This is a genomic window from Rhodococcus sp. IEGM 1341, assembly GCF_030056895.1.
Lineage (GTDB): Bacteria > Actinomycetota > Actinomycetes > Mycobacteriales > Mycobacteriaceae > Rhodococcoides.
In genome coordinates this window covers 518,210-691,200 of the sequence record NZ_JASHKV010000001.1, presented here as the reverse complement: position 1 = coordinate 691,200, position 172,991 = coordinate 518,210, and the positions used below count along the sequence as shown (strand labels likewise).

Here is a 172,991-nt window from a genome sequence, read left to right as displayed (position 1 = left end):
CGTCGTTCCTGCAGGCTCCACACTGCTCGAACCACGTCGTTCCTGCAGGCTCCACACTGCTCGAACCACGTCGTTCCTGCAGGCTCCACTCCTGATCTTTCGAGAGGCACCAACTGTGGGATCCCACCGACGGTCGACCGTCCACACACCGACCGACATCGCGGCACGTCCGACGAGCGGCAGACACCGCGCCGTACAGGACACACCCGACCTCGGTCGACGCGCGGCAACCATCGTCGCCGCGACGGGCGCGATCGTCGTCGGTGCCACGACGATGGGTGCCGGTACCGCAGGTGCCGCGCCGATCCCCGAGCCACCCGCAGCAGGACTGCCGTTCGCCGTACCGGAGGGTCTGCTGCCTGCGGGATTCGAGCTGCCCCAGTTCGAACTCCCGCAGTTCCTTCCCCCACAGTTCGCGCCACCGCCCGCACCGTCGCAGCCGGCACCGCCCGAGGCCGCGCCTACCGCACCCGCGCCTGCTGCGGAACCGGCTCCGACCGCGGACCCCCTGGCTTCGTTCGGAGTCGCCGATCCCGGTGCCGCCGCCCAGCAATGGCTCGACGACGTCGGCCTGGGGCAGTTGGGTACGGAGTCTCCTCTCGACAGCCTGCGCTCGCTGAAGAAGGGCACAGTGCAGCCCGTGGCAGGAGTGTTGACGTCCAACTTCGGCTCGCGGTGGGGAACCCAGCACAGTGGCCTCGACATCGCGGCACCCATCGGAACGCCCATCTACGCCGCCGCTGACGGCACCGTGTCCGACGCAGGACCTGCATCCGGCTTCGGTCTCTGGGTCAAGGTGCGGCACGACGACGGCACCGAGACGGTCTACGGGCACGTCAACGACTTCTCGGTTCAGCCCGGCCAGCGCGTGGCGGCAGGTGAGCAGATCGCAACCGTGGGCAACCGCGGCCAGTCGACGGGCCCGCATCTGCACTTCGAGGTACACGATCCCTCCGGCGTCAAGGTCGACCCCGCGCAGTGGCTCGCGACGCGGGGAGTTGCAGTGACGTGGAACGATTCCGCGCGCCTGGCCTGACTCGACATCGCCACGTTCGACACGACAGTCGAACGCCCCAGCGACGACGCGGCGTGCTGCCGCTAGTGTGGTGACCGTGCCGGATTCGGCTCGTTTTCGGTGATCGGCTAGCTCAGGAGTGCAATCGGTGTTCGAATCCCTTTCCGACAGGTTGACCGGGACTCTCAAGGACCTGCGTGGCAAAGGTCGACTGTCCGACGCGGATATCGACGCTACCGCCCGTGAGATCCGTCTTGCCCTGCTCGAAGCGGACGTGGCACTGCCCGTCGTACGTGAGTTCATCAGCCGCATCAAGACCCGGGCCAAGGGTGCCGAGGTCTCGGGCGCGCTCAACCCCGCCCAGCAGGTAGTCAAGGTCGTCAACGAGGAACTGGTCGGCATCCTCGGCGGCGAGACTCGCCGGCTCGTGTTCGCCAAGAACCCGCCAACGGTGATCATGCTCGCCGGTCTGCAGGGTTCGGGTAAGACGACGCTGGCGGGCAAGCTCGCGAAATGGCTCAAGGGCCAGGGCCACACCCCACTGCTCGTCGCGTGCGACCTCCAGCGTCCCGGTGCCGTGAGCCAGCTGCAGATCGTGGGCGAGCGCGCCGGTGCCGCCGTCTTCGCGCCGCATCCGGGCACGTCCATCGGGGGCGGCGACAATGCACTCGGAGTCTCGGCCGCGGATCCCGTCGAGGTCGCCCGGGCCGGCATCGCCGAGGCTCGAAGCAAGCAGTACGACGTGGTCATCGTCGACACCGCTGGTCGCCTCGGCATCGACACCGAGCTGATGAGTCAGGCCGCGGGAATTCGTGACGCGGTCCAGCCGGACGAGACTCTGTTCGTTCTCGACGCGATGGTCGGCCAGGATGCCGTCAGTACCGCCGAGGCGTTCCGTGACGGCGTCGGCTTCACCGGCGTCGTTCTCACCAAGCTCGACGGCGATGCTCGCGGCGGTGCCGCGCTGAGTGTCCGCGAGGTCACCGGCCAGCCGATCATGTTCGCGTCGACCGGTGAGAAGCTCGAGGACTTCGACGTCTTCCACCCCGATCGCATGGCCAGCCGCATCCTCGGCATGGGCGACGTGCTGAGCCTCATCGAGCAGGCCGAACAGCACTTCGATGCCGAGCAGGCCGAGGCGACGGCCAACAAGATCGGCTCGGGGCAACTCACGCTCGACGACTTCCTCGAGCAGATGATGGCCGTCCGCAAGATGGGACCCATCGGAAACCTGCTGGGCATGCTGCCCGGTGCCGGGCAGATGAAAGAGCTCGCCAACGTCGACGAGAAACAACTCGACCGCGTGCAAGCGATCATCCGCGGCATGACGCCACAGGAGCGGAACGACCCGAAGATCATCAACGCGTCGCGTCGACTCCGTATCGCGAACGGCTCGGGCGTCAAGGTCTCCGACGTCAATCAGCTGGTCGACCGATTCTTCGAGGCGCGCAAGATGATGTCTGCGATGGCCGGTCGGATGGGAATGCCGGGCGCGCGCAAGCAGGTGCGGAACAACAAGAAGGGCAAGAAGGGCAAGAAGGGTGCACGCGGCCCGACGCAGCCGAAGATCCGCGGTGGATTCCCGGGCATGCCGGGCGGAATGCCTGCCGGAATGCCCGACCTGTCGTCCATGCCCAAGGGCCTCGACCAGTTGCCACCGGGGCTCGAAGGCATCGATCTGTCGCAGCTGAAACTACCCAAGAAGTAAGCGCGCACGTGTCGGCGATGCGGGTGCGGGGCCGCGGACTGCCGGACGGGTCCGAGATCGATCTGTGGATCGAGGGTGGCGTCCTGTCCACGGAGCCGATCGCGGATGCCGATCTCGTTCACGACGGCGGCTGGATTCTGCCTGGTCTGGTGGACGCCCACTGCCATGTCGGAATCGAATACGGCGGGGGACACACCGACCTGATCGGGTCGATCCGCCAGGCCGAGACCGAGCGAGGCGTCGGCGCGCTGCTGTTGCGCGACGCCGGGTCTCCGGTCGACACACGCGAGCTGGACGAATACGAGGACCTTCCCCGCATCATCCGAGCGGGCCGTCACATCGCATCACCCAAGCGCTACATCCCGGGTCTGGCAATCGACATCGAGGACGAATCGCAGCTGCCCGAGGCGGTGGCCCAACAGGCACGATTCGGCGATGGCTGGGTCAAGCTCGTCGGCGACTGGATCGACCGCTCGGTGGGAGATCTCCGACCGCTGTGGAACGACTCGATCCTCGTCGACGCCATCGCCGCTGCCCACGCCGAGGGCGCGCGGGTGACCGCACACGTCTTCGGTGAAGATGCCCTGCCCGGATTGATCGCGGCGGGAATCGACTGCATAGAACACGGCACCGGCCTGACCGACGAGACCGTCGAGATGATGGTCGATCACGGCACCGCACTGGTACCGACGCTGATCAACATCGAGACGTTCCCCGGCATCGCCGACTCCGCCACCCGGTATCCCGGCTACGCCCGGCACATGCGGGCGCTGCACGAACGCGTCGCCGATACCGTCGGACGAGCTCACGACGCAGGCATTCCGATCTACGCAGGCACCGACGCAGGCGGTTCGATCGCGCACGGTCGTATCGCCGACGAGGTCGCCGCACTCGCGGCCGTTGGACTCTCACCGACCGATGCACTCGGTGCCGCCTGCTGGGAGGCCCGGTCGTGGCTGGGTCGACAGGGGCTCGAACACGGCGCGCCCGCCGATCTCGTCGTCTACTCCGAAGATCCGCGAGGCGGACCGGATGTGCTGTCCAACCCGGATCTGGTGATCCTTCGCGGACGAGTGACCGACCGGCGCGGCCGCACGACGAGTGGATCGACGGTCCCGGGGTGACCGATTCGGGTGACGGCGGCGCAGGACGAGCCGATCCCGACCGCCCCAGCTGGGCCGGTCTGGCTCCGATGAATCACGTTCATCAGCAAGGATCGGGACTGTCCGAAACCTACTGGCGCGCCGAGCAGGCCGCGCTCGAACGCAGACGCGGCCAACGGTGGGGACTGCCGGCCGCGGCGCTGGTGCTGGGGCTCAATCTGGCCGGATTCCTGGTTCTCGGCCTCGTCGTGACGTCGGACGCCTCGGCCGTTTTCGTGGTGGGCATCATGATCCCGAGCCTGCTCGCCACGGGAGTGGCGGTGGCCATCTCGAAGTCGCGGGGCAACGGCCCCGTCGTCGACTTCGGCCTCCCCAGATCCATCCCCGAATTTCTCGGGCACCTCCGATCCGGGTTGGCGTGGGGTGGCGTCGCCCGTGGTCGGCGGCATAGTGCTGGCTCTGATTCTGTTGTCCCGTATCGAAGTCGGCGACCCGACGCCCCTCGGCACGGTCACGGATACGGCAGTCGGCTTGAAAATCGTTCTGGCTCTGTGGATTTGGCTCGGTGCACCGATCTGTGAGGAAACGATGTTCCGCGGCATGCTGTGGGGAGCGCTCGAGAAACGCACCCGCCCGATGCCGATGGCCTGGTTGGGCAACCGATGGGTGGTCCTGGCGATCACCGCGGTGTTGTTCGCGGTGTGGCACCGAGAGTGGTGGCGCCTGGTGGTGCTGCTGTGGGGAGGATTCGCAATCGGAATCGCTCGAATGCGCTCCGGTTCGATCGTCGCGTCGATCACGGCACACTCGTTGAACAACACCCTTCCTGCCCTGGTGGTCCTGCTCGCCTGACGGGAGTGGTTCTGCGGGCCCGATTCACCGATAGTGCGACCCGTCTGGCACAATGAACAGCTGTTCGCCCGTCATCCGGTTACGTACCGAGCGGCGGTCACAACACCCTTCAACGCAAAACCGGGTTCGCATGCCGTGCGGACCGCTGAATTGCGCCGTGACCAACTTTCGAAAGGCTTCACCAGAACATGGCTGTCAAGATCAAGCTCATGCGTATCGGCAAGATCCGCACCCCGCACTACCGCGTCGTCATCTCCGATGCCCGCACCCGTCGTAACGGCCGTGCGATCGAGACCATCGGCACGTACGAGCCCAAGCAGGACCCCAGCATCATCGAGATCAACTCCGAGCGGGCGCAGTACTGGCTGAGCGTGGGCGCACAGCCGACCGAGCCGGTCGAGGCTCTGCTCAAGATCACCGGCGACTGGCAGAAGTTCAAGGGCCTCCCCGGTGCCGAGGGAACCCTCCGCCTCGCCGAGCCCAAGCCGTCCAAGCTCGACCTGTTCAACGCCGCACTGGCGCAGGCCGACTCCGAGCCCCAGGGCGAGGCCACCACCGCCAAGAAGAAGAAGGCTCCCAAGGCCGACGACGCCGCTGCGGAGACCACCGACGCTGCAGCAACCGAGACGGCAGACGCGCCGGCCGCCGAGGCTGCTGAGAAGTGAGTGCCGTTGTCGCCGATGCCGTCGAACACCTCGTTCGCGGCATCGTCGCCAATCCCGATGACGTTCGCGTCGAGATGATCACCGGCCGTCGTGGCCGCACCGTGGAGGTCCACGTGCACCCCGACGATCTGGGCAAGGTCATCGGCCGTGGCGGTCGTACCGCTACGGCACTGCGCACTCTCGTCTCGGGAATCGGTGGTCGCGGCATCCGCGTCGACGTGGTCGACACGGACCAGTAGGTCACGTACCCATCATGGAGCTGGTCATCGGCCGTGTCGCGAAGTCGCACGGCATCAAAGGCGAAGTCGTCGTCGAGGTTCGCACCGACAACCCCGACGACCGCTTCGCCGAAGGAACCGTTCTCTCGGGCCGCAAGCCTCGATCGAACGCCGAACCAGCCTCGTACACAGTGGACGCCGTCCGGGAACACTCCGGGCGGCTTCTGCTGCGTCTGAACGGTATCGACGACAAGACGGCCGCCGACCAACTCAGGGGCATTCTGTTCGTCGTCGAATCCACCGACCTTCCGCCGTCCGACGACCCGGACGAGTTCTACGACCACGAACTCGAAGGCCTCACGGTGATCCTGACCAACGGCACCGTCGTGGGAACGGTCCGCGAAGTTCTCCACTCCGCAGCGGGGGAGCTGCTCTCCATCACGCCGGATCCGAGTTCCGGCGAAGCAGCACGTGCCGAAATCCTCGTGCCGTTCGTAGCGGCCATCGTGACGACGGTGTCGTTGGCAGACAAGACGATCGAGATCGATCCGCCCGAGGGTCTGCTGGATCCGGAGTAGATCGTGCGCCTCGACGTCGTCACCATCTTTCCCGAATACCTCACGCCGCTCCGAACCGCGTTGCTGGGCAAAGCAATCGACCGCGGCCTCGTCTCGGTCGAGGTCCACGATCTGCGGTCGTGGACTCACGACGTGCACAAGGCCGTCGACGATTCGCCGTACGGCGGCGGACCGGGAATGGTCATGAAGCCGACCGTCTGGGGAGACGCACTCGACGACGTGCTGACCGACGATTCTCTCCTCGTCGTCCCGACGCCTGCCGGTGTGCCGTTCACCCAGCGGACAGCCGAGCGATGGTCCGCCGAGCAGCATCTCGTATTCGCCTGCGGCCGATACGAAGGCATCGATCAACGAGTGTTCGACGACGCCGCACGTCGGGTCCGTGTCGAGGAAGTCAGCATCGGCGACTACGTGCTCATCGGCGGCGAAGCGGCTGTTCTCGTGATGGCCGAGGCCGTGGTGCGACTGATGCCGGGGGTTCTCGGCAATCAGCAGTCGCACCAGGAGGATTCGTTTTCCGACGGTCTGCTCGAGGGGCCGAGTTACACGCGTCCCGCACAGTGGCGTGATCTCGACGTTCCGCAGGTACTGCTCTCGGGTGATCACGCCAAGATCGCTGCGTGGCGCCGACAGCAGTCACTGGACAGGACCGCCGAGCGTCGTCCGGACCTGTTGCAGGACTGACGAATTCAGCTGACGGTGCCGTCGGGGAAGAGCATCGAGACGAATCCGGTGAGAGTGTCCCTGGCATGCAGCGCGCTGGCGTCGTCACTGACGTCGACCACCGCGGTGTCCGGATAGCTTTCCATGTCGTCGGCGTAGAAGATGTCCTCGCGTGACGACAGAGCCAGAACGTAGCGGTTGTCGACACCGATGGTGCCCGTCGACAGGTGTACCCACCGATCGGATACGCAGCACATCCAGCCCTGTTTCACAGCGTGCACACTCTCGCCGGGCAAACCGTCGACGATCCCGAAATGCTGCTTGTAGCCGTCCGCGGCGATCGGTGCCGAACGGCGAAGCATTCCGATCACGATGTCCGTGGATGCCGTGGTCAGACCGCCGCTGCCGTTGAGCAACCCCGCGTAGTAACCGACCAGGTCGCTGGGCGTGGTCTCGGTGTTGTACCACTCGTCGTCCCCGGGCGGAGTGGTGCTCGTCAAGCCGTAGCGAGCCGCAACCGTGCGCACGATCTCCGACGAGCCGTAGCGATACCAGAGCGTGTACGCGGCGTTGTCGTCGGACAACTCGAGCATGCTGGTCATGGTGGTCAGGTCGTCGGCAGAGACCGGACGGTTCTCCGACTGCGCTCGGAACAACACCTCGTCGGCGATGAAGAGCTTGGATACCGACGCGGTTTCGACCTGGATATCGGCATTGCTGCTGTAGTAGGAGCCGGTCTGACGATCCAACAGTGCGAAATCGACGTCGGCACCGCGGGCCTGGGCCGACGCGATCGCCATCGGGATACGAGCTTCGAGGGCTACGCCGTCGACCTTTTTCATGTCGGGAAAGGGCGACGCCGACGTCTCGGCGGTGTCCTTCGAGGCGGAGTCACCGATCTGGTCGTCGGGAGGAGCCGAGCATCCGGCCAGTATCAGGGAGGCGCAGGCTGCAGCCAGGAACCGAGACCCCCTGACCATCCGCGTATCTCTCCCACACGTTGAACCGCTGACCGACTTGTCCCACAGTAGCGGTAGGGTCCATCGCCGTGACCACTGCTCTGAAATCTGTGAACAAGCGCATAGCCGAAGAACTCGACGTTCGTGAAGAACAGGTTCGTGCCGCCGTGGAACTGCTCGACGGCGGGTCGACGGTCCCGTTCATCGCGCGCTACCGCAAGGAAGTCACCGGCACCCTCGACGACACGCAACTGCGTCAGCTCGATGAGCGACTTCGGTATCTGCGCGAGCTCGACGAGCGCAGAGACGCCGTGATCGAGTCCATCCGCTCGCAGGGCAAGCTCGACGACGCGCTGGAGCAGTCGCTGATGCTGGCCGATACCAAGGCGCGCGTCGAGGACATCTATCTGCCGTTCAAGCCCAAGCGTCGAACCAAGGCTCAGATCGCGCGTGAGGCCGGGCACGAGCCCGTCGCCGACGCTCTGTTCTCCGACCCCACCACCGACCCGGCCCAGTTCGATCAGGAGCAACTCGACGGCGCACGGGCGATTCTCGTCGAGCGCTTCGCCGAGGACGCGGACCTGGTGGGCGAGCTGCGCGAACTGATGTGGACATCCGGCAAGCTCGTCGCGTCGGTTCGCAAGGGCAAGGAGGAGGAGGGTGCCAAGTTCTCCGATTACTTCGAGTTCTCGGAACCGTTCACGAGCCTGCCCTCGCACCGAATTCTCGCCACGCTCAGAGGCGAGAAGGAAGAAATACTTTCCCTCGGTTTCGAGCCCGAGCGCGACGAACCGACCCCCGGGGTGCCGAGCGTCTACGAAGGTCGGATCGCGACCAAGTTCGGGATCGAGAATCGAGGACGGCCTGCCGACAAGTGGCTGCTCGATACCGTCCGATGGGCGTGGCGCACCAAGATGCTGGTGACCGTCTCCCTCGACACTCGTATGCGACTGCGTCAGTCGGCCGAGAAGGACGCCGTCGACGTCTTCGCGAGCAACCTCAAGGATCTGCTGCTCGCCGCACCGGCCGGCAACCGCACCACCATGGGCCTGGACCCGGGCTTCCGTACCGGCACCAAGGTCGCCATCGTCGACGCCACCGGCAAGGTCGTCGACCACGACACCATCTACCCGCACAAGCCGCAGGGCAAATGGGATCAGGCGGTGGCCACCCTCGCCGGCCTGGCCGCCAAGCACAAGGTCGAACTGATCGCCATCGGCAACGGCACCGCATCGCGTGAAACCGACTCGCTGGCAGCAGAATTGATCGCCAAGTTCCCTGCCGCCAACCTGACCAAGGTGGTGGTGTCCGAGGCCGGAGCGTCGGTGTACTCCGCTTCCGCGTACGCCTCGAGCGAGCTGCCCGAACTCGACGTATCGATCCGCGGTGCCGTCTCGATCGCCCGCAGGTTGCAGGATCCGCTGGCCGAGTTGGTCAAGATCGATCCCAAGTCCATCGGCGTCGGGCAGTACCAGCACGACATCTCCGAAACCCTGCTGGCCCGTTCCCTCGGGGCCGTAGTCGAGGACGCGGTGAACGCCGTCGGCGTCGACGTCAACACCGCGTCGGTTCCGTTGCTCTCGCGGGTCTCCGGTATCGCCGGCTCTCTCGCCGAGAGCATCGTGGCGCACCGCGACCAGAACGGTCCGTTCTCCAGCCGCAGCACGCTCAAAGATGTACCGCGTTTGGGCCCCAAGGCTTTCGAGCAGTGCGCCGGATTCCTTCGTATCTCCGGGGGAGCGGATCCCCTGGACCGGTCGAGTGTTCACCCGGAGGCATATCCCGTCGTGCGGCGCATCGTCGGCAAGGCAGGCCTGGGTGTGCGCGAGGTAGTCGGTAACACGGCTCTGCTGAGAGGTCTCGACCCTGCCGAATTCGTGGACGAGCGATTCGGTCTGCCCACCGTCACCGACATCATTTCCGAACTCGAGAAGCCGGGACGCGACCCTCGCCCCGAGTTCAAGACCGCCACCTTCGCCGCCGGTATCGAGAAGGTCGCCGATCTGAAGCCGGGTATGACGCTCGAAGGTGTCGTGACCAACGTGGCAGCGTTCGGCGCGTTCGTCGACGTCGGTGTGCACCAGGACGGGCTGGTGCACGTCTCGGCGATGTCGCACAACTTCGTCAAGGACCCCCGCGAGGTCGTCAAGTCCGGTGACGTGGTGCGCGTCAAGGTCATGGAGGTCGACCTCCCGCGGCAGCGCATCGGCCTGAGTCTGCGGTTGGACGACGAGCCCGGTGCCGGTGGCGGCAAGGACGCCTCTCGCGGACAGCAGCCCGACCGGCCCCGAGGCCAGGGCCGAGCTGCGGGCAGCGGCCAGAGCAACCGCAGTCGAGACGCGCGCCCACAGCGCGGCGGCGGCCAGTCGGCAGCACCGGCGGCCGGTTCCATGGCCGATGCGCTACGGAAGGCGGGATTCGGAAAATAGCGGGCGGATCCTCGGGTCGATGCTGCCCTGGGCGGTCCCGAACACGAATAGTGTGAAAGGTGATTCACCGGTCGTTCGGCCGTTCGGCAGGAAGGACGTGAGCCACACGTGAGGTGGTTGCAACACGGGGTCATCGATCACGGCCGCCTGCCGCTGCTGTGTTTTCTACTGGGGCTGTTGGTGGGGTTTCTGCTGATCCGACTCAGCGTCAGGATGATTCGCGCAGATGTGAAGTGGTGGCCGGGAAACATCACGCCCGGCGGTCAGCACATCCACCATGTCGTCTTCGGGATCGTGCTGATGCTGCTCGCGGGGATCGGCTTGATCGCGGTGTACGTCGACGGTTCCGAGTCGGTCGGGGCGGTGCTGGCAGCGGTCTTCGGTATCGGGGCTGCTCTCGTCCTCGACGAGTTCGCGTTGATCTTCTATCTCCGCGATGTCTACTGGTCCGAACAGGGGCGCACATCGGTGGACGCCGTGTTCGCAGCAGTGGGATTCACCGGCCTGCTGCTGCTCGGCTTGCACCCTCTGGAGCTGCTCAGCCCGGCCGGCTTCCGGGCCGATCCCGACCCGTGGGTGCGCGGCACCCTGGCGGTGTTGGCCCTGGCCAATCTCGCGCTTGGTGTCGTGGTACTGCTCAAAGGAAAAATCTGGACCGGGCTGCTCGGGCTGTTCGTCCTGCCGATCCTCGTTCTGGCCGCGGTGCGGTTGAGCAGGCCGAGTGCCCCGTGGGCGAGGTGGCGCTACACCACCAGGCCGAAGAAAATGGAACGCGCACTGCGCCGGGAGAAGCGGTGGCGACGGCCGATCATCCGGGCCAAGATCTATCTTCAGGACGCGATCGCAGGCAAACCGAGCATCGTGCATGCACGTGAGGCCACCGAGCAGGAATTGGCGCGGACGGTATTGCCTGCGCCGATGCCGAGCGGGACGGCGGCGAGCCGAGAAGCGCCGATTTCGTCGAACGCCTGATGGTCTGGCACAATGGTCGGGTTGCCTCTAGCAGGCACGGACCTCACTCGGAGTACGAACCAGTCGAGCCGCTGTGTCAGCGAGCCGCTCGGTTCCTCTACTCATGCGCAGAACGCAAGGATGGCACAACCGATGAACACTCTGGACTTTCTCGACAATCAGTCGCTGCGTAGCGACATCCCCGATTTCCGTCCCGGCGACACGCTGAACGTGCACGTCAAGGTCATCGAAGGCTCGAAGGAGCGCATTCAGATCTTCAAGGGCGTCGTCATCCGACGTCAGGGCGGTGGCGTTCGCGAAACGTTCACGGTCCGCAAGGTCTCGTTCGGCGTCGGCGTCGAGCGCACCTTCCCGGTGCACAGCCCCAACATCGCTCAGTTCGAGGTCCTCACCCGCGGTGACGTCCGTCGCGCCAAGCTCTACTACCTCCGCGATCTGCGTGGCAAGGCCGCCAAGATCAAGGAAAAGCGCTGACCGGTTCCGCCCGGACACATCAGTTCACACCATGCCGCGTTGCCTGTCAGGGCGACGCGGCATGGTGCGTTCTGCCCGCGGTCGACCCGCGTTCCACCCTGTCGACGGGCGGATCGAGAGCCGCGAACCGCCCATGCGCAGACCGTCCGGCCGTGCGGGCGACGGTTCCGGCTAACCTGATCACGTGACGCAGTCCCCACAGGATCCAACCGACGAGCCCGACGACGAGTCTTCACGGAAGAAGCGTCGGGAACGCAAGCCCCGATCGTTCTGGCGTGAGCTCCCCATTCTGATTCTGGTAGCGCTGGTACTGAGTTTTCTGCTCCAGACATTCGTCGCACGGGTGTATCTGATCCCGTCCGAATCGATGGAGCCGACCTTGCACGGCTGCACCGGTTGCACCGGTGACCGCATCGTGGTGGAGAAGATCGGATACCGGTTCGGCGACCCGAAGCCCGGCGACATCGTCGTCTTCCGTGGCCCGGATTCGTGGAACGACGAATTCGTGTCACAGCGGTCCGACAACTCGGTGATTCGTGGCGCACAGGAAGTCGGCTCGTTGATCGGAGTCGTCGCGCCCGACGAGAACGATCTGGTCAAGCGCGTCATCGCCACCGGCGGTCAGACCGTCGAATGTTGTGACGACCAGGGGCGAGTGCTCGTCGACGGACAGCCGTTGGACGAGCCGTACATCCAGATGGATTTCCCGTTCACCCCGGGAACGATGACGTGCGACACCGAACTGAAGTCCGGACGATGCTTCGACCCCGTCACCGTGCCGGAGGGCAACGTCTGGGTCATGGGTGACAACCGGAGCAACTCGCGAGATTCCCGGTATCACGTCACCGACGAGTTCACCGGAACCGTTCCCCTCGACAACGTGATCGGGAAGGCCGTGTTCATCGCGCTGCCGCCGTCACGAACCGGCATCCTGGATTCTCCCGACATCCAGGGTCGATGACGGCAACCCCGCGACGTGCGCCGCGTGCGCGCGCAACTCTGACTCGGTCGTCGTGGCCGCCGCGTCCGATCATCCGACGGGCGGCCGGATTGCGGACGATGGAGTCTGCGTTGGAGCGGGGCGGACTGGGTCCGGTCGCAGGAGTCGACGAAGCGGGAAGAGGAGCCTGCGCCGGTCCGTTGACGGTCGCAGCGTGTGTTCTCGGGGCGCGCGCACATGCCGCCCTGGCGGATCTGGACGACTCGAAGAAGTTGACCGAGCGACGACGCGAAGAGCTCTTTCCCAAGATCCAGAGGCTGGCACTGGCATGGAGCGTGGTGTCGATCGATGCGGCCGAGGTCGACCGCATCGGGGTCCACGTGGCGAACATCGAAGGAATGCGACGCGCGGTTGCCGGGCTCGGCATGACCCCGGGCTACGTACTCACCGACGGCTTTCGAGTGCCCGGACTTCCGGTTCCGTCGCTACCGGTGATCGGCGGTGACGCCACCGCAGCGTGCATCGCCGCGGCGAGCGTGCTCGCGAAGGTCTCCCGGGACCGATTGATGGTGCAGTTGGACGACACGATTCCCGGCTACGGATTCGCCGTGCACAAGGGGTACAGCACCCGTGCTCACTCGGCCGCCATGACCGCTCTCGGGCCCAGCCGCGAGCATCGAATGTCCTATGCGAATGTCGCAGCGGCCGCCGCGGGGCTTTCTCCGGACGCCGTCGACGCCCTGGGGCGAATGGACTGCCGCGACGCCGGTACGCGATGATTGCTGTTCACGCCCGACTGGAGGATGAAAGAGACCGATGAGTGCCGAAGATCTCGAAAAGTACGAAACCGAGATGGAGCTCTCGCTGTATCGCGAGTATCGGGACATCGTGGGTCAGTTCAACTACGTCGTCGAAACCGAGCGGCGGTTCTATCTGGCGAACTCCGTCGAACTCATTCCGCACAACGCCGACGGTGAAATCTACTTCGAATTGCGAATGTCCGACTCGTGGGTGTGGGACATGTATCGCCCCGCCCGTTTCGTCAAGCATGTCCGGGTGATCACCTTCAAGGACGTCAACATCGAAGAGTTGGACAAACCAGATCTGCGTCTGCCGGAATAGCTCCTCGTCCGACGCTGGAGCGTGACGGAGTCGCCCTGAGCGTCGGATGTCGGAGCACCGTGCTGCGAACCACCCGATGCGGTGCGGTCGTGCTGTACCGATCGTTTTGCCACCCGAAAAATTGGACGCCCGGCCAAATCGGTCCGCATGTCCTGTTTCCGTGTTCGGTGTCACGGAAAGTTGTTCCCCGTCCAATGGTGCACGGCGGTTGAGATCGGGTTCCCGTGTGAAATCGATTGCGCAACAAAGCTATTCGAATTGGTCGATTAGTCGCTCGAAATGCTGAACAATTTCTGCACCGATATTCGTCGATTCGACACGTCACGAAACGCCTGCAGTTCTTTGCGTGGATACGAGAATGGGTGGTAGAACTTGAATATCACATCCCCCAGACGTGTAAGAGGTACGAGATGGCACGCAAGACGCTTGTGCAGATGATCGACGATGTAGACGGATCGGTCATCAAAGACGGCCAAGGTGAATCCATCGAATTCGGCATCGGTGGAAACCAGTACCGCATCGATTTGAACCTCAAACATGCCAACGAATTGCACGAACAGTTGGCATTCTGGATCGAGCACGCCGAGAAGATTTCCGGACGCCGCACCCGTAAGGGCGGCGCTGCATCTGCACCGGCCCGCGGCAAGGTGGATCTGCAGGACATTCGAGCATGGGCCCGCGAGAACGGCCACGAGGTAAGTGCCCGCGGCCGTATAAGTCAGGATGTGCAGGCGGCCTACGAGGCTGCTCACTGACCGTCCTTCGCGAACCGAGGCTGGGTGTCTCGGCAGCACGTTTTGCGTATCGGCACTTTCGATGCCGGTATCGACACGCCGCATCAGCTCCGTCCGATTCTCTGAATCAGGACGGAGCTTTTTGCGTATCGAGTCCGCTTTCACCCGGCGGCTCGGACACGCTACGAGCCGTAGCACGGCGGTCCGACACAGTGGACTGATCGCCGCCGACAATCGGACCGTTCGTCCACAGTCGAGCAGTTGTCCACAGGGCAATTTCCCACCTGCACTTTCTTCGCTTCTCCTCCTTCGGGTCGTGTCACCGTCGAGACGACCGAATCGGCCGCATGCACGGTCGGAGAGTGGAGGAATGGCGGACATGGCAACCAATCAGGAACTCGGTGCGCGCGGTGAGGAACTCGCGGTGCGCCATCTCGAGGACATCGGTCTCGAGGTGATCGAGCGGAACTGGCGGCATCGTTCCGGAGAACTCGACATCATTGCGCGCGAGGGCGAGACGGTGGTGTTCGTCGAAGTGAAGACTCGATCGGGAATCGGATACGGAACACCCGCCGAAGCGGTGACGTACACGAAACAGACTCGAATCAGAGGGCTGGCGCTGCGATGGCTTTCGCTGCAGCAGGGACCGTGGGTGCAGATCAGATTCGACGTGATCGCGATCGTGGTCGGTCGCAACGAGGAACCGGTCATCACGCACGTTCGGGCCGCGTTCTGATGCCACTCGGGAGAGCGCATTCGGTTGCGGTCAACGGGGTCGACGGTGTGCTGGTGGAAATCGAAGCCGATATCGGGCAGGGCCTACCCGGTACGCATCTTGTCGGTCTTCCCGATACTGCGCTGAACGAATCGCGTGACCGGGTCAAAGCCGCGGTGAAGAACTCGGGCGGTACCTGGCCGGACAGTCGGGTGATTCTCGCTCTGTCGCCCGCGACGTTGCCGAAGGGCGGATCTGTGTACGACCTTGCACTCGCTTTGTCGGTTCTCGATGCCGCGAAGGCGATTCCGCGCGGATGCCTGTCCGACACCGTGTTTCTGGGTGAATTGGCACTCGATGGGAGGCTGCGCGCAGTCCGTGGGGTCCTGCCCGGGGTGCTCGCGGTCAAGAGTGCGGGCTGGCAGCGAGTGGTCGTTCCGCTGCAGTGTTTGCCCGAGGCGGGTCTGGTGGACGGGATCGAGGTGCTGGGTGCGGGTTCGCTCGGGGACGTGGTGGCCTGGCTTCGCGGTGAGCAGGCCCTCGAATCACCCGTCCCGACCGAATGGCACGAGGAGATCTATCCGGACCTCAGTGATGTCGCCGGACAGGCGGATGCGCGATGGGCTCTGGAGGTCGCCGCCGCAGGCGCACATCACATCATGTTGACCGGGCCACCGGGCATCGGAAAAACGATGCTGGCGCAACGCCTTCCGGGAATTCTGCCGCCGCTGACCGAATCCGAAGCGCTCGAAGTGACAGCCATCCACTCGGTGGCGGGTCTGTTGACCACCGCGCGGCCGCTCATCACGTCACCGCCGTTCATCGCGCCGCATCATTCGACCTCGGTGAGTGCCTTGGTCGGGGGCGGAACCGGAATGGCCAAACCGGGAGCGGTCAGCCGCGCACATCGCGGAGTCCTGTTTCTGGACGAGTGCGCCGAGATGAGTGTTCGGGTACTCGAGGCATTGCGTACTCCGTTGGAGGACGGGGAGATTCGCATTGCCCGTCGTGACGGTGTGGCCAGGTATCCGGCCAGATTTCAGTTGGTTCTCGCCGCCAATCCGTGTCCGTGTGCGCCTGCGCGGCAGGTCGACTGTGTCTGCCCGCCCACAGCGCGACGCAAATATCTCGGCAAGCTGTCCGGGCCGTTGCTGGACCGCGTCGATCTGCGCATTCAGATGATGGGTGTCGCGACAGGTGCACTGGTCGACGAGGTGGGGGAGGGTACGAGCGAAATTCGCGCACGTGTGACCGGGGCCAGGGACGCCGCCGCGCAGCGGTGGCGAGAGTTCGGCTGGAGGACCAATGCGGAGGTTCCCGGACCCGCACTGCGCCAACGATTTCGATTGGCGCGCTCGACGCTCGCTCCGGTCGAGCGCGCGTTGCGCAACGGATCGCTGACCGCGCGCGGCGCAGACCGAGCCATTCGGGTGGCGTGGACGCTGAACGATCTGGCCGGTGGTTCGGTCCCCGGTGCCGACGAGGTCGGAGCGGCGTTGGATTTCCGTGAGAGGGGAGTGGCATGACGCACGACGCCCGCCGTCTCGCCTGGGCGTATCTCTCTCGCGTGGCGCAGGGTCCGTATCGACCGGTGGTCGATCATGCTGCCGCTCACGGTCCCGAAGCGACGGCAGAAGCCGTGCGGGCGGGTAGGTTGGGGGAGCGGCTCGCGGTCCGCGCCCACATCGATACCGCAGCAGCAGATCTCGATCACATCGCTGCGCTCGGCGGTCGGTTGATCACGCCGGACGACGACGAGTGGCCGGCGTGGCGCTTCCTCGGATTCGACGGACCGGGTATGACCGCAGGGGTGGATACCTGTCCACCGATTGCGTTGTGGGCGCTGGGAACTCGGCCGGTCGCAACGATCACCGAGCGTTCGGTGTCCATCGTCGGGACACGCGCATCGAGTCCCTACGGTGATCATGTGACAGCGGAGATATCCGCCGATCTGGCGCTCGACGGTTGGACAGTCATTTCGGGAGCCGCTTTCGGTATCGACGCCGCGGCGCACCGGGCGGCTCTCGGAGTCGAGGGTACGACGATGGCGGTACTCGCCTGTGGCGTCGATCGCGCATATCCAGCGGGCCATTCGCGGTTACTGCGGCAGATCGCTGCCAGTGGCTTGGTTCTCAGTGAATACGCGCCGGGTACGACACCGGCAAAGCATCGTTTCCTCGCTCGCAACAGGCTCGTCGCGGCACTCGGATCCGCTGTGGTGGTCGTCGAGGCCGGGTGGCGCAGCGGCGCTCGCAACACAGCGGCGTGGGCAGCGAAATTGGGTAGGCCCGTGCTCGCGGTCCCTGGGCCGGTCACCTCGCCGACGTCCACGGGCTGTCACCGCATGATCCGGGACGGCGAGGCCGTGCTGGTGTCGAGCTCTCACGATGTCGTCGCCGAGGCGGGTGCACTCGGGTCCCCGGAGGAGCCTCGACCCGACCTCTTTCGGGAGACCGATGCGCTGTCGGACACTGCCCTGTTGATCTACGACGCGTTGCCTGCCACCGGTTCGGTGTCGAGTAGAGAGCTGTCCGAGCACTCCGGTGTTCCGCTGAACAAGGTGCGTGCATCCCTGCCGGTACTGGAGATGGACGGATTCGTCGCCAGCGACGAGACCGGATGGTTCCGCGTCGTGCGTGGGTGAGCGCACCACGATTCGAGAGCCGAACGGTAGGGTGTTAGGTAATGCTTAGTCGACGCATCGGCTGTCGGCGTCGTTCACTCGAAGAGGGGTCAGAAGTGCCACGCAAGAAAACCACCCTGTCCGTCCTGCGCACCGAAGCGCTCACCCCGCACATGCACAGGGTCTACCTGGGTGGGGCCGGCTTCGACGATTTCGATGCGATCGACGAGACCGACGCCTACGTCAAGTTGTTCTTCGGGACCGATGACGAACCGATCATGCGCACGTACACCGTTCGCTCGGTCGATACTCGCGCTCGGGAGATCGCCATCGACTTCGTGGTGCACGGAGACGAGGGAGTCGCCGGGCCGTGGGCCACCCGGGCGAAGCCGGGGGACGAGATGTCGTTCTTCGGCCCGTCGGGTGGGTACGCCCCACGACCCGACGCGGACTGGCACCTCTTCGCCGGCGACGAATCGGCGATTCCGGCGATTTCGGCTGCCGTCGAGGCGCTCCCGGAGGATGCCGTCGCCAAGGTCTTCATCGAAGTTGCCGACAGGCACGACGAGATCTACATGGAGACGCTCGCCGTCGTCGACGTGACCTGGATTCACCGGGGTGCGTCCTCGAACGAGGTGGGAGACGACCGAGCCGGAGACAACGCACCGTTGATTGCAGCGGTGAAGGAAACGGAATGGCTGCCGGGGCAGGCTCAGGTCTTCGTGCACGGAGAAGCCCAGGCCGTCATGCACAACATTCGGCCCTACATCCGTAAGGAGCGAGGGGTCGGTGCCGAGTGGGCCTCGATCTCGGGCTACTGGCGTCGCGGCCGAACCGAGGAGACGTTCCGAGTGTGGAAGCGCGAACTCGCGCAGGCCGAATCCGGTGTCGACGCCTGATCCCGCGACGACCCACCCCGAACGGCGTGTCCGGTTGTCGCGCGGCCTGCCAAAGCCCAAGCTGAGCTGATGACCGATTCGCTGCCGCCTCACCTCGGCATTCACGTCGAGGAGTTCGCCGAACATCTTCGACTCGGTCGAGAGCGTTCCGAGCACACCATCCGGGCCTACGTCTCCGATGCTCGTTCACTGCTCGCGCACTTCGCTGAGTCCTCGCCGGATGCGACCATCGCCGACCTCGACCTCCGCGCGGTGCGCTCGTGGTTGGCGACGCACTCGGCCGCCGGATCGGCCAGAACATCGATGGCGAGACGAACCTCGTCGGCGAGGACGTTCGGGAAGTGGCTCGAACGGGTGGGAGCGGTGGCGGTGGCACCGGCGGAACGCCTGGCCGGTCCGGCCGGCCACCGTACGCTGCCCGGTGTTCTTCGCCACAGCCAGGCAGAGCACGCGTTGGCCGCGGCCGAATCGGGTGCCGCCGAGCTCGACCCCATCGCGCTGCGGGACAGGCTCATCGTCGAGTTGCTGTACGCGACCGGGGTGCGCGTGGGGGAGTTGTGCGGACTCGACATCGACGACGTGGACACCGAGCGTCGCTTGATCCGTGTGCTCGGCAAGGGCAACAAGGAACGCTCGGCACCGTACGGTGCGCCGGCAGCGCATGCGGTCGAGAACTGGCTGGTCAGCGGCAGACCCGAACTGGCCTCGGATCGATCCGGTGCCGCATTGCTGCTGGGGCGTCGAGGTGGACGGCTCGATCAACGGCAGGCCAGAACGGCGGTGCACGAGGTACTCGACACCGTCCCCGGTGGTCCCAGCCTCGGTCCGCACGGCCTGCGCCACACAGCGGCAACTCACTTGCTCGAAGGTGGAGCCGATCTGAGGGTGGTGCAGGAGCTGCTCGGCCACGCCTCTCTGGCGACCACCCAGATCTACACACACGTCTCGGTGGAACGGCTGCGTGCCGTGCACGATCAGGCTCATCCCCGGGCATGAGCCGAGCGTCGGCGGCGCAACGTTTGGTAGCGTCGTGGACGACTGACGACACCGAATACGGGGGACCGTGGACCGCGACCGACCGCAAGGTACTTCGGAGACGTGGTCCATGCATGTCCGTGACGGCTCTGCCGCCGACCATCGGAATCCCCCTGGTCGATCGGACAGCGCACGCGACAACGGCAGTGGGCCCGTATCGTCGGGCTCGATGTCCACTCCCCGTTCGACGCCTCGGCAACCTCCACCCTGGCAGACGCCCGACTCGGGCGACCGACAGCCGTTGCCGCCGAGGTACAACCCGCCGGTGCCGCTCGAGCCAGGGCCGCCGGCAGCGCAGCCGGACCGGTACCTGCCGGTACCGCCACACACCGAGGATTCGCGAACGCAGCCGGATCGGTGGTCGCCGCAACCGTGGTCGGGGGCGCCCAACGCCTACCGACCCAACAGTCAGGATCTGGGCGCGGATTCGTTGCTCAAGCGTCCCAAGCGAGCGTCGAACTCCGGCTGGCGGCGAGGAGTGCACCGACTCACCGGCGGAGTCATCAACCCCGGCGAATCGACGGCGGAAGAGCGGTACCGAAACCAGGTCGAACGTATTCGGCAGCCGGTGCTCGGCGACTACCGGATCGCGTTTCTGTCGCTCAAGGGTGGCGTCGGCAAGACGACGACCACGCTGGGTCTCGGTTCGACTTTCGCGTCGCTGCGCGGAGATTGCGTCATCGCCGTGGACGCGAACCCCGACTTCGGCACCCTGGGTGAGCGAGTTCCGCGGCAGACGTCGTCGACCGTGCGTGATCTGCTCGCCGCGGCACCACACATTCGTCGTTACTCCGACATCCGCGAGCACACCTCGCAGGCACCGAGTCGACTCGAAGTGTTGGCAGGCGAGCGCGATCCCGCAGCGTCGGAGATGTTCGGCGAGGAGGACTACCGCGCCGTCATCGACATGTTGCAGGTGTACTACAACCTGATCCTGACCGACTGCGGTACCGGGATCATGCACTCGGCGATGAACGGGGTGCTGCAACTGGCGAACGCACTGGTTCTGGTCAGCTCGCCTGCAGTCGACGGTGCGCGCAGTGCTGCGGCAACGTTGGACTGGTTGGAACTGCACGGCTACGGACACCTGGTGGAGCGGACCGTCGTGGTGATCAGTTCGGTTCGCCCGGGTTCGTCGGCGGTGGACATGAACCTGCTGCAACAGCATTTTCTCGAGCGCTGCCGCGCCGTGCTGGTGATTCCGTTCGACGAGCACCTGGCCGAGGGTGCAGTGGTCGACCTCGACCTGTTGCGTCCCCAGACTCGAAGCGCGTTCGTCGAACTCGCCGCGATGGTGGCCGACGACTTTCCTGCGGCGTCCGGCAGGCACTCCGGCCCCCAGCGCTGAGGATCATCTGCCGTCATCCGTCGAGGGGTTTCAACCTGATCGGGCTTGCGCGCACCGTCGCCGTGGGATCGAGGTAGTCGCGGCCCCGTCTGATGCCCCAGTGAAGGCACGTCGACGAGCAGCCCTCGTGCCCCGATGTCACCGAACCCAACACGGTCCCTCGCCGAACCCGCGTGCCGGCGGCAACCGCCGCCGACACCGGTTCGTACGTCGATCTCAGTCCGCTCGGATGATCGACCGATACGACGGGCTTTCCCGCGACCGACCCGGCGTACACCACGATTCCGTCGGCGACGGCGAGAACCGACTGGCCCTCGTGGGCGGCGAGGTCGACACCACGGTGGCCGGGCAGCCAGTTCTGCTCGGGACGGTCGAACGGGGTGACGACCTGCGGCCTCGGCTGCAGCGGCCAGGCGAATGCGCCTGGTTGCGCCGAGGCGACCGGCGTCGAGAGTGTTACCGCGGTGACGAGGCACACCGCGAGTGCGCGGAGCGTGAGAGAGATGTTCACCCGTCGACCATGTCGTGGATATGAGCAATCGAACGAACCAGGACGCGATTTGTGGACAAGAAGTTTCTTTGTCCACAGGCATCGGAATCCCTTGACAGTCGGGCCTGGTTATGACGGGGGCCGTGGCAGGTCTACACTCGTCACTTGCGGCCTGTGCGTGCACGGGTCGACTTCGCGCGTCCGCGTCATCGCATCGTCTGCCTCGAGCAGAATCACCGATACGAGAACCGGTTGTCGGCGGTCCTGAGATCTTCGTGATGTCGGGTCCGGCAACTTCAGCGGGCGCCAGGGCAGAGGTCACCGACACTCTGCGTCAACCGCACCATCGAAAGAGAGTTATTCAGCCATGGCTGTAGTAACAATGAAGCAGCTGCTCGACAGCGGCACACACTTCGGACACCAGACCCGTCGCTGGAACCCGAAGATGAAGCGATTCATCTTCACCGACCGCAACGGCATCTACATCATCGACTTGCAGCAGACTCTGACCTTCATCGACAAGGCCTACGAGTTCGTCAAGGAGACCGTCGCCCACAACGGCACGGTTCTGTTCGTCGGCACCAAGAAGCAGGCGCAGGAGTCCATCGCCGCTGAGGCAACCCGCGTGGGCATGCCCTACGTGAACCAGCGCTGGCTCGGTGGCATGCTCACCAACTTCCAGACGGTGCACAAGCGTCTGCTCCGCCTCAAGGAGCTCGAGGCCATGGAGCAGACCGGTGGCTTCGAGGGACGCACCAAGAAGGAAATCCTCATGCTCACGCGTGAGATGACCAAGCTCGACCGCACCCTCGGTGGCATCCGGGACATGTCCAAGGTTCCGTCGGCCATCTGGATCGTCGACACCAACAAAGAGCACCTCGCGGTTGCCGAGGCTCGCAAGCTGAACATCCCGGTCATCGCGATCCTCGACACCAACTGCGATCCCGACGTGGTCGATTACCCGATCCCGGGTAACGACGACGCGATCCGTTCCGCTGCGCTGCTGACCAAGGTCGTCGCATCCGCAGTCGCCGAGGGCGTGCAGGCGCGAGCAGGTCAGAACACTGCATCCGACGCCAAGCCCGAGGTCGGCGCAGGCGAGCCCCTCGCCGAGTGGGAGCTCGAGCAGCTCGCTCAGGCTTCACCGGCAGCAGAGGCTCCCGCAGCGGACGCCCCGGCAGCGGACGCTCCCGCAGCCGATGCCCCGGCAGCAGAAGCACCGGCAGCAGAAGAAGCACCGGCCGCTCAGGCTTGATCGAATTCGGTCCCGGTTCACCCTCAGGGGTGGGCCGGGGCCGCTTCGGTATGTCAGGGTCGAGGTCGGCACGGCTCCGCAGTGAGCCCGTCGATCACGCCCTGAGAACAGCATTTTTCGTCAACGCACGTACCCAGACATTTGAGGAGGCTCGCCCACGATGGCGAACTACACTGCCGCCGACGTCAAGCGGCTCCGTGAGCTCACCGGCTCCGGAATGATGGACTGCAAGAACGCGCTCGCCGAGAACGACGGCGACTACGACAAGGCCGTCGAGTACCTGCGTATCAAGGGTGCCAAGGACGTCGGCAAGCGCGCCGAGCGCAACACCGCCGAAGGCCTCGTCGTCGCCGAGGGTGGAGTGCTCGTCGAGATCAACTCCGAAACCGACTTCGTGGCCAAGAACGACGAGTTCCAGACGTTCGCCGCATCCGTTGCGGCGACGGCTGCGGCAGGCAAGCCTGCAGACGTCGATGCTCTCAAGGCGCTCGACCTCAACGGCAAGACTGTCGAAACGGCCCTGAACGAGCTGTCGGCCAAGATCGGCGAGAAGCTCGAGCTTCGTCGCGTCGTGTCCTACGACGGCAACACCGCGACGTACCTGCACAAGCGCAGCGCGGACTTGCCGCCTGCCGTGGGCGTGCTCGTCGAGTACACCGGTGACGGCGACGCCGCAGGCGATGCCGCGCGCGCAGCTGCGATGCAGATCGCCGCCCTCAAGGCCAAGTACGTCACGCGCGACGAGGTCCCCGAGGACCTGGTGGCCGCCGAGCGTCGCATCGCCGAGGAAACCGCTCGCGAAGAAGGCAAGCCGGAACAGGCACTGCCGAAGATCGTCGAAGGTCGCGTCAACGGATTCTTCAAGGACGTCGTTCTCACCGAACAGAAGTCGGTGCAGGACGGCAACAAGACCGTCAAGGCCATTCTCGACGAGGCCGGCGTCACCATCACCCGTTTCTCACGGTTCGAGGTCGGTGCCAGCTAGTCTGCGCACCGGTTCGGTCGAGCGATGCCGTTCATTCGATTCCATCGAGTGGGCGGCATCGCTCGTGCGCGGGGCAGGTGGGTGTGCAGGCCGGAGCCCTGTCCACCACCCGGGCCTCGATAGGGCAGGATGATCCAAGAGGAAACCGTAGTGTTCGACGAGTACCGAGGAGAGCTATGACCGATCCGGCCCCTGACCGTCCCGGGTTCCGACGCGTGATGCTCAAACTGGGTGGGGAGATGTTCGGAGGCGGCCAGGTCGGTCTCGATCCGGATGTCGTGAACAATGTTGCCGAACAGATCGCCGAGGTGGTGGCCACCGGGGTTCAGGTCGCAGTGGTGATCGGCGGTGGCAATTTCTTCCGTGGTGCCGAACTTCAGCAGCGCGGCATGGACAGGTCCCGTTCGGACTACATGGGCATGCTCGGAACCGTCATGAATTGTCTGGCGCTGCAGGACTTTCTGGAAAAGCAAGGCGTTGCCACCAGGGTGCAGACCGCGATCACGATGGGTCAGGTCGCAGAGCCGTACCTCCCGCTCCGCGCACGACGTCATCTGGAGAAGGGGCGCGTGGTGATCTTCGGAGCCGGCATGGGTATGCCGTATTTCTCGACCGACACCACGGCTGCGCAGCGCGCGCTGGAAATCGGTGCCGAGGTGTTGTTGATGGCCAAGGCGGTCGACGGCGTGTATTCGGCCGATCCGCGACTGGACCCCGATGCGACGATGTTCGACACCATCACGCACCGCGAGGCCATCGAACAGGGACTCAAGGTTGCCGATGCGACGGCCTTCAGCCTGTGTATGGACAATCAGATGCCGATGCTGGTGTTCAATTTGCTGGTTCAGGGAAATATTGCTCGCGCCGTTTCCGGTGAGAAGATCGGCACGCTGGTCACGTCGTGATCGTTGCCGACAGTGACGTGAGCGAATCGAAGACGAAGACGATGGAGGACAGATCGTGATTGACGAAGCTCTCTTCGATGCCGAAGAGAAGATGGAAAAGGCCGTATCGGTTGCACGTGACGATCTGTCCTCGATTCGCACCGGACGTGCCAACCCCGGGATGTTCTCCCGCATCGTCATCGAGTACTACGGTGCTCTGACACCGATCACTCAGCTGGCAAGCATCAGCGTCCCCGAAGCGCGCCTCGTGGTCATCAAGCCGTACGAGTCCAATCAGCTCGGACCGATCGAAACCGCCATTCGCAACTCCGATCTCGGTGTCAATCCCACCAATGACGGCAACCTCATTCGAATCGGAGTTCCGCAGCTCACCGAGGAACGTCGCCGCGAATTCGTCAAGCAGGCCAAGGGCAAGGGCGAGGACGCGAAGGTATCGATTCGCAACGTTCGCCGGAAGACGATGGAAGAGCTCAAGCGCATTCAGAAGGACGGCGAAGCAGGCGAGGACGAGGTCGTCCGCGCCGAGAACGATCTGGACAAGACCACTGCCAAGTACACCGCCTCCGTGGACGAACTCGTCAAGCGTAAAGAGGGCGAGCTGATGGAGGTCTGACCCGACCTCGACAGCGGCTTTTCACGACGGACGACGACGAATTTCGAGGAGATGACGACAGTGGTGGGACCGGATCGGCAGGAGGGCAGCGGTACGCCCGCTGCCTCGTCCGGGGTCGCCGCAGCGAAGTCGACGGGCAAGGCAGGTCGTAATCTTCCTGCCGCGATCGGAGTCGGCGGGTCGTTGGGAATCGGCCTGATTCTCGTCCTGGTCTTCGTGCCGCTGGTGTGGATCGGCGTGGTGGCCGTCGCGTTGGCCGTCGCTACCTACGAGGTGTCCAAGCGCCTGCGCGAGGGTGGGGTCCTCGTGCCTCGCATCCCCCTGATCCTCGGCGGTCAGGCGATGATCTGGCTCGGCTGGCCGTTCGGGGCAGTCGGTGTGCTCAGCGCGGCGGTGGGCACCGTCCTGGTGTGCATGGTGTGGCTGCTGCTGCGGCAGGGATTCGGCACCGCTCCGAAGAACTACCTCGAAGAACTCTCCGTCACCGTCCTCGTGGCATGTTGGTTGCCGCTGCTGGCCTCGTTCACCGTCCTGATGGTGCTGCAGGAAAACGGCGCAGGTCGCATCCTGGTGTTCGTCATCGGCGTCGTGTGCTCGGACATCGGCGGCTACATCGCGGGTGTGTTGTTCGGAAAGCACCCGATGGCACCAGCCATCAGCCCGAAGAAGTCCTGGGAGGGGCTCGCCGGTTCGCTCATCTTCTGCATCATCGGATGTCTGCTGACGGTGACGCTCATCCTCGAGGCCAACTCGATGATCGGCATCCTTCTCGGCGTGGTTCTGGTGGTGACCGGCACGTTGGGTGATCTGATCGAGTCGCAGGTCAAGCGTGACCTCCGCATCAAGGACATGGGCACCCTGCTGCCCGGCCACGGCGGCATCATGGACAGGCTCGATTCGCTGTTGCCCTCGGCTTTCGTGGCATGGCTCGTCTTCACCGTTCTCCTCTGAGCAGACTGCTCTCGGGCGTGCGCAGCGAAGTCACCGGGGTGATTCCCAGCCCGAACATCTGGAACTGGCCACACCTGTACGAGGCGGAGAACCGTGCTCAGGACGTCGACGGTGCTCTGTTCGACGCGATCCGTTCGGTGGCGGACTGGACGGCCAAGACGGTCGTCGACGTCGGTTGCGGAAGCGGCTTTCATCTTCCGGTGTTCGCGGCCGACGCGGACCGGGTGATAGGCGTCGAGCCGCACGAACCACTCGCTGCTGCGGCGAGACTGCGAGTCGCGAACCTACCGAATGTCGAGGTGAAGACCGCGCAGGCGGATTCCCTCCCGATCGACGACGGCACCGTGGACGTCGTCCATGCGCGCACCGCGTACTTCTTCGGACCGGGCTGCGGGCCGGGAATCGTCGACGCCATGCGCGTGCTCGGGCCGGGAGGGGCGTTGGTTGTCGTGGATCTGGACGCGACCGCGTCGCCGTACGGGGATTGGATGCGGGCCGATCTACCGCATTACGACCCGGCAACAGTCGAGGCGTTCTTCGAGGCACAGGGTTTCGCACTCACCCGCGTGGACACGAGATGGTCGTTTCCGAATCGACGCATGCTGCGCGATGTGCTGGGAATCGAGTTCGGCCCGCGCGTCGCACGTGAGGCCGTGAAGTCGGTGGACGGTGTCTCGTTCGACGTGCGGTATCGAGTCCACGTCCGGTACAAACCGACCGGAATCGAGCTGCGTTAGCGAGCCGATGGGCCTTTCGCCGAACGCACCTCGACCGCAGGTGGTTTCAGGAGGCGGCGGAAATCCCGAAGATCTCGGCCAGCTCGTTGATCTTGAGCGCCTTCGCCAGGCGAGGCAGGTCGCTTCCGTCCTTGACGTGTGCTCCGTCGGCACCGAGGGCATCGATGACGTCACGGGCCCACGACACATCCGTCGGTGACGGGGCGAGCTCGCGGTTGACGATGGCAGCCTGCTCCGAGTGCATGCACAACTTGCCCGTCATGCCCATCGACAGGGTCAGAGCTGCGTCGCGTCCGAGGATGCTGTCGTTGGCGGTCAGCGTCGGTCCGTCGATCGGTCCCGGAATGCGCGCTGCGCGTGAGGAGACGACGAGGCGCGAACGGGGGTACGCCATAGCCAGCGGGTCGTCGCTCATCCCCGTGTCGCGGCGGAAGTCGCCACTGCCGAAAGCGAGACGGAAGGTCGACTCCGCACGGGCGATCTCCGTCGCGGCTTCGAGGCCCATCGCGGACTCGACCAGTGCCAGGATCGGAGTGCCTGGTGCCAGGCGAGCAGCTGTGGCCTCGACCTGACCGCCACTCTCGGTCTTCGCGAGCATGACGCCGACCAGTCCGGGCAGACCGGACAACGCGGCGAGGTCATCGGCCCAATACGGGGTCGTTGCATCGTTGATGCGCACCCACGCAGAGTTTCCTTCGCCGAGCCACTGCACGACGGCCTCGCGCGCAGCCGGCTTCTTGGCCGGAGCGACTGCGTCCTCGATGTCGAGGATGACGGCATCGACTCCCGACGCGACGGCGTTGCCGAAGGTCTCGGGCTTGGTGGCCGGCACCAGCAGCCAGGACCGGGCTCGGTCCGGGGCAACGCCGGATGCCACAGGTGTCTCCATGAAAGTTGTCACGTCATGCTCCTCGAGTGAAGTGGGGCACCCCAAGCCTGATCGATTCAGTGAGTCAGCGCCAGCTTCTGTACATAGTGTTCACGAGTGGCGCTACTTCTTCTTGGCCGAACGTCGCACCTGAAGGATTCGAGCGCCGCCCACCATTGCCATCACCAGCGCGCCGGCGATCGCGGCCAGCAACATGCTGATGCCGAGGGGCAGATCGAGCTGCCACGCGAAGATCTGGACCGTGACGGAGTCGAGATTCTGCACGATGAACACCAGCAGGATCACCAGGACCACAGCTCCGACCACCAGGCCGGTCCACAGAGCGGCGGTGCGAGTGTGGGCGATATCGGTCGGAGCGGCAGCCTGTCGCTCGGGAACGAACTCGGGATCGGGAGCGGAATGGCCGTCCGAATCCGGAGTCGTGATCGGAGCGAGGTCGCCCGAGGCGCTGTGCTCGCCGGGGTGCCCTGCGCCCGATTTGTCCAGCGATGTCTCGTGATTGTCGTCAGCTCTGGTGGCCATGTCGATGATCCTTCCGCACGTGAAGGCCGAATGCACGTGCATCCGGCCACGACCTCGATACCCATCGGATAACGGACGGAAACAGTCGCGAATAGGACTGCGAGGCGATGGGGTGGACAATGGTGGAATGCAGTGTCACCGAAAGATGTGGGGTGGAGTATGAGCGACTCCGTCGAGGCAACGAACACGTCGACCGAGCAGAAGAGGCCCAATCTCCCCTTGGTCTTCACTGCGCCGCGTCGCGGTATGCCGTCGCGCCACCTCGCCGACCTGGACAAAGAGGGTCTGCGGGATGCGGTGAAGGCGCTCGGTCTACCTGCGTTTCGCGCCGATCAGCTGGCCCGGCACTACTACGGGCGTCTCGAGGCCGACACCACCAAGATGACCGATCTGCCGGCCGAGGCCCGCGAAAAGGTCGGTGCCGATCTCTTTCCCACGCTGCTGACGCCGATCAAGCACCTGGTATGTGATGACGGTGACACTCGCAAGACGCTGTGGAAGGCCAACGACGGGACCTTGCTCGAGAGCGTTCTGATGCGGTACCCGGATCGGGCCACTCTGTGCATCTCCAGTCAGGCCGGCTGCGGAATGGCCTGCCCCTTCTGCGCGACCGGCCAAGCAGGTCTGACGAGGAACCTGTCGACGGCCGAGATCGTCGACCAGGTCCGTTCGGCTGCAGCCGACCTGCGCGACGGCGTGGTCCACGGGGGCGAAGGTCGACTGTCGAACGTGGTCTTCATGGGGATGGGCGAGCCCCTGGCGAACTACAAGAGAGTCGTCTCCGCGGTGCGCAAGATCGTCTCGCCCGCACCGGACGGACTCGGTCTCTCGCAGCGCTCGGTGACGGTGTCGACGGTCGGTCTGGCACCGGCAATCCGCAAGCTGGCCGACGAGGGACTGTCGGTGACGTTGGCGGTGTCGCTGCACACGCCCGACGACGAACTCCGCGACACGCTGGTTCCTGTGAACAACCGTTGGTCGGTGGCAGAGGTGTTGTCGGCGGCAAGGTACTACGCAGACCAGACCGGTCGTCGTGTCTCGATCGAGTACGCGATGATCCGAGACGTCAACGACCAGCCGTGGCGAGCAGACATGCTGGGCAAGAAGCTGCACAAGGCACTCGGCTCACGAGTTCACGTGAACCTGATCCCACTCAATCCGACTCCGGGTAGCGAATGGGACGCCAGCCCGAAGCCGGTGGAGCGAGAGTTCGTCCGACGGGTCATTGCGCAGGGCGTCTCGTGCACCGTCCGAGACACTCGCGGTCAGGAGATCGCCGCCGCGTGCGGTCAGCTGGCAGCCGAGAACTGACTCGGTTGCTAGCGGGGCTTGCGGCGGACGATGACGTCTCGCACCACGAGCCCGACCAACATCGCGGCAAATCCGACCAGCCACAGATCCTCGACCTTGCCGGTGTGGTTGCCGATCATCATGAACAGCAGGAACACGGCGACGACGATGGCGGCCACCCGCATCGCGCGATTCGATTCACCACTCCACCCCCACTCGGCGGACGGCACGTCCGGCACCTCGTTGCGGGTATCGACGACCGGGTCGTACGAAGCGGATTCCAGTTCGGTATTTGCCACCGGTCGGTCCTCTCGGGTGATGAATTCTCGAAGTCGTCCTTCACGAGGCGTCGAGCCTGCCGCGTTCGGACAATATTGGCATACGACCGCCCGTCGTAGCCATCAGGGTTGTGTGCTCATCCGGCGCGACTGCCGACTTCGGTGAGAGACTGCGGCGGTGACGTCCGAGCGCCTTCCGCATCCACTGACCCAGTTTCCTCTGAGCTACCCCCGAGACATGGTGGGGTACGGCCGCACGCCGCCGCACGCCCAGTGGCCGGGCCAGGCCAACATCGCCGTCCAGTTCGTCCTCAACTACGAGGAGGGTGCGGAGAACAACGTCCTCGACGGTGACACCAAATCCGAGACGTTCCTCTCGGAAATGATCGGGGCACAAGCCTTTCCGAATCGGCACATGAGCATGGAGTCGCTGTACGAGTACGGCTCCAGGGCAGGCGTGTGGCGGGTGCTGCGGGCGTTCGAGAAGCGCGGCCTACCCCTGACGGTGTTCGCTGTCGCGAAGGCCATGGAACGAAACCCGGAAGTGGTTGCCGCACTGGCGGAATTGGGCCACGAGATCGCCTGCCACGGTCTGCGGTGGCTGTCCTATCAGCAGATCGACGAGAACGTCGAGCGCGAGCACATGGCCGAGGCCGTGGCCATCCTTCAGGGCCTCACCGGCTCGGCCCCGCTCGGGTGGTACACCGGGCGTGACTCTCCGAACACCCGGTCGCTCGTCGTCGAGCACGGCGGATTCGTGTACGACTCGGATTCCTACGCCGACGATCTTCCCTACTGGGAGAAGGTCTCTCGTGGCTCCGAGGTCGTCGATCACCTGGTGGTGCCGTACACCCTCGACACCAACGACATGCGTTTCGCGTCGCCGGGAGGGTTCTCGACCGGGGACGAGTTCTACGCGCATCTACGGGACGCGTTCGACGTGCTGTACGCCGAGGGGGAGAACGGCAGGCCCAAGATGCTCTCGGTCGGACTGCACTGCAGGCTTGTGGGCAGACCGGCTCGTATCGCCGCCCTCGAGCGTTTTCTCGATCACGTTCAGTCTCACGACAAGGTGTGGGTGGCCAAGCGAATCGACATCGCCGAGCACTGGCGCGCGGTGCACCCACCCTCCTCCTGACTCAGCGCGGCGACCGGCACGCCGACGCCAACGCCGTCAGATAGCGGTCGGTGAACAGGGCCTGGACCCGCTTGCCCACCGGACCGCCGAGCCTGGTGAACCAGCGGCCGGGGTTCGAGAACGCGGTGATGTGCGCGGACACCGTCCCGTCCTCGGGGGAGTAGTCGACGTAGAACAGTTCCTCGCCGGACTCGGGATGACCGTCGAGGGTGCCGTAGGCGAAGCCCTGTCGGTTGGCTTCGTCGATGACGTAGACGACACGGCAGGGGATGCGAACGGGCCCGAGCGTGAGAACGACCACTGCGTCGGGGACGGCGTTGTCGGCGTCGGAATGGACCTTCAGTCCGGTGCCGCGGTGCATGTCCCAGCGCATCAGCGTGTCGGCTGCGGCCACGAAGTCCTCGAGTCCGGATCCGATGACCCGCGACTTCTCGACGTGGTGGTAGCCGGACGGGAGCCTGCCGCTCGTTGCTCCTACGTCGACGTAGTTGAACGATGCCGCGCGATACTTCGAGACGTCCATGCCCTCCAGCGTGCCAGCTACGGCAGCACATAGGGGTTTCTCAGCCTCGGTAGGCAACAATGGACCGGTGCCAGACCATCGTGAGCGAACGACCTCCTCGGATCGTCCCGAGCCGATTCGAGTGTTGCTGCTGGGGAGCACCGGCTCGATCGGAACCCAAGCGCTCGACGTCATCGCCACCGACCCCGACCGTTTCGTCGTCGTCGGTCTTGCTGCGGGCGGTGGAAACATCGACCTACTTCGCCGTCAGATCGCCGAGACCGGTGCTCGACGCGTGGCCGTGGCCGACCCCGCCGCTGCCGCCGAGCTCGACTTTCCCGGGGTTCTGAGCGGGCCGCGCGCGGTCACCGAGCTCGTCGAGTCCACGCAAGCGGACGTGGTGCTCAACGCGCTGGTGGGCTCGCTCGGTCTCGAGCCGACGTTGGCGGCGTTGAAGACCGGAGCCCGGCTGGCGTTGGCGAACAAGGAATCTCTGGTGGCCGGCGGGGAACTGGTGCTCGCTGCCGCCGCACCGGGACAGATAGTTCCGGTGGACTCGGAGCACTCGGCGCTGGCGCAGTGCCTGCGCAGTGGCCACCGAAGCGAGGTGGATCGACTGATCCTGACCGCATCGGGCGGCCCGTTCCGTGGGTGGAGCGAAGCGGAACTGAAGTCGGTTACGCCTGCCCAGGCCGCGGCTCATCCGACTTGGTCGATGGGTCCGATGAACACGTTGAACTCGGCAACCTTGGTCAACAAGGGCCTCGAGTTGATCGAAGCGCATCTGCTGTTCGGGGTGCCCTACGAGAAGATCGACGTCACCGTGCATCGGCAATCCATCGTCCATTCGATGGTGACGTTCGTGGACGGATCCACCATTGCCCAGGCAAGCCCACCGGACATGAAGCTTCCGATCGGGTTGGCGCTCGGGTGGCCCGATCGAGTTCCCGATGTCGCGCGTGCACTCGATTTCACTGCAGCGTTCTCCTGGGACTTCGAGCCACTCGACGATCGAGTGTTCCCCGCCGTGCAGCTGGCCCGCGAGGCCGGAATCATGGGCGGGTGCACGACGGCGGTGTACAACGCGTCCAACGAGATCGCGGCCGAGGCGTTCCTCGCCGGGCGTATCGAGTTCCCGCAGATAGTGCAGACGGTGCGCGCTGTGGTCGATGACGGCAGTGGACAATGGTCGACGGTGCCGACCGACGTGGACGACGTCCTCGCGGCGGATTCCTGGGCTCGCGAACATGCGCGTGAGCTCCTGAAACAGAAGGGCTTGTAGAAACACATGCTGTTCGCTCTGGGTGTGGTGCTGTTCGCCGTCGGCATCGGTGTGTCGATCGCGCTGCACGAGGCAGGACACATGTGGACCGCGAAAGCGCTCGGCATGAAAGTTCGCCGTTACTACATCGGGTTCGGCCCCAAGATCTTCTCCTTCCGACGCGGCGAGACCGAGTACGGCCTCAAGGCAATTCCGGCCGGCGGATTCTGCGACATCGCCGGAATGACGGCGATCGACGAGCTTGCACCCGACGAGGTCGAGCGCGCGATGTATCGCCAGAAGACGTGGAAGCGGATCGTTGTCATGGTCGGCGGCATCGCGATGAACTTCGTACTGGGAATCGTGCTGATCTATGCGCTCGTTCTCGGGTGGGGCACGCCCGATCGGGTCACTCCGACCACGACTGTCCAGGGTGTCGGCTGCGTCGGAACGACGCAGACACCGGACGGTGAGATCGCCGATTGCTCGGGTGACGGTCCGGCCGCAGCGGCAGGGCTGCGTGAGGGCGACATCATCACAGCGGTGGACGGCACCCCCACTGAGGTCTGGTCCGATGCGGTTCTGGCCATTCAGGCCTCCACCGGCTCGGTCGAGCTGACAGTGGATCGCAACGGTGCTTCGCAGACCATCACCGTCCCGGTCACACAGGTTCAGCGATACGTCGTCGATCCCGACACCGGAGCGAGGGAATCGACGACGGTCGGGGCGGTGGGTGTCACCGGGGGTCCGCCACCGAACATCACGTACAACCCGATCGAGGCGGTACCGGAGACGTTCGCTTTCACCGGCGACATCTTCGTACAGACCGGCAAGGCACTCGTGCAACTGCCGACCAAGGTGCAGGCGCTGTGGGAGTCGATCTTCGGCGGTGAGCGTGGCCTCGACACCCCGATGAGCGTCGTCGGTGCCAGTGTCATCGGTGGTCAGGCAGCGGAGACGGAGAACTGGGCGACGTTCATCGGGTTGCTCGCGTCGTTGAATTTCTTCCTCGGGGCATTCAACCTCGTGCCGCTGTTGCCGCTCGACGGTGGCCATATCGCCGTGACCATCTACGAGCGCATTCGCAACATCTTCCGCAACCGCCGTGGCCTACCGGACGGCGCGCCGGTGGACTACATGAAGCTGATGCCGGTCACTTACGTGGTCATCGTCGTTTTCATCGGGTTCTCCTTGTTGACACTCACGGCGGACATCGTCAACCCGATTCAATTGTTCTAAGTAGACTCGTCAGTCGTAGCTAGGAAAGAAGGCCACTGTGTCCGTGTCAGTCGGATTGGGAATGCCGGCACCGCCGGTACCGGTACTCGCGCCGCGTCGAAAGACCAGGCAGCTCCAGGTCGGGTCGGTGGGAGTGGGCAGCGACAGCCCCATCTCGGTGCAGTCGATGACAACCACCAAGACCCACGACATCAACGCCACTCTGCAGCAGATCGCCGAACTGACGGCGTCGGGCTGCGACATCGTGCGTGTGGCATGCCCCACACAGGACGATGCGGATGCGCTGTCGATCATCGCCAAGAAGAGTCAGATTCCGGTGATCGCCGACATCCACTTCCAGCCCAAGTACATCTTCGCCGCGATCGATGCAGGATGCGCCGCTGTGCGCGTCAACCCGGGGAACATCAAGGAATTCGACGGCCGGGTCAAGGAAGTCGCCAAGGCCGCCGGTGACGCGAACATTCCGATCCGCATCGGCGTCAATGCCGGTTCGCTCGATCCTCGCCTGATGAAGAAGTACGGCAAGGCGACACCGGAGGCCCTCGTTGAGTCCGCGCTGTGGGAGGCGGGCCTGTTCGAGGAACACGGATTCGGTGACATCAAGATCTCCGTCAAGCACAACGACCCCGTCATCATGATCGCCGCGTACGAGCAGCTGGCCGCGCAGTGCGACTACCCGCTGCACCTCGGCGTCACCGAGGCCGGCCCCGCTTTCCAGGGCACCATCAAATCCTCGGTGGCCTTCGGCGCACTGCTGTCCCGTGGAATCGGCGACACCATCCGCGTGTCCCTGTCGGCTCCGCCGGCCGAGGAGATCAAGGTCGGTAACCAGATTCTGCAGTCGCTCAACCTGCGTCCCCGCAAGCTCGAAATCGTCTCCTGCCCGTCGTGCGGACGCGCGCAGGTCGACGTGTACACCCTCGCCGACGAGGTCACCGCAGGCCTGGAGGGCATGGAAATTCCGCTGCGCGTTGCCGTCATGGGATGCGTGGTCAACGGTCCGGGCGAGGCGCGCGACGCCGACCTCGGCGTGGCATCGGGCAACGGCAAGGGCCAGATCTTCGTCAAGGGCAAGGTCATCAAGACCGTGCCCGAGGCTCAGATCGTGGAGACCTTGATCGAGGAAGCAATGCGCATCGCCGAGGAATTCGAGAAGGATGAGACCGCAGACGGCGGCGCTCCGGTGGTCACGGTCAGCTGAGGATGATCGATCCGGTCGGTGTCCGGTTTGCCGCTCTGCCACCGAGGGAACAGGTTCTCTGGAATGATTCGCTACACGCTCGGTCGGTGTGTATGCGGTAGGTGGGTCAGGAGGTCGGCAGGTGCTCAAGCTCCTCGGTGCGAAGCCTCTCGGTAATCGAGACGTGGCGCATGTCTTACGGGTGCTCGATGCCGACCCGGTTGCCACCTGCATGGTCGCCGCCAGGGTGCAGGAATCCGGACTGGATCCGAGGTCGTTTCACGGTGAGATGTGGAGCCGGGGCGGACCGGACGAATCGTTGTGTTTCTACGGAGCCAACCTTGTCCCTCTGCTCGGATCGAGTGACGATCTGCGGTCGTTCGCCGACCGCGCATGTCGCGGTCCACGGCTGTGTTCCTCGCTGGTCGGTCGAGCCGAACTGACACTGCCGCTGTGGGAGATGCTCGAAACCGACTGGGGCCCGGCTCGTGAGGTTCGCGGTGAGCAGCCACTGCTGGCCACGTCGGTTCGATCGTCCGTCAGCCCCGATCCACACGTACGTCTCGTTCGCCCAGAGGAACTGGACGTGTATCTGACTGCGGCCGTGGCCATGTTCATCGAGGAAGTCGGAGTCGACCCAAGGCAGAACGACGGCGGCCGCGGATACCGGCGACGGATCTCGAGTCTGATTGCCGCGCAGCGTGCGTGGGCTCGATTCGAGGACGGTCGGGTGGTGTTCAAGGCCGAGATCGGGTCGCAGTCGGCGACGGTGGGGCAGATCCAGGGGGTATGGGTTCACCCCGATCGGCGCGGGCACGGTCTCGGTGCGTCCGGTACCGCAGCGGTGGTGAACTCGGTGGTCCGCCAGGGCCGCACCGCAAGCCTCTACGTCAACAGTTTCAACTACGTCGCCAGACGGGCGTACGCGAAGATCGGTCTGACCCAGGTGGCGACCTTCACGACCGTGCTCCTCGACTAGATCGGCCGTCGCTCGAACGGGTTGTGCCGAACCGCGATTCGTTGCCGCAGCCGGAGGCAGCGCCCTATTACTATGGGGCGCAATGAGATCACGTGGTGCAACCGAAGTGCGGTATCGGATCGGCGCGGTATCGGTGGTCGCAGCCGTCGTTGCTGCCGCCCTCGCCGGATGTACCCCCAAGCCCGACGGCCCGGAGCCGGCTGCCCAGGCATTTCTCGCCGCGTTCGAGTCCAACGACATCGCCGCCGCGGCCGCGGACACCGACAAGCCCGACGCGGCGGCCACGGCACTGACCGAGGCGTGGACCAATCTTCAGGCCGAGGCTCTGGAAGCGGAGACGACGTCGGTGCAGGTCGACGGCGACACCGCCACAGTCGGCTACAAATACACGTGGCAGCTGCCGAAGGATCGGGTGTGGACGTACGACGGTCAGCTGAACATGGGTCGCAGCGAGGGCGAGTGGGTGGTGCGCTGGACGGCGTCGGACATCCATCCCAAGCTCGGTGACACTCAGACGATGTCCTTGCGATCCACGGCGGCTCCGCGCGCACGAGTCAACGAGCGCTCCGGGACCGATGTGTTGGTGCCCGGGGTGGTGCACCGAATCAAATTCGACGCGGCCGATGCGAACAATGTGGTGGCCTCGGCGACGGCGCTGTCGACGTTGCTGACGCCGTTCGATGCGTCCATCACCGCGCAGTCCATCGTCGAATCCGCCACCTCTGTCGACGGCGACTATCCGGTGGCGTTGCTTCGAGACAGTGACTACCAGCCCATCTCGGCCGCGCTGACCGAGATCCCGGGAGTGACCGCATCCGACGAATCGGATCTGGTGTCCACCGACCCCACGTTCGCGCCGGACCTGGTCGGCCAGGTCAAGAAGGCCGTCATCGACGAGGTCGACGGCAAGGCGGGCTGGAGTGTGGTCACCACGAACCGCAACGGCGTCGACATCGATGTCCTCACCGACACTCCTCCGGAGCCCTCTCCGTCGTTCTCCATCAGTCTCGATCGCAACATTCAGGTCGCGGCGCAGCGTGCGGTGAACGCACGCACCGAGCAGGCGATGACGGTGGTCATCCAGCCGTCGACCGGCGCGATTCTGGCGGTGGCACAGAACCCGGCTGCCGATCGGGACGGACCGGTCGCGTCGGCCGGCCTCTACCCACCTGGATCGACCTTCAAGATCATCACCGCCGGTGCCGCCATCTCGAGCGGACTCGCGTCTCCGGGCAGCACCGTCCCGTGTCCGGGTCGAATCGTGATCGGTGAGCGCAGTGTGCCCAACTACAACGAGTTCGCATTGGGTGACGTGACGATGAGTACTGCGTTCACCCGCTCGTGCAACACCTCGTTCGCCAAGCTGGCCAGCGAGATGGCACCGGATGCATTGACCGTGGCGGCATCTCAGTTCGGCGTCGGGCCGGACTACGACGTCGTCGGGCTGCCGACCGATTCCGGTTCGGTGCCCCCGGCCGAGGAGCTCGTCCAGCGCACCGAGGACGGCTTCGGTCAGGGCCGAGTGGTCGTGTCGACGTTCGGTATGGCCCTGGCCGCCGCGACGGTGGCCCATGGCTCGACGCCGGTGCCGAACCTCCTGGTCGGACGCGACACCGTGATCACGGGAGAGCATCCACAGATCGAGCCTGCGATGGTCGACGGGCTGCGCGGGATGATGCGTTCGGTGGTGACCAGCGGTACGGCCGAGCGCATCGCAGACCAGGGCGAGGTGTACGGCAAGACCGGCGAAGCAGAGGTCGACGGCGGCTCGCACTCGTGGTTCGTCGGCTACCGCGGAGACATCGCCTTCGCCACCCTCGTGGTGCGGGGCGGCAGCTCGGACAATGCGGTCGCGGTGACCCGAGAGATGTTCGAGCAACTGCCGCCCGGGTACTGACCGCTCGGCGGTGTGCCCGGTTCAGGAGGGCAGAACGCCGAGTCGACGGCAGGCCACCACGGCTTCGTATCGAGTGTGCGATTCGGTTTTGCGCATCACGCTGCGCAGGTACGACTTGACGGTCTCGGCACCGATCGACAAACGCGCGGCGACCTCGATGTTGGTGCAGCCCAGAGCAACTTGCGAGATCACGTCGATCTCTCGTGGTGTCAGCGACTGCGACACGTCCTGGGTCCGTGGGTCGTGGGGCATCTCCTGGCCGAACGACGCGGCCACGCGGGCTGCGACCGCGTCGAGTCTGCGCCGGATGGCCACGTCACCGACAGATCGGGCGAGATCGGACAGTTCCTCGTGGACGCTGCGCAGTTCGGCCGTGCGGGAGAGATCCGAGTCGAGCATCGAGCGGGTGGTCGCCAGCAGACGGATCCGGCGGTCGACCTCGTCACGCACGGAGATCTCCTGGCCGAGACGCCTGGCGGCGGTCGTCATGATGTCGCCGACGCGATCTCCGAGGGGGCCGCGTTCCCGTAGGGCCGCGTACATCACTATTCGCGCCACACCGGCAACGACCACCGGCACCGCCAGTATGGATTTGAGGCCCTCGCCGAGTACCGGTCGGTCGAAGTGATGGGTGATCGACATCGACGCGCCGTAATCGCTCACGGCCGCGGGCCTGCGCTGTTCCATGACTCGCCCGCCGAGGCCGGATCTCGGTGGGATGGCGAGTCCGTCCAGGCCTCGGGTTCTGGTTCCATGGAATTCACTCAGGTACAGGGTCTCCGAGGAGACCTCGCCGCCGAACACGACGGGCACGTCGGACGTCGCTGCCACCTGGCGCAGTTCGGCGCGCAGGGCATCGCCGTCACGGGGCCGCAACAGATTCGAATGGACCACGGAGATTCCTTTCCCGTGTCGGATGCACGAGCGACGAACGTGATCCAGATCATATCCACAACGGCAAGCGCTGTTTCGACTGGCACGGGCCACTGCGCTGCGGTTCGGGGCCGAATACGAGCCGACTACTCTGGACGCCATGTCTGTGACCGCCGAGAGCAAGCCCCGTCAGCCACTCGTACCAGGCGTCGTATCGCCCGTCCTCGCGGTGCCCAAGTCCATCGAGCGCCCCGAATACGCCTGGAAGTCGACCGTGGCCGAAGGCAGTGAGCCCTGGGTCCAGACCCCCGAGGTCATCGAGAAGATGCGAGTGGCGTCGAAGATCGCGGCCAGGGCACTACAGGAAGCGGGCCGGGCGGTAGCACCGGGAATCACCACCGACGAGCTGGACCGGATTGCCCACGAGTACATGATCGATCACGGTGCTTACCCGTCCACGTTGGGCTACAGAGGGTTTCCGAAGTCCTGCTGCACCTCCCTGAACGAGGTCATCTGCCACGGCATCCCGGATTCCACGGTGATTCAGGACGGCGACATCGTCAACATCGACGTCACCGCTTATATCGACGGCGTCCACGGCGACACCAACGCGACTTTTCTTGCCGGCAACGTCTCCGAGGAAGCGCGCCTGCTGGTCGAACGTACGCACGAGGCCACGATGCGTGCCATCAAGGCGGTCAAGCCGGGGCGCGCGCTGAACGTGATCGGCCGCGTCATCGAGTCGTACGCGCACCGATTCGGCTACGGCGTGGTGGAGGATTTCACCGGTCACGGCATCGGTACCACTTTCCACAACGGTCTGGTCGTTCTGCATTACGACCAGCCGTCGGTGGACACCGTCATCGAGCCGGGTATGACGTTCACGATCGAACCGATGATCAACCTGGGCACGATCAACGCCGAGATGTGGGACGACGGTTGGACGGTGGTCACGCACGACAAGAAGTGGACCGCGCAGTTCGAGCACACCCTTGTGGTCACCGAGACTGGCAGCGAGATTCTGACCCTCCCGTGAATCCGAAAGGTGCTCTGCTGGTTGCGGGGACGACGTCGGATGCGGGCAAGAGTGTGTTGGTTGCCGGGCTGTGTCGGATGCTGGCGAGACGGGGCGTGCGGGTGGCTCCGTTCAAGGCGCAGAACATGTCCAACAATTCGGTGGTCACGCTCGACGGCGGTGAGATCGGTCGAGCGCAGGCGATGCAGGCGTCGGCCTGTGGTCTCGAGCCGAGTGTCCGCTTCAATCCGGTGTTGCTGAAACCGGGGAGTGACCGGACCTCGCAGTTGGTGGTGCGCGGGCGGGCCGTTGCGCAGGTGAGTGCGAGCAACTACATCGAGCATCGGCAGTCGTTGCGCGCCGTGGTGGCAGACGAATTGGCATCTCTGCGTGAGGAATTCGATGTGGTGATCTGCGAGGGGGCGGGCTCGCCCGCCGAGATCAATCTGCGCGCCACGGACTTGGCCAACATGGGGTTGGCGACGGCGGCGTCTCTTCCGGTGATCGTGGTGGGGGATATCGATCGAGGGGGAGTGCTGGCTCATCTGTTCGGCACCGTTGCGGTGCTGTCTCCGGAGGATCAGGCGCTCGTCGCCGGGTTCGTGATCAACAAGTTCCGCGGTGATCCTGCTCTGCTGGCACCCGGTCTCGATCAGTTGCGCGCGTTGACAGGACGTCCGACGTACGGTGTCGTTCCCTTCGCCGACGGATTGTGGATGGACGCCGAGGATTCACTCGGAACCGTTCCCGATGCTCCGGTGGGGCGGCCGCGTGCACCGCACGGCTCGCAGTGGTTGCGCGTCGCGGCGGTGCGTTTGCCGAGAATCTCCAACACCACCGATGTCGAGGCGTTGGCCTGCGAGCCAGGGGTGTCGGTCCACTGGGTCACCGAGCCGTCCCGACTACAGGATGTGGATCTGGTGGTCGTTCCGGGCAGTAAGTCCACCGTGTCGGACCTGGAATGGTTGCGACGCACCGGTCTTGCCGATGCGATCGCGGCACGCGGCGCTGCGGGCCTTCCGGTTCTGGGGATCTGCGGTGGCTATCAGATGTTGGGCCGAACGATCGACGACACCGTCGAATCCGGAGAGGGGGCAGTCCGGGGTCTCGGTCTGCTCGATCTCGACATCGAGTTCGCTACCGACAAGGTACTCGCGCAGGTGGCGGGCCGGTCGATGCAGTTCGGCCGGAATTCCGTGTCGGGCTACGAGATTCACCACGGCCGGGTCGCACGAAACGGCGACGACGCCTTGTCGACCACCGCGTCGGGTATCTCCGAAGGCAGCCTACGCGGCAGCGTTCTGGGCACCCACTGGCACGGACTGCTCGAGTCCGACGATTTCCGTCGTTCCCTCCTCACCTGGGTGGCAGAGAAGTCGGGTCGTACGGGATTCGAGGTGGCACCCGACACGTCGGTCGCGGCACTGCGGGAGCAGCAGTTGGATCTGTTGGCCGATCTGGTGGAAGACAACCTCGACGTCGACGCCGTACTCGACCTCATCGAGCACGGCGTCGATCCGGGCCTCGACACCATTGTCACGCAGTTGCTTTGAGCAGACCGAACCAGCTGGCCGCAGACAGTATCGCCGTGATGGTCAACGGAATGACGACCAGTAGCAGAATTCGCGGTGTGTCGGTGAAGAAGTCGCCGACGTCGGGCCACCAGTTCTGCCAGGTCACGAGTACAGATCCGCCGCCGAAGACTACGAGCGCTCCGAGTCCGAGGGTGAACAATCCGTTGGTGCGGAACCGTCGATACACGACGCCGATGAATGCACCGAAGCCGCCGAGGAGCAGCATGACGGTAACGAGTGCGGCCCACTGCACCAACGGATTGTCGGTCGCGTACCGAGCGATGCCGAACATTCTCAGTTTCAGGCCGAATCCATCCGTGGCTGCTTCGATCAAGGACAGCACGTAGATGATCGTGCCGAATGCAATCGACTGGCACACGCCTACCAACGCTGTGGCGGTGAGGAATTCGCGGCGAGTGACGCTCAGACCCAGGGCATAGGGAAAGCACTGAGTGATCGCGGTGATGTAGAACGCCATGGCGAATCCATAGATCGAGAAGACACTACCGGTGAAGTTGTATTCGGAGTCCGTGGTCGGGATGACCAGAAATATGCCGAAGGTGATCACGAAGGCGATCGCGAGAACCGCCATCGGCCACACGAATGTCGTTGCCCACGAAGTGTTGTGGATGCGAGCTACGTTCAGTATCCGTTTCATGACAACGCCTCCTCGGCGGTGGTGCGTTCGATGATCAACTGTTGCAGTGGAACAGCTTCGATGGTGAGCCCTGCGGCTCGGCCGTCGGATCTCTGCTGTGCAGTCAGTCGGGCGTCGATCGTCGTTCGTACGCTCGGTCCAAGAGCGGAGCGGTGCAGGGTCCGGTGAGCAGCGGCGAACGCGTCGACAGCCGGCGCAGGACCGGTGATCTCGAATGCACTCTCGCGCAGAGCATCCGACTCGTCGTCGAGCACGATCCTGCCCTTGTCGATGAGGATCACGTGTTCGATGAGATCGCTGACCTCATCGATGAGGTGAGTGGACAGAACCACGGTCCTGGGGTGCTCGGCGTAGTCGGCCAGCAATCTGTCGTAGAACAGATGTCGCGAGACCGCGTCCAGCCCCAAGTAGGGCTCGTCGAAAAAGGTCAGTGGTGCACGCGACGCGAGTCCGATGACGATTCCGAGAGCCGACGTCATTCCTCGCGAGAGCTTCTTGATCTTGCGGCCGAGGGGCAGGTCGAAGTCGCGCAGCAACTCGGCGGCGAAGTCGCCGTCCCAGTGTGGAAGGACATGTGACGCGTGCGAGACGGCGTGCTTGACCTTGAGATCATCGGGATACTTCTGGCTTTCCTTGACGAAGCACACGTGACCGAGCGCGTGAGGGTTCTCCCAAGGACGTTGTCCGAACACCGAGATGTCCCCGGCGCTCTGGCGCATTTGAGCCGTCATCATCTGCATGACGGTGGTCTTACCCGCGCCGTTTCGGCCGAGGAAGCCGTAGATCTTGTTGCGTTCGATCTCGAAACTCACATCGTCGACCGCGGTGAACGAGCCGAAATTCTTGGTCAGGTGAGTGGCCGACGCAACGATGCTGCTGGGTTCGTCGATCGAGTCGAGGGTGTGGACGCTCATCGTGCTGCCTCCCAGTTGTCGAGCATGGTCTTGAGTTCGTCGACGGTCATGCCGAGCTTGCGAGCCTCGGTGACGAGCGGATCGATGTACTGGCGAGCGAAGAGGTCTCGGCGACGGAATCGAAGAGCGTCCCGAGCGCCTGTGGTCACGAACATTCCGATTCCTCGTTTCTTGTAGACGACACCGTCGGCGACGAGCTTGGCGAGTCCCTTTCCTGCGGTGGCCGGGTTGATTCGATGGAATGCGGCCAGTTCGTTGGTCGAGGGCACCTGCTCTTCCTCTGCCAGGGAGCCGTCGATGATCGAGTTCTCGATCATCTCGGCAATCTGCAGGAAGATCGGCCTGCCCTCGTCCATCAGAACCGCCGCCGGTGCGTCGAGGTTGCTTGCCTCAGTGGTTCATTACTCATGTAACTAACCATAGAACCGACGCGTGGTCGACGCAAGAGGCAGTACCGTCATCCCCATGGAGTTCACGCATGTGAGTGCTGCGGGTGGGCAATGTTCGGTGCGAGTCGCAGGCCCGGACAGCAGGCACGCCGTTCTCTTGCTTCCCGATGCAGGCGATCCGGTGGATGTCTACGACGCCGTCAGTGAACGGTTGCACAATTCGGATCTGAAAACTGTTGCGCTGGAAAGCATCGAGGGTGTCAGCGACGAGGCGATCCTGACGGTTCTCGACGAGCTGAAGCTGTCGTGGGTGCACCTCGTCGGCAGCGGAGCGGGTGCGGAGTCGGCATGGACGTTGGCCGCCAAGACCTTCGGACGCTTCGCCAGTCTGATCGCGGTGAACCGGTGCCACCCCGCGATCGCCGACGAGCAGGGAACCGTACGCGGCGCGGATTGCCCCCCGGTCGAGCTGCCGACGACATTGGTCGTCGGGTCCTCGCTGGGCCGCGCATCCGCCGACGCGAGCGGACGGTTCGTCTACGCGGACTTCCGCGTGGTCCAACTCGACGGCGGCGCGAATGTCGTCGCCGACGAGCCGGCTGCGCTGGCCACCGAGATCGTGCTCCGCACCAGCCCCTGGTAACCGGAACTACAGTTCCAGTCCCAGGAGAGCGTTCTCGACCACCTCGGGAAGACCTGGGTGGATCCAGTACTGGCCGCGGGCCATGTCCTGGGCGGACAAACCGAAGGTCATGGCTTGGATGAGTGGCTGGATCAACGTGGGGGCCTGTGCGCCGATGATGTGCGCGCCGAGGATCTTCCCGGTGCCCTTCTCGGCGATGATCTTGCACAGACCTTCGCTGTCCTCCATGGCCCAGCCGTAGGCGACATCTCCGTAGTTCTGGACCTTGACGGTGATGTCCAGGCCGGCGTCGCGGGCGTGCTCTTCGGTCATGCCCACCTCGGCGATCTGGGGATCGGTGAACACCGCCGCGGGAACGAACCGATGGTCGTTCTTCCGTAGCGTCGAGGTGTCGCCGTGCCACGCGTCCTGCAGCAGGTTGTACTGAACGACGCGAGCTTCCTGGTTGGCCACATGCTTGAGTTGGTACGGGGACGATACGTCGCCGAGTGCGAACACTCCCTCGGCCGTGGTGCGGCCGAATTCGTCCACCACGATGCGGCCTTCGTCATCGAGCTCGATGCCTGCCGCAGCCGGATCGAGACGGTCTCCGTTGGGCTCGCGGCCCACGGCGACGAGGAACGCATCGCCGAGGACCTTGGTGCCGTCGGCGAGTTGGACCCCGTGCAACCCGCCCTCGGACAGGGGAGTGGTCTCGCCGGAGTCGAGGTGGACGTCCCACTTGGCGCGGGCGAGCTCGGTGAATCGCTTCGAGATGTCGGCGTCCAGTGCGCGGAGCAAGGTGTCCTTGCGGGCCACTATCGACACCTTGGAGCCGAGAGCAGAGAAGACGTGCGCGAATTCTGCTGCGATGTAACCGGATCCGAGAATCACCAGGTGCTCGGGTAGCTCGCGGAGACGCATCACATCACTGTTGGTGTGGTACGTGACACCCGAATCGGCGATGGACTGCGGCACCGTCGGACGCGATCCGGCGGCGACGACGATCTGGTCGGCGGTGATCACGGTGCCGGTGCCGGTGTCGATGGTGCGCGGGCCGACGAAGCGTGCGTGACCCTCGAACAGGGTGAGATTCGGGCTGCCTTCGGCGCGGTAACGCTTGCCGCCCTCCGAGATCGGGTCTATGCGGCCGAAGACGCGATCGACGATGTCCGGCCAGCGCACTGCATCCACGTGGGCGTCGACACCGTATTTCGAGGAATCGCGTACCGTCCGCGCAACCTCGGCGGCGTAGACGAACATCTTGGTGGGGATGCAGCCGACGTTGAGGCAGGTGCCACCGAAGGTCGAGTTCTCCTCGATCAGAGCGATTTTCTTGTCTTCGAAGCGCGAATCGGCGATCGAGTTGCCGGATCCGGAGCCGATGATCGCGACGTCGAAATGCTCGGTCATGAAATGTGCCCGCTCTCGGTGTGGTCCTTGCCCGACGCGTGGTCGGTGCTCTCGCTTCGGTGCAACCACTCGATCCACTCGTCCATTTCCTCGAAGGCCCGAGCGCGTGGGGTCTCGGTGGACAGGAAGACGTCGTGGCGGGCTCCCTCGATGGGCACGATCGTGGTGCGGTCGCCCAGGCAGCCCGCCCAGCGCGCGATCTGGCGAACGTCGAGTACGGCGTCTGCGGCATCGACCGCCGAGCTGTATCGGCGCGAGAAGTGCGTCACCTTGGAGCGCAGGATCAGTGCGGGGATACCGATGTCGAGGCCGCGATGAAGTTCGGCGTGGCCGTGGCGGACGGCGCGAATCCACCCGAAGGTGATGGGGAAGCCGGCCAGGGGCTTCCAGTCGAGGTCGTAGTCCCACTCGCCGTTTTCCGACGCAGCGAGCGACAACCCGTACGTATCGAGCCCGCCGCCGGGAACCTGCGCCTTGGACCGGAACCTGCCGATGACGTCGATCGCGGCGGTACCGACGCTGCGGATGGCAGGTGGGCCCTGCAGATCGAACCACGGGCTGTTGAGGACCACACCCGACAGGCCCAGCCCGGCCGATCCGCCCTCCTGACGGTTGAGACGGTTCAGCCACAGCGGCAGTACGAGCCCGCCGGTCGAGTGCGCCATGAGCAGGACCGGCGCACCCGGGCGTTCCGCGCGGACCAGGGCGAGAGCCTCGTTCAGCTCGGCGTCGTACATCGCCAGATCGGTCACGAAGTGTGCGGTCTGGCCCTCGCGGCGCGAGCGTCCGCACTTACGCAGGTCCAGGGCATAGAAGGCGTATCCCTGCGCTGCGAAGTGCTCGGCGATGTGGCGCTGGAAGAAGTAGTCGGTGAACCCGTGGACGTAGATCACCGAACGGTCGAAGTTGGCGGCACCGGGCGGTTGGTACCGCACGAGGGTGGCTTCGACCTGCCCTTCGCCGTCCGGATCGTTGCCGAGTGGAATGGTCGTCTGTTCGTAGCCGTCGCCGAGGACGTCGGGCACCCAGGTAGTCACAGATCACAACTGTAGTGGGCACCGCGGACGGCGTCCGAGGAGCACATTCGGAACCGGGTTGACGTGGTGTCCGACGGGGTAGGCCCAGCTAGTAACCTGACCGCATCGGGTGAAGCAGCCCTCTACAGCAGAGTTCTCCGGTCGATACCGCCACCGGCCGAGACCTCCACAGACAAGGAAGTCGATTCTCCAGTGTCCAAAGATGAGCAGGGTAAGCGGATCAAGACCGACGTCGTTCTGGTCGGTGCCGGAATCATGAGCGCCACCCTCGGTGCGCTGCTCCGTCAGCTCGAGCCGAACTGGTCGATCGACGTCTACGAGCGGCTCGACGCGGCCGCAGCCGAGAGCAGCGACGCGTGGAACAACGCGGGCACCGGCCACTCGGCACTGTGCGAACTGAACTACACGCCGCAGAACAAGGACGGCAGCGTCGATATCGCCAAGGCGCTCAACGTCAACGAGCAGTTCCAGGTGTCGCGTCAGTTCTGGGCACACGGCATCGAGACCGGTGTGCTCTCCGACGCCAAGAACTTCATCAACCCCATTCCGCACGTGAGCTTCGTGCACGGGGCCGAGAACGTGAAGTACCTCCGTGCGCGGTACGAGGCGCTCGTGGGCAACCCACTGTTCGCAGGCATGGAGTACATCGACTCCAAGGACGAGTTCTCGGCGCGACTGCCGTTGATGGCCAAGGGCCGTGACTTCTCCGATCCCGTGGCATTGAACTGGAGTCAGGAAGGCACCGACGTCGACTTCGGTGCGCTCACCAAGCAGCTGCTGAACTACCTGTCGTCCGCGGGCGGCACCGTGCACTTCGGACACGATGTGCGCAACATCACCAAGCAGTCCGACGGCAGCTGGGACGTCAAGGTGGCCAACCAGCGCACCGGCGTCAAGAAGACCGTCAACGCCAAGTTCGTGTTCGTCGGCGCAGGCGGCGGCGCACTGCACCTGCTGCAGAAGTCCGGAATCGCGGAGATCAAGGGATTCGGCGGCTTCCCGGTCAGCGGCGAGTGGTTGCGGTGCACCGATCCAGCTCTGATCGAGCAGCACTCGGCCAAGGTGTACGGCAAGGCTTCGGTCGGTGCTCCGCCGATGTCGGTCCCGCACCTCGACACCCGCGTGATCAACGGCCAGCAGGGTCTGCTGTTCGGCCCGTACGCCGGCTGGTCGCCCAAGTTCCTCAAGCAGGGCAAGATCACCGACCTGCCCAGCTCGGTGAAGCCCGGAAACCTGATGTCGATGCTCGGGGTCGGCGTGACCGAACTCGGACTCGTCAAGTACCTGGTCAGTGAGCTGGCTCAGTCGCAGGCGGATCGTGTAGAGACGCTGCGCGAGTTCGCGCCCTCGGTGCTCGGCGAGAACTGGGAGCTCGTCACCGCGGGTCAGCGCGTCCAGGTGATCCGCAAGAAGGGTCGCGGCGGTGTGCTCGAGTTCGGCACCGCTGTGGTCAACGCAGCGGACGGCACCATCGCCGGACTGCTCGGTGCCTCTCCCGGCGCGTCCACCGCCGTTCCGGCCATGCTGGACGTGTTGCAGCGGTGCTTCGGTGACAAGTACGACGCGTGGCAGCCCAAGCTCAAGGAAATGGTCCCGTCGCTGGGGGTCAAGCTGGCGCAGAACAGCTCGTTGTTCGACGAGGTCTGGGGCTGGACGTCCAAGACACTGCAACTGGAAAATGCTCGTGAGCTCGCACAGCCCACGGGTGTGTGATAGCAAAAGGTATGAATACGCAAGCAGCAGCTCTCAAACGATCATGGGCACTAGACCTGTCCAACAGCACGTTGTACGACCTGTTGAAGCTGCGTGTCGAGGTGTTCGTGGTCGAGCAGGCGTGTGCGTACCCGGAGTTGGACGGGCGTGACCTGCTGACCGAGACACGGCACTTCTGGCTCGAACGGGACGGCGAAGTGGTGTGCACACTCCGCCTGCTCGAGGAGCACGACGACGGCGAGAAGGCGTTCCGTATCGGCCGGCTCTGCACGCAGCGCTCGGCCAGGGGACAGGGCCACACCACGCGAATTCTGCGAGCCGCGCTTGCCGAGGTCGGTTCGGCTCCGTGCCGGATCAACGCTCAGAGCTACCTCGTCGACATGTACGCCAAGCACGGCTTCCTGCCGGACGGCGAGGAAGTTCTCGAGGACGGCATCCCGCACACGCCGATGCGTCGGGGTGGCGGCACCGCCTGGAGCGAGAGCTGACCTCGCTGTAGTACGAGAAGAACGAATGCCACACACGGCCGTACCGTGTGTGGCATTCGTTCGTTCGGCGGTAGTGTTCCGTTCGAAGTCGGTCGCGGAGAAGTCCTGTGTGAATCAGGCGCGGTCCCGCCACTGTGTTCAGGAGAACCCCCGCTCGAGGAGATTCCCCTGTCAGCCAGATCGCCGCTCGGCTTCGCGTATCTCGACCGAACGTCCGGCGCGGAACTCCGGGCACGAAGGGAATTGGCTGTGCAGCGAAGTGGGAGTGTTCCCGAACCGGGATATCCGTTCAGTGCGATCGTCGGTCAGGATCAGCTGAGGTTGTCGCTGATTCTGTGTGCCGTGCACCCCGGTATCGGCGGTGTACTGGTGCGAGGAGAGAAGGGCACCGCGAAATCGACGGTGGTGCGCGCACTCGCGGCACTGCTGCCCGCCGTGGAGGACGAGGACGGCTCGCGTCCGGCGAAGCTCGTCGAACTTCCGGTGGGGGCAACCGAGGATCGAGTGGTGGGGTCCATCGACCTCGAGAAGGTTCTGCGCGACGGCGAACGTGCGTTTCAACCCGGTCTGCTCGCGGCTGCGCACCGTGGTGTGCTCTACGTCGACGAAGTGAATCTGCTGCACGATCACCTGGTCGACGTGCTGCTCGACGCGGCCGCGATGGGTCGGGTGCATGTCGAGCGTGACGGTGTCTCTCATTCTCACCCAGCGCAATTCGTTCTCGTGGGCACGATGAATCCCGAGGAGGGCGAGCTTCGCCCGCAGCTGCTCGACCGGTTCGGTCTGGCAGTGGAGGTGACGGCGTCGCGGGACGTGGACGTTCGCATGAACGTCGTCCGCCGCCGGATGAACTACGAGCGTGACCCGCACGCATTCGCCGCCGAGTACCGCAACGAGGACATCGCCGTGGCCGAGCAGATTCTGGCCGCCCGAAAGATTCTCGACGATGTGGTGTTGAGCGACAAGGAACTTCGGCGTATCGCCGCGCTCTGCGCATCCTTCGACGTCGACGGTATGCGAGCCGATCTTGTGCTCGCTCGCACCGCATCCGCCCACGCCGCCTGGCGAGGCGCAAGCGACGTGGCCGAGGAAGACGTGCGGATTGCCGCCGAACTGGCTCTGCCGCACCGGCGTCGGCGCGATCCCTTCGACGAGCCGGGCATCGACGACAAGCAGCTGGACGACGCCATGCGGGACGCGGCCGAACAGGCCGAGCAGCAGCCGGATCCGGATCCCGACCCCGACGGCGGCGGGGGAGCTCCCGATCCCGAGGCTCCCGACGATGCCTCCCAGTCCCAACCCTCCGATACGCAGCCCTCCGACACGCAGTCCTCCGATTCGCACGAGGATTCGGCGCAACCACCGCCGCCCTCGGGTACCGGCAGTGAGAAACAGGCAGGTACTCCGGGAGCACAGTTCAGAGCACGGTTGCTCGAGGTTCCCGGAGTGGGCGAGGGTGCGCCTGGGCGACGCTCGCGGTCACGGTCCGCGCACGGACGATCGGTACGTCCCACCGTCGAGTCGGGCAAGGGCCTGCACCTGGTGGGCACCCTGTTCGCCGCGGCCGAGCAGCAAGTCGTCCGCGGCCGCACCTCCGGCCGGCTGAAGCTCGAGCCCGCGGATCTGCGGGGCGCGATCAAGGAGGGACGCGAGGGCAACTTGATCGTCTTCGTCGTCGATGCCTCGGGTTCGATGGCTGCGCGAGATCGACTGTCCGCGGTGACCGGTGCGGTGCTCTCGCTGCTGCGCGATGCGTATCAGCGCCGCGACAAGGTGGCGGTGATCACCGTGCGCGGCACGGAAGCCGAAACGGTGTTGCCGCCGACGTCGTCGGTGGACGTGGCCGTGACGCGATTGCGGAAGATGAAGACCGGTGGCAGATCGCCACTGGCGCAGGGCTTTCTGCAGGCACGGGAACTCGTTCTGCGAGAGCGTGTTCGAGACCCACTGCGCCGCGCTCTGGTGGTCGCGCTGACCGACGGCCGAGCGACCGGAGGCACCGACCCCGTCGGCCGGGCCCGGATCGCCGCGGGACGTATCGCGTCGGACAAGATCGCCTCCGTCGTCGTCGACTGCGAATCGGGCATGGTGCGCCTCGGGCTCGCTGCCGATTTCGCGGCGTGCCTCGGCGGCGGTTACGTGGCGCTGGCGGATCTGTCTGCGGAGCAGGTCGCCGCAGTCGTTCGCGCAGCAGCGTAGGGGGTTCGCGATGCCTCAGGGTGTACCGGCTCCCGGAACCGTTCCGCAGGACGGCCTCACGACGCGTCAGCGCCGCAATCTGCCCGTGCTTGCCGTGCACACCGGACCGGGCAAGGGAAAATCGACAGCCGCTTTCGGAATGGCGTTGCGGGCCTGGAATCAAGGGTTCGACGTCGGAGTGTTCCAGTTCGTCAAGAGTGCCAAGTGGAAGGTCGGCGAGGAAGCGGCGTTTCGCACACTCGGCGAACTGCACGAGAGCACCGGGGTCGGCGGAGCCGTCGAATGGCACAAGATGGGCGAGGGCTGGTCGTGGACTCGCAAGAAGGGCAGCGACGTCGATCACGCCGAGGCCGCGGCCGAGGGCTGGCAGGAGATCGCCCGGCGAATCGAGCAGGAGTCGCACCGCTTCTACGTGTTGGACGAGTTCACCTACCCGCTCAAGTGGGGGTGGGTCGACGTCGCAGAGGTGGTCGATGTCCTGACCCGCCGACCGGGCAGTCAGCACGTCGTCATCACCGGACGCGACGCGCCCCGTGAACTGATCGAGGCTGCGGACCTGGTCACCGAGATGGCCAAGGTCAAGCATCCGATGGACGCCGGACGCAAGGGTCAGCGAGGCATCGAATGGTGAACCAGTCCTGTCCCGCAGTAGTGATCGCGGCCCCCGCGTCGGGCAGCGGAAAGACGACGGTGGCCACCGGACTGATGGGCGCGCTGCGCGAGGCCGGCCGCACCGTCGCACCGTTCAAGGTGGGTCCGGACTACATCGACCCCGGATATCACTCGCTCGCGGCCGGACTCCCGGGCCGCAACCTCGACGCCGTGATGGTCGGTGCCGACCGCATCGGGCCCCTGTTCCGACACGGCAGTCGGGGCTGCGACATCGCGGTCGTCGAGGGCGTCATGGGACTGTTCGACGGCAAGATCGACATGACCGGACCGGGTGAGGCCTCCGCCGAGGGATCGACCGCACGGGTGGCCGCGATGCTCGGTGCCCCGGTGATCCTCGTAGTCGACTCCCGTGGACACAGTCAGTCGCTTGCCGCTGTGCTGCACGGGTTCTCGACGTTCGACGCCAGCGTCCGCATCGGCGGTGTGATTCTCAATCGCGTCGGCAGTCAGCGGCACGAGGACGTGTTGCGCCAAGCATGCGAACGGGTAGGCGTTCCGGTACTGGGCGCGTTGCCGCGGATGAGCGAACTGGTGGTCCCGTCACGGCATCTGGGGCTGATCACCGCGGTCGAACACGGCGGCGCCGCAACCGATGCCGTCGACGCGATGAGCGCTCTCGTCTCGAGGTTCGTCGACATCGAGGCAGTGAGCGCGCTGGCTCGATCGTCGGTGACAGCGCCGCAGTGGTCCCCGGAGGACGAGGTAGGCACCTGCGAGGGATTGCCCGTCGTCGCGGTGGCCGGTGGCCCGGCATTCACCTTCGGATACACCGAGCACGTCGAACTGCTCCGCGCAGCGGGGGCCGACGTCGCCGTGTTCGATCCACTGCGGGACGGATTACCCACCGGCACAGCGGCAGTCGTGCTCCCCGGCGGATTCCCCGAGGAGCATGCGGCCGCGTTGGCGGCGAACGAACTGCTGTTGGCCGATATCAGGACGGCCGCGGCCAAGGGTTTGCCCATTCATGCCGAATGCGCCGGATTGCTGTATCTGGCAAGCCGATTGGACGGTCATGCCATGGCCGGGGTCGTCGACGTGGACGCGGAATTCGGGAACACCCTCACGCTGGGATACCGCGATGCGGTTGCCCTCGAATCGTCCACACTGTTCGACGCGGGCACCCGAGTCACCGGCCACGAGTTCCACCGAACGAAGCTCGTGGACGTGCGCGAGAGCGCCTCGGCCGCGTGGGGCTGGCACAAGCAGAGCCCCGGCGGCAGAACTGCGGCGCGCGAGGGCTTCGTGCAGGGCGGGGTCCACGCGTCGTACCTGCACACCCATGCTGCGGGCAATCCCGGATCCATCACCCGGTTCGTTGCCGCCGCAGTCGACTACGCGCGAGTGTAGAGGGATCGCAAGAATGCGGGTCGTCGTCGGAATAGGTGCCCGAGCCGGCGTCGATTCCGCCGACGTCGAAGCGGCGATCTCGACGGTGCTGCAACCGGATTGGAGCGTCGAGGCGATCGCGTCCATCGACCGGAAAGCCGACCTGGTTGCCGCGGTGGCGTCGAGCATGGGGGTTCGGGGCGTGACGTACTCGGCGAGAGAACTGTCGACCGTCGTGACACCGACCGTGTCGGTTCGTGTGCTCGATGCCGTCGGATGCGCCAGCGTCGCCGAAGCGGCGGCACTGCTGGCCGGTCGTTCGACGAAGTTGACGGTACCCAGGTTCGGTCTGGACGGTGTCACCGTTGCCGTGGTCGAGCTCTGCCTTGACGGTGGACAGGGGGTTCGGGCCATCCTGTAGGTATGACCGAGACGATGAAAGCTGTTGCCTACACCCGCTCGCTTTCGATCGACGATCCTGCCAGCCTGACGGATGTGGTCCTCGACGTGTGCACCTTGCGCCCGCGCGATCTTCTGGTCGACGTGCGCGCCGTGTCGGTGAATCCGGTGGACGTCAAGGTCCGCGCCGGCAACGATCCGCAGGGCACCCCGAAGGTCCTCGGGTTCGACGCCGCCGGTGTGGTGCGCGCCGTCGGTGCCGACGTCACCATGTTCGCGCCCGGCGACGAGATCTACTACGCGGGCAACATCGGCAGACCCGGAACGAACTCGCAGTTTCATGCGGTGGACGAACGCATCGTGGCGAAGAAGCCGACCACCCTCGATTTCGCACAGGCTGCGGCCTTGCCGCTGACCGTGATCACTGCCTGGGAAGGGCTGTTCGACAAGCTCCGCATCACAGCCGAGACCACCGGAACGTTGCTGATGGTGGGTGCCACCGGTGGTGTGGGATCCGTTGTGCTGCAGCTGGTTCGGGCCCTCGTTCCTGGCGTCCGCGTGATCGCGACGGCAGCGGACGAGGACGCCGTGGAGTGGGTCCGTTCTCTCGGTGCGGCCGAGGTGGTGAATCACCGGCGCGATCTTCGGGAGGAAGTACGCCGAGTAGCGCCCGACGGCGTCGATTACGTGTTCACTGCTCATTCCTCCGGGCAGGTCGAGATCTACGCGGACCTGTTGACGCCGTTCGGTCAGATCGTGGCGATCGACGATCCGGAGACCATCGATGTTCTACCGCTCAAGACGAAGGCGATCTCGTGGCACTGGGAGTTCATGTTCGCGCGTCCGATGCACGACACGCCGGATCTGATTCGCCAGCACGAGCTACTGACCAGGGTGGCCGAGCTCGTCGATGCGGGTTCGGTGCGCACCACCGTCACGACGGTTCTGTCTCCGATCGATGCCGAGCAGCTTCGCGAAGCGCATCGGTTGGTCGAAACCGGGCACGTACGGGGAAAGGTTGTGATCGCAGCCCGCTCGTGAGGACCGATCCGCGCCACTGACTGGCGAAAGCGGGCCGACGCAGGCAATGTGGATCCAATGACTTCCGACAGCCTTGTCCTACTCGGCCCGATCGTCCGGTACGTCGGCACCGAGACTGCGACCCTGTGGTTCGAGATGGCCGAATCGTCGACCGTATCGGTCGTGACCGACGTCGGCGTCCGCGCAGAAGAACGAACGTGGGGCGTGCACGGACACCACTATGCGCTGGTGCCACTCGAAGGTCTGCCCGCCAACTCTCCGGTGCACTACGAGGTGTTCGTCGACGAGCGTCGAGTGTGGCCGCCGGAGGGCCGAAGGGCGGCCATTCACACGGTCGACGCGCAGGGACCGGTCACGCTGGCATTCGGATCGTGTCGGCGAGGTGACAACTACAGCGACGAATCCTTGAAGGAGATCGGAGCCGACGCGTTGGCCGGGCTCGGGAACGCGCTGATCGAGGAGGACCCGAGCCGGTGGCCACAGGCCTTGCTGCTCCTCGGCGATCAGGTCTACGCCGACGATCCGTCGCCGGAAATCGTCGAACGGCTGCAGGCGCGGCGTCGGTCCGGCGAGGGTCCACGAAGTGCCGTCGGTACCGACGCGGAGAACGAGATCTGCGATTTCGAGGAGTACTCGTGGCTGTACCGAGAGTCCTGGGGACTCGAGCCGGTGCGGACACTGTTGGCGAGCATCCCGTCGTGCATGATCCTCGACGACCACGACCTGCGCGACGACTGGAATTCCTCCGCTTCCTGGCGTCGAGACATCGTGACGCGGCCCTGGTGGAACGACCGAGTGGTCGGCGCGTATTCGTCGTACTGGGTGTATCAGCACTTGGGCAACCTCTCACCCAAGGAGCTTGCGCAGGACGAGATGTATGCCGCGGTACGATCGGCCGCCAGTGACGCAGAGCGCGAGAAGTTGTTGTCCGACTTCGCTTTACGAGTCGACCGGCGGCCCGAGACCGGACGCTGGAGCTTCTACCGCGACTTCGGTGACACACGACTGATCATGATCGATTCGCGCTGCTCTCGAAACCTGGATCCGGACAACAGAGAAATGGTCGACGAGAAGGAGTGGGCCTGGGTACGTGAACGCGCGCTCGAGACCACTCCGCGGCATCTGCTGTTCGGTTCGTCGTTGCCCTACCTCATGCTGCCCGCCCTGCACTACCTGGAACAGTGGAACGAGGCTGTGGCGCAGGGCAGTTGGGGCTCGATGTCGGCAAAGGTGGCCGAGAAGATGCGGATCGGTCTCGATCTCGAACACTGGGCCGCTTTCACCAACTCGTTCAACGACATGGCCGCTCTGACGCGTGAGCTCTCCCGCGGCGAGAACAAACCCGCCTCGATCATGTGGCTGTCCGGAGACGTGCACTGTTCCTACGTGGCGAACGCGGACTTCGGTGTCGGCGGGCGCGAGGTGCCGGCCACGTATCAGCTCACCATGTCGCCGTTCCGCAATCCGCTCGATCTGCCGATTCGCGCGGTCAACAAGCTGGCCATCAAGCGTCCCGCCGCCCGAATTCTGTCGAAGCTGGCGCGCGCTGCCCACGTGGGCCCCTCCGGTGTCGAATGGGAGGCCGAGGCCGGGCCATGGTTCGCCAACGGCGTCATGCTGCTGACTCTGCACGGCGACTCCGCCCGGTTGCGGGTGCACCATGCTCATGTCGACGACGCGGGCAAGCAGGTGCTCACCGAGACGTCGACCCTGGCCCTCGCCTAGCGAACGGTAAACGATTGGCCATAGCCGGGCCGATGAGGTTGGCTGGTTCGTTGTGGCCCACCTCGAACTCAACGACATCGTCTACTTCCTGCCCGACGGGCGGCAGCTGCTCAACGGTGTCGGGTTTCGTGTCGGCGACGGTGCCAAGACCGCCCTCATCGGGCCCAACGGAACCGGTAAGACCACGCTGACGCGCATCATCGCGGGTGACGAGACCCCCGACGAGGGATCGGTGTCGAGTTCGGGCTCGCTCGGAGTGATGCGGCAGTTCGTCGGCCAGCTACGCGACGACTCGACCGTGCGTGATCTGCTGCTGTCGGTTGCGTCCCCGGCGGTGCGGACGGCCGCCGCTGCCCTCGACACTGCCGAGAACACGATGATCGAGGTCGACGACGAGAAGACCCAGATGAAATACGCGCAGGCCCTGTCGGATTGGGGCGATGTCGGCGGTTACGACCTCGAGCCGTTCTGGGACAAGGTCACCACGGCGGCCCTCGGAATGCCGTTCGACCGCGCGAAGTGGCGCGCTGCATCGACTCTCAGTGGCGGTGAGCAGAAGCGCCTGGTGCTCGAAGCGTTGTTCGCCGGCACCGACAATCTGTTGCTTCTCGACGAACCGGACAACTACCTCGATGTGCCGGGCAAGCGCTGGCTCGAATCGACCATTCGTGATTCCGACAAGTCCGTTCTGTTCATCAGTCACGACCGGGAGCTCATCGCCAACGCCGCGAATCGGATCGTGACGCTGGAACCGGGCGTCAGCGGTGCCACTTCCTGGGTGCACGGCGGCGGGTTCGCGACGTATCACGCTGCGCGTGAGGACCGGAATGCTCGGCTCGACGAACTGCGACGGCGGTGGGACGAGGAACTGGTCAAACTCCGGGCACTGGTGCTGCGTCTGCGGGAGAAGGCCAAGTTCAACGACGGGGTCGCTGCGCGCTATCACGCGTCCCAGACTCGATTGGCGAAGTTCGAGGAGGCCGGACCGCCGGAAGCGGTGCCGTTGAAGCAGCACGTCACCGTTCGTCTGCGCGGCGGCCGCACAGCCAAGCGCGCGTTGGTGTGTACGGCACTGGAACTGACCGGACTGATGAAGCCCTTCGACACCGAGATCTGGTACGGAGACCGCGTCGCCGTGCTGGGCTCCAACGGTTCCGGCAAATCGCACTTCCTGCGTTTGCTCGCCAACGGTGGAACCGATCCGGAGAAGGAGCACGAGCCGGTTCAGGAACTGGCACTCGATCCCGTTCCGCACACCGGCACCGCGGTGCTCGGCGCTCGCGTTCGGCCCGGCCTGTTCGCGCAGACCCACACTCGGCCCGATCTCGCGGGCAACACACTCCTCGACATCCTGCACATGGGCAACGAACACCGCGACGGCATGGGCCGGGAGGCCGCAGGCCGGGCACTGGACCGCTACGGTCTGGCCCGAGCCGCCGAACAGTCCTACGACAATCTTTCCGGTGGCCAGCAGGCGCGCGTACAGATTCTGCTGCTCGAACTCTCCGGAGCCACCCTGCTGCTGCTGGACGAGCCGACCGACAACCTCGACCTGATGTCCGCCGACGCACTCGAAGACGCCATCGCCGCGTTCGACGGCACCGTCATCGCCGTGACCCACGACCGCTGGTTCGCGCGCAGCTTCGACCGATTCCTCGTGTTCGGCAGCACCGGTCAGGCCTACGAATCGAACGAGCCCGTATGGGACGAGAAGCGGGTGCAGCGCGCGCGGTAGCGTTTCCTCTCGTGAACGCGACTGACTCTCCCTATCTGGTCGGCCTCAATCTGGAAGGTCGACGCGTCGTCGTGGTCGGTGGCGGCACCGTCGCGCAGCGCCGATTGCCGCTGCTCATCTCCTGCGGTGCCGTGGTTCACGTCATCACTCGGGAGGCCACGCCCGCTGTGGAGGCGATGGCAACTGCCGGTCAGGTGACCATGGAGTTGCGTGACTATCGCGAGGGCGACCTCGCCGACGCCTGGTACGCCGTCGCGTGCACCGACGAGGCCGCGACCAACATCGCCATCGTCGCCGAGGCCACCGCGTCCAAGATCTTCTGTGTGCGAGCCGACATCGCCAAGGACGGCACCGCGGTCACCCCGGCGTCCGCCGAATGGGACGGGCTGACCCTCGGAGTGCTCGCCGGCGGGGAGCACCGTCGATCGGCCGCGGTACGCAATGCCGTCATAGAAGCCCTGCAGTCCGGTGTGGTCGCCGACTCGGACCGTGCGCCGTTGACGGGCGTCGCGCTGGTCGGTGGCGGACCCGGCGATCCGGACCTCATCACCGTCCGCGGGCGCAGGCTGCTCGCCTATGCCGATGTCGTGGTGGCCGATCGGCTCGCGCCGCCCGAGCTGCTGGCCGAACTGGGCCCGCACGTGGAGGTCATCGATGCCTCGAAGATTCCGTACGGCCGCGCGATGGCGCAGGAGGCGATCAACCAGGCGCTGATCGACGGGGCGAAGGCAGGCAAGTTCGTCGTCCGACTCAAGGGCGGCGACCCCTACGTGTTCGGTAGGGGATACGAAGAACTCGAAGCGCTCGCTGCCGAGGGAATTCCGGTCACCGTGGTGCCCGGCATCACCAGCGCCATTTCGGTGCCCTCGTCCGCCGGGATCCCGGTGACGCACCGCGCCGTCACCCACGAGTTCGTCGTTGTCAGCGGCCACGTGGCACCCGACCATCCCGATTCGCTCGTCGACTGGGACGCGTTGGCCAAACTCAAGGGCACCATCGTCCTGCTCATGGCCGTCGAACGGATCGGGCAGTTCGCCGACGTACTCATCGCGGGCGGCCGGGCGTCCGATACCCCGGTCATCGTCGTACAGGAGGGCACCATGCGTACTCAGCGCGAGGTTCGAGCGACGTTGAGCACCGTCGCCGACGCCGTTCGCGAAGCGGGGATCAGGCCTCCCGCGATCGTCGTTATCGGGACCGTTGCCGGTTTCTCTGTGCACGCCGGTAACGTGAAGACTCGTGCCTGAGTCCTCGATGTCCGATACGTCCACCACCGAGATCAAATACCCGGTGACGACCAGAGCATTCGGGTTGGCGATCATCGTCCTGAGTGGTCTGCAGTTGATGGTGGTGCTCGACGGCACCGTGGCCAATCTGGCACTTGCTCCGTTGCAGGCGGATCTGGGCCTGTCCGATGCCGGACGCAACTGGGTGCTCACGTCGTATGCCCTCGCCTTCGGCGGGCTCATGCTCCTCGGCGGCAGACTCGGTGACGCCTTCGGTCGCAAGAAGATGTTCCTGGCCGGCGTCGTGCTGTTCACGATCGCGTCCCTGCTGTGCGGGCTCGCGGTCAACGAGGCGACGCTGGTAGCGGCGCGCGCGCTCCAGGGCGTAGGTGCCGCGGTGGCGTCGCCCACGGCGTTCGCGTTGGTGGCGACCACCTTCGCGCCGGGCCCGGTACGAAACCAGGCCATCGCGATCTACGCGGCCATGACCGGTGTCGGCTCCATCGCAGGCCTGATCATCGGCGGTGCGCTGACCGAGGTGTCGTGGCGGTGGATCTTCCTGATCAACGTGCCGATCGGCGTCGTCATCGTGGTGCTCGCAGTCGTGTCTCTGCAGGAGACGGTGGGGGCCAAGCTACCGCTCGACGTGCCGGGAGCGATTCTGGCGACGCTCGGCTGCACCGGAGTGGTGCTCGCTCTGAGCGAGGGCACCGAACTCGGCTGGACCAATCCGATCGTCATCGTCTCGTTGATCGCCGGACTGCTCTTCCTCGGGCTGTTCCTACTGGTCGAGCGCCGCGCCGACAATCCATTGCTGCCGTTCTCGCTGTTCGGCAGCCGAGACCGGGTGGCGACGTTCGTGGCCATCTTCTTCGCCGGTGGCGTGATGTTCTGCCTCGCCGCCTACGTGGCACTGTTCGTCCAGGACATCCTGGGATACAGCCCGTTGCACGCGGGCCTGGCGTTCGTGCCGTTCGCCTTCGGACTCGGTGCCGCCGCATTCCTGGCCTCGCAGCTGGTGACGCGTATCGCCCCACGGTGGTTGATTCTGAGCGGTGCCGTCATCATGGTCGGGTGGCTGATGGTGTCGGTCGCGACGATGAACGCGGACTCGTCGTACTTCCCCGGACTGTTCTTCCCCGTCATCGGTATCGGATTCGGCGTCGGCCTGACGGTCGTGCCGCTTCCGCTGTGCGCCATCGCCGGAGTCAGCCCCACCGAGATCGGCCCGTTGACCGCTATCGCCCTGGTTGCCCAGACCCTCGGGGGGCCGCTGGCGCTCGCCGTGATCGGCGCGTTGGTCACCTCGCGAACCTTGTCTCTCGGTGGCATCTCGGGACCGGCGACGTTGATGAACGACAATCAGCTCGATGCGTTGAGCTCGGGCTACATGTTCGCGCTCTTCTGCTGCGCGGTCTGCGCCGTGGTCGCGGGAATCGCTGCGGTGTTCATTCGCTTCACCCCGGAGCAGGTAGCGCAGGCGCAGGCCGCTCAGGAAGACGCTCAGAAGGGCTGACGAGCAGGGCCGATCACACGCCCAGTACGGCCTTGGCGATGAGGAAGTAGACGATCAACCCCGTCGCGTCGCAGAAGGTGGAGATGAAGGGCGTCGAGAAGACCGCCGGGTCCACCCCGATCTTCTTCGCGATCAGCGGCATCGCACCGCCGACCGTGGCTGCGAGAGTGCAGATCGACAGCAGCGTCGTACCGATGACGACCCCGAGGTGCCAGTCGTAGACGAGTCCGGCGATGACGAAGCCCAGGGTGCCGAGCATCGCACCCATCGTCGCGCCGACGCGAACCTCGCGAAACAACACGGCGGCTATGTCGCGCGGTCGCACGTCGCCCAGTGCGAGTGCCCGCGTGACAGTGGTCGCGGCCTGGGAGCCGGTGTTGCCGCCGGTCCCGGTCAGCAGCGGAATGAACAGCGCGAGAGTGACGACTACGGCGAGTGCGTGCTCGAAGATCTCGAGAACCTGCACCGTGAGGATGGCCGACAGCGCCAACACCAGCAACCACACCACGCGCGAGCGAACGATGGACAGCACCGGCGTCGACAGATACGGCCGGCGCAGCGGCTCCGAGCCACCGGCGCGGGCGGCGTCCTCGTCCTCGGCTTCCTCCAGGATTCGTGAGGACTGCTCCAGTGTGAGAATGCCGATCAGTCGTTTCTCGGAATCGACCACCACCACCGCAGGACTGCGGTGCTCGAAGCACAGTCGTGCGGCCTCCTCCGCCGACGAATCGGCCTCGACCACAGGATGATCCGAGTACAGGTCGCCGACCGGGGTGCTCGGTGCCGCGGTCGCCAGATCGGCGAGGGTCACCACCCCCAGCAGAGTTCGGTCATCGTCGGTGATCGGCAACAGGTACACCGACTCGGCGTCCGAGCCGGTGCGCCGCACGGCGACGAGTGCGTCGGCGGCGGTCGCTGCAGTCCGCAGTCGAACGAACTCCGGGCTCATCCGGCGGCCGACCGACCCGCGGTCGTACCCCAGCATGGGCGCGGTGAGTGCGCGCTCGTCGGGAGACAGGCCCACCAGCAGCCGATGCGCGACATTGGAGGGGAGTTCGTCGAGCAGCTCGACGCGGTCGTCCGGGTCGAGATCCTCGAACAGCGCGATGACGTCGTCGCTGCGCAGACTCTCGAACAACTCGCCGCGAACGGTGGCGTCGAATCGCTCGAAGGCCGTCACGGCCTCGTCCTTGGGCAGAAGACGAAACAACACCGCGCGTCGAGACGAGTCGACCCGCTCGAGCATGCGCACCGCATCGGTCGTCGACAGCTCACCCATCAGAGTGGACAGTGCGGCCATGTCACGGGCGGTGAGGAGTTCGGACGTTCGCGTCATGATGTCGTCGAGAGTTTCCGGCACGGAACCATTTTGCCCTGCGGATCGACAGTCGACTCCCCCACCTCAGCGCGAGAGATCGGCCCGATCCGCCGCAGCCTGGCCCGAATCCCATCCCTCGGCGTCCAGGCGTGGGCCGCGCATCGGCTTCGCCGTCGGGAACAGTCGATCGAATTCGGCTTCGACGGCGACGGTCTGAGCGGCGAGTATCGGTAGTAGATCACCGGATTCGTGACTCGCCTCCTCGAGGGCGTTCGCATCGGCGTCGGTGAGGCGGTCTCCGATTCGGACGGCGTACGCGTACAGGAATGCCTTGCCGAACGCCGCCGATCCGGCCTTCTTGCGCTTCTTCGCCTGCGGTGAATGCCCGAGGGCGCGTGTGGCCTGAACGAGCAGAGAGGTGAACAGCAACTCGGTCTGTTCCACGTCCACCGGCGCTCCGACCAGGGTTGCGACGGCGAACTCCTGGTCCCAGATCGCTTTGACGCGGTTGGCGGTTCCGACGACGTGCAACAGCTGCGCCTTGGCCGGGGCATGCGGGCCGTCGACATGAACGCGTCGGCCGTGAATATCGATGTGGCCCTGCGAGAGCAACATGGTGTCGATGGAGTAGCGCGTCATCAACTCCTGGGCTTTGGCAGTCAGCGTCTCGGCCTCCTCCTCGAAGTCCGTGGCGTCGGCCTTGGCCAGTAGCCCGCGAATCTTGCTCAGCATCTTGGTGTTCGGGGAGTCGGAGCCGGCGAGACCGGTCACCGTAGGACGAGTGCGCGGCCAGTGGGACGGCTTCGGGCCGAGCTGAGGCCACCGGGGGAGTGTCTGCCATCGACCGAGCAGGGTGAGTACGTCGAGCCACTGATCACTGGCCGCGATGTAATCGGTCTTACCGGAAGAGGTCAGGTACGCGGTCAGGAAATCGGGCGTGGCCTCGACCCGGGCCGCAACCTTCGGGAACTGCTCGCAGATCGTGGACATCTGATCCACCCAGTCCTGTGGAACCCGCGAGTCCGCGTCGGCGAGATCGGCCTTATGCAGCAGTACCGCGGCAGCGAGATCGGCCACTGCCACCGTGTGCTGACGCCGCACGACGTGCACCAGATCCATGGGCTGCCAGCCGTTTTCGTACAACGTCTCGATCATGTTCGTCAGCGCGCGAGAGCCGAGTTCGGTCGCGTCCATCGAGACCAGTCGATCTGCGACGTCGTCGGCGACGCGTTGGCTCTTGGTCTTGCCGACCGAGGCGTCGGCGCCGCGTCGGAGCAGTCCAGGAATCTCGCTCATTCGGTGAGCACGATCAATTCGGTGCTCGATGCCACTTCGACTCGCAGTCCGGCCTTGGACGCCACGCGCGCAACGGCTTTCACGTCCTTCGGCTCGGCGGTGGTCAGAGTCAACGCGCGTGCCAGCAGGCCCTTGTGGTGCTTGTTGAAGTGGCTCACCACCGAACGGGTGCCGTCGGGCTTCTCGGTGAGCACCGTGGCGGTGATCGCACCGGGGACGGGACCGAGCTGCTGGTAGGTGCCGGATCGGAGGTCGACGACGATCCCCTCGTCCTCGGCGTCGATGGCGTCGGAGAGTTCGGGCTTCCAGTGTGAGCGCAGGGTGCCGAAATTCGGAACGGTCGATCCACCGGAGAGTCGGTAGTACGGAATCGGGTCGCAGGCACGGACGGCTCCGAACAGGGCCGAGCCGATCCACAGCCGCGCGTCCGCTCGGGCGCGACCGGCCCGAGTGAACGACGCCGCATCGAGGGCGTCGTAGAGCACGCCGGTGTACCGCTGCAGCGCAGGTGTGGTCGGTGAGGTCCACACTCGGGCGTTGCGTTCGATCTCGTCCTTCTGGGTGGGGCCGAGGCCGAGCGCCGCGATCGATGCATCGACGTCGCCGGCGAGTTCCACCAGCGCGTCGGCGAGCTTTCGGCGGAGCGGTGTCAACGTGGGCAACGACAGTCGGTCCAGATCGAGAGGTGCTCCGGAACCGCCGTCGGACTTCGTCTCGGAGGGAGGCAGCAGAATCAGCACGGGCACGAGGCTACTCACTGTACGGCCGCCTGCTCACAGGCACTGCGTGAGCGACTAGTCTGACAACCCGTGATCACCCGTCTTTCGCAGTTGTTCCTTCGTACCCTTCGCGACGACCCCGCCGACGCCGAGGTCGACAGCCACAAGCTGTTGGTCCGCGCCGGCTATGTCCGTCGTATCGCGCCTGGCGTCTACTCCTGGTTGCCGCTGGGTCTGCGGGTGCTGCGGCAGGTCGAGCGCGTCGTGCGCGAGGAGATGAACGCCATCGGTGCGCAGGAGATTTCTCTGCCCGCACTGCTGCCGCGCGAGCCGTACGAGACCACCAATCGGTGGACCGAATACGGCGACGCGTTGTTCCGGCTGCAGGACCGGAAGGGCAACGACATGCTGCTCGGTCCCACCCACGAGGAATTGTTCGCGTTGACGGTCAAGGCCGAATACAACTCGTACAAGGACCTGCCGGTCACGCTGTATCAGATTCAGACCAAGTACCGCGACGAGGAACGTCCCCGCGCCGGCATTCTGCGTGGCCGCGAATTCGTGATGAAGGACTCGTACTCCTTCGACATGGACGAGGACGGACTGAAGAAGTCCTACGCCGCCCACCGCGAGGCGTACCAGCGCATCTTCGCCCGCCTCGGTGTCAGCTACGTCATCGTCGCCGCGACGTCCGGTGCCATGGGAGGCAGTGCTTCCGAGGAATTCCTGGCCGAGAGCGACATCGGCGAGGACACCTACGTGCGCTGCATCGAATCGGGATACGCGGCCAACGTCGAGGCCGTCACCACTCCGGCACCGGCGCCGCTGCCCATCGAGGGGCAGCCGGCCGCCGTCGACCACGAGACCGGCGACACCCCGACCATCGCGACCCTGGTGGAGTGGGCCAACTCCGCGGATCTCGGACGCACCGTCACCGGCGCGGACACGCTCAAGAACATTCTGCTCAAGGTGCGCAACGCAGAAGGGGAGTGGGAACTGCTCGCCGTCGGCCTGCCCGGTGACCGAGAGGTCGACGAGAAGCGCCTCGAAGCGTCTCTCGAGCCTGCCGAGTTCGCCCTGTTGACCGACGCGGACTTCGCTGCCAATCCGTTCCTCGTCAAGGGGTACATCGGGCCTCGCGCGTTGCAGGCCAACGGTGTTCGCTACCTCGTCGACCCGAGGGTCGTCGACGGAACGTCGTGGATCACCGGCGCGGACGTCAAGGGCAAGCACGTGGTGAACCTCGTCGCCGGTCGCGATTTCGTTCCCGACGGCACCATCGAAGCAGCCGAGGTGCGCGACGGCGACATGTCTCCCGACGGCCGCGGCTCGCTCGTCAGTGCTCGCGGAATCGAGATCGGGCACATCTTTCAGCTCGGCTACAAGTACACCGATGCGTTCTCGGTCGACGTCCTCGGTGAGACCGGCAAGCCGGTTCGCCTGACTCAGGGTTCGTACGGTGTGGGCGTCTCCCGTCTGGTCGCCGTGATCGCCGAGCAGATGCACGACGACAAGGGTCTGCGATGGCCGTCGGAGGTTGCGCCAGCCGATGTCCATCTGGTGATCGCCAACAAGGACGACGCGGCTCGCGCCGGTGCGGAATCGATTGCGACACAACTCGATACGCAGGGAATCGAGGTGCTCTTCGATGATCGCAAGGCCTCTCCCGGAGTGAAGTTCAAGGACTCGGAACTGATCGGCGTCCCGCTGGTGGTCGTTCTCGGCCGTGGCTGGGCCGACGGCAAGGTCGAGATCCGCGATCGCTTCTCCGGTGAGAGTCGCGAGCTGGACATCGACTCGGCGGTCGAGGAGATTGTGAAGGCCGTGCGCCGCACTCCGTAGAGGAGTCTCGCGATCTCTCTGCGCGGTTGTTTACCCGCTGGTAGCTTCGGGTCAACGACTATGAGAGGTCATCACGTGTCTCACTATGCGCTGTTCGATCCCACAACCTTCGATCCGGCCGAGCTCGACGAGGATTCTCGCCGACAATTGCGTGCACTGATCGAGTGGTTCGAGAGTCGCGGCAAAGGCAGGCTGTTGGCGGACGATCTCGACAGCGTCTGGCCGGCCGACTTTCTGGAATTCGTCGCCGAGCAGAAGTTGTTCGCGACGTTCTCCACGCCCGCCGCCTATGCGGACGGGTCGCCGAACACGCGCTGGGACGCCGCTCGCAATGCCGCGCTGAGCGAGGTTCTCGGGTTCTACGGTCTGGCCTACTGGTACACCTGGCAGGTCACCGTGCTGGGTCTCGGTCCCATCTGGATGAGCGCCAACGACGACGCCAAACGCCGCGCCGCACGCGAGCTGGATCGCGGCGGGGTGATGGCGTTCGGTCTGTCCGAGCGCGCGCACGGAGCCGACGTCTACTCCACCGACATGCTGTTGACGCCCACGACCGAGGACTCCGAGCTCGAGTTCACCGCGTCGGGGGAGAAGTACTACATCGGAAACGGCAACGTGGCGAACATGGTCTCGGTGTTCGGCCGACGTACCGACGTCGAAGGACCCGATTCGTACGTGTTCTTCGTGGCCGACAGTGCGCACCCGGCCTATCGGCTCCGCGAGAGCGTCGTTCACGGTCAGATGTACGTCAGCACGTTCGCGCTCGAGAACTACCCCGTCCGGCGACAGGACATCCTGCACACCGGTGCCGACGCGTTCTCGGCAGCTCTCAACACGGTCAACGTCGGAAAGTTCAACCTGTGCACCGGATCCATCGGCATCTGTGAGCACGCCTTCCACGAGGCGATCACGCATGCGAACAACAGAATTCTGTACGGCAATCGGGTCACCGACTTTCCGCACGTGCGCAGTGCGTTCGTCGATGCCTATTCGCGCTTGATCGCGATGAAGCTCTTCAGCGCGCGGGCACTGGACTACTTCCGTGCCGCAGGGCCCGAGGACCGGCGCTACCTGCTGTTCAACCCGATGACGAAGGCGAAGGTGACCTCGGAGGGCGAAACGGTCGTGCGGCTGCTGCACGACGTCATCGCGGCCAAGGGCTACGAGAAGAACACCTACTTCCGCGAAGCCGCCCAGCTGATCGGAACACTGCCCAAGCTCGAGGGCACGGTGCACGTCAATGTGGCGCTGATGCTCAAATTCATGCCGGCCTACATGTTCTCGCCCACCGACTATCCGGACGTCGGTACCCGAACCGAGCCGGTCGACGACAGCTTCTTCTTCGCCCAGGGGCCGGCCCGCGGTGCGAGTTCGGTGCGGTTCCACGACTGGAAACCGTTGTACGAGAAGCACTCCGGAATCCCCAACGTGGGTCGCTTCTACGAGCAGGCACAGGCATTCACCTCGTTCCTCGCCGAGTGTGCGCCCGACGAGTCCCAGCAGAAGGACCTCGATTTCCTGCTGGTGGTGGGTCACCTGTTCTCGCTCGTGGTCTACGGTCACCTTCTGCTCGAGCAGGCCGACGAGATCTCGTCCGAGATGATGGACCAGATCTTCGACTTCCAGATCAGAGACTTCTCCGGCTATGCCGTCGCGCTGTACGGGAAGCCGTCATCGACTGGAGCGCAACAGCAGTGGGCGCTCGATTCGATTCGCAAGCCGGTGGTCGACGCGGGGCGTTTCGAGACGGTCTGGAACGAGGTCGTCTCGTACGACGGTCGGTACGAGATGCGTCCCTAGCGCCGACGCCTAGCCGGGATCGGCCGGGACCAGATTGGTTCCGAACGCGCACACCGTCATCTCGTGCAGTCCGGCGCTGTCGTTCGGATGCTCGAGCGCCTGCATCGACATGAGGACGTTGAGCAGCATCCCGTGCGCGATGAACTGCCGTGCCTGATCCTCGGAACAACCTGTGCCGGCATGTATCTGGCTGTAGATGGCGCCCATTCCCTCCCGGGCTGCCCGGCCGATCTCGGGTACCGAGCCTGCGCCGAATCCGTGCATCATGACCATCAACAGGTCGCGATCGGCCACCAGATCGGCATAGGCGGAACCGAGATTCGCCCAGGTGCTGTCGTCGTCGGGGTCGAGCGGGCCCGCCGCCAGCACGGCATCGAACGCGGCCATGATGCCGTCGACGGAGCGTTGGAACACCAGACGAAACAACTCGACCTTGGTGCCGAACATGCGGACCACATACGGCTGAGAGACGCCCGCTTCCTTCGCGACCGCATCGGTACTGGTGCCGGCGTAACCCCCGCGCGCGAACGCGCGCATCGCTGCGTCGAGCACGAGCTCTCGGCGGTCGGCCGCATCCATGCGGGTGGCTCTGGGCTTGGGCGCTGACGGGTCGGACATGTTGACAGGTTATCAGTTGATAACTTACGGTCTCGAATAAGTAATCATTTGATGCTTACAAGTCCGAGACGGGACGACCGCAATGACCGCCACAGACTCTCCACCTGCAGTGCAGCCCGCCACTCGGAACGTTCCCGTGTGGCTCGGCATCCTCGCAGCATCCCTGCCGATGTTCATGGCAACCCTCGACAATCTGGTGATGACCAGCGCACTACCGGTCATCCAGCAGGACCTGAACGCCTCTGTCGGACAACTGCAGTGGTTCCTCAACGCGTACACCCTCAGCTTCGCCACCTTCATGCTGACGGCGGCGACGCTCGGCGACAGGTGGGGCAGGCGCGCGGTATTCCTCGGCGGCATCGCGGTCTTCACTCTTGCCTCGGTGGCCAGCGCGCTCGCTGCGAGTCCAGCGATGCTCATCGCCGCGCGCGCCGTGCAGGGAATCGGTGCCGCCGCGATCATGCCGTTGTCCCTGGCGTTGCTCGCCGCGGTGGTACCGGTGGGCAAGCGCGCGATGGCAATCGGGATCTGGGGTGGAGTCTCCGGACTCGGCGTCGCGCTGGGACCGGTGGTCGGCGGAGCCGTCGTCGACGGGATTTCCTGGCAGGCGATCTTCTGGATCAACGTTCCGGTGGCCCTCGTCGCAGTTCCGCTGGCGTACGTCGCGCTGAAGGAAACAGCAGGGCGCATCCAACCGCTCGATCTGCCCGGCGTGGTTCTCGCAGGCGGCGGTGTTTTCCTCCTGGTGTGGGCGGTGGTCCACGGCAACGACGACGGGTGGGCGTCGGCCGCGGTGCTCGCCGGTTTCATCGGCTCGGCGGTGTTGCTCGTGGCGTTCGTTCTGCGCGCCTCGCGCACCCGACACTCGGTACTGCCGCTCGCACTCTTTCGTTCGCGTAGCTTCACCATCGCCAACATCATCGGAATCACGTTCTCGCTCGGCATGTTCGGGGCGGTGTTCCTCCTCGCGCAATACCTGCAGATCGTGATGAACTACACGCCGTTCCAGGCGGGCCTACGCACGCTGCCGTGGACCGCCGCACCGATGGTGGTCGCACCGATCGCAGGTCTGCTTGCCGAGCGCGTCGGACTGCGTGGGCTGTTGGTCGGCGGCCTGACGCTGCAGTCGGTCTCGCTCGTGTGGATGGCGCTGATTCTGGGACCCGACACCGAGTATTCGTCGATGGTCCCGGCCCTGCTGATGGCGGGAGTGGGCATGGGGCTGACGTTCGCTCCGTCCGCCACCGCAGTCCTGCGGGACATGAAGGACGACGATCATGCCACCGCCAGCAGTGCGAACTCCACTGTGCGGGAGGTGGGTATCGCACTCGGCATCGCGGTATTGACAGCGGTGTTCATCGGAGCCGGTGGATCACTGACGCCCACCGGTTACACCGACGCCTTGGCGCCCGCTCTGCTCGTCGGCGCTGGGGCAGTGGCGATCGGACTGGTGGCGGCGTTGTTCATGCCGGGGCGTTCCGTCGGATCGGCACAGGTGCTCACGGTTGGCCGGGAAATGCCGTCGACGACGGACTGACTCCCAGAATTTGCTGCCACGTCGCGAGGCGAATCGCCGCGTCGGTCAGCGCTTGAACACCCATGTCGCGGGTCGCTCCCGACCTGCTGCGTTCGATCAGCGCACGCCACGCGATGCTGGTGTCGATCTCGGCTTGCGCGGCCAACTGCGCGGCCGAGATCGCGTCGGTCACCGGGAACGGGGACGCATACGCCGGATCGGGCAGCGGCACAGTGACACTCGCCGCCCGGAGTGCATCGATGGTCGCGTCTCGACGCGCGCGGTGGGCGGCAGTGTTCGACGCAACCAGATCTGCGCGCGTGGGATTGGAGAATGCCGCGACGACGCCGTAGGCGAACACCGCCGCATACTCGGCGGCCAGTGCATCGACGAGGCCTTGCTGTTCCGGGCCGAGATCGCTCATGCCAGCACCACCAGGGCCGAGACCGTGCACGAGGCGCTGATGGAACCGAGAAGGCCTGCTCGGTAACCGCTTTCGTTGCGAGCCGCATCCGCCGCGCTGCGAGCGGAGGCCGTCAACATCTCTCGCACGGCGGCGAGATCGGGCGGCGGCGTCGTGGGAACGGGTGTCGTGGTGGCCGTGACCGACGACGTCTCGGTCGAGGCACCTGTGGCGCGGGCGATCTCGGTGTCGAGCGCATCGGCGTGCTCGGTCCGCTGCGCCGCAACGATCCCCAGGGCGGCGGCGTAGTCGGCGATCACCGTCGCCGCCGCGGTGGCATCCGCGGCGTCGGCGCGGGCAGCGCGCAACTGCGCAGTCAAGGTGTCGAGGGCAGGACCCGAGATCGTCTCCTGACCGCAGGCCGCAACGCTCGACACGGTTGCCGCGGACAGAGCAGCGACGCCGGCGAGTCGGAACAACCCGCGGCGACTGAGCGCGAAGGGGACGGTCGGCGTTGGCACTCCGATATCGTGCCAGACCGCGGCGCTCGCACGTGCCGTGCCCGTGTGTCGCGTCGGCCGATCGTGGTCACGAGCACTGCCTGCGGGGCGGTAGGCTGTTGGTTCACCAAACGCAGTCCTGCTGCCGTACGCCGGATCGCCCACAACTACACACGAGGAGTTCGCGACATGCCTGTTCCGTCCAAGGAAAGGGTTGTCGAACTGCTCGCCGACCTCGTTCGAGAACGGGGTTACGACCTCGAAGACGTGAACGTCGTCGCCGCAGGAAAGCACAGTGCAGTGCGGATCATGGTCGATCGCGAAGATGGAATCGACCTCGACGCCCTCCCGGAACTGAGCCGCGAGATCTCGGATGCCTTCGATGCCGTGACGGATTTCGGGGAAGCTCCGTACACGTTGGAAGTCACCACCCCCGGAATCGACCGCCCACTGACCGAGGCACGGCATTGGCGTCGGGCTCGCGGACGCAAAGTGCGTATCGAACTGGCCGACGGCAAGTTCGACGGTCGCGTCGGGGTACTCGACGGCGATTCGGTCACCGTGGTGATCAAGGACAAGGGTGTGCTGTCGACTCGCCCCGTTGCCTTGTCCGATGTTGTGAAAGCTGTTGTACAGGTGGAGTTCTCGCGGCCGAGTGCCGAAGAGATGGACCTGGCGGGTGGTGTGGTCGGCAGTAGGCCGTCACCCGCGAACACCGATGAGATCGTGGACGTGGAAGCACCGGAAGAAGGGTCGGACAAGTGAATATCGACATAGCCGCATTGCGTGCCATCGAGGCGGACAAGGGAATTCCGATCGAGATGGTGATCTCGACGATCCAGACCGCGTTGCTGACGGCCTACCGGCACACCGAGGGGCACCAGTCCAACGCGTGGATCGACGTCGATCGCAAGACCGGCTCCGTTCGGGTGATGGCCAAGGAACTCGACGCCGACGGCAATCTGATCTCCGAATGGGACGACACCCCGGAAGGCTTCGGACGCATCGCGGCAACCACGGCGCGTCAGGTCATCCTGCAGCGCCTGCGCGACGCCGAGCACGAGCGGTCGTTCGGTGAGTACTCCACGCACGAGGGTGAGATCGTCAACGGTGTCATCCAGCGCGACACGCGTGCCAATGCGAAGGGCACCGTGATCGTCCGTATCGGAAGTGACGCCAACGGAGCCGACGGCCTGCTGCCGCCCGCAGAGCAGGTGCCGGGCGAGAGCTACGAGCACGGCGAGCGCATCAAGTGCTACGTCGTCGGAGTCGCCCGGGGTAACCGGGGTCCGCAGATCACGCTCTCGCGCACGCACCCGAATCTGGTGCGCAAGCTGTTCGCCCTCGAGGTTCCCGAGATCGCCGACGGCTCGGTCGACATCGTGGCAGTGGCTCGCGAGTCGGGGCACCGCTCGAAGATCGCCGTCGCGTCCACCGTGTCCGGGCTCAACGCCAAGGGTGCCTGCATCGGACCGATGGGTCAGCGCGTGCGCAACGTGATGAGCGAACTGGCAGGCGAGAAGATCGACATCATCGACTTCGACGAGGACCCGGCCACGTTCGTCGGGAATGCACTGTCCCCGTCGAAAGTTGTTTCGGTGACCGTCGTCGACGCGGTTGCCCGTGCGGCCCGTGTCGTGGTTCCCGAGTACCAGCTCTCTCTGGCCATCGGCAAGGAAGGGCAGAACGCTCGACTGGCTGCTCGATTGACCGGTTGGCGCATCGACATCCGCAGCGATGCGGCGGCACCCGAGACGACCAGCGCGTAGGGCTGGAATGCGGAGTTCGGGGCAATACAGCGGTAGAGTGGTCGATGGTTCGGTAACGACCTCTCCGCCCAGGGGCATGAACGCGAGTATCCGGTAGTGACAAGCCGGCCGATTCGTACATGCATCGGGTGCAGGGAGCGAGTGCCGGCCGCCGATCTGTTGAGGATCGTGGTTCGAGAAGCTGGTTCGCACGAATTCGCTCTCGTCCCCGATGTCCGGCATTCGATGTCCGGCCGTGGTGCGTGGTTGCACTACAGCCGAGAGTGCCTGCACAATGCGGAACGACGCCGAGTCTTCGGTCGTGCGTTTCGGATATCGGGAAATGTGGAATCGTCCGCAGTGACAGCCGTGCTCGACGAGCACGAACAGCTGCAGGCCGAGTACACGACAAGAGCAACACCCGTCGACAAGAACAGGCAACAGCACTGATGAGCACACCGTGAAGCACCAACGATGAACGTCCATCGGAGATAACCCGAGGTCGTGCGGGCACCAAGCCTCGCTCGGCCTCTCAGTGAGGAGAGCAGTGGCAGGCAAGGCCCGCGTGCACGAGTTGGCAAAAGAACTCGGTGTCACCAGTAAGGAACTACTCGCACGGCTCAAAGAGCAAGGCGAGTTCGTCAAGTCCGCATCATCCACAGTCGAAGCCCCCGTGGCGCGTCGACTGCGTGAGTCGTTCCCGTCCGAGAACACGGACGCGTCGGCACCGGCCGCAGCTGCACCGAACGGTCGCGCAGCGGCCGATCGGGCAGCGAGCAGCACCGCGAAGCCGGGTGCCGCGAAACCGGGCGGACCCCGTCCCGGCCCCAAGCCGGCACCGCGTCCGGCAGAGCCGGAAGCACCCGCAGCGCAGGCTCCCGTGGAGGCAGCACCCGCTGCACCCGCGACTCCGGCTGCCGCGCCGGCTCCGGCCCCCGCAGCGCCTACCCCCGAGCCTGCAGCTCCGGCCGCTCCGGTCGAGCAGGCTCCCGCCGCGTCGGCTGCCACCAGCGACGCTGCACCGGCCCCGGCCGCTCCGAAGCCCGCAGGTCCCGGCCCCAAGCCCGGCCCCAAGGCTCCGCGTGTCGGTAACAACCCGTACTCCTCGGCTCCCGTGGAGCGCCCTGCTCCTCGGCCCGCTCCCGGTGCTCCGCGCCCCGGTGGCGGACGCCCCGCTCCCGGACAAGGTGGGCCTCGTCCCGCAACACCGTCCGGTGGCAGTCGTCCGGCTCCAGGGCAGGGTGGGCCCCGTCCCGCACCGGGCCAGGCCGGACCTCGTCCGAGCCCCGGCTCGATGCCTCCTCGCCCCAACCCCGGTGCCATGCCGACCCGTTCGGCACGTCCCGGCCCCGCAGCAGGTCGTCCCGGTCGTCCCGGTGGCGCTCCGGGCGGACGCCCGGGCGGCGGCGGTGGCGGTGGCTACCGCGGCGGCGGCGCTCCCGGCGCTCCCGGTGGTGCCCCCGCAGGCGGCGCTCCCGCAGGTGGTTTCCGCGGTCGTCCCGGTGGCGGTGGACGCCCCGGTCAGCGCGGCGCAGCAGCAGGTGCATTCGGTCGTCCCGGCGGAGCAGTTCGTCGTGGCCGCAAGTCGAAGCGGGCGAAGCGCGCCGAGTACGAGAGCATGCAGGCTCCCGCAGTCGGCGGCGTCAGGCTGCCCCGCGGCAACGGTGAGACCATTCGTCTCGCCCGCGGCGCATCGCTGTCGGACTTCGCGGACAAGATCGACGCGAACCCGGCTGCACTGGTGCAAGCCCTGTTCAACCTCGGTGAGATGGTCACCGCGACGCAGTCCGTCAACGACGAGACGCTGGAGCTTCTCGGCGGAGAGATGAACTACGTCGTTCAGGTCGTCAGTCCCGAGGACGAAGATCGTGAGCTGCTCGACTCGTTCGATCTCACCTACGGCGAGGATGCCGGCGGCGAGGACGATCTGGAGCAGCGTCCCCCGGTGGTCACCGTCATGGGCCACGTCGATCACGGTAAGACGCGACTGTTGGACTCGATTCGCAACACCACGGTGCGCGAAGGCGAGGCCGGCGGAATCACGCAGCACATCGGTGCGTACCAGGTGCTGACCGAGCTCGAAGGTAACGAACGTCTCGTGACGTTCATCGACACCCCCGGTCACGAGGCCTTCACGGCCATGCGTGCCCGTGGTGCCAAGGCCACCGACCTCGCGATCCTGGTGGTCGCAGCCGACGACGGCGTCATGCCGCAGACCGTGGAGGCCATCAACCACGCACAGGCAGCCGACGTGCCGATCGTGGTCGCGGTGAACAAGATCGACAAGGAGGGCGCGAACCCGGACAAGATCCGGCAGCAGCTCACCGAATACGGTCTGGTCGCCGAGGAATACGGCGGCGAGACGATGTTCGTCGACATCTCCGCCAAGCAGGGCACCAACATCGATGCCCTCCTCGAAGCGGTGCTGCTGACGGCCGACGCGTCGCTCGATCTGCGCGCCAACCCGGACATGGACGCTCAGGGTGTCGCCATCGAGGCACACCTCGACCGTGGTCGCGGCCCGGTCGCGACCGTGCTCATCGCTCGCGGAACGTTGCGTGTCGGTGACTCGATCGTCGCCGGTGACGCATACGGACGCGTTCGTCGCATGGTCGACGAGCACGGCGAGGACGTCACCGAGGCGATGCCGTCCCGTCCCGTGCAGGTCATCGGCTTCACGTCGGTGCCCGGTGCAGGCGACAACCTTCTGGTGGTCGACGAGGACCGAATCGCTCGACAGATCGCCGACCGTCGAAATGCGCGCAAGCGCAACGCTCTGGCAGCCAAGAGCCGCAAGCGCATCAGCCTCGACGATCTCGATGCAGCTCTGAAAGAGACTTCGCAGCTGAACTTGATCCTCAAGGGTGACAACTCGGGAACCGTGGAAGCGCTCGAAGAGGCGCTGCTCGGAATCGAGATCGACGACGAGGTCGAACTGCGCGTCATCGACCGCGGTGTCGGTGGCGTCACGGAGACCAACGTCAACCTGGCGTCGGCATCCAACGCGATCATCATCGGCTTCAACGTTCGAGCGGAGGGCAAAGCCACCGAGCTGGCCAACCGTGAAGGCGTCGACATCCGGTACTACTCGGTGATCTACCAGGCCATCGACGAGATCGAGAAGGCCCTCAAGGGCATGCTCAAGCCGGTGTACGAAGAGGTTGCCCTCGGGCAGGCCGAGATCCGCGCGCTGTTCCGTTCCTCCAAGGTCGGAAACATCGCCGGTTGCCTCGTCACCTCCGGTACGATCCGTCGCAACGCCAAGGCGCGACTCATCCGAGACAGCGCCGTTGTCGCGGAAACCGTCACGATCTCCTCGCTCCGTCGCGAGAAGGACGACGCGACGGAGGTCCGCGAGGGCTACGAATGTGGTTTGACGGTGACGTACTCCGACATCAAGGTGGGCGATGTCATCGAGGCGTACGAGCTCCGTGAAAAGCCGCGCGACTAGAACGGATGCGGAGCCTATCGGCTCCGCACCCGGTCGCGTCGGCTCGGTGGTGAAGCCAGGGGAGTGACACTGCGCTCCGACTTTCGAGCCGGTGGTGGTACGACAGATGTACCGCCACCGGCTTTGTCGTCGAAGCTGATCGAAGGACGTCAGCGTGTATCTGGGTGCTCTGGAGTTGGACGTGTTGTTGGGGGATGTGCGTTCGCTCGCCGAGAAACGGTCGATGGTGGAACCGGTGCTCGGTGATCTGCAACGGCTGGGAGTCTCGGCTGCCGAAACCGGTGAGCGAGAACGTATTCGGCGGTCCCTGCTGGGGGTTGCCGCGGCCGGTACCGACGTCGACCTACTGCACGACAAACTGGACGAGTGCGAACGGCATGTCGCCGAACGCCACGATCTGGAACTGTTGGCAGTACGCCGGAGAATCTTCGGACCCGAGGATTGATCCGGGAAGTCCGCCGAGCGCTGCTCGGCGGACGAGAAGTGCACAACCGCCGCCACGTCGGAACAGAATCGACGTTCGGCCATGAAAGAGGAGTGTGATTGTCGTGGTGGATCAGGCCAGGGCTCGAAAGTTGTCCAAGCGAATCGCCGCCATCGTTGCAACGGCGATCGATCACGAGATCAAGGATCCACGGCTGGCATTCGTGACCATCACCGATACCAAGGTGACTGCCGACCTGCACGACGCCACGGTGTACTACACCGTGATGGGTGAAGACCTCGATACACCGCCCGATCTGCAGGCCGCTGCGGCAGGCCTGGAGAAGGCCAAGGGCGTGCTGCGCTCGAAGGTCGGAGCCGGAACGGGTGTGCGGTACACGCCGACGTTGACGTTCGTGACCGACACGGTGCCCGACACCGCACGCCACATGGAAGACCTGCTCGAACGCGCCCGCGTCGCCGACGAAGAACTGGCCCGCGCCCGTGCGAACGCCAAGCCGGCCGGGGACCCGGACCCGTACAAAGCTCCACGCGAAGTCGCAGACACAGATGGTCATTCCGCAGGCTCCACTCCTGCACTGGATGGTCATTCCGCAGGCTCCACTCCTGCAGACGTCGAGCCTGCCGAAGCCGACTGACATGTCCGACGGTTCGGGGGCAGTGTCGGAGACCGACGAGGATCTGGCGCGGGCGATCGAGATGCTCGAACGTGCATCCTCGGTGACCGTGCTGTGTCACGTTCAACCCGATGCCGACACGATCGGTAGTGGGCTTGCGCTCGGTTCGGTGCTCGAACGTCGCGGCGCGACCGTCCAGGTGGCATTCGCAGCACCGGCGTCCCTGCCCGAGTCGATGGACGAATTACCTGGTAGACACCTTCTCGTCGACGCAGGCGAGGTCACCGAGTCCGTCGATCTGGTGGTCACGGTCGACGCCGGAAGCAGAGGCCGGCTGGGTTCGCTGGGCGACCGACTCGATACGGCGTCGGCCAGCCTCGTCATCGATCATCACCGCAGCAACACACGATTCGGAACGCTGAACGTGGTGCACGCGTCTGCTGAGTCCACCACCGCCGTCATCGCGCGGCTGTTCGATCGATGGGCCGTCGAGATCGATGCCGATCTGGCCCACCTGCTGTTCGCGGGTCTGGTCACCGACACCGGGTCGTTCCGCTGGGTTCGCCCGGGTTCTCATCTGCTGGCCGAGAGACTGTTGGCCACGGGGATCGACGGGGCTCACATCGCCCGCAAGCTGCTCGACACTCACCCGTTCGACTGGTTGCCGATGCTCGGGTCGGTGCTCGGTTCGGCATCGTTGCTTCCCGACGCAGCCGACGGACGAGGGCTGGTGTACGCCGTCATCAGGAGCGAGGATTCGGCCGGACTGCGGTCCGAGGAGATCGAGAGCGTGATCGACATCGTGCGCACCACCTCCGAGGCCGAGGTCGCCGCGGTACTCAAGCAACAGGATTTCGGGTCGGTCTGGGTGGTCTCTCTGCGCTCGAAGACCGAGGTCGACGTGTCGGCGGTGGCGTGCGCGCTCGGCGGTGGCGGGCACCGCAATGCAGCCGGCTACACCGCGACCGGCGACCTGCCCGACGTGATCGATGCGCTGCGTGAGGCCCTGTCGGCGTCGTGAGTTCCACCCCGGTCACGGCTCGAAAGATCCTCGGTCTCTCGTTGCCCTCTCTCGGCGTCCTCGCTGCCGAGCCCCTGTACCTGTTGTTCGACGCCGCCGTGGTCGGCCGGCTCGGCGCGCTCGCCCTCGCCGGCCTGGCCATCGGTGGGCTCGTGTTGGCCCAGGTCAGCACGCAGCTGACGTTCCTGTCCTACGGCACGACCGCGCGAGCGGCTCGCATGCACGGTGCAGGCCGCGAACGCGACGCCGTCGGTGAGGGTGTGCAGGCAACCTGGTTGGCCTTCGCGATCGGTATCGCCATCGTCGCGGTGATGCAGCTCGCCGCCGAGCCCGTGGTCTCGGTGCTGACCGGCGGCGGGGACATCGCTGCCGAGGCCGTCGCGTGGCTGCGCGTGGCTCTGCTGGGTGTGCCGTTCATCCTGGTGTCGCTGGCCGGAAACGGATGGATGCGTGGAGTTCAGAACACGGTGACGCCACTGCGTTTCGTCGTGTTCGGCTTCGGTGTATCAGCGGTGTTGTGCCCCCTCCTGGTCCACGGGTTGCTGGGATTCCCACGGCTCGGGCTGGTGGGATCGGCCGTGGCGAACGTGATCGGCCAGGGCGTCGCCGGTGCGCTGTTCGTCGGCGCAGTCGTGCGGGCGAGCACCGAATTGCGCCCGCATTGGTCGGTGATGCGCGCACAACTGGTGCTGGGCCGCGACCTGATCGTGCGCAGTCTGGCGTTCCAGGCCTGTTTTCTGTCCGCCGCTGCGGTCGCGTCGAGGTTCGGTGCCGCCTCGGTCGCCGCAAACCAGGTGGTTCTGCACATGTGGAACTTGGTGTCGTTGATGCTCGATTCACTGGCAATCGCCGCTCAGACCCTGGTCGGAGCCGCCCTGGGTGCGAGCAGGATCGACGATGCGCGCGCCCTGGCGTGGCGATTGACGGCATGGTCGACGGTGTTCGCGGTCGTTCTCGCCGGCGTGTTCGCCGTCGGGCGTTCGTTCGTGCCGGATCTGTTCACCACCGACGCATCGGTCATCGACGAGATGCATGCGATCTGGTGGATCTTCGTCGCGATCATCCCCATTGCCGGCGTGGTGTTCGCGTTGGACGGTGTGCTGCTCGGCAGCGGCGACGCTGCATTTCTGAGAAACGCGACCATGGCCTGCGCCGTCGTGGGCTTTCTGCCGTTCATCTGGTCGGCTCTGGTGTTCGACTGGGGACTGGTAGGGATCTGGACAGGGCTCGGCGTCTTCGTCGCACTGCGGATGCTTGCAGTCGCGGGCCGAGTACTGTCCGGAAAGTGGCTGGTGATCGGCAGCGATCGCCAACTCCGCCGATAGCCGTCAGGGTTGCGACGGCAACGCGGGGTGCAATGCCACCTCACGGCTCTTGACGACGAAGAAGACGGTGCCGCCGGGCTCGAGCCCGAGATCCGACACCGCGGCAGGGGTGATGTCTGCAGCCATGCCCGGAGACCCGTCGGGTTGCGGGCGAGACCGAACACGAATGCCGGAGCCCTGCACCTCCATCTCCTCGATCACCACCTCGAACACGTTTCTCGGGCTGGCGTGCGGGGCCGTCGGGTGTACCGAGACGGCGGCGGGGGAGAACACCGCCACCAGTGCGGTTCCGGTGGTGTACCGCCCGGAGCCGTGGACCGTCAGTCCCCAGTTCGTGGTCAGGGACGTCGAGTCGTCGGCGTCGACAGCCCGTCCCGAGAGCAGGTTCACCCCCGCGATGCGGGCACCGAATTCGCTGCGAGGTGCGGTCAGGACCTCGGTGACCGAGCCTCGCTCGACGACGCGTCCGCCGTCGACGACCGCCACGGAATCGGCGAGCGCGACGACGTCGAGCAGATCGTGGGTGACGATCAAGGCCGTGCGACCGCTCGCGCGCAGCACCGTGCGCAGTACTCGTCGAATGCTCGGTGCCGTGTCCACATCCAGCGCCGCGAGGGGTTCGTCGAGCAGCAGCAGGCGCGGGTCGGCCGCAAGAGCGCGCGCGATGGCGATTCGTTGAGCCTGACCGCCGGACAGCTGGCCGGGGCGGCGATCGGCCAGGTGGGAGGCTCCGACCGCGTCGAGCCAGGTATCGGCGACGGCACGCGCGGCGACGCGGTTGGCGCCGGCGCTACGCGGTGCGAAGGCCACGTTCGTGCGAGCGTCCATGTGAGGAAACAGCAGAGCTTCCTGAGAGAGGGTCGCGACGCCTCGGGCGTGAATCGGCACGACGGTGTTCGAGACGGTATCGGTCAGCACGTCCTCGCCGAGTCGGACGATTCCCTCGTCGGGTGCCACCACACCCGAGACGAGCTGCAGCAGTGTCGATTTGCCTGCCCCGTTCGGTCCGAGGATGGCGACCGTCTCACCCTCGGGGACGTCCAGTTCGAGATCGATGCCGCGAACGCCGAGTGTGGCCCGCAGGTGCAGTGAGTTCACAGCGTTCCCGACGACCGAGTGCCGCGTGCGGTCACGACGACGAGTGCCGCCACGAGAATCAGCACCAGCGACAGCGCCACCGCGGCATCGGGGTCGCTCTCGCGCTGCAGATAGATTTCCAGCGGCAGTGTCCTGGTCACGCCTCCGAGGGATCCGGCGAAGGTCAAGGTCGCTCCGAATTCTCCGAGCGCGCGCGCGAAGGCGAGGACGGTTCCCGATATCAGTCCGGGAAGTATCAGCGGAACGGTGACGCGCCGTAGGACGGTCGTGGGTGTGGCCCCCAGAGTCGCGGCCACCACGTCGTACCGGTCGCCGGCCGTGCGCAGTGCGCCCTCGACGCTGACGACCAGGAAAGGCAGCGACACGAACACCTGTGCCAGCACCACGGCCGAGGTGGTGAACGCTATTCGAATCCCGAAGGCGTCGAGGTGCTCGCCCAACAGGCCTTGTCGCCCGAAGGTGTAGAGCAGCGCGATGCCCCCGACCACCGGGGGCAGAACCAAGGGCAGTACGACGAGAGAGCGAAGGATCGAGAGCCCGCGAATCGAGCTGCGCGAGAGCACGATTGCCATCGGCACGCCCAGAACCACGCACACTGCGGTGCTGGCCGTCGCCGTCTTCAGGCTCAGGATCAACGCCGCGACAGCGGATTCGGAGGTGATGAGTCCGAGAAAATTGGACCAGTCGATTCGGGTGAACATCGCGGCCAGCGGTGCCACCACGAGGAGTGCACCGATGGCTGCCGGAACGAAAATCCACACCGGCACACCGACGGTCGACCGCCCGTCGTGTGCGACTCGTACGGTCACGGAGCTGCGAAGCCGGCTCGACCGAGTACGTCCTGCCCGACGGGTCCGGCGACGAACTCGGTGAATGCGCGAGCGGTGCCCTCGTTGTCGGACCCGCTCAGTGTCGCGATCGGGTAGGTGTTGACGGCCTCGCTCGACTCCTCGAAGGGCACCGCGGTCACGGCCTCTCCTGCCCCGGCAGCGTCGGTCACGTAGACCAGTCCGGCATCGGCCTGCCCCGAGGTCACCTTGCCCAACACATCGGTGACCGAGGATTCCTCGCTCACGGCCGGGATCTGCGTGCCGGTAGCGGCCTCGACCGAGGCCGTCGCCGCGCCGCACGGCACCTGGGGCGCGCAGATCACCGTGAGAACGTCGGGGTTCGCCAGATCGGCGAACGATGCGATGCCGTCCGGGTTTCCGGGGGCGGTCACGATGGTCAGCGTGTTGGACGCGAAGTCTACGGGGTCATCCGCAACCAGGCCCTCGTCCACCGTCTCGGTCATGTTCTTCGTATCTGCGGAGGCGAAGACGTCGGCAGGGGCGCCGGAGATCAGCTGCGCGGCCAGATCGGATGAGCCCGCGAAGCTGAACTCCACCGAGATGCCGGGGTGTTCGGCCTCGAATCGATCACCGAGCTCGGTGAACGTCGCGCGAAGCGATGCTGCGGCGAAGACCGTGATCTCGCCTCGGACCGCGCTGCCGTCCGAGGGTCCATCGGGCGCGGTCGAATCGGACTGCGAGCTGCACCCGACGAGCACGAGGGTGGCTGCAAGCACGAGCGCGAATACCGGGCGCAGTGTCTTCACGAACATCTCCTGTGTCCTACGGTGTCTCGACGATGACGGTCGTGGCCTTGACCACAGCGACGGTGACCTTGCCGGGCTCCAGCCCCAGTTCGCGAACCGAGCGGGTGCTCATCAGGGACACGATCGTGAACGGCCCGCACTGCATGCTCACCTCGCTCATCACCGCATCCGAGACGACCTCCGTGACCAACCCCACGAGTCGGTTGCGTGCAGAGCTTCCGCCCGACGCGATCTCCGGCGGAGGGACAGCATGTTCGCGCGCGTAGTCGGCCAGGTCCCGGCCGCCGATGACCTTGCGTCCGGTCTCGTCCTCGAGCGAGGGGAGCGCTCCGCTGTCGATCCATCTGCGGACGGTGTCGTCACTGACACCGAGTAGCGCCGCGGCGTCTCGGACGCGGATCGGGGGCACCGTCATCGTGATGCCACCACAGCAGACATCCGCAAACAAGTCATGAAAGGCACCATATACCCGAATCTGCGGGTGAACGGCCTCGATTTCGTTTTCTGCGCGTACTCCCGCCCCACCGTCGACCGAGTTGCCGCCTCACCCCGCCCGGATACGCCGCGGAATCTGCGGGGAGTATTGGGCGTTGGTACGTTCTCGGACGGTTCTGGCGATTCGACGCCGGCGGCCGAGCGCATCGGAAGGAATTTTCAGTGGCAGCGAAGCTGTGGGCAGTGAGCGACATTCACGTCGGACATCGGGGCAACCGGCCCGTGACCGAGGACATCTTTCCCGAATCGCCCGAGGACTGGCTGATCGTCGCCGGTGACGTGTCGGAGAAGACCGACGACATCAAGTGGGCGCTCGAACTGCTCCGTAGCCGTTTCGCGAAAGTCATCTGGGTTCCCGGAAACCACGAGCTGTGGACGACGGTGAAAGATCCCGTCCAGATCCACGGGGCGGCTCGATACGAGTACCTGGTCAACCTGTGCCGCGAGATCGACGTCGTCACCCCGGAGGACCCGTATCTGCGGTGGGAGGGTGAGGGTGGCCCGGCGACGATCGTGCCGATGTTCCTGCTCTACGACTACACGTTCCTGCCGCAGGGAGCGAGAGACAAGGAACACGGACTGGCGATCGCACGCGAGAAGAACGTCGTCGCCACCGACGAATTCCTGCTGTCCTCGCAGCCGTACGCGACGCGCGATGCCTGGTGCCATGCGCGGATCGACGCCACCCGGGAGCGTCTCGATGCGCTCGACACCTCCGTTCCTACCGTGTTGATCAACCATTTCCCGATGGTTCGGCAGCCGACCGAGGTGCTGTTCTACCCGGAGTTCGCGCTGTGGTGTGGTTCCACTCTGACGGCGGATTGGCACACGCGGTACAACGCGATCTGCTCGGTGTACGGGCACCTGCACATTCCGCGGACGACCTATTACGACGGCGTTCGCTTCGAGGAGGTGTCGGTGGGCTATCCGCGCGAATGGCAGCGGCGCGGCCTACCGAAGAACGTTCTGCGACAGATTCTTCCGGTCCCCGAGTATCCGCCGGGCGCGTTGAACAAGTGGGGCGGGCACTTCACGGTGACGCCCGAGATGGAGGCAGAGGTAGAGAAGATGAGGGCAGGAAAGTGATCGAATCGATACTTCCCAACGGCGTCGTCTCGGCCGAATTGTTCGCGGACCCACCGGGTTTGACGCCACATCCGCTCGAGGCCCCGCTGGTGGCCAAGGCGGTGGACAAGCGCAAGCGTGAGTTCACCTCGGCCCGACACTGTGCGCGGGTGGCGATGGAGAAGCTGGGTGTCGAGCCTGCGCCGATCATGCGCGGCAAGTCCGGTGCTCCGCAGTGGCCGAAGGGTGTGGTCGGATCGTTGACGCACTGCGACGGGTATCGCGGTGCGGTGTTGGCCTACTCGATGCAGGTGCGTTCGGTGGGAATCGACGCCGAGCCGCACGGACCCCTGCCCGATGGAGTGCTCGAGGCGGTGAGTCTCGAGGCCGAACGGGAGTGGCTCGCGACCGCGGGCCGCGAGGACGTGCACTGGGATCGAGTGTTGTTCTGCGCGAAGGAAGCGACGTACAAGGCCTGGGAGCCGTTGACCGGACGCTGGCTCGGCTTCGAGGACGCACACATCACCTTCGAGCGCACCGGATCCGGTGACGACATTTCGGGAACGTTCCGTTCCGAGTTGCTGGTGCCGGGAGACACGATGTCCGGGCCGCCGCTGCGGGCCTTCGACGGTCGATGGATGGTGGCGGGCGGTCTGGTGATGACCGCGATCTCGGTGATGTGACGACCTGCTCCGCGAGCCTGGCACAATGCTCTCTCGTGAGTGCTCGCGAAAAGATTTCGTCCGGTCTCGTCGGTGCCGGCCTGCTGGTGGTCGACAAGGGGCCGGGAGTGACGAGCCACGATGTGGTGGCGTCGTGCCGAAAACTGTTGCGCACCAGAAAAGTCGGCCATGCGGGGACCTTGGATCCCATGGCGACCGGCGTGCTCGTGCTGGGCGTGGAGCGTGCGACCAAGATGCTGGGACTGCTCTCGCTGACCACGAAGTCGTACACCGCCACCATCCGGCTCGGCCGGAGCACGACGACCGACGACGCCGAGGGCGACGTCCTGGCCGATGTTTCGGCCGCGTATGTCTCCGACACCGAGATCTCGACCGCGATTGCCGCCCTGACCGGTGACATCGAGCAGGTTCCTGCCAGTGTCAGCGCCATCAAGGTCGACGGGCAACGCGCCCACAAACTGTCTCGCGCAGGTGAGGAATTCACACTCGCCCCGCGCAAGGTCAGCGTCACCCGATTCGACGTGACGGCCAGGCGCGACGTGGCGGAGGGCGAATCGGCGTTCGTCGACCTCGATGTCGAGGTCGACTGCACGTCGGGGACGTACGTTCGGGCCTTGGCGCGCGACCTCGGCGCGGCGCTCGGCGTCGGCGGCCACCTGACCGTGCTGCGCCGCACCCGCGTCGGACCCTTCACCCTCGACCACGCACGGACACTCGAAGAACTGGCAGAGGACCCGGCCGTGAGCCTGGACATCGATCAGGCGGCCCGAACGGCGTTCCCGCACCGGCAGATCGACACGAGTGAGGCGGAATCGTTGAGCCAGGGACGGTGGCTGGATCCGATAGGAATCGACGGGGTGTACGCGGCGGTCGATCCCACCGGGCACACCATCGCTCTGCTCCAGGAGAAGGGCAAGCGCGCCAGTTCGGTCATGGTCGTGCGGCCTGCGACCTTGCGCGGGCACTGAAACATTCGGCACGGATGCGGCACCGGCCCGGCGATCAGGTCGCCGGAACCATCCAGATCGCCTCTGCGGCGCGGTGGCCGAGATCGATGGAATCGGTGGCGTCGGTGCGGGCCAACTCGATGGCGACGGTGCCGGCGTAGTCGCGTCGTTCGACCACCGTGATCGGCAGGTCCAGCGTGATGCCGACGGAGTCGAAGTAGCGGAGCATCGCCGGGTCGGAGTCGGAAATTCTGGCGACTCGGCCGGACTGTCCGTCGAGGTAGTCGCTCAGGCGGGTCGCGGACGGGGCCTCGATCGCACCGTCGACGGACGGAATCGGGTCGCCGTGCGGATCGCGTTCGGGGTGGCCCAGTTTGGCGTCGATTCGATCCATCATCAGATCCGAGACGGCATGTTCGAGGATCTCCGCCTCGTCGTGCACTTCGTCCCAGCCGTAACCCAGCTCTCTGACCAGATAGGTCTCGATCAGTCGATGCCGACGCACCATACCGATGGCAGCGAGACGACCCTTCTCGGTCAGTGAGATGGCTCCGTAGCGGGCGTGGTCGACCATGCCTTGGTCTGCGAGCTTGCGAATCGCCTCGGACACCGTCGAGGCGGAAACACCGATGCGCTCGGAGAGCATCTTGGTGCTGACCGAGTCCTCGCTCCACTCACTGGCCGTCCAGATGACCTTGAGATAGTCCTGCGCAACCGCGGACAGCTGGACGCCCTCGTCGGCCGGTGCGGGATCGTCTTTTCGTAGCGCCACGTCGCCGAGCTTAGGCAATCCAATGGAAAAAGACATCTCACCCGGCCGGAGCCACCGGCACCTGTCCGCGTTGTCGCAGAGCGCGGACGACGATGCCTTGTGAGGGGCTGAAGAGGTAGGCAAGGACGAAGACGAGTCCCTGGGTGAGCACGACGCTGCCGCCGGAGGACACGTCGAGGTAGAAGCTGGCGTAGATCCCCACCAGCGCGCAACCCACCGAAATGAGCGGTGCCAGCACGAGCATGCGGCCGAAGCTGTGCGTGAGTAGATAGGCGGACGCACCGGGAGTGATCAGCATCGCCACCACGAGGATGACGCCGACGGCCTGGAGCGCGACCACGGTCGTCAGGGCGAGCAGGGTCAGCATGACGGCCGAGATCACCGTCGGGTTGATGCCTACGGCGCGGGCCTGGGTGCGGTCGAAGGCGAAGAGAGTGAAGTCGCGACGTTTGACGATCATGACGACCAGCGCGATACCGCCGAGGACGAACACCTGGACCATGTCTGCCTGCGAGACTCCCAGCAGATTGCCGAACAGGATGTGGTTGAGGTCGATCTGACTCGGAAACTTGGAGATCAGGACGACGCCGAGCGCGAACAAGGTGGTGAAAACGACGCCGATAGCGGCGTCCTCCTTGACGATGGTGGTGTTGCGGACCACTCCGATGGCACCGACCGCGATGAGCGCGAACAGCAGCGCTCCGATCGCGAACGGTGCCCCGAACAGGTACGACAGCGCGACGCCGGGAAGAACTGCGTGCGAGACCGCGTCGCCCATCAGCGACCACCCGATGAGGACGAGCCAGCAGCTCAGTACCGCGCACACTATCGAGGCGGTGACGGTGACCAGAAGGGCCCGCTGCATGAAGGTGTATTCGAGTGGGTCCACGAGAAAATCGATCAGATACACGGTTCAGCTCGCTTCCGTGGTTCGGGTGGACGGAGTTCGAGTGCCCGCACCCAACTCGCCGACCTTCGACGGGTCGATGCCGAAGGCCAGCGCCAGGTTCTCCGGGCGCAGTACGTCGATCGGACTGCCGTGCATCAGCACGCGCTGTTGCAGCAGGATCGCTTCGTCGCACAGTTCCGGTAGGGCGTGAAGATCGTGTGTGGACACCAGAACCGACGCACCCTGTGCTGCGAGTTCGCGGAGCAGCCGGGTGATGGTTGCCTCGGTTTTCTTGTCCACACCGGCGAAGGGCTCGTCGAGCAACAGCAGTGATGCCTCCTGGGCGATGGCGCGGGCGACGAACGCGCGCTTGCGTTGACCGCCGGAGAGCTGGCCGATCTGTCGGTTCGCAAGTTCGGCGAGGTCGACGCGCTGCAGAGCCTCGTCGACGGCCAGTCGATCGGCGGCTCGGGGAGTGCGGAGAAAGTTCTGTTTCCCGTATCGGCCCATCATCACCACGTCGCGCACGCTGATCGGGAATGTCCAGTCGACGGACTCCGCCTGGGGCACGTAGCTGACCGTGCCGGCCTTGCGCGCCTGCGCCGGGTCTCCGCCGAACACGGTGATCGAGCCGGAGTTGGGCTTGACCACTCCCATGACGGCTTTGAACAGCGTCGACTTGCCCGATCCGTTCATTCCGACCAACCCGCACACCCGGCCGGGTGCGAGGGTCAGGCTGGCATCGGTGAGGGCTACGACGTCGCGGTATCGAACGTTGACGGCGTCCACCGTCAGCGCTGCCCCGGTCTCGTGCCGGGCCCTGTAGTGAGGGTCACCAGTGTGCTGGGTCATCGTTCTCCTACCAGTGCGTCGGCGATCAACCGCGCGTCGTAGCGCAGTAGATCCAGGTACGTGGGGACCGGTCCGGTGGCGTCGCTCAGAGAATCGACGTAGAGCTGTCCGCCGAACCGCGCGCCGGTGTCCTCGGCGACCTGTAGCTGCGCCTTGTCCGAGACCGTCGATTCGCAGAACACGGCGGGTACGTCGTTGTCGCGAACGAAGTCGATGGTGCGGACCACCTGCTTCGGCGTTCCTTCCTGCTCGGCGTTGACCGGCCACAGGTAGGCCTCCTGCAGATCGAAGTCGCGGGCCAGATAGCCGAATGCGCCCTCGCAGGTGACGAGCGCGCGCTGACGAGCCGGTAGCCCGGAGAGATCCGCGGCCAGTTCGGCACCGACCTCGCGTAGTTGTCCCACGTATGCGGCTGCGTTCGCGCGGTAGTCGTCGGTGTTGGCGGGATCGAGCGCGACGAACGCGTCGGCAATGTTCTCGACGTACGTCTCGGCCACGACGGGCGACATCCATGCGTGGGGGTTCGCTTTGCCCGCGTAGGCGTCGTCGCGAATGTAGATCGGGTCCACGTTCGCACTCACCACGGCGTGGGGTGCGGGGATGCGCTCGACGAATTTCTCGAACCAGGCCTCCAGCCCGAGCCCGTTGTCCAGGATCAGCTCGGCCTGCTCTGCGGTGCGTAGGTCTCCTGGGGTCGGCTCGTAGCCGTGGATCTCGGCTCCGGCTTTTGTGATCGATTCCACTCGGAGGTGATCGCCGGCGACATTGGCGGCCATGTCGGCGAGGACGGTGAAGGTCGTCAGAACCAGGGGTCTGCCGTCGTCGAGCATCGCCGGATCGTCGTCCCCGACGGCACGGGCGCAGCCGCTCGAGGCTGCCACCAGTAGTCCCACCACGGCCCAGCTCGCGAGAATCCGCCCACGGCGCGATCCACACCGGCGAAGAAAAAAGTTAGGCACACCGAAATATTTACCGTGGGGATACCTATTTGTCCATACGTGCCGCGCGCGACACGCCTGTCCGAGAGTGACCGAGCGGCCGTCGGGCCGTAGGCTTCGCGGTGTGCAGAGATGGCGAGGTCTCGACGATGTACCTGCCGACTGGGGTCGGTGCGTGCTCACGATCGGCGTCTTCGACGGCGTTCATCGCGGACACGCACAACTGATCGGGCGAGCGGTGGCCGCTGCGAAGAAGCGCGGCGTTCCCAGCGTGCTCATGACGTTCGATCCCCATCCGATGGAGGTCGTGCGACCGGGAAGCCATCCTGCTCAGTTGACGACCCTGACGAGGCGAGCCGAACTCGCCGAGGAATTGGGTATCGACGTCTTCTGCGTCATGCCGTTCACGCCGGAGTTGATGAAGCTCACTCCCGAGCGATACGTGCACGAGATCCTGATCGAACGCCTGCACGTTGCCGAGGTCGTCGTCGGTGAGAACTTCACCTACGGGAAGAAGGCGCTCGGCACCGTGCCCATGCTGCGCAAGATCGGCGAACGGTCCGGATTCGCAGTCGACGGAGTCAACCTGCTCGCCGAGCACGCCGTGACGTTCTCCTCGACGTACATCAGATCGTGCGTGGACGCCGGTGACGTCGCTGCAGCCACCGCCGCGCTCGGGCGACCGCATCGCGTCGAAGGAGTCGTCGTGCACGGGGATGGCCGAGGTCGCCAAATGGGTTATCCCACAGCCAATGTCGCGCCACCCATGTACTCGGCCATTCCCGCCGACGGTGTGTACGCGGCATGGTTCACAGTGCTCGGGCCGGGTCCGATCATGGGGACGGTCACTCCGGGGGAGCGGCATCCGGCTGCCGTGTCGGTGGGCACCAATCCAACGTTCTCGGGTCGTACCAGGACCGTCGAGGCATTCGTCCTCGACGGTGAGGCCGACCTGTACGGCCAGCACGTGGCAGTCGACTTCGTCGACCGACTGCGCGGCATGGAGAAGTTCGACTCGATGGAAGCCCTCGTGGAGGAAATGGGCCGCGACGCCGAGCGGGCCCGGACGATCCTGGCGGCCAGCACGGCCTGATAGGCTGTCCCCTCGGTGCTCGCTGCGGTCCGCGGCGGCTGTACCGGCTTCGATCCCGTTGTCTCGACACCGGGCGCGTAGCTTCCTTTCACGCGGACGTCATTGATCAGGAGTAGTACCAGTGGCATTGACCACCGAACAGAAGAAGGCCGTTCTCGGCGAGTACGGCTTGCACCCCACCGACACGGGCTCGCCCGAGGCGCAGGTTGCAATGCTCACCAAGCGCATCGTCGACTTGACCGAGCACCTCAAGACGCACAAGCACGACCACCACTCCCGCCGCGGCCTGCTGCTGCTGGTCGGACGTCGTCGTCGTCTGCTCAAGTACATCGCGAAGGTCGACGTCACCCGCTACCGCTCGCTCATCGAGCGTCTGGGTCTGCGTCGATAATTCAGACCGACGCGAGGATGTCACCGATGCACGGTTCGACGCGCCGGTGCGCACCCGACTCGCAGCAATAGTGCAGTAGCCAACGAGGCAGTGCTTAGACTGTTCCTCGTTGGCTATCTGTGTTTGGACCGCAAGAACAGTTACGCCAGCACGAGAAAGCGGATGCGCAGCATTCGCACACCGCCGTGTATGCCTGTCACGCCGTGGTGACGGTCTTCGGTAGTGGCCTTTCGGATACGAGATCCGGTGGGCTTCGATCGATGGCCGCCTCCGCGCAGCCGCGTCCCGAGAGAAGCTCGGAGATGGACGGCACAGGTATGCCGCCACAGCCAGGAGGGCTGGTGGTGTGTCCACGCGGGCACGGCAAAGACGAGAGGACGAGAACAGAACACATGTCGGAAACCACAACTTTGGACGTCGAAGAAGGCGTCTACGAAGCAACTGCGATCATCGACAACGGCACGTTCGGCAAGCGGACCATCCGCTTCGAGACCGGCCGCCTCGCACAGCAGGCCGCAGGCGCAGTCGCCGCGTACCTCGACGAGGACACCATGCTGCTGTCGGCAACGACCGCCGGCAAGCACCCCCGTGAGGGCTTCGATTTCTTCCCGCTGACGGTCGACGTCGAAGAGCGCATGTACGCTGCGGGCCGTATCCCCGGATCGTTCTTCCGCCGCGAGGGCCGTCCGTCCACCGACGCCATCCTCACCTGCCGCCTGATCGACCGGCCGCTGCGTCCGACGTTCGTCGACGGACTGCGCAACGAGATCCAGGTCGTCATCACGGTCATGAGCCTCAACCCGGCCGATCTGTACGACGTCGTCGCGATCAACGCGGCATCGGCCTCGACACAGATCGCCGGACTGCCGTTCTCCGGTCCGATCGGCGGCGTTCGCGTCGCCCTGATCGACAAGCAGTGGGTCGCGTTCCCGACCAACGAGCAGCTCGAGAAGGCCGTGTTCAACATGGTCGTCGCCGGCCGCATCGTCTCCGGCTCCGGTGCCGACGCAGACGTCGCGATCATGATGGTCGAAGCAGAGGCCACCGAGAACGTCATCGAGCTCATCGAGGGTGGCGCTACCGCCCCCAACGAAGCGGTCGTCGCCGAGGGACTCGAGGCATCGAAGCCCTTCATCGCAGCCCTGTGCACCGCACAGCAGGAGCTCGCGTCCAAGGCAGCAAAGCCCACCGGCGACTACCCGGTTTTCCCGGCGTACCAGTCGGACGTCTTCGAGGCCGTCGAGAACGCCGCGAAGATCCCGCTCAACGAGGCACTGACCATCGCAGGCAAGGCCGAGCGTGAGAGCAAGCTCGACGAGGTCAAGGCTCAGGTGCTCACGTCGGTCGGAGACAGCTTCGCCGGCCGCGAGAAGGAGATCGGTGCCGCATTCCGCGCACTGACCAAGAAGTCGGTTCGCCAGCGCATCCTCACCGATCACTTCCGCATCGACGGCCGCGGCATCACAGACATCCGGTCGCTGTCCGCCGAGGTCGCGATCATCCCGCGTACCCACGGATCCGCCCTGTTCGAGCGCGGCGAGACCCAGATCCTGGGCGTCACCACCCTCGACATGGTCAAGATGGCGCAGCAGGTCGACTCGCTCGGGCCCGAGACGTCCAAGCGCTACATGCACCACTACAACTTCCCGCCCTACTCCACCGGAGAGACCGGCCGCGTCGGTTCGCCGAAGCGTCGCGAGATCGGCCACGGCGCACTCGCCGAGCGCGCTCTGCTGCCGGTTCTGCCCAGCCAGGCAGAGTTCCCGTACGCCATCCGCCAGGTCTCCGAGGCACTGAGCTCCAACGGCTCGACCTCGATGGGCTCGGTCTGTGCATCGACGCTGTCGCTGCTCAATGCCGGTGTGCCACTGCGTGCCCCGGTCGCCGGAATCGCAATGGGCCTCGTGTCCGACGAGGTCGACGGTGAAACCCGTTACGTCGCCCTCACCGACATCCTCGGTGCTGAGGACGCATTCGGCGACATGGACTTCAAGGTCGCCGGAACCAAGGATTTCGTCACCGCACTGCAGCTCGACACCAAGCTCGACGGCATCCCCTCCAAGGTGCTCGCCGGCGCGCTGTCGCAGGCCAAGGATGCGCGCACGACGATCCTCGAGGTCATGGCCGAGGCCATCGACACCCCGGACGAGATGAGCCCGTACGCACCTCGCGTCACCGCGATCAAGGTGCCGGTCGACAAGATCGGCGAGGTCATCGGGCCCAAGGGCAAGATGATCAACTCCATCACCGAGCAGACCGGTGCCAACATCTCGATCGAAGATGACGGCACTGTCTACGTCGGTGCAGCGGACGGCCCGTCCGCACAGGCCGCGATCGACATGATCAACGCCATCGCCAACCCGCAGCTGCCGAAGGTCGGCGAGCGATTCCTCGGAACCGTCGTCAAGACAACGGCTTTCGGTGCATTCGTCTCGCTGCTCCCGGGCCGCGACGGACTGGTGCACATCTCCAAGCTCGGTAACGGCAAGCGCATCAACAAGGTCGAGGACGTCGTGAGCGTCGGATCGAAGTTGCGCGTCGAGATCGCCGATATCGACAACCGCGGCAAGATCAGCCTCGTTCCCGTCGAAGACGACAACGCTGCTGCTCCCGCCGACGCTCCCGAGGCACCCGCCGAGGTCAGCGCTGAGTAAGAAGCAATCGAGCCGAACGGTACGTCCCCTCGGGACGTACCGTTCGGCCGTTCCAGAGAGCACCGGCATCGACACGGGCGTGCAACGCACCACTCTGCCCGGCGGTCTTCGGGTCGTCACCGAGTTCGTGCCAGGCGTTCGCTCGGCCTCGGTCGGTGTGTGGGTCGGAGTCGGCTCGCGCGACGAGCAACCCAGTGTTGCCGGTGCAGCACACTTCCTCGAACATCTGCTGTTCAAATCGACGCCCACGCGTAGTGCGCTCGAGATCGCCCAGGTGATGGACGGTGTCGGGGGAGAGCTGAACGCGTTCACCTCGAAGGAGAGCACGTGCTTCTACGCGCACGTGCTCGACGAGGACGTGGCACTCGCGATCGATCTCGTCAGCGATGTGGTGCTTCGCGGCCGCTGCCGATCGGCAGATGTCGACGTCGAGCGCCAGGTGGTCCTCGAAGAGATCTCCATGCGCGACGACGATCCCGAGGATCTGCTGGGAGATGCCTTCCTGGAAGCCATGTTCGGTGATCATCCGATCGGGCGTCCGATCATCGGCTCCGTCGAATCCATCGAGTCGATGACCCGTGCGCAATTGCACTCGTTCCACGTTCGCCGCTACACGCCGCAGCGCATGGTGGTTGCTGTCGCGGGCAACGTCGATCACAAGCAGATTGTGTCGTTGGTGCGTCGCGCTTTCGCGGGCCATCTGGAAAAGGGTCTGCGGCCGGCCGAAAGGCGAAGCGGAACAGCGCGATTGCGCAATGCTCCCACGTTGAGCCTGACGACTCGTGACAGCGAGCAAGCGCACCTGTGCCTCGGCGTACGTGCGTTCGGTCGACACGAAGGGCATCGCTGGGCGTTGTCCGTGCTGAACTCGGCAGTGGGCGGCGGGCTCAGTTCTCGTCTGTTTCAGGAGATCAGGGAAGAGCGCGGACTGGCGTACTCGGTGTACTCCTCGGTGGACACGTTTGCCGACAGCGGTGCGTTCTCCGTCTACGCGGGTTGTCAGCCGGAGAACCTGGGCGAGGTGACGACGGTGATCAGGGAAGTGCTGGCCAAGGTCGCCTCCGAGGGCATCACCGACGCGGAGTGTGCGCGGGCCAAGGGTTCGTTGCGCGGCGGATTGGTTCTGGGACTCGAAGATTCGGGCTCTCGGATGAACCGGATCGGTCGTAGCGAACTGAACTACGGCAATCACCGCGACATCACCGATACGTTGGCGCGGATCGACAGTGTCGGCAACGACGAGGTACGTGAGGTCGCTGCCGTGTTGCTCGACCGTCCTTTCGGTGCCGCGGTGGTCGGACCCTACAAAAACGTTCGCCAGCTACCGGCGTCGGTCAAGTCTCTGGTTCGGTAGCGTCGGCGATCGCGTCGCTGTTTCCGTGCACGGAGGTCCACAGTCGCAGGGCGGTGAACTGTGGATTCTCCGGTGCGACGGTACCAACCGTGCTCTCGGCGTTGACGTGTATGCCGCTACGGTCGACAATGCAGCATGAACAGCGATGGGCGTACCGTCCTCGTCACCGGTGTGGGTCGACGCCGTGGTATCGGCTACGCCATCACCCGTAGGTTGCTGCAGGACGAGCGCGCCCGCGTCTTCGCGCAATCCTGCGACGCCTACGACGTGAGCGAGCCGTGGGGAGCAGGAACGCCGGGAGCAGTGCAGGTGCTCGCCGAGTTGTCCACCGCGCCAGGCAGACTCGGGCATCTCGACATCGATCTCTCCGATCCCGAAGCACCTGCCGCCCTGTTCGATGCTGCCGAATCCAGGTTCGGAGCCGTCGACTCGTTGGTCATCAACCATGCGCGATCACAGCTGGGCGACCTGGGGTCTCTGACGGCAGAGAACCTCGACCTGACGTGGGCGGTGAACGTGCGCGCGTCCTTGCTTCTGGTGCAGGAATTTGCGGAACGGTACGTCGATCACCGCGACGGCGGACGCGTCGTGCTGTTCACGTCCGGGCAGGGTGAGGGGCCGATGCCGACCGAGATTCCCTACGCGGTGACCAAGGGCGCGATCGCCGCGATCACACCGACCTTGGCCGATTCGCTGATCGAACGGGGTATCACCGTCAACACGATCAATCCTGGTCCGACCGATACCGGTTGGGCGAGTGCCGATCTGGACGCGTTCGTCTTGCGCCACATGCCGCGGGGTCGGTGGAACTCTCCGGACGAGGCCGCGGCGGTCGTGGCGATGCTGCTCTCGCCTGATTCGGGCTCGATCACCGGTCAGGTCATCGGTGCCGAAGGCGGATTCCGACGCTTCACGCCGTGACGCTTCGGTCAGAGCTTCTTCTTGCGCAGCAACAGTTTCCAGGGCACCAATGCCGACTCGAGCTGAACCGACAGGCTCATCTTGGATTCGCCCTCGCTGCGCTCCTCGAAGGTGATCGGCACTTCGGCGAGAGTGAGGCCGTGCTTGACGGTTCGGTAGTTCATCTCGACCTGGAATGCGTACCCGTTGCTCTCGACCGAGGCAACATCGATGGTGCGCAGGGTGCGCGCGTGCCACGCCTTGAATCCCGCTGTCGCATCCTTGACGCCGAGGCGCAGGATCGTGTTGACGTAGAAGTTCGCCCATGCGGACAGGGCCTTGCGGTGCCAGGGCCAATCGGCGGCGACCGCTCCGCCCGGTACGTATCGCGATCCGAGCACCACGGCCGCGTCGGTGGTGTTCAGTTTGTCGATCATCGCCGGGATCACCTCGGTGGGGTGCGACAGATCGGCGTCCATCTGAATGACGATGTCCGCACCCTCGTCGAGAGCCCTCGTCATGCCTGCGACGTATGCGCGTCCGAGCCCGTTCTTCACCGTGCGGTGCAGAACGCTGACCTCGATGGGGCCGTCGATGGCCAACTTGTCGGCGACGTCGCCGGTGCCGTCGGGCGAATTGTCGTCGACGACCAACACACCGAGCCCCTCCACCTGCAACCCCGCCAGCAGCTCGACGAGCTTGGCGAGGTTCTCACGTTCGTTGTACGTCGGTACAACGACGGTGGTCTTCGGGGCGACTCGTTCCGTACTCACCACCGTATGATCCGTGATTCGGGGTTCCGATCCAAATATCGGACACAACCGGCCGTGTCGGGTCGGCATCGTGGGTCGTTTTCGAGCGCCGGTCGACTCATGCCCGAGTCGCGTCGACGAATACGCCGTCGCGCAGAATCGGAACGCTCGAACTCGAATCGACCTCGGCTGCAATGTCCACGTCTTCCGGGTGCCCCATCCCGGCCAATTCGCGACCGGAGCCGCATTGCCGCAGCTCCGAGCCCACGTCTCGCTCGACGGCTCGCCACGCGGCCGCGGCCGTTCTCGCCTCGGGGGAGGCATCGGTAGCACCGGCGTCGACGAGGGCGGCGATGACTGCACCGGCACCCCACAGGTCCTCGACGGCAGGCCGGAGGGATCCGTCCGGCCACTTTTCACCGCCCGCTATGACCGCTGTCACTGCGTTTGGGTTCCTGGCACGTATCCACTGCGCTACGGCCGATGCGTTTCTGAGCGACGCTCCCAGGCACAGCGGGGCCGTGCTCGCGAGCTCGTGGGCGATGGTGGATCCGTTCGGTGACGGCAGCACCAGCCGTGCCGGAGCAGGCGCGGCCCGTACGGTCGCCGGGACAAGCTGATCAGGCCCGGTGAGGCGGCCGACCGCCCCACGGCGAGGACCGCGTCGAACTGCTCGGCCAACTGCGTGGCCCGGTCGCCGCGCCACCGACTGGGGATGACGTCGATGCCCGCGTCCACAGCAACCGTGAGAGTGGTGGTGAAGGACAGGACGTCCACGACGACGGCGACGTCTGCGCCGTCGACGATGGCGTCGGTACCGCACAGACCCCAGTCGAAGCGGAGCCCGAATGCGTTCTGGGACAGTACGGGGTCGGCCGGCATTGCGGAACGGTATCAACTCCGGTGCCGGTGATACCTTCGGCGCGGGATCGAGTGGGGGAGGAAGACATGCAGCTGGACCTGGACACCAAGGTAATCGTCCTCGTGGCCGGTCTCCTGCTGCTGTGGGCACTGGGGTTGGGGGTGATCAAGTATCACCAGATGTCGACGTCGCCGGATGGCACTGCGCATCGCTATGTCGACATCGCCCATCGGGCGGCGTTGATGTACTCGTTCGCCGCCCTGGTACTCGCAGTGCTGACGCAGTTCAGCGCTTGGTCGGTCACGGTGGATCTGATCGCCGCGTCGGTGGTGCTGGTGTTCTTCGTCGCTGCCGTCGTGAGCTACACCGTCCACGGATTTCGGCGAGACACCGAGAACCAGTTCGTCGATCCCGTCTCGGGGACGCACCTGTTCATGGTGTCGTTGATCGTTGCCGAAATCCGCGGTACAGCGGTGCTCGTGGCCGGGTTCGCGTGGGAGCAGTTCGGACGGAGCTGAGACCTGGAGCTATCGAGGGTCCAGGTACAGCTCGGCGGTCTCGGTGGCGACCGCGGACACGGCAGCAGCAAGACCGGGCTCGAGGTCCAGCGCAGTGGCGAGACGTTCTCCGCGCAGCCCTTGCGTTCGGAGTAGGTCCCAGGCTTGTTCCACCAGGCGCACCGAGGTGGGGTGGTCCAACTCGGGACGGTTCGATCGCAGTGCGGTCGCAGCCCAATCCGCGTCGAAAGTCCCGTTGGGCGGACCGAACACACGCTCACCGGACGAATAGCTCTTCGGGTCCATACCCTCTGACGCTAGCAGGATCGGAGGTCGGTGCAATCGTGACCGAATCGCGTCGAGGCAGCACTACCGAACCGATCGGTTTCTTCAGTACGGTGAGGCGATGTACGACGGCCACCGCAGGGCTCCGGTCGCGCTCTCGGCCGTCGGAACACTGATGCTCGGTTTGGCCGCGGGCTGTGCCGGCGCAGGGGGCAGCGGCCCGGTCGACGAGGTCTCGGCCGACACGAACGACACCACGGTCACGGGTTCGGGACCTGTCGGGTACGTCGACGACACCTTCTCTTCGTATGCCGGGCCGGAACGGGTGCGAGGTGATGCGGAATCTTCGATCGTCTCGGTCGATTTCCTGGCTGATCCCGGCGGAATCTCGCAGGCTTTCGTCGGAGTTGCGGCCGATCGACCCGCGTTCACGGTGACCACCACCGAAGAACCTGCCGCGGTCGTCGTCACCGTCGAGAACTGACCGGCGCAGCAACCTCGAATGGACGTCGGCCGTGGCTGTTTCGATCCGTTTGCCGGGGACCGCGCGGTAGCATCGCGATGTGTCCGACGCCACAGCGGGAGCGAGTCCATCCGGTCGTGTCCGCGTGCTCGTGTACAGCAGCAATGCCGCGACCCGGGCCCAGGTGCGGTCTGCCGTCGGAACTCGACCGGATCCCGAACTCGGTGACATCGAGTACGTCGACATCGCCACGGCAGCCGTCGTCATCGAGCACATGGATGCAGGCGATGTCGCGTTGGCGATTCTCGACGGCGAGTCCTCACCTGTCGGTGGTCTGGGTCTGGCGAAGCAGTTGAAGGACGAGATCCTCGACTGCCCACCGGTGTTGGTACTCATCGGACGTCCGGACGATGCGTGGTTGGCCGAGTGGTCGCGCGCCGAGGCTGCTGTTCCGCACCCGCTGGATCCGATCCGGCTGGGACGAGCGGTGGTCGATCTGCTGAGCCAGCACTCGGAACGCGTCGGTGCCCAGGTCTCTCGGTCGCGCTAGATCAGACCGTTTTCTCCGATGCGGGCACCGTCAGCACGAACCGATGGATCGAGCCTGCGACGACAGCTCCGAGTACGGGGAACACCACGAACACCCATAGCTGTGACAGGGCAGGTCCGCCGGCGAGGAGGGCCGGGCCGAGGGACCGAGCAGGGTTGACCGACGTCGAGTCGATTCCGATGCCCAGCAGGTGAACCACGGTCAGGGTCAGGCCGATCGGAATGCCGGCTGCCACGACGGGGTGAACGGTGGGGGCCGTGGTGGCCAGAACGACGAGGACGAGCAGGCCGGTCGCGATCGTCTCGAACACCGCGACCGACGCCAGCCCGTATCCTCCGGGCGAGGCGCTGCCGAATCCATTGGTGCCCAGACCGTCCGCCGCCATGTCGTATCCGGGACGGCCGGATGCGACGAACAGTACGATCAGCGCGCCGATCAGTGCACCGACGGCCTGAGCGACGATGTAGAACACAGCCTTGATCGGGGTGATGGCGCGAGCGATCAGGGCTCCGATCGTCACAGCCGGGTTGATGTGGCATCCCGAGATCGGTCCGATCGCATAGACCAGCGCGAGCAGCGTGAGGCCGAATGCCAGGGCGATGCCCGGGGTTCCGACGGTGTCGCCCGCGATCACGGCGGTGCCGACGCCGAAGATCACGAGCAGGGCAGTTCCCAGTCCCTCGGCGGCGAGCGCCGAGACGGAAATCGATTTCATCATTTCTCCTGTTCCATGTCGGCAGCCTGGTTCGGCCGGCCGAGATCGTCGGGAGGTTTGTCGTTTTCGTCGGTGCGGATCGCATGGGGCCGACAGGTGATCTGAGTCACACTGCATGGGGCGGACGAATTCGGGTGATCCATGCGCGTCAACGCTTTACGAAAACTGGACTCGTCGAAATCCCGCGAGATCGACACCGAACCCATACTGTGTGGTTCAGGTCACATTGGTACGGCCGTCGCATTTACTACGCGCCGGCGCGGTAGTCGATCGAGGGAGCAGATGCCGGGATGAACGCCTACGTTCCGATCCTCGTTCTCGGTGCCATTGCGGTCGTGTTCGCGGTGTTCTCGGTGATGGTCGGCACCATGGTGGGACCCGCGCGGTACAACCGAGCGAAGTTCGACGCGTACGAGTGCGGCATCGAGCCCACGATGCATGCGCCGACGGGACAACGATTTCCGGTGAAGTTCTACCTGACCGCGATGCTGTTCATCATCTTCGACATCGAGATCGTCTTCCTGTATCCGTGGGCCGTCCATCTCGATGTGCTGGGCGCGTTCGGACTGGTTGCCATGGCACTGTTCGTCGTCAACGTGTCGGTGGCCTACGTCTACGAGTGGCGGCGAGGCGGACTCGGATGGGACTGACGTCCAACCACTGATCGGCGACGGCACGATGCACGGTTCTCACCTCGAACGGATGCGGAAAGAGTGTGATCGATGGGACTCGAAGAGAAGCTACCCAGCGGATTTCTGCTGACCACCGTAGAGGGGTTGGCCGGATATGCCCGTAAGGGCTCGTTGTGGCCCGCGACCTTCGGTCTCGCGTGCTGCGCGATCGAGATGATGGCTACCACCTCCGGTCGGTTCGATCTCGCACGATTCGGCATGGAAGCGTTCCGTGCGTCTCCGCGCCAAGCGGACCTGATGATCGTGGCCGGCCGCGTCAGCCAAAAGATGGCACCTGTGCTGCGGCAGGTGTACGACCAGATGGCGGAACCGAAATGGGTTTTGGCCATGGGCGTCTGCGCGTCCTCGGGCGGAATGTTCAACAACTATGCGGTGGTGCAGGGTGTCGACCACATCGTTCCCGTCGACATTTACCTACCCGGTTGTCCGCCCCGACCCGAGATGCTGCTCAACGCAATCTTGGAGCTGCACAAAAAGATTCAGCAGATGCCGCTGGGTGTCAATCGCGAGCAGGTGCGCGCGGCCGCCGAGGCTGCGGCGTTGGCGTCCACCCCGACCATCGATCTGAAGGGGCTGCTGCGATGACGGCGGACGGGCCCCGCGGGATGTTCGGCGTCCGGGGGAGCGGTGACACCTCCGGCTACGGCCGGTTGCAGCCGCCGGTGGCATCGGTGGACACGGCTGTCCGGCCCTACGGCAGCTACTTCGACGCCGTGGTCGATCGATTGGCCGCGGTCCTCGACACCGGTGACGCGGCCGTACCCTTCGAGGACGCCGTCGAGCGTGCCGTGATCTTTCGCGACGAACTGACGCTGCATCTCTCGCGAGAACACGTGCCCGCCGTCGCCCGCGCTCTCCGTGACGACGAGGAACTGAGATTCGAATTGTGCACGGGGGCATCGGGTGTGCACTACCCGGATCAGGTCGGCCGGGAACTGCGCGCGGTCTACCATCTGGTGTCCATCACCCACGGACGCCGCCTGCGACTCGAAGTCGCTGTACCCGATGCGGATCCGCACACACCGTCGCTCTGCGCGGTCTATCCGACCAACGATTGGCACGAACGCGAGGTCTACGACTTCTTCGGCATCGTGTTCGACGGTCATCCCGCGCTGACGCGGATCGAGATGCCGGACGACTGGGTCGGGCACCCGCAACGCAAGGACTATCCCCTGGGCGGTATTCCCATCGAGTACAAGGGCGCTCGGGTCGCGCCTCCCAACGAGCGCAGGTCGTACAACTGATGAGCGCAACGGACGAAACAATCTATGCAGTGTCGGGCCAGGACTGGGACGACGTGGTCGAACTTGCGCGCGGGTCGACCACGGAACGCATCGTGGTCAACATGGGTCCGCAGCACCCGTCGACCCATGGTGTGCTGCGGTTGATTCTCGAGATCGAAGGCGAGACCGTGACCGAGGCCCGGTGTGGAATCGGTTACCTGCACACCGGTATCGAGAAGAATCTCGAGTATCGCAACTGGACTCAGGGCGTCACGTTCGTCACTCGGATGGACTATCTCTCGCCCTTCTTCAACGAGACCGCGTACTGCCTCGGGGTGGAGAAGCTGCTCGACATCACCGACGACATTCCCGAGCGAGCGACGGTGATCCGGGTGATGCTGATGGAGCTCAATCGGATCTCGTCGCACCTCGTGGCATTGGCCACGGGTGGAATGGAATTGGGTGCCGTGACGGCGATGCTGTTCGGCTTCCGGGAGCGCGAGCTGATTCTCGACGTCTTCGAGGCCATCACCGGACTTCGAATGAACCACGCCTACATCCGTCCCGGCGGCTTGTCTCAGGACCTGCCCGCCGATGCGATCGACAAGGTTCGCGAGTTGCTGCGGGTTCTTCCCGGACGGCTACGCGATCTCGAACTCATGCTCAACGACAACCCGATCTGGAAGGCCAGAACCGAGAACGTCGGCTACCTGGACCTCACCGGATGCATGGCCCTCGGCGTCACCGGGCCGGTGCTCCGATCGACCGGACTGCCCTACGATCTGCGCCGGTCCGACCCCTACTGCGGGTACGAGAACTACGAGTTCGATGTCGTCACCGACACCGGATGCGACTGCTACGGGCGCTATCTGATTCGCGTCGAAGAGATGAAGGAATCGCTCAAGATCGTCGAGCAGACTCTCGATCGTCTTCGGCCCGGACCGGTGGTCATCGACGACAAGAAGATCGCCTGGCCGGCCGAACTCGTCTCCGGACCCGATGGTCTCGGCAATTCTCAGGACCACGTGCGCACCATCATGGACACCTCGATGGAGTCGTTGATCCACCACTTCAAATTGGTGACCGAGGGCATGCGTGTGCCGGCGGGCCAAGTGCTGTCCACGGTGGAATCGCCGCGAGGCGAACTGGGTGTGCACATCGTCAGTGACGGTGGAACTCGGCCGTACCGAGTGCATTTCAGAGACCCCTCGTTCACCAACCTGCAGGCGGTTGCCGCGATGTGCGAGGGCGGCATGATCTCCGATGTCATCGCTGCCGTTGCCAGTATCGATCCGGTGATGGGCGGGGTGGACCGATGACCACGCCACGCTCGGAGCCGGTGCTCGTCCAACTCGGAGCTCGCCCCGAGGAAGCAGTACAGCTGGTCGGCCCCGACGCCCGTGCGTCCTATCCCGCCGACGTGCGTGCCCGCCTGCGCGCCGACGCCGAGATCATCCTGAGTCGTTATCCTCAGGCCCGATCGGCGTTGCTACCGCTGCTGCACCTGGTGCAATCCGAGGACGGATATCTCACGCCGGCCGGAATCGAATTCTGTTCGGACGTACTCGATCTCACCGGAGCAGAGGTCACCGCGGTCGCGACCTTCTACTCGATGTACCGCCGCGAGCCCACCGGAAACTATCGCGTCGGAGTGTGCACCAACACCCTGTGCGCCGTCATGGGCGGCGACGCCATCATGGACGCGCTGCGGGATCACCTCGATATCGACCACGGCGAGACCACCGCCGACGGTGCCATCACCCTCGAGCACATCGAGTGCAACGCCGCCTGCGACTTCGCGCCGGTGATGATGGTCAACTGGGAGTTCTTCGACAACAGAACTCCGGCATCGGCGCGGGAACTGGTCGACGCGCTTCGATCCGGTGCGCAGGTGACCCCGACCCGCGGCGCTCCGCTGTGCACGTTCCGCGAGACCGAGCGGATTCTGGCCGGGTTCGCCGACGATCGGCCGGGTGCACTCGAATCCTCCGGCAGCGCAGGCGAAGCCAGTCTCGCCGGTCTGCGGTACGCCCGTGAGCACTCGATGACAGCTCCCCGGGCCGTCACCGGCTCTTCGGACGGTCATCCCGATCTCGGTGCCGAAGCAGTGGCGGAAACGGTGCGCGAGAAACCGGCTCCGGCTCCTTCGGCGACCGTTCCACCGCAGCCGAACACCACCGAAACCGATCCACCGACGAAGGGGAAATGACATGGCCCTCACGCCGGTGCTGAGCGAGTTCTGGGGCGAGAAGGACTCGTGGACACTCGACACCTACCGCAGTCACGACGGCTATCGGGGGCTCGAGAAGGCCCTCGCCATGGACCCCGACGATCTCATCGCGTTCGTCAAGGACTCCGGCCTGCGCGGCCGTGGCGGGGCGGGATTCCCCACCGGAACGAAGTGGAGCTTCATTCCACAGGGTGACGGGAAAGCTCACTATCTGGTGGTCAACGCCGACGAGTCGGAGCCGGGCACCTGCAAGGACATGCCCTTGATGATGGCGAGCCCGCACACGTTGATCGAAGGAATCATCATCGCGGCCTACGCAATACGTGCATCGCACGCATTCGTCTACCTTCGCGGCGAAGTGGTACCGGTGCTGCGCAGACTGCAGGCCGCAGTTGCCGAGGCCTACGCCGCCGGCTACCTGGGCAAGAACCTCCTCGGATCGGGGTTCGACCTCCAGCTGGTGATCCATGCCGGGGCCGGGGCCTACATCTGCGGCGAGGAGACGGCGCTGCTCGACTCGCTCGAGGGGCGACGAGGTCAACCCCGACTGCGTCCACCGTTCCCCGCGGTGGCGGGCCTGTACGCGCGGCCGACGGTGGTCAACAACGTCGAATCCATCGCCAGCGTCCCGGTGATCCTGCGCAAGGGCATCGAATGGTTCCGATCGATGGGAAGCGAGAAGTCACCCGGGTTCACCCTGTACTCGATCTCCGGCCACGTGTGTCGGCCCGGCCAGTACGAGGCCCCGCTGGGCATCACTCTGCGGGAACTGCTGGACTACGCGGGCGGTATCCGGCCCGGTCACGAGCTCAAGTTCTGGACACCGGGAGGATCGTCGACACCGATGTTCACCGGCGAACACCTGGACGTGCCGCTCGACTACGAGGGCGTCGGTGCCGCCGGATCGATGTTGGGTACCAAGGCCTTGCAGATCTTCGACGACACGACCTGCGTCGTGCGAGCAGTGTTGCGATGGACGGAGTTCTACGCACACGAATCCTGCGGCAAATGCACGCCGTGCCGAGAAGGAACCTACTGGCTGGTGCAGATACTGCGCCGCCTCGACGGCGGAACCGGTACCGAAGCCGACCTCACGACACTGCTCGACATCGCGGACGGAATCGCCGGAAAATCGTTCTGCGCGTTGGGAGACGGAGCCGCAAGCCCGATCGTGTCCTCGCTGAAGTTCTTCCGCGACGAATACATCCGACACGTCACCGAACAGGCATGCCCTTTCGATCCACACCGATCGACCCTGATGGCAGAGGAGCTGACGTCATGACGGCACAGACGGAGCAATCGGTCACTCCGGTCGAAATGGTGACACTGACCATCGACGACCACGAGATCAGTGTTCCCGAGGGCACGTTGGTGATTCGCGCCGCCGAGCTGATGGGCGTGCAGATTCCGCGCTTCTGCGATCACCCGCTGCTCGATCCGGTGGGGGCGTGCCGGCAATGCCTGGTCGACGTCGAAGGGCAGCGCAAACCGTTGGCGTCCTGCACCACGACAGTGGCCGAGGGCATGATCGTGCGCACCCAAGTGACATCGGAGTCGGCGGAGAAGGCGCAACGGGGCGTCATGGAGCTGCTGCTGATCAACCATCCGCTCGATTGCCCGGTGTGTGACAAGGGCGGTGAGTGTCCGCTGCAGAACCAGGCGATGGCTGCGGGCCGGGCCGAGTCCAGGTTCGTCGAGACCAAACGCACGTACCCCAAGCCGATTCCGCTGTCGGCCGAGGTGTTGCTGGACCGCGAACGGTGCGTCCTGTGTGCGCGATGCACTCGCTTCGCAGCTCAAGTGGCCGGCGATCCGTCCATCGAGCTACTCGAACGTGGTGCGATTCAACAGGTGGGGATCTTCGGCGACGAGCCGTTCGACTCCTACTTCTCGGGCAACACCGTGCAGATCTGTCCGGTGGGTGCGCTGACCAACACCGAGTATCGGTTCCGGGCGCGCCCGTACGACCTCACCTCGTCGCCGAGCGTGTGCGAGCACTGCGCAGGGGGCTGTGCTCAACGCACGGACCATCGACGCGGCAAGGTCCTGCGACGGCTGGCCGGTGACGATCCCCAGGTCAACGAGGAATGGAACTGCGACAAGGGCCGGTGGGCATTCAAGTACGCCACCGAACCCGACCGCATCACCTCGCCGATGATCCGCGACGAATCCGGGGAGTTGATCGAAACGTCGTGGTCGGCTGCATTGGCGGCTGCGGCAACGGGATTGGCCGGGTCGGTCGGACGTGCCGCGGTGCTCGTGGGCGGACGATCGACTCTCGAAGACTCCTACGCCTATGCCAAGTTCGCCCGAACAGTGCTGCACACCAACGACATCGACTTCCGCAATCGGGATCACAGCGCCGAGGAAGCGAGTTTCCTGGCCGGTCGTATCGCGGCGACCGGGTTGGGGGTCACCTACTCCGATCTCGAGAACGCCCCCGTGGTGCTGCTGGTCGGCTTCGAGCCCGAGGAAGAGTCACCCCTGGTGTTCCTGAGGCTGCGTAAGGCGCACCGCGCGAGCGCAGTGGTGGTGGCATCGATCGCGCCGTTCTCCACCCGGGGCCTACGGAAGCTGGACGGCGTCCTGCTGCAGTCGATTCCCGGCGAGGAGCCGGGCTGGCTCGATGCGTTGCACATCGGCGATCGCGGCACCGAATCGATTGCACACCTCCTCCGGGAGCCCGGTGCGATCGTCCTCGTGGGCGAGCGGCTCGGCTGCGTTCCCGGCGGTCTGGCGGCGGCATCGAAACTGGCGGACGACACCGGCGCGAGCCTGGCCTGGATTCCTCGACGCGCCGGCGAACGCGGCGCGCTCGACGCAGGGGCGCTGCCGAACGTTCTGCCCGGCGGGCGTCCTGTTGCCGATGCGACTGCGCGCGCCGAGGTGGCCGCGGTGTGGGGAGTGCCCGAGTTGCCGGCGGAGGTGGGCCGCGACACGGCGGCGATCCTGGCCGACACAGGACCGGATCGCGCTCTGGTCATGGCGGGAATCGATCTCGACGATCTGCCGGACCCCCGGGAGGCACTCGACGCGCTGGACCGATCGGCGTTCGTGGTGAGCCTCGAACTGCGCCACAGCGCGGTCACCGAGCGGGCCGACGTGGTGTTCCCAGTGGCACCGGTGGTCGACAAGTCGGGAACTTTCGTCGACTGGGAAGGCCGACCCCGTACGTTCGACACTGCACTCGGTGCAGGCGCGGTGATGCCGGATCAACGCATCCTCGACGCCATCGCCGCGCAGATGGGCGTCGAACTGGCCGTGCCCGACGCGGCAGCGGTACGCGCCGAGTTGGCTCGCCTCGGTGTGTGGAACGGCCCGCGCACCGCGGTGGCCCGGGTGGCACCCCGCGCGGACGTTCCGACCCTCGGTCCGGGACAGGCGATTCTGTCCACGTGGCGGATGCTCATCGATGCGGGACGAATGCAGGACGGGGAGGACAATCTCGCCGCGACCGGTCGCACACCCACGGTTCGGTTGTCGGCGGCTACGGCCTCGGCTATGGGAGCGGAGACCGGCGATCTGGTGAGTGTTGCGACGGACCGTGGCTCGATCACGTTGCCGCTGACGATCACCGATCTGCCCGACACCGTGGTGTGGATACCGATGAACTCGACCGGTTCGACGGTGTATCGCTCGCTGGGGGTGCAGTCGGGCGCAGTGGTGAGTATTCGGCATGGTTCTGCGGAACGACCCCGAGGTGGGGGAGTGGAGCCTGCGGAACGACCCCAAGGTGGGCAGTCATGAACGTGGCCGCGCCGACCGATCTGTCGATGTTCGGCAACGACCCGTGGTGGTTGGTTGTCGGTAAAGCCCTGGCGGTCTTCGTCTTCCTGGTGTTGACGCCGCTGGTTGCGATCTACGCCGAACGCAAGATCATGGCGTGGATGCAGATGCGGGTGGGGCCCAACCGGGTGGGCCCGTGGGGGCTGTTGCAGTCGCTGATGGACGGGATCAAGCTGGCGCTGAAGGAGGGAATCACTCCGACCGGCGTCGACAAGCCGATCTACGTTCTGGCTCCGATCATTTCCGTGGTTCCTGCGTTCATGGCCTTCGCGGTGATTCCGTTCGGTCCCGAGGTGTCGGTGTTCGGTACTACGACGCCGCTGCAGATGACCGACCTGCCGGTGGGTGTTCTGTACATTCTCGCGGTCACGTCGGTGGGTGTGTACGGGATCGTGTTGGCGGGGTGGGCGTCGGGTTCGACGTATCCGCTGCTCGGTGCGCTGCGTTCGACGGCGCAGGTGATTTCCTACGAGGTCGCGATGGGCCTGTCGTTCGCGGCGGTCTTCCTGTACGCCGGGACCATGTCGACTTCCGGAATCGTTGCTGCGCAACAGAACACCTGGTACATCTTCCTGCTTCTGCCGTCGTTCCTGGTGTACGTGACGGCGATGGTCGGCGAGACCAACCGCGCTCCGTTCGATCTGCCCGAGGCGGAGGGTGAGTTGGTGGGCGGATTCCACACCGAGTACTCGTCTCTGCGTTTCGCCATGTTCATGCTCGCCGAGTACATCAACATGGTCACCGTCTCGGCGCTCGCGACCACGCTGTTCCTCGGCGGCTGGCAGGCTCCGATTCCGTTGAGTCTGTGGAGCGGTGCCAATTCGGGGTGGTGGCCGGTGCTGTGGTTCACCCTCAAGGTCTGGGTGTTCCTGTTCGTGTTCATCTGGCTGCGTTCGACGCTGCCGAGGCTGCGCTACGACCAGTTCATGAGCTTCGGCTGGAAGATTCTCATTCCTGTTGCCCTGATCTGGGTGATGGTGATCGCGACGGTGCGGGTACTCGGGGCCGATCGTTACGACGTACCGCTGGTCACGTTCGTCGTGTCGATGATCTTCGCGGTGGCCGTCCTGGGTTCACTGCTGCTGATGGTGCGCAGGCGTGCACGGGAGCGGAACGTGCCGCCTGGCGTGCCCGTTGCCGAGTTCGACGCTGTGGCAGGCGGATTCCCGATACCTCCCATTCCCACCCAGGGCTCGAACTTCTCGAGCCGGCACGCCGGAGTGCGCTCATCCGCCGCCAGGTCACCGAAGGAGAACGCCGATGCCTGAATTTCTCGGTCCCATAGCCGGTTTCGGAGTCACCTTCGCGACGATGTTCAAGAAGGCCGAGACGGAGTTGTATCCGGAGGAGAAGAAGCCGACGGAGGTTCGCTACCACGGTCGTCATCAACTCAATCGGTACGCCGACGGTCTCGAGAAGTGCATCGGTTGCGAACTGTGCGCGTGGGCCTGCCCGGCCGACGCCATCTATGTCGAAGGAGCCGACAACACCGAGACCGAGAGGTTCTCTCCGGGTGAGCGCTACGGCGGGGTCTATCAAATCAATTACCTGCGGTGCATCGGGTGTGGATTGTGTGTGGAGGCCTGCCCGACCAGGGCTCTCACGATGACCAACGAGTACGAACTCGCCGGTGACAACCGAGCCGATCTGATCTACGAGAAGGACTCCCTGCTGGCTCCGCTGGAGCCGGACATGGTGGCCCCGCCGCACGCGATGGCTCCGGGCCGTTCGGCGGAGGACTACTACCGCGGCATCGTCACCGGCGATGAGAAAACAACCGAAACCGAGGGCGGTCCGGTTCGATGACTGCCATCGCTCAGCTCGCCCTCGAGGCCACGTCCACCGGTGAGGCAGTGCAGTTCTGGACCCTCGGCGTCGTAGCCGTCATCGGTGCGCTCGGCGTGGTGATGAGCACCAAAGCGGTCTACTCGGCATTGTTCCTCGCTGCAACGATGGTGGTGATGGCGACCTTCTACATGGCGCAGGGGGCGTTGTTCCTGGGTGTCGTGCAGATCGTCGTCTACACCGGCGCGGTCATGATGCTGTTCCTGTTCGTGCTGATGCTCGTCGGAGTCGACACCTCGGAGTCGCTGACCGAAACCCTGCGCGGGCACCGCATCGCGGCCGTCGTCATCGGAATCGGTTTCGGGCTGTTGATCATCGGGGTGCTGCTGCGCGATTCGGTCCGGAACGGTCGGCTCGACTTCGCCGGTCTCGACGCCGTCAACTCCACCGGAAACGTCGAGGGCCTGGCCGAGCTGATCTTCGTCGAGTACGTGTGGGCGTTCGAGTTGACCGGGGCACTGCTGATCACTGCCACCATCGGGGCGATGATTCTGGCGCACCGGGAAGCTCTGGGACCGGTCAAGGGGCAGCGAGAAATGGCCCGGGATCGATTCCGCGATGGTTCGAGGGTGACACCGTTGCCGAGTCCGGGGGTGTACGCCCGCCACAACGGGGTGGATCGCCGCGCTCTGTTGCCCGACGGAACCGAATCCGAGTCCTCCGTCAATGCCATGTTCGCGGATCCTCGGATCGAGCGTGACGAGCGATGAATCCGGAGAACTATCTCTACCTGTCCGTTCTGCTCTTCACGATCGGCGCGGCAGGCGTCATCGTCAGGCGCAACGCCATCATCGTGTTCATGTGCATCGAATTGATGCTCAACGCAGTCAATCTCGCGTTCGTGACGTTCTCCCGAATGCACGGCAATCTCGACGGGCAGTTGTTCGCGTTCTTCACCATGGTGGTCGCCGCTGCCGAGGTGGTGGTGGGCCTGGCCATCATCATGGCCATCTTCCGTTCTCGTCGTTCTATCTCCATGGACGAGAATTCACTGATGAAGAACTGACGGGGGAACAACGATGTCGATCCTGTGGCTTCTTCCGGCTCTGCCGGCGTTCGGTGCGGCGTTCCTGTTGCTCGGTGGCCGGCGCTGCAACTCCTGGGGGCATCTGGTCGCGACGGCGGCAGCGGTGTCGTCGTTCGTGGTGGCCGCGGTGGTGTTCGCCTCGATGCTCGGGCGTGACGAGTCGAACAGGACGCTCACCCAGACCCTGTTTCGGTGGGTTCCGGTCGACGAACTGCAGGTCGACTTCGGCTTGCGCGCAGATCAACTGTCGATCTGTTTCGTCCTGCTGATCACCGGAGTCGGGTCGCTCATACACGTCTACTCCATCGGCTACATGAGCCACGACGCCGAGCGGCGGCGCTTCTTCGCGTACCTCAACCTGTTTCTCGCCGCCATGCTGCTGCTTGTTCTGGCCGACAACTTCCTGGGCCTCTACCTGGGGTGGGAGGGAGTCGGTCTGGCGTCGTATCTGCTGATCGGCTTCTGGCAGCACAAGCCGTCGGCTGCATCGGCTGCCCGAAAAGCGTTCGTGGTCAACCGAGTCGGTGACATCGGCCTGGCCGTTGCGCTGATGATCATGTTCGTGAACTTCGGCTCCGTCCAGTACGACGACGTGTTCGCCGGAATCGGCGAGGCGAGCGAATCGGTGGCAACCGCCATGGCGCTGATGTTGCTGTTGGCGGCGTGTGGAAAGTCGGCGCAGGTGCCGCTGCAATCGTGGCTCGGGGACGCCATGGAGGGCCCGACACCGGTGTCGGCATTGATTCACGCGGCCACGATGGTCACGGCCGGGGTGTATCTCATCGTTCGCTCCGGACCGGTGTTCGAGGCGTCGCCCACCGCCCGCGCGGCCACCGTCACCGTCGGGGCGGTCACCTTGCTGTTCGGTGCTGTCATCGGTTGTGCGAAGGACGACATCAAGAAGGCGCTCGCGGCGTCGACTATGAGTCAGATCGGGTACATGGTGCTCGCGGCCGGGCTCGGCCCCTCCGGTTACGCCTACGCCATCGTGCTGTTGATCTCGCACGGCTTCTTCAAAGCGGGCTTGTTCCTGGGCGCGGGCTCGGTGATGCACGCGATGAACGACGAGACCGACATGCGACAGTTCGGTGGACTCCGCGCCGCGATGCCGATCACGTTCGTCACGTTCGGCCTCGGCTATCTCGCGATCATCGGACTGCCGCCGTTCTCCGGCTTCTTCGCCAAGGATCCGATCATCGAGGTCGCATTCGCCGCCGAGGGAGTGGCAGGTCCGATTCTCGGCTGCGTGACATTGCTCGGTGCAGGGCTGACGGCCTTCTACATGACTCGGGTGATGCTGTTGACGTTCTTCGGTCCGAAACGCTGGTCCGCGCAGGCACATCCGCACGAGGCGACGGCGACGATGACCGTCCCGATGATCGTGTTGGCCGTCGGCTCGGTGGCGTCGGGAGCCTTCCTCGCGGTGGGTGGGCGCCTCGAGGCATGGCTGGACCCGGTGGTGGGATCGGAACTCGAGGAGCACGCGATTCCGGCCTGGGTGGTCACCGCCGCCGTCCTGGTGGTCGTGCTGGTCGGTGCGAGCATCGCGTACCGCAAGTACATCGCGAACGAGGTTCCGCCGACACCACCCGAGGATGTCTCGCCCCTGACCCGAGCTGCACGTGCCGATCTCTACGGAGATGCCGTCAACGAGGCGGCATTCATGCGGCCAGGACAGACACTCACGCGCGCACTGGTGCACGCCGACAACGGTATCGACGCCGTCGTGGACGGGGTGGGGAGCTCGATCGGTGGCGCATCGACGCGGTCCGGACGGCTGCAGACGGGCTATGTGCGGTCGTATGCGTTGGCGATGTTCGCGGGAGCCGTTCTCGTGGTACTGATGGTGGTGGCTCTGTGACGACTCCCTGGTTGACCGTCCTGTGGGTGCTCCCGATGCTCGGTGCGATCGTCGTCGCCCTGGTACCCGCCGCTCGCCCGACCGTCGCGCGCAGTGTCGCAGTGGGTTTCGCTGCTGGAACACTGGTCGTGTCGGTCGCCCTGGCAGTGTCGTTCGACTCCGGTGGTGATCGGTACCAGTTCGTCGAAGACCATTCGTGGATAGCGGCTTTCGGTGCGCGGTACACCCTCGGACTCGATGGAATCGGCCTGGTCCTGGTTTTGCTCACCACCGTTCTCACGCCCTTGCTGCTCGTCGCGGGCTGGTACGACGGCAGTCGCGTCGCGAATTACGGCTCCCGTCGGGTGTCGCACACGTACATGGCGTTGATCCTTGTGGTCGAGTCGATGGTGCTCGTGTCGTTCCTCGCGTTGGACGTGTTGTTGTTCTACATTTTCTTCGAGGCGATGCTGATTCCGATGTACTTCCTCATCGGTGGTTTCGGGGGAGTGCACCGAACGCGCGCCGCGGTGAAGTTCCTGTTGTACAACCTGTTCGGCGGTCTGATCATGTTGGCTGCCGTCATCGGCCTGTACGTGGTGACCGCGCGACCCGACGGGCCTTTCGACGGCGGGACATTCGATCTGCGCGCGATCGCCGACGCGGCGGCATCGGGCGGACTCGGTGTGGATCCGATGGTTCTGAACGCACTGTTCCTCGGCTTCATGTTCGCGTTCGCGATCAAAGCACCGTTGTGGCCGTTCCATTCGTGGTTACCCGACGCCGCAGTGCAGTCCACACCCGCCACGGCGGTGCTGATGATGTCGGTGGTGGACAAGGTCGGCACGTTCGCGATGCTGCGGTTCTGTCTCGAACTCTTTCCCGGCTCGTCGCAGACGTTCGCGCCGTGGATCATCACACTTGCAGTCATCGGCATCGTCTACGGCGCGATACTGGCGATCGGCCAGACCGACATGATGAGACTGATTGCCTACACCTCGATTTCGCACTTCGGATTCATCATCCTCGGTATCTTCGCCATGACCGGTCAGAGTCAGGCCGGTGCCACGCTGTACATGGTCAACCATGGAATCTCCACGGCCGCACTGTTCTTGATCGCAGGCTTCCTCGTGTCGCGTCGAGGATCACGAGCGATCGCCGACTACGGCGGTGTGCAGAAGGTGGCACCGGTGCTTGCCGGAACGTTCCTGATCTCGGGACTCGCCACACTCTCGTTACCCGGCCTCGCCCCGTTCGTGAGCGAATTCCTCGTGCTTATCGGCACGTTCGGTCGATACGGAGTCGCCGCGATAGTGGCCGCCGGAGCCCTCGTGCTGTCGGCGATCTACATACTGTGGCTCTACCAACGCGTCATGACCGGGCCGGTCCGGGAGGGCAACGAGACGGTGCCCGATCTCGTTCGCCGCGAGCTGGCCGTGGTGGTGCCGTTGATCGCGTTGCTGATCGTGCTCGGGGTGTATCCGAAACCCGCGCTCGATGTCATCACTCCGGCAGTGCAATCCACGATCGTCGACAGTTCAGGAGGTCAGCGATGACCACACCCGAGGTGCAGTACGGTCTGCTGGCACCGATGCTGATCGTGTTCTCGGTCGCAGTTCTCGGTGTTCTCGTCGAGGCGTTCGTGCCGCTGCGAGCCCGTCGGATCACGCATGTGGGTCTCGCTCTCGCGGGACTGGTGGCGGCGCTGGCGGCCATCCTGGGTCTGGCAGGCACCGAGGCGTCGGCGATGTCCGGTGCGGTTGCGATCGACGGGCCGACGCTGTTTCTGCAGGGAACCATTGTGCTGGTGTCGATTCCGGCGATCGCGCTGTTGGCGGAGCGCACCGTTGCAGTCACCGGGGCCGGTGCCGAGCGTCGCATCGATTCGTTCACGCCGCAGGCATCGACCACTCCGGGCAGCGTGGCGGAGAAGGAGGCGATAGACGCTGGCGTCGCCCAGACCGAGGTGTTTCCTCTGGCGATGTTCGCGATCGGCGGCATGTTGCTGTTTCCGGCGTCCACGGATCTGTTGACGATGTTCGTGGCGCTGGAGGTGTTGTCGTTGCCGCTGTATCTGCTCTGCGGACTGGCCCGACGACGTCGGTTGCTCTCGCAGGAAGCTGCCCTCAAATACTTTCTGCTGGGCGCGTTCTCGTCCGCGTTCTTCCTGTTCGGGGTTGCCTTCCTGTACGGATACGCCGGAACCGTTCGGTTGGACGGCATCGCCGACGCCATCGCGGTGGACGGTCAGGGCAGATCGCTCGCGCTGATCGGAACCGCCCTGCTCGCGGTGGGTCTGTTGTTCAAGGTCGGTGCTGTGCCGTTCCATTCGTGGATTCCCGACGTCTACCAGGGTGCCCCCACTCCGGTGACAGCTCTGATGGCCACGTTGACCAAGGTCGCGGCGTTCGGTGCGATTCTTCGCATCTTCGGGGTGGCGCTTCCCGGTCTCGAATCGAGTTGGCGGCCGATGCTGTGGGTCGTGGCCATCGCGACCATGGTGCTGGGTTCCGTTGTCGCGGTGACGCAGACCGATGTCAAACGGATGCTGGCGTACTCGTCCGTCGCGCACACCGGGTTCATCCTCACCGGAGTGACGGCATTGGGTGCTTCGGGTGAGGTGGGTGATTCGGGTGTGTCGGCCACGATGTTCTATCTGCTGGCCTACGCCTTCAGCACTCTCGGAGGGTTCGCGATCATCGGGTTGGCGCGCGATGAACGCGGTGAAGTGAGCGATCTGGAACGGTGGGCCGGAATCGGTCGTCGGTCACCGCTGGTGGCGGCAGTGTTCGGGTTGTTCCTGCTCTCGTTCGCCGGCATTCCGCTCACCAGTGGATTCATCGGCAAGTTCGCGGTGTTCAGCGCTGCCTCGGGCGCTGGGGGAGCGGCACTGGTCGTGGTCGGAGTGGTGTGCAGCGCGATTGCAGCGTTCTTCTACGTGCGGGTGATCGTGCTCATGTTCTTCACCGATCCGGGAGAGCGGACCGCCACGATCGTGCGGCCGACGGCGTCGGTGTCGTGCGCGATCGGGGTCTCGGTGGTGGTCACCGTGGCCCTCGGAGTCTTCCCGCAGCCCGTTCTCGACCTGGCTGCGCGTGCCGGGAACTTCCTGTAGCCGTCGAGCAATCAGTTCGGAGACTTCATTCGCTGCTTCCACGTGTGCGAGCCGCTACCGACCGGGAGTCCACCGATGGCTCCCGCGAGTCCGAACGCAGGCATGTTGACGTAGATCGCCTCACTGTTCTGTGCTGTCGCGGTATAGGTTTCGTGCCACACACCGACATGGCGGGTCGCGGCTACCGATCGATTGAAGGCGCGCCAGGCGGGTGCATGTGGTGCGTCGGGGTCGGAGGCGAACCGGGTGAGGTCCTCGGCGTTGCGCCAATAGCTGACCAGCATGGTGGTGCGTCCCAACCACGAGTGGTAGCCGAGCATCCCGGATGCGGGATCCCGCTCGAGATGGCCGAGCATCCGCGGCATCGCCCGCACCGCGGGTAGCCAGGAGCGAACGGCAAGGGGATTGTTGATGCGCATTCCGATGAGGAAGACCGTGACGGTGTCTCGTTCGGATTCGACCGTGGTGCGGCCGTCGATGATGGTTGGCATGACGTGTTCCCGTCCGTTCGATGATCGAAGCGTTGTGTGACACTGTTATAAAACACCGTTGTGATAGGTTTCGCAAGTGGCGAGACCAAGAATTCACGACGCCGAGTTGCGGACCCGGCTACTCGAGGCCGCGGCGGAAACCGTTGCGCAGCAAGGCGTCGACTCGTTGTCGCTACGTAAACTCGCGGCTGCGCAGAGCACCTCGACCACCGCGATCTACTCACTGTTCGGTGGTCGCGCCGAGCTGCTCGTGGCACTGTTCGCCACGTCGTTCTCGAGTTTCGGGGACGCTCAGCGCGGGGTTCCGGTCACCGGCGATCCCGAGGTCGATCTGCGTGAATTGGCTATCGCGTACCGAGACTGGGCGCTACGCAATCCGCATCTGTACGCGGTGATGTTCGGCGGAGTACTCGGTTCGATCGATGTATCCGACGAGGCGCAACTCGCATCCGCGGCTATGGACCCGCTCCGGGCGGCGGTGGCACGCGCCGTTGCGGACGGCATCATGGCCGGGGCGCCGGTCGAGTTGATCAGCCACTCGTTCTGGGCGATCGTGCACGGTCTGGTGTCGTTGGAACTGGCGATGCCGACGAACTCCGACGACGAGACCCGTCGGGCGATGTTCGAAGCCGGAACGGAGTCGGTGCTGCGAGGGTGGACGCGTCAGTAGGTGCGCGGGATCCCGAGGATCTTGGTGGCATCGACGGTCATGCCCAACCGTGCCGTCGGAGCGAGTGCAGGCAGATCCGGAAGATCGTCGGGAGTTGCTGTCGCAGCGCCGATCACGTCGCCGCCCGCGATCTCGAAGTCGGAGATCGCTCGTCGAAGATGACTGGGGGTCGTCGCCAGCACGAGATCGTCGACGCCGATCTCGGCGGCCAGTGCGGTAGCTCGCTGTGCGTTCTGCACCGTCGAATTCGCGGTCGATTCGGTGTGAATGCGGTCGGCCGCGATGCCTTCATCGACGAGCCATCGCTGCATCGCCTCGGCCTCGGTGACGCCGCTCTGCGGATTTCCGCCGGTGACGATGATGGGGGACTCGGGGGAGCGCTCCGCGGCGGCGACGGCCGAGCGCAGACGCTCCACCAACTCCTGGGTCGTGCTGCCGTCGCCGTTCAGGCCCAGACCGAGTACCACGATCGCGGTGCGGGGTCCGTCGGTGATCGGGTCGAAGTCGATTGTCTCCGTCGCGGCTTCGTCGATGACGGCGATGGCCCGGTCGACTGCATCGGCGAGGGCGGGAGACAGCGTGTGCAGGCGAGCCGAGTGTTGCGCAAGCGCATCGGTATCGGCGGTCGCGTTGGCATAGAACGTTTGCAGCGCTGCCACGTTGGCGTCGTCCGGGGCGGCGAGTGCGAGTGCGTCGAGGGCAGCGAAACCGTCGTCGTAGCGCCCCTTCACCAGTGCGTCCTGCGCGCCGTTGTACTGATCTGCGTCGGCCGAGCGGACCGACTCGGCGGCGGTTGCCGGGGCCGACGCCTCGGGATCGGCCACTGCCGTGAACGAGCCGAAACCGACGGCGAGGGCAGCGGCACAGGACACGACGGCAACGCGAACGGTCGGGTGTCCTCGGCCTTGTCGCACTGCTGACGTCCTTCCGAACGGTGACGGGTTTCCGCCACCCTAGCTCAGTTCGGTGCCTGTGTGACTGGTGTGAGCAGAGTTGTTCGAGTTACATGAATGTACTTCTGAGCAGGGATTGTCCTGCCCTCACATCGTGACAGGGGCGCGTCCGCGATCGGCGGGTTCGATGGTCACCTCGGCATCGGGAAGGAACACCCTTTCGGTCGTCGTGGTTCCGTCGACGCCGTCGGTCACCGTCACCGCCACGCTCTCGGCAACCTGGCCCGCGCTCTCGATGAACCCGGTCGCGACACCCTCCTCTATGAGCAGGTGATCACCCACCAGGAGAAGAAGCTCGTCCGCCGTCACCGTTCGTCTGCCGCCCACATCTTCGATAGTCATGAATCCCAGCGTAATGCGCTGCGCTGCACTGTGCTGTTGCATGTCCGACACAGTGCCGTCGCATGTTCGACAATCGCAGCAGGAAAAGGGGCGGAGGCCAATGCCTCTCAGCGGGGAGGACGGTATGTTCGCGCATCGGTCCGCGGGACGACGAGGTTCACGAACGGATCGACGGGACCGCCGGGCGCTGAGGGCATAGCGTAGACACACGACACGACCCCCATACGGAAGAAGGTGTTTCGGTGACCGACTCCGATGCAGGATTCGACCCGACCGCGCTGCGGCCCTCGTTGTTCGTCGACGGGCAGTGGCAGGGATCCGGTGACGGCGGAACCCGAGACATCGTGAACCCCGCGGACGGCAGCACGGTCGCCGTCGTGGACGAGGCCACTCCGGACGATGCTCTGCGCGCGGTGGCCTCGGCGCGGGCGGCGTTCGACGACGGGCCGTGGCGGTCGGTGACGGTGGGTGAGCGCAGCAATCTGTTGAATTGCATCGCAGATCTGCTCCAGAGAGACAAGGCCGAGCTCGCTCGTATCGAGACTCTCGATACCGGAAAGACGTTCGGCGAGAGTGAAATCGACATCGACGACGTGACGTCGGTCTTCCGCTTCTACGCCGATCTCGCAGTGGTCGAGGCCGATCGTCTGATCGACGTCGACCGACCCGAAATCATCAGCCGAGTGGTGCACGAACCGATCGGCGTCTGCGTCATGATCGCGCCGTGGAACTATCCGCTGCTGCAGATCTCGTGGAAGATCGCCCCGGCGCTGGCGGCCGGCTGCACGATGGTGCTCAAGCCGAGCGAGGTGACTCCGCTCAGCACCATCGCGTTCACCAAGCTGGTGGAAGAAGCCGGAGTACCGGCCGGTGTGGTCAACCTGCTGCAGGGCAGCGGCGCGGTTCTCGGGGACGCGCTCACCAGGAATCGCGACGTCGACTTCATCTCGTTCACCGGTGGATTGGCGACCGGCAGGCACATCTTGGCCGCGGCGGCCGAGAATGTCACCAAGGTGGCCGTCGAGCTCGGTGGCAAGAATCCACATATCGTGTTCGCCGACGCGGTGGCCGACGATCAGGCATTCGCCGACTCGGTCGACAACGTCCTGACCGGAATCTTTCTGCACTCGGGCCAGGTGTGTTCGGCCGGCACTCGACTCATCATCGAGGAATCGGTCGCCGACCGCTTCGTTGCAGCCGTGGCCGAACGCGCGAAGACCATCGTGATCGGTCCGGGGATGGACCCGGCGAGCGAGACCGGGCCACTGGTATCGCAGGCGCAGCGCGAGAAGATCGAGGCCTTCGTCGCGGGCGGGATCGACGAGGGCGCAACGCTGGTCATCGGCGGAACGAAACCGGACAATTCGGCTCTCGACCAGGGTAGCTATTTCCTACCGACGATTTTCGACCACTGCGATCGGTCCATGAATATCGTGCAGGAGGAGACATTCGGGCCCATACTCACAGTGGAGCGCTTCGATACCGAGGCCGAAGCACTCCTGTTGGGCAACGATACTAATTACGGTCTCGCCGCGGGAGTTCGGACATCCGACGCCGCGCGAGGCGAAAGAATGGTACGTGGGCTTCGCCATGGCACGGTGTGGCTCAACGACTTCGGCGTCTACACCGCGGCCGCAGAATGGGGCGGCTTCAAGCAGTCCGGCAACGGCCGCGAGCTCGGGCCGTCCGGAATGTCCGAATATCAAGAGGCGAAGCATATTTGGCACAACACCTCACCCACGGCGGCGGGGTGGTTCGGCACCCGATGACGACGAGATCGGAAAGGCCAGGCGCATGGCACTACTGAACGACAATTCGAGTGGAATGGACGACTTCGGCTACAAGGAGTCACTCGATCGAAGTCTCGGCAAATTCGCCAGCTTCGCCGCGGGCGTCAGCTACATCTCCATTCTCACCGGCACGTTCCAGCTGTTCTACTTCGGTTTCGGCACCGCCGGGCCGGCGTACCTGTGGTCGTGGCCTGCGGTCTTCGTCGGTCAGCTCTGCGTGGCCCTGTGCTTCATGGAGTTGGCCGCGAAGTATCCGGTGGCGGGATCGGTGTACAACTGGGCGAAGCTGTTGGGACGCAGGATCGTCGGATGGTCGGCGGGCTGGTTGATGCTGACGGCATCGATCGTGACACTGGCCGCCGTTGCCCTCGCTCTGCAGCTGAATCTGCCCCGCATCTGGAGTGGGTTCCAGATCATCGGTGACGGCTCGGGTGCCACCGACTTCGCGGCCAACGCAGTGTTGCTCGGTGCGATTCTGATCGCCATCACCACCACGATCAACGCGCTGGGCGTTCGACTGATGGCGATGATCAACAGCGCGGGTGTGTTCATCGAACTCATTGCGGCCGTGTTGATCGCAATTCTGCTCGCGGCCAACATCACTCGCGGGCCCGAGGTGTTCTTCTCCTCCAACGGCTACGGTGCCGGTGAGAGCGGCGGCTACCTCGGTGCCTTCCTGGTCGCGTCGCTGGCGTCGGGTTATGTCATGTACGGATTCGACACCGCGAGCTCGCTCGGGGAGGAAACCGTCGAACCTCGGCGCACCGCCCCCAAAGCGATCTTCCGCGCCATCCTCGCGTCGTTCGTCATCGGCGGAGCCATCCTGGTGTTCGCCGTCATGGCCGCGCCGGACCTCGACGATCCGTCGCTCGGCAGCCCGGACGGCAGCCTGCAGTCCATCGTCGAAGCGGTGATGTGGGGCCCACTGGGCACCGTCTTCCTCATCTGCATCGTCATCGCGGTCTTCGTTTGCTCTCTCGCAGTGCACACCGCGGCGATCCGGCTCACGTTCGCCATGGCGCGAGACAACGCGTTGCCCTTCGGCGAGAGTCTGGCCAAGGTGAATCCGAAGACCCAGACCCCGGTGGTGCCCGCGGTGACCATCGGCGTCCTGGCCATCGTCATTCTCGTCGTCAACATCGGTCAGCCGCAGATCTTCACGGTCCTCACCTCGATCGCGATCATCATGATCTACCTCGCGTATCTGATGGTCACCGGGCCGCTGTTGGTCAAACGAGTCAAGGGCGAGTGGCCGCCGGCAGATCTGAAGCCCGGCGGGTACTTCACGATGGGCAGGTGGGGCCTTCCGGTCAACATCGCGGCAGTGGTGTGGGGCGCAGGAATGGCGATCAACCTCGCGTGGCCGCGCGAGGCCGTGTACGGAACCCCCTGGTACAACACGTTCGGTGCGTTCGTCTACATCGGCGGCATCCTGGGCGTCGGCCTGCTGTGGTACGCAGTCAAGGGACGCAAGCACATCGGCACTCTGAAATCACATGCCTCCACGGGCGACTAGAAGGAGCGTGCAGTGACAGACACCCAGTTCGATTACGTCGTCGCAGGTGGCGGGACGGCGGGGTGTGTCCTCGCCGCGCGGCTGAGCGAGGACCCCTCCGTCAGTGTCTGCCTCGTCGAAGCAGGTCCGACCGACGTCGGCGACAAGGCAATTCTCGAACTGGTGGAGTGGATGCATCTGCTCGACTCCGGCTACGACTGGGACTATCCCGTCGAACCGCAGGAGCGCGGCAACAGCTTCATGCGGCACGCGCGGGCGAAAGTGCTCGGTGGCTGCTCCTCGCACAACTCCTGCATCGCCTTTCACCCGCCTGCGGAAACCCTCGACGATTGGGCGGCTGCGGGCGCTACGGGATGGGGCGCGTCGGAGATCCTGCCGTTCGTCGCGCGCGTGGAGAACAACGACACCGGTCGTGGACACGACGGCCCGGTGCGGATTCGCGACGTGCCTCCGAACGATCCGTGCGGTGCGGCAGTGCTCGAATCGGCCGCCGGGGTAGGTCTGCCCACGGTCGCATTCAACCGCGGAACGCCTGTTCTCAACGGTGCGGGTTGGTTTCAGATCAATGCGGGAGAAGACGGCTCACGCATGTCGACTTCGCACGCCTACCTGCACCCGATCATCGGCACGCGGCCGAACCTCGAGGTGCGCACGGACTGCTGGATCAGCGAGATCCTGATCGACGAATCGCTGACCGCGACCGGAGTGCGGTACCAACGTCCCGATCTCACCGGATACGACACGGTGTCCGCGCGGCGCGAGGTGATCGTGACCGCCGGAGCCATCGATACGCCGAAGCTGTTGATGCTCTCCGGAATCGGACCGGCGGCCCAGCTGCGCGAGATGGGAATCACGGTGCGAGTCGACTCGCCCGGTGTGGGTGAGAACCTCGACGACCACGTCGAAGGGCTGGTGTTCTGGGAGGCCAGCAAGCCCATGGTCACCACGTCCTCGCAATGGTGGGAGATCGGAGTGTTCGCGCAGACCGACGACTCGCTGAACTACCCGGACGTCATGATGCATTACGGCAGCGTGCCGTTCGACATGAACACCCTTCGCTGGGGGTACCCGACCACCGACAACGGTTTCTGTCTCACGCCCAACGTCACCCAGGGGCGCTCCCGGGGCACTGTTCGGTTGCGCAGCAGGGATTTTCGCGATCGGGCAAAGGTGGATCCTCGCTACTTCACCGACCCCGACGGCCACGACGACGCGGTGATGCTCGCCGGTCTGAAGCTCGCTCGTCGGATTGCCGCGGACGGTCCGCTCGCAGGCTGGATCGAACGAGAGCTTGCTCCCGGACCCGATGCTGTCACCGACGACGACCTGCTGGACTACGTGCACAAGACCCACAACACGGTCTATCACCCGGCAGGCACGGCGCGGATGGGATCGGTGGACGACACCATGGCCGTGCTGGATCCGGAGCTGCGCGTCAAGGGCATTGCGCACCTGCGCGTGGTCGACGCGTCGGCGATGCCGAAGCTGCCGTACGTCAATCCCAACATCACGGTGATGACCATGGCGGAGAAATGCGCCGACCTGATCCGTGGCGGATAGATCGGAGCTGGCCGATTTTCTCGGCGCGCATCCACCGTTTCAGGGCGCGCCACCGGCAGTCCTGGCCGAGCTGGCTGCCTCGGCCGTCGAACGCGAGTACGGCAGTGGCGCATGGGTTGTGGACCGTCCACAGATGGACGCCTCGGCCGATGCCGACACCGTGTGGGTGGTGCGTACCGGGCGCGTGGTGATCACGCACCCGGACGACACCTCACGCACCGACGTTCCCATCGACACGATAGGTCCGGGTGGGGTATTCGGATTCTCGGCGCTGCTCTCGGGTGGAACCGTCGAATTCTGTGCGCGGGCAACCGAACCGAGTGTCGTTCTGCAATTGCCCGGTGCGCTGGTTCGGCCGTTGTTCGCCACGCCCGCCGGTCTGGCGTTTCTGGCCGATGCCGTCAACTCCTCTTCTGCGTACCGTGGGGGACCGGCGGAGGGCAGCGCCGGTCGGACCGTCGGTGAATTGGTCTCTGCGCCTGCGGTGTTCACGCCCGTCGGAACCACGGTCCGAGATGCGGTCCGGCACATGACCGAGCAGGGCAGCTCCTACGTTCTGGTTCCGCTGCGGGGATCGCGCCACGGCATCTTCACCGACCGCGACCTCCGAATTCGTGTGGTGGCCGCCGGTATCGGCGTCGATACGCCGATCGAGCGGGTCATGACGTCGCCCGCCGAGACCGTCACGGCGGACCGGTTGGCCGGCACCGTGCTGATGGACATGCTCGAGCGAGGCCTGCGGCACATGCCGGTGGTGTCGACCCGCGGTGAGGTACTCGGCGTCGTCGAGGATTCGGATCTGCATGCCGCGTCCACCCGACGCAGTTTTGTGGTCCGGCGAGCTGTGGCATCGGCGTCGACCTCCGCCGAACTCGCCGACGCAGGCAGGCTCGTGCCCCGCCTGGTGGTGGATCTGTTCAAAGGCGGAACCGATGCGATGGCGGTCAGCGCGATCCTCTCCGTCGTGGTCGACAGCCTCGTTCGCCGGGCCGTCGAGATCGAATGGACCGCACGTCCGGACGTGCCGCGTGACCACTTCGCCTGGATCACTCTCGGCAGCGTGGCGCGTCGAGAAGCGATGCCCTCCTCGGACGTCGACAGTGCATTGACCTGGGCGGATGCCACCGCAGATCCCGATGTGCGAGGGACATCGAACGCGGTGTCGTGGACCCGCGACGAGGCGTTGATGGACTTGGCCGCCCGTGTGCACGTGAGCCTCGACAGTGCCGGATTGCCGTCGGACACCAACGGCGCGGTCGCGAGCTCGCCCCGATTCGCGCGCTCGGCCGGTCAATGGGAAAGGGCCGCTGCCCATTGGCTCAGCAACCCGTTCGGCGAACGTGGCAATCCGGCGGAAGACTCCGGCCTCATCATGTCCTCGTTGATGATCGACGGCAGAGTGGTGTGGGGCCCGAAAGAATTGCACACGGTGCCCGAGGCCTACCGACGACTCCTGGTCGATCACCCCGACGCCCTGCGGTTGCAACTGCGGGACGCCCTCGCCGGACGGGCTCGGCTGCGATCGCTTCGAGACGTGTTGGCTCGGCGCGGCGGCACGTTCGACCTCAAGGCCCATGCCCTGACGCCCATCGTCAACCTCGCTCGGTGGGGTGGGCTGTCGGTCGGCATGGCATCGGCCTCGACCCCCGCGCGGCTCGCGGCGGCGTCGGGCAACGGCATGCTCTCCGAACGAGATGTCGCTGCACTGTCCGAGGTGTTCGAGCTGCTGCAACGGCTCCGACTGTCGCATCAGATCGACCAGATCACGGCCGGCCACCGACCCGGTGACGTGCTGATCATGGCAGATCTGTCACCTCTGGAGCGGAGTCTGCTCACCGACGGCATCCGCGAGATCGCCGCGGTGCAACGACGCGTCGGGTATCTGGCGGCCAACGTCGGCGTGCATCGATGACCGGCAACGACCAGACTGTGTGCCGTGACCACCAATCCCGTGAGCGTTCCCATCCCGTCGACCGTCGAACACCATCGGTTGGCGGAATCGCCCGGGGTCAGCGGACCGTGGCGTCAGTGGGGCCCGTACCTGGCGGGGCGCCAGTGGGGCACGGTGCGTGAGGACTACTCGGAGGACGGCAATGCCTGGGCGTCGTTTCCGTTCGATCAGGCGCACAAGCGCGCCTACCGCTGGGGCGAGGACGGTATCGGCGGAATCTGCGACCGCTTCGGGTTCCTGAACTTCTCGTTCGCACTGTGGAATCGAAAGGACCCGATCCTCAAGGAACGCTTGTTCGGCCTCGCCAACGAGGAGGGCAATCACGGCGAGGACGTCAAGGAATACTTCTGGGCCGTCGACGGAACACCGACGCACAGCTGGATGCAGTGGCTCTACCGCTATCCGCACGCGGAGTATCCGTACGCCCGCCTGCGGGAAGAGAATGCTCGACGCGGACGTGACGACCGCGAATACGAGCTGGCCGACACCGGCATCCTCGACGAGAACAGATTCTTCGACGTTCAGGTCACGTACGCCAAGGCCTCACCCGACGACATCTGCATCACCATCTCGATCACCAACCACGGCCCCGAGGCGGCATCGGTCGATCTACTGCCGCACCTGTGGCTGCGCAACACCTGGTCGTGGGGACGCGACGACCGTGGCGGCACACTTGCCCAGCTGACCCCACCGGATCTGATGGCAGGTGGACTCGAAGCCATCGCCGTCGACCACGGATTTCTCGGTCGCTACTACCTCAGTGCCGAGGGAACGCCGGCAGTTCTGTTCTGCGACAACGAAACCAATGCCGAGGCTCTGTGGGGGCAGGAGAACATCTCGGCGTACCCCAAGGACGGCATCGGCCGCCGGGTCGTCGACGGCGAGCTCGATGCGGTCAACCCCGAGCAGACCGGTACGAAGGCTGCGTTCTGGTACCGCTTCGACGACATCGCCTCCGGTGCAACGGAATCGGTCCGACTGCGGTTGTCGCCCAACCGACCGGACGAGCAGACGTTCGGGGCCGGATTCGATGCCGTCAACGTCGATCGCCAGGCCGAGGCCGACGAGTTCTACGGCGCCGTGATCGGCTCCGACCTCACCGACGTCGACCGGCACGTGGCGCGGCGCGCCTACGCGGGCTTGCTGTGGACCAAACAGCTCTATCGATACGACGTGGAGGAGTGGATCGAGGGCGACAAGGTCGGTGCTCCGGCACCGGACTCGAGGCAGAACCCGGGTGGGCGCAATGCGCACTGGCGTCACCTGGCGTTGGCCGACGTCATCTCGATGCCCGACGAGTGGGAGTACCCGTGGTTCGCGGCCTGGGACCTGGCCTTTCACGCGATTCCGTTGGCGCACGTGGACGCCGATTTCGCCAAGGAGCAGTTGGTGCTCATGTGCCGGGAATGGGCCATGCACCCCAACGGCCAGCTGCCCGCGTACGAGTGGGAGTTCGGTGACGTCAACCCACCCGTGCACGCATGGGCGGCATGGCACGTCTACCGCATCGACGGCTACCGGGATCGCGAGTTCCTGGTGCGGGTGTTCACCAAGCTGCTGCTCAACTTCGCCTGGTGGGTCAACCGCAAGGACTCCGAGGGCTCGAACATCTTCGAGGGTGGATTCCTCGGTATGGACAACATCGGATTGTTCAACCGATCGGCACCGCTGCCTCCCGGCTTCCGGCTCGAGCAGTCCGACGCGACGAGTTGGATGGCGTTCTACTGCCAGCAGATGTTCAAGATCGCACTGGAACTCGCGCGGCACGACAGCGCCTGGGACGACGTCGCGACCAAGTTCTTCTCGCACTTCCTCTCGATCGCGAAGGCGGTCAATTCGTTCGGTTCTCAACACATTTCGCTGTGGCACGAGGAGGACGGCTTCTTCTACGACGTCCTCGTGCAACCCGAGGGCGATGCGGTACCGATGCGGGTTCGGTCGATGGTGGGTCTGCTTCCGATTCTCGGGGCGACCGAGATCCCGCCGTGGGTCGAGGAGGAATGCCCGGACCTCACCGCCCGCCTGCGTTGGATTCAGCGTCGACGGCCGGAGATGGTCAGCCCGCTGCTGGCTCGGCGTGAGGGTGGCGAGGTGCGCATGCTGCTGACGCTCGTCCAGCCCGAGCGGCTCAAGCGCATCCTGGCCCGCATGTTCGACTCCGAGGAGTTCTTGTCGCACTTCGGGATTCGTTCGCTCTCGGCCTCGTACCGAGAACCGGTCACGTTCGACGTCGACGGCCGTAGCCTGTCCATCGAATACGAGCCGGGGGAGTCGCGCACCGGCATGTTCGGCGGCAACTCCAACTGGCGCGGCCCGGTGTGGTTCCCGGTGAACGTGCTGCTCGCCGACAAGCTCCGCGCCTACGGCCGGTACTACGGCGACTCGTTCACCATCGAGATCCCCACCGGCTCGGGCAACCACCGCACCCTCACCGACGCCGCCGATCTGATCGACAACGGTCTCGCCGGACTGTTCCGACCGGTCGACGGCAAGAGACCCGCGGACGGCGAGCGCATCGAATCCAGCCTCGACCCACTGTGGAGCCGGCATCCCAGTTTCAACGAGTACTTCGACGGGGACACCGGCGAGGGACTCGGGGCCACGCACCAAACCGGGTGGACGGCACTGGTTGCGCACCTGCTCAGGCCGCGTCTGCCGCTGTAGTGCGCTACGCGCAGTGGTGCGGTTGAGTGCCCCCCACGGCACTTTTCCACACCACTGCAGCGGAGCCGCATAGTCTGGCGGGATGAAGATTCGCGGCGCAGTACTCGAAGAAATCGGCCGATCTCGTCCCTTTGCGGACTCGCATCCCATCACCGTCTCCGACCTCGAGCTCGGCTCGCCCGGAGACGGCGAACTGCTGATCCGGATCGAAGCCGCGGGGCTGTGCCACTCGGATCTGTCGGTGGTCGACGGCAATCGAGTTCGTCCGGTCCCGATGCTGCTCGGCCACGAGGCCGCAGGCCGCGTCGAGGAAGTCGGCCCCGGTGTCGACGACATCGCGGTCGGCACCCGTGTCGTCATGACGTTTCTCCCGCGCTGCGGCGAATGCGCCGGGTGCGCCACCGACGGCCAGATGCCCTGCGTCACCGGCAGTGCGTCGAACAATGCCGGGACGCTGCTCGGCGGCGGCATCAAGTTGCACCGTGACGGGGAAGAGGTCAAGCATCACCTCGGAGTCTCCGGATTCGCCACACACGCGGTGGTCAGCCGAAAGTCGGTGGTGCCGGTCGAGGACGACATCCCGGCCGACATCGCAGCAGTCCTCGGTTGTGCGGTACTGACCGGCGGCGGCGCGGTGCTCAACGCCGGTACTCCGAAGCCCGGGCAGTCGGTGATGGTGGTGGGCCTCGGCGGCGTCGGCATGGCAGCTGTTCTGACGGCCGTCTCGGTGGGTGCCGGTGAGGTGATCGGAGTCGACGGGGTCCCGGACAAGCTCTCCACCGCAACCGATCTGGGTGCAACGCAGGTATATTCGCCGACCGAGCTCGCCGAGAAGGGAATCAAGGCCGATATCGTCATCGAGGCCGCCGGCAACGCCCGAGCCTTCGAAACTGCCGTCGCTGCAACGGCTCCCGGCGGCAAGACCATCACCGTCGGTCTCCCCGCACCCGACGCCCGATCATCCATCTCGCCGCTGGGCCTGGTGGCGGAGGCGCGCACGATCATCGGCAGCTACCTCGGCTCGGCGGTGCCGGCACGCGACATCCCGACCTACGCCCAGATGTGGCGTGAGGGAAGGCTTCCCGTCGAGAAGCTGATCTCGTCGAGAATCACGTTGGACGAGATCAACCGCGGCATGGACGAATTGGCCGACGGTAACGCGATCCGTCAGGTCATCGTCTTCGACTGAGTTTCAGCTGTCTTCGACCGAGCATCAGCGGTGGGCCGCCGTGGCGACCCACCGGCCGCGTTGCTTCGAGATCTCGATGGGATGGTCGAAACACTCACTGATGTTGTCGGTGGTCAGCACCGCGTCGACGGCTCCCTGCGTCTGCACTCTTCCGTCACGGATGAGCAGGGCGTGGGTGGTCGAGGTCGGGATTTCCTCGAGGTGATGAGTCACCAGAATGCTGGCCAAAGTCGGGTGTTCGGCGCGCAGCGAGTCGAGTGCACTCAGGAGTTGTTCGCGGGCAGCGAGATCGAGCCCGGTGGCGGGCTCGTCGAGCAGCAGCAGCGCCGGATCGGGCAGTAGTGCGCGGGCTATCAGTGCCCGTCCTCGCTCGCCCTGCGAGAGGGTGTGCCACGACGCGTCCACGCGGTGGGCGACCCCCAGCGACTCGACGAGCCGGTGGGCGCGCGCAATCTGGTCCTCGGTGGCCGACCATCTCGGAATCAGATCCGGTGTGTTGGTCAGTCCGGTCAACACGACCTGGAAGAGCGTCAGCGGAGCCTCGACCCTCAGGCGTGGATCGACGTGGCCGATGTGCGTCCGCAACTCGCGCATGTCCACACGCCCGAGGCGATGGCCCAGAACGTGCACGGAACCGTGAGTGGGATGGACGAGCGCGCCGAGCAAGCTGAGCAGGGTGGATTTGCCCGCGCCGTTGGCGCCGAGCAATACCCAGTGCTCGCCTTCCTCGACCCGCAGCGTTGCATCGCTGAGCAGGTATCGGCCACCGCGGACGAGATCGACTCGGTCGGCGAACAGGACGCTGGAAGTCACCGGACGACCGTAGCGGCCGGGGCGGACCGTGGAGAAGTAGGCTCTGAAGTCGGTAGAAGCGACAAGACGACGACGAAACGAGTGTGGGTACGACGTGAGTGCAACGGCACCTGTTCGAGTAGGGGTACTGGGGTCACGCGGCAAGGTAGGTCAGGCAATCTGTGCCGCCGTCGAGGCAGCCGACGATCTCGACCTCGTGGCAACCGTCGACCAGGGCGATCCGCTGGCGAACTTCGTCGACGCGAACGCCCAGGTGGTAGTCGATTTCACCCATCCCGACGTGGTGATGGACAACCTGCAGTTCCTGATCGAGCAGGGCATCCATGCAGTGGTCGGCACCACCGGATTCGATGAGCAGCGCCTCGAACAGGTTCGCGAATGGCTGGCGGGATCGCCGCAGACGGGTGTGCTGATCGCGCCGAACTTCGCCATCGGAGCGGTGCTGTCGATGCGGTTCGCACAGCAGGCCGCCCGGTTCTTCGACTCGGTCGAGGTGATCGAACTGCACCACCCCAACAAGGCCGATGCGCCGTCGGGAACGGCGTACCGCACTGCCGCGCTGATTGCCGAGGCACGCGCCGCCGCAGGCACTCCACCGAGCCCCGACGCGACGACGACCGAACTCGACGGCGCACGTGGTGCCGACGTGGACGGAGTGCGTGTGCACTCGATCCGGCTCGCGGGACTCGTTGCGCATCAAGAGGTTCTGCTCGGCACACAGGGGGAGACGCTGAGCATTCGGCACGACTCGCTCGATCGCACGTCCTTCGCGCCTGGAGTCCTTCTCGGAGTTCGCGAGATCGCCGGGCGACCCGGGTTGACCGTCGGTCTCGATCCGCTGCTGGATCTGTGAGCTGATCGACGGTGAACAAAACGACGAAGGTGCTCGCCATCATCACGGTGATGGTGCTGATTCTCGGCTTCTACTTCTTCCTGCTCGGCCAGCGCGGTGTGACGCTGATCCAGAACGGCGGCGTGGCCAGTATCTCCTTGGGGATCGGGGTCCTGCTGCTGCCGATACTCGGGTTGTGGATCGTGTGGGCCACCCTCAAAGCCGGCTTCGACCACCAGAGGCTGGCCTCGCGCATCCACGAGGAGGGCCTCGAACTCGACGTCGCGGATCTTCCGCGTAGGCCGTCGGGACGGATCGAACGCGATGCCGCAGACGAGTTGTTCCAACAGGTCAAGACCGAATGGGAGAAGGATCCGGACAACTGGCGAAACTCCTATCGTCTGGCTCGTGCCTACGATTACGCCGGTGACCGCGGGCGGGCCCGCGAGACGATGAAACGTGCTGTGGCACTGGAACGCGCAGAGAACTGACACCGGTGACGCGCACCCTTCTGGTCGTTCATCACACCCCGAGCCCGCTCACTCGTGAGCTGCTCGAGGCAGTTCTCGGCGGCGCGCACGACCCCGAGATCACCGGCGTGGACGTGCGCAGTGTGCCTGCACTCGGCGCTACCGTTCCCGATGTGCTTGCCGCAGATGGGTTTCTGTTCGGAACACCGGCGAATTTCGGATACATGAGCGGAGCTCTGAAACACTTCTTCGACACCGTGTACTACCCGTGCCTCGGTGCCGTTGCCGGAAAGCCCTACGCCGCTTGGGTTCACGGCAACGACGACACCGTGGGCGCCGGACGGGCCATCGAGAAGATCGCGACGGGTTGGGGCCTCGAGAAGGTCTTCGGCACCGTGCACCTCGCCGAGAGCGGCAAGTCCGCACGTGAACGCTGCTACGAACTCGGCGGAACTGTCGCAGCGGGGCTGTCGGTCTGACGGATACCGTGTGTCCATGGACGTCGACCGATACGCCCGATTCCTGCCCGAGCAGTACCGGCCGGTACCGGGGGAGAAGCCCGAGTCGACGTTCTGGATGTGGCGCGACACGCGCGTTCACATCGCCCGCGCTGCGCGGCCCGAATCGAAGGTCCGTGTCATGGCCCTGCACGGTGCCGGGGGTTACTCCGGTCTGCTGTGGCCGTACGCCGCTGTCGCCGTTCGAGAGGGCGTCGAGGTGATGTGCCCCGACCTGCCTCTCTACGGAGATACCGTCGTCTCGGACCCCGCGTCCGTTCGCTACCGCGACTGGATCGATCTGCTGTGCGAGCTCGTGGTTGCCGAGAAGTCTCGCGACGGCCGTCCTCTCGTCCTGTTGGGCGCAAGCATGGGAGGCATGCTCGCGTACGAGGTAGCGCACCGAACGGGGCTGGTGGACAGGGTGATCGCCACCTGTCTGCTCGACCCGGCCGATCCCGGCGCCCGCCGTGCTGCGGCGAGATTCGACGTGCTCGGCGGGCCCGCACCACAGCTGCTTCGGCTGCTCGCCGCCGTCGCGAGCCGAGCACGCATACCCGTCAGATGGATGGCCGACATGGCGAACATGAGCCTGGACGCGGAGCTGTCCGGCCTGTGTGCACGTGACCCCAGAGGCGGCGGAGTGCGTGTTCCGATCGGCTTCCTCGCGAGCTTCTTCGGCTACTCGCACACCCGACCCGAGGACTACGACGGTCCGCCGATACTGCTGACCCACCCCGCCGACGACCGGTGGACGCCACCGGAGGTCAGTATCCGCTTCCTGGAACGCATTCGGGCCGACACCGAGATCGTCATGCTCGACGGGTGCGGTCACCTGCCCGTCGAGGAACCCGGGCTGACCCAACTTGCCGACACCATGAGGTCCGTTCTGGGACGCTACTGACTCAATCGGAATTCTCGGGGGAGTCCGGACGCAGGATGTCGTCGGCCGGGATCGGCAGCGGGATCTCGAGCAGGCGCTCCGGCCAACTCGGATACGCGGGCCTGATCCACACTCGGTTGTCGTCGAGTTGCGTCATCAGCACCCGCCGCCACGGCCAGTCCTCCTGCGGTGCACTCAGATCGGTCTCGGATTCGAGTGGCAGGGGTGCCTTGGTCCAATGTGGAGCCGACAGCGATGCCAGACCGCGATCCTCGAGCTGGGCGATCGCAGTCTCGATCGGCACGCCGTGCGCAACGGTGATGCCGGCGGGATTGACGGCATCGACGGTGTAACCGTCGTCGTATTCGTCCTGTGCACTCGTGTCGTGGGCGACGGTCCACCCGATCACCTCACCGTCGGAGGCTCGTCTCACCGGCAATCTGCTGCGCCACCGCTCGATATCCACTGCCGCGAGGATACGCGGCCAGAAAAGTGAGTTCGGTGAAGAAACTATTGGCAGTTGTGAGCGAGCAGGGCGCTACACGTGTTTGACTGCAGGAGATACTGCACGCTTGTACCGCTTTCTATCTCAAGGGATTTCGATGACCCTCCGCATTCTCGATCGCTCCGCCATCGTCGCGACACCCGAGTGGAGCCGCTGGTTGATACCCCCGGCCGCGCTGTCCATTCACCTCGCGATCGGATCCGCCTACGCCTGGAGCGTGTTCAAGAACGCCATCTCGCAGCCCGACGCACTCGGGCTCAGCGGCACCGTCACTGCCATTCCGTTTCAGCTCGCCATCGTGATGCTCGGCCTGTCCGCGGCGATCTTCGGAACCCGCGTCGAGAAGAACGGTCCGCGGTGGGCGATGGCCGTCTCCCTGGTCTTCTTCGTCTCGGGACTGCTGCTGTCCGCGCTCGGCATGGCCCTCGGACAGTTCTGGCTGGTGATCTTCGGCTACGGGTTCGTCGGCGGTATCGGCCTCGGAATCGGCTACATCTCACCGGTCTCGACCTTGATGAAGTGGTTCCCGGACCGGCCGGGCATGGCCACCGGTATCGCGATCATGGGCTTCGGCGGCGGCGCACTCATCGCGTCGCCCCTCACCAGCCAGTTGATGGTGAACTTCGGCGGTTTCACCGACGGGTCCATCGCCAAGACGTTCCTTACGCTCGGCGTCGGATACGCGGTGTTCATGGCACTGGGAGTCGTGCTGATCAGAGTGCCGGCCGAGGGATGGACCCCGGCCGGATGGACCCCGCCCGCGTCCTCGGCGATGATCTCGACGCACAACGTCTCGGCCGCGAACGCAGTGAAGACTCCCCAGTTCTGGCTGCTGTGGGTCGTCCTGTGCTTCAACGTCACTGCCGGGATCGGCATTCTCGAGCGCGGATCGGGCATCTATCAGGACTTCTTTCCCGACGCGACCTCGCCCGAATCTCTCGCCGCTGCGGCTGCCGGTTTCGTCGCGTTCCTCTCCCTGACCAACATGATCGGACGGTTCGTCTGGTCTTCGGTGTCCGACGTGGTGGGGCGTAAGAACATCTACCGGATGTACCTCGGTGTCGGCGCTCTCCTGTACCTGTACATCGCGTTGTTCACCAACACCAACAAGATCCTGTTCATGGTCTCGGCCTTGCTCATTCTCTCGTTCTACGGTGCGGGATTCGCCACGGTTCCGGCCTATCTCAAGGACCTCTTCGGTACGTATCAGGTAGGCGCGATCCACGGACGACTCCTCACCGCGTGGTCGGTGGCCGGTGTCCTGGGGCCGCTGATCGTCAACGCCATCGCCGACGCCGGAGAACCCGGAACCACCGGCCGATACCTACCGGCGTTCTACGTGATGATCGGTCTGCTCGTGGTCGGCTTCCTTGCCAACGAGGCGATCAAGCCGGTCGCATCGAAGTACCACGAAGCCGATCCGGCGAAGGCCGCGACGACCACAGGAGCGAAGGCATGAGCGGCGGACGCAAGCAGGTCACGATGGCGGTCGCATGGGCGTGGGTTGCCGTGCCGTTCGCCTACGGACTGTACGAACTGATCCTCAAGGCGGCGAACCTGTTCAGCACGTGAGTCGACGTGTCGGTGGGCCGTGACAGGCTGGTCCGATGCAGGAGATGAGTGCCGCCGCCGCGCGTCGTACCGCCCTGGCCGCCCAAGGGCTGGCGTCGAGGCGGTCGCGTACTCGGCCGGCGAGCAAGGCCGCGGTTCACGCAGCCATCGACACCACCGGACTGTTGCAGATCGACTCCGTGTCGGTGGTGGTGCGCGCGCACTACGCACCGGTGTTCAGCCGCGTCGGTGCCTACGATCGCACTGTCGTCGACGACGCCGCATGGACCGACACTGCGCGTCGACCTCGTCGAATGGTGGAGTACTGGGCCCACGAGGCCGCATTGCTGCCCGTGGAGGACTGGTCGCTGATGCGATGGCGAATGGAGCTGTATCGACACGGGCGGTGGGGCGGAGCTGCTCACATCCTCGATCGCGAACCGACTCTCGTCGACGACGTCCTCGCGGTGATCGGCGACATCGGTGCGGCCAGCGCGGGTGAGATCGAGAAGCACCTCGAACTGGACACCCCCGGTCGCAAAGGTCCCTGGTGGGATCGCAGTGATGTCAAGGTCGTCTGCGAACAGCTGTTCGCGGCCGGCGTGGTGACCGTGCCGACACGGACGGGATTCGTGCGCCGGTACGAGCTCAGCGAACGGGTGATCCCGGAGAACGTTCTGCACAGGCGCGTCGACGAACCGGACGCGGTGCGGCAACTGATCGAAAAGTCCTCTCGGGCATTGGGAATCGGTACCGAGCCGGATCTGAGGGACTACTACCGGCTCTCGCAGAAGCAGGCCAAGGCGGCGATCGGCGATCTCGTCGAGGACGGCGTACTCGAACAGGTGACCGTCCGAGGCTGGAACGCACCGGCATACCTGCACCGCGACGCCAGGACACCACGAGTGGCCACCGCTGCCGCACTGCTGTGCCCGTTCGATCCGATGATCTTCTTTCGGCCCCGGGTACAGCGAATGTTCGACTTCCACTACCGAATCGAGATATACACCCCACAGCACAAGCGAGTCCACGGCTACTACGTGTTTCCCTTTCTGCTCGACGGGCATCTGGTGGCTCGCGTCGATCTCAAGGCAGTGCGAGCGCAGTCCGAACTGCACGTGATCGCGGCCTACGTCGAAGGCGACCGCAACGCCGGTGACATTGCGCCTCGACTACGAGGCGTGCTGCGGGAGATGGCGGATTGGCTCGAACTCGAACGCGTGGTGGTGGGGGACCGGGGAGACCTCGTCGCCGCACTGCGATGACGTCGGTCGGGGGGTCGATTCTGCCGAAGTGCAGGTCGGCAGAATCGGTGTCACTATTTCCAGTGTGACTTCGCGCCGGACAGACACCGCCCCCGAACTCCCACCCCAGGTCGTCGTCCTGTTCGGGGCGACAGGAGACCTGGCCAAGCGAAAACTGCTGTCCGGGATGATGCATCTGGCGCTGTCCGATCTCGCGCCGAACATCCGGGTCGTCGGCACATCTCTCGAAGAGATGTCGACCGACGAATTCCGCGCTCTCGCTCGCGAATCGATCAACACCCACTCCAGTCGCAAAGTCGGCGACGAGCAATGGAATCGTTTCGCCTCGCGACTGACCTACGTGTCGCAGCAGGCAGGACCGGCGGCGTTGGGGGAGGCCGTGGCCGAGGCCGAGATCGACCTCGGAGGAAGCGCCGAACGGCTGCACTACCTGTCTGTTCCGCCGAGAGCTGCTCTGGCAGTGGTGGATACGCTCGCATCGGCAGATCTGGTGAAGCGCTCCCGAATCATCATGGAGAAGCCGTTCGGCACCGACCTCGAGAGCGCGATCGCGCTGAACGCTCGGGTTCACCAAACGTTCGACGAGGATCAGGTCTTCCGGATCGATCACTTCCTCGGCAAGGAACCCGCTCAGAACATCCTGGCCTTCCGGTTCGCCAACGGGTTGTTCGAGCCGATCTGGAACCGCAACTTCATCGATCACGTCCAGATCGACATTCCGGAGAAGCTCGCACTGGACGGCCGAGCCGGATTCTACGAATCCACCGGCGCGTACAAGGACATGGTGGTCACGCACCTGTTCCAGGTGCTGGCATTCATGGCCATGGAACCGCCGACGGCGCTCGAACCCCGCGCCATCAGCGAGGAGAAGAACAAGGTCTTCCGATCCATGCTGCCCCTGGACCCGAAAAACGTTGTGCGAGGACAATACTCGGGGTACCGATCAGAAGAGGGTGTAGCCCCCGACTCCGATACCGACACCTTCGTGGCTCTCAAGTGTGAGATCGACAATTGGCGCTGGGCCGGTGTGCCCTTCTATCTGCGCAGCGGTAAGCGACTCGCCGAAGGGCAGCGCATCATCTCGATCGCCTTCAGGGAACCACCGAAGAGCATGTTCCCGGCCGGCTCGGGTGTGGGAGCGCAAGGTCCCGACCACCTGACCTTCGACCTCGCGGACGCCTCGAAGGTCTCGCTGTCGTTCTACGGCAAGCGGCCCGGTCCCGGTATGCACCTCGACAAACTGAGCATGCAGTTCGCGATTCACGAAACCGAACGAGTCGGAGACGTACTCGAAGCCTACGAACGGCTGATCCTCGACGCCATGTACGGCGACCACACCCTGTTCACCACGGCCGAGGGCATCGAGCGGCTGTGGCAGGTGTCCGAACCGCTGCTGGCCGATCCACCCCCGGTCCGGTCGTACGCACCGGGGTCGTGGGGGCCCAACGCAATTCATCAGCTCATCGCCCCACACGCGTGGCGGTTGCCCTTCGAGCGGGAGTGGCGCGAGAAGAAGTAGGCCGATCAGTTGTTCCAGCCACGGTCCTTGCGCATCTGATCACGCAGTGCGCCCTGAACTGCCTGCGACAACCACGAATTGAGCGACACTCCGCTGTTGTTCGCGGCGTCCTCGGCCCGTTCCTTGATCTGCTCGACCAATCGCAGCGTCACCCGTCGGACCTCACCGGACACGTCGTCCATGGTCGGGTAGTCCTCGGTGACGGGCTCTGCCGGATCGCCGTCGTGCAGACCGGGCAGCGGGCCGTCGCGTCGAACATCGGCGTGCGCCTGCGTACCGTCGAGGCGAACGGTGACCGTATGACCATCCAGGTCGTTCGATACCTCTGCCGCGAAGTCCGACAGTGCCGTGAGCAGCATCAATCTGGCCGACGCCTCCGCCGTCTTGCCGAGAGCTTCGGCCGTCTGGCGAGTGTGCTCGTCGCCCAGAGCGGCCGCCGCGAGTAGATCCGTGCGTAGCGACGCGGTGTACTTGTCCAGTTCCATGACGCCAGTGTGGCGTCATAGTTGACGTCGGTCAAGCGCGCCTGGTGACGTCATGTGGCGGCACGGTGACGCCATCGTTCGCCGGGCATCGGTGCCGCGTTTAGGGTTGTGCGGTGTCAGCAGAAAACGAAGGTAGAGCTGTGCCGCGGACGGTTGCGCTGAAAGTGCAACTGGTCGCCCGAACCGAGTTCGTTCCGCCCGTCGACATTCCCTGGGAAACCGACGCAGACGGCGGGCAGGCATTGGTCGAGTTCGCCGGTCGTGCCTGCTACCAGAGCTGGTCCAAGCCCAATCCTCGGACCGCGACCAATGCGTCGTATCTGCGTCATCTGCTCGACGTCGGACACCTGTCGGTTCTCGAGCACGCGAGCGTGAGCTTCTACATCACCGGAATCTCGCGATCGTGCACACACGAACTCATTCGGCACCGACACTTCTCCTACTCGCAACTCTCGCAGCGGTTCGTTCCCGAACACGACGCCAACGTGGTTCTTCCACCGGCTGTCGAAGGCGATCCCGAGCTGGAAGCGCTGTTCGCGTCTGCGACCGAGGCGAGTCGGGCGGCCTACACCGAACTGCTCGGTGCGCTGGAGGGGAAACTGGAATCGGTCACCAACGCCGCTCTGCGGGGTAAACAGGCGCGGCAGGCGGCTCGGTCGGTGTTGCCGAACGCGACCGAGACACGCGTGGTGGTGAGCGGAAACTACCGAGCATGGCGGCATTTCGTGTCGATGCGCGCCTCCGAGCATGCGGACGTGGAGATTCGACGCGTTGCCGTCGAATGTCTGCGTAAGCTCGTGGGAGTGGCTCCCGACGTGTTCGGCGACTTCGAGATCTCGACGCTGCCGGACGGCACGGAAGTCGCCCGCAGCCCGTTCGTGACCGAGGTCTGAGTACGAGGTTCGGTTGCGGCGTAGACCGGGTATGGCTGGACCTTGTCGGCGGGGAGTCCCGCTGCGCGAGAGTGGGCAAAGCACCGGGTAATCTGCTGCCATGACCTACGGTGACGCCGCTCCTTCCGTTGCGCCTGTGTTCGGTACGGTGCTCACCGCGATGGTGACCCCGTTCACAGCGGACGGCAAGTTGGATATCGATGCGGGCGTTCGGCTGGCACATCATCTCGTCGAGCAGGGCAACGACGGACTGGTTCTGGCCGGCACAACGGGCGAGTCGCCGACCACCACCGAGAACGAGAAGCTCGAACTGCTCCGCGCGGTGATCGCCGCGGTCGGTCATCGGGCACGCATCATCGCCGGAGCCGGCAGCAACGACACCGCACACAGCGTCGAGCTGGCCCGTGACGCCGCCCGTGCAGGCGCACACGGTCTTCTGGTCGTCACCCCGTACTACTCCCGCCCGCCGCAGGCCGGTCTGTACGCGCACTTCACCGCGGTCGCGAACGCCACCGACCTGCCCGTGATGCTCTACGACATTCCGCCGCGGTCGGTCGTTCCCATCGAGACCGAGACGTTGCGTCGACTCGCCGAGCATCCACGGATCCTCGCGGTCAAGGACGCCAAGGGCGATCTGAACGCCGGCGCCGAACTGATCGCGTCGACCGGGTTGCAGTTCTACTCCGGCGACGACCCACTGAACCTGCCCTGGCTCTCGGTCGGAGCAACCGGCTTCGTCAGCGTCATCGGCCACCTCGTTCCGGCTCGCCTCCGCGAGCTGCACACCGCCTTCATGATGGGCGACATCGCGCGTGCTCAGGCGATCAACGTCAGCCTCATCCCGGTCATTCGTTCGGTCGCGCGCCTCGGCGGCGTCAGCGCATCGAAGGCCGGCCTTCGCCTCATCGGAATCGACGTCGGCGAACCACGACTTCCCCAGGTGCCACCGAGCATCGACCACATCGAATTGCTCGCAGCAGAGCTGCGGGCGGCAGGAGTTCTTGTATGACACGACCGAACAGATCGCGCGGACGCGCAACCCGAAACGCCGGACCCCCCTCCGAGCGTCCGGCCCCGAAGCAGGGCCAACCGGCAGGGGCTCGGCAGGGAAAGCCGATGGTGCAGAACTCGGCGCGCACTCAGCGTCCCGACAAGCGTCGTGAATTCGATCCGACCGAGCGTCTCGGCACACCGCCGAAGGCCCCGTTCAAGGGCCTGCGAGTGGTCGCACTCGGTGGCATCGGCGAAATCGGTCGCAACATGACGGTGTTCGAGCACCAGGGCAAAATGCTGATCATCGACTGCGGCGTGCTCTTTCCCGAGGATCAGCAGCCGGGTGTCGACCTGATCCTGCCCGACTTCCGGCACATCGAGAATCGCATGGCCGACGTCGAGGCCGTGGTCCTGACGCACGGTCACGAGGACCACATCGGTGCTGTCCCGTTCCTGCTGCGCCTGCGTCCGGACCTACCCGTCGTCGGATCCAAGTTCACCCTCGCGCTCGTCGCGGCCAAGTGTCGTGAGCACCGATTGCGGCCGAACCTCGTCGAGGTCATCGAGGGCCAGCACACGCAGCACGGCCCGTTCGATTGCGAATACTTCGCGGTGAACCACTCCATTCCCGATGCGCTCGCAATCGCCATCAGGACCGATGCCGGGCTGGTGCTGCACACGGGTGACATCAAGCTCGATCAGCTGCCGCTCGACGGTCGTCTGACCGACCTGGCCGGCTTCTCCCGGCTCGGCGACGAGGGTGTCGACCTCTTTCTGGTCGACTCCACCAATGCCGAGGTGCCCGGATTCGTCACGCCGGAACGCGAGATCGGCGGAGTACTCGACACCGTCATCGGCAAGGCGAAGCAGCGCGTCATCGTTGCGTCGTTCGCCAGTCACGTGCACCGCATTCAGCAGGTCATCGACGTCGCCGAGCGGTACAACCGCCGCGTGGCATTCGTCGGCCGGTCGATGGTCCGCAACATGCAGATCGCTCAGGATCTCGGCTACCTGCGTGTGCCCGACGGCCTCGAGGTCAATGTCGACACTGCCGCAACGCTTCCCGACGACCGGTTGGTGCTGATCTCCACCGGTTCGCAGGGCGAGCCGTTGTCGGCGCTGTCCCGGATGGCTCGCGGCGAGCATCGCCAGATCAACGTCAAGGCGAACGATCTCGTGGTGCTGGCGTCCTCACTCATTCCCGGCAACGAGAACTCGGTGTTCGCGGTGGTCAACGGCCTCGCCAAGCGGGGTGCGACCGTCGTGACGCAGCAGAACGCGAAGGTTCACGTCTCCGGCCATGCGTCGGCGGGAGAGCTGCTCTACCTCTACAACGCCGTTCGGCCCACCAATGCCATGCCGGTACACGGCGAGTGGCGTCACCTGCGCGCCAACGCGGCGCTGGCCAAGGCGACGGGCGTACCCGAGGAGCGAGTGGTGCTGGCCGAGGACGGCGTGGTGGTCGACATGGTCGACGGTCTCGCCGAGATCGTCGGACAGGTGCCCGTGGGGCACGTCTACGTCGACGGCCTCTCGGTCGGTGACGTCGGCGATTCGACGCTGTCCGACCGACTGGTGCTGGGCGAGGGCGGTTTCATCGCGATCAGCGTCGCCGTCGATTCGGCCACCGGTCGTGCAGTGACCGCACCCGAGGTGTCCGGTCGCGGATTCTCCGACGATCCGGCTGCACTCAAGGAAGCCGGTCAACTCGTCGAGTCGGAGTTGCAGCGTCTGGCGTCCGACGGCGTGTCCGATACGCACCGCATCGCGCAGGCAGTGCGTCGTGTCGTCGGTCGGTGGGTGGCGGACAAGTATCGCCGCAAGCCGATGATCGTTCCGACGATCATCGCGGTCAAGCCGCAACCGCAGTCGAACTAGGCGCTCCCACAGTCGAACTGGACGCGATCGTCTAGACGAGCAGTCTCCAGAGTCCGATCAGACCCAGGACGACGATGGCACCGCGCAGGGCCGCCGGCGAGAGCCGGCGGCCGTAGCGCGCTCCGACGGCTCCTCCGATCAGTGAGCCGACCGCGATCAGTCCCGCTGCCTGCCAGCTGATGTCGTCGAAGCGAAAGATCGTGTACGTCACCGCTGCAACGACATTGACGACCAATGACAGAAGATTCTTGGCTGCGTTCATCCGCTGCATGGTCTCGGGGAGCAGCGCTCCCATCACCCCGATGAGCAGAATGCCCTGTGCGGCGGTGAAATAGCCGCCGTAGATGCCGACCAGCAGAGTGCCGCCGGTGACCAAGGCCATCCGGGTACGGCTGATGTGGTTCGCGGCCTTGCCTGCGGCTTCCGATCGCCGTTTGGCCCAGGCCTGGATTCTCGGTTGTGCGACAACGAGAATCAGCGCGCCGATGAGCAACACCGGAACCACTGCGGCGAACACGGTTTCGGGTAGATGGAGCAGCAGCCAGGCACCGCCGAGCGCGCCGAAGAACGAGGCAGGCAACTGCCACCGCAGTCGATGCCACTGCCCGCGCAGTTCGCGCCGATAACCCCACGTACCCGAGACGCTTCCCGCCACCAGGCCCACCGCATTGGACATGGTGGCGACCACCGGGGGATAGCCGAATGCGACCAACGTCGGAAACGTGATCAGCGTCCCGGAACCGACGACGGCGTTGATGGCTCCGGCTCCGAGTCCGGCGAGCAGGATGACGAGAATTTCCGATACCGGCACTGTTGGGAGGCTACCGACGCCGCAGGTGCATCGAACATCGGGGAGTGTGGGGCGGCGGGATGCCGTCGGATCGCTCGGGACGTACCGTGGACCGCGTGAGCCTCGCCCAGGATGAACGTTCCCAACTGGTCCAGACCCTTCTCGACGTGGGTCCCGATGCGCCGACGCTGTGCGGAGAGTGGACCGCAGCCGATCTGGCGGCGCATCTCGTCGTCCGGGAACGACGCCTGGACGCCTCGCCCGGCATATTTCTCTCTCCGCTCGCGGGATACACGGAGCGCGTCCAGCGATCCGTTGCGAACAAACCGTTCACGACGGTAGTGGAGGACATACGGACGGGGCCGCCCATGTGGTCGCCGTTCGCACTGCTGGACCCCCTGATCAATCTCGGTGAGATGTTCGTTCATCACGAGGATCTCCGCAGGGCAGGCGAGAGCTGGACTCGACGAGTGTTGCCCGCCGCGGTGGAAACGCGCCTGTGGCCGCAGGTTCGGTTGATAGGCCGGGCCGGACACCGTTCTGCGCCGATTCCGGTTCACGTCCGCACCCCGGACGGTCGCACGGCCACGTTCAAGGGTGGATCGGGCCCGGGCGTGACCGTGGTGGGGGAGCCGTCGGAACTGCTGCTCTACGCGTTCGGGCGCGATCAGATCGAGGTGCTGTACGAGGGTTCGGCGGACGACGTGGCTGCCGTGAAGGCACTCGATCTGAGCTTCTGACACATTCACCCCCGCTGTTACTGGTGTTGCGGATGGTTTCGACGGGGCTGTTGCGACTAGCCTGTGGGCATGGCAGGAAAGACCAGCACCTCCACCGCCAGAGCCGGATCCAGCGGATCCGGCTCCTCGCGCGCGTCCGGCACCGCCCGTAAATCCGGTGGCGGGCGTACTGCGCGCACCGTGACGACGCCGAAGAAGCCCACCGCGCCGCGCAACCCCGCGACGTCGCGTGCGAACGCGTCCTCCCGTGGCAAGGCCCCAGCCAGGGGCGCGTCGACGGCTCGGCGGCCTGCGGCGAAGAAGAAGTCACGCGGTGCCCTCGACGCGATCGGGCGAGGTATCGCCTCCACCTGGTCGATGGCAGCACGCGGAGTCGGTGCCACGACGCGGACGGTGAGCAAAGCCGCCGACATCGAGCACGGCCACCGGCGAGACGGGATCGCCCTCGGACTGATCGCCGTCAGTGTCGTCGTCGCCGCGAGTGTGTGGCTGAGCGCCGGGGGACCGGTCGGCGAATGGATCGAGGTGGGTATCCGCGCCGTCATCGGTGAAGCCGGCTACGTCGCGCCCGTGCTCGGTATCGCCATCGCCGTCGTTCTGATGCGCTCCGAACCGCATCCCGAGGTACGGCCGCGACTTGTTCTGGGATCGATCCTGCTCGGCCTGCCGATCCTCGGCCTGTGGCACATGGCCGCAGGCTCACCGACCGACGCCGCCGGCCGATCCGAGGGCGCAGGCTTCATCGGATACGTGGCAGGCGGACCCATAGCCGACGGCCTCACCGTGTGGCTGGCCGTGCCGTTGTTGCTGCTCGCCGGCCTGTTCGGCGTACTCCTGCTCACCGGCACCACCGTGCGCGACGTACCCGATCGGATGCGTGCACTGTTCGGCACCGACAGCCGCGGCGACGAATACGACGAGTACGACCCGGCCGACTTCGGCTCCGAATTCGGTGACGAGGGCTACGGCGACTACGACAGCAACTTCGACGCCGACGGCTACCCGGTCCACGGCGGCGCGGACCCCTACGACAACTACCCGACCGAGGAATACATCCCGGTCGTCAAGCCGCCACGCGCGCGCAAGACCCCGCCGCCCGAGGCTGCCACCGAGGTCATCGCACCCGCCGCCGCTGTCCCCGCACCTGCTCCCGAGCCGGTCGCGCCACCGCGGCCGAAGCCCAAGCCGATCGTGAAGGCGGCCGAGCCGAAACAGCCGGCCGAGGACGACAAGATCGTCGTCGATCGCGTCGTCGACGGGGATTACACGCTGCCGTCGCTGTCGCTGCTGATCGACGGAGATCCGCCCAAGACCCGCAGCCAGGCCAACGACGCCATGATCGAGGCGATCTCCGAGGTACTCGAACAGTTCAAGATCGATGCCGCGGTCACCGGTTTCACCCGCGGCCCCACGGTCACCCGCTACGAGGTGGAGTTGGGCCCCGGCGTCAAGGTCGAGAAGATCACGGCACTCGCACGCAACATCGCCTACGCCGTCGCCACCGACAACGTTCGCCTGCTCGCGCCTATCCCGGGCAAGTCCGCGGTCGGTATCGAGGTGCCCAACTCGGACCGTGAGATGGTCCGTCTGGCGGACGTACTGACCGCGCCGTCGACGCGCAAGGATCACCATCCGTTGGTGATCGGACTCGGTAAGGACATCGAGGGCGACTTCGTCAGCGCCAACCTCGCGAAGATGCCGCACTTGCTGGTGGCCGGATCCACCGGTTCCGGTAAGTCGAGCTTCGTGAACTCGATGCTCGTCTCGCTGCTCGCAAGGGCGACCCCGGACGAGGTTCGGATGATCCTGATCGACCCGAAGATGGTGGAGCTGACGCCCTACGAGGGAATTCCGCACCTCATCACCCCGATCATCACGCAGCCCAAGAAGGCTGCCGCGGCGCTGGCCTGGCTCGTCGAGGAGATGGAGCAGCGTTACCAGGACATGCAGATCAACAAGGTCCGTCACATCGACGACTTCAACAAGAAGGTGCGGTCCGGCGAGATCACCGCACCACTGGGCAGCGAACGCGTCTACCGGCCGTATCCCTACATCCTGGCCATCGTGGACGAGCTGGCCGACCTGATGATGACTGCCCCGCGTGACGTCGAAGAGGCGATCGTGCGGATCACCCAGAAGGCGCGCGCCGCCGGCATTCACCTGGTGCTCGCCACCCAGCGTCCTTCGGTCGACGTCGTGACGGGCTTGATCAAGACGAACGTGCCGTCGCGTCTGGCCTTCGCCACGTCGTCCCTGACCGACTCCCGCGTCATCCTGGACCAGCCGGGTGCGGAGAAGCTCATCGGTATGGGAGACGCGCTCTTCCTACCGATGGGTGCGGGCAAGCCGACGCGTCTGCAGGGTGCGTTCATCACCGACGAGGAAATCGCCGCCGTCGTCGACTTCGCCAAGAACCAGGCCGAGCCGGAGTACAACGAGACCGTCACCGCTGCGAAGGTCTCGGACAAGAAGGACGTCGACCCGGACATCGGCGACGACCTCGACGTGCTGTTGCAGGCGGTCGAACTGGTCGTGACGAGTCAGTTCGGTTCGACGTCGATGCTGCAACGCAAGCTTCGAGTCGGCTTCGCCAAGGCCGGGCGATTGATGGACCTGATGGAGAACCGCGGAGTGGTCGGCCCGAGCGAAGGCTCGAAGGCCCGCGAGGTACTAGTCAAGCCCGACGAGCTCGACGGTCTGCTGTGGTCGATCAAGGGCGGAGACCCGGACGAGCAGCCCGCGTCGGAGGAGTTCTGACCGCTTCCCGGCCTGGGTGAATGGACCACTGCAGCCGTCTCGGCGGTGCAGTGGTCCATTCACGCGAACGGGGGGAGTGGGGCAGATCAGGACGTGAAGGTGCCCATGACGGGCGTCCATTCGTGGAAGGTCGCCGACTCGATCAGGTTCTCCACCGCGAACGGGTCTTGCGCGAACAGCTTCTCGACGGTGGCAGCATCCGCGCCCTCCACCAGCAGGAGCGCACCGCTGCCGTCGGCGTACGGTCCACTCGACACCAGAGTTTTCCGGTCGAGTAGGTCGGCCAACCAGGCGCGGTGCGCTGCGCGGTGGGTGTCGCGTCCGTCCGTGGTGGCGGGTGAGTAGGTGTAGCTGACGGCGATCAGGGGCATGGAGCTCTCTTCCGGATTCGAGGGGTGATCCCGGAATTCTGTCAGAGCGACAGCAGCATCCGCGTGTTGCCCAGAGTGTTCGGTTTGACGTAACTCAGGTCCAGGAACTCCGCCACGCCGGTGTCGTACGAACGGCACATTTCCGCATAGACCTCGGCCGTCACGGGGGTTCCGTCGATCTCGGCGAACCCGTGTCGAGAGAAGAAGTCCACCTCGAAGGTCAGCACGAACACTTTCTGCAACGCCAGATCACGAGCGACCTCGATCAGTTTGGCGACGATCAGGTGGCCTGCGCCGTGCCCCTTGGCGGCGGGATCGACGGCGACCGTGCGAACCTCGCCCAGATCGGCCCACAGCACATGCAACGCACCGCAGCCGATGATCTCGCCGTCACGCTCGGCGATCCAGAACTCCTGCACCGCCTCGTACAGGGTGACGAGGTTCTTCTCGAGCAGAATGCGTCCGGCGTAGATGTCGATCAAACGCTTGATCTCGGGGATGTCGGAGGTTCTGGCTCGACGCACGACGAGGGTGCCGTCGTTCGCGGAGCCGAGGTCCGCGATGTCGGATTGCACGTCGGATTCGGGGTCTGCGATGTCGCGACTCGCCCGATTCGGCCCAGAAGTCATGGGGTGAACAGTAGTCAGTACCGCAACCGATAAACTTTTCGTGTGTCGTTCAGTGAGCTGTGTCCCCGTCTCGGCGGATCGGTGCTGCGCCGAAGCCGACACACCGACCGGTACGTCGTCGACGGCGCGCGGTTCTGCCGATGAGCGGGCCGGTGACGCCCGATCACGGCGTTCCATCCAGTGGCGAGATTCCGGGCAACCGTCCCTCCGGTGCTTCGGTCCCACGTGATTCGGGACTGCCTCACGGCAATGCTGTCACCGGTGGTCCGGACGAAGTGCCGTTGCTCAATATCGCGAACGTCCTGACGGTGCTCCGAATCGCACTGGTGCCGGTCTTTCTCGCGGCACTGTTCGTCGGTGACGGCCACGACACATCCTGGCGGCTGGCGGCAACCGCGATCTTCGCTGCTGCTGCCATCACCGACCGGATCGACGGTCAGTTGGCCCGCAAGTACGGTCTCGTCACCGATTTCGGGAAGATGGCCGACCCCATCGCGGACAAGGCTCTGATCGGTGCCGCGCTCGTCGGACTGTCGATGTTGGGCGACCTGTCGTGGTGGGTGACGGTGATAATCGGTGTGCGGGAAATCGGCATCACCGCGGTGCGGTTCGCCGTCATCCGCCACGGAGTGATCCCCGCAGGGCGCGGCGGCAAGGTGAAGACTCTGGTGCAGACGTTCGCGATCGGGGTGTACCTGTGCCCGCTGCCGAGCGTGTTCGACCCGGTCGCGGTCGCCTTGATGGCGCTGGCGGTACTGCTCACCGTCTACACCGGTATGGACTACGTGGTGCAGGCCGTTCGTCTGCGCCGAGGCGTGTCCTCCGCGTGAACTCGTCGGCGGGCTACAGTCGTGGTGGCCGTGTCGCAGCTGTTTCGGCGCGTGTCGCAGTGAACGGGCATATAGGGTCGGGAACCAATCGGACCGACTGGGACGTTGAACATCGTGACGGCTCCGGACGAACGAGATGTGAACGTTGTCGTCTCGACGGCACAGCCGTCGGCACGAACACCAACGAGGAGGAGCGAGATGGCGCTGCTATTGCGTGAAGCACTCGGCGACAGTTTGCGGCGTACTCGCGTCGCACAGAGCCGAACCCTGCGTGAAGTCTCGAACACCGCACGCGTCAGCCTCGGATACCTTTCCGAGGTCGAACGCGGTCGCAAGGAAGCGTCGAGCGAGCTCCTCGCTGCGATCTGCGACGCCCTCGCCGTCCCGCTCTCGGACGTCATGAGCGATGTCAGTGTGACACTGTCCGACGCCTCGACCGCCGCCGCGCGGCTCGACGAGGCGGCGGTCGCCACCCGCATCGACGGCGATACTCGCGTCGTGATTCCGGCACCTGCTGCCAGAGCACTCGCCGCCGCCTAAGATCGGAAAAGTACCCAGTTTCCACTCCTGACCCAGACCACGCACCCGACTTTCACAGCACGGACAGGTTCATTTCGGTCACTGCGAGAGCAGCCGACCCGTACGCGGCCACCGCGGCGCAACAGATGGAGGCAGGACCACCCCATGGCTAATCCTTTCGTCAAGGCCTGGAAATACATGATGGCGCTCTTCAATTCCAAGATCGACGAGAAGGCCGACCCCAAAGTTCAGATTCAGCAGGCGATCGAAGACGCACAGCGACAGCATCAGGCTCTGTCCCAGCAGGCCGCGTCGGTCATCGGTAATCAGCGCCAGCTCGAGATGAAGCTCAGCCGTCAGCTGGACGAGGTCGAGAAGCTCAACGCGAACGCGCGGCAGGCGGTGACGCTGGCCGATCAGGCCGCCACTGCAGGCGACATCGAGAAGGCCACGCAGTACACGAACGCAGCCGAGGCGTTCGCAGCACAGCTGGTGACCGCCGAGCAGAGTGTCGAGGACCTCAAGGTCCTGCACGACCAGTCCTTGCAGGCAGCCACCCAGGCGAAGAAGGCCGTCGAGCAGAACGCCATGGCTCTGCAGTCGAAGGTCGCAGAACGCACCAAGCTACTGAGCCAGCTCGAGCAGGCGAAGATGCAGGAGAAGGTCAGCGAATCCCTGCGGTCGATGGACAGCACGCTGTCCGCGCCCGGCAACACCCCGAGCCTCGACGCGGTGCGCGACAAGATCGAACGTCGCTACGCAGATGCCCTCGGATCGGCAGAGCTGGCCCAGAACACCGTGTCGGGTCGCATGATGGAGGTTCAGCAGGCGTCGGTGCAGATGGCGGGTCACAGCCGCCTCGAACAGATTCGTGCATCGATGGCAGGCGACTCGTTGCCGTCGGGCAATGCCGCGGCGAAGCCCTCGATCTCGAAGTCCCCGGACGCGACGCCCGAGCCGCCGGCTCAGGCATAGATCGAGCCGGCCAACAGCTCGGACGTCCGACAGCAACGTCGACATGAACAGTAGAGAACACGAATCCGGCCGGTCGCGTAAGCGGCCGGCCGTTTCGCTCGATCGCGAGGCCGTGACCGCAGCCGTCACCGAGTCCGGTGCCGTGGTCAAATCTCTGGCGGAGTCCGCTCGGAGTGTCGGGACCTCGATTCTCGACGCCGCAGGGCGCCGAAGGGATCCCCGCGTCAAGCACCTGAAGAAAATTCGCCGCGCCAGACGACGCGGAATCAGGTTCGGTGCCGCGTCCACGACGACGGCCGTGGGAACTGCGGGGATGGCCGTGCTGTCGGCACCGGAGTGGACTCTGTTCGTGGGCGGCGGTAGTGCTGCGCTGATGGCCGTCCCGGCCGCATTCGCGGTGACGCGGTTGCGGCGTCTTCGAGCGCAGCCGGTGCCGGTGGGACTACCGACCAAGCGCGTGTTGCCTCAGCGCGGATCTGCCGCGTACGAGTCGATGACCCGACTGGCCGGTGCCGAGCAGAGTCTGTTCGAGCTACTGGGAATCCTGGCGAGGTCCGAGACGATCGGTGCCGAGGACGTCGAGGAGATGATCGGGGTGACCTCCGACGCAGCCCGCGGCCTCGAAGGAGTCGCCGTCGACATCGCCGCTCTGGAACGTGCGGGGGCGGCAAGCGCTGTGACCCGCGAGCACCTGCGCGGCGGAATAGCCTCGGCTGCAGCCGAACTCGCCACCGGTGTCGATCAGTACGAGCAGCTCGTGGCCGCGGCCGCGCGGATGACCGGACCGGCAGGATCGGCGTCGACGACGGTCGTGGAATCGCATCGACGCGAGCTGCTGTCGGCTACGGATCGACTGCAGGGGTGGGCCGAGGCGCTCACCGAACTCGACCAGATTCGGTCGCGGCACCGCTGAGACAATTCAGGGTTCACCCCGATGTGTTCGTCGCGCGCGAGTGCCAGTATCGAAGTACGCGAAACGACACGGTGCGCGGCGACACGGTAGGAGCACTCATGTTCTGGAAAGTACTGGGATTCATCGTTCTGATCTGGATTGCGCTCGCGCTTCTGGGCACCATCATCAAGGGTGTCTTCTGGCTCGTGGTGGCCGGCGCGATCGTGTTGGGCCTGGTATGGCTGTACAAGGCGATCTCCTCCGACAACGATCGCTCGTCGCTGAAGTTCTGACGCGGCGGCTCGGTCACCCGCGAGCCAAGGGATCCTGATTCACGAACACCCGAAGTGCCCGCGGCACGCAACGCGCGGTGACAGGTAGTTCGGCGACTCGCTCACCGTCCGCATAGGCGACGATTCCGTCGCATCGCAGCGTGACCTGCGTCGAGGTGTAGGTGTCCACCTCGGGCCGGTCGATGTGTGTTCCCCGGTAGAGCGTGGGGGACAGTCCGAGCAGTCGAGTCCGGCTCACCCCTCGGATGACGGTGACGTCGAGAAGCCCGTCGTCCACGAGCGCGGCGGGGCACACGACCATCCCGCCACCGTAACTTCTGCCGTTTCCGACAGCGACCAAGGTGGCGTCGAGACGAAGCTCGGCATCGTCCAGTTCGATGACGTACGGCAGCTTTCGGAGGGACGCCAGCTGAAGCATCATCGCTGCGTTGTACCGCAGCGGTCCGCGTGGCCAGCGCAGTCGCTTGGCCCTCTCGGTGACCAGCGAGTCGAAACCACTGGACAGGACGGTGGCGAACCAGCGCTCGCCGATCCGTCCGAGATCGATTGCGCGGGTGACGTTGTCGGCGACGATGTCGGCGGCGTGAACAGCATTGCTTCGAGGCAGTCCCAGAGACCGTGCCAGATCGTTGCCGGTACCGGCCGGGATCAGGCCCATCGGGACGTCGGTGCCGGCCAGTACTTGGACGACGAGATTGACTAGCCCGTCGCCGCCGACGGCGACCACCGCGTCCGTACCGCTGCCGACTGCCTTCTCGAGCAAAGTCAACGCATCCCCGGGTGTGCGGCCTTCGATGGCCGTGACGTGAAGTTCACGCTCCCGCAGTCGAGCCACGGCGCACCGTCCGGCGTGCCCCGCGTGCCCACCGCCGGCCATCGGATTGGTCAACACCGTCACCGATCGGGTCATGCTCGCAACGATTTTTCGATCACATCGATCAGCTTGCCAGGGTCGACGATTGCCGTGGTGGTGACCGAGGCGATTCCTGGTCGAATGCCCCCGACGCAGATTGCGCATGCGTGTTACCGGCGATCTTCGGGCCCGATGTGCGTGTAACCGTGAGGTACTGTAACGAAATAGACTGTTACTACGCGTAATACGGTCTTTTTGTCCGAATCGAGAAAGGTGGCACGTGATCGAGCAGCCGGCGTCGAGTCCTGTCTCGTCGGAGCAACCGCAGTCGTCGTCCGTGACCGCTGCTCCCGAGAAGTCGGTCGAGAACACCGTTCTCGACGCGGCCCGGTCCTGCATCCTCGAACACGGAGTCAAGCGCACGACCTTGGCCGAGATTGCGCGTCGCGCCAAGGTCAGCAGGCCCACCGTGTACCGAAGATGGGCCGATACACGAGCTGTGGTGTCGAGCCTGCTCACGCGAGAGATCGGTGCCCTGATTCCGAGCTTCGACGCTTCGGCACCGGCTCGTGATCAGCTCGTGACTGCCGTGGGTGACGTTGCCGACCGCATTCGACTCCATCCGCTTTTCGTGAAGATTCTGCGTTCCGATTCCGACGTGCTCGCCACGTACATTCTGCATCGGCTCGGAACCAGTCAGGCGTTGATCATCGATGCACTGGCTTCTCTGGTCGTTGCCGGACAACGTGATTCCTCGATTCGTGCGGGGGATCCCACCACTCTGGCCACGTTGGTGTTGCTGATGGTGCAGTCTGCGGTCCAGTCCGCGGAGATGGTGTCCGAGCGGGTGTCCGGTGCCGAGGTGACACGCCAGATGGCGTTCGCCGTCGACCGTTACTTGCGACCCGAGGGTGCGTGAACGAGGCTGCGTCTTGACCTGACCGCCCCTCTCGCGACCTGATCTCGGCACACGTCGAGCGGTACGGCTCGAGTGTGGCACGCTGGGTCGGTGCGAGTAGCAGTGGTGGCCGGGCCCGATCCGGGGCATGCCTTTCCGGCGATCGCCCTGTCTCTGCTCTTCCGCGCGGCCGGCGACGAACCGATCCTCTTCACCGGTAGCCGCTGGGTACCCGCCGCGCACGCCGCGGGCCTGCGAGCGCTTCCGCTGGGTGGACTCGCACCGCGGCCGGAAGACGACGATCTCGATGCCGGACAACGGATCCACTCTCGGGCGGCGTTCGTCTCGACCGAGTTGCTACCCGACCTCGAGCGGGAGAACGTCGATCTCGTCGTGTCCGACATCCTCACCGCAGGGGGTGGCATGGCCGCCGAGCGTCTCGGTATCCCCTGGGTCGAACTCTCGCCCCATCCTCTGTATTCGCCCTCGAAAGGGTTGCCTCCCATCGGAAGTGGCTTGGCTCCGGGTATCGGGATTCGGGGCAGGCTGCGCGATGTGGTGATGCGCGCGTTGACGGCACGCTCGATCGCTCAGGGGCGCGTACAGCGTTCCAACGCACGGACGAGCATCGGGTTGCCTGCCGAGGACCCGGGCCCCGCTGCTCGGCTCGTTGCCACCATTCCCGCGCTCGAGGTGCACCGTCCCGACTGGCCGGCGGAGGCGCACGTGGTCGGCCCGCTGCTGTGGGAGCCGACGGACGACCTGCTCGATGCTCCCGACGGCTCGGCACCGCTGGTGATGGTCGCGCCGTCGACCGCCTTCACCGGTGCGGAAGGAATGCTCGAGATGGCGCTGAAAGGGTTGGACGGCAAGGGGGTGCGGGTCGTGGCCTCCGTTCTCGACGGAGGTCCCAACGCTCTCCCGAGCTGGGCGAACGCAGGCCTCGGCCGCCAGGACGAACTGCTGCGCCGTGCCGATGTAGTGGTATGCGGCGGTGGCCACGGCATGCTGGCCAAGTCTCTCGTCCACGGCGTTCCGGTGGTGGCCGTCCCCGGCGGTGGTGATCAGTGGGAGCTGGCGAATCGGGCCGCCCGGCAGGGGAGTGCGGTCATCGTACGACCCCCGACGCCGACCTCGATCGCCGACGCGGTGGCCACGGTGCTGTCCGATCCGCGTTTCGCTCGGGCAGCGGGGGCGGCGGCGGACGGGTCGCAGTCCGTCGAGGATCCGGTGTCGGTGTGTCGTCACGTGCTCGCCCGCAGCGGTCCACGGAGCGGGCGCTAGGGTTGTCGTTGTGCGTCTGACCGAATTTCGTGAACTCCTCACCGAGGAGTTCGGCTCCGTTCGAGGAAACTCCCTGCTGGCCGATCATGTGTTGTCCGGCATCGGTCGCACCGGAGCGCAGGCCATCGAGGACGGCGTCGACCCGCGAGAAGTGTGGCGCTCGATCTGTTACGAGTTCGACGTTCCGAAAGAGCGCTGGTAGTACCGCACCGGTCCGGTCGATCTTTTCCGGCGTGTCGAAAGCCGAGGTAGTTGACTCGAACACGTGTTCCCCTATGCTGATGTCAACGGTTGCTGAGCGGTCTCGAGAAACTTCTTGTCGGTACCCCGTTCTAGCGTTACCGACGACAAAGCTGATCGATACGACACAGCTGAACGACACGACACAGGGAGCTCACGATGGCTGCATACGATCGCGACAAAGCGCTCGATCTCGCACTTGCGCAGATCGACAAGAACTTCGGCAAGGGCTCGGTGATGCGCCTCGGTGACGAGGTCCGACAGCCCATCGCCGTCATCCCCACGGGATCGATCGCGCTCGACGTGGCACTCGGCATCGGAGGGTTGCCGCGTGGACGTGTCATCGAGGTCTACGGTCCGGAATCCTCGGGTAAGACCACCGTCGCCCTCCATGCAGTGGCCAGTGCTCAGCGAGCCGGCGGCATCGCTGCCTTCATCGACGCCGAGCACGCTCTGGATCCGGACTACGCGAAGAAGCTCGGCGTCGACACCGATGCCTTGCTGGTGTCGCAGCCCGATACCGGTGAGCAGGCTCTCGAAATCGCCGACATGCTGATCCGATCGGGTGCTCTCGACATCCTCGTGATCGACTCGGTGGCGGCATTGGTACCGCGCGCCGAGATCGAGGGTGAGATGGGCGACAGCCACGTGGGTCTGCAGGCCCGCCTGATGAGCCAGGCGCTGCGCAAGATCACCGGTGCCATGAGCAACTCGGGCACCACCGTCATCTTCATCAACCAGCTGCGCGAGAAGATCGGCGTCATGTTCGGCTCTCCCGAAACCACCACCGGTGGTAAGGCATTGAAGTTCTACGCCTCGGTTCGCCTCGACATCCGCCGCATCGAGACCCTGAAGGACGGAACCGATGCCATCGGTAACCGAACCCGGGTCAAGGTGGTCAAGAACAAGGTTGCACCGCCGTTCAAGCAGGCCGAGTTCGACATCATCTACGGCAAGGGCATCAGCCGCGAAGGCTCGTTGATCGACATGGGCGTCGAGCACGGCTTCATTCGTAAGTCGGGTTCGTGGTTCACCTACGAAGGTGACCAGCTCGGTCAGGGCAAGGAGAACGCCCGCAAGTTCATGCTCGAGAACCCGGACGTACGGGACGAGATCGAGAAGAAGATCATGGAGAAGCTGCAGATCGGCGCGGACGTCACCGCAGAGGAGCCCGCAGCTGCTCCGGTCGACTTCTAACCTGTTGTCGCTGTGCAGCAGCGAGACGAAGGCGGCGGCACCGAGGCGCAGGCGAAAGATGTCTGCCTTCGGTTGCTGACCGACCGAGCGCGAAGCAGGCACGAACTCGAAGCGAGCCTGGCCAAGAAGGGTTTCACCGCAGAGATCGCGAACGCCGTTCTCGACCGGCTCGAGAAGGCCAAGCTGGTCGACGACGAATCCTTCGCTCAGCAGTGGGTCCAATCCCGGCACAAGTACTCCGGCAAGGGCAAACGTGCATTGAGCATGGAGCTCCGCAACAAGGGAGTCAGCAACGAACTCGCTGTGGATGCACTCGATCTGATAGATGCCGACGACGAGCGTCAGCGCGCAGCCGAGTTGATACGCAAGCGATTCCGCACGCTGCAGTTGCCCGATCCCAGCGGACCCGATGCTCGAACCGAGCGAGACAAGGTTGTGCGCAAGCTGGTCGGCATGCTCGCCCGCCGCGGCTACTCGCAGTCGATGGCATTCGCAGTGGTCAAAGAGCAGCTCGACTGCGCAGGTGCCGATACCGAAGACTTCGACGGCCCCGACTCGATGTGATCGTCCACCTCGAGCCGGTGCCGTCGAGAAACAGTAAGGCCCGCAACACCATCGGTGTTGCGGGCCTTACTTGTCGAGGGCCTCGACCAGTTTCAGTGTCGTGTGGTCAGGCTGCCTGACCACCGTCGAGAGCCGGAACCACTTCAGTCGCGCCGGCCTTGCGCTTGCGAGAACGCAGACGACGTTCCACCACGGTGGCCAGCTTCGTCAAAGCGGAGTTGATGATGATCATGATGACGGCGACAATCACCAACGACGGCAGGTAGTTGCTGTAGAACGCGCCCACCTGCTGCCCGGAACGGACGACTTCGACGTAGCCGATGACGTAACCCAGCGCCGAGTCCTTCAGTGCTACCACCATCTGCGAGATGATCGCCGGAAGCATGGCGGTGACGGCCTGGGGGAGCAGAACCAGGAGCATGACCTGGCTCTTGCGCATGCCCAACGCCGACGCGGCTTCGCGCTGGCCCTTGGGCAGGGAATTGACGCCGGCACGCACGATCTCGGCAATGACCGAACCGTTGTACAGGGTCAGACCCGTGACCACCGCAGCCAAGGCCAGGTACTTGACTTTGAAGACCTCGTAGTCGGCGTAGACGGCGTACAGGAAGATCATCAGGATCAGCACCGGAACGGCGCGGAACACCTCGACGAATGCGCCACTGATCACTCGCACGACTCGATGATCGGACAACCTGCCGATACCGAGTACGGCACCGAGGATCAGGGCGAACACGATCGACAGGGCCGCTGCCACCAGCGTGCCCTGAATACCGGGCAACAGATAGGTGGTCCACGTGGTCGATTCGAGGAACGGATCCCACTTCTCAGCGGTCAACTGCCCCTTCGAGTCGAGCGCCCGGTAGATCAGAAACGCGATCCCCAGCGAGACGACTGCAACGACCACGGTCAGAATGCGGTATCGCAGTACCGCTTTCGGGCCCGGGACGTCGTACAGAACTGCTACTGCATCACTCATCATGACACCGCCAATCGCTTGCTGATGTAGCCGAACAGCAACCCGGTCGGCAGCGTCAGGATCATGAACCCGAGTGCGAAGATGCCACCGACGACGAAGATCGCGGCCTCGTTCTCGATCATGTTCTTCATCAGGAACGACGCCTCGGCGACGCCGATCACCGATGCGATGGTCGTATTCTTGGTGAGCGCGATCACGACGCTGCCGAGAGGTCCGATCACGGCTCGGAATGCCTGTGGCAGAACGACGATGGAGATGTTCTGTGTGAACGTCATGCCGAGTGAGCGGCCCGCTTCGGCCTGACCGACCGGGACCGTGTTGATTCCGGACCGCAGCGATTCGGCGACGAACGACGCGGTGTAGATGCTCAGACCGAGGATTGCCAGGCGAAAGTTGTTGTCGTCGAGGCCCGTAGGGGACGACTGAGACGCCAGAGAGACGCCCATTGTCTGAAACAGGCCGAACGAGGTGAACAGGATGACCAGGGTCAACGGAGTGTTACGGAAGATGGTGACGTACGTGGCAGCGATTCCGCGTGCGATCGGAATAGGAGATACCCGCATGGCGGCGACGATGGTTCCGATGATCAGCGCACCGACGAGTGATGCCAATGTCAGATAGATCGTCGTCAGGAATGCTTCGATCAGTTGATCGCCGTACTTGCTCAATAGATTCACGGTGCTTGTTGATCCTCACGGCTCGGAGAGATCGAACCGTCGTGTCCCGCAAGCGAGGCTTGCGGGACACGACGATCGAGTCGATCAGTAGCGGTCGACTGTCGGCGCGGCGGGAAGCGGGTAGCCCGATGCGCCGACGGTGTCGTTGAAGGCCTGCTCCCAGGCACCGCTGGAGACCATCTCTTCGATGGCGTCGTTGATCTGGTTGCGTCCTTCGGTGTCGTCCTTGTTCAGGCCGATGCCGTAGTTCTCCGTGGTGAACGGCTCACCGACCACCTTGAACTGTCCGGGAGACTGTGCGGCGTAGCCGGCGAGGATGATGTCGTCCGTCGTCACCGCATCGACGGTGCCGTTGCGCAGTGCCTCGACGCAGGCGGAGTACGTGTCGAAGGGCTGGAGCTGCACACCCGGGTACTCGTCGGCGATGTTCTGGGCCGGGGTGGAGCCGGTGACCGAGCACAGACGCTTGCCCTCGAGCGAATCGGCACCGGTGATGTCGGTGTTGTCCTGGCTCACCAGCAGCGACTGTCCCGCCACGAAGTACGGTCCGGCGAAACCGACCTTTTCCTTGCGCGTATCGGTGATCGAGTAGGTGGCGACGATGTAGTCGACCTCACCGTTCTCGATCAGCGTCTCGCGCTGGGCCGAGGGGGATTCCTTGAACTCGATGTTGGCTTCGTCGACACCCAGCTGACCGGCAACGTACTTGGCCACCTCGACGTCGAATCCGCTGAACGTGCCGTCGGGGTTGCGCAGCCCGAGGCCGGGCTGGTCGAACTTGATGCCGACGATGAGGTTGCCGGACTCGGCGCTGGTCGAGATGGTGCGAGCTTCCTCGCCGCCGCCGCAGGCGGTCGCAACGATGGACAGAGCTGCAATGGCAACTCCGAGGCGGATCGGGCGGGTGATTCTCACTGTGAATGTCCTTAAGGATCGGGTGGGGTGAACGGGATGAACGGTGCAGCGGGTCAGTGGCCGAGAATCTTGCCGAGGAAGTCCTTGGCTCGTTCGGACTTGGGGGATTTGAAGAACGTCTCCGGATCGGTGTCCTCGACGACGGCTCCGTCGGCCATGAAGATGACGCGGTCGCCTGCCTTGCGAGCGAAGCCCATCTCGTGGGTGACGACGAGCATCGTCATGCCCTCTTTGGCAAGCGAGGTCATGACGTCGAGTACCTCGTTGACCATTTCGGGGTCGAGGGCCGAGGTGGGCTCGTCGAACAGCATCACCTTGGGGTTCATGGCGAGAGATCGAGCGATGGCGACACGCTGCTGCTGACCACCGGACAACTGGGCGGGGTACTTGTCGGCCTGGTTGGCGATGCCCACGCGTTCGAGCAGAGCCAATGCGCTCTTCTCTGCCTCGTCCTTCTTCTGCTTGCGCACCTTCATGGGCGCGAGCATGACGTTCTGCAGAATCGTCTTGTGCGCGAACAGGTTGAACGACTGGAACACCATGCCCACGTCGGCACGCAGTGCGGCCAGAGCCTTGCCCTCGGCGGGGAGCAGCTCTCCGTCCACCTCGATGGCACCGGAGTCGATCGGCTCCAACCGATTGATCGTTCGGCACAGGGTCGACTTGCCCGATCCGGAAGGACCAACGACGATGACGACCTGTCCGGCCGGCACTTCCAGGTTGATGTCCTTGAGGACGTGCAGATCACCGAAATGTTTGTCGACGGATTTGAGCGAGATCATCGAAGGTGCGCCCGGCGGGGGAGTCGATGCCGGCGCGTCGGTGGCGTGCGTCATAGATCGAAACCCTATGCGTAGTTTCCTCGCCGACCGGTGTTTTCGCCCGTCATCTTCGATTATGTAATGGAAACTTTACTGACGGTCTGCATCGGCCCTGGACAGTCTCCGGTGGAGCCCTCGACCCCGGCGTGTCGGTCGGTGCGATGGACGTACCCTGGAGGGGTGCAAACGAGTGTTTTTCCGACCATGGACGTGACCGAACGCGGGGTTACCGAGCCCGTACCGCTCACCGACGGGTCGGCGGCAGGTGCCCGCAGCTACGAAGTGCGTACGCACGGTTGTCAGATGAACGTCCACGATTCGGAGCGGCTGTCCGGACTGCTCGAGGAAGCGGGCTACGTGCCGGCGGACTTGGGCACCGACGCGGATCTGGTCGTGTTCAACACGTGCGCGGTGCGCGAGAACGCCGACAACAAGCTCTACGGCAACCTGGGCATGTTGCGGCCCGCGAAGACGCGCAATCCCAACATGCAGATCGCTGTCGGTGGCTGCCTGGCGCAGAAGGACCGCAACACCGTCGTGGAGAAGGCACCGTGGGTCGATGTCGTCTTCGGCACCCACAACATCGGGTCGCTGCCGGTTCTGCTCGAGCGCGCCCGGCACAACGAACAGGCGCAGGTCGAGATTCTCGAATCCCTCGAGGCCTTTCCCTCCACCCTCCCCGCGAAGCGAGAGTCCGCCTACGCCGGCTGGGTGTCGATCTCGGTGGGCTGCAACAACACCTGCACGTTCTGTATCGTTCCCGCATTGCGCGGCAAGGAAATCGACCGCAGGCCGGGTGACATCCTCGCCGAGGTACAGGCTTTGGTGGATCAGGGCGTCCTCGAGGTAACTCTGCTCGGCCAGAACGTCAATGCGTACGGAGCCTCGTTCGCCGATCCGGACATGCCTCGTGATCGCGGCGCGTTCGCCTCGCTGCTGACCGCATGCGGCTCGATCGAGGGGCTGGAGCGGGTGCGCTTCACGTCTCCGCACCCGGCCGAGTTCACCGACGACGTCATCGAGGCCATGGCGTCGACCCCGAACATCTGCCCCACCCTGCACATGCCGTTGCAGTCCGGATCGGACCGAATCCTCAAGGCCATGCGCAGGTCCTACCGGCAGACGAAGTTCATGGGCATCATCGACAAGGTGCGTGCGGCCATGCCGCACGCGGCTGTCACCACCGACATCATCGTCGGCTTCCCCGGCGAGACCGAGGAGGACTTCGAGCAGACCCTCGACGTGGTGCGACGGGCGAAGTTCGCCAACGCCTACACGTTCCAGTACTCGAAGCGTCCGGGCACCCCGGCGGCCGACATGCCCGACCAGGTTCCCAAAGAGGTTGTGCAAGAACGGTATCTGCGGCTGATCGCGTTGCAGGAGGAGATCGTTCTCGCGGCCAACCAGGCGCTGATCGGTACCGAGGTCGAACTGCTCGTCGCCACCGGTGAAGGTCGCAAGAACGCAGCAACCCATCGGATGAGCGGGCGAGCCAGGGACGGCCGACTCGTCCACTTCGCCGTGGACGCCGACAGGGCGAGCGAGATTCGTCCGGGTGACGTCGTCACGACCACACTCACTGCAGCCGCCCCGTACCACCTCATCGCCGATGCCGGCGTGCTCACCCACAGGCGTACGGCAGCAGGCGATGCCCACGAACGCGGAGTGATGCCGAAGACGGCACCGATCGGCGTCGGCCTCGGACTTCCCTCGATCGGCGCACCGGCGCCGCTGACGCCAGAGACAGGATGCACCGCATGACAGAGACAGACGGACCCGATCGCGTCGTACCCTCTCGATCCGCAGAGGAACTCGGACGGACCGAGAGGGCGGTGATGACCGAACTGGATCCGGGCGCGCGGGCCATGGTGGTGGCCGGGCTGGTCATGGTCCTGCTGTTCACGTTCGCGTTGCCGCACACCGGATCGGCCAGCGGGTTCGACGTGCTCACGGGCAGCGATGCCGCAGTTGCCGAATCGATCGCGCTGCCGTCGCGCGTCTTCGTCGTGCTCGTGCTCACGTTCGGTGTGGTGATGTCGGTGCTCGCACTCGTCACCCGCATCTGGGCGCTGGCCTGGGCTGCCCTGGCAGGGTGCGCGGTGTCGTCGGTGTACGGAATGTTCTCGATCTGGACGCGGCAGACCGTGCCGGACAACGTGCAGGGCGCCGGACCGGGAATCGGCCTGATCATCGCGTGGATCACCGTCATCGCTCTGACGTTCCACTGGCTCAAGGCCGTGTGGAAGAAGACGAACGCCCAACTCGCCGCCCAGGAGCAGCGACGCATCGCGGCGGCGTCGGGTGAACAGAAGCTACGACTGTGGGACGGCCACTCGGCCCCGTAGGCCCGAACGGCCGTCCTCGGTCAGCGAATCACAGTTCGTCGACTCACAGCTCGTCGACGGCGCTCTCCGCTGCGTCGGCCCACTCGCGCCACTGCTGGGCCTGCGCAAGCGCACGCTCGGCATCCTTGGTCTTGCCTGCTGCGGTCGCCTTGGCAGCCTGATCCTCGAACTGAGCCACCCGTTCGCGGAACTGGGCCGCGCGGGCAACGGCCTCGGGGTCGGAGCGACGCCACTGCGACTCGACCGCGTCGTGCACCGACTTCTCGATCGCGCGCAGTTTGCCTTCGAGTTCCTGCATCTTCTCGCGCGGGACCTTGCCGATTGCATCCCACTTGTCCTGCAGATCGCGCAGCGCCGAGCGGGCAGCGTCGAGGTCCTTGCTCGGGTCGATGTGGGTCTTGGCCAGCAGGGCTTCCTTGGCCTCGGCGTTGGCCTCGAACTCGGCGTCCCGCTCGGAGGCCGCGGCGTTACGGGCGGCGAAGAACACGTCCTGTGCGGCCTTGAAGTTCTTCCACAGAGCGTCGTCGGCATCACGAGGAGCGCGGCCGGATGCTTTCCACTCCACCAGCAGATCGCGGAACGCAGCTGCGGTGGGACCCCAATCGGTGGACGACGACAGGGCTTTGGCCCGCTCGACGAGTTCTTCCTTGCGAGTCTTGGCCGCACCGCGCTCACGATCGAGATCGGCGAAGTGCGCGCCGCGGCGACGATTGAAGTTTTCCCGAGCCTTCGAGTACCGCTTCCACAGGGCATCGTCGATCTTGCGGTCGACCCCGCGAATCGTCTTCCACTCGTCGAGGATTTCGCGTAGCCGATCTCCCGCGTGCTTCCACTGGGTCGATTCGCTGCCGATCTGTTCGGCTTCGACTGCGAGAGCTTCCTTGCGTGCCGTGTGTTCGGCGCGTTCGAGCTCCTTCTCGTGCTTGGCCACCGCTGCTGCGGCGTCCGAATGCTCGACGACCGCGTCGAGTCGCCTCGCGAGCAGATCGAGGTCACCGATCACTGCCGCAGTCGGCAGGCTCTCCAGCAGCGCGGATGCTGCGGCCTTGGTCTTCTTGGCATCGCCTGTACCGGAGGTCAATCGAGCTTCGAGCAGACCGACCTCGGTGGCCAGATCGTCGTAACGCCGACCGAAATGGGCGAGCCCTTCCGCTGCGTCTCCGGCTTGCCAGGACCCGATCTGCCGCTCGCCGTCGGAGGTGGTCACCCACGCCGTACCGTCGTCGTCGACTCTGCCGAACTTGCTGGGATCGCTCGCAGGCGTGACCGCCGGGATTGCCGTGGGGACGTGGGAGGGCGTGGGGTGAGGTTTGGCACCGGCCGAACTGCCGGGCCGAGGAGAACCGGCACCTGGGCCCGCGGGCCTGGGTCCACCACCGGGCTTCGGTCCACCGCCCGGCTTGGGTCCACCTCCGGGCTTGGGTCCGCCGTGGTTCGCCGCATCGGGAGCGGTGGCACCGGGGGGCTGGGCGGGTGCATCCGAGGACGGAGCCTCGGGGGTGGTGGGGGTACCGGCGTTCGGGTCGGTCATTGTTCCTCATCTCTGCCGCGCGTCACGGCTGCCTCAATCGCGATCTGGACACCATTGAACTAGGTGACGACCGATCGGACCATTGAAACAGCTCAGACGACTCGAGGTGGACCCGTCCGGCCAAGTCGCACCAGCGACTAGCGTGGTGCTCGTGTTTCGTGCCGCGGCCCTGGTGCCCTCTCCGCCGTTGTTGGTCCCCGAACTGATGGGCGCGGGGGAGGCCGAGACAGCAGATCTTCGGGTCGCCGCCGTCAGCGCGACGACACACCTGACGTCGACGGTCGACCGCTGGATCGCCGTCGGCGTCGATCGCACGTCCTCCACGTTCGGCGAGGCCACTGTCGGCACGTTTCGGGGCTTCGGAGTCGACGTGGTCGTGAGCCTGTCCAGCGCCGCGGATCAGACTGGGGCAGACCCGGACCTGCCGCTGGCCGTTCTGATCGCGGGGTGGCTGCGAGGACAGGCTGCGCCCGACGATCCGGTCGAGGTCCGCACGATCCCGGCCGATGCGAGCCCCGAGTGGTGCGCGGAGTTCGGCGAGGAGCTGCGCCGAGAGTTCGACGCCTCGGCGGAGAGCTGGGGCGTTCTGGTGCTGGCAGACGGGGCGAACACGCTGACTCCGAAGGCCCCCGGATCGTTCGACGAGCGCGCCGAGGAGGTCCAGCGCCGGATCGACGATGCCCTCGCGGCAGCGGACGTCGACGCGTTGGCCGGTCTGGAACCGGACCTGTGCGCATCGCTCGGTGTCGGCGGCCGACCGGCGTGGCAGGTGCTGGCAGCACTCGCCGGAGCCGATGCGAAGACGACGACGGCGCTCTACCGAGGTGCCCCTTTCGGCGTCGGATACTTCGTGGGGACCTGGTCTCGTGACTGATGGGGCGAGCGATCCGGCCACGACTCCGGTCGCGATCATCGGCCCGACGGCCGCAGGCAAATCCGACCTGGCTCTCGATCTGGTCGAGACATTCGGCGGCGAAATCGTCAATATCGACGCGATGCAGCAGTACCGGGGAATGGACATCGGGACCGCGAAACTGCCAGTCGCTCAGCGGCGCGGGATTCCGCACCATCAACTCGATGTGCTCGAGGTCACCGACATCGCCACCGTCGCGCGGTATCAAGCGGCTGCGGTCGCCGACGTCGAGGACATTCGATCGCGCGGATTGCGACCGATCATCGTCGGGGGGTCGATGATGTACGTGCAATCGTTGCTCGACGAGTGGGCCTTTCCGGCAACCGACCCCGTCGTGCGGGCGAAGTGGGAAGCAGTCCTCGAAAGCAACGGTGTCGAGGAGATCCATCGCGCGTTGACGGCCGCCGATCCCGAGGCTGCCGCATCGATACTGCCCACCGACGGCAGGCGCATGGTCCGGGCGCTCGAGGTGGTGGAGCTGACCGGGCAGCCGTTCGCGGCCTCGGCTCCGAAGATCGGCGCACCTCGCTGGGGCACGGTGGTGCTCGGAGTCGACCGCGACACGGCCGAACTGGACGAGCGGATCGCCGAGCGCACGCGACAGATGTTCGAGACCGGACTGCTCGACGAAGTGGAAGGGCTGCTCGGTCTGGGGCTGCGTCAGGGCGTCACCGCGTCGCGCGCGATCGGGTACGCGCAGGCTCTCGACGTGTTGGCGGGGGAGTACGACGTCGAGTTCGCGCGCGAACGGACGTTCATCGGAACCAGACGCTACGTGCGACGCCAACGCTCGTGGTTTCGCCGCGACGACCGTGTCCGTTGGCTCGACGGTGCCTCGCCCACGCTGACGTCGGACGCCCTGTCCGCGATCGACCCCGCGTAACGGAACCCCCGTAGACTCGCGGCCATGCACTTCGCCAAAGGCCATGGAACTCAGAACGACTTCGTCGTACTGCCGGATCCGGCAGCCGAATTCGAACTCACCAGGTCGGCGGTCTCGGTGTTGTGTGATCGACGCCAGGGCCTCGGTGCCGACGGCATTCTGCGCGTCGCCCGGGCCGGGGTGCTCCGCGACGCAGGCGTACTCGATCGCATTCCATCGGGTGTCGAGCCCGAGGACTGGTTCATGGACTACCGCAACGGAGACGGCACCATCGCCGAGATGTGCGGCAACGGCGTCCGCGTGTTCGCGCACTACCTGCGGGTACACGACCTCGAGCAACGCGACCAGTTCGTGGTGGGTTCGCGTGCGGGCGCACGCGCTGTGACCGTTCACTCGTTCGACGACACCGACGCCGATGTCACCGTGGCGATGGGTGACGTCACTCTGATGGGCTCGAGCTCCGTGACCCTCGCGGGCGGAACGTACGAGGGCGTCGGAATCGACGTCGGAAATCCCCACCTGGCCTGTGTCGACGGGACGTTGACGCGCGCATCTCTCGGCGCTCTCGACCTGTCCGCACCGCCGACACTGGACTCCGAGTTCTTTCCCCACGGCGCGAACGTCGAGATCCTGACCAGGCTCGACGACGGCGCCGTCGAGATGCGCGTGTTCGAGCGTGGCGTCGGGGAGACACGATCGTGTGGCACCGGAACCGTGGCGGCGGCCGCGGCCGCGTTGTCCTACGAGGGTCTCGAGACCGGTGAGGTGAGCGTCGGTGTCCTCGGCGGTCGGGTGCGCGTGAACATCGATCACGTCGGTGCCACTCTGCGCGGACCGTCGGTGCTGCTGGCCCGCGGCGAGATCGACGACCGGTGGCTGAAGGCTCAGTCCTGACGATCGCACCGGCCTCGGCATCCGCCCGGACCGAAACCCGCGTGCATACGCTGGGCTTTTCGTGGATCATGGGTGACGTATGACGAACTCACATGAAACATCCCCTGCGGGCGAACCGGTCGACGACAGTCGCGACGAGGTCGACGGTGCTCCCGAAACCGAATCCGCCTGGACTCGCGAAGAGTCCGACGCGTGGTCGAGGCGACTGGCTCGGTCTCCGCTGAACGACGAGAACTCCCCGTCGTCCGGCGACATGCAGCTCGAAGACCGCACCGCGCTACGTCGAGTGGCCGGACTGTCCACCGAACTCACCGACGTCAGCGAGGTCGAGTACCGGCAGCTGCGCCTCGAACGCGTCGTGTTGGTCGGAGTCTGGACCACCGGCACGGCCGCGCAGGCCGAGTCCAGCATGACCGAACTGGCTGCCCTGGCCGAGACCGCCGGCTCGGAGGTACTCGAAGCGCTGATGCAGCGACGCGACAAGCCCGATGCCGCGACGTACATCGGTTCCGGCAAGGCCAAGGAAGTGCGCGACATCGTCCTTGCGACCGGTGCCGACACGGTGATCTGCGACGGTGAACTGACGCCTGCTCAGCTCAATGCGCTGGAGAAGGTCGTCAAGGTCAAGGTCATCGACCGCACCGCGCTGATCCTCGACATCTTCGCCCAGCATGCGACCTCGCGAGAAGGCAAGGCGCAGGTCGCCTTCGCCCAGATGGAGTACATGTTGCCCAGGCTCCGCGGCTGGGGTGAATCCATGTCGCGGCAGGCCGGTGGACGTGCGGGCAGCAACGGTGGTGTGGGTCTGCGCGGACCGGGTGAGACGAAGATCGAGACCGACCGTCGACGCATTCGTGAGCGAATGGCCAAGCTGCGCCGCGAGATCAAGGGCATGAAGCAGGCCCGCGACACCAAACGCGAACAGCGCCTGAGCGGTACGGTGCCGTCCATCGCGATCGTGGGATACACGAACGCGGGCAAGTCGAGTCTGTTGAATGCACTGACCGGATCCGGTGTGCTGGTCCAGAACGCGTTGTTCGCCACCCTCGATCCCACCACGCGGAAGTCGACCCTCGAAGACGGCCGCGAGATCGTGCTGACCGACACCGTCGGCTTCGTTCGGCACCTTCCGACTCAGTTGGTCGAAGCGTTCCGCTCGACGCTCGAGGAAGTCACCGATGCAACCCTGCTGCTGCACGTGGTCGACGGATCGGATCCTCTTCCGATCGATCAGATCAAGGCCGTGCGCGAGGTGATCACCGAGGTTGTTCGCGAGCAGGATGCGAAGATGCCGCCGGAGTTGTTGGTGGTCAACAAGATCGACGCTGCCGATCCGGTGCAGCTGACCCAGCTGCGCGGATTGCTCGACGGTGCGCGGTTCGTCTCGGCCAAGACCGGCGAGGGAATCGACGCCCTGCGAGATCACCTGGCCGAGATCCTCTCCGAGCCGGACGTGTTGGTCGACGTACTCGTGCCGTACACCCGTGGCGATCTGGTCGCGCGCATCCACACCGACGGCCGGATCGTGAAATCCACCCATGAGGAAGAGGGCACGCGCGTGGAAGCGCGTGTGCCGCAATCGCTCGCGGCAGCGTTGGTCGAGTTCACGGCAACCGTTCCCACCGCCTGATCTCGGTGGGGCCACGGCTGGTGGTGTGCGGAGCGGCCGCGGCTGCGGTCGCCACGACGGTCGCGTTGTCGGTGCCTGCCTTCGCCGCTCCGATCGAGACCGAAACGTATTGTCGACCAACCGATCCTGGTCTCGCCGAGTTGTCAGGCCTGACCTCGATCGACGGGGTCCTCTACGCAATCGGCGACAGCGGAGCCGATGATCGGGTCGCGGCGCTCGGTGCCGACTGCACGGTCGAGCGATGGATCGACGTTCCCGTCGACCCGTACGACGTCGAGGACCTGACCTCGTACGACGGCTCGCTGTGGTTGGCCGACATCGGGGACAACCAGATGCGACGCGACACAGTGGCATTGACGCGCATGGACCCGGCATCGGGTGCGGGCGAACTGTACCGGCTGACCTACCCGGACGGCGCACACGACGCCGAGGCGATCCTGATCGAGCCCGGTGGTAGACCGGTGATCGTCACCAAGGAACTCTCGGGCGTGAGCGGGGTGTACGTACCTGCAGGCGACGAATCCGTCAGCGATCTGAGCAGCCCTGGGCCGACGCCGATGCGCAAGGTCGGAGATCTGGCGTTCACCGCAACGGACACGGTCGGTGGGCCGCCGTTCGTGGTCGGATCGATACTGGCGACCGGGGGAGCGGTGAGCGCCGACGGCAGCGTCGCCGCGGTGCGCACGTACACCGACGCGTACCTGTTCGATTTTTCCGATGGAGATATTGCGTCCGCGCTGGTCGATCCTGCCACGCCGCGGGCAGTGACGGCTTTGCCCGATCAACCGCAGGGCGAGGCACTGGCGTTCCTCGACGACGGAAGTCTGCTCCTCGCATCGGAAGCGGGTTTCGCTCCGACGGACGGAAGCCTTCCGCCGATTCTTCGATTCACGGATGCGTTGTCTCTCGAGCTCGCTGTTCCGGAGCCCACCGCCGCCGAATCCAGTGCGCCGGAGTCGGTGTCGCCGACCTCGAGCGCAGATCAGTCGCCGCAAACGCCAGCAGCGACTGACTCGGAATGGTCATTCCGAGCGGCCGTCGCTGCCGGTGTGGTGCTGATCGCCGGAGCGGTGGGATTCACCGTCCGGCGATCGATGCGTTCTCGTTAGGCGTCGCAGGAGTGGAGCCTGCGGAACGACCTAGGCGTCGCAGGAGTGGAGCCTGCGGAACGACCTATGCGTCCAGGTCTGCTTCGACGAGGGCGACTATGTTGTCGAGTGCTGCCTGGTCGTCGCTGCTGACGGTGACTTCGGTGCCCTTGGTGGCGCCGAGCGTCATGATCATCAGGGCCGAACCTGCATCCACCGGCTCCGAGTCGGCCACTGCGAGGGTGACGTCTACGCCGGCTTCGGCGACGGCGTCGGCGATCAGGGCTGCGGGGCGGGCGTGCAGACCGATCGAGGATCCGACGGCGACTGTGGTGCTGGGCATGGTGCTCCTTCGTAGTGGGGTTGTTGCGATCGTAGCGAGTGTCAGACGGTGGCGAGTGCGGGATCGAGTTCGGCGTCCGACGGGGCGTTCTTGCCCTTGACGAACTGCTTGGCCGAGACGACCAGGAACGCGGAGACGATGGTGCCCGCTGCCAGCGAAAGGACGAACCACAGGATGTTTCCGATCGCGAAGAAGACGAAGATGCCGCCGTGGGGTGCGCTGAGGGTGACGTCGAACGCCATGATCATCGCGCCGGTCACTGCGCCGCCGGCCATCATCGAGGGGATGACGCGGAACGGATCGGCCGCGGCGAACGGAATTGCGCCCTCGGAGATGAATGCAGCTCCCAGGAACCATGCTGCCTTGCCGTTCTCGCGCTCGGCTTCGGTGAACAGGCGTGCGCGAACGGTCGAGGCGAGTGCCATGGCCAGTGGCGGCACCATTCCAGCGGCCATGACCGCTGCCATGATGCGCAGCGACGCGGTGTCGGTGACCGACAGGCCTGCGGTGGCGAATGCGTAGGCTGCCTTGTTGACCGGTCCGCCGAGGTCGAAGCACATCATCAGGCCGAGAATGATGCCGAGGATGATGACCGAGGAACCGCTGAGGCCGTTGAGCCAGTCGGTGAGTCCGCTGGTGATCGCGGCAAGTGGCTTGCCGAGCAGCAGGAACATGATCGCGCCGACGATGAGTGTGGCGAACAGCGGAATGATGACGACCGGCATGAGGCCGCGCAGAACTGCGGGAATCTTCCACTTGCTGATCCAGAGTGCGACGAAGCCGGCGATCAGACCACCGACGAGACCGCCGATGAAGCCTGCACCCACCAGAACGGCCACCGCACCTGCGGTGAATCCCGGTGCCAGACCTGGTCTGTCGGCAATCGCGTAGGAAATGTAGCCGGCCAGCGCGGGCACCAGGAAGCTGAACGACAGCGCGCCGATCTGGAAGAGCACGGCACCGAGGTAGGCGGCGATTCCGCCCTCGGGCAGTGAGGTGATGGAGTTGTTGACGACGATGTCCTCGGCAACTCCGGAGATCTCGTATCCGCCGAGCAGGAAGCCGAGAGCGATCAGCAGACCACCGGCAGCGACGAACGGGATCATGTAGCTGACACCGGTGAGCAGGATCTGGCGGATGCGGGTGCCCCAGCCGAGTTCACCTGCGGAGTCGTTCGAGCCGGCAGCCACTGCGGTACCGCCGACGCGAGCTGAGTCCGGGTTCAGTGCAGCGCGTAGGGCTTCGGTGAGCATGACGTCGGGCTCGTTGATGGCGCGCTTGACGCCCGAGGAGATGACGGGCTTGCCGGCGAAACGCTCGCGGCCCTTGACGCCCACATCGGTGGCGAAGATGACTGCCTCGGCTCCGGCGATGATCTTCGGGTCCAGCGGCGTGCTGCCGCTCGAGCCCTGGGTCTCGACGTGCACCGTGACTCCGGCGCGCTCACCGGCGGCGACGAGGGAATCGGCAGCCATGTAGGTGTGCGCGATTCCGGTGGGGCAGGCGGTGACTGCGACGATGTGCTTGGGGGCAGTGGCTTCGGCCGGGGTGGCGGCCGCGCTGTGCTTGGCGGTCGACACGGGAGCTGCCGCAGTGGTCGTCGCGGCCGGCTTGGCAGCAGGGTTGATGACGCCGTCGACGAGCGTGACGATCTCGGTTGCCGAGGACGCGTTGCGCAGCGAGGTGACGAACTCCGGCTTGACCAGGGCGCGCGCCAGGCTGGAGAGCAACTTCATGTGTGCCGATCCGGCACCGGCCGGCGCGGCGATGAGGAACACGAGGTCGGCGGGGCCGTCGGGGGCACCGAAATCGACCTTGGGGTTCAGTCGGGCGAATCCGAGCGAGGCCGAGGTGACCGCTTCGGAGCGGCAGTGCGGGATGGCGATGCCGCCGGGCAGGCCTGTTGCAGACTGCGCTTCGCGGGCCAGAGCGGCGTCGCGCAGAGCATCGGTCTCGGTTGCGCGACCCGCGGAAGCCAGAACGCCTGCGAGGCGTTCGATGACGGCTTCCTTGGATTCGCCGAGATCGGCGTCGAGGAGGATCAGATCCTCGGCGATGATCTGCTGATCTTCGGTGGGGGTGGACATTGCAGGCTCCTAGAGACGATTCGAAGAAGGGGAGAGCGCGGACGGGGTGACGGAGGTGGGGATGTCGAGCGCACGGACCGTCACCGAATTCGGGTGGGTCTGCTCGGGCAGTGGAAGCGTGGTGCCTGGAAGTGCGGTTGCCGCCGTTCCGTAGGCGACGGCGCGGCGAAGTTTGTCTGCGTCGGAACAGTTCTCGGCGTCGGCGAGGATGTAGCCGGCGAGCGAGGAATCGCCTGCGCCGACCGTGCTGACCGCGGTGATCGGGGGCGGGCTGGCGTACCAGGATCCGTCCTCGGTGACCAGTACGGCGCCGGCGCTGCCGAGAGTGGCCAACACCGCGCCGACGCCTCGGCCGAGAAGGATTGTGCTGGCTGCAATCGCTGCCGTCGGATCACCCTTCGCCGCTGCGCTTTCCAGCTCTTCGGAATCGTACCCGGTGAGTTGGGCTAGTTCCTCGGAATTGGGTTTGATCAGATCGGGTGCCGACGCCGGGAAGGCCGCCGCGAGAGCGAGCAGTGGCTCGTCGGAGGTATCCACCGCAACTTTCGCGGACGTGGCGCGCAGCGCCGTCACGAGCTCTGCGTACCAGTCGACGGGCAGACCGGGCGGAAGCGAACCGGAGAGCACCACCCATTCGGCATCGACTGCGAGAGAGAGGATTCGCTCCCGCAGCTCGGTGCGGGTCTGCTCCGACACCGTCGCACCGGGCTCGTTGATCTTGGTGGTGGTGCCACCGACCTCGCTCACCGTGATGTTGGTGCGGGCCGGCCCCGACGTCGGAACGGCGGAGTACCGCACGCCCTTGTCGGACATCGCGTCGAGCAGCGGGTCTCCGACATTGGCCGGGAGCACCGCCAACGCGTCGATTCCGGATCCGCCGAGGACACGAGCGACGTTGACGCCCTTGCCGCCCGGGTCGGAGACCGACGTCGATGCCCGGTGCACGCCCCCGCGAACCAGTGGTGTGTCGAGCGTGACCGTGCGGTCGATGCTCGGGTTGGCCGTGAGTGTGACCATCATGCGATCACCACCTCGATTCCTTTGTCGCTGAGCTTCTTACGGTCGTTGTTCGAGATATCGCTGTCGGTGACGATGACGTCGATGGACTGCACTCGGGCGAAGCTCACCAGGTGCTCGCGTCCGATCTTCGACGAATCTGCGAGCACCACAACGTGATTGGCTGCATCGACCATCGCGCGCTTGACGGCTGCCTCGTCGCTGTCCGGGGTGGACAGGCCGTGCCCGACGCTGATGGCATTGGTACCGATGAACGCGACGTCCACCCGTAGCCATTCGAGGGCGCGCAGTGCTTCGTCGCCGACGGCAGCCTGGGTGGTTCCGCGCACCCGCCCGCCGAGCAGTCGAAGACTCACGCTCGGCATGGTTGCGGCCCGGGCGGCGATCGGCACCGAGTTGGTCACCAGAGTCAGCTCGCGGTCGTGGGGAAGCAGGCCCGCCAACCGGCCCGTCGTGGTGCCCGCGTCGAACACCGCACTGCCGCCCACCGGTGGCAGGAAGGACAACGCCGCGGCTGCGATGGCGTCCTTCTGGTCGGCGCGGGTGAACTCTCGCTCGGAGACGCCGGGCTCGAGTGTGGTCAGTGCGGACGCGGGTACTGCTCCACCGTGGACGCGGCGGACGACTCCCATTCGGTCGAGGGTGGCGAGATCGCGTCGCACGGTTTCGGTGGTGACGCCGTACGTGGCCGACAGATCGTTGACGGAGACGCGGCCGTGCGTGCTGATCAGTTCGGCGATGGCGTGTTGGCGTTCTTCGGCGTACACCTGCGTCTCCTTCCCGGTTGATGTTGCTTTATGTTGTTTTACGCCCGTGTGTGTTGACATGTCAAGGGTTTGGAGTAATCTCGGTCACAACACAGGCAAGTGAGTGAGTACGCCACAGCTCGCCGAACAGATGCGATGACCTTTGTTCACGCAGGATCCGAGGAGGACCACATGACGGGATCGGTTAGCACCGCTTCGACCGGACACACCGACACGACAGTCGATGCAGCCGGGGCCGGAGCAGCGCAGACGACGCTGCGCGGCACACCCGTCGTGCCCGGCGTCGGATACGGACCCGTCATTCGTCCCGGTGCCCGCCCGTCCATCCCGGCCGACACCGGCGAGGTCGCCGAGGCCGATCGGGAGTCCGAGAAGGCCGTCTTCGACGCCGCAGCGAATGCTGTCGCCTCCCGACTACGCGGTCGCGCGGAGCTCGCGACCGGCGCTGCTTCGGAGGTTCTGTCTGCCAACGCCGCGATGGCCACCGACCGCGGATGGCTCGGGGCCGCTCGCTCCTCGATCGCCAAGGGCAGTTCTGCCGTCACGGCAACGGCGGCGGCAACGGAGAAGTTCGCCGCGATGTTCACCCAGCTCGGCGGACTGATGGCCGAGCGTGTGACCGATCTGCGCGACATTCGCGATCGCGTCATCGCCGAGATCCTCGGCGTTCCGGAGCCCGGTGTTCCGGTACCGGACCAACCGTCGGTGCTGTTCGCCGACGACCTTGCGCCCGCCGACACCGCCGGCCTGGACCCCACCCTGATCGTGGGACTCGCCACCTCGCTGGGCGGTCCGACCAGTCACACCGCGATCATTGCGCGCCAGCTGGGCATTCCGTGCATCGTCGCCGTGGCTGGGCTCGACGACATCGCAGCGGGTACGAACGCATCGGTCGACGGAACCAGCGGCCGCATCGATCTCGAACCCGACGCCGACTCGGCCCGCGCTGCCGTGGTGTCTGCCCGCGACGAGCTCGACCGGGTATCCCAGTGGGTCGGTCCCGGAACCACCGCCGACGGCCACGCAGTCGACATTCTCGCCAACGTCCAGGACGGTGCCGGTGCTCGCGCGGCGCGGTCGAGCGCAGCGGACGGCGTCGGTCTGTTTCGTACCGAGCTGTGCTTCCTGGACCGCGACTCCGAACCCACCGTCGACGAGCAGGCCGAGATCTACGCACAGGTACTCGACGCGTTCGCAGGCAAGAAGGTCGTCGTTCGGACTCTCGATGCCGGCTCGGACAAGCCACTTCGGTTCGCCACTCATCCCGACGAGGCCAACCCGGCCCTGGGCATTCGCGGCATCCGCATCGCCGAGGCCGATCGAGGGATTCTGTACCGCCAGCTCGACGGCATCGCAGCAGCCGCCAAGGCGACCGATTCCTCCCCGTGGGTGATGGCTCCGATGATCGCGACGGCGCTGGAGGCAAAGGATTTCGCTGCCGACGTCCGCGAGCGCGGACTCACTCCGGGGGTCATGATCGAGATCCCCGCCGCCGCTCTGCTCGCCGAACACATCCTCGAGCACGTGGACTTCCTGTCCATCGGTACCAACGATCTGGCGCAGTACACGATGGCCGCCGACCGCATGTCCGCTCAGCTCGCCGGCCTGACCGATCCGTGGCAGCCGGCCGTGC

General features: G+C 65.2%; 172 protein-coding genes, 1 pseudogene and 1 riboswitch (1 of these 174 cut by a window edge). Of the genes and pseudogenes, 123 read left to right on the top strand and 50 right to left on the bottom strand.

Annotation, left to right across the window (positions count from 1 at the left end):
- Window positions 1-115: 115 nt before the first annotated feature.
- From QM615_RS03035 to trmD, 9 genes are all read left to right on the top strand, one after another.
- Entirely contained in the window at window positions 116-1,036 is a 921-nt protein-coding gene (locus tag QM615_RS03035; protein WP_269593727.1) for a M23 family metallopeptidase, read from the top strand.
- Window positions 1,037-1,163: 127 nt separating this feature from the next.
- The gene (gene ffh, locus QM615_RS03030; RefSeq protein ID WP_269593617.1) at window positions 1,164-2,723 is read left to right on the top strand and encodes a signal recognition particle protein; all 1,560 of its coding nucleotides are present in this window, start codon (window positions 1,164-1,166) and stop codon (window positions 2,721-2,723) included.
- A gap of 17 nt (window positions 2,724-2,740) precedes the next feature.
- Window positions 2,741-3,847, top strand: a complete 1,107-nt coding sequence (locus QM615_RS03025) for an amidohydrolase family protein (protein ID WP_283347161.1) — start codon at window positions 2,741-2,743, stop codon at window positions 3,845-3,847.
- Window positions 3,844-4,407, top strand: a complete 564-nt coding sequence (locus tag QM615_RS03020) for a hypothetical protein (RefSeq protein ID WP_283346997.1) — start codon at window positions 3,844-3,846, stop codon at window positions 4,405-4,407. Before QM615_RS03025 ends, QM615_RS03020 begins: the two co-directional genes overlap by 4 nt.
- 7 nt (window positions 4,408-4,414) lie before the next feature.
- On the top strand, window positions 4,415-4,678 hold the full coding sequence (locus QM615_RS03015; protein WP_283346996.1) for a CPBP family intramembrane glutamic endopeptidase: 264 nt from the start codon (window positions 4,415-4,417) through the stop codon (window positions 4,676-4,678).
- Window positions 4,679-4,866: 188 nt separating this feature from the next.
- Window positions 4,867-5,343: a 30S ribosomal protein S16 gene (rpsP, locus tag QM615_RS03010; RefSeq protein WP_037189654.1), complete on the top strand. Its 477-nt coding sequence runs from the start codon at window positions 4,867-4,869 to the stop codon at window positions 5,341-5,343.
- Entirely contained in the window at window positions 5,340-5,582 is a 243-nt protein-coding gene (locus QM615_RS03005; RefSeq protein ID WP_027496687.1) for an RNA-binding protein, read from the top strand. Before rpsP ends, QM615_RS03005 begins: the two co-directional genes overlap by 4 nt.
- A 14-nt stretch (window positions 5,583-5,596) precedes the next feature.
- Window positions 5,597-6,139, top strand: a complete 543-nt coding sequence (gene rimM / locus QM615_RS03000; RefSeq protein WP_269593618.1) for a ribosome maturation factor RimM — start codon at window positions 5,597-5,599, stop codon at window positions 6,137-6,139.
- 3 nt (window positions 6,140-6,142) lie between these two features.
- Window positions 6,143-6,823, top strand: a complete 681-nt coding sequence (trmD, locus tag QM615_RS02995) for a tRNA (guanosine(37)-N1)-methyltransferase TrmD (RefSeq protein ID WP_149405564.1) — start codon at window positions 6,143-6,145, stop codon at window positions 6,821-6,823.
- Between the two features lie 5 nt (window positions 6,824-6,828).
- Here trmD and QM615_RS02990 read toward each other — a convergent pair whose 3' ends face one another.
- Window positions 6,829-7,782, bottom strand: a complete 954-nt coding sequence (locus QM615_RS02990) for a serine hydrolase family protein (protein WP_149405565.1) — start codon at window positions 7,780-7,782, stop codon at window positions 6,829-6,831.
- A 68-nt stretch (window positions 7,783-7,850) separates the two neighbouring features.
- Here QM615_RS02990 and QM615_RS02985 point away from each other — a divergent pair, with 68 nt between their 5' ends.
- The 13 genes from QM615_RS02985 (at window position 7,851) to QM615_RS02925 (ending at window position 21,052) form a co-directional block, all read left to right on the top strand.
- A complete protein-coding gene (locus tag QM615_RS02985) occupies window positions 7,851-10,190 on the top strand; it encodes a Tex family protein (protein ID WP_149405566.1) in 2,340 nt (779 codons plus the stop codon).
- Window positions 10,191-10,307: 117 nt separating this feature from the next.
- The gene (locus QM615_RS02980) at window positions 10,308-11,162 is read left to right on the top strand and encodes a hypothetical protein (protein ID WP_149405660.1); all 855 of its coding nucleotides are present in this window, start codon (window positions 10,308-10,310) and stop codon (window positions 11,160-11,162) included.
- A gap of 132 nt (window positions 11,163-11,294) precedes the next feature.
- Window positions 11,295-11,636, top strand: a complete 342-nt coding sequence (rplS, locus tag QM615_RS02975; RefSeq protein WP_027496692.1) for a 50S ribosomal protein L19 — start codon at window positions 11,295-11,297, stop codon at window positions 11,634-11,636.
- Window positions 11,637-11,820: 184 nt separating this feature from the next.
- Window positions 11,821-12,597: a signal peptidase I gene (lepB, locus tag QM615_RS02970; RefSeq protein ID WP_068049600.1), complete on the top strand. Its 777-nt coding sequence runs from the start codon at window positions 11,821-11,823 to the stop codon at window positions 12,595-12,597.
- Window positions 12,594-13,355, top strand: a complete 762-nt coding sequence (locus QM615_RS02965; protein WP_269593619.1) for a ribonuclease HII — start codon at window positions 12,594-12,596, stop codon at window positions 13,353-13,355. The genes lepB and QM615_RS02965 overlap by 4 nt, the downstream gene beginning before the upstream one ends.
- 37 nt (window positions 13,356-13,392) lie before the next feature.
- Window positions 13,393-13,698: a DUF2469 domain-containing protein gene (locus QM615_RS02960; protein WP_008717288.1), complete on the top strand. Its 306-nt coding sequence runs from the start codon at window positions 13,393-13,395 to the stop codon at window positions 13,696-13,698.
- A gap of 410 nt (window positions 13,699-14,108) precedes the next feature.
- Window positions 14,109-14,453: a histone-like nucleoid-structuring protein Lsr2 gene (locus QM615_RS02955; protein ID WP_068049609.1), complete on the top strand. Its 345-nt coding sequence runs from the start codon at window positions 14,109-14,111 to the stop codon at window positions 14,451-14,453.
- A 358-nt stretch (window positions 14,454-14,811) separates the two neighbouring features.
- On the top strand, window positions 14,812-15,168 hold the full coding sequence (locus QM615_RS02950; protein WP_149405567.1) for a YraN family protein: 357 nt from the start codon (window positions 14,812-14,814) through the stop codon (window positions 15,166-15,168).
- A complete protein-coding gene (locus tag QM615_RS02945; protein WP_149405568.1) occupies window positions 15,168-16,673 on the top strand; it encodes a YifB family Mg chelatase-like AAA ATPase in 1,506 nt (501 codons plus the stop codon). The genes QM615_RS02950 and QM615_RS02945 overlap by 1 nt, the downstream gene beginning before the upstream one ends.
- On the top strand, window positions 16,670-17,791 hold the full coding sequence (gene dprA / locus QM615_RS02940; RefSeq protein WP_149405569.1) for a DNA-processing protein DprA: 1,122 nt from the start codon (window positions 16,670-16,672) through the stop codon (window positions 17,789-17,791). Before QM615_RS02945 ends, dprA begins: the two co-directional genes overlap by 4 nt.
- Window positions 17,792-17,886: 95 nt before the next feature.
- Window positions 17,887-18,669, top strand: coding sequence for a siderophore-interacting protein (locus QM615_RS02935; protein WP_094669808.1), 783 nt, complete (start codon window positions 17,887-17,889; stop codon window positions 18,667-18,669).
- 69 nt (window positions 18,670-18,738) lie between these two features.
- A complete protein-coding gene (locus QM615_RS02930; protein ID WP_269593621.1) occupies window positions 18,739-19,665 on the top strand; it encodes a tyrosine recombinase XerC in 927 nt (308 codons plus the stop codon).
- Between the two features lie 208 nt (window positions 19,666-19,873).
- Window positions 19,874-21,052, top strand: a complete 1,179-nt coding sequence (locus QM615_RS02925; protein WP_316629671.1) for a MinD/ParA family ATP-binding protein — start codon at window positions 19,874-19,876, stop codon at window positions 21,050-21,052.
- A 13-nt stretch (window positions 21,053-21,065) separates the two neighbouring features.
- Here QM615_RS02925 and QM615_RS02920 read toward each other — a convergent pair whose 3' ends face one another.
- Window positions 21,066-21,563, bottom strand: a complete 498-nt coding sequence (locus QM615_RS02920) for a M23 family metallopeptidase (RefSeq protein WP_149405998.1) — start codon at window positions 21,561-21,563, stop codon at window positions 21,066-21,068.
- A gap of 346 nt (window positions 21,564-21,909) precedes the next feature.
- On the opposite strand from QM615_RS02920, the gene rpsB reads away from it, so the two are divergent.
- The 6 genes from rpsB to QM615_RS02890 all read left to right on the top strand — a co-directional run bounded on the left by rpsB (window position 21,910) and on the right by QM615_RS02890 (window position 26,988).
- On the top strand, window positions 21,910-22,797 hold the full coding sequence (gene rpsB, locus QM615_RS02915; RefSeq protein WP_068050290.1) for a 30S ribosomal protein S2: 888 nt from the start codon (window positions 21,910-21,912) through the stop codon (window positions 22,795-22,797).
- A gap of 160 nt (window positions 22,798-22,957) precedes the next feature.
- Window positions 22,958-23,782, top strand: a complete 825-nt coding sequence (gene tsf, locus QM615_RS02910; protein ID WP_037189637.1) for a translation elongation factor Ts — start codon at window positions 22,958-22,960, stop codon at window positions 23,780-23,782.
- Between the two features lie 176 nt (window positions 23,783-23,958).
- Window positions 23,959-24,687: a UMP kinase gene (gene pyrH, locus QM615_RS02905; RefSeq protein ID WP_149405997.1), complete on the top strand. Its 729-nt coding sequence runs from the start codon at window positions 23,959-23,961 to the stop codon at window positions 24,685-24,687.
- A gap of 55 nt (window positions 24,688-24,742) precedes the next feature.
- Window positions 24,743-25,300, top strand: a complete 558-nt coding sequence (gene frr, locus QM615_RS02900) for a ribosome recycling factor (protein WP_037189636.1) — start codon at window positions 24,743-24,745, stop codon at window positions 25,298-25,300.
- A gap of 51 nt (window positions 25,301-25,351) precedes the next feature.
- Complete coding sequence (locus tag QM615_RS02895; RefSeq protein WP_149405996.1) at window positions 25,352-26,251, top strand: phosphatidate cytidylyltransferase; 900 nt, start codon at window positions 25,352-25,354, stop codon at window positions 26,249-26,251.
- 38 nt (window positions 26,252-26,289) lie between these two features.
- The gene (locus QM615_RS02890; protein WP_262498358.1) at window positions 26,290-26,988 is read left to right on the top strand and encodes a class I SAM-dependent methyltransferase; all 699 of its coding nucleotides are present in this window, start codon (window positions 26,290-26,292) and stop codon (window positions 26,986-26,988) included.
- A gap of 46 nt (window positions 26,989-27,034) precedes the next feature.
- Here QM615_RS02890 and QM615_RS02885 read toward each other — a convergent pair whose 3' ends face one another.
- Window positions 27,035-27,877: an HpcH/HpaI aldolase/citrate lyase family protein gene (locus tag QM615_RS02885; RefSeq protein WP_149406067.1), complete on the bottom strand. Its 843-nt coding sequence runs from the start codon at window positions 27,875-27,877 to the stop codon at window positions 27,035-27,037.
- Between the two features lie 102 nt (window positions 27,878-27,979).
- Window positions 27,980-28,399 carry a LapA family protein gene (locus tag QM615_RS02880; RefSeq protein WP_149405994.1) on the bottom strand — a complete coding sequence of 140 codons (420 nt, stop codon included), beginning with the start codon at window positions 28,397-28,399 and terminating at the stop codon, window positions 27,980-27,982.
- 159 nt (window positions 28,400-28,558) lie between these two features.
- Between QM615_RS02880 and rlmN the strand changes: the two genes are divergently transcribed.
- Window positions 28,559-29,710 carry a dual-specificity RNA methyltransferase RlmN gene (rlmN, locus tag QM615_RS02875; RefSeq protein WP_149405993.1) on the top strand — a complete coding sequence of 384 codons (1,152 nt, stop codon included), beginning with the start codon at window positions 28,559-28,561 and terminating at the stop codon, window positions 29,708-29,710.
- A gap of 8 nt (window positions 29,711-29,718) precedes the next feature.
- Here the strand turns inward: rlmN and QM615_RS02870 are convergent, their stop codons facing one another.
- Window positions 29,719-29,988, bottom strand: a complete 270-nt coding sequence (locus QM615_RS02870; protein WP_149405992.1) for a DUF2631 domain-containing protein — start codon at window positions 29,986-29,988, stop codon at window positions 29,719-29,721.
- 217 nt (window positions 29,989-30,205) lie between these two features.
- Between QM615_RS02870 and puuE the strand changes: the two genes are divergently transcribed.
- Window positions 30,206-31,105: an allantoinase PuuE gene (puuE, locus tag QM615_RS02865; RefSeq protein ID WP_188078652.1), complete on the top strand. Its 900-nt coding sequence runs from the start codon at window positions 30,206-30,208 to the stop codon at window positions 31,103-31,105.
- 1 nt (window position 31,106) lies between these two features.
- On the opposite strand, the gene QM615_RS02860 is transcribed toward puuE, so the two are convergent.
- Complete coding sequence (locus QM615_RS02860; RefSeq protein ID WP_149405991.1) at window positions 31,107-31,628, bottom strand: DUF1990 domain-containing protein; 522 nt, start codon at window positions 31,626-31,628, stop codon at window positions 31,107-31,109.
- On the opposite strand from QM615_RS02860, the gene dxr reads away from it, so the two are divergent.
- From dxr to QM615_RS02835, 5 genes are all read left to right on the top strand, one after another.
- Window positions 31,627-32,889, top strand: a complete 1,263-nt coding sequence (dxr, locus tag QM615_RS02855; protein WP_316629661.1) for a 1-deoxy-D-xylulose-5-phosphate reductoisomerase — start codon at window positions 31,627-31,629, stop codon at window positions 32,887-32,889. The two genes, QM615_RS02860 and dxr, sit on opposite strands and share 2 nt — an antisense overlap.
- Before the next feature lie 6 nt (window positions 32,890-32,895).
- Complete coding sequence (locus tag QM615_RS02850; RefSeq protein WP_068050266.1) at window positions 32,896-34,107, top strand: M50 family metallopeptidase; 1,212 nt, start codon at window positions 32,896-32,898, stop codon at window positions 34,105-34,107.
- A gap of 61 nt (window positions 34,108-34,168) precedes the next feature.
- Window positions 34,169-35,308, top strand: coding sequence for a flavodoxin-dependent (E)-4-hydroxy-3-methylbut-2-enyl-diphosphate synthase (gene ispG, locus QM615_RS02845; RefSeq protein WP_149406064.1), 1,140 nt, complete (start codon window positions 34,169-34,171; stop codon window positions 35,306-35,308).
- A 121-nt stretch (window positions 35,309-35,429) separates the two neighbouring features.
- The gene (locus QM615_RS02840; RefSeq protein ID WP_149405990.1) at window positions 35,430-36,266 is read left to right on the top strand and encodes a GNAT family N-acetyltransferase; all 837 of its coding nucleotides are present in this window, start codon (window positions 35,430-35,432) and stop codon (window positions 36,264-36,266) included.
- Window positions 36,267-36,348: 82 nt separating this feature from the next.
- Entirely contained in the window at window positions 36,349-38,163 is a 1,815-nt protein-coding gene (locus QM615_RS02835; RefSeq protein WP_188078638.1) for a penicillin-binding transpeptidase domain-containing protein, read from the top strand.
- 21 nt (window positions 38,164-38,184) lie between these two features.
- Here the strand turns inward: QM615_RS02835 and QM615_RS02830 are convergent, their stop codons facing one another.
- Window positions 38,185-39,057 carry a helix-turn-helix transcriptional regulator gene (locus QM615_RS02830; protein ID WP_262498351.1) on the bottom strand — a complete coding sequence of 291 codons (873 nt, stop codon included), beginning with the start codon at window positions 39,055-39,057 and terminating at the stop codon, window positions 38,185-38,187.
- A 139-nt stretch (window positions 39,058-39,196) separates the two neighbouring features.
- Here QM615_RS02830 and map point away from each other — a divergent pair, with 139 nt between their 5' ends.
- Together map and QM615_RS02820 are read left to right on the top strand one after the other, a co-directional pair.
- Window positions 39,197-40,072 carry a type I methionyl aminopeptidase gene (map, locus tag QM615_RS02825; protein ID WP_149405988.1) on the top strand — a complete coding sequence of 292 codons (876 nt, stop codon included), beginning with the start codon at window positions 39,197-39,199 and terminating at the stop codon, window positions 40,070-40,072.
- The gene (locus tag QM615_RS02820) at window positions 40,069-41,604 is read left to right on the top strand and encodes a cobyric acid synthase (RefSeq protein ID WP_149405987.1); all 1,536 of its coding nucleotides are present in this window, start codon (window positions 40,069-40,071) and stop codon (window positions 41,602-41,604) included. Before map ends, QM615_RS02820 begins: the two co-directional genes overlap by 4 nt.
- On the opposite strand, the gene QM615_RS02815 is transcribed toward QM615_RS02820, so the two are convergent.
- From QM615_RS02815 to QM615_RS02805, 3 genes are read right to left on the bottom strand one after another with little or no spacing between them, the layout of a single operon-like run.
- Window positions 41,588-42,283 (bottom strand): ABC transporter permease, encoded by a 696-nt coding sequence (locus QM615_RS02815; RefSeq protein ID WP_149405986.1) that lies wholly within the window; start codon window positions 42,281-42,283, stop codon window positions 41,588-41,590. The two genes, QM615_RS02820 and QM615_RS02815, sit on opposite strands and share 17 nt — an antisense overlap.
- The gene (locus QM615_RS02810; protein WP_149405985.1) at window positions 42,280-43,197 is read right to left on the bottom strand and encodes an ABC transporter ATP-binding protein; all 918 of its coding nucleotides are present in this window, start codon (window positions 43,195-43,197) and stop codon (window positions 42,280-42,282) included. The genes QM615_RS02815 and QM615_RS02810 overlap by 4 nt, the downstream gene beginning before the upstream one ends.
- The gene (locus QM615_RS02805; protein WP_176460506.1) at window positions 43,194-43,556 is read right to left on the bottom strand and encodes a GntR family transcriptional regulator; all 363 of its coding nucleotides are present in this window, start codon (window positions 43,554-43,556) and stop codon (window positions 43,194-43,196) included. The genes QM615_RS02810 and QM615_RS02805 overlap by 4 nt, the downstream gene beginning before the upstream one ends.
- A 106-nt stretch (window positions 43,557-43,662) precedes the next feature.
- Here QM615_RS02805 and QM615_RS02800 point away from each other — a divergent pair, with 106 nt between their 5' ends.
- Entirely contained in the window at window positions 43,663-44,229 is a 567-nt protein-coding gene (locus QM615_RS02800; RefSeq protein ID WP_149405984.1) for an alpha/beta hydrolase, read from the top strand.
- Window positions 44,230-44,235: 6 nt separating this feature from the next.
- Here the strand turns inward: QM615_RS02800 and mtr are convergent, their stop codons facing one another.
- Window positions 44,236-45,621, bottom strand: a complete 1,386-nt coding sequence (gene mtr, locus QM615_RS02795) for a mycothione reductase (protein WP_283346995.1) — start codon at window positions 45,619-45,621, stop codon at window positions 44,236-44,238.
- Window positions 45,618-46,658: an alpha/beta hydrolase gene (locus QM615_RS02790; protein ID WP_283346994.1), complete on the bottom strand. Its 1,041-nt coding sequence runs from the start codon at window positions 46,656-46,658 to the stop codon at window positions 45,618-45,620. Before QM615_RS02790 ends, mtr begins: the two co-directional genes overlap by 4 nt.
- A 192-nt stretch (window positions 46,659-46,850) precedes the next feature.
- Here QM615_RS02790 and mqo point away from each other — a divergent pair, with 192 nt between their 5' ends.
- The 11 genes from mqo (at window position 46,851) to QM615_RS02735 (ending at window position 60,698) form a co-directional block, all read left to right on the top strand.
- Window positions 46,851-48,371: a malate dehydrogenase (quinone) gene (gene mqo / locus QM615_RS02785; protein WP_283346993.1), complete on the top strand. Its 1,521-nt coding sequence runs from the start codon at window positions 46,851-46,853 to the stop codon at window positions 48,369-48,371.
- 11 nt (window positions 48,372-48,382) lie between these two features.
- A complete protein-coding gene (locus QM615_RS02780; protein ID WP_068050238.1) occupies window positions 48,383-48,859 on the top strand; it encodes a GNAT family N-acetyltransferase in 477 nt (158 codons plus the stop codon).
- Window positions 48,860-48,910: 51 nt separating this feature from the next.
- A riboswitch (cobalamin riboswitch) is annotated at window positions 48,911-49,028 on the top strand.
- A 74-nt stretch (window positions 49,029-49,102) separates the two neighbouring features.
- Window positions 49,103-51,058, top strand: a complete 1,956-nt coding sequence (locus QM615_RS02775) for a magnesium chelatase subunit D family protein (protein WP_269593636.1) — start codon at window positions 49,103-49,105, stop codon at window positions 51,056-51,058.
- Between the two features lie 10 nt (window positions 51,059-51,068).
- Complete coding sequence (gene cobO, locus QM615_RS02770; RefSeq protein ID WP_283346992.1) at window positions 51,069-51,689, top strand: cob(I)yrinic acid a,c-diamide adenosyltransferase; 621 nt, start codon at window positions 51,069-51,071, stop codon at window positions 51,687-51,689.
- On the top strand, window positions 51,683-53,077 hold the full coding sequence (locus QM615_RS02765; RefSeq protein ID WP_283346991.1) for a cobyrinic acid a,c-diamide synthase CobB: 1,395 nt from the start codon (window positions 51,683-51,685) through the stop codon (window positions 53,075-53,077). Before cobO ends, QM615_RS02765 begins: the two co-directional genes overlap by 7 nt.
- A gap of 13 nt (window positions 53,078-53,090) precedes the next feature.
- Entirely contained in the window at window positions 53,091-53,477 is a 387-nt protein-coding gene (locus QM615_RS02760; RefSeq protein ID WP_188078634.1) for a cobalamin biosynthesis protein, read from the top strand.
- A gap of 2 nt (window positions 53,478-53,479) precedes the next feature.
- Entirely contained in the window at window positions 53,480-54,496 is a 1,017-nt protein-coding gene (locus tag QM615_RS02755; RefSeq protein ID WP_283346990.1) for a zinc-binding alcohol dehydrogenase family protein, read from the top strand.
- Window positions 54,497-54,553: 57 nt separating this feature from the next.
- Window positions 54,554-56,221, top strand: coding sequence for a DUF7800 domain-containing protein (locus QM615_RS02750; RefSeq protein WP_283346989.1), 1,668 nt, complete (start codon window positions 54,554-54,556; stop codon window positions 56,219-56,221).
- Window positions 56,222-56,273: 52 nt separating this feature from the next.
- Entirely contained in the window at window positions 56,274-57,956 is a 1,683-nt protein-coding gene (locus QM615_RS02745; RefSeq protein ID WP_283346988.1) for an ATP-binding cassette domain-containing protein, read from the top strand.
- An 11-nt stretch (window positions 57,957-57,967) separates the two neighbouring features.
- A complete protein-coding gene (gene cobA, locus QM615_RS02740; protein ID WP_499218553.1) occupies window positions 57,968-59,203 on the top strand; it encodes a uroporphyrinogen-III C-methyltransferase in 1,236 nt (411 codons plus the stop codon).
- 7 nt (window positions 59,204-59,210) lie between these two features.
- Window positions 59,211-60,698 (top strand): MFS transporter, encoded by a 1,488-nt coding sequence (locus QM615_RS02735; RefSeq protein ID WP_283347160.1) that lies wholly within the window; start codon window positions 59,211-59,213, stop codon window positions 60,696-60,698.
- Between the two features lie 13 nt (window positions 60,699-60,711).
- Here QM615_RS02735 and mgtE read toward each other — a convergent pair whose 3' ends face one another.
- Genes mgtE through yaaA form a run of 3 tightly spaced genes read right to left on the bottom strand, consistent with a single transcriptional unit; the run spans window position 60,712 to window position 64,052 of the window.
- On the bottom strand, window positions 60,712-62,058 hold the full coding sequence (mgtE, locus tag QM615_RS02730; RefSeq protein ID WP_283346987.1) for a magnesium transporter: 1,347 nt from the start codon (window positions 62,056-62,058) through the stop codon (window positions 60,712-60,714).
- Between the two features lie 42 nt (window positions 62,059-62,100).
- The gene (locus QM615_RS02725; RefSeq protein WP_283346986.1) at window positions 62,101-63,312 is read right to left on the bottom strand and encodes a DUF2786 domain-containing protein; all 1,212 of its coding nucleotides are present in this window, start codon (window positions 63,310-63,312) and stop codon (window positions 62,101-62,103) included.
- A complete protein-coding gene (gene yaaA / locus QM615_RS02720; protein ID WP_068050222.1) occupies window positions 63,309-64,052 on the bottom strand; it encodes a peroxide stress protein YaaA in 744 nt (247 codons plus the stop codon). Before yaaA ends, QM615_RS02725 begins: the two co-directional genes overlap by 4 nt.
- A gap of 69 nt (window positions 64,053-64,121) precedes the next feature.
- On the opposite strand from yaaA, the gene QM615_RS02715 reads away from it, so the two are divergent.
- Both QM615_RS02715 and QM615_RS02710 read left to right on the top strand, forming a co-directional pair.
- The gene (locus tag QM615_RS02715; protein WP_283346985.1) at window positions 64,122-65,873 is read left to right on the top strand and encodes a proline--tRNA ligase; all 1,752 of its coding nucleotides are present in this window, start codon (window positions 64,122-64,124) and stop codon (window positions 65,871-65,873) included.
- A gap of 75 nt (window positions 65,874-65,948) precedes the next feature.
- Complete coding sequence (locus QM615_RS02710; RefSeq protein ID WP_283346984.1) at window positions 65,949-67,673, top strand: acyl-CoA dehydrogenase family protein; 1,725 nt, start codon at window positions 65,949-65,951, stop codon at window positions 67,671-67,673.
- 9 nt (window positions 67,674-67,682) lie between these two features.
- Here the strand turns inward: QM615_RS02710 and QM615_RS02705 are convergent, their stop codons facing one another.
- Entirely contained in the window at window positions 67,683-68,291 is a 609-nt protein-coding gene (locus tag QM615_RS02705; protein WP_283346983.1) for a TetR/AcrR family transcriptional regulator, read from the bottom strand.
- Window positions 68,292-68,373: 82 nt separating this feature from the next.
- Here QM615_RS02705 and QM615_RS02700 point away from each other — a divergent pair, with 82 nt between their 5' ends.
- On the top strand, window positions 68,374-69,828 hold the full coding sequence (locus QM615_RS02700; RefSeq protein ID WP_283346982.1) for a DHA2 family efflux MFS transporter permease subunit: 1,455 nt from the start codon (window positions 68,374-68,376) through the stop codon (window positions 69,826-69,828).
- Here the strand turns inward: QM615_RS02700 and QM615_RS02695 are convergent.
- Together QM615_RS02695 and QM615_RS02690 are read right to left on the bottom strand one after the other, a co-directional pair.
- On the bottom strand, window positions 69,791-70,231 hold the full coding sequence (locus QM615_RS02695; RefSeq protein ID WP_283346981.1) for a ferritin-like domain-containing protein: 441 nt from the start codon (window positions 70,229-70,231) through the stop codon (window positions 69,791-69,793). The genes QM615_RS02700 and QM615_RS02695 overlap by 38 nt on opposite strands.
- Window positions 70,228-70,731 carry a hypothetical protein gene (locus QM615_RS02690; protein ID WP_149405968.1) on the bottom strand — a complete coding sequence of 168 codons (504 nt, stop codon included), beginning with the start codon at window positions 70,729-70,731 and terminating at the stop codon, window positions 70,228-70,230. The genes QM615_RS02695 and QM615_RS02690 overlap by 4 nt, the downstream gene beginning before the upstream one ends.
- 168 nt (window positions 70,732-70,899) lie before the next feature.
- On the opposite strand from QM615_RS02690, the gene rimP reads away from it, so the two are divergent.
- From rimP to QM615_RS02650, 8 genes are all read left to right on the top strand, one after another.
- Complete coding sequence (rimP, locus tag QM615_RS02685; protein ID WP_283346980.1) at window positions 70,900-71,475, top strand: ribosome maturation factor RimP; 576 nt, start codon at window positions 70,900-70,902, stop codon at window positions 71,473-71,475.
- A complete protein-coding gene (gene nusA / locus QM615_RS02680) occupies window positions 71,472-72,479 on the top strand; it encodes a transcription termination factor NusA (RefSeq protein ID WP_068050201.1) in 1,008 nt (335 codons plus the stop codon). Before rimP ends, nusA begins: the two co-directional genes overlap by 4 nt.
- 96 nt (window positions 72,480-72,575) lie before the next feature.
- Window positions 72,576-72,908, top strand: a complete 333-nt coding sequence (locus tag QM615_RS02675) for a YlxR family protein (RefSeq protein ID WP_188078631.1) — start codon at window positions 72,576-72,578, stop codon at window positions 72,906-72,908.
- Window positions 72,909-73,005: 97 nt separating this feature from the next.
- The gene (gene infB, locus QM615_RS02670) at window positions 73,006-75,909 is read left to right on the top strand and encodes a translation initiation factor IF-2 (protein WP_283346979.1); all 2,904 of its coding nucleotides are present in this window, start codon (window positions 73,006-73,008) and stop codon (window positions 75,907-75,909) included.
- A 154-nt stretch (window positions 75,910-76,063) separates the two neighbouring features.
- Entirely contained in the window at window positions 76,064-76,354 is a 291-nt protein-coding gene (locus tag QM615_RS02665) for a DUF503 domain-containing protein (protein ID WP_068050194.1), read from the top strand.
- A 103-nt stretch (window positions 76,355-76,457) separates the two neighbouring features.
- On the top strand, window positions 76,458-76,991 hold the full coding sequence (gene rbfA, locus QM615_RS02660; protein ID WP_269593735.1) for a 30S ribosome-binding factor RbfA: 534 nt from the start codon (window positions 76,458-76,460) through the stop codon (window positions 76,989-76,991).
- Between the two features lies 1 nt (window position 76,992).
- Complete coding sequence (locus tag QM615_RS02655; protein WP_283346978.1) at window positions 76,993-77,991, top strand: DHH family phosphoesterase; 999 nt, start codon at window positions 76,993-76,995, stop codon at window positions 77,989-77,991.
- The gene (locus tag QM615_RS02650) at window positions 77,988-79,316 is read left to right on the top strand and encodes an MATE family efflux transporter (RefSeq protein WP_094642139.1); all 1,329 of its coding nucleotides are present in this window, start codon (window positions 77,988-77,990) and stop codon (window positions 79,314-79,316) included. The genes QM615_RS02655 and QM615_RS02650 overlap by 4 nt, the downstream gene beginning before the upstream one ends.
- Before the next feature lie 3 nt (window positions 79,317-79,319).
- Here the strand turns inward: QM615_RS02650 and QM615_RS02645 are convergent, their stop codons facing one another.
- The 4 genes from QM615_RS02645 to QM615_RS02630 are packed head-to-tail and all read right to left on the bottom strand — an operon-like array spanning window position 79,320 to window position 82,426.
- Window positions 79,320-80,414, bottom strand: a complete 1,095-nt coding sequence (locus QM615_RS02645; RefSeq protein ID WP_149405964.1) for a sulfate/molybdate ABC transporter ATP-binding protein — start codon at window positions 80,412-80,414, stop codon at window positions 79,320-79,322.
- On the bottom strand, window positions 80,411-81,223 hold the full coding sequence (locus QM615_RS02640) for an ABC transporter permease (protein ID WP_149405963.1): 813 nt from the start codon (window positions 81,221-81,223) through the stop codon (window positions 80,411-80,413). The genes QM615_RS02645 and QM615_RS02640 overlap by 4 nt, the downstream gene beginning before the upstream one ends.
- On the bottom strand, window positions 81,220-82,002 hold the full coding sequence (gene modA / locus QM615_RS02635) for a molybdate ABC transporter substrate-binding protein (RefSeq protein WP_502941868.1): 783 nt from the start codon (window positions 82,000-82,002) through the stop codon (window positions 81,220-81,222). The genes QM615_RS02640 and modA overlap by 4 nt, the downstream gene beginning before the upstream one ends.
- Before the next feature lie 25 nt (window positions 82,003-82,027).
- Window positions 82,028-82,426 (bottom strand): TOBE domain-containing protein, encoded by a 399-nt coding sequence (locus QM615_RS02630; RefSeq protein ID WP_283346977.1) that lies wholly within the window; start codon window positions 82,424-82,426, stop codon window positions 82,028-82,030.
- Between the two features lie 242 nt (window positions 82,427-82,668).
- Between QM615_RS02630 and QM615_RS02625 the strand changes: the two genes are divergently transcribed.
- From QM615_RS02625 to truB, 3 genes are read left to right on the top strand one after another with little or no spacing between them, the layout of a single operon-like run.
- The gene (locus tag QM615_RS02625; protein ID WP_149405960.1) at window positions 82,669-83,592 is read left to right on the top strand and encodes a metallophosphoesterase family protein; all 924 of its coding nucleotides are present in this window, start codon (window positions 82,669-82,671) and stop codon (window positions 83,590-83,592) included.
- Window positions 83,589-84,254, top strand: a complete 666-nt coding sequence (locus tag QM615_RS02620; protein ID WP_149405959.1) for a 4'-phosphopantetheinyl transferase family protein — start codon at window positions 83,589-83,591, stop codon at window positions 84,252-84,254. The genes QM615_RS02625 and QM615_RS02620 overlap by 4 nt, the downstream gene beginning before the upstream one ends.
- A gap of 35 nt (window positions 84,255-84,289) precedes the next feature.
- Window positions 84,290-85,222: a tRNA pseudouridine(55) synthase TruB gene (gene truB, locus QM615_RS02615; protein ID WP_149405958.1), complete on the top strand. Its 933-nt coding sequence runs from the start codon at window positions 84,290-84,292 to the stop codon at window positions 85,220-85,222.
- Between the two features lie 34 nt (window positions 85,223-85,256).
- On the opposite strand, the gene QM615_RS02610 is transcribed toward truB, so the two are convergent.
- The 4 genes from QM615_RS02610 to QM615_RS02595 are packed head-to-tail and all read right to left on the bottom strand — an operon-like array spanning window position 85,257 to window position 88,673.
- Window positions 85,257-86,009, bottom strand: a complete 753-nt coding sequence (locus QM615_RS02610; RefSeq protein ID WP_373455154.1) for a metal-dependent transcriptional regulator — start codon at window positions 86,007-86,009, stop codon at window positions 85,257-85,259.
- 1 nt (window position 86,010) lies between these two features.
- Window positions 86,011-86,883 carry a metal ABC transporter permease gene (locus QM615_RS02605; protein WP_149405957.1) on the bottom strand — a complete coding sequence of 291 codons (873 nt, stop codon included), beginning with the start codon at window positions 86,881-86,883 and terminating at the stop codon, window positions 86,011-86,013.
- A 3-nt stretch (window positions 86,884-86,886) separates the two neighbouring features.
- Window positions 86,887-87,714: a metal ABC transporter ATP-binding protein gene (locus QM615_RS02600; protein WP_283346976.1), complete on the bottom strand. Its 828-nt coding sequence runs from the start codon at window positions 87,712-87,714 to the stop codon at window positions 86,887-86,889.
- The gene (locus QM615_RS02595) at window positions 87,711-88,673 is read right to left on the bottom strand and encodes a metal ABC transporter substrate-binding protein (RefSeq protein ID WP_394855370.1); all 963 of its coding nucleotides are present in this window, start codon (window positions 88,671-88,673) and stop codon (window positions 87,711-87,713) included. The genes QM615_RS02600 and QM615_RS02595 overlap by 4 nt, the downstream gene beginning before the upstream one ends.
- Before the next feature lie 103 nt (window positions 88,674-88,776).
- Here QM615_RS02595 and QM615_RS02590 point away from each other — a divergent pair, with 103 nt between their 5' ends.
- The 5 genes from QM615_RS02590 (at window position 88,777) to QM615_RS02570 (ending at window position 95,065) form a co-directional block, all read left to right on the top strand.
- Complete coding sequence (locus tag QM615_RS02590; protein ID WP_094669994.1) at window positions 88,777-89,745, top strand: bifunctional riboflavin kinase/FAD synthetase; 969 nt, start codon at window positions 88,777-88,779, stop codon at window positions 89,743-89,745.
- Between the two features lie 121 nt (window positions 89,746-89,866).
- Entirely contained in the window at window positions 89,867-90,136 is a 270-nt protein-coding gene (gene rpsO, locus QM615_RS02585; protein ID WP_032397847.1) for a 30S ribosomal protein S15, read from the top strand.
- A 392-nt stretch (window positions 90,137-90,528) separates the two neighbouring features.
- Window positions 90,529-92,790, top strand: coding sequence for a polyribonucleotide nucleotidyltransferase (locus tag QM615_RS02580; protein ID WP_094642123.1), 2,262 nt, complete (start codon window positions 90,529-90,531; stop codon window positions 92,788-92,790).
- A gap of 67 nt (window positions 92,791-92,857) precedes the next feature.
- A complete protein-coding gene (locus QM615_RS02575; RefSeq protein WP_068050751.1) occupies window positions 92,858-94,144 on the top strand; it encodes a M16 family metallopeptidase in 1,287 nt (428 codons plus the stop codon).
- 135 nt (window positions 94,145-94,279) lie between these two features.
- Window positions 94,280-95,065: an SDR family oxidoreductase gene (locus QM615_RS02570; RefSeq protein WP_283346975.1), complete on the top strand. Its 786-nt coding sequence runs from the start codon at window positions 94,280-94,282 to the stop codon at window positions 95,063-95,065.
- 8 nt (window positions 95,066-95,073) lie between these two features.
- On the opposite strand, the gene QM615_RS02565 is transcribed toward QM615_RS02570, so the two are convergent.
- The gene (locus QM615_RS02565) at window positions 95,074-95,817 is read right to left on the bottom strand and encodes a polyprenol monophosphomannose synthase (RefSeq protein ID WP_283346974.1); all 744 of its coding nucleotides are present in this window, start codon (window positions 95,815-95,817) and stop codon (window positions 95,074-95,076) included.
- 97 nt (window positions 95,818-95,914) lie between these two features.
- Window positions 95,915-96,678: pseudogene (locus QM615_RS02560) on the bottom strand (2-phosphosulfolactate phosphatase).
- Window positions 96,679-96,744: 66 nt separating this feature from the next.
- Between QM615_RS02560 and QM615_RS02555 the strand changes: the two are divergent.
- Window positions 96,745-97,176: a hypothetical protein gene (locus QM615_RS02555; RefSeq protein WP_283346973.1), complete on the top strand. Its 432-nt coding sequence runs from the start codon at window positions 96,745-96,747 to the stop codon at window positions 97,174-97,176.
- 9 nt (window positions 97,177-97,185) lie between these two features.
- Here QM615_RS02555 and QM615_RS02550 read toward each other — a convergent pair whose 3' ends face one another.
- Window positions 97,186-97,461 carry a hypothetical protein gene (locus tag QM615_RS02550; protein ID WP_068050747.1) on the bottom strand — a complete coding sequence of 92 codons (276 nt, stop codon included), beginning with the start codon at window positions 97,459-97,461 and terminating at the stop codon, window positions 97,186-97,188.
- Window positions 97,462-97,561: 100 nt separating this feature from the next.
- Here QM615_RS02550 and QM615_RS02545 point away from each other — a divergent pair, with 100 nt between their 5' ends.
- Window positions 97,562-97,924 (top strand): hypothetical protein, encoded by a 363-nt coding sequence (locus QM615_RS02545; protein WP_149405951.1) that lies wholly within the window; start codon window positions 97,562-97,564, stop codon window positions 97,922-97,924.
- Window positions 97,925-98,003: 79 nt separating this feature from the next.
- On the top strand, window positions 98,004-98,453 hold the full coding sequence (locus QM615_RS02540; RefSeq protein WP_149405950.1) for a hypothetical protein: 450 nt from the start codon (window positions 98,004-98,006) through the stop codon (window positions 98,451-98,453).
- 1 nt (window position 98,454) lies between these two features.
- Here QM615_RS02540 and QM615_RS02535 read toward each other — a convergent pair whose 3' ends face one another.
- Entirely contained in the window at window positions 98,455-99,168 is a 714-nt protein-coding gene (locus QM615_RS02535) for an aquaporin (protein WP_283346972.1), read from the bottom strand.
- Window positions 99,168-99,365: a hypothetical protein gene (locus QM615_RS02530; protein ID WP_149405948.1), complete on the bottom strand. Its 198-nt coding sequence runs from the start codon at window positions 99,363-99,365 to the stop codon at window positions 99,168-99,170. The genes QM615_RS02535 and QM615_RS02530 overlap by 1 nt, the downstream gene beginning before the upstream one ends.
- 93 nt (window positions 99,366-99,458) lie before the next feature.
- Here QM615_RS02530 and QM615_RS02525 point away from each other — a divergent pair, with 93 nt between their 5' ends.
- The 14 genes from QM615_RS02525 (at window position 99,459) to nuoN (ending at window position 114,926) form a co-directional block, all read left to right on the top strand.
- Window positions 99,459-99,818 (top strand): NADH-quinone oxidoreductase subunit A, encoded by a 360-nt coding sequence (locus tag QM615_RS02525; protein WP_032397854.1) that lies wholly within the window; start codon window positions 99,459-99,461, stop codon window positions 99,816-99,818.
- A 72-nt stretch (window positions 99,819-99,890) separates the two neighbouring features.
- Complete coding sequence (locus QM615_RS02520) at window positions 99,891-100,445, top strand: NuoB/complex I 20 kDa subunit family protein (protein ID WP_068050739.1); 555 nt, start codon at window positions 99,891-99,893, stop codon at window positions 100,443-100,445.
- A complete protein-coding gene (locus QM615_RS02515; RefSeq protein ID WP_149405947.1) occupies window positions 100,442-101,104 on the top strand; it encodes an NADH-quinone oxidoreductase subunit C in 663 nt (220 codons plus the stop codon). The genes QM615_RS02520 and QM615_RS02515 overlap by 4 nt, the downstream gene beginning before the upstream one ends.
- The gene (gene nuoD / locus QM615_RS02510) at window positions 101,104-102,402 is read left to right on the top strand and encodes an NADH dehydrogenase (quinone) subunit D (protein ID WP_068050737.1); all 1,299 of its coding nucleotides are present in this window, start codon (window positions 101,104-101,106) and stop codon (window positions 102,400-102,402) included. The genes QM615_RS02515 and nuoD overlap by 1 nt, the downstream gene beginning before the upstream one ends.
- Window positions 102,399-103,292, top strand: coding sequence for an NADH-quinone oxidoreductase subunit NuoE (gene nuoE, locus QM615_RS02505; protein ID WP_283346971.1), 894 nt, complete (start codon window positions 102,399-102,401; stop codon window positions 103,290-103,292). The genes nuoD and nuoE overlap by 4 nt, the downstream gene beginning before the upstream one ends.
- 1 nt (window position 103,293) lies before the next feature.
- The gene (nuoF, locus tag QM615_RS02500; protein ID WP_283346970.1) at window positions 103,294-104,595 is read left to right on the top strand and encodes an NADH-quinone oxidoreductase subunit NuoF; all 1,302 of its coding nucleotides are present in this window, start codon (window positions 103,294-103,296) and stop codon (window positions 104,593-104,595) included.
- A complete protein-coding gene (locus tag QM615_RS02495) occupies window positions 104,592-107,060 on the top strand; it encodes an NADH-quinone oxidoreductase subunit G (RefSeq protein WP_283346969.1) in 2,469 nt (822 codons plus the stop codon). Before nuoF ends, QM615_RS02495 begins: the two co-directional genes overlap by 4 nt.
- Window positions 107,057-108,367 carry an NADH-quinone oxidoreductase subunit NuoH gene (gene nuoH / locus QM615_RS02490; protein WP_283346968.1) on the top strand — a complete coding sequence of 437 codons (1,311 nt, stop codon included), beginning with the start codon at window positions 107,057-107,059 and terminating at the stop codon, window positions 108,365-108,367. The genes QM615_RS02495 and nuoH overlap by 4 nt, the downstream gene beginning before the upstream one ends.
- Window positions 108,360-108,905, top strand: a complete 546-nt coding sequence (gene nuoI, locus QM615_RS02485; protein ID WP_499218530.1) for an NADH-quinone oxidoreductase subunit NuoI — start codon at window positions 108,360-108,362, stop codon at window positions 108,903-108,905. Before nuoH ends, nuoI begins: the two co-directional genes overlap by 8 nt.
- Window positions 108,902-109,654, top strand: coding sequence for an NADH-quinone oxidoreductase subunit J (locus QM615_RS02480; RefSeq protein WP_283346967.1), 753 nt, complete (start codon window positions 108,902-108,904; stop codon window positions 109,652-109,654). Before nuoI ends, QM615_RS02480 begins: the two co-directional genes overlap by 4 nt.
- Window positions 109,651-109,950, top strand: coding sequence for an NADH-quinone oxidoreductase subunit NuoK (nuoK, locus tag QM615_RS02475; protein ID WP_008717020.1), 300 nt, complete (start codon window positions 109,651-109,653; stop codon window positions 109,948-109,950). The genes QM615_RS02480 and nuoK overlap by 4 nt, the downstream gene beginning before the upstream one ends.
- 13 nt (window positions 109,951-109,963) lie before the next feature.
- Window positions 109,964-111,832 carry an NADH-quinone oxidoreductase subunit L gene (gene nuoL / locus QM615_RS02470; RefSeq protein ID WP_283346966.1) on the top strand — a complete coding sequence of 623 codons (1,869 nt, stop codon included), beginning with the start codon at window positions 109,964-109,966 and terminating at the stop codon, window positions 111,830-111,832.
- A 35-nt stretch (window positions 111,833-111,867) separates the two neighbouring features.
- Window positions 111,868-113,367, top strand: coding sequence for an NADH-quinone oxidoreductase subunit M (locus QM615_RS02465; RefSeq protein WP_410482237.1), 1,500 nt, complete (start codon window positions 111,868-111,870; stop codon window positions 113,365-113,367).
- Complete coding sequence (nuoN, locus tag QM615_RS02460; RefSeq protein ID WP_283346965.1) at window positions 113,364-114,926, top strand: NADH-quinone oxidoreductase subunit NuoN; 1,563 nt, start codon at window positions 113,364-113,366, stop codon at window positions 114,924-114,926. Before QM615_RS02465 ends, nuoN begins: the two co-directional genes overlap by 4 nt.
- A gap of 11 nt (window positions 114,927-114,937) precedes the next feature.
- Here the strand turns inward: nuoN and QM615_RS02455 are convergent, their stop codons facing one another.
- Window positions 114,938-115,417, bottom strand: coding sequence for a DUF4188 domain-containing protein (locus tag QM615_RS02455; protein ID WP_283346964.1), 480 nt, complete (start codon window positions 115,415-115,417; stop codon window positions 114,938-114,940).
- Between the two features lie 76 nt (window positions 115,418-115,493).
- Between QM615_RS02455 and QM615_RS02450 the strand changes: the two genes are divergently transcribed.
- Window positions 115,494-116,087, top strand: coding sequence for a TetR/AcrR family transcriptional regulator (locus QM615_RS02450; protein WP_283346963.1), 594 nt, complete (start codon window positions 115,494-115,496; stop codon window positions 116,085-116,087).
- Here the strand turns inward: QM615_RS02450 and QM615_RS02445 are convergent.
- Both QM615_RS02445 and QM615_RS02440 read right to left on the bottom strand, forming a co-directional pair.
- A complete protein-coding gene (locus QM615_RS02445) occupies window positions 116,081-117,001 on the bottom strand; it encodes a YdcF family protein (protein ID WP_283346962.1) in 921 nt (306 codons plus the stop codon). The genes QM615_RS02450 and QM615_RS02445 overlap by 7 nt on opposite strands.
- A 126-nt stretch (window positions 117,002-117,127) precedes the next feature.
- Entirely contained in the window at window positions 117,128-117,382 is a 255-nt protein-coding gene (locus QM615_RS02440) for a hypothetical protein (protein ID WP_068050740.1), read from the bottom strand.
- A 278-nt stretch (window positions 117,383-117,660) separates the two neighbouring features.
- Here QM615_RS02440 and QM615_RS02435 point away from each other — a divergent pair, with 278 nt between their 5' ends.
- The 6 genes from QM615_RS02435 (at window position 117,661) to QM615_RS02410 (ending at window position 128,052) form a co-directional block, all read left to right on the top strand.
- Window positions 117,661-119,151: an aldehyde dehydrogenase family protein gene (locus QM615_RS02435; protein WP_502941867.1), complete on the top strand. Its 1,491-nt coding sequence runs from the start codon at window positions 117,661-117,663 to the stop codon at window positions 119,149-119,151.
- Between the two features lie 25 nt (window positions 119,152-119,176).
- On the top strand, window positions 119,177-120,688 hold the full coding sequence (locus QM615_RS02430; RefSeq protein ID WP_283346960.1) for an APC family permease: 1,512 nt from the start codon (window positions 119,177-119,179) through the stop codon (window positions 120,686-120,688).
- A gap of 12 nt (window positions 120,689-120,700) precedes the next feature.
- Window positions 120,701-122,248, top strand: coding sequence for a GMC family oxidoreductase (locus QM615_RS02425; protein WP_283346959.1), 1,548 nt, complete (start codon window positions 120,701-120,703; stop codon window positions 122,246-122,248).
- The gene (locus QM615_RS02420) at window positions 122,238-124,160 is read left to right on the top strand and encodes a putative nucleotidyltransferase substrate binding domain-containing protein (RefSeq protein WP_283346958.1); all 1,923 of its coding nucleotides are present in this window, start codon (window positions 122,238-122,240) and stop codon (window positions 124,158-124,160) included. The genes QM615_RS02425 and QM615_RS02420 overlap by 11 nt, the downstream gene beginning before the upstream one ends.
- Before the next feature lie 24 nt (window positions 124,161-124,184).
- Window positions 124,185-126,863, top strand: coding sequence for an MGH1-like glycoside hydrolase domain-containing protein (locus QM615_RS02415; protein WP_283346957.1), 2,679 nt, complete (start codon window positions 124,185-124,187; stop codon window positions 126,861-126,863).
- A gap of 82 nt (window positions 126,864-126,945) precedes the next feature.
- Entirely contained in the window at window positions 126,946-128,052 is a 1,107-nt protein-coding gene (locus QM615_RS02410; RefSeq protein ID WP_283346956.1) for an alcohol dehydrogenase catalytic domain-containing protein, read from the top strand.
- 24 nt (window positions 128,053-128,076) lie between these two features.
- On the opposite strand, the gene QM615_RS02405 is transcribed toward QM615_RS02410, so the two are convergent.
- Window positions 128,077-128,865, bottom strand: a complete 789-nt coding sequence (locus QM615_RS02405) for an ABC transporter ATP-binding protein (RefSeq protein WP_283346955.1) — start codon at window positions 128,863-128,865, stop codon at window positions 128,077-128,079.
- Between the two features lie 94 nt (window positions 128,866-128,959).
- Between QM615_RS02405 and dapB the strand changes: the two genes are divergently transcribed.
- From dapB to QM615_RS02385, 4 genes are read left to right on the top strand one after another with little or no spacing between them, the layout of a single operon-like run.
- A complete protein-coding gene (gene dapB, locus QM615_RS02400; RefSeq protein ID WP_283346954.1) occupies window positions 128,960-129,718 on the top strand; it encodes a 4-hydroxy-tetrahydrodipicolinate reductase in 759 nt (252 codons plus the stop codon).
- Window positions 129,719-129,768: 50 nt separating this feature from the next.
- Complete coding sequence (locus QM615_RS02395; protein ID WP_052047573.1) at window positions 129,769-130,188, top strand: hypothetical protein; 420 nt, start codon at window positions 129,769-129,771, stop codon at window positions 130,186-130,188.
- Between the two features lie 5 nt (window positions 130,189-130,193).
- Entirely contained in the window at window positions 130,194-130,646 is a 453-nt protein-coding gene (locus tag QM615_RS02390; RefSeq protein ID WP_283346953.1) for a flavodoxin family protein, read from the top strand.
- A gap of 16 nt (window positions 130,647-130,662) precedes the next feature.
- On the top strand, window positions 130,663-131,568 hold the full coding sequence (locus tag QM615_RS02385; RefSeq protein WP_283346952.1) for an alpha/beta hydrolase: 906 nt from the start codon (window positions 130,663-130,665) through the stop codon (window positions 131,566-131,568).
- Window position 131,569: 1 nt separating this feature from the next.
- Here the strand turns inward: QM615_RS02385 and QM615_RS02380 are convergent, their stop codons facing one another.
- Window positions 131,570-132,013, bottom strand: a complete 444-nt coding sequence (locus QM615_RS02380; protein WP_283346951.1) for a hypothetical protein — start codon at window positions 132,011-132,013, stop codon at window positions 131,570-131,572.
- A 136-nt stretch (window positions 132,014-132,149) separates the two neighbouring features.
- On the opposite strand from QM615_RS02380, the gene QM615_RS02375 reads away from it, so the two are divergent.
- The 4 genes from QM615_RS02375 to zwf all read left to right on the top strand — a co-directional run bounded on the left by QM615_RS02375 (window position 132,150) and on the right by zwf (window position 136,387).
- Window positions 132,150-133,511, top strand: a complete 1,362-nt coding sequence (locus QM615_RS02375; RefSeq protein ID WP_068050714.1) for an OFA family MFS transporter — start codon at window positions 132,150-132,152, stop codon at window positions 133,509-133,511.
- Window positions 133,508-133,624, top strand: coding sequence for an MFS transporter small subunit (locus QM615_RS22410; protein WP_441344172.1), 117 nt, complete (start codon window positions 133,508-133,510; stop codon window positions 133,622-133,624). The genes QM615_RS02375 and QM615_RS22410 overlap by 4 nt, the downstream gene beginning before the upstream one ends.
- Window positions 133,625-133,659: 35 nt before the next feature.
- Window positions 133,660-134,868, top strand: a complete 1,209-nt coding sequence (locus QM615_RS02370) for a winged helix-turn-helix domain-containing protein (RefSeq protein WP_283346950.1) — start codon at window positions 133,660-133,662, stop codon at window positions 134,866-134,868.
- Between the two features lie 64 nt (window positions 134,869-134,932).
- Entirely contained in the window at window positions 134,933-136,387 is a 1,455-nt protein-coding gene (gene zwf / locus QM615_RS02365) for a glucose-6-phosphate dehydrogenase (RefSeq protein ID WP_149405927.1), read from the top strand.
- A 5-nt stretch (window positions 136,388-136,392) separates the two neighbouring features.
- On the opposite strand, the gene QM615_RS02360 is transcribed toward zwf, so the two are convergent.
- Complete coding sequence (locus tag QM615_RS02360) at window positions 136,393-136,872, bottom strand: hypothetical protein (protein ID WP_149405926.1); 480 nt, start codon at window positions 136,870-136,872, stop codon at window positions 136,393-136,395.
- Between the two features lie 140 nt (window positions 136,873-137,012).
- On the opposite strand from QM615_RS02360, the gene thyX reads away from it, so the two are divergent.
- The 3 genes from thyX (at window position 137,013) to QM615_RS02345 (ending at window position 140,636) form a co-directional block, all read left to right on the top strand.
- Window positions 137,013-137,765 (top strand): FAD-dependent thymidylate synthase, encoded by a 753-nt coding sequence (gene thyX, locus QM615_RS02355; RefSeq protein WP_068050707.1) that lies wholly within the window; start codon window positions 137,013-137,015, stop codon window positions 137,763-137,765.
- Window positions 137,766-137,865: 100 nt separating this feature from the next.
- Window positions 137,866-138,774 carry a 4-hydroxy-tetrahydrodipicolinate synthase gene (gene dapA / locus QM615_RS02350; protein WP_032377140.1) on the top strand — a complete coding sequence of 303 codons (909 nt, stop codon included), beginning with the start codon at window positions 137,866-137,868 and terminating at the stop codon, window positions 138,772-138,774.
- Window positions 138,775-138,881: 107 nt separating this feature from the next.
- Complete coding sequence (locus tag QM615_RS02345; RefSeq protein WP_037189531.1) at window positions 138,882-140,636, top strand: ribonuclease J; 1,755 nt, start codon at window positions 138,882-138,884, stop codon at window positions 140,634-140,636.
- A gap of 31 nt (window positions 140,637-140,667) precedes the next feature.
- Here the strand turns inward: QM615_RS02345 and QM615_RS02340 are convergent, their stop codons facing one another.
- A complete protein-coding gene (locus QM615_RS02340) occupies window positions 140,668-141,447 on the bottom strand; it encodes a sulfite exporter TauE/SafE family protein (protein WP_037189530.1) in 780 nt (259 codons plus the stop codon).
- A 95-nt stretch (window positions 141,448-141,542) separates the two neighbouring features.
- On the opposite strand from QM615_RS02340, the gene QM615_RS02335 reads away from it, so the two are divergent.
- Both QM615_RS02335 and QM615_RS02330 read left to right on the top strand, forming a co-directional pair.
- Window positions 141,543-142,166, top strand: coding sequence for a TIGR03085 family metal-binding protein (locus tag QM615_RS02335; RefSeq protein WP_188078630.1), 624 nt, complete (start codon window positions 141,543-141,545; stop codon window positions 142,164-142,166).
- Between the two features lie 69 nt (window positions 142,167-142,235).
- On the top strand, window positions 142,236-144,923 hold the full coding sequence (locus QM615_RS02330) for a DNA translocase FtsK (RefSeq protein WP_502941858.1): 2,688 nt from the start codon (window positions 142,236-142,238) through the stop codon (window positions 144,921-144,923).
- Window positions 144,924-145,009: 86 nt separating this feature from the next.
- On the opposite strand, the gene QM615_RS02325 is transcribed toward QM615_RS02330, so the two are convergent.
- Window positions 145,010-145,294 (bottom strand): YciI family protein, encoded by a 285-nt coding sequence (locus QM615_RS02325; protein ID WP_149405924.1) that lies wholly within the window; start codon window positions 145,292-145,294, stop codon window positions 145,010-145,012.
- 41 nt (window positions 145,295-145,335) lie between these two features.
- On the bottom strand, window positions 145,336-145,923 hold the full coding sequence (locus QM615_RS02320) for an amino-acid N-acetyltransferase (protein ID WP_262498345.1): 588 nt from the start codon (window positions 145,921-145,923) through the stop codon (window positions 145,336-145,338).
- 140 nt (window positions 145,924-146,063) lie between these two features.
- On the opposite strand from QM615_RS02320, the gene pgsA reads away from it, so the two are divergent.
- The 5 genes from pgsA to QM615_RS02295 all read left to right on the top strand — a co-directional run bounded on the left by pgsA (window position 146,064) and on the right by QM615_RS02295 (window position 149,432).
- Window positions 146,064-146,753 carry a CDP-diacylglycerol--glycerol-3-phosphate 3-phosphatidyltransferase gene (gene pgsA, locus QM615_RS02315; RefSeq protein WP_394855244.1) on the top strand — a complete coding sequence of 230 codons (690 nt, stop codon included), beginning with the start codon at window positions 146,064-146,066 and terminating at the stop codon, window positions 146,751-146,753.
- A 198-nt stretch (window positions 146,754-146,951) separates the two neighbouring features.
- The gene (locus QM615_RS02310) at window positions 146,952-147,293 is read left to right on the top strand and encodes a helix-turn-helix domain-containing protein (RefSeq protein WP_032397883.1); all 342 of its coding nucleotides are present in this window, start codon (window positions 146,952-146,954) and stop codon (window positions 147,291-147,293) included.
- Window positions 147,294-147,437: 144 nt separating this feature from the next.
- On the top strand, window positions 147,438-148,247 hold the full coding sequence (locus tag QM615_RS02305; protein WP_068050702.1) for a PspA/IM30 family protein: 810 nt from the start codon (window positions 147,438-147,440) through the stop codon (window positions 148,245-148,247).
- Window positions 148,248-148,290: 43 nt separating this feature from the next.
- Window positions 148,291-149,160: a phage shock envelope stress response protein PspM gene (gene pspM, locus QM615_RS02300; protein ID WP_262498344.1), complete on the top strand. Its 870-nt coding sequence runs from the start codon at window positions 148,291-148,293 to the stop codon at window positions 149,158-149,160.
- Window positions 149,161-149,258: 98 nt separating this feature from the next.
- Window positions 149,259-149,432 carry a hypothetical protein gene (locus tag QM615_RS02295; protein WP_179276638.1) on the top strand — a complete coding sequence of 58 codons (174 nt, stop codon included), beginning with the start codon at window positions 149,259-149,261 and terminating at the stop codon, window positions 149,430-149,432.
- A 13-nt stretch (window positions 149,433-149,445) separates the two neighbouring features.
- Here QM615_RS02295 and QM615_RS02290 read toward each other — a convergent pair whose 3' ends face one another.
- A complete protein-coding gene (locus tag QM615_RS02290; RefSeq protein ID WP_149405923.1) occupies window positions 149,446-150,342 on the bottom strand; it encodes a diacylglycerol kinase in 897 nt (298 codons plus the stop codon).
- 280 nt (window positions 150,343-150,622) lie between these two features.
- On the opposite strand from QM615_RS02290, the gene QM615_RS02285 reads away from it, so the two are divergent.
- From QM615_RS02285 to QM615_RS02265, 5 genes are all read left to right on the top strand, one after another.
- Window positions 150,623-151,204 carry a TetR/AcrR family transcriptional regulator gene (locus QM615_RS02285; RefSeq protein WP_149406050.1) on the top strand — a complete coding sequence of 194 codons (582 nt, stop codon included), beginning with the start codon at window positions 150,623-150,625 and terminating at the stop codon, window positions 151,202-151,204.
- A 90-nt stretch (window positions 151,205-151,294) separates the two neighbouring features.
- Entirely contained in the window at window positions 151,295-152,467 is a 1,173-nt protein-coding gene (locus QM615_RS02280) for a glycosyltransferase (protein WP_149405922.1), read from the top strand.
- A 10-nt stretch (window positions 152,468-152,477) separates the two neighbouring features.
- A complete protein-coding gene (locus QM615_RS02275; protein WP_027496833.1) occupies window positions 152,478-152,669 on the top strand; it encodes a DUF3046 domain-containing protein in 192 nt (63 codons plus the stop codon).
- A 197-nt stretch (window positions 152,670-152,866) separates the two neighbouring features.
- On the top strand, window positions 152,867-153,904 hold the full coding sequence (gene recA, locus QM615_RS02270; RefSeq protein ID WP_008716921.1) for a recombinase RecA: 1,038 nt from the start codon (window positions 152,867-152,869) through the stop codon (window positions 153,902-153,904).
- A gap of 12 nt (window positions 153,905-153,916) precedes the next feature.
- On the top strand, window positions 153,917-154,468 hold the full coding sequence (locus QM615_RS02265; protein WP_149405921.1) for a regulatory protein RecX: 552 nt from the start codon (window positions 153,917-153,919) through the stop codon (window positions 154,466-154,468).
- Window positions 154,469-154,574: 106 nt separating this feature from the next.
- On the opposite strand, the gene QM615_RS02260 is transcribed toward QM615_RS02265, so the two are convergent.
- From QM615_RS02260 to QM615_RS02245, 4 genes are all read right to left on the bottom strand, one after another.
- Window positions 154,575-155,447 carry an amino acid ABC transporter permease gene (locus tag QM615_RS02260; RefSeq protein ID WP_068050696.1) on the bottom strand — a complete coding sequence of 291 codons (873 nt, stop codon included), beginning with the start codon at window positions 155,445-155,447 and terminating at the stop codon, window positions 154,575-154,577.
- A complete protein-coding gene (locus QM615_RS02255) occupies window positions 155,447-156,124 on the bottom strand; it encodes an amino acid ABC transporter permease (RefSeq protein WP_149405920.1) in 678 nt (225 codons plus the stop codon). The genes QM615_RS02260 and QM615_RS02255 overlap by 1 nt, the downstream gene beginning before the upstream one ends.
- 84 nt (window positions 156,125-156,208) lie before the next feature.
- On the bottom strand, window positions 156,209-157,039 hold the full coding sequence (locus QM615_RS02250) for a glutamate ABC transporter substrate-binding protein (RefSeq protein WP_094688752.1): 831 nt from the start codon (window positions 157,037-157,039) through the stop codon (window positions 156,209-156,211).
- A gap of 53 nt (window positions 157,040-157,092) precedes the next feature.
- Window positions 157,093-157,821, bottom strand: coding sequence for an amino acid ABC transporter ATP-binding protein (locus QM615_RS02245; protein ID WP_188078645.1), 729 nt, complete (start codon window positions 157,819-157,821; stop codon window positions 157,093-157,095).
- Between the two features lie 243 nt (window positions 157,822-158,064).
- Here QM615_RS02245 and miaB point away from each other — a divergent pair, with 243 nt between their 5' ends.
- Both miaB and QM615_RS02235 read left to right on the top strand, forming a co-directional pair.
- Complete coding sequence (gene miaB / locus QM615_RS02240) at window positions 158,065-159,621, top strand: tRNA (N6-isopentenyl adenosine(37)-C2)-methylthiotransferase MiaB (RefSeq protein WP_283347157.1); 1,557 nt, start codon at window positions 158,065-158,067, stop codon at window positions 159,619-159,621.
- Window positions 159,618-160,205, top strand: coding sequence for an Rv2732c family membrane protein (locus tag QM615_RS02235; protein ID WP_068050689.1), 588 nt, complete (start codon window positions 159,618-159,620; stop codon window positions 160,203-160,205). The genes miaB and QM615_RS02235 overlap by 4 nt, the downstream gene beginning before the upstream one ends.
- 43 nt (window positions 160,206-160,248) lie before the next feature.
- Here the strand turns inward: QM615_RS02235 and QM615_RS02230 are convergent, their stop codons facing one another.
- Complete coding sequence (locus QM615_RS02230; protein ID WP_149405918.1) at window positions 160,249-161,736, bottom strand: DUF349 domain-containing protein; 1,488 nt, start codon at window positions 161,734-161,736, stop codon at window positions 160,249-160,251.
- A 151-nt stretch (window positions 161,737-161,887) separates the two neighbouring features.
- Between QM615_RS02230 and QM615_RS02225 the strand changes: the two genes are divergently transcribed.
- The 5 genes from QM615_RS02225 to QM615_RS02205 all read left to right on the top strand — a co-directional run bounded on the left by QM615_RS02225 (window position 161,888) and on the right by QM615_RS02205 (window position 167,165).
- Complete coding sequence (locus tag QM615_RS02225) at window positions 161,888-162,610, top strand: class III extradiol dioxygenase subunit B-like domain-containing protein (protein WP_283346949.1); 723 nt, start codon at window positions 161,888-161,890, stop codon at window positions 162,608-162,610.
- Window positions 162,603-163,532 (top strand): tRNA (adenosine(37)-N6)-dimethylallyltransferase MiaA, encoded by a 930-nt coding sequence (miaA, locus tag QM615_RS02220; protein WP_283346948.1) that lies wholly within the window; start codon window positions 162,603-162,605, stop codon window positions 163,530-163,532. The genes QM615_RS02225 and miaA overlap by 8 nt, the downstream gene beginning before the upstream one ends.
- 24 nt (window positions 163,533-163,556) lie before the next feature.
- The gene (gene dapF, locus QM615_RS02215; RefSeq protein WP_269593696.1) at window positions 163,557-164,426 is read left to right on the top strand and encodes a diaminopimelate epimerase; all 870 of its coding nucleotides are present in this window, start codon (window positions 163,557-163,559) and stop codon (window positions 164,424-164,426) included.
- A 79-nt stretch (window positions 164,427-164,505) separates the two neighbouring features.
- Complete coding sequence (gene hflX, locus QM615_RS02210; protein ID WP_411741272.1) at window positions 164,506-166,056, top strand: GTPase HflX; 1,551 nt, start codon at window positions 164,506-164,508, stop codon at window positions 166,054-166,056.
- Window positions 166,057-166,061: 5 nt separating this feature from the next.
- The gene (locus QM615_RS02205) at window positions 166,062-167,165 is read left to right on the top strand and encodes a hypothetical protein (RefSeq protein WP_269593697.1); all 1,104 of its coding nucleotides are present in this window, start codon (window positions 166,062-166,064) and stop codon (window positions 167,163-167,165) included.
- Between the two features lie 64 nt (window positions 167,166-167,229).
- Here the strand turns inward: QM615_RS02205 and QM615_RS02200 are convergent, their stop codons facing one another.
- From QM615_RS02200 to QM615_RS02185, 4 genes are read right to left on the bottom strand one after another with little or no spacing between them, the layout of a single operon-like run.
- Entirely contained in the window at window positions 167,230-167,487 is a 258-nt protein-coding gene (locus tag QM615_RS02200; protein WP_269593698.1) for an HPr family phosphocarrier protein, read from the bottom strand.
- Window positions 167,488-167,528: 41 nt separating this feature from the next.
- Window positions 167,529-169,574: a PTS fructose transporter subunit IIABC gene (locus tag QM615_RS02195; protein WP_269593699.1), complete on the bottom strand. Its 2,046-nt coding sequence runs from the start codon at window positions 169,572-169,574 to the stop codon at window positions 167,529-167,531.
- A 9-nt stretch (window positions 169,575-169,583) separates the two neighbouring features.
- Window positions 169,584-170,594, bottom strand: a complete 1,011-nt coding sequence (locus tag QM615_RS02190; RefSeq protein WP_269593700.1) for a 1-phosphofructokinase family hexose kinase — start codon at window positions 170,592-170,594, stop codon at window positions 169,584-169,586.
- The gene (locus QM615_RS02185) at window positions 170,591-171,358 is read right to left on the bottom strand and encodes a DeoR/GlpR family DNA-binding transcription regulator (RefSeq protein WP_068050675.1); all 768 of its coding nucleotides are present in this window, start codon (window positions 171,356-171,358) and stop codon (window positions 170,591-170,593) included. Before QM615_RS02185 ends, QM615_RS02190 begins: the two co-directional genes overlap by 4 nt.
- A 171-nt stretch (window positions 171,359-171,529) precedes the next feature.
- Between QM615_RS02185 and ptsP the strand changes: the two genes are divergently transcribed.
- Window positions 171,530-172,991, top strand: partial view of a phosphoenolpyruvate--protein phosphotransferase gene (gene ptsP / locus QM615_RS02180; RefSeq protein ID WP_283346947.1) — the 5' portion only. The gene runs 269 nt beyond the window's last position; only the first 1,462 of its 1,731 coding nucleotides appear in the window; the start codon lies at window positions 171,530-171,532; the stop codon falls past the right edge of the window.

Coding starts and splice junctions, on each gene's coding strand:
- QM615_RS03025 (WP_283347161.1), top strand. CDS start 2,741: ATGCGGGTGCGGGGCCGCGGACTGCCGGACGGGTCCGAGATCGATCTG.
- QM615_RS03015 (WP_283346996.1), top strand. CDS start 4,415: ATGTTCCGCGGCATGCTGTGGGGAGCGCTCGAGAAACGCACCCGCCCG.
- rpsP (WP_037189654.1), top strand. CDS start 4,867: ATGGCTGTCAAGATCAAGCTCATGCGTATCGGCAAGATCCGCACCCCG.
- rimM (WP_269593618.1), top strand. CDS start 5,597: ATGGAGCTGGTCATCGGCCGTGTCGCGAAGTCGCACGGCATCAAAGGC.
- QM615_RS02990 (WP_149405565.1), bottom strand. CDS start 7,782: ATGGTCAGGGGGTCTCGGTTCCTGGCTGCAGCCTGCGCCTCCCTGATA.
- rplS (WP_027496692.1), top strand. CDS start 11,295: ATGAACACTCTGGACTTTCTCGACAATCAGTCGCTGCGTAGCGACATC.
- QM615_RS02965 (WP_269593619.1), top strand. CDS start 12,594: ATGACGGCAACCCCGCGACGTGCGCCGCGTGCGCGCGCAACTCTGACT.
- QM615_RS02960 (WP_008717288.1), top strand. CDS start 13,393: ATGAGTGCCGAAGATCTCGAAAAGTACGAAACCGAGATGGAGCTCTCG.
- QM615_RS02955 (WP_068049609.1), top strand. CDS start 14,109: ATGGCACGCAAGACGCTTGTGCAGATGATCGACGATGTAGACGGATCG.
- QM615_RS02950 (WP_149405567.1), top strand. CDS start 14,812: ATGGCAACCAATCAGGAACTCGGTGCGCGCGGTGAGGAACTCGCGGTG.
- QM615_RS02945 (WP_149405568.1), top strand. CDS start 15,168: ATGCCACTCGGGAGAGCGCATTCGGTTGCGGTCAACGGGGTCGACGGT.
- dprA (WP_149405569.1), top strand. CDS start 16,670: ATGACGCACGACGCCCGCCGTCTCGCCTGGGCGTATCTCTCTCGCGTG.
- QM615_RS02930 (WP_269593621.1), top strand. CDS start 18,739: ATGACCGATTCGCTGCCGCCTCACCTCGGCATTCACGTCGAGGAGTTC.
- QM615_RS02925 (WP_316629671.1), top strand. CDS start 19,874: ATGTCCACTCCCCGTTCGACGCCTCGGCAACCTCCACCCTGGCAGACG.
- rpsB (WP_068050290.1), top strand. CDS start 21,910: ATGGCTGTAGTAACAATGAAGCAGCTGCTCGACAGCGGCACACACTTC.
- tsf (WP_037189637.1), top strand. CDS start 22,958: ATGGCGAACTACACTGCCGCCGACGTCAAGCGGCTCCGTGAGCTCACC.
- pyrH (WP_149405997.1), top strand. CDS start 23,959: ATGACCGATCCGGCCCCTGACCGTCCCGGGTTCCGACGCGTGATGCTC.
- QM615_RS02895 (WP_149405996.1), top strand. CDS start 25,352: ATGACGACAGTGGTGGGACCGGATCGGCAGGAGGGCAGCGGTACGCCC.
- QM615_RS02885 (WP_149406067.1), bottom strand. CDS start 27,877: ATGGAGACACCTGTGGCATCCGGCGTTGCCCCGGACCGAGCCCGGTCC.
- QM615_RS02880 (WP_149405994.1), bottom strand. CDS start 28,399: ATGGCCACCAGAGCTGACGACAATCACGAGACATCGCTGGACAAATCG.
- rlmN (WP_149405993.1), top strand. CDS start 28,559: ATGAGCGACTCCGTCGAGGCAACGAACACGTCGACCGAGCAGAAGAGG.
- puuE (WP_188078652.1), top strand. CDS start 30,206: ATGGTGGGGTACGGCCGCACGCCGCCGCACGCCCAGTGGCCGGGCCAG.
- dxr (WP_316629661.1), top strand. CDS start 31,627: ATGCCCTCCAGCGTGCCAGCTACGGCAGCACATAGGGGTTTCTCAGCC.
- QM615_RS02860 (WP_149405991.1), bottom strand. CDS start 31,628: ATGGACGTCTCGAAGTATCGCGCGGCATCGTTCAACTACGTCGACGTA.
- QM615_RS02850 (WP_068050266.1), top strand. CDS start 32,896: ATGCTGTTCGCTCTGGGTGTGGTGCTGTTCGCCGTCGGCATCGGTGTG.
- ispG (WP_149406064.1), top strand. CDS start 34,169: ATGCCGGCACCGCCGGTACCGGTACTCGCGCCGCGTCGAAAGACCAGG.
- QM615_RS02835 (WP_188078638.1), top strand. CDS start 36,349: ATGAGATCACGTGGTGCAACCGAAGTGCGGTATCGGATCGGCGCGGTA.
- map (WP_149405988.1), top strand. CDS start 39,197: ATGTCTGTGACCGCCGAGAGCAAGCCCCGTCAGCCACTCGTACCAGGC.
- QM615_RS02815 (WP_149405986.1), bottom strand. CDS start 42,283: ATGAAACGGATACTGAACGTAGCTCGCATCCACAACACTTCGTGGGCA.
- QM615_RS02810 (WP_149405985.1), bottom strand. CDS start 43,197: ATGAGCGTCCACACCCTCGACTCGATCGACGAACCCAGCAGCATCGTT.
- QM615_RS02800 (WP_149405984.1), top strand. CDS start 43,663: ATGGAGTTCACGCATGTGAGTGCTGCGGGTGGGCAATGTTCGGTGCGA.
- mtr (WP_283346995.1), bottom strand. CDS start 45,621: ATGACCGAGCATTTCGACGTCGCGATCATCGGCTCCGGATCCGGCAAC.
- QM615_RS02780 (WP_068050238.1), top strand. CDS start 48,383: ATGAATACGCAAGCAGCAGCTCTCAAACGATCATGGGCACTAGACCTG.
- cobO (WP_283346992.1), top strand. CDS start 51,069: ATGCCTCAGGGTGTACCGGCTCCCGGAACCGTTCCGCAGGACGGCCTC.
- QM615_RS02765 (WP_283346991.1), top strand. CDS start 51,683: ATGGTGAACCAGTCCTGTCCCGCAGTAGTGATCGCGGCCCCCGCGTCG.
- QM615_RS02760 (WP_188078634.1), top strand. CDS start 53,091: ATGCGGGTCGTCGTCGGAATAGGTGCCCGAGCCGGCGTCGATTCCGCC.
- QM615_RS02755 (WP_283346990.1), top strand. CDS start 53,480: ATGACCGAGACGATGAAAGCTGTTGCCTACACCCGCTCGCTTTCGATC.
- QM615_RS02750 (WP_283346989.1), top strand. CDS start 54,554: ATGACTTCCGACAGCCTTGTCCTACTCGGCCCGATCGTCCGGTACGTC.
- QM615_RS02735 (WP_283347160.1), top strand. CDS start 59,211: ATGTCCGATACGTCCACCACCGAGATCAAATACCCGGTGACGACCAGA.
- QM615_RS02725 (WP_283346986.1), bottom strand. CDS start 63,312: ATGAGCGAGATTCCTGGACTGCTCCGACGCGGCGCCGACGCCTCGGTC.
- QM615_RS02705 (WP_283346983.1), bottom strand. CDS start 68,291: ATGTCCGACCCGTCAGCGCCCAAGCCCAGAGCCACCCGCATGGATGCG.
- QM615_RS02700 (WP_283346982.1), top strand. CDS start 68,374: ATGACCGCCACAGACTCTCCACCTGCAGTGCAGCCCGCCACTCGGAAC.
- QM615_RS02695 (WP_283346981.1), bottom strand. CDS start 70,231: ATGAGCGATCTCGGCCCGGAACAGCAAGGCCTCGTCGATGCACTGGCC.
- rimP (WP_283346980.1), top strand. CDS start 70,900: ATGCCTGTTCCGTCCAAGGAAAGGGTTGTCGAACTGCTCGCCGACCTC.
- QM615_RS02655 (WP_283346978.1), top strand. CDS start 76,993: ATGTCCGACGGTTCGGGGGCAGTGTCGGAGACCGACGAGGATCTGGCG.
- QM615_RS02630 (WP_283346977.1), bottom strand. CDS start 82,426: ATGACGGTGCCCCCGATCCGCGTCCGAGACGCCGCGGCGCTACTCGGT.
- QM615_RS02610 (WP_373455154.1), bottom strand. CDS start 86,009: ATGTCTTTTTCCATTGGATTGCCTAAGCTCGGCGACGTGGCGCTACGA.
- QM615_RS02600 (WP_283346976.1), bottom strand. CDS start 87,714: ATGACCCAGCACACTGGTGACCCTCACTACAGGGCCCGGCACGAGACC.
- QM615_RS02580 (WP_094642123.1), top strand. CDS start 90,529: ATGTCGGAAACCACAACTTTGGACGTCGAAGAAGGCGTCTACGAAGCA.
- QM615_RS02570 (WP_283346975.1), top strand. CDS start 94,280: ATGAACAGCGATGGGCGTACCGTCCTCGTCACCGGTGTGGGTCGACGC.
- QM615_RS02555 (WP_283346973.1), top strand. CDS start 96,745: ATGCAGCTGGACCTGGACACCAAGGTAATCGTCCTCGTGGCCGGTCTC.
- QM615_RS02550 (WP_068050747.1), bottom strand. CDS start 97,461: ATGGACCCGAAGAGCTATTCGTCCGGTGAGCGTGTGTTCGGTCCGCCC.
- QM615_RS02545 (WP_149405951.1), top strand. CDS start 97,562: ATGTACGACGGCCACCGCAGGGCTCCGGTCGCGCTCTCGGCCGTCGGA.
- QM615_RS02535 (WP_283346972.1), bottom strand. CDS start 99,168: ATGAAATCGATTTCCGTCTCGGCGCTCGCCGCCGAGGGACTGGGAACT.
- QM615_RS02525 (WP_032397854.1), top strand. CDS start 99,459: ATGAACGCCTACGTTCCGATCCTCGTTCTCGGTGCCATTGCGGTCGTG.
- QM615_RS02520 (WP_068050739.1), top strand. CDS start 99,891: ATGGGACTCGAAGAGAAGCTACCCAGCGGATTTCTGCTGACCACCGTA.
- QM615_RS02515 (WP_149405947.1), top strand. CDS start 100,442: ATGACGGCGGACGGGCCCCGCGGGATGTTCGGCGTCCGGGGGAGCGGT.
- nuoD (WP_068050737.1), top strand. CDS start 101,104: ATGAGCGCAACGGACGAAACAATCTATGCAGTGTCGGGCCAGGACTGG.
- nuoE (WP_283346971.1), top strand. CDS start 102,399: ATGACCACGCCACGCTCGGAGCCGGTGCTCGTCCAACTCGGAGCTCGC.
- nuoF (WP_283346970.1), top strand. CDS start 103,294: ATGGCCCTCACGCCGGTGCTGAGCGAGTTCTGGGGCGAGAAGGACTCG.
- QM615_RS02495 (WP_283346969.1), top strand. CDS start 104,592: ATGACGGCACAGACGGAGCAATCGGTCACTCCGGTCGAAATGGTGACA.
- nuoH (WP_283346968.1), top strand. CDS start 107,057: ATGAACGTGGCCGCGCCGACCGATCTGTCGATGTTCGGCAACGACCCG.
- nuoI (WP_499218530.1), top strand. CDS start 108,360: ATGCCTGAATTTCTCGGTCCCATAGCCGGTTTCGGAGTCACCTTCGCG.
- QM615_RS02480 (WP_283346967.1), top strand. CDS start 108,902: ATGACTGCCATCGCTCAGCTCGCCCTCGAGGCCACGTCCACCGGTGAG.
- nuoK (WP_008717020.1), top strand. CDS start 109,651: ATGAATCCGGAGAACTATCTCTACCTGTCCGTTCTGCTCTTCACGATC.
- nuoL (WP_283346966.1), top strand. CDS start 109,964: ATGTCGATCCTGTGGCTTCTTCCGGCTCTGCCGGCGTTCGGTGCGGCG.
- QM615_RS02465 (WP_410482237.1), top strand. CDS start 111,868: ATGCTCGGTGCGATCGTCGTCGCCCTGGTACCCGCCGCTCGCCCGACC.
- nuoN (WP_283346965.1), top strand. CDS start 113,364: ATGACCACACCCGAGGTGCAGTACGGTCTGCTGGCACCGATGCTGATC.
- QM615_RS02455 (WP_283346964.1), bottom strand. CDS start 115,417: ATGCCAACCATCATCGACGGCCGCACCACGGTCGAATCCGAACGAGAC.
- QM615_RS02440 (WP_068050740.1), bottom strand. CDS start 117,382: ATGACTATCGAAGATGTGGGCGGCAGACGAACGGTGACGGCGGACGAG.
- QM615_RS02430 (WP_283346960.1), top strand. CDS start 119,177: ATGGCACTACTGAACGACAATTCGAGTGGAATGGACGACTTCGGCTAC.
- QM615_RS02410 (WP_283346956.1), top strand. CDS start 126,946: ATGAAGATTCGCGGCGCAGTACTCGAAGAAATCGGCCGATCTCGTCCC.
- QM615_RS02395 (WP_052047573.1), top strand. CDS start 129,769: ATGGTGCTGATTCTCGGCTTCTACTTCTTCCTGCTCGGCCAGCGCGGT.
- QM615_RS02385 (WP_283346952.1), top strand. CDS start 130,663: ATGGACGTCGACCGATACGCCCGATTCCTGCCCGAGCAGTACCGGCCG.
- QM615_RS02375 (WP_068050714.1), top strand. CDS start 132,150: ATGACCCTCCGCATTCTCGATCGCTCCGCCATCGTCGCGACACCCGAG.
- QM615_RS22410 (WP_441344172.1), top strand. CDS start 133,508: ATGAGCGGCGGACGCAAGCAGGTCACGATGGCGGTCGCATGGGCGTGG.
- QM615_RS02370 (WP_283346950.1), top strand. CDS start 133,660: ATGCAGGAGATGAGTGCCGCCGCCGCGCGTCGTACCGCCCTGGCCGCC.
- QM615_RS02360 (WP_149405926.1), bottom strand. CDS start 136,872: ATGGAACTGGACAAGTACACCGCGTCGCTACGCACGGATCTACTCGCG.
- dapA (WP_032377140.1), top strand. CDS start 137,866: ATGACCTACGGTGACGCCGCTCCTTCCGTTGCGCCTGTGTTCGGTACG.
- QM615_RS02345 (WP_037189531.1), top strand. CDS start 138,882: ATGGTGCAGAACTCGGCGCGCACTCAGCGTCCCGACAAGCGTCGTGAA.
- QM615_RS02330 (WP_502941858.1), top strand. CDS start 142,236: ATGGCAGGAAAGACCAGCACCTCCACCGCCAGAGCCGGATCCAGCGGA.
- QM615_RS02325 (WP_149405924.1), bottom strand. CDS start 145,294: ATGCCCCTGATCGCCGTCAGCTACACCTACTCACCCGCCACCACGGAC.
- QM615_RS02320 (WP_262498345.1), bottom strand. CDS start 145,923: ATGACTTCTGGGCCGAATCGGGCGAGTCGCGACATCGCAGACCCCGAA.
- pgsA (WP_394855244.1), top strand. CDS start 146,064: ATGAGCGGGCCGGTGACGCCCGATCACGGCGTTCCATCCAGTGGCGAG.
- QM615_RS02310 (WP_032397883.1), top strand. CDS start 146,952: ATGGCGCTGCTATTGCGTGAAGCACTCGGCGACAGTTTGCGGCGTACT.
- QM615_RS02305 (WP_068050702.1), top strand. CDS start 147,438: ATGGCTAATCCTTTCGTCAAGGCCTGGAAATACATGATGGCGCTCTTC.
- pspM (WP_262498344.1), top strand. CDS start 148,291: ATGAACAGTAGAGAACACGAATCCGGCCGGTCGCGTAAGCGGCCGGCC.
- QM615_RS02295 (WP_179276638.1), top strand. CDS start 149,259: ATGTTCTGGAAAGTACTGGGATTCATCGTTCTGATCTGGATTGCGCTC.
- QM615_RS02290 (WP_149405923.1), bottom strand. CDS start 150,342: ATGACCCGATCGGTGACGGTGTTGACCAATCCGATGGCCGGCGGTGGG.
- recA (WP_008716921.1), top strand. CDS start 152,867: ATGGCTGCATACGATCGCGACAAAGCGCTCGATCTCGCACTTGCGCAG.
- QM615_RS02260 (WP_068050696.1), bottom strand. CDS start 155,447: ATGAGTGATGCAGTAGCAGTTCTGTACGACGTCCCGGGCCCGAAAGCG.
- QM615_RS02245 (WP_188078645.1), bottom strand. CDS start 157,821: ATGATCTCGCTCAAATCCGTCGACAAACATTTCGGTGATCTGCACGTC.
- miaB (WP_283347157.1), top strand. CDS start 158,065: ATGGACGTGACCGAACGCGGGGTTACCGAGCCCGTACCGCTCACCGAC.
- QM615_RS02235 (WP_068050689.1), top strand. CDS start 159,618: ATGACAGAGACAGACGGACCCGATCGCGTCGTACCCTCTCGATCCGCA.
- QM615_RS02230 (WP_149405918.1), bottom strand. CDS start 161,736: ATGACCGACCCGAACGCCGGTACCCCCACCACCCCCGAGGCTCCGTCC.
- dapF (WP_269593696.1), top strand. CDS start 163,557: ATGCACTTCGCCAAAGGCCATGGAACTCAGAACGACTTCGTCGTACTG.
- hflX (WP_411741272.1), top strand. CDS start 164,506: ATGACGAACTCACATGAAACATCCCCTGCGGGCGAACCGGTCGACGAC.
- QM615_RS02200 (WP_269593698.1), bottom strand. CDS start 167,487: ATGCCCAGCACCACAGTCGCCGTCGGATCCTCGATCGGTCTGCACGCC.
- QM615_RS02195 (WP_269593699.1), bottom strand. CDS start 169,574: ATGTCCACCCCCACCGAAGATCAGCAGATCATCGCCGAGGATCTGATC.
- QM615_RS02190 (WP_269593700.1), bottom strand. CDS start 170,594: ATGATGGTCACACTCACGGCCAACCCGAGCATCGACCGCACGGTCACG.